The sequence below is a fragment of the Nocardia sp. CC213A genome (genome assembly GCF_030766805.1).
Lineage (GTDB): Bacteria > Actinomycetota > Actinomycetes > Mycobacteriales > Mycobacteriaceae > Nocardia > Nocardia otitidiscaviarum.
Map to the genome: position 1 here is coordinate 1 of NZ_JASFXA010000015.1, position 200,953 is coordinate 200,953.

At 68.2% G+C, this 200,953-nt stretch carries 214 protein-coding genes, 2 tRNA genes and 2 pseudogenes; 119 read left to right on the forward strand and 99 right to left on the reverse strand.

All coding sequences use genetic code 11. From position 1 onward, the window contains the following. Both QJS31_RS24820 and QJS31_RS24825 read right to left on the reverse strand, forming a co-directional pair. Nucleotides 1–326, reverse strand: a 326-nt coding sequence (locus tag QJS31_RS24820) for a hypothetical protein (RefSeq protein ID WP_306357832.1), incomplete at its 3' end; no start/stop codon positions are given. Nucleotides 327–700: 374 nt separating this feature from the next. Next, nucleotides 701–1,510 carry an MBL fold metallo-hydrolase gene (locus QJS31_RS24825; RefSeq protein WP_282777543.1) on the reverse strand — a complete coding sequence of 270 codons (810 nt, stop codon included), beginning with the start codon at nt 1,508–1,510 and terminating at the stop codon, nt 701–703. Nucleotides 1,511–1,556: 46 nt separating this feature from the next. On the opposite strand from QJS31_RS24825, the gene QJS31_RS24830 reads away from it, so the two are divergent. Continuing rightward, entirely contained in the window at nt 1,557–1,985 is a 429-nt protein-coding gene (locus tag QJS31_RS24830; RefSeq protein ID WP_282777545.1) for a MerR family transcriptional regulator, read from the forward strand. Here the strand turns inward: QJS31_RS24830 and QJS31_RS24835 are convergent. Both QJS31_RS24835 and QJS31_RS24840 read right to left on the reverse strand, forming a co-directional pair. Beyond that, nucleotides 1,982–2,491, reverse strand: coding sequence for a GNAT family N-acetyltransferase (locus QJS31_RS24835; protein WP_282777547.1), 510 nt, complete (start codon nt 2,489–2,491; stop codon nt 1,982–1,984). The genes QJS31_RS24830 and QJS31_RS24835 overlap by 4 nt on opposite strands. Before the next feature lie 59 nt (nt 2,492–2,550). Continuing rightward, nucleotides 2,551–2,877: a helix-turn-helix transcriptional regulator gene (locus QJS31_RS24840; RefSeq protein ID WP_282777549.1), complete on the reverse strand. Its 327-nt coding sequence runs from the start codon at nt 2,875–2,877 to the stop codon at nt 2,551–2,553. A gap of 92 nt (nt 2,878–2,969) precedes the next feature. Here QJS31_RS24840 and QJS31_RS24845 point away from each other — a divergent pair, with 92 nt between their 5' ends. Both QJS31_RS24845 and QJS31_RS24850 read left to right on the forward strand, forming a co-directional pair. After that, the gene (locus QJS31_RS24845; protein WP_282777551.1) at nt 2,970–4,166 is read left to right on the forward strand and encodes an MFS transporter; all 1,197 of its coding nucleotides are present in this window, start codon (nt 2,970–2,972) and stop codon (nt 4,164–4,166) included. 207 nt (nt 4,167–4,373) lie between these two features. Continuing rightward, nucleotides 4,374–5,816 (forward strand): pentapeptide repeat-containing protein, encoded by a 1,443-nt coding sequence (locus QJS31_RS24850; RefSeq protein WP_282777553.1) that lies wholly within the window; start codon nt 4,374–4,376, stop codon nt 5,814–5,816. On the opposite strand, the gene QJS31_RS24855 is transcribed toward QJS31_RS24850, so the two are convergent. Continuing rightward, nucleotides 5,813–6,895 (reverse strand): sorbosone dehydrogenase family protein, encoded by a 1,083-nt coding sequence (locus tag QJS31_RS24855; RefSeq protein ID WP_372341666.1) that lies wholly within the window; start codon nt 6,893–6,895, stop codon nt 5,813–5,815. The two genes, QJS31_RS24850 and QJS31_RS24855, sit on opposite strands and share 4 nt — an antisense overlap. A 669-nt stretch (nt 6,896–7,564) precedes the next feature. Here QJS31_RS24855 and QJS31_RS24860 point away from each other — a divergent pair. Next, nucleotides 7,565–9,556, forward strand: a complete 1,992-nt coding sequence (locus tag QJS31_RS24860) for a peptidoglycan DD-metalloendopeptidase family protein (protein ID WP_282777555.1) — start codon at nt 7,565–7,567, stop codon at nt 9,554–9,556. Nucleotides 9,557–9,560: 4 nt separating this feature from the next. Here QJS31_RS24860 and QJS31_RS24865 read toward each other — a convergent pair whose 3' ends face one another. Continuing rightward, nucleotides 9,561–10,214, reverse strand: coding sequence for a class I SAM-dependent methyltransferase (locus QJS31_RS24865; RefSeq protein WP_282777557.1), 654 nt, complete (start codon nt 10,212–10,214; stop codon nt 9,561–9,563). A gap of 80 nt (nt 10,215–10,294) precedes the next feature. Between QJS31_RS24865 and QJS31_RS24870 the strand changes: the two genes are divergently transcribed. The 5 genes from QJS31_RS24870 (at nt 10,295) to QJS31_RS24890 (ending at nt 13,934) form a co-directional block, all read left to right on the forward strand. Further along, nucleotides 10,295–11,410: an alcohol dehydrogenase catalytic domain-containing protein gene (locus QJS31_RS24870; RefSeq protein ID WP_306357833.1), complete on the forward strand. Its 1,116-nt coding sequence runs from the start codon at nt 10,295–10,297 to the stop codon at nt 11,408–11,410. Between the two features lie 85 nt (nt 11,411–11,495). Continuing rightward, nucleotides 11,496–11,780: a type II toxin-antitoxin system Phd/YefM family antitoxin gene (locus QJS31_RS24875; RefSeq protein ID WP_143981934.1), complete on the forward strand. Its 285-nt coding sequence runs from the start codon at nt 11,496–11,498 to the stop codon at nt 11,778–11,780. Beyond that, nucleotides 11,777–12,286 carry a type II toxin-antitoxin system VapC family toxin gene (locus QJS31_RS24880; RefSeq protein ID WP_282777563.1) on the forward strand — a complete coding sequence of 170 codons (510 nt, stop codon included), beginning with the start codon at nt 11,777–11,779 and terminating at the stop codon, nt 12,284–12,286. Before QJS31_RS24875 ends, QJS31_RS24880 begins: the two co-directional genes overlap by 4 nt. A 54-nt stretch (nt 12,287–12,340) precedes the next feature. Beyond that, nucleotides 12,341–13,081 (forward strand): 4-hydroxy-tetrahydrodipicolinate reductase, encoded by a 741-nt coding sequence (gene dapB, locus QJS31_RS24885; RefSeq protein ID WP_282777627.1) that lies wholly within the window; start codon nt 12,341–12,343, stop codon nt 13,079–13,081. A gap of 370 nt (nt 13,082–13,451) precedes the next feature. Continuing rightward, nucleotides 13,452–13,934 (forward strand): hypothetical protein, encoded by a 483-nt coding sequence (locus QJS31_RS24890; protein ID WP_282777566.1) that lies wholly within the window; start codon nt 13,452–13,454, stop codon nt 13,932–13,934. Nucleotides 13,935–14,215: 281 nt separating this feature from the next. Here QJS31_RS24890 and puuE read toward each other — a convergent pair whose 3' ends face one another. From puuE to QJS31_RS24925, 7 genes are all read right to left on the reverse strand, one after another. Further along, nucleotides 14,216–15,100, reverse strand: coding sequence for an allantoinase PuuE (gene puuE, locus QJS31_RS24895; protein WP_306357956.1), 885 nt, complete (start codon nt 15,098–15,100; stop codon nt 14,216–14,218). 26 nt (nt 15,101–15,126) lie between these two features. Continuing rightward, nucleotides 15,127–16,158 carry an allantoicase gene (alc, locus tag QJS31_RS24900; protein WP_306357834.1) on the reverse strand — a complete coding sequence of 344 codons (1,032 nt, stop codon included), beginning with the start codon at nt 16,156–16,158 and terminating at the stop codon, nt 15,127–15,129. Then, entirely contained in the window at nt 16,155–17,369 is a 1,215-nt protein-coding gene (locus tag QJS31_RS24905; RefSeq protein WP_306357835.1) for an aldolase/citrate lyase family protein, read from the reverse strand. The genes alc and QJS31_RS24905 overlap by 4 nt, the downstream gene beginning before the upstream one ends. After that, nucleotides 17,366–18,112 (reverse strand): aspartate/glutamate racemase family protein, encoded by a 747-nt coding sequence (locus tag QJS31_RS24910; protein ID WP_282777571.1) that lies wholly within the window; start codon nt 18,110–18,112, stop codon nt 17,366–17,368. The genes QJS31_RS24905 and QJS31_RS24910 overlap by 4 nt, the downstream gene beginning before the upstream one ends. A 5-nt stretch (nt 18,113–18,117) precedes the next feature. After that, complete coding sequence (locus QJS31_RS24915) at nt 18,118–19,617, reverse strand: NCS1 family nucleobase:cation symporter-1 (RefSeq protein WP_282777573.1); 1,500 nt, start codon at nt 19,615–19,617, stop codon at nt 18,118–18,120. A gap of 92 nt (nt 19,618–19,709) precedes the next feature. Further along, nucleotides 19,710–20,447, reverse strand: coding sequence for a GntR family transcriptional regulator (locus tag QJS31_RS24920; protein ID WP_372341665.1), 738 nt, complete (start codon nt 20,445–20,447; stop codon nt 19,710–19,712). 241 nt (nt 20,448–20,688) lie between these two features. Continuing rightward, nucleotides 20,689–21,207: a hypothetical protein gene (locus QJS31_RS24925; RefSeq protein ID WP_282777576.1), complete on the reverse strand. Its 519-nt coding sequence runs from the start codon at nt 21,205–21,207 to the stop codon at nt 20,689–20,691. Nucleotides 21,208–21,404: 197 nt separating this feature from the next. Here QJS31_RS24925 and QJS31_RS24930 point away from each other — a divergent pair, with 197 nt between their 5' ends. Beyond that, nucleotides 21,405–21,566, forward strand: coding sequence for a hypothetical protein (locus QJS31_RS24930; protein ID WP_306357836.1), 162 nt, complete (start codon nt 21,405–21,407; stop codon nt 21,564–21,566). Between the two features lie 90 nt (nt 21,567–21,656). Here QJS31_RS24930 and QJS31_RS24935 read toward each other — a convergent pair whose 3' ends face one another. Further along, nucleotides 21,657–22,001 carry a DoxX family protein gene (locus QJS31_RS24935; protein WP_306357837.1) on the reverse strand — a complete coding sequence of 115 codons (345 nt, stop codon included), beginning with the start codon at nt 21,999–22,001 and terminating at the stop codon, nt 21,657–21,659. A gap of 80 nt (nt 22,002–22,081) precedes the next feature. On the opposite strand from QJS31_RS24935, the gene QJS31_RS24940 reads away from it, so the two are divergent. The 6 genes from QJS31_RS24940 (at nt 22,082) to QJS31_RS24965 (ending at nt 24,836) form a co-directional block, all read left to right on the forward strand. Beyond that, complete coding sequence (locus tag QJS31_RS24940) at nt 22,082–22,954, forward strand: sigma-70 family RNA polymerase sigma factor (RefSeq protein WP_306357838.1); 873 nt, start codon at nt 22,082–22,084, stop codon at nt 22,952–22,954. Between the two features lie 53 nt (nt 22,955–23,007). Further along, entirely contained in the window at nt 23,008–23,325 is a 318-nt protein-coding gene (locus QJS31_RS24945) for a DUF222 domain-containing protein (protein ID WP_235204425.1), read from the forward strand. A gap of 73 nt (nt 23,326–23,398) precedes the next feature. Continuing rightward, nucleotides 23,399–23,674 carry a hypothetical protein gene (locus QJS31_RS24950; RefSeq protein WP_282777603.1) on the forward strand — a complete coding sequence of 92 codons (276 nt, stop codon included), beginning with the start codon at nt 23,399–23,401 and terminating at the stop codon, nt 23,672–23,674. Nucleotides 23,675–23,752: 78 nt separating this feature from the next. Continuing rightward, nucleotides 23,753–23,965 carry a hypothetical protein gene (locus QJS31_RS24955; RefSeq protein ID WP_306357839.1) on the forward strand — a complete coding sequence of 71 codons (213 nt, stop codon included), beginning with the start codon at nt 23,753–23,755 and terminating at the stop codon, nt 23,963–23,965. Nucleotides 23,966–24,066: 101 nt separating this feature from the next. Beyond that, complete coding sequence (locus QJS31_RS24960) at nt 24,067–24,318, forward strand: hypothetical protein (protein ID WP_306357840.1); 252 nt, start codon at nt 24,067–24,069, stop codon at nt 24,316–24,318. 137 nt (nt 24,319–24,455) lie between these two features. Beyond that, the gene (locus tag QJS31_RS24965) at nt 24,456–24,836 is read left to right on the forward strand and encodes a transcriptional regulator (RefSeq protein WP_306357841.1); all 381 of its coding nucleotides are present in this window, start codon (nt 24,456–24,458) and stop codon (nt 24,834–24,836) included. 9 nt (nt 24,837–24,845) lie between these two features. Here the strand turns inward: QJS31_RS24965 and QJS31_RS24970 are convergent, their stop codons facing one another. Beyond that, on the reverse strand, nt 24,846–25,304 hold the full coding sequence (locus tag QJS31_RS24970) for a DUF6194 family protein (RefSeq protein WP_306357842.1): 459 nt from the start codon (nt 25,302–25,304) through the stop codon (nt 24,846–24,848). Between the two features lie 43 nt (nt 25,305–25,347). Here QJS31_RS24970 and QJS31_RS24975 point away from each other — a divergent pair, with 43 nt between their 5' ends. Next, on the forward strand, nt 25,348–26,100 hold the full coding sequence (locus QJS31_RS24975) for a MerR family transcriptional regulator (RefSeq protein WP_306357843.1): 753 nt from the start codon (nt 25,348–25,350) through the stop codon (nt 26,098–26,100). A gap of 224 nt (nt 26,101–26,324) precedes the next feature. On the opposite strand, the gene QJS31_RS24980 is transcribed toward QJS31_RS24975, so the two are convergent. Then, a complete protein-coding gene (locus tag QJS31_RS24980; RefSeq protein WP_282777615.1) occupies nt 26,325–27,356 on the reverse strand; it encodes an AraC family transcriptional regulator in 1,032 nt (343 codons plus the stop codon). Nucleotides 27,357–27,465: 109 nt separating this feature from the next. On the opposite strand from QJS31_RS24980, the gene QJS31_RS24985 reads away from it, so the two are divergent. The 6 genes from QJS31_RS24985 (at nt 27,466) to QJS31_RS25010 (ending at nt 32,699) form a co-directional block, all read left to right on the forward strand. Next, nucleotides 27,466–28,017 carry a hypothetical protein gene (locus QJS31_RS24985; RefSeq protein ID WP_282777617.1) on the forward strand — a complete coding sequence of 184 codons (552 nt, stop codon included), beginning with the start codon at nt 27,466–27,468 and terminating at the stop codon, nt 28,015–28,017. 84 nt (nt 28,018–28,101) lie between these two features. After that, entirely contained in the window at nt 28,102–28,566 is a 465-nt protein-coding gene (locus tag QJS31_RS24990; RefSeq protein ID WP_306357844.1) for a DUF5946 family protein, read from the forward strand. A 439-nt stretch (nt 28,567–29,005) separates the two neighbouring features. Then, nucleotides 29,006–29,458 carry a flavodoxin family protein gene (locus QJS31_RS24995; RefSeq protein ID WP_282777621.1) on the forward strand — a complete coding sequence of 151 codons (453 nt, stop codon included), beginning with the start codon at nt 29,006–29,008 and terminating at the stop codon, nt 29,456–29,458. Nucleotides 29,459–29,729: 271 nt separating this feature from the next. After that, nucleotides 29,730–30,398 (forward strand): response regulator transcription factor, encoded by a 669-nt coding sequence (locus tag QJS31_RS25000; protein ID WP_282777623.1) that lies wholly within the window; start codon nt 29,730–29,732, stop codon nt 30,396–30,398. Next, nucleotides 30,395–31,684, forward strand: a complete 1,290-nt coding sequence (locus tag QJS31_RS25005) for a sensor histidine kinase (RefSeq protein WP_306357845.1) — start codon at nt 30,395–30,397, stop codon at nt 31,682–31,684. The genes QJS31_RS25000 and QJS31_RS25005 overlap by 4 nt, the downstream gene beginning before the upstream one ends. Continuing rightward, entirely contained in the window at nt 31,671–32,699 is a 1,029-nt protein-coding gene (locus tag QJS31_RS25010; protein ID WP_282785870.1) for a hypothetical protein, read from the forward strand. Before QJS31_RS25005 ends, QJS31_RS25010 begins: the two co-directional genes overlap by 14 nt. A gap of 62 nt (nt 32,700–32,761) precedes the next feature. Here QJS31_RS25010 and QJS31_RS25015 read toward each other — a convergent pair whose 3' ends face one another. Next, nucleotides 32,762–33,208 carry a hypothetical protein gene (locus tag QJS31_RS25015; RefSeq protein WP_195147613.1) on the reverse strand — a complete coding sequence of 149 codons (447 nt, stop codon included), beginning with the start codon at nt 33,206–33,208 and terminating at the stop codon, nt 32,762–32,764. A 147-nt stretch (nt 33,209–33,355) separates the two neighbouring features. Between QJS31_RS25015 and dapA the strand changes: the two genes are divergently transcribed. Then, entirely contained in the window at nt 33,356–34,264 is a 909-nt protein-coding gene (dapA, locus tag QJS31_RS25020; RefSeq protein WP_282785872.1) for a 4-hydroxy-tetrahydrodipicolinate synthase, read from the forward strand. Continuing rightward, nucleotides 34,261–36,270 (forward strand): ribonuclease J, encoded by a 2,010-nt coding sequence (locus QJS31_RS25025; protein ID WP_282785873.1) that lies wholly within the window; start codon nt 34,261–34,263, stop codon nt 36,268–36,270. Before dapA ends, QJS31_RS25025 begins: the two co-directional genes overlap by 4 nt. Nucleotides 36,271–36,455: 185 nt before the next feature. Here the strand turns inward: QJS31_RS25025 and QJS31_RS25030 are convergent, their stop codons facing one another. Both QJS31_RS25030 and QJS31_RS25035 read right to left on the reverse strand, forming a co-directional pair. Then, a complete protein-coding gene (locus tag QJS31_RS25030) occupies nt 36,456–37,013 on the reverse strand; it encodes a hypothetical protein (RefSeq protein ID WP_282785975.1) in 558 nt (185 codons plus the stop codon). Between the two features lie 29 nt (nt 37,014–37,042). Beyond that, nucleotides 37,043–37,426, reverse strand: a complete 384-nt coding sequence (locus QJS31_RS25035) for a DUF4189 domain-containing protein (protein WP_306357846.1) — start codon at nt 37,424–37,426, stop codon at nt 37,043–37,045. 239 nt (nt 37,427–37,665) lie between these two features. On the opposite strand from QJS31_RS25035, the gene QJS31_RS25040 reads away from it, so the two are divergent. From QJS31_RS25040 to QJS31_RS25050, 3 genes are all read left to right on the forward strand, one after another. After that, complete coding sequence (locus QJS31_RS25040) at nt 37,666–38,289, forward strand: TIGR03085 family metal-binding protein (RefSeq protein ID WP_306357847.1); 624 nt, start codon at nt 37,666–37,668, stop codon at nt 38,287–38,289. Between the two features lie 154 nt (nt 38,290–38,443). Continuing rightward, a complete protein-coding gene (locus tag QJS31_RS25045) occupies nt 38,444–41,323 on the forward strand; it encodes a BTAD domain-containing putative transcriptional regulator (protein ID WP_306357848.1) in 2,880 nt (959 codons plus the stop codon). 677 nt (nt 41,324–42,000) lie between these two features. Beyond that, entirely contained in the window at nt 42,001–44,595 is a 2,595-nt protein-coding gene (locus QJS31_RS25050) for a DNA translocase FtsK (RefSeq protein ID WP_306357849.1), read from the forward strand. Between the two features lie 3 nt (nt 44,596–44,598). On the opposite strand, the gene QJS31_RS25055 is transcribed toward QJS31_RS25050, so the two are convergent. From QJS31_RS25055 to QJS31_RS25070, 4 genes are read right to left on the reverse strand one after another with little or no spacing between them, the layout of a single operon-like run. Continuing rightward, the gene (locus tag QJS31_RS25055) at nt 44,599–44,970 is read right to left on the reverse strand and encodes a hypothetical protein (RefSeq protein ID WP_282785217.1); all 372 of its coding nucleotides are present in this window, start codon (nt 44,968–44,970) and stop codon (nt 44,599–44,601) included. Between the two features lie 3 nt (nt 44,971–44,973). Next, nucleotides 44,974–45,459, reverse strand: a complete 486-nt coding sequence (locus QJS31_RS25060) for a roadblock/LC7 domain-containing protein (protein ID WP_235204426.1) — start codon at nt 45,457–45,459, stop codon at nt 44,974–44,976. After that, nucleotides 45,456–46,262 (reverse strand): hypothetical protein, encoded by an 807-nt coding sequence (locus QJS31_RS25065; protein WP_306357850.1) that lies wholly within the window; start codon nt 46,260–46,262, stop codon nt 45,456–45,458. Before QJS31_RS25065 ends, QJS31_RS25060 begins: the two co-directional genes overlap by 4 nt. Beyond that, nucleotides 46,252–46,644: a hypothetical protein gene (locus tag QJS31_RS25070; RefSeq protein ID WP_282785219.1), complete on the reverse strand. Its 393-nt coding sequence runs from the start codon at nt 46,642–46,644 to the stop codon at nt 46,252–46,254. Before QJS31_RS25070 ends, QJS31_RS25065 begins: the two co-directional genes overlap by 11 nt. Nucleotides 46,645–46,989: 345 nt before the next feature. Between QJS31_RS25070 and QJS31_RS25075 the strand changes: the two genes are divergently transcribed. Further along, entirely contained in the window at nt 46,990–47,412 is a 423-nt protein-coding gene (locus QJS31_RS25075; protein WP_306357851.1) for a hypothetical protein, read from the forward strand. Between the two features lie 119 nt (nt 47,413–47,531). On the opposite strand, the gene QJS31_RS25080 is transcribed toward QJS31_RS25075, so the two are convergent. Beyond that, entirely contained in the window at nt 47,532–48,002 is a 471-nt protein-coding gene (locus tag QJS31_RS25080; protein WP_282785221.1) for a MarR family winged helix-turn-helix transcriptional regulator, read from the reverse strand. A gap of 110 nt (nt 48,003–48,112) precedes the next feature. On the opposite strand from QJS31_RS25080, the gene QJS31_RS25085 reads away from it, so the two are divergent. Continuing rightward, complete coding sequence (locus tag QJS31_RS25085) at nt 48,113–49,066, forward strand: MBL fold metallo-hydrolase (protein WP_306357852.1); 954 nt, start codon at nt 48,113–48,115, stop codon at nt 49,064–49,066. A gap of 4 nt (nt 49,067–49,070) precedes the next feature. Here QJS31_RS25085 and QJS31_RS25090 read toward each other — a convergent pair. Together QJS31_RS25090 and QJS31_RS25095 are read right to left on the reverse strand one after the other, a co-directional pair. Then, nucleotides 49,071–49,144: transfer RNA gene (locus QJS31_RS25090), tRNA-Arg, on the reverse strand. A gap of 68 nt (nt 49,145–49,212) precedes the next feature. Next, nucleotides 49,213–49,287, reverse strand: a tRNA-Leu gene (locus QJS31_RS25095). A 451-nt stretch (nt 49,288–49,738) separates the two neighbouring features. On the opposite strand from QJS31_RS25095, the gene QJS31_RS25100 reads away from it, so the two are divergent. Next, complete coding sequence (locus QJS31_RS25100) at nt 49,739–49,960, forward strand: DUF397 domain-containing protein (RefSeq protein WP_306357853.1); 222 nt, start codon at nt 49,739–49,741, stop codon at nt 49,958–49,960. Nucleotides 49,961–50,052: 92 nt separating this feature from the next. On the opposite strand, the gene QJS31_RS25105 is transcribed toward QJS31_RS25100, so the two are convergent. Then, entirely contained in the window at nt 50,053–50,973 is a 921-nt protein-coding gene (locus QJS31_RS25105; RefSeq protein WP_306357854.1) for a helix-turn-helix transcriptional regulator, read from the reverse strand. 374 nt (nt 50,974–51,347) lie between these two features. Here QJS31_RS25105 and QJS31_RS25110 point away from each other — a divergent pair, with 374 nt between their 5' ends. Beyond that, nucleotides 51,348–52,484 (forward strand): hypothetical protein, encoded by a 1,137-nt coding sequence (locus QJS31_RS25110; RefSeq protein WP_306357855.1) that lies wholly within the window; start codon nt 51,348–51,350, stop codon nt 52,482–52,484. A 141-nt stretch (nt 52,485–52,625) separates the two neighbouring features. Then, nucleotides 52,626–52,862: a lipopolysaccharide assembly LapA domain-containing protein gene (locus QJS31_RS25115; protein ID WP_306357856.1), complete on the forward strand. Its 237-nt coding sequence runs from the start codon at nt 52,626–52,628 to the stop codon at nt 52,860–52,862. A gap of 148 nt (nt 52,863–53,010) precedes the next feature. Here QJS31_RS25115 and QJS31_RS25120 read toward each other — a convergent pair whose 3' ends face one another. From QJS31_RS25120 to QJS31_RS25130, 3 genes are all read right to left on the reverse strand, one after another. After that, on the reverse strand, nt 53,011–54,753 hold the full coding sequence (locus tag QJS31_RS25120) for a GAF domain-containing sensor histidine kinase (RefSeq protein ID WP_306357857.1): 1,743 nt from the start codon (nt 54,751–54,753) through the stop codon (nt 53,011–53,013). A gap of 58 nt (nt 54,754–54,811) precedes the next feature. Next, entirely contained in the window at nt 54,812–56,056 is a 1,245-nt protein-coding gene (locus QJS31_RS25125; protein WP_282783594.1) for an acyl-CoA desaturase, read from the reverse strand. Nucleotides 56,057–56,136: 80 nt separating this feature from the next. Then, on the reverse strand, nt 56,137–56,307 hold the full coding sequence (locus QJS31_RS25130) for a hypothetical protein (RefSeq protein WP_282783592.1): 171 nt from the start codon (nt 56,305–56,307) through the stop codon (nt 56,137–56,139). A gap of 298 nt (nt 56,308–56,605) precedes the next feature. On the opposite strand from QJS31_RS25130, the gene QJS31_RS25135 reads away from it, so the two are divergent. Further along, nucleotides 56,606–57,142 (forward strand): DUF5994 family protein, encoded by a 537-nt coding sequence (locus QJS31_RS25135; protein ID WP_282783590.1) that lies wholly within the window; start codon nt 56,606–56,608, stop codon nt 57,140–57,142. Nucleotides 57,143–57,269: 127 nt separating this feature from the next. After that, nucleotides 57,270–58,007: a TetR/AcrR family transcriptional regulator C-terminal domain-containing protein gene (locus QJS31_RS25140; protein ID WP_282783588.1), complete on the forward strand. Its 738-nt coding sequence runs from the start codon at nt 57,270–57,272 to the stop codon at nt 58,005–58,007. On the opposite strand, the gene QJS31_RS25145 is transcribed toward QJS31_RS25140, so the two are convergent. The 3 genes from QJS31_RS25145 to QJS31_RS25155 form a co-directional block, all read right to left on the reverse strand. Next, nucleotides 57,967–58,446, reverse strand: a complete 480-nt coding sequence (locus QJS31_RS25145; RefSeq protein ID WP_282783587.1) for a DUF5994 family protein — start codon at nt 58,444–58,446, stop codon at nt 57,967–57,969. The genes QJS31_RS25140 and QJS31_RS25145 overlap by 41 nt on opposite strands. Nucleotides 58,447–58,515: 69 nt before the next feature. Then, nucleotides 58,516–59,223 carry a TetR/AcrR family transcriptional regulator C-terminal domain-containing protein gene (locus tag QJS31_RS25150; RefSeq protein WP_282783586.1) on the reverse strand — a complete coding sequence of 236 codons (708 nt, stop codon included), beginning with the start codon at nt 59,221–59,223 and terminating at the stop codon, nt 58,516–58,518. Nucleotides 59,224–59,326: 103 nt separating this feature from the next. Continuing rightward, nucleotides 59,327–59,482 carry a DUF6131 family protein gene (locus QJS31_RS25155; RefSeq protein ID WP_282783584.1) on the reverse strand — a complete coding sequence of 52 codons (156 nt, stop codon included), beginning with the start codon at nt 59,480–59,482 and terminating at the stop codon, nt 59,327–59,329. A gap of 521 nt (nt 59,483–60,003) precedes the next feature. Here QJS31_RS25155 and QJS31_RS25160 point away from each other — a divergent pair. Beyond that, entirely contained in the window at nt 60,004–60,339 is a 336-nt protein-coding gene (locus QJS31_RS25160) for a hypothetical protein (protein ID WP_306357858.1), read from the forward strand. A 28-nt stretch (nt 60,340–60,367) separates the two neighbouring features. Here the strand turns inward: QJS31_RS25160 and QJS31_RS25165 are convergent, their stop codons facing one another. After that, nucleotides 60,368–60,817, reverse strand: a complete 450-nt coding sequence (locus tag QJS31_RS25165; protein WP_306357859.1) for a DUF5994 family protein — start codon at nt 60,815–60,817, stop codon at nt 60,368–60,370. After that, nucleotides 60,814–61,224, reverse strand: coding sequence for a DUF5994 family protein (locus tag QJS31_RS25170; protein ID WP_282783578.1), 411 nt, complete (start codon nt 61,222–61,224; stop codon nt 60,814–60,816). The genes QJS31_RS25165 and QJS31_RS25170 overlap by 4 nt, the downstream gene beginning before the upstream one ends. Before the next feature lie 513 nt (nt 61,225–61,737). On the opposite strand from QJS31_RS25170, the gene QJS31_RS25175 reads away from it, so the two are divergent. The 3 genes from QJS31_RS25175 (at nt 61,738) to QJS31_RS25185 (ending at nt 63,723) form a co-directional block, all read left to right on the forward strand. Beyond that, complete coding sequence (locus QJS31_RS25175) at nt 61,738–61,965, forward strand: hypothetical protein (protein ID WP_282786005.1); 228 nt, start codon at nt 61,738–61,740, stop codon at nt 61,963–61,965. Nucleotides 61,966–62,155: 190 nt separating this feature from the next. After that, nucleotides 62,156–62,935: an ANTAR domain-containing protein gene (locus QJS31_RS25180; RefSeq protein WP_282786004.1), complete on the forward strand. Its 780-nt coding sequence runs from the start codon at nt 62,156–62,158 to the stop codon at nt 62,933–62,935. 50 nt (nt 62,936–62,985) lie between these two features. Continuing rightward, nucleotides 62,986–63,723, forward strand: coding sequence for a GAF and ANTAR domain-containing protein (locus QJS31_RS25185; RefSeq protein WP_282786003.1), 738 nt, complete (start codon nt 62,986–62,988; stop codon nt 63,721–63,723). 65 nt (nt 63,724–63,788) lie between these two features. On the opposite strand, the gene QJS31_RS25190 is transcribed toward QJS31_RS25185, so the two are convergent. The 5 genes from QJS31_RS25190 to QJS31_RS25210 form a co-directional block, all read right to left on the reverse strand. Beyond that, nucleotides 63,789–64,115 carry a hypothetical protein gene (locus tag QJS31_RS25190; RefSeq protein ID WP_282786002.1) on the reverse strand — a complete coding sequence of 109 codons (327 nt, stop codon included), beginning with the start codon at nt 64,113–64,115 and terminating at the stop codon, nt 63,789–63,791. A gap of 343 nt (nt 64,116–64,458) precedes the next feature. Beyond that, a complete protein-coding gene (locus QJS31_RS25195; protein ID WP_282786001.1) occupies nt 64,459–65,388 on the reverse strand; it encodes a phosphatidylinositol mannoside acyltransferase in 930 nt (309 codons plus the stop codon). A gap of 73 nt (nt 65,389–65,461) precedes the next feature. Further along, a complete protein-coding gene (locus tag QJS31_RS25200) occupies nt 65,462–65,683 on the reverse strand; it encodes a hypothetical protein (RefSeq protein ID WP_306357860.1) in 222 nt (73 codons plus the stop codon). A gap of 90 nt (nt 65,684–65,773) precedes the next feature. Continuing rightward, entirely contained in the window at nt 65,774–66,748 is a 975-nt protein-coding gene (locus tag QJS31_RS25205; RefSeq protein ID WP_282785883.1) for a terpene synthase family protein, read from the reverse strand. Between the two features lie 86 nt (nt 66,749–66,834). Beyond that, on the reverse strand, nt 66,835–68,568 hold the full coding sequence (locus QJS31_RS25210) for a cytochrome P450 (protein WP_306357861.1): 1,734 nt from the start codon (nt 68,566–68,568) through the stop codon (nt 66,835–66,837). Between QJS31_RS25210 and QJS31_RS25215 the strand changes: the two genes are divergently transcribed. After that, nucleotides 68,562–69,728: a DUF6236 family protein gene (locus QJS31_RS25215; RefSeq protein WP_306357862.1), complete on the forward strand. Its 1,167-nt coding sequence runs from the start codon at nt 68,562–68,564 to the stop codon at nt 69,726–69,728. The genes QJS31_RS25210 and QJS31_RS25215 overlap by 7 nt on opposite strands. A gap of 11 nt (nt 69,729–69,739) precedes the next feature. Here the strand turns inward: QJS31_RS25215 and QJS31_RS25220 are convergent, their stop codons facing one another. Together QJS31_RS25220 and QJS31_RS25225 are read right to left on the reverse strand one after the other, a co-directional pair. Continuing rightward, a complete protein-coding gene (locus QJS31_RS25220) occupies nt 69,740–70,024 on the reverse strand; it encodes a YciI family protein (protein WP_282785880.1) in 285 nt (94 codons plus the stop codon). Between the two features lie 47 nt (nt 70,025–70,071). Beyond that, on the reverse strand, nt 70,072–70,614 hold the full coding sequence (locus QJS31_RS25225; RefSeq protein WP_306357863.1) for an amino-acid N-acetyltransferase: 543 nt from the start codon (nt 70,612–70,614) through the stop codon (nt 70,072–70,074). Nucleotides 70,615–70,733: 119 nt separating this feature from the next. Between QJS31_RS25225 and pgsA the strand changes: the two genes are divergently transcribed. The 14 genes from pgsA to QJS31_RS25295 all read left to right on the forward strand — a co-directional run bounded on the left by pgsA (nt 70,734) and on the right by QJS31_RS25295 (nt 84,596). Then, on the forward strand, nt 70,734–71,399 hold the full coding sequence (gene pgsA / locus QJS31_RS25230; protein WP_282786582.1) for a CDP-diacylglycerol--glycerol-3-phosphate 3-phosphatidyltransferase: 666 nt from the start codon (nt 70,734–70,736) through the stop codon (nt 71,397–71,399). A gap of 11 nt (nt 71,400–71,410) precedes the next feature. Continuing rightward, nucleotides 71,411–71,923 carry a CinA family protein gene (locus tag QJS31_RS25235; protein ID WP_372341664.1) on the forward strand — a complete coding sequence of 171 codons (513 nt, stop codon included), beginning with the start codon at nt 71,411–71,413 and terminating at the stop codon, nt 71,921–71,923. Between the two features lie 93 nt (nt 71,924–72,016). After that, nucleotides 72,017–72,424, forward strand: a complete 408-nt coding sequence (locus QJS31_RS25240) for a helix-turn-helix domain-containing protein (protein ID WP_306357864.1) — start codon at nt 72,017–72,019, stop codon at nt 72,422–72,424. A gap of 204 nt (nt 72,425–72,628) precedes the next feature. Continuing rightward, nucleotides 72,629–73,459 (forward strand): phage shock protein PspA, encoded by an 831-nt coding sequence (gene pspA, locus QJS31_RS25245; RefSeq protein ID WP_039815749.1) that lies wholly within the window; start codon nt 72,629–72,631, stop codon nt 73,457–73,459. A gap of 684 nt (nt 73,460–74,143) precedes the next feature. Next, nucleotides 74,144–74,962, forward strand: coding sequence for a hypothetical protein (locus QJS31_RS25250; protein ID WP_051037516.1), 819 nt, complete (start codon nt 74,144–74,146; stop codon nt 74,960–74,962). A gap of 557 nt (nt 74,963–75,519) precedes the next feature. Further along, nucleotides 75,520–75,693, forward strand: a complete 174-nt coding sequence (locus QJS31_RS25255) for a hypothetical protein (RefSeq protein ID WP_029928261.1) — start codon at nt 75,520–75,522, stop codon at nt 75,691–75,693. A gap of 213 nt (nt 75,694–75,906) precedes the next feature. Further along, a complete protein-coding gene (locus tag QJS31_RS25260; RefSeq protein ID WP_306357865.1) occupies nt 75,907–76,851 on the forward strand; it encodes an NADP-dependent oxidoreductase in 945 nt (314 codons plus the stop codon). 108 nt (nt 76,852–76,959) lie between these two features. Further along, nucleotides 76,960–78,123: a sugar ABC transporter substrate-binding protein gene (locus tag QJS31_RS25265; protein ID WP_306357866.1), complete on the forward strand. Its 1,164-nt coding sequence runs from the start codon at nt 76,960–76,962 to the stop codon at nt 78,121–78,123. Nucleotides 78,124–78,129: 6 nt separating this feature from the next. Next, a complete protein-coding gene (locus QJS31_RS25270; protein ID WP_282779649.1) occupies nt 78,130–78,903 on the forward strand; it encodes an ATP-binding cassette domain-containing protein in 774 nt (257 codons plus the stop codon). Continuing rightward, on the forward strand, nt 78,900–80,327 hold the full coding sequence (locus QJS31_RS25275; protein ID WP_306357867.1) for a sugar ABC transporter permease: 1,428 nt from the start codon (nt 78,900–78,902) through the stop codon (nt 80,325–80,327). The genes QJS31_RS25270 and QJS31_RS25275 overlap by 4 nt, the downstream gene beginning before the upstream one ends. A gap of 25 nt (nt 80,328–80,352) precedes the next feature. Continuing rightward, complete coding sequence (locus tag QJS31_RS25280) at nt 80,353–81,525, forward strand: ROK family transcriptional regulator (protein ID WP_306357868.1); 1,173 nt, start codon at nt 80,353–80,355, stop codon at nt 81,523–81,525. A 322-nt stretch (nt 81,526–81,847) separates the two neighbouring features. Further along, nucleotides 81,848–82,558: a PIG-L deacetylase family protein gene (locus QJS31_RS25285; protein WP_282779655.1), complete on the forward strand. Its 711-nt coding sequence runs from the start codon at nt 81,848–81,850 to the stop codon at nt 82,556–82,558. Between the two features lie 266 nt (nt 82,559–82,824). Continuing rightward, complete coding sequence (locus QJS31_RS25290; protein WP_306357869.1) at nt 82,825–83,991, forward strand: glycosyltransferase; 1,167 nt, start codon at nt 82,825–82,827, stop codon at nt 83,989–83,991. Nucleotides 83,992–84,404: 413 nt separating this feature from the next. Continuing rightward, the gene (locus QJS31_RS25295) at nt 84,405–84,596 is read left to right on the forward strand and encodes a DUF3046 domain-containing protein (protein WP_029928276.1); all 192 of its coding nucleotides are present in this window, start codon (nt 84,405–84,407) and stop codon (nt 84,594–84,596) included. A 118-nt stretch (nt 84,597–84,714) separates the two neighbouring features. On the opposite strand, the gene QJS31_RS25300 is transcribed toward QJS31_RS25295, so the two are convergent. Then, the gene (locus tag QJS31_RS25300; protein WP_282779660.1) at nt 84,715–85,230 is read right to left on the reverse strand and encodes a CGNR zinc finger domain-containing protein; all 516 of its coding nucleotides are present in this window, start codon (nt 85,228–85,230) and stop codon (nt 84,715–84,717) included. Nucleotides 85,231–85,383: 153 nt separating this feature from the next. Here QJS31_RS25300 and QJS31_RS25305 point away from each other — a divergent pair, with 153 nt between their 5' ends. The 11 genes from QJS31_RS25305 (at nt 85,384) to QJS31_RS25350 (ending at nt 96,232) form a co-directional block, all read left to right on the forward strand. Then, nucleotides 85,384–85,845 (forward strand): VOC family protein, encoded by a 462-nt coding sequence (locus QJS31_RS25305; protein ID WP_029928282.1) that lies wholly within the window; start codon nt 85,384–85,386, stop codon nt 85,843–85,845. A gap of 68 nt (nt 85,846–85,913) precedes the next feature. Beyond that, the gene (locus tag QJS31_RS25310) at nt 85,914–86,801 is read left to right on the forward strand and encodes a pyridoxamine 5'-phosphate oxidase family protein (RefSeq protein WP_282779662.1); all 888 of its coding nucleotides are present in this window, start codon (nt 85,914–85,916) and stop codon (nt 86,799–86,801) included. Nucleotides 86,802–86,825: 24 nt separating this feature from the next. After that, nucleotides 86,826–87,278, forward strand: a complete 453-nt coding sequence (locus QJS31_RS25315) for a nuclear transport factor 2 family protein (RefSeq protein WP_039815732.1) — start codon at nt 86,826–86,828, stop codon at nt 87,276–87,278. A 173-nt stretch (nt 87,279–87,451) separates the two neighbouring features. After that, nucleotides 87,452–88,246 (forward strand): tryptophan 2,3-dioxygenase, encoded by a 795-nt coding sequence (locus QJS31_RS25320; protein ID WP_306357870.1) that lies wholly within the window; start codon nt 87,452–87,454, stop codon nt 88,244–88,246. Next, a complete protein-coding gene (locus tag QJS31_RS25325; protein WP_306357871.1) occupies nt 88,243–89,487 on the forward strand; it encodes a kynureninase in 1,245 nt (414 codons plus the stop codon). Before QJS31_RS25320 ends, QJS31_RS25325 begins: the two co-directional genes overlap by 4 nt. Then, complete coding sequence (locus tag QJS31_RS25330) at nt 89,480–90,406, forward strand: PaaX family transcriptional regulator C-terminal domain-containing protein (RefSeq protein ID WP_306357872.1); 927 nt, start codon at nt 89,480–89,482, stop codon at nt 90,404–90,406. The genes QJS31_RS25325 and QJS31_RS25330 overlap by 8 nt, the downstream gene beginning before the upstream one ends. A gap of 166 nt (nt 90,407–90,572) precedes the next feature. Then, the gene (gene recA / locus QJS31_RS25335; protein WP_282779671.1) at nt 90,573–91,610 is read left to right on the forward strand and encodes a recombinase RecA; all 1,038 of its coding nucleotides are present in this window, start codon (nt 90,573–90,575) and stop codon (nt 91,608–91,610) included. A 592-nt stretch (nt 91,611–92,202) separates the two neighbouring features. Further along, entirely contained in the window at nt 92,203–92,703 is a 501-nt protein-coding gene (gene recX / locus QJS31_RS25340) for a recombination regulator RecX (protein ID WP_282779680.1), read from the forward strand. Nucleotides 92,704–93,088: 385 nt separating this feature from the next. Beyond that, nucleotides 93,089–93,547 carry a Cys-every-fifth RiPP peptide CefA gene (locus tag QJS31_RS37435; RefSeq protein ID WP_372341663.1) on the forward strand — a complete coding sequence of 153 codons (459 nt, stop codon included), beginning with the start codon at nt 93,089–93,091 and terminating at the stop codon, nt 93,545–93,547. After that, nucleotides 93,544–94,872, forward strand: a complete 1,329-nt coding sequence (locus tag QJS31_RS25345; protein ID WP_372341812.1) for a PP2C family serine/threonine-protein phosphatase — start codon at nt 93,544–93,546, stop codon at nt 94,870–94,872. Before QJS31_RS37435 ends, QJS31_RS25345 begins: the two co-directional genes overlap by 4 nt. 130 nt (nt 94,873–95,002) lie before the next feature. Next, entirely contained in the window at nt 95,003–96,232 is a 1,230-nt protein-coding gene (locus tag QJS31_RS25350; RefSeq protein ID WP_306357874.1) for a cytochrome P450, read from the forward strand. Nucleotides 96,233–96,384: 152 nt separating this feature from the next. Here QJS31_RS25350 and QJS31_RS25355 read toward each other — a convergent pair whose 3' ends face one another. The 4 genes from QJS31_RS25355 to QJS31_RS25370 all read right to left on the reverse strand — a co-directional run bounded on the left by QJS31_RS25355 (nt 96,385) and on the right by QJS31_RS25370 (nt 99,632). Continuing rightward, entirely contained in the window at nt 96,385–97,284 is a 900-nt protein-coding gene (locus QJS31_RS25355) for an amino acid ABC transporter permease (RefSeq protein ID WP_306357875.1), read from the reverse strand. Next, nucleotides 97,281–97,961 carry an amino acid ABC transporter permease gene (locus QJS31_RS25360; protein WP_306357876.1) on the reverse strand — a complete coding sequence of 227 codons (681 nt, stop codon included), beginning with the start codon at nt 97,959–97,961 and terminating at the stop codon, nt 97,281–97,283. The genes QJS31_RS25355 and QJS31_RS25360 overlap by 4 nt, the downstream gene beginning before the upstream one ends. 74 nt (nt 97,962–98,035) lie before the next feature. Next, complete coding sequence (locus tag QJS31_RS25365) at nt 98,036–98,869, reverse strand: glutamate ABC transporter substrate-binding protein (RefSeq protein ID WP_306357877.1); 834 nt, start codon at nt 98,867–98,869, stop codon at nt 98,036–98,038. A gap of 34 nt (nt 98,870–98,903) precedes the next feature. Beyond that, entirely contained in the window at nt 98,904–99,632 is a 729-nt protein-coding gene (locus tag QJS31_RS25370; protein WP_282786560.1) for an amino acid ABC transporter ATP-binding protein, read from the reverse strand. A gap of 257 nt (nt 99,633–99,889) precedes the next feature. Here QJS31_RS25370 and miaB point away from each other — a divergent pair, with 257 nt between their 5' ends. Both miaB and QJS31_RS25380 read left to right on the forward strand, forming a co-directional pair. Then, complete coding sequence (gene miaB, locus QJS31_RS25375; RefSeq protein ID WP_306357958.1) at nt 99,890–101,422, forward strand: tRNA (N6-isopentenyl adenosine(37)-C2)-methylthiotransferase MiaB; 1,533 nt, start codon at nt 99,890–99,892, stop codon at nt 101,420–101,422. Nucleotides 101,423–101,483: 61 nt separating this feature from the next. Continuing rightward, the gene (locus QJS31_RS25380) at nt 101,484–102,071 is read left to right on the forward strand and encodes a hypothetical protein (RefSeq protein WP_306357959.1); all 588 of its coding nucleotides are present in this window, start codon (nt 101,484–101,486) and stop codon (nt 102,069–102,071) included. Between the two features lie 106 nt (nt 102,072–102,177). On the opposite strand, the gene QJS31_RS25385 is transcribed toward QJS31_RS25380, so the two are convergent. Continuing rightward, nucleotides 102,178–103,617, reverse strand: coding sequence for a DUF349 domain-containing protein (locus QJS31_RS25385; RefSeq protein ID WP_306357878.1), 1,440 nt, complete (start codon nt 103,615–103,617; stop codon nt 102,178–102,180). 176 nt (nt 103,618–103,793) lie between these two features. On the opposite strand from QJS31_RS25385, the gene QJS31_RS25390 reads away from it, so the two are divergent. From QJS31_RS25390 to QJS31_RS25420, 7 genes are all read left to right on the forward strand, one after another. Next, nucleotides 103,794–104,549: a hypothetical protein gene (locus QJS31_RS25390; protein WP_306357879.1), complete on the forward strand. Its 756-nt coding sequence runs from the start codon at nt 103,794–103,796 to the stop codon at nt 104,547–104,549. Then, the gene (miaA, locus tag QJS31_RS25395) at nt 104,546–105,463 is read left to right on the forward strand and encodes a tRNA (adenosine(37)-N6)-dimethylallyltransferase MiaA (RefSeq protein ID WP_306357880.1); all 918 of its coding nucleotides are present in this window, start codon (nt 104,546–104,548) and stop codon (nt 105,461–105,463) included. Before QJS31_RS25390 ends, miaA begins: the two co-directional genes overlap by 4 nt. Beyond that, nucleotides 105,463–106,284, forward strand: coding sequence for an RNA methyltransferase (locus QJS31_RS25400; protein WP_282780888.1), 822 nt, complete (start codon nt 105,463–105,465; stop codon nt 106,282–106,284). Before miaA ends, QJS31_RS25400 begins: the two co-directional genes overlap by 1 nt. Nucleotides 106,285–106,325: 41 nt before the next feature. Then, nucleotides 106,326–107,204 (forward strand): diaminopimelate epimerase, encoded by an 879-nt coding sequence (dapF, locus tag QJS31_RS25405; RefSeq protein WP_306357960.1) that lies wholly within the window; start codon nt 106,326–106,328, stop codon nt 107,202–107,204. A gap of 62 nt (nt 107,205–107,266) precedes the next feature. Beyond that, on the forward strand, nt 107,267–108,739 hold the full coding sequence (hflX, locus tag QJS31_RS25410; RefSeq protein ID WP_282780887.1) for a GTPase HflX: 1,473 nt from the start codon (nt 107,267–107,269) through the stop codon (nt 108,737–108,739). Between the two features lie 96 nt (nt 108,740–108,835). Next, on the forward strand, nt 108,836–109,717 hold the full coding sequence (locus tag QJS31_RS25415; protein ID WP_282780885.1) for a lysophospholipid acyltransferase family protein: 882 nt from the start codon (nt 108,836–108,838) through the stop codon (nt 109,715–109,717). A 167-nt stretch (nt 109,718–109,884) separates the two neighbouring features. Continuing rightward, entirely contained in the window at nt 109,885–111,030 is a 1,146-nt protein-coding gene (locus tag QJS31_RS25420; protein WP_282780883.1) for an acyl-CoA dehydrogenase family protein, read from the forward strand. A 19-nt stretch (nt 111,031–111,049) separates the two neighbouring features. Here the strand turns inward: QJS31_RS25420 and QJS31_RS25425 are convergent, their stop codons facing one another. The 16 genes from QJS31_RS25425 to QJS31_RS25500 all read right to left on the reverse strand — a co-directional run bounded on the left by QJS31_RS25425 (nt 111,050) and on the right by QJS31_RS25500 (nt 127,271). Continuing rightward, nucleotides 111,050–112,255, reverse strand: a complete 1,206-nt coding sequence (locus QJS31_RS25425) for a tyrosine-type recombinase/integrase (protein ID WP_306357881.1) — start codon at nt 112,253–112,255, stop codon at nt 111,050–111,052. Between the two features lie 115 nt (nt 112,256–112,370). Next, the gene (locus QJS31_RS25430) at nt 112,371–112,673 is read right to left on the reverse strand and encodes a helix-turn-helix domain-containing protein (protein ID WP_306357882.1); all 303 of its coding nucleotides are present in this window, start codon (nt 112,671–112,673) and stop codon (nt 112,371–112,373) included. Nucleotides 112,674–113,290: 617 nt separating this feature from the next. After that, nucleotides 113,291–115,282: an NACHT domain-containing protein gene (locus QJS31_RS25435; RefSeq protein ID WP_306357883.1), complete on the reverse strand. Its 1,992-nt coding sequence runs from the start codon at nt 115,280–115,282 to the stop codon at nt 113,291–113,293. A gap of 162 nt (nt 115,283–115,444) precedes the next feature. After that, nucleotides 115,445–115,690 (reverse strand): hypothetical protein, encoded by a 246-nt coding sequence (locus QJS31_RS25440; protein ID WP_306357884.1) that lies wholly within the window; start codon nt 115,688–115,690, stop codon nt 115,445–115,447. Between the two features lie 274 nt (nt 115,691–115,964). Next, the gene (locus QJS31_RS25445) at nt 115,965–116,867 is read right to left on the reverse strand and encodes an NAD(P)-dependent oxidoreductase (RefSeq protein WP_306357885.1); all 903 of its coding nucleotides are present in this window, start codon (nt 116,865–116,867) and stop codon (nt 115,965–115,967) included. Then, entirely contained in the window at nt 116,864–117,625 is a 762-nt protein-coding gene (locus tag QJS31_RS25450) for a hypothetical protein (RefSeq protein ID WP_306357886.1), read from the reverse strand. Before QJS31_RS25450 ends, QJS31_RS25445 begins: the two co-directional genes overlap by 4 nt. A 40-nt stretch (nt 117,626–117,665) precedes the next feature. Beyond that, on the reverse strand, nt 117,666–118,862 hold the full coding sequence (locus QJS31_RS25455) for a hypothetical protein (protein WP_306357887.1): 1,197 nt from the start codon (nt 118,860–118,862) through the stop codon (nt 117,666–117,668). A 252-nt stretch (nt 118,863–119,114) separates the two neighbouring features. Next, nucleotides 119,115–119,501, reverse strand: a complete 387-nt coding sequence (locus tag QJS31_RS25460; RefSeq protein WP_306357888.1) for a hypothetical protein — start codon at nt 119,499–119,501, stop codon at nt 119,115–119,117. After that, nucleotides 119,498–119,815, reverse strand: a complete 318-nt coding sequence (locus QJS31_RS25465) for a hypothetical protein (RefSeq protein ID WP_306357889.1) — start codon at nt 119,813–119,815, stop codon at nt 119,498–119,500. Before QJS31_RS25465 ends, QJS31_RS25460 begins: the two co-directional genes overlap by 4 nt. A gap of 30 nt (nt 119,816–119,845) precedes the next feature. After that, nucleotides 119,846–120,898, reverse strand: coding sequence for a methyltransferase (locus QJS31_RS25470; protein WP_306357890.1), 1,053 nt, complete (start codon nt 120,896–120,898; stop codon nt 119,846–119,848). A 195-nt stretch (nt 120,899–121,093) separates the two neighbouring features. Next, a complete protein-coding gene (locus tag QJS31_RS25475) occupies nt 121,094–122,566 on the reverse strand; it encodes an ATP-binding protein (RefSeq protein WP_306357891.1) in 1,473 nt (490 codons plus the stop codon). Continuing rightward, nucleotides 122,566–123,516 (reverse strand): DNA-processing protein DprA, encoded by a 951-nt coding sequence (gene dprA, locus QJS31_RS25480; protein ID WP_306357892.1) that lies wholly within the window; start codon nt 123,514–123,516, stop codon nt 122,566–122,568. The genes QJS31_RS25475 and dprA overlap by 1 nt, the downstream gene beginning before the upstream one ends. Continuing rightward, nucleotides 123,513–124,613 carry a DUF4192 domain-containing protein gene (locus tag QJS31_RS25485; RefSeq protein WP_306357893.1) on the reverse strand — a complete coding sequence of 367 codons (1,101 nt, stop codon included), beginning with the start codon at nt 124,611–124,613 and terminating at the stop codon, nt 123,513–123,515. The genes dprA and QJS31_RS25485 overlap by 4 nt, the downstream gene beginning before the upstream one ends. Before the next feature lie 620 nt (nt 124,614–125,233). Continuing rightward, a complete protein-coding gene (locus QJS31_RS25490; protein WP_306357894.1) occupies nt 125,234–125,371 on the reverse strand; it encodes a hypothetical protein in 138 nt (45 codons plus the stop codon). 530 nt (nt 125,372–125,901) lie between these two features. Next, on the reverse strand, nt 125,902–126,414 hold the full coding sequence (locus QJS31_RS25495; protein ID WP_306357895.1) for a L,D-transpeptidase: 513 nt from the start codon (nt 126,412–126,414) through the stop codon (nt 125,902–125,904). Between the two features lie 281 nt (nt 126,415–126,695). Then, a complete protein-coding gene (locus tag QJS31_RS25500; RefSeq protein WP_306357896.1) occupies nt 126,696–127,271 on the reverse strand; it encodes a hypothetical protein in 576 nt (191 codons plus the stop codon). A 206-nt stretch (nt 127,272–127,477) separates the two neighbouring features. Between QJS31_RS25500 and QJS31_RS25505 the strand changes: the two genes are divergently transcribed. From QJS31_RS25505 to QJS31_RS25520, 4 genes are all read left to right on the forward strand, one after another. Beyond that, nucleotides 127,478–128,212, forward strand: a complete 735-nt coding sequence (locus QJS31_RS25505) for a Crp/Fnr family transcriptional regulator (RefSeq protein ID WP_306357897.1) — start codon at nt 127,478–127,480, stop codon at nt 128,210–128,212. 172 nt (nt 128,213–128,384) lie between these two features. Beyond that, nucleotides 128,385–128,924: a redoxin family protein gene (locus QJS31_RS25510; protein ID WP_372341661.1), complete on the forward strand. Its 540-nt coding sequence runs from the start codon at nt 128,385–128,387 to the stop codon at nt 128,922–128,924. An 8-nt stretch (nt 128,925–128,932) separates the two neighbouring features. Then, nucleotides 128,933–129,808, forward strand: a complete 876-nt coding sequence (locus tag QJS31_RS25515) for a cytochrome c biogenesis CcdA family protein (RefSeq protein WP_306357898.1) — start codon at nt 128,933–128,935, stop codon at nt 129,806–129,808. A 121-nt stretch (nt 129,809–129,929) separates the two neighbouring features. Continuing rightward, nucleotides 129,930–130,226, forward strand: coding sequence for a glutaredoxin domain-containing protein (locus QJS31_RS25520; protein ID WP_306357899.1), 297 nt, complete (start codon nt 129,930–129,932; stop codon nt 130,224–130,226). Nucleotides 130,227–130,309: 83 nt separating this feature from the next. Here the strand turns inward: QJS31_RS25520 and QJS31_RS25525 are convergent, their stop codons facing one another. Further along, nucleotides 130,310–131,044, reverse strand: a complete 735-nt coding sequence (locus QJS31_RS25525; protein WP_306357900.1) for a hypothetical protein — start codon at nt 131,042–131,044, stop codon at nt 130,310–130,312. Between the two features lie 9 nt (nt 131,045–131,053). Next, nucleotides 131,054–132,025, reverse strand: a complete 972-nt coding sequence (locus QJS31_RS25530; RefSeq protein WP_306357901.1) for a DUF302 domain-containing protein — start codon at nt 132,023–132,025, stop codon at nt 131,054–131,056. A 341-nt stretch (nt 132,026–132,366) separates the two neighbouring features. Between QJS31_RS25530 and QJS31_RS25535 the strand changes: the two genes are divergently transcribed. Next, the gene (locus QJS31_RS25535; RefSeq protein WP_306357902.1) at nt 132,367–133,737 is read left to right on the forward strand and encodes an NAD(P)/FAD-dependent oxidoreductase; all 1,371 of its coding nucleotides are present in this window, start codon (nt 132,367–132,369) and stop codon (nt 133,735–133,737) included. Between the two features lie 12 nt (nt 133,738–133,749). Beyond that, on the forward strand, nt 133,750–134,514 hold the full coding sequence (locus QJS31_RS25540) for an NAD(P)H-hydrate epimerase (RefSeq protein WP_306357903.1): 765 nt from the start codon (nt 133,750–133,752) through the stop codon (nt 134,512–134,514). Between the two features lie 54 nt (nt 134,515–134,568). Here the strand turns inward: QJS31_RS25540 and QJS31_RS25545 are convergent, their stop codons facing one another. Together QJS31_RS25545 and QJS31_RS25550 are read right to left on the reverse strand one after the other, a co-directional pair. Beyond that, nucleotides 134,569–134,937 (reverse strand): DUF1622 domain-containing protein, encoded by a 369-nt coding sequence (locus QJS31_RS25545; RefSeq protein ID WP_306357904.1) that lies wholly within the window; start codon nt 134,935–134,937, stop codon nt 134,569–134,571. Nucleotides 134,938–134,977: 40 nt separating this feature from the next. Continuing rightward, complete coding sequence (locus QJS31_RS25550) at nt 134,978–135,868, reverse strand: patatin-like phospholipase family protein (RefSeq protein WP_306357905.1); 891 nt, start codon at nt 135,866–135,868, stop codon at nt 134,978–134,980. A 143-nt stretch (nt 135,869–136,011) separates the two neighbouring features. On the opposite strand from QJS31_RS25550, the gene QJS31_RS25555 reads away from it, so the two are divergent. Both QJS31_RS25555 and QJS31_RS25560 read left to right on the forward strand, forming a co-directional pair. Then, the gene (locus QJS31_RS25555) at nt 136,012–136,383 is read left to right on the forward strand and encodes a DUF427 domain-containing protein (protein ID WP_306357906.1); all 372 of its coding nucleotides are present in this window, start codon (nt 136,012–136,014) and stop codon (nt 136,381–136,383) included. Next, complete coding sequence (locus QJS31_RS25560; RefSeq protein WP_306357907.1) at nt 136,370–136,762, forward strand: hypothetical protein; 393 nt, start codon at nt 136,370–136,372, stop codon at nt 136,760–136,762. The genes QJS31_RS25555 and QJS31_RS25560 overlap by 14 nt, the downstream gene beginning before the upstream one ends. Nucleotides 136,763–136,769: 7 nt before the next feature. Here QJS31_RS25560 and QJS31_RS25565 read toward each other — a convergent pair whose 3' ends face one another. Together QJS31_RS25565 and QJS31_RS25570 are read right to left on the reverse strand one after the other, a co-directional pair. After that, nucleotides 136,770–137,369 (reverse strand): carboxymuconolactone decarboxylase family protein, encoded by a 600-nt coding sequence (locus QJS31_RS25565; protein ID WP_306357908.1) that lies wholly within the window; start codon nt 137,367–137,369, stop codon nt 136,770–136,772. A gap of 272 nt (nt 137,370–137,641) precedes the next feature. After that, nucleotides 137,642–138,031, reverse strand: coding sequence for a metalloregulator ArsR/SmtB family transcription factor (locus QJS31_RS25570; RefSeq protein WP_306357909.1), 390 nt, complete (start codon nt 138,029–138,031; stop codon nt 137,642–137,644). A 123-nt stretch (nt 138,032–138,154) separates the two neighbouring features. Here QJS31_RS25570 and merA point away from each other — a divergent pair, with 123 nt between their 5' ends. The 3 genes from merA to QJS31_RS25585 all read left to right on the forward strand — a co-directional run bounded on the left by merA (nt 138,155) and on the right by QJS31_RS25585 (nt 140,660). Continuing rightward, nucleotides 138,155–139,582, forward strand: coding sequence for a mercury(II) reductase (gene merA / locus QJS31_RS25575; protein ID WP_306357910.1), 1,428 nt, complete (start codon nt 138,155–138,157; stop codon nt 139,580–139,582). Between the two features lie 94 nt (nt 139,583–139,676). Continuing rightward, the gene (merB, locus tag QJS31_RS25580; RefSeq protein WP_306357911.1) at nt 139,677–140,072 is read left to right on the forward strand and encodes an organomercurial lyase; all 396 of its coding nucleotides are present in this window, start codon (nt 139,677–139,679) and stop codon (nt 140,070–140,072) included. A gap of 39 nt (nt 140,073–140,111) precedes the next feature. Then, complete coding sequence (locus QJS31_RS25585) at nt 140,112–140,660, forward strand: peroxiredoxin-like family protein (RefSeq protein ID WP_306357912.1); 549 nt, start codon at nt 140,112–140,114, stop codon at nt 140,658–140,660. 1 nt (nt 140,661) lies between these two features. Here QJS31_RS25585 and nrtS read toward each other — a convergent pair whose 3' ends face one another. The 3 genes from nrtS to QJS31_RS25600 are packed head-to-tail and all read right to left on the reverse strand — an operon-like array spanning nt 140,662 to nt 141,690. After that, nucleotides 140,662–140,937 (reverse strand): nitrate/nitrite transporter NrtS, encoded by a 276-nt coding sequence (gene nrtS / locus QJS31_RS25590; protein ID WP_306357913.1) that lies wholly within the window; start codon nt 140,935–140,937, stop codon nt 140,662–140,664. A 10-nt stretch (nt 140,938–140,947) separates the two neighbouring features. Continuing rightward, complete coding sequence (locus tag QJS31_RS25595; protein ID WP_306357914.1) at nt 140,948–141,343, reverse strand: hypothetical protein; 396 nt, start codon at nt 141,341–141,343, stop codon at nt 140,948–140,950. Beyond that, on the reverse strand, nt 141,340–141,690 hold the full coding sequence (locus QJS31_RS25600; protein ID WP_306357915.1) for a DUF427 domain-containing protein: 351 nt from the start codon (nt 141,688–141,690) through the stop codon (nt 141,340–141,342). Before QJS31_RS25600 ends, QJS31_RS25595 begins: the two co-directional genes overlap by 4 nt. A 254-nt stretch (nt 141,691–141,944) precedes the next feature. Between QJS31_RS25600 and QJS31_RS25605 the strand changes: the two genes are divergently transcribed. After that, nucleotides 141,945–143,558 carry a radical SAM protein gene (locus QJS31_RS25605; RefSeq protein WP_306357916.1) on the forward strand — a complete coding sequence of 538 codons (1,614 nt, stop codon included), beginning with the start codon at nt 141,945–141,947 and terminating at the stop codon, nt 143,556–143,558. After that, the gene (locus tag QJS31_RS25610; protein ID WP_306357917.1) at nt 143,555–144,397 is read left to right on the forward strand and encodes a class I SAM-dependent methyltransferase; all 843 of its coding nucleotides are present in this window, start codon (nt 143,555–143,557) and stop codon (nt 144,395–144,397) included. Before QJS31_RS25605 ends, QJS31_RS25610 begins: the two co-directional genes overlap by 4 nt. A gap of 86 nt (nt 144,398–144,483) precedes the next feature. Here the strand turns inward: QJS31_RS25610 and QJS31_RS25615 are convergent, their stop codons facing one another. Next, nucleotides 144,484–145,146, reverse strand: a complete 663-nt coding sequence (locus tag QJS31_RS25615) for a TetR/AcrR family transcriptional regulator C-terminal domain-containing protein (protein ID WP_306357918.1) — start codon at nt 145,144–145,146, stop codon at nt 144,484–144,486. A 93-nt stretch (nt 145,147–145,239) separates the two neighbouring features. Between QJS31_RS25615 and QJS31_RS25620 the strand changes: the two genes are divergently transcribed. Next, entirely contained in the window at nt 145,240–146,214 is a 975-nt protein-coding gene (locus tag QJS31_RS25620; protein WP_306357919.1) for an NAD(P)-dependent alcohol dehydrogenase, read from the forward strand. A gap of 71 nt (nt 146,215–146,285) precedes the next feature. Here the strand turns inward: QJS31_RS25620 and QJS31_RS25625 are convergent, their stop codons facing one another. The 5 genes from QJS31_RS25625 to QJS31_RS25645 form a co-directional block, all read right to left on the reverse strand. Beyond that, entirely contained in the window at nt 146,286–147,119 is an 834-nt protein-coding gene (locus tag QJS31_RS25625; RefSeq protein ID WP_306357920.1) for an ABC transporter permease, read from the reverse strand. Beyond that, entirely contained in the window at nt 147,116–148,087 is a 972-nt protein-coding gene (locus QJS31_RS25630) for an ATP-binding cassette domain-containing protein (RefSeq protein WP_306357921.1), read from the reverse strand. The genes QJS31_RS25625 and QJS31_RS25630 overlap by 4 nt, the downstream gene beginning before the upstream one ends. A 242-nt stretch (nt 148,088–148,329) precedes the next feature. Beyond that, entirely contained in the window at nt 148,330–148,854 is a 525-nt protein-coding gene (locus QJS31_RS25635) for a hypothetical protein (RefSeq protein WP_306357922.1), read from the reverse strand. Nucleotide 148,855: 1 nt separating this feature from the next. Then, on the reverse strand, nt 148,856–150,490 hold the full coding sequence (locus tag QJS31_RS25640) for a multicopper oxidase domain-containing protein (protein ID WP_306357923.1): 1,635 nt from the start codon (nt 150,488–150,490) through the stop codon (nt 148,856–148,858). A 150-nt stretch (nt 150,491–150,640) separates the two neighbouring features. Beyond that, complete coding sequence (locus QJS31_RS25645; protein WP_306357924.1) at nt 150,641–152,020, reverse strand: NAD(P)/FAD-dependent oxidoreductase; 1,380 nt, start codon at nt 152,018–152,020, stop codon at nt 150,641–150,643. 167 nt (nt 152,021–152,187) lie between these two features. Here QJS31_RS25645 and QJS31_RS25650 point away from each other — a divergent pair, with 167 nt between their 5' ends. From QJS31_RS25650 to QJS31_RS25685, 8 genes and pseudogenes are all read left to right on the forward strand, one after another. Further along, nucleotides 152,188–152,346: a hypothetical protein gene (locus QJS31_RS25650; RefSeq protein ID WP_306357925.1), complete on the forward strand. Its 159-nt coding sequence runs from the start codon at nt 152,188–152,190 to the stop codon at nt 152,344–152,346. A gap of 58 nt (nt 152,347–152,404) precedes the next feature. After that, complete coding sequence (locus tag QJS31_RS25655; RefSeq protein ID WP_306357926.1) at nt 152,405–153,211, forward strand: class I SAM-dependent methyltransferase; 807 nt, start codon at nt 152,405–152,407, stop codon at nt 153,209–153,211. A gap of 135 nt (nt 153,212–153,346) precedes the next feature. Next, nucleotides 153,347–153,548 (forward strand): annotated as a pseudogene (locus tag QJS31_RS25660) (IS3 family transposase); the annotation flags it as partial. Between the two features lie 109 nt (nt 153,549–153,657). Next, nucleotides 153,658–154,623 (forward strand): nucleotidyltransferase, encoded by a 966-nt coding sequence (locus tag QJS31_RS25665; protein WP_306357927.1) that lies wholly within the window; start codon nt 153,658–153,660, stop codon nt 154,621–154,623. Continuing rightward, entirely contained in the window at nt 154,620–155,174 is a 555-nt protein-coding gene (locus tag QJS31_RS25670; protein ID WP_306357928.1) for a hypothetical protein, read from the forward strand. The genes QJS31_RS25665 and QJS31_RS25670 overlap by 4 nt, the downstream gene beginning before the upstream one ends. Next, nucleotides 155,164–156,417, forward strand: coding sequence for a ThiF family adenylyltransferase (locus QJS31_RS25675; protein WP_306357929.1), 1,254 nt, complete (start codon nt 155,164–155,166; stop codon nt 156,415–156,417). Before QJS31_RS25670 ends, QJS31_RS25675 begins: the two co-directional genes overlap by 11 nt. Next, the gene (locus QJS31_RS25680) at nt 156,414–156,911 is read left to right on the forward strand and encodes a Mov34/MPN/PAD-1 family protein (RefSeq protein ID WP_306357930.1); all 498 of its coding nucleotides are present in this window, start codon (nt 156,414–156,416) and stop codon (nt 156,909–156,911) included. Before QJS31_RS25675 ends, QJS31_RS25680 begins: the two co-directional genes overlap by 4 nt. A gap of 125 nt (nt 156,912–157,036) precedes the next feature. After that, on the forward strand, nt 157,037–158,002 hold the full coding sequence (locus QJS31_RS25685; RefSeq protein WP_306357931.1) for an SAVED domain-containing protein: 966 nt from the start codon (nt 157,037–157,039) through the stop codon (nt 158,000–158,002). A 611-nt stretch (nt 158,003–158,613) separates the two neighbouring features. On the opposite strand, the gene QJS31_RS25690 is transcribed toward QJS31_RS25685, so the two are convergent. From QJS31_RS25690 to QJS31_RS25700, 3 genes are all read right to left on the reverse strand, one after another. After that, the gene (locus QJS31_RS25690; protein WP_306357932.1) at nt 158,614–158,811 is read right to left on the reverse strand and encodes a hypothetical protein; all 198 of its coding nucleotides are present in this window, start codon (nt 158,809–158,811) and stop codon (nt 158,614–158,616) included. Nucleotides 158,812–160,742: 1,931 nt separating this feature from the next. Beyond that, nucleotides 160,743–161,099 carry a hypothetical protein gene (locus tag QJS31_RS25695; protein WP_282780879.1) on the reverse strand — a complete coding sequence of 119 codons (357 nt, stop codon included), beginning with the start codon at nt 161,097–161,099 and terminating at the stop codon, nt 160,743–160,745. Between the two features lie 60 nt (nt 161,100–161,159). Beyond that, nucleotides 161,160–161,972 (reverse strand): GAF and ANTAR domain-containing protein, encoded by an 813-nt coding sequence (locus QJS31_RS25700; RefSeq protein ID WP_282780877.1) that lies wholly within the window; start codon nt 161,970–161,972, stop codon nt 161,160–161,162. Between the two features lie 398 nt (nt 161,973–162,370). Between QJS31_RS25700 and QJS31_RS25705 the strand changes: the two genes are divergently transcribed. The 4 genes and pseudogenes from QJS31_RS25705 to QJS31_RS25720 all read left to right on the forward strand — a co-directional run. Further along, a complete protein-coding gene (locus QJS31_RS25705; protein ID WP_372341814.1) occupies nt 162,371–162,766 on the forward strand; it encodes a pyridoxamine 5'-phosphate oxidase family protein in 396 nt (131 codons plus the stop codon). A 64-nt stretch (nt 162,767–162,830) separates the two neighbouring features. Continuing rightward, nucleotides 162,831–163,061 (forward strand): hypothetical protein, encoded by a 231-nt coding sequence (locus QJS31_RS25710; RefSeq protein WP_282780874.1) that lies wholly within the window; start codon nt 162,831–162,833, stop codon nt 163,059–163,061. Between the two features lie 242 nt (nt 163,062–163,303). Beyond that, nucleotides 163,304–164,746 carry a carotenoid oxygenase family protein gene (locus QJS31_RS25715; RefSeq protein ID WP_306357933.1) on the forward strand — a complete coding sequence of 481 codons (1,443 nt, stop codon included), beginning with the start codon at nt 163,304–163,306 and terminating at the stop codon, nt 164,744–164,746. A gap of 154 nt (nt 164,747–164,900) precedes the next feature. After that, nucleotides 164,901–165,233, forward strand: a pseudogene (locus QJS31_RS25720) (acyl-CoA dehydrogenase family protein); the annotation flags it as partial. 113 nt (nt 165,234–165,346) lie between these two features. Here QJS31_RS25720 and QJS31_RS25725 read toward each other — a convergent pair. The 6 genes from QJS31_RS25725 to QJS31_RS25750 form a co-directional block, all read right to left on the reverse strand. Next, entirely contained in the window at nt 165,347–166,942 is a 1,596-nt protein-coding gene (locus tag QJS31_RS25725; RefSeq protein ID WP_282780870.1) for a serine/threonine-protein kinase, read from the reverse strand. Beyond that, complete coding sequence (locus tag QJS31_RS25730) at nt 166,845–168,410, reverse strand: serine/threonine-protein kinase (protein WP_306357934.1); 1,566 nt, start codon at nt 168,408–168,410, stop codon at nt 166,845–166,847. Before QJS31_RS25730 ends, QJS31_RS25725 begins: the two co-directional genes overlap by 98 nt. Further along, a complete protein-coding gene (locus tag QJS31_RS25735) occupies nt 168,410–169,624 on the reverse strand; it encodes a hypothetical protein (RefSeq protein ID WP_306357935.1) in 1,215 nt (404 codons plus the stop codon). The genes QJS31_RS25730 and QJS31_RS25735 overlap by 1 nt, the downstream gene beginning before the upstream one ends. Before the next feature lie 68 nt (nt 169,625–169,692). After that, nucleotides 169,693–171,183 (reverse strand): serine/threonine-protein kinase, encoded by a 1,491-nt coding sequence (locus tag QJS31_RS25740; RefSeq protein ID WP_306357936.1) that lies wholly within the window; start codon nt 171,181–171,183, stop codon nt 169,693–169,695. 288 nt (nt 171,184–171,471) lie between these two features. Further along, entirely contained in the window at nt 171,472–172,146 is a 675-nt protein-coding gene (locus QJS31_RS25745) for a hypothetical protein (RefSeq protein WP_306357937.1), read from the reverse strand. Nucleotides 172,147–172,189: 43 nt separating this feature from the next. Beyond that, nucleotides 172,190–173,077 carry a hypothetical protein gene (locus QJS31_RS25750; RefSeq protein ID WP_306357938.1) on the reverse strand — a complete coding sequence of 296 codons (888 nt, stop codon included), beginning with the start codon at nt 173,075–173,077 and terminating at the stop codon, nt 172,190–172,192. Nucleotides 173,078–173,372: 295 nt separating this feature from the next. On the opposite strand from QJS31_RS25750, the gene QJS31_RS25755 reads away from it, so the two are divergent. After that, entirely contained in the window at nt 173,373–174,440 is a 1,068-nt protein-coding gene (locus QJS31_RS25755) for a diguanylate cyclase (protein ID WP_306357939.1), read from the forward strand. A 228-nt stretch (nt 174,441–174,668) separates the two neighbouring features. On the opposite strand, the gene QJS31_RS25760 is transcribed toward QJS31_RS25755, so the two are convergent. Further along, the gene (locus tag QJS31_RS25760) at nt 174,669–175,994 is read right to left on the reverse strand and encodes an FAD-dependent oxidoreductase (protein ID WP_306357940.1); all 1,326 of its coding nucleotides are present in this window, start codon (nt 175,992–175,994) and stop codon (nt 174,669–174,671) included. 99 nt (nt 175,995–176,093) lie between these two features. Between QJS31_RS25760 and QJS31_RS25765 the strand changes: the two genes are divergently transcribed. Further along, a complete protein-coding gene (locus QJS31_RS25765; protein ID WP_282781536.1) occupies nt 176,094–176,954 on the forward strand; it encodes a GNAT family N-acetyltransferase in 861 nt (286 codons plus the stop codon). A 37-nt stretch (nt 176,955–176,991) separates the two neighbouring features. Here the strand turns inward: QJS31_RS25765 and QJS31_RS25770 are convergent, their stop codons facing one another. After that, a complete protein-coding gene (locus QJS31_RS25770) occupies nt 176,992–177,702 on the reverse strand; it encodes a GNAT family N-acetyltransferase (RefSeq protein ID WP_282781534.1) in 711 nt (236 codons plus the stop codon). A 538-nt stretch (nt 177,703–178,240) separates the two neighbouring features. On the opposite strand from QJS31_RS25770, the gene QJS31_RS25775 reads away from it, so the two are divergent. From QJS31_RS25775 to QJS31_RS25800, 6 genes are all read left to right on the forward strand, one after another. Beyond that, nucleotides 178,241–178,678 carry a hypothetical protein gene (locus tag QJS31_RS25775; protein WP_306357941.1) on the forward strand — a complete coding sequence of 146 codons (438 nt, stop codon included), beginning with the start codon at nt 178,241–178,243 and terminating at the stop codon, nt 178,676–178,678. Nucleotides 178,679–178,787: 109 nt separating this feature from the next. Beyond that, nucleotides 178,788–179,570 carry a thioredoxin domain-containing protein gene (locus QJS31_RS25780; protein ID WP_282781529.1) on the forward strand — a complete coding sequence of 261 codons (783 nt, stop codon included), beginning with the start codon at nt 178,788–178,790 and terminating at the stop codon, nt 179,568–179,570. Then, complete coding sequence (locus QJS31_RS25785; protein WP_306357942.1) at nt 179,567–180,409, forward strand: cytochrome c biogenesis CcdA family protein; 843 nt, start codon at nt 179,567–179,569, stop codon at nt 180,407–180,409. The genes QJS31_RS25780 and QJS31_RS25785 overlap by 4 nt, the downstream gene beginning before the upstream one ends. Nucleotides 180,410–180,478: 69 nt before the next feature. After that, complete coding sequence (locus QJS31_RS25790) at nt 180,479–180,811, forward strand: helix-turn-helix transcriptional regulator (RefSeq protein ID WP_282781525.1); 333 nt, start codon at nt 180,479–180,481, stop codon at nt 180,809–180,811. A 1-nt stretch (nt 180,812) separates the two neighbouring features. Beyond that, nucleotides 180,813–181,766: an SRPBCC family protein gene (locus tag QJS31_RS25795; RefSeq protein WP_306357943.1), complete on the forward strand. Its 954-nt coding sequence runs from the start codon at nt 180,813–180,815 to the stop codon at nt 181,764–181,766. Nucleotides 181,767–182,109: 343 nt separating this feature from the next. Next, complete coding sequence (locus tag QJS31_RS25800) at nt 182,110–183,327, forward strand: CdaR family transcriptional regulator (RefSeq protein WP_282781522.1); 1,218 nt, start codon at nt 182,110–182,112, stop codon at nt 183,325–183,327. Here the strand turns inward: QJS31_RS25800 and QJS31_RS25805 are convergent. Next, nucleotides 183,317–184,333: a MaoC family dehydratase N-terminal domain-containing protein gene (locus tag QJS31_RS25805; protein WP_306357944.1), complete on the reverse strand. Its 1,017-nt coding sequence runs from the start codon at nt 184,331–184,333 to the stop codon at nt 183,317–183,319. The two genes, QJS31_RS25800 and QJS31_RS25805, sit on opposite strands and share 11 nt — an antisense overlap. A 338-nt stretch (nt 184,334–184,671) precedes the next feature. On the opposite strand from QJS31_RS25805, the gene QJS31_RS25810 reads away from it, so the two are divergent. Then, nucleotides 184,672–185,886, forward strand: a complete 1,215-nt coding sequence (locus QJS31_RS25810) for a triacylglycerol lipase (RefSeq protein WP_306357945.1) — start codon at nt 184,672–184,674, stop codon at nt 185,884–185,886. Between the two features lie 63 nt (nt 185,887–185,949). Here the strand turns inward: QJS31_RS25810 and QJS31_RS25815 are convergent, their stop codons facing one another. Further along, nucleotides 185,950–186,648 carry a TetR/AcrR family transcriptional regulator gene (locus QJS31_RS25815; RefSeq protein ID WP_282786010.1) on the reverse strand — a complete coding sequence of 233 codons (699 nt, stop codon included), beginning with the start codon at nt 186,646–186,648 and terminating at the stop codon, nt 185,950–185,952. 114 nt (nt 186,649–186,762) lie between these two features. On the opposite strand from QJS31_RS25815, the gene QJS31_RS25820 reads away from it, so the two are divergent. Further along, nucleotides 186,763–188,151, forward strand: coding sequence for an AarF/ABC1/UbiB kinase family protein (locus tag QJS31_RS25820; protein WP_306357946.1), 1,389 nt, complete (start codon nt 186,763–186,765; stop codon nt 188,149–188,151). Here QJS31_RS25820 and QJS31_RS25825 read toward each other — a convergent pair. Next, nucleotides 188,148–188,636 carry a response regulator transcription factor gene (locus QJS31_RS25825; protein ID WP_306357947.1) on the reverse strand — a complete coding sequence of 163 codons (489 nt, stop codon included), beginning with the start codon at nt 188,634–188,636 and terminating at the stop codon, nt 188,148–188,150. The genes QJS31_RS25820 and QJS31_RS25825 overlap by 4 nt on opposite strands. Nucleotides 188,637–188,888: 252 nt before the next feature. On the opposite strand from QJS31_RS25825, the gene QJS31_RS25830 reads away from it, so the two are divergent. Beyond that, on the forward strand, nt 188,889–189,389 hold the full coding sequence (locus tag QJS31_RS25830) for an acyl-CoA thioesterase (RefSeq protein ID WP_306357948.1): 501 nt from the start codon (nt 188,889–188,891) through the stop codon (nt 189,387–189,389). A gap of 160 nt (nt 189,390–189,549) precedes the next feature. Here the strand turns inward: QJS31_RS25830 and QJS31_RS25835 are convergent, their stop codons facing one another. Together QJS31_RS25835 and QJS31_RS25840 are read right to left on the reverse strand one after the other, a co-directional pair. After that, a complete protein-coding gene (locus QJS31_RS25835) occupies nt 189,550–191,037 on the reverse strand; it encodes a cell wall metabolism sensor histidine kinase WalK (RefSeq protein WP_306357949.1) in 1,488 nt (495 codons plus the stop codon). After that, nucleotides 191,034–191,747 carry a response regulator transcription factor gene (locus tag QJS31_RS25840; protein ID WP_306357950.1) on the reverse strand — a complete coding sequence of 238 codons (714 nt, stop codon included), beginning with the start codon at nt 191,745–191,747 and terminating at the stop codon, nt 191,034–191,036. Before QJS31_RS25840 ends, QJS31_RS25835 begins: the two co-directional genes overlap by 4 nt. Before the next feature lie 180 nt (nt 191,748–191,927). Here QJS31_RS25840 and QJS31_RS25845 point away from each other — a divergent pair, with 180 nt between their 5' ends. The 6 genes from QJS31_RS25845 (at nt 191,928) to QJS31_RS25870 (ending at nt 196,539) form a co-directional block, all read left to right on the forward strand. Continuing rightward, nucleotides 191,928–192,479 carry an MspA family porin gene (locus QJS31_RS25845; RefSeq protein ID WP_282782717.1) on the forward strand — a complete coding sequence of 184 codons (552 nt, stop codon included), beginning with the start codon at nt 191,928–191,930 and terminating at the stop codon, nt 192,477–192,479. A gap of 40 nt (nt 192,480–192,519) precedes the next feature. Then, nucleotides 192,520–193,173: an MspA family porin gene (locus QJS31_RS25850; RefSeq protein WP_282782716.1), complete on the forward strand. Its 654-nt coding sequence runs from the start codon at nt 192,520–192,522 to the stop codon at nt 193,171–193,173. A gap of 22 nt (nt 193,174–193,195) precedes the next feature. Next, complete coding sequence (locus tag QJS31_RS25855; protein WP_306357951.1) at nt 193,196–194,050, forward strand: polyphosphate polymerase domain-containing protein; 855 nt, start codon at nt 193,196–193,198, stop codon at nt 194,048–194,050. Continuing rightward, nucleotides 194,047–194,724 carry a DUF4956 domain-containing protein gene (locus QJS31_RS25860; protein WP_282782713.1) on the forward strand — a complete coding sequence of 226 codons (678 nt, stop codon included), beginning with the start codon at nt 194,047–194,049 and terminating at the stop codon, nt 194,722–194,724. Before QJS31_RS25855 ends, QJS31_RS25860 begins: the two co-directional genes overlap by 4 nt. Before the next feature lie 92 nt (nt 194,725–194,816). Then, a complete protein-coding gene (locus tag QJS31_RS25865) occupies nt 194,817–196,145 on the forward strand; it encodes a CotH kinase family protein (RefSeq protein ID WP_306357952.1) in 1,329 nt (442 codons plus the stop codon). Nucleotides 196,146–196,191: 46 nt separating this feature from the next. Beyond that, the gene (locus tag QJS31_RS25870) at nt 196,192–196,539 is read left to right on the forward strand and encodes a hypothetical protein (RefSeq protein WP_282782709.1); all 348 of its coding nucleotides are present in this window, start codon (nt 196,192–196,194) and stop codon (nt 196,537–196,539) included. 12 nt (nt 196,540–196,551) lie between these two features. Here the strand turns inward: QJS31_RS25870 and QJS31_RS25875 are convergent, their stop codons facing one another. The 4 genes from QJS31_RS25875 to QJS31_RS25890 form a co-directional block, all read right to left on the reverse strand. Then, nucleotides 196,552–196,998, reverse strand: a complete 447-nt coding sequence (locus QJS31_RS25875) for a hypothetical protein (protein ID WP_039815689.1) — start codon at nt 196,996–196,998, stop codon at nt 196,552–196,554. Nucleotides 196,999–197,174: 176 nt separating this feature from the next. Beyond that, nucleotides 197,175–198,182, reverse strand: a complete 1,008-nt coding sequence (locus QJS31_RS25880; RefSeq protein WP_282782706.1) for an NADP-dependent oxidoreductase — start codon at nt 198,180–198,182, stop codon at nt 197,175–197,177. Nucleotides 198,183–198,226: 44 nt separating this feature from the next. After that, nucleotides 198,227–198,775, reverse strand: a complete 549-nt coding sequence (locus QJS31_RS25885) for a TetR/AcrR family transcriptional regulator (RefSeq protein WP_306357953.1) — start codon at nt 198,773–198,775, stop codon at nt 198,227–198,229. Between the two features lie 3 nt (nt 198,776–198,778). Continuing rightward, complete coding sequence (locus tag QJS31_RS25890; protein WP_282782702.1) at nt 198,779–199,474, reverse strand: type 1 glutamine amidotransferase domain-containing protein; 696 nt, start codon at nt 199,472–199,474, stop codon at nt 198,779–198,781. A 213-nt stretch (nt 199,475–199,687) separates the two neighbouring features. On the opposite strand from QJS31_RS25890, the gene QJS31_RS25895 reads away from it, so the two are divergent. Both QJS31_RS25895 and QJS31_RS25900 read left to right on the forward strand, forming a co-directional pair. Then, entirely contained in the window at nt 199,688–200,188 is a 501-nt protein-coding gene (locus tag QJS31_RS25895; RefSeq protein WP_306357954.1) for a hypothetical protein, read from the forward strand. Between the two features lie 91 nt (nt 200,189–200,279). Then, the gene (locus QJS31_RS25900) at nt 200,280–200,879 is read left to right on the forward strand and encodes a bifunctional 2-polyprenyl-6-hydroxyphenol methylase/3-demethylubiquinol 3-O-methyltransferase UbiG (protein ID WP_306357955.1); all 600 of its coding nucleotides are present in this window, start codon (nt 200,280–200,282) and stop codon (nt 200,877–200,879) included. Nucleotides 200,880–200,953 lie beyond the last annotated feature (74 nt).

Sequence of the window (200,953 nt, forward strand, 5' to 3'; positions counted from 1 at the left end):
CGTCCCGCCACCCCCCGCGGAACCGGCACCCCCGGCCCCGGAGCCCGCCCCACCCGTGGACGTACCACCCCCACCCGCCCCGGTGGAAGGCGAGGCACCTCCACCGCCGCCCCCGGCGTAATCCACCCGCCCCCGGCGTAATCCACTCGCACCCGGCGTAATCCACTCGCACCCGCCCGTGCGCTCCGCTGTCGCGGCGTGCACGGGCGCACCGCGTAGGTGCCCGCGCCCGGTTCCACCGTCGCCTTCGAGCGAATGCCCTGCGCTGATGCGGCTTCGGTCGCGACCGCGGCCCGGATGGTTTCCTCGGTGTGTGCGGTGGCCACGGGTGTGACGGCAGCTGTCGACGGTCACGCCGTGGTACGGCTCGGCCACGGGCTACCGGCTATCTCCCCCCGATCCGTGCGAAATCCCCTGGACCCGGGTGGGCAGAGCCGTGCCGTTCGGCGATGCGGCCGTGTACCGCGCGCCCGGAGCCCGCTCTCCCGCGACGTCCTGGGATGAGCACGACCCGCTGCTGTCGCGGTCGGCGCTCGGCAACACGGCGGCGTGGTGCGCCCGCCCGCTCGTCGAACCGGCTGAATACCGAGCCGGGCTGTGTGTGGGGCCGGTAGCCGCCCGGCGTCGGTGCCCGGGGTGTCGGCCTGTCCCGGGCCGGACTCGCGGTGCCGAGTGTTGGCACCACGGGCTCGGCCCGCGTTCACGCGCTGTGGGCCGGGGCCTGCCGGGCCTGGAGCTGCCAGGGGTCGTGGGCGTTGAGGAGGGTGACCTCGTGCGGGTGGGTGCGGAGGAGTTCGCGGAGGCGGGCCTGGGTGCCCAGGCGGAGGTCGCGGTCGAATTCGGTGGACTGCTGGAGCAGGTCGAGCAGCGGGTGGGGCTGGGGTGGGAGGTCCAGTTCGCGGTGGTAGAAGAAGGCGTCGCCGCAGTGCAGGAGCCAGTGGTCGTCGTGGCGGACCGCGACGCCCGTATGGCCGGGGGTGTGGCCGCCGAGGGGGACCAGGCGGAAGTCGGGGCTCAGTCCCTGCACCGGGGTCGAGGTGAAGCCGAACCATTCGTCGCCGGGTTCGGGGGTGTAACTCACCCATGTCGGGCCGTGTGCCCAGTGCGCTGGGCGGTAGCGGCTCGCGGCGGATTCGGCCAGGGCCGTGGCCAATTCGGCGGCGTGGACATGCACTCGCGCGTGCGGGAAGTCCGGCAGGCCGCCGGAGTGGTCGACGTCGAGGTGGGTGAGGATGATGTGGCCGACATCGCCGGGGGAGTAGCCGAGCCGCTCGATCTGGCGGATGGCGGTTTCCTGCTCGTCGAGCGCCGGACGGGCGAAGTCGACCCAGTCCGGATCGAGGGTGCCCGCCGGATTCCGCACATTCTCCAGCCCGAGTCCGGTTTCGATGAGCACCAGATCGTCGGCGGTCTCCACCAGCAGGCAGTGGTTGACCGTGGGTGCGGGGGCCACGTCGTAGGTCGCTTCGATCTCGGCCATGGAGCCGCAGTTGAGGTGATGGATCTTCATGGGCGCTAGTCTGTGACTTGAAGCGCGCTTCAAGTCAAGGAGTGATATGTCCGAGGCCCTGTTGGATATCGCCGATGTCGCCGCTCGATCCGGGATGGCGGCCTCCGCCCTGCGCTACTACGAACAGCAGGGGCTCATCGTCTCGGCGGGCCGCAACGGCCTGCGCCGCACCTATGAACCGGAGGTGGTGCCCCGACTGGCGCTCATCGCCTGCGCCCGCCGTGCCGGCTTCACCATCGCCGAGATTCAGCACTTCCTGCGCGCCACCCCCGACGACACCGCCCTGCGTGCGCAATTGGCCCGGAAGGCACGGGAGGTCGACGAGGACATCGCCCGGCTCACCCGCATGCGCGACGGTCTGCGGCACGCGGCCGTCTGTACGCACTCCCGGCTCGTCGACTGCCCGGAATTCACGCGCACCTTCGCGCCGCCGGGCGCGAAATCACCCGGCGGCGACCACTGTTCGAACGATTAGGCCAGCTCGCGCCGCATGGCGATGCGGGGCCAGCGGTCCAGGCCGACCTCGGCCTCGTGGGCGCGAATCTCCCGCAGTTCCGGAGTGAGTTCCGCATCGGGTATCCGGCGGAAGCCGAGCCGCTCGTAATACGGTGCGTTCCAGGGCACTTCGAGAAATGTGGTGAGACTCAGCGCGGGCAGTCCTCGTGCCCGGGCGAAGTCGGCCAATTGTTCGATCATGGTGCGCCCGATGCCGTGGTGGGCGAAATCGGGGAGGACCGAGACCTGGCAGATGTGTTCGGTGTCGTCCACCTGCCTGCTGACGAGGTACGCGACGGGCATACCGTCGTCGTCCACGGTGACCCAGGCCCGGCCCGCGCGCAGGTGCGCGTCGAGGGTCTCGATGCTGGGCGGGTCGTCATCGGCGATCTCGAGCATGCCGAGGGTGCGGAAGGGCTCTCCGGCGGCGATCTCGATCTTCTGGAGTGTTGGCAGGTCCTCCGTCGTCGCGACGCGAATACGCATGAGACGACGGTAGCGCGGCCGGGGGTCCGATCGCTGCAGGGTTCATCGTCGGATCTGCACTATTTGTCGGTGGTGTCGCTCGACCTGTTGGCAGCCTCGAGCACCGCCTCGAGCAGGCCGGGCAGCGCCGCGCCGATCTCGACGGTGCGCAGGCGGACGAATGTCTGCCCATCCACGGATTCGCGATCGGTGAGCCCGGCCTCGCGCAGGATCTTGAAGTGGTGCGCGGCGGTCGACTTGCTGATCGAGTCGTAGAGCGCGCTGCAGCGCAGCGGTTCGCCCGCGGTGCCGAGCCGGCGCACCATCTCCAGACGAATCGGGTCCTGGAGCGCGCCGAGCACCGTGGACAGCGGCGCCACCGCGGGCTTCACATCGGTGTCGGACATGAGCTACCTCACTCGGAGACTGGTTTGACGATCATCGAACCAGGAGTATGGTCAGGTTCGATCACAATCAAACTTACCTGATGGAGAGTTCGATGTCAGCGGATGTTGCGGTTCGGGCCGAACCAGGCAGACAGACCTGGGCGTACGCGCTCGTACTCGCCGCCAGCGGCGTGGCACTGGGAGTGTCCGGGGTGCCGGCCCCGCTCTACGGCATCTACCAGCAGGAGTGGCATTTCACGCCGCTCACCACCACCTTCGTCTTCGCCGCCTACGCCGTGGCGGCCCTGGGCGCGGTGCTGGTATCGGGCCGGATCTCCGACGCCGTGGGCCGAAAGCCGGTGCTGCTGGGAGCCTTCGGCATCATGATCGCCGGACTGGTGGTGTTCCTGCTGGCCGACAATGTGGCCATGCTGCTGCTGGCGCGGGCGCTGCACGGCGCGGCGGTCGGCTCGACGGTGGTGGCGGGCGCGGCGGCGCTGCTGGACCTGCGGCCCGAACACGGTGCGCGCTCCGGGCAGCTGACCGGTGTGGCCTTCAACGTCGGCATGGCCGTCGCCATTCTGGGTTCGGCGCTGTTGGCGCAGTACGCGCCGTATCCGCTGCGCACGCCCTACGTGGTGATCACCGTGGTCTGCCTGCTGGTCGGCGTCGGCGTGCTGGCGCTGCGCGAACCGCACACGGCCCGGGTGGCCGGTCCCATTCGCATCGCCAAACCGGCGGTGCCGCAGGAGATTCGCGGCGACTTCTGGTTCTCGGCGCTGGGCGTGATGGCGGCCTGGTCGGTGCTGGGCGTGCTGCTGTCGCTGTATCCGTCGCTGGCGGCGGCCAAGACCGGGGTGCACAATCTCGTGTTCGGCGGCGCGGTGGTGGCGGCCACGGCCACCGCCGGTGCGCTGGCGCAGTTCTTCGCCACCGCCATTCCGGCCCGTCGCGCGGCCATCGCCGGGGATATCGGCATGGCGGCGGCGCTGCTGCTCACCCTGCCCGCGCTCGCCACCCACAACGGGGTGTGGGTGCTGGCCTCGGGGGTGCTGCTGGGTGCGACCTTCGGACTCGGCTTCGGCGGTTCGCTGCGTCACCTCTCCGATGTGGTGCCGCAGCACAAGCGCGGCGAGACCATGTCGGCCTACTACCTGCTGGCCTACTCGGCCATGGCGCTGCCGACGGTGCTGGCGGGCTGGGCGGCGACCACCTGGGGGCTGAATACGGTCTTCCCCTGGTTCGTCGGTGCGGTGGCGGTGGCGTGCCTGGTGGCGGCGGGCCTGGGCATGCGACGACGGACGGCTTGAGACGGCGATCGGGTTCCGCGCGGCAGGCGGTTCGAGGCGACCGGGCGGCGTGGAGAGCCCGCCCGGCGGTGGGAACCGTCGGGCGGACTTCGCTTTTCGGACATAGTGCCTGGTCGCGAACCATCCGGTCGGCTTCGAATCTCATGGAGCGGAACGGGAATCGGGGCTCCCTGTGCGCTCGCGCGCCGCGGTCGTTACCATCTCGCTATGCGGCGGCGTTGGGGGTGGTTCGGGTCCAAGACCGAGCGACGGACCCGAACGGCGCTCTCGCCGTCGGTGTTCCTGGCGGTCTCGAGCGGCGTGGCGGTGGCGGCTCTCACCTGGTGGGTGCTGTGGTTACTGTTCGGCGCGACCGATGCGCGCCCGGATCGGCTCGATCTCGCCGAGATCGCGCTCTGGGTGACCGCCGGGGTCGGCGTCGCGGTGGCGCTGGTGCTCGCCGCCAGACGGCAGCGCGATCACGACCGTGGCCGCTTCTCGGAGCTGTTCGGCGCGGCGGCCCTGCAACTGGGCGCCGCGGACGTCGCCGTGCGGCTCGCCGGCGTGTACGCCATGGCCGGGGTGGCCGACGAATTCCCCGAACGCCCCCGACGCCAGCAGTGCATCGACGTGCTGTGCGCCTACCTGCGGCTGCCGTACGCGGCCAAGGAGGGCGTCAACCACCTCGTCTCCCGCACCGAGCGGCTGGAGGAGGACGGCGCGGGGGTGGAGCGGGTCTACCACTACCGGCAGAACGACCGGCAGGTGCGCGACACCATCGTGCGCGTCATCGCCGAACACCTGCGCGACACCGCCGAGAGTTCGTGGTCGGCATGCGATTTCGACTTCACCGAGGCGGTACTGGAGAACGCCGACTTCCAGAACGCGGTCTTCGCGGGCGACAGCACCCGCTTCACCAACACCGATTTCGTCGCCTCCCGCGTCACCAGCTTCGAGGGCGCGCGCTTCATCGGACGGCGGGTCAGCTTCCAGGGCGCGGCCTTCCGCGGCCGCGGCGTGACCTTCCAGCACGCGCGATTCCACCCGCCGGAGGCGGATCGCGCCGATCCCGACAGCACGGCGGTGAGCTTCGCCGAGGCCAGCTTCTCCTGTCCGACCAGCTTCGAATCCGCCGAATTCTCCGGTGCGCGCACCACGTTCGACCGCGCCACCTTCGCCAACCAGCGCACCAGCTTCGGTGAGGTGAACTTCGGCTCCGCGCTCACCTCCTTCGGCCGCGTCGTCTTCGACGGTGACCGCATCTCCTTCGACAGCGCCGAATTCTCCGGGGCCAAGGTCGCGTTCACCGGTGCCCGCTTCTACGCCGAGGGCACCAGCTTCGACGGCACCCAGCTCGGCGCGCGGCAGCGCTGGCGCTCCGGCGGCACCCAGGAGATCGACTTCGCCGACGCCGAATACCACGGTGCGGTGTCCTTCGCCGACGCCGTCTTCGAGGCGCGCTCGGTGTCCTTCACCGGCGGCGACTTCTTCGGCGACATCTCCTTCCGCCGCGCCGCCCTGCACGCCCGCGAGGTGTCCTTCGAGCGGCCCAAGGCGTGGGTGGGGACGCAGTTCGACTGGGACGACGACCCCGGTGCGAAACCGGAGAACGTGAAGCCCGAGCACTGGCCGCCGCGCCCGGTGAGCTCGCAGCTGGAACCGCTGATCTAACGCGCGGGGAAGCGGACGATCCGATCGTCGCCGTCCCGCACGTCGCCGCGGCCGTCGGTATTCGACGTGGTCAGCCAGAGCGCACCGTCGGGTGCCACCGCCACCGTGCGCAGCCGCCCGAGCCGATCGGCCAGGCGCGCGGTCGGGGTGCCGAGCGCGCCGTCGCGCAGCGGCACCGTCCACAGCCGCTCGCCGCGCAGCGCGGCCACGTAGAGCGTGTCCCCGGCGATGGCGACACCCGAGGGCGACGCCTCCGAGGTGTCCCAGGTGACCAGCGGATCGACGAATCGGTCACCGCCGCCGACCCCCTCCACCTCCGGCCAGCCGTAATTGCGGCCCGGTTCGATCAGGTTGATCTCGTCGGCCCGGTTGCGGCCGAATTCGGCGGCGAACAGGCGGCCCGCGGAATCCCACGCCAGCCCCTGCACATTGCGGTGGCCCAGGCTGTAGACGGGGGAGCCCGGCGTGGGATTGCCGGGTGCGGGGTCGCCATCGGGTGTGAGGCGCAGGATCTTTCCGTTCGGACTGCTCGGATCCTGCGACAGCGCCGGGCGACTCGCGTCGCCGGTACCGACGTAGAGCATGCCGTCCGGACCGAAGGCGATCCGGCCACCGTCGTGGATGGACGCCGCCGCGATGCCGGAGAAGATCACTGTCGGTGGTTCGCCGAGCCGGAAGCGCACGATGCGGTTCTCGTCGGCGGCGGTGAAATAGGCGTACACGTAACGGTCTTCGGCATAGTTCGGGGAGACGGCGAGGCCGAGCAGCCCGCCCTCCCCGGCCGCCGCCACCTCCGGCACCGCGTACACCGGCTCCGCCGCCGTGCCCGGCACCACCCGCAGTATCCGACCGGTATCGCGTTCGGCGACCAGCGCGCTCCCGTCGGGGAGGAAGGCCAGCCCCCAGGGCGCGTCCAGCCCGTGCACCAGATCCTGTCCCGCGTCCAGATCCGGCACTCCCGAGGAACTGCTGGGCGCGAGCGACGTGGCGACGACCCGCGAATCACCGGAGCGGTCCGCACCGTCCCCGCAGGCCGTGACCGCGCCCAGCGCGAGGAGACCCGCCGCGATCACGCGCAGTGGCACCGAAGTCCCTGTCCGCCAACGTGACCGGCCGCAGCCCCAGCGCTGTTCGCCGTAGCTCCGCTGCTGTTCGTTGGAGTTGCGGTGTTGTTCGCTGGAGCTGTGGTGCTGTTCGTTGGAGTTGCGGTGTTGTTCGCTGGAGCTGTGGTGTTGCTTGCTGGAGTTGCGGTGTTGTTCGCTGGAGCTGTGGTGTTGTTCGCTGGAGCTGTGGTGTTGTTCGCTGGAGCTGTGGTGTTGTTCGCTGGAGCTGTGGTGCTGTCCGCTGGAGCTGTGGTGCTGTCCGCCGTAGCCCCGGCACCGGTCGCCGGAGCGGGGTGCCGCAGTCGCGGACACGGTGCCGAACGGGGGGATTCCGCGCATACCCTCCATCCTGCGCCGTCCAGTTCGTTTTGGGCGGAGATCGAGCTGTCGCCGCCCCGAGCCACCGGTCAGCATCGTGCGTCCGTGCACCGGACCGCGCGGTGAACACTCCCGGGAGATACCGCCGTCCTCGCTCCGGGCATGGCAGAATGACCTCGCGATCTGTGCCGATCACGCCCGACCCGTTCGCGCCGAAGGAGCATGACCGATGCCTCGCTCAGTGCAGTCCACCGCATCGGCGGTCGGCGCACCTGTTCCGGCGGTCGTGGTCGGTCCGCTCACCGCACCGGCCGGGAGCGCCCTCGCGTGACGGGCTCTCGCCTGGCGATGATCGCGGGCGGCACGGTGCTGGCACTGGTCACCCTGCTGCTGGTGATCGTCCTGCCCGCCAGCGACGACGCCTGCGCCCCCGGTATGCCCGCCATTGCCACCACGACACGCGCTGCGACGGAACCGAATTGCCCGGCCACCGGTGCACCGGCCGAGGTCGGCCTGCAGGAGGGGGCGCTGCGCGCGCTGCGCTGCGTGGTGGCCCGGTTCGGCATGATGGATATGCGCGGACGCGTGGACGACAGCGCCTATCCCGATCATGCGAGCGGACGCGCGGTGGAATTCATCGTGGGCTCCGATGGCATCGGTCAGGCCAAGGGGGACGCCATCGTCGCCTTCCTCCAGGAGAACGCCGCGAATTTCGGTGTGGAGTACGTGATCTGGAAACAGCGCAGCTGGACCCCCGACACGGCGGCGGGCGTGCGCTGGACGCCGCTCGCGGATCGCGGCAGCGACGAACTCAACCATATGGACCGGGTGCAGGTCACCGTGAAGGAACAGGCGACCACTCCGGCCCTCGGCGACCCGACCGTTTCGCTGGCGGCCATGCCCGGTCCGGTCAACGAGGCGGGCGGGCTGCGCCCCAATGGCTCTCGCAGCTTCCCGCTCGCGGCGAACTCCTACACCGTGTCCGATGTCTTCGGTTCGCGCGGCGGCGGCCACCACGGCGTCGACCTGGCCGCCCCCTCCGGCACTCCCATCTTCGCCGCGGCCGACGGCCGCGTGGTGGCCGCGGGACCGGCCTCCGGTTTCGGCGGCTGGGTGGTGATCGACCACCTCGACGCGAAGGGGAACCGCTACTCCACCGTCTACGGACATATGTACCTGCCGCAGATCTATGTGAAGGTGGGCGATGTCGTGCGCGCCGGACAGCACATCGCCGACGTCGGCAATGCCGGTGAATCCACCGGACCGCACCTGCATTTCGAACTCGTCCCCGGCGGCCGCATGACCGGTGGGCGGGCGGTGGACCCGATGCCGTGGCTGTCGGGCGGTGCCATGCCGTCGCTCGAGGATCTGGTCTCGGTGTTCTGCGACAACGGTTTCGGCAGCCCGGGCGGCAATCTCGCCAGCGGCAAGGTGCCGCCGGAGCTCGAGATCTGGTACCGGCGCGCCGGGTCGCTGTGCCCGCAGATCAGCGCCTCGCTGCTGGCCGCGCAGGGCCAGGCCGAATCCGGCTTCCGGCGCGGCGCCGTATCTCCGGCGGGCGCACAGGGTTTGGCGCAGTTCATGCCCGGCACCGCGGTCTCGGCCGCACCGGACGGCCAGCCCTACGTCATCGACGCCGACGGCAACGGCGTGGCCAGTGTGTGGGACGACGGCGACGCCATCATCGGTCAGGGCCGCTACATGTGCGCGCTCGCGGACAAGGTGCAGGGCTGGATCGACCAGGGCACGGTGGCCGGTGACGTCACGGCGCTGACGCTGGCCGCCTACAACGCCGGTGAGGGAGCCGTGCTGGCCTCGGGCGGCATGCCCAACCAGTACGCCGCGCACTACACCGAGACCCGCCCCTACGTGGCGCGAATCCTGGCCGCGGAGGCCGGATTCCGCAGTATGGGCAGTGCCGGACGCTTCGTCCCCGATCCGGACGCGGATCTGGGTCCGCAGATCGTGGAGGCCGCGCACGACTGGGTCGGCACCCCCTACGTCTTCGGCGGCGGTGGCCCGCAGGGGCCGTCCGCCGGTGGGTTCGACGAAGCGGGCTTCACCGCCGCGGCCGTTTCGGCGGCCAGCGGCGGCAGCATCACCCTGCCGACCACGGTGGAACAGCAGTGGGAGGTGGGCACGGAGGTGCCCGCGAGCAGGGTCGCACCCGGTGACCTGGTCTTCAGTGATTTCCGCGCCCGCGGACCGGTGCTGGTCGGCATCTACACCGGCGGCGGTTCCATGGTGTACGCGCAGCCCGACGGCACCGTGCGGGAAGCGCCGGTGCCCGGCGATATGCGGGCGCGCCGCATCGGATGACCGGTCAGCGGCGGCGAGCCACCGTGATCACATCGGGAATCAGGAAGTCCGGCAGCGGCGGCCGGTGCACCTTGCGCTGATCGGTCACCTCGAAACCGGCTCGCTCCAGCAGCTTTCGCGTCTCCTGCGGCGAGGGCGCGTGCGCCGGGAACTTCGGGCTGCGGGTGAGCCGCTGTAGGGGTCGGCTGGCCGGGGCGGACGGATGCACGGTGGCGATGGCCACCAGACCGCCGGGCGCGAGCACCCGGTGGAATTCGCGCAGCGCCGCCGGATGGTCGAAGAAATGGAAGGCACTGGTGGTGACCACCGCGTCGAGTTCGCCGTCGGCCAGCGGCAACCGCTCGGCCGGGCCGCGTACCCAGCGCACCGCGGTGGAACGCCGCCCGGCCCGGGCGAGCATGCCCGCCGAGGCGTCCACCCCGTACACCACCTCGGGGTGCAGTTCGCGCTCGATGCGATCGGTGAGAATGCCGGTGCCGCAGCCGATATCGGCGATCCGGCGGGAACCGGCGGCGCGCAGTTCGGCCACCACCTGATCCTGCGGCGGCCGGTACACGAGGCGTTGCAGCGTCGCACTGTCGTAGGCGCGGGCGACCTGCCCGAAGAAATCGGTCACCACATGGTTGAGCGCCCGGCTGGACGTCTGGACTCTGCTCATGGTCGCCTCCTGGTGTCTGGGACAATAGAAGCAGGCTTCGGGTCGTTCCGGAAGGGGGAAAATTGGGTACCGTCTGGCCCATGAGGATTCGTGGTGCAGTACTGGAGCGGATCGGCGCGGAGCCGCCCTACGAGCGGTCCCAGCCGATAACCGTGAGCGAACTCGACCTGGCCGAGCCCGGAGCGGGCGAATTGCTGGTCCGGATCGAGGCCGCCGGACTGTGCCATTCGGACCTGTCGGTGGTGGACGGCAACCGGGTGCGGCCGGTGCCCATGCTGCTCGGCCACGAGGCGGCCGGGCGGATCGAGGCGGTGGGGCCGGGGGAGAGCGCGCTGCGCGTCGGCCAGCGGGTGGTCATGACCTTCCTGCCGCGCTGCGGGGAGTGCGCCGGATGCGCCACCGAGGGGCGCACCCCGTGTCTGCCGGGCAGCCTCGCCAACAATGCGGGCGAACTGCTCGCGGGTGGGCGGCGACTGCTGCGCGACGGCGGCGAGGTGCACCACCATCTCGGAGTGTCCGGCTTCGCCACCCATGCCGTGGTCGACAGCCGTTCGGTGGTGCCGGTCGACGACGACGTGCCCGCCGACGTGGCGGCCGTGCTGGGCTGCGCCGTGCTGACCGGCGGTGGGGCGCTGCTGAATTCGGCCAAGCCGGGACCGGCCGACCGCATCATGGTGGTCGGGCTCGGCGGGGTCGGCATGGCGGCCGTACTGGTGGCCGCCGCGCTGCGGGAGGGCACCGGACGCGATGTGATCGCCGTCGACACCGTGCCCGAGAAGTTGAAGCTCGCCACGGAATTCGGCGCGACGGCCGCTTACACCCCGGCCGAGGTCGCCGCCGAGGGCATCCAGGCCGAGATCGTCATCGAAGCGGCGGGCAATGTCCGCGCCTTCGAAACCGCCGTCGCCGCAACGGCTCCCGGCGGCACCACGGTGACCGTCGGCCTGCCCGCCCCGGACGCGACCGCCACCATCTCCCCGCTCGGACTGGTCGCCCAGGGCCGCTCCATCGTCGGCAGCTACCTCGGCTCCGCCGTGCCGTCCCGAGACATCCCCGAGTACGTGCGCATGTGGCGAGAGGGCAGCCTCCCGGTGGAACGCCTCATCTCCGCCCGCATCCGCCTCGAGGACGTGAATCAGGGCATGGACGAACTGGCCTCCGGCCACGCCTTGCGCCAGATCATCGTCTTCGACTGACGTCTGGACGCCGAATGCTGATCATTCGGATCGGCTATGGACCGAAGTGACTAGTTTGACTAGCCTGGATGTGGGAGGTGGTCAGATGGTGGACGAGGCTCGACGAACCCGCATGGACGTCGCGTGGCCGCTGGCGGAGGCCAAAGCCAAGCTGTCCGAATTGATCGACAAGGTCGAACGGGAGGGACCGCAGGTGATCAGCAGGCGCGGACGTGAGGTGGCCGTCGTGGTGCCGGTGGACGAGTGGCGTCGGAAGAGTGCGCGCACCGGTAGCCTGGCTCAGTTCTTCGCCGAATCGCCGCTACGCGACTCCGGGGTGGTGATCGAGCGCGAGCGCAGTGATTCCCACCACCGGGACGTCCGGCTGTGAATTTTCTCCTCGACACCAACGCGGTATCGGAATGGGTGAAGCCCCAACCGAATCGAGGGCTGGCCGACTGGCTCGACTCGATCGACGAGGACCGCACATTCCTCAGCGTCGTGACGCTCGGTGAATTGCGTAGGGGCGTCGACAGACTGCCGGACGGCAGACGGCGGGAGCGGCTGTCCGCATGGTTGACGGAGGAGGTGCCGGATCGTTTCGCGGGTCGGCTGCTACCGATCGACGAGGTCGTCGCGCTGGCGTGGGGACGATTGCGGGCCCGGGTGGACGTGCTGGGCCGCTGCGTCGACCCGGTCGACGGACTCATCGCCGCGACCGCCGAATCTCACGGGCTCACGATTGTGACCCGCAATGTGCGGGACTTCGAAGTGACCGGCGTGCCGATCGTCGATCCGTGGACCCGATCGGCGCGCGGGCTGCACGGTGCCGTACTCGGTGACGTGGAGGGGGACGCATCCCACCGGGGGTCCGGCGGTGCTCGGTGGGCGCAGTAGGCTCACTGGCGACTGCCGAACGACGGGTGAGGAGAACAGGTGACCACGAACCGGATCCGGGTGGGTGTGCTCGGGGCGCAGGGCAAGGTCGGGCAGGCGATCTGCGCGGCGGTCGAGGCGGCCGATGATCTGGAACTGGTCGCGCGGGTGGACAAGGGGGACGCACTGGACGCGTTCGCCGAGTCCGGGACGCAGGTCGTGGTCGACTTCACCCACCCCGACGTGGTGATGCCGAATCTGCGGTGGCTGGTCGAGCACGGGATCCACGCCGTGGTCGGCACCACCGGCTTCGATGCCGCGCGGCTCGACGAGGTGCGCGGGTGGCTGGCGCAGAACCCGGAGGTGGGCGTGCTCATCGCGCCGAACTTCGCCATCGGCGCGGTGCTGTCCATGCGGTTCGCCGAGCAGGCGGCGCGGTTCTTCGACTCCGTCGAGGTCATCGAACTGCACCACCCCAACAAGGCCGACGCGCCGTCGGGCACCGCCTACCGCACGGCCGGGCTGATCGCCGCCGCACGCGAGAAGGCCGGGGTCGGACGCAGCCCCGACGCCACCACCACCGAACTCGAGGGCGCGCGCGGCGCGGATGTGGACGGGGTGCGGGTGCACTCGGTCCGCCTCGCCGGACTGGTCGCCCATCAGGAGGTACTGTTCGGCACCCAGGGCGAGACTCTCACCATCCGCCACGACTCCATCGACCGCACCTCCTTCGCACCGGGCGTACTGCTGGGCGTCCGCAAGACCCCACACCGCCCCGGCCTGACCGTGGGCATCGACCCGCTGCTGGACCTGTGAGCCGGCTCGCCATGACAGCGTGCCGCGCGTACGGCGGCGGCAAGCGGCGCGGTGTGGCCGTGCTGGAGTTTGTGAGTGGACCGGTGGCACAGCGCGCTTCCCGCATGGTGGGCGGTGGCAAGCGGCGCGGTGTGGCCGTGCGGGGATTTGTGAGTGGGCCGGTGGCACAGCGTGCCTCCCGCATGGTGGGCGGCGGCAAGCGGCGCGGTGTGGCCGTGCGGGGATTTGTGAGTGGGCCGGTGGCACAGCGTGCCTCCCGCATGGTGGGCGGCGGCAAGCGGCGCGGTGTGGCCGTGCTGGAGTTTGCGAGTGCGCCGATGACACGGCGTGCTTCGCGGATGGCGGTGCCGGCTGGCAGGGAGGCGCGGTCGTGAGCGATACCGGCGGCAACCGGTCGCTGCGGACCATCGCGCTGATCGTCTTCCTGGTGGTCGCGCTGGGGTTCTACTTCCTGCTGCTCGGGCGGATCGCGCTCAGCCTGCTCGGATCCGGCGACCTGGCGGCCATCGGCATCGGCGTCGGCGTGCTGATTCTGCCGATCGTCGGCGTCTGGATCGTCTACAGCTCGGTCCGGGCCGCCCTCGACCATCAGCGCCTGGCCCGCCGCATGGCCGAGGACGGCCGGGAACTGGACGTCTCCGACCTGCCGCGGCGACCCTCCGGCCGCATTCAGCGCGACGCCGCCGACCAGCTCTTCGCCCAGGTGAAAGCCGAATGGGAGGCTGACCCGGACAACTGGCGCACGTGCTACCGGGTGGCCCGCGCCTACGACTACGCGGGCGACCGCTCCCGCGCCCGCGAAATCATGCGCCGCGCAGTGGAGCTGGAGAAACTGGAGCGCCAGGGCGGCTGAGCACCCTGGGCGAATGCCCCGAGCGCTGTCGCCGGGCGGGCGCACTCCTGTCCGCACCGCTGCGCTTGGGCAGTCTGCGCCAGGGGCGCAGGGTGGGCAAGCGCAGCACCCTCCGCCCCAGCGCGACTCCCCGGTCCTGAACCCCCGATCCTTAGGGCCGCCGGTCTTCGACTCCCAGCGGCCCCGCGATCCCGGGGTTCCGGTCCTGCGGATCGAGCCCCTGGCCGCCGAGTCCGACTATCGAGCCACCACCGGTTCACGAGTACACCGGAGTTCCGCGCTCAGCGGGCCGGATGCACCGTGCGCCAGTGCTCGGCGATATCGATCCGCCGCGCCAACCACACCTTCTCGTGCGACTGCACGTAGTCCAAGAACCGCTCCAGCGCCGCCGCCCGCGCGGGCCGCCCCGCGAGTCGGCAGTGCAGTCCGACGGACAGCATCTTCGGTGCCCCCGCCATCCCCTCGGCGTACAGCACGTCGAACGCGTCCCGCAGATAGGCGTAGAACTCGTCCCCGTTGGCGAATCCGGCCGCCGACGAGAAGCGCATGTCATTGGCTTCCAGCGTGTACGGCAGCACCAGCTGATCGGTGTCGCCGACCCGCACCCAGTACGGCAGGTCGTCGGCGTAGGAGTCGGAGTCGTAGACGAATCCGCCGTGCTCGACGACCAGTTCCCGGGTGTGCGGCGAATCGCGTCCGGTGTACCAGCCGCGCGGCGGTTCACCGAACAGGCGGGTGATGATCTCCACCGCCTCCGCCATATGCTTGCGCTCGGTCTCGCGGTCGATCGTCTGGTAGGAGATCCAGCGCAGCCCGTGGCAGGCGATCTCGTACCCGTTGCGCTGGAACGCCGCCACTGCCTCGGGATTGCGTTCCAGCGCCCGGGCCACCCCGAAGATGGTGAGCGGGATATCGCGCCGTTCGAAGGCGCGCAGCACTCGCCACAGTCCGGCGCGGGAGCCGTACTCGTAGAGCGACTCCATGCTCAGGTGCCGGTCCGGGAACGACTGCGCCGGAACGATATCGGAGAGGAACGTCTCCGATCCCTCGTCGCCGTCCAGGACACAGTTCTCGCCGCCCTCCTCGTAGTTGAGCACGAACTGCACCGCGATATTCGCCTCGCCCGGCCATTGCGGATGCGGCGGGTTGGGGCCGTAGCCGACCATATCCCGCGGGTAGGTGTCGAATTCGGTCACGACAACTCCTCGTATTCGGCCCGCAGCCGTGCGCGGGCATCCTCGGTCAGGGTGCCCACCAGCCGCAGCCGGGCCAGGCCGCCGTCGGGGTAGGCATCCAGGCGCACCTCGGTCACCGCCGCCTCGGAGCCGATGGCGAAGCGGTGCCGGGTGTCGGGGCGCAGCACCGTGCGCGGCAGCAGCTCGACCTCGCCGCCGTCGGCGCGAATTCCGGTGAGGGAGGCCGCGCCCGGGCTGTTGAACAGGAAGTAGGAGGTGTCGATCTCGGCCATGGTGAGCACACCCTCCCCGGCCAGCCGTACTCGCACCCAGTCGTTGTCGCGGTTACGGCGGCGCGCGGTCTCCCAGCCGTCACCCATGACCCGCGCCCGGCCGGGCATCAGAATGTTCTGCGGATGTGAGTAGAAGCGGTTGGAGCAGTCGGCCACCAGCCCGCCGTTCTCCAGTGCCGCCAGGTCGAACTGTCCCGAATCCAGCAGCCGCAGATCGGGTTTCGCTTCACCGTGCACGCGCAACCGGGCCACGCCGCCGTCGGGGAACATGCGCAGCCGCACATGCGTCCAACGCTTGCGCGAATCGACGGAGAACGGGTTGCGGCTGTCGCCCTCGACCTTCGCCCGCCGCACCAGGGTGGTCCAGTCGTCCCTGGCGACCAGCTCGTCGGTGGACGGATACCCTTCCACCGCAATGGCCTCGACGGACACCTCGGGCGGGTAGTTGCCCTTGAACCAGGCGGTGTCGACCACCACTCCGTGGATCACGCCGGGCACGCCGAGGCGCACGATGGCGGTATCGCAGTCGTCGCCGTCCGGATGCGCGCCCAGGTCGCCGCGGCGCCGCCGGGTCTCCCAGCCGTCGTAGACCTGTCCCTTGTGGCCGAAGGTGGCGGGGGAGTAGGTGGACTCCTCCGGACGGATGAGATTCTCCTTCTCCGCGAAGGATTCGTCATTGGCCCACACCACGGCGCCGCCGAGGGTGCGCAGGGCCAGATCCGGGAGCAGCGTGAAATCGGGGGTCGTGCCGGTCATAGGGTCGGCATCTTCCTTTCTCGCAGTTGGTGCAGGACGTCGACGGTGGCGCGGGGGACCAGCGCGGTGACCTCGGCGGGGGTGAACGCGCCGCAGTCGAGTCCGCGCAGCACCACGGTGGCCAGCGCCTGTGCGGTGGCGGGCTCGTCCACCACGGCCCCGCCCTGGCGGTCCAGGTAGCGGCCGATGCGCGGTGCGGCGACGCCGAGCGCGGTGCGGTAGAACGCGAAGGTGGCCAGCCAGCGGGTGACCAGATGTCCGGCACCCATATCCCAGCCCTGGTAGTAGCCGCGCTCCAGCGAGCGCGTGACGAGCCGGTAGTGCCGCGAGAGCGCCTCGCGCACTTCGTCGTCGGTGCCCAGCGGCAGCACCTGGGTGGAGCCGTCGCACACCCACACCCCGGTCTGTGCGGCGGCGGCCTGCATGACGGCCTTGGCGTGATCGGCCACCGGATGTTCCAGCGACTGGAACTGCGGTGCGATACCGCAGGCGGCGCTGTAGTCGTAGGTGCCGTAATGCAATCCGGTGCAGCGTCCGGCGGCGCGGTGGATCGCCCGGGCCACCGTGGCGGTGCCGTCGGCGGCGATCACCGCCTGCGGGCTCTCGATCTGGAGCTCGAACTTCAGTGCACCCGAGGGCAGTCCGTGCGCGGATTCGATGGCATCGCAGAGCAGGACGGCGGTGTCCACCTGGTCGGCGTCGCGAATCTTGGGAATGGTGAACACGAAACCCGACGGCACCCCGCCCGCCCCGTCGAGCACCCGTTCCAGGGTGCGCACGGCCCGCGCCCACTCCAGGGTGGTCAGACCCTTGATCCGAATGCCGCGCGAGTACACCTGCGGGGGCAGCTCCCGCAGGATCTCGCCGGCGCGCGACGCGTCCCGATCCTCGATCTCGTCGCCGCGGGTGCCGTAGCCGTCCTCGAAATCCAGGCGCAGATCCTGAATCGGCCGCTCCCGCAGCCGGTCCAGCACCAGTTCCACCACGTCGTGCCCGGCCAGTCCGGTCAGCAGTTCGCGATGCTTCTCACCCAGTTCGATGGCCGCCGCGCCCCAGCGGCGCGGCAGGTCGACGGTGGCGTCGGCGGCACCGATGTAGGCGGTGTGGATCGGCTGCCCGGGGCGGTCCCCCGGGTAGTGCCGCGCCAACCGCGCATCGACCGCCTCGAGTCGGGATTCGATCCCAGCCAGCACATCCGGTGGCAGGGTCACAGGCGCTTGTCCTTTCCGTCGGTTCCGAATTCGGCGAGCAGGCCGATATAGCGTTTGGGCAGCGGGGCCGCGAACTCGCCGCGGCCGGATTTGCGCAACCCCATGGTGACCAGCGACTGCACGGTCAGTGTCGCCGCGCCGACCCCGTCCACCACCGGTACGCCCACTTCCTCGGTGAGGTACTCGCACAGATCCGCCATCCCGGCGCAGCCGAGCACGATGGCATCGGACCCGTCGGCGTGCACCGCCTCCCGGCAGGCGTCGGCGATCACGGTGCGCGCCTTGGGATCCTCGAGTTCCAGCACCGGGATCTCACAGGCGTGCACGCCGAGGCAGAACCGCGCCATCCCATAGCGTTCCGCCAGATCATGGGCCCGCCCCGCGGTGCGCGCCAGCGTGGTGACCACGCTGAACCCGCGCCCGAGATGGCTGGCCGCGTGCATGGCTGCCTCGGCGATGCCGATCACCGGTCCGCGCGCCAACTCCCGCGCCGCGTCCAGCCCCGGGTCGCCGAAGCAGGCCAGCACATACCCGTCCACGCCCAGCTGCTCCCCGCGCGCGATCTCGGCCAGCACGCCGGGTACGGCCAACGCCTCGTCGTAATGCGATTCGATGGAGGCTGGACCCATGCTCGGCGTGATCCCCTCCACCACGGTGCCGGGCGCGACCACCGCGCGGGCGGCCTGCTCGATCACCGCCGTCATGGCGGCCGTCGTATTGGGGTTGATCACACGAATACGCATATCCCTCACCGAGTTTCGGGCGCGGGTAGCTTCAGTGGCCCGCGCGTGGCCAGCAGGTGGTAGCAGACGAGCCCGAGTGCGCAGCCGATGAACCAGCTGTACTGGGCGGCGGTGTACATACCCGTGATATCACCGGAGGTGAGCACCGGGAATACGGCCACCGCCGCGCCGATCGCGGTGGCCAGCACGGCGGCCGGGTTGTATCCCTTGCGGTACCAGTAGGTTCCGGTCTTCGCCATGGTGAACAGGTCGTCGACGATCACCCGCTGCTTGCGCACCAGGTAGTAGTCGGCGATGAGCACGCCGAACAGCGGGCCGATGAACGCGCCCAGGGTCTCCAGCGTGTAGTGGATGACCTCCGGGTTGTTGTACAGGTTCCACGGCGTGATGAGCACCGAACCGACGGCCGCGATCATGCCGCCCGCCCGCCAGCTGATGCGCTGCGGATCGACGTTGGAGAAGTCGAAGGCGGGGGAGATGAAGTTGGCGACGATATTGATGCCGATGGTGGCGATGCTGAAGGTGAGCGCGCCCAGCACGATCGCGAAGGTGTTGTCGATGCGGGCCACGGTCGCGACCGGGTCGGTGATGAGTTCGCCGTACACCGGCAGCGTCAACCCGGCGGTGATCACCACGAGCAGCGAGAACACCAGGAAGTTCAGCGGCAGGCCCAGCAGGTTGCCGCGCTTGACGGCGGCGAAGCTGCGGCCGTAGCGCGAGAAGTCGCCGAAGTTGAGCATCGGTCCGGAGAAGTACGACACCACCAGCGCGATCGCGCCCAGCATGACCGGCACCGCCTCCCAGCCGGACAGCGTGACCGCGCCCAGGTTCAGGTCGATGGCGCTCCACCCGGCCTTCCAGATGAGGTAACCGCACAACACGAACATGACCACGTAGACGGCCGGGCCGCAGAAGTCGATGAACTTGCGAATGGACTCCATGCCGCGCCAGAACACCGCCGCCTGCAACACCCACAGCAGCAGGAAGCTGCCCCAGCCCAGGGCGGACAGGCCCGCGAAGCCGTAATCCCCGACCACCGCGTACGGGGCAAGTCCCGGGAACAGTTTGATCAGCACCACGTCCAGGGCCGCCGAGGCCAGGAAGGTCTGGATGCCGTACCAGGCAACCGCGATCAGGCCGCGGATGATGGCCGGGATATTCGCGCCGAGCACGCCGAAGGCGCTGCGACAGATCACCGGGTAGGGCACGCCGGTGATCTGGCTGGGCTTGGCGACCAGATTGCACAGCCCGTACACGATGGTGATGCCGACGACCAGCGCCACCAGCACCTGCCAGCTGTGCAGACCGAGGGCGAACAGGCTGCCCGCGGTGACGTATCCGCCGACGCTGTGCACGTCCGACATCCAGAACGCGAAGATGTTGTAGGTGCTCCAGGTCTGGTTTTTCAGCGGGGCGAGATCCTCGTTGGTGAGTCGGGGATCGTATGCCGGCGCGGTGGTCGCCGGGGCCGCCTCGGTCCTCGGCGACACAACAGTGTCGGTCATGGTCGCACATCCGATCGTGAAGTCCCGCTCACGGGCGGGAAAAGGCATTTGCGCGACGCTATCGAGTGGGTATTGCCCGGGTGTTGCGAAAACTATATATCTTTTACGGCGTCCGAATCGGCGGCCAGCAAGCCGCTGGTCGTCGGCAGCTGATCCAGCACCCCGGTCATGCGCGCATGGTGCTGCGCGGTTGCCGCCAGCAACGCCTCGGCATCGCGGGCCAGGAAGGCGTCCAGCTGCCGTCGGTGGTCGGCGTGCAGCACCACCCGATCGGCGGTGGTCACGTGCACCATGGGCTGCACCGGCTCGGTGATGTTCCAGGCGTACTCCAACATGTGTACCAGGCGCGGCATCCCCGACGGCCGCACCAGGGCGAGGTGGAATTCCCTGGTCTCGCGGTGGTAGGCGACCGCGTTCTCGGTGAGCACCGCCCGCTCCATGCGGTCGTGCGACTCCCGCGCCGCCCGGTGGTCCGCGGCGGTGGCGCGCGGAACCGCCGCCAGCAGCGCCGTGGACTCCAGGCGTTCGCGCACCAGGTACAGCTCCCGCAACTCCGCGGCGGTCAATTGCGTGACGCGGTATCCGAGGTTCGGCTTGTGCTCGATGAGCCCCTCACCGATCAGGGTTTGCAGTGATTCCCGCACCGGAATCGCGCTGGTTCCGAACTCCCGCGCCAGCTCTCCGAGCGGCATCCCGGTGCCGGGCGGCAGGTTTCCCTCCAGGATCAGCCTGCGCAACTCGTCGAGCACCTCGTGCTGCGCGTAGCCGCGCCGCGCGTCGTGCGGCGGGGTGAGCTGCGGCAATCGCGGGAGGCGGGGGCGAGGTGGCACCCCGCAACGGTAGCCGTCACCGTGCCCGCCGCTGTGGTCGGCCGCGTACTCGCACGGCGTAGTCGCGTGCGCCCCGTTCGCGCACCCGGCCGCCCGTTCCGGCGGACGCGGGCGTCGTCGCCGGGGCCAGTGGTCGGCCGTGCTCTCGGGTCGGTAGTGCTGTCGGAGGCCGACCCGGTCCATGGTGAGCGAGTTGGTCGACGGCGCGGCGCGCGTCTACGACCTGATCGTTCAGGGTTACTCAGCGGGTCGTGGTGGCGGTGAGGTCGTCGAGCAGGATCATGACCTCGCCCTGCTGCTTGACCACGTGCACGAGTCGCACCCGCAGGCCCGTCAGGCTGGCGTCCGTCATAGGCGGCACCTCGAGTTCCACATGCTGCCACTCGCCGCTCGCGGGCACATTGGTGAACTGCGCTCGCGCCGCGCCCTGCACGGATTCCAGCCGGGCGTCCACGCGGATGGCGGCGTGCGGGGAACGCACCCACAACCGAAGGGCGGTGAGCTCACCCGCGATGGTGAACGGCCGACCGGCCCTGGCGACCAGGTCCACCTCGAAGTCGTCGGCGGCCCGGCGGATCAACAGCACCAGCGCCCGGTAGTCGCGTCCGGCGGCGCCGTCGGCGAAGGATGCCAACTCCTTGTTGGGCGCTCCCTCCGCGAAGGTGGTCAGATGCGTCCGCTCCGCGCCCGCACCGCCGAGTTCCCAGTTGCCCTTGTCTTCGAAGTCGTCCAGGAGCACCTCGACCGATGCTTCCGACATCCCCGCCGTCCCTTCGTTATTCGTGCCCGGTGGACCGCTGCGGCCCGCCGAGAACCCTAGCGGTCCACGTCGGCGCCCGCGCACTGATCGCGTCCTCGACCACGGGCGGTCACCACCCGTTCACGTCCGGGTCCGATGAATATCGGTGACGCACGCCGTCACTACGGATAATCGTTCGTCCGAACCGGGAGTTACCTGTGAACACCGAACTGATCCGGCGCTGGGTGCGCGACGAGCGCCTGTCCCTGGCGGACTTCCTCGCCGGGCTCAGCGCCGACGACTGGGACCGCGCCTCACTCGGCGATCTCCTGCTCGCCGCCACCGGCCGCCTCGAACCGCGCACGCTGTCCCCGGCATAGCCAGCGGGAGCCTGAAAGTCTCGGCGTCCGAACCGAATTCTGGCGGTTCCGTGTTGATGTCGTGCGGGTCACTCGTCATGACGAGGACAGTCAGGTGAGTTGCAGTGCCAGCGCGGCCACCGCGAGCGCCAGATAGGGCAGCGGGTAGCCGACGTCCGACCACGCGCGGGCACGCACTACGGTCGCGAGTGCCAGTACGAAGTACACCGCCAAACCGGCGGCCGCCGCTAGTGCCAGAGGCTGCGCTGCCAAGCCGATCAGCAGCCCCACTCCGCCCACGGCCTTGGCGCCCGCCAACCCCGGCAGCCAGTTGCGCGGCACGCCGTAGCGGGCCATGTTGCCTGCTACCCAGTCGGTCCGGATTATGTCGACACCGGCCGCGACGAGTGCTGCCAGGGCCGCCAGTGCGGACACGATGATGGCTGCGGTAGACATGGGACATCTCCTCGGTTCGCTGCTCTCCCCGATGAAAGGGACTCGTGCAGTAGACGAACGGGCGTGAGGAAAGGTGACCGATGTCCGATCGAGGCGAGCTGGCGAGGCAGTTCGAAGCACAGCGCCCGCACCTGTGCGCCGTCGGCTATCGCATGCTCGGCTCATGGGCCGCGGCGGAGGACGCGGTCCAGGACACGTGGTTGCGCCTGCACCGCACCGACCCCGCCGAGGTGGCGAACCTACCCGCCTGGCTGACCACGGTGATCTCGCGAATCTGCCTGGACCACTTGCGTTCCCGCGCCGCCCATCCCGACCGCCCACTCGACGACGTTTCCTCCGACCTACGGGACACCACCCACGACCCGGAACAGGCGGCGGTGCGGGCGGACTCGGTCAGCCGTGCCCTGCTGGTGGTGCTGGATCGGCTGTCGCCCGCCGAACGGGTGGCTTTCGTGCTGCACGACGTCTTCGCGGTGCCGTTCGACCAGATCGCCGCGGTCGTCGACCGCACACCGGCGGCCGCCAAACAGCTCGCCAGCCGCGCCCGTCGACGCGTCCGGGGCAACCCCGCGGTTTCCAGCGTGGATCTCGCCCGGCACCGCCGCGTGGTCGAGGCGTTCCTGGACGCCGCCCACACCGGCGATGTCGAAGCGCTGCTCGAGATCCTGGCTCCCGACGTTGTCCGCCGCGCCGACGCCGCGGCCGTCCCCACCGGCACCCCGCTCACCGCGCACGGCATCACCCGCGTCACCGAGGATATCGCCCGATTCGGCCGTCGCGCCGCGTTCGCCGAACCCGCCCTCATCGACGGAACGGTCGGCGCCGTGGTCGCTCCGCGAGGTCGCCTCACCCTGGTCCTGCGCTTCCAGGTCGAAGGGACTCACATCACCGAATACGAAGTGATCGCCGACCCCGACCGGCTGCGCGGCTTGGACATCGCCGTACTCGCCTGAGCATCCGTCGCGTTTCTCGAACATATGTTCTATCATGCGGTAGGCTGCGTCAGGTGACCACACATTCGACCGCGCTGGCGCCGAATGCTCCAGCACCAGGATGGCCGGACCTGGCCGATGTCGACCTGCTGCGCACCCTCGTCGAAACCGAACGCCGCCGGAGGCGACTGGACGCCGCCATGCGCGCCGCCGTCGCCGAGGCCGAGCGCCGTGGGCTCGCCGCGGATACCGGCTATCGGGACACCGTGGAGTTGCTGACCGATCTGTTGCGCATCAGTGCGACCGAAGCGCGTCGGCGCATCGAGTACGCGGCTCCGCAGGTTCGTTCGCGTTCCAGAAAGGTGTGGCGGGTGTTGGCGACCGCAGGCTGAGGTGGCCGCCGGGTGCGCGGAATGCCACGGCGGATTTCCGCCGGTGCCGTGTGGTGCTAGGTTGGGCCTGGGGGTGCACGGTCATCGTGACCGGGCGCTCGGAGCAAGCGGCGGTAGCCGCGGCGCGGCGGCTCTGACCATCACCCTGTCGAAGGTCCTCGCGGACACCGGCATCACGGGCGTCTCCGTCGATCCGGGTTTCGTGCAGACCGACTTCTCACCCATCAACCGCGCCCAAGCGCCACTCACCGCCGCACAGGGCGCCGAACCGGTGGTGGCGGCCGCGATGCGGACAATCGACGCCGCCTCCGGCTCGTTCGTGAGCCGTGACGGAATGGTGCCGTGGTGACAATAGGCATCGACGAAACGATCGAGACCCCGCATTTGGGGGCAGCCGAATTCGACTGCCCCACCATACGATTCAGCCATGATCCGTCAAACCCGAACACTGCGCATAACTGTCGCCACCCTCGCTGTCGCCACCGGAATCGTCACCGCGGCCGGTTCCGCCACCGCGGAAACCACCGGCACCGGCAGCAGTTCCATCGGCACCGGTTCCGCCGACGTGATGCAGAACCTCCTCACCTCGCTCGCCTGTGCCGTGGGCGCCATGTCCTGTCCCATCGTCATACCGAATTGATCGTGGGCGCGATGGGTGAGAACGTCCAGTCGGTGTCGCCGAGCCGGACCCTATCCTGTAGACGCGCATTTGCGTGTCGGGTCCGGCAGGAAGGAGTCGATATGGCCGACCTGGATCGTGGGCAGCTCGTCGAACTCGTCGCGCGCATAGCGAGTGCCGAAGGTAGCGATGAACAGTTGGACGAATGGCTCACTCAGCTGACGAATACGCTGGCGGACCCACGTATTTCCGACTACATCTTCTGGGACTTCTCCGACCCTCCCCTGACCCCCGAGCAGATTGTGGATAGAGCGCTGGCGTACCGGCCGATCGAGCTGGGTGGCCCCGAGCAGCCTGAGAATCGACCGCGCTGACCTGGCCGCTGACCGAATGCGCCGAGGTGGCCGAGGGGAATGCCGGGCGCTGCAGTGCCGGGAGAGGGGTGCTCTGCTACCTCGTGTAGTAGGTCGCTAGCATCGTCGCTGTGCCGGACAAGAGACGACTGACGCTGGTGGGTGCCGTGCTGTCGGCGGCGGCCGCGATGTTGCTGCTGCTCGGTTGGTTGGCCTGGGGGCGCGGGTCCGGGTATGGGGTCGACGACAATCCGGGCTATGTCCTGTTGTTCCCGGTATTCGCGGGGTTCTTCCTGTGGGGGCTGGTCCGGTTCCGGGCGATGGAGCGGGATGCGGCGCTGGCCGAAGGAAATCCCTTGTCGGGCAAAGAGATTCGAGAAATTCCTGCCGGGCTGCTGCCCGCGCGCGATGCGGCCGCGAGCGATACCGATCGCGCGATGGACGCGTACAACCGGTATCTGGCCGAACTCAATGCGCGCGAGCTGCAACACCATTTGCGGGCAGCGGGTTTGGACGTCTTCGCGGGCGACCGGAAGTAGGGCGCAGCGCTAGCCGGCGCGCCGGTCGTAGCGGGTGCGCGCGCGGTCGTGGGCGGTGCGGAGCAGTTCGCGCACCGTGGCCTCGGTGCGCGGGCCCGGGTTCACTACCGCCAGCCATGCGGCGCTGGTGTACACGGGGTGGGGTAGGACCGTATCGGCGACGCTGGCGTCGACCTCGGGGGCTTCGCGTGGGGAATGGCCGGTCGATTGCATGAAGGCGTCCTTTCCGGCGCTGATGTTCACGCGGAAGGTGTCCGGCCGGTACAGCTGTGACGCGGTGTCGTCGGGATAGTCCTTGGTCACGATGGTGGCGAAGGGCTGGGTGGTGGTCGGCACCTGCCCGTCGGGGGCGTAGTAGAAGAACGCGTCGCCCCACGCGATCTCGGGCGTGCCGTCGCCGGGCTGCGGCTTCAGGGTCAGCACGCCGCCGAGGCTTTCGATGTAGGCGATGATCTCGTCGATGCTCATGGTTACAGCGTGGCATTGAAGCGCTTGTGTAGAGTTTTCGGTGATGAGTGCAGGTGAGTGCGGTGTAAGTCGCAACTCGGCGGGTCTGCGTACCGCTGCGGTGGCACGGTTGGCCGGGTACTCCGTGCAGCAGGTGCGCAACCTCGAACGCGACGGGGTGCTGCCGCCTGCGCGGCGCACGCCCACCGGGTACCGGGTCTACGACGACACGCATGTGCGTGCCGCCCGCTCCTATCGGGCGTTGGCGGCGGGTGTGGGTCCGGTCGAGGCCAAGGTCATCATGCGGGCGGTGTACGCGGTGACGCCGTCGGAGCCCCTCGCGCTGCTGGACGCCGCGCACGCGCACCTCGATCGGGAACGCCGCGATCTCGCGTTGGCGCAGGCGGCGGTTCGCGCCATCGCCGACGAGTCCATCGACGACGTGCGTGCCACCGACGCCATGAGCATCTCGGAGTTGGCCGAGGCGCTCGGCGTGCGACCGTCGACGCTGCGGCATTGGGAGGCAATGGGTTTGGTGACTCCGGGGCGCGGCTCGACCGGTGCGGCGCGCAGCTACCGGCCCGGCGATGTCCGGGACGCGCGCATCGTGCACCAGCTGCGGCTGGCGGGCTACCGCATCGCCCCGCTCCAGTCGCTCATGCCGCAACTGCGCGGGGCGCGCCGCTGGGCCGAGGTGCTGGCCGGGCTGTCCGCCCGGGACGCGGATATCACGGCGCGCTCCCGCGCCCTGCTCACGGCGGCCGCCGAACTCGACGCACTCCTGCCGCCGATCGGTACCGCACAGGACGTTCGGTAGATATGGCCGGGCCGTGCACGGCGTGCCGCTGCAAGGAGACTCGGCGTCGGCCATGAGTGCGCTGCATCGTCGGGCCCAGGCTGCCGCCGCCGGTACCGCGAAGATCAGTAGCTCGCAAGGCCACCGGCGGGATTGCGCCGGGCGACGTTGCGGCGCAGTAGCTTGTGGGTCGTCGAGCGCGTGATGCGATGGTTCCGGCCGGTTGTGAGCGGTGCACATCCGCGTCAGCCCCTGCTGGCCTCCTGCCGACTCTCGCGGGCGAAACGACCGGGGGCCAATCCTTTCCAGGTGCGGAAGGCGGTGGAGAAGGCAGACATGCTGGAGTACCCCAGCCGCTGCGCCACCGTGTCGACGGTGAACCCCTGGGCGAGCAGTTCCTCGGCGAGCATGCCGGTGGTCTCGTGGCTCAGGGCGCGAAAGCTGGTGCCCTCGTCGGCGAGTCGGCGGCGCAGGGTGCGGACGCTGATGTTCAGGTCGGCCGCCACCTCCGTCTGGCCCGCGAGTCCGCCCCGGTAGACGAGCAGTTCGCGCACCTGCCCGCTGAGGCCGGTGCGCGCGTGCCGCTTCTGGATGGTCTCGACACAGAGCCGCTCGTACTGCGCGCGCAGCAGCGGATGGGCCTGCGGCATGGGGTGGCGCAGGTCGGCGGCGTCGAGGACGAGCGCGGTGCGGTCGGCGTCGAACCGGATCTCGGGCACGTTCAGCAGCGTGCCGACCGCCTCGTAGACGGGGGAGTAGCCGAGGATGACATCCAGCCGCTGCACGGGCACATCCCAGCTCAACAGCTCCCGCTGCACCGTGCGGATCAGCGTGAGATCGCGTTCGATCGCGAACCGCCGCACCTGCTCGGGAACGTTCGAGGCGTCCATGCTCACCAGTACCTGCGCCCCGGACGTCTCCAGCGCGTACCGCACATACGCGAACGACAGATCCGCGAAGCGCGTCCACATCTCCACCATCTCCCGCACGGTCGCGCACGCGCTCAACGCCACCCCGAGATTCCCGATCACCGGCAGATGCACCGCCATTCCGGCGATCAGCCCCAGCCCCGGCTCGTCCCCGGTCACATCCAGAATGTTGCGGATGATCCGGAACTCCTGATCGAGGTCGATCTCCACCGTCGGATCGGTGAGCTCCGCCTCCTCGATCCCCGTCCCCGCCAACGCGACCGCTCCCGCGATCTCCCGCTCCACCGCGAAATCGACCAACAGCGCCGCGCTGACCGTCGAGCGCACATACCAAGGGTCCCTGGCCATACCGAGAATCATCGCAACCCGAACCCACCCGCATCCCCCGAATCGAAGACCACGACCTGGTTGCTTCGGTTACGCTGCGGTCGCGGCTCAGGATCGAAGGAGCGCCACCGTGCACATCGTCATCACCGCCCTCCCGGCCACCGCCGCTACTCCGCACATCGAGATCGCCGTCATCGCAGCCGCGTCGGTACCCGTTGTGGGAGCGATTCTTTCGGCCCCACCCCTGCGCGGCCGCCGTCCCGCCGGTATCGGACGAAGTCACCTGCTCGCCCAACTCTTCGCCGCCCTGGGCGCACTCACCTACATCGCAGCCGTCCTGCTCGGCGTCTTCACCGACGACGCGCAGACGGAGGTCATCTTCACCGCCCTGGTCGGCGCCACCTGCGGCGTGGTCGCCCTCCTGGTCGCCCGCCGCACCGGGGTCGACCACCGGTTCCTGCTCGACGCGGCCGCGACGGCCCCGCAATCCGACCTCCCGGCCCGCTACGCCCTCATCGACACCCTGATCGCCGGTATCGCCGACCGCGGCGTCCAGGACCGAGTACGCGCCGACGCCGCCCAACGCCTGGTGGGCTCCATCACCACCGACTCCGAACCACTGGACGCCGCAGCTGCCGTCCCGGTCAGCCCCGCGAAGCCCCTCCCGACATCCGATTCCTGATCGGTTCGCCCCGTCTGCCGCATCCAGACACGAGCGCATCCACATGCCTTCCGCCTGCGATCGCGGGCGGCCTAGCCTGGAGGTATGACCGGTAGGGGCGGGTGCGAGTGTGGTGCGGCGGCACCGTGTGTCGACACCTGGTATGAGGCGCTCGCGCAGGAGCACCAGGATCCCGAGATGGCGGCGTGGCATGCGCCGTTGGTCTGCACCTTCGTGTTGCAGCACCCGTCCCGGAACCGGGAGCGGTTCGCGGATGTCCAGTTCCGGCTGTTGCAGTTCTTCCTCGATCGAGGAGTGGTGGCGACGAACCGGCTGGCGCGGCATCAGGTGGCGCGCAACAAGAGTGGCGGGCCGGGATACGACAGGACGCCGCTGGAGCCGTATCACGCACTACCGCAAAGGGTTTCGCCACCAAGCTTCGCCCTCGGTGTCGCAGACCTCAGGGATGCCGACGGCGGGTTCGTCGGCGACGGTCACGTGGCCTACGGTGAGCGCATGCGGCAGGTCGCCGATGCGACCGTCGCGGGCTACCTCGCGTCGGACGGTTGAGTCGAGGGATGGCGACGTTCGACGCGCTGATGCATCACCTTCTTGCGGAGCTCTTGGTACAGCTCCAGGCCGAGAGCACGTCGGAGGCGTTCCATGCCAGATCGACGGTTTCGGCGACAGATTGCTCGGTGCCGGCCAGGGACACGACGACCAAACCCGTCCTACGCGGGTCGCGGAACTCCTGGACCAGCCGCGACTTTCCGACCTGCCGCCGCCCTCGGATAGCGACGGCAATCCCTCGGCGGGACTCCGCGATTCGTTGCAGGCGAGTACGCAGCAGCCCCAGCTCGACACTCCACCCAACGAAACCGGACACCGTTACGCCTCGCCTGGCCGTATCTATGTAGATGATATCTACGTAGATAGCATCTACGCACTTGGTGTGCGCGCTGGCATGGCTGCTGGCACTGCGAACCGACCGGACCCTAGGCTCGACACCATGCCGCGCTTGCTGATCATCCACCACACGCCGTCCCCGTTCATGCAGGCGATGTTCGAAGCGGTGGTCTCCGGTGCGACCGATCCCGACATCGCGGGGGTGGAGGTCGTGCGCCGGGCGGCGCTGGCCGTCTCACCGACGGATGTCCTGGAAGCCGATGGCTACCTCCTCGGCACCCCGGCAAACCTTGGCTACATGAGCGGCGCACTCAAGCACGCGTTCGACGTCGTCTACTACCCCTGCCTCGATTCGACCCGAGGCCGTCCCTTCGGGTGCTACCTGCACGGCAACGAGGGCACGGAGGGGGCGGAGAAGGGCGTCACCTCGATCACGACCGGACTCGGATGGACGAAAGCCGCTGAGTACGTGGTGGTATCGGGCAAGCCGTCCAAGGATGCGCTCGAAGCGTGCTGGGAACTCGGTGCGACCGTGGCGGCGCAGCTCATGGAGTGAGCGCGACCGGAGCCCACCCCGCCTGGCGGCGGTGCTCCAGTTCGGCGTGACCAGCTCGCGCGCCGCGTCGAAGGAGAGGATGATCGCCGAGTTCGTAGCCGTGCACGGCAAACGTCCGTTCGCCAACCGCACAGCCGTTCGCGGGGGCTCGCGCGTCGTCGGGTCGAGGTCCAGTTCGCCCCCCGATTTCTGGTGGCTGACATACCTGGCGGAAATACGGTCATACTGCTCACCGGGGTACATCGGGATTGGGAAGAGGTGAAGGGTCGCCGTGGAGGCGCAGGAGTCGAGGCCACGCCGGATCGGGTTGGTCGAGGATCACGAGTCGGTGGCGATCGGGTTGGCGGCCATGTTGGCGCCGGAGCCCGATCTGGAATTGGTGATCACGGCGGGTACGGTGCCGGAGTTGCTGGCGGCGGCGCCGGAGCTGGATCTGGTGGTGCTGGATCTGCGGCTGGCGGACGGGTCCTCACCCGAGGACAATGTGCTGGCGCTGCGGGAGAGCGGTGTCGAGGTGCTGGTGTTCACCGGTGCGGACAACGCGTTCCTGGTGCGGGCCGCCGCGCGCGCGGGAGTGCTCGGCGTGGTCCGCAAGTCCGAGGATGTGCCCACCGTGGTGGCGGCCGTGCGCCGTGCCGCGCACAAGGAGCTGGTGGTCACCACCGACTGGGCCGCCGCCATCGACGGCGACCCCAAGCTCCAGGACGTGGGCCTGAGCCCGCGGCAGCAGGAGGTGCTGCAGCTCTACGCCTCCGGTGAGAAGGCGTCGCGCGTGGCCCGGCTGACCGGGCTGTCCGAGCAGACCGTCAACGACTATCTGGGCCGTATCCGGCAGAAGTACGCCGATGCCGGACGTCCCGCGCACACCAAGACCGACCTGTACAAGCGGGCCGTCGAGGACGGCTGGCTGCCCATGCCGGAACGCGACACGAACGCATGACCGCGTCCAGCGCGCTGGACTCCCCGCCCGCCGAGGCCGCCGCCATGTCGTGGACCGCTGCGCTGCGGCGATTGCGGGGAGCGCTCGATACGGCCGACGGCAGGACGACGGCCGCCTCCGACCGGATCATGCGTCGCCTCGGCATCTCCCTCGGCATCGGCGGGGTCATCATCGGCCTGTTCGAGGTGCCGGAGATTGCCGACCACGGGCGGTTCGTCCCGTTCTGGTGGACAATTACCGCGGCCCTGCTGACCTTCGGATTCTTCCCGGTCCTGGCCCTGGTGGCGACGCTGACCGGGCAGCGGCCGATCAAAATCGTCTCCGCGTGCGCCGCACTGAGTTTCCTGGTGGTGGTCGCCAGCGTGCCCGCCGTCTTCGAGCCGGACACCGTGAACGCCTCCACCATCTGGCCGTTCCGGGTGCTCGTCATCGCGGTGACGGCGGCGGTGCTGGCGTTCCCCACCCGCTGGGCGATCGTCTACATGATCGTCGCGTCGGCGGTGGCCGCCACCGCCAATGTCTATACGCTGGCCGATTTCACGGCCGCGCTGTTCATCGAGAACTTCCTGCGCGCGGCCGGGCTCGCGGCGCTGTTCGTCTGGTGCGGCACCGCCGCGCGCGGCGCGGCCGAACGGGTCGACCGCGAATCGGCCATCGCCGCGCGCCGGGCCGCCGTGGCCGCCGCCGCGCAGGCCCGCGACCGGGAGCGCGCCCGCTTCGCCGCCCTCATCCACGACGCGGTGCTGTCCACCCTGCTGGAGGCCTCGCGCGCGGGCACCGAATCGGATGTGCTGCGCCGCCAGGCCGAACGCACCCTGGAACAGCTCGAAGAGGTACGCGGCGGGGAACGCGATCCGGACCTGCTGGACGCCCGCTCGGCGGTGCTGTTCCTGCGTTCGGCCGTGCAGGAGGTGAATCCGAGCATCCGATTCGCCACCCGCACCTGGCCCGGCTACGACGACCTGCGCATGCCGGTGCCGACCGCCAGCACCCTGGCAGCCGCCCTCACCGAGGCCGTACGCAACAGCCTGCGCCACGCCTCGGTTCCGGGGCGGGAGGTGCGGCGCACGGTCACCACCACCATCAGCGCGGGCAGTATTCGCATCGTATTCACCGATGACGGAGCGGGTTTCGACCTCGCCGCGGTCTCGGCCGACCGGCTCGGCATCTCCATGAGCATCCTGGGCCGCATGCGCCAGCTCGCGGGCGGCTCGGCCTTCGTGGAATCGCAGCCGGGGGAGGGGACCACGGTGACACTGGTCTGGGGTGGCGATGGCTCACTCTGACGTTTCCGACAGCCGCTTCGGCCTCGGCGATCTGCTGGGGCTGCGCGGCGGCGCGGGCTGGTTGTTCCTGGTCATCCTGGAAGCCACCATCGCGCTGTACATGTACAAGAACTTCCACGGGGTGCCGTTCTGGTCGGCGCTGGCGGGTATGGCGCTCATGCTCGCGGCGGGTGCGCTGGTGATGGTGGTGCCCGTCGACCCGCTGCCGGTTCCGGTGGCATTGTTCGCGGCCGCCGCCGGACCCGCCTCGGCGGGGCTGACGGTCATGAGCCTGTCCCCGGGCGGGCAGTCGCATTCGGTGTGGACCGCCTACGCGAGCTCGTACGTGCTGGCGGTGCTGGTGCTGCGGGGGCGGGTGCGCATCGCCTGGGTGGGTGTGGCCGCCATCGCGGCCGTGGTCGCGGTCGCCGGGATGGGTCCGCAGTTGGAGGCCAGCGCGGTGGTCGGCTCCATCGTGCCCATCGGCACGGTCGCGGCGATCACGGTGTTCGCGGCGATCATGCGACCCATGCAGCGGTCGCTGCGGCTGTTGCGCGAGGAGGCCATGCTGCGCGCGGCCGCCGAGGCCACCATGTCGGCCGCCGACAACGAGCGCACCCGCCAGCTCACCCGGCTGGATCGGGTGGCGGGGCCGATCCTGGAGCGCATCGCCGACGGCGTGGAACTCACGGCCACCGAACGGGAGGAATGCCGCCTGTTGGAGGCTGAGCTTCGCGACGGGCTGCGGGCGCCGCAACTGGTGACCGATGAGCTGAGCTGTGCGGCGCGGGGTGCGCGATCGCGCGGGGTCGAGGTGGTGCTGCTGGACGACGGCGGTTTCACCGGTGTGCCCGAGTGGGTGCGCAAGCGGGTGATCGATGCCGCCACAAGGGAATTGGACGCCGCCAATACGGGCACGGTGACGGTGCGGGTGCTGCCGCTGGGGCGGCGGCTGCTGGCCACGGTGCTGGCGACCGGTCCGGAGCGCGACCAGCGCACCGAGATCGACACCGACGGCAAGGTCACGGTGGGCTGATCCGATCGGCTCGTCGGTGTGTCGGCCGGACGTCGCGGGCGCGACGGCGGGCCGTCACCGCCTCACTCGTCGTAGCGTCCGGAGCCGCCCTTGCGCATCTGGTCCCGCAGCGCGCCCTGCACGGCGGTCGACAGCCACGAGTTCAGCGATTGCCCGCTCTGTGCTGCGGCCTCCTCGGCGCGCGATTTGATCTGCTCGACCAGTCGCAGGGTGACCCGGCTGATATCGCCGGTGACCTCCTCGAAGGAGGGCTGTTCGGCATCGGATGCGGTCTTGCGCACATCCACGTGGGCGTCGGTGCCGTCGACGGAGACGTGCACGGTCCGATCGCCCAGCGTGGCGCTGATCTCGGTGGCCAGATCCGAGAGCGCGGCCAGCAGGGTCAGCCGGGCGGAATTCTCCGTGGCTGCGGCCAGCGCGGCGGCCGTGGCCTGCGTTTTCTCATCGCCGAGCGCGGCCGCGGCAATGAGGTCCTCGCGCAGGCGAGCGGTGTATTTGTTCAGGTCCATGACACCAGTGTGACGTCACGGATGACGCCACACAAGGAGTGAAATGATGTCAGGTACAACCCCCATTACACGAATCCGCATCCGACTGGCGGCGCTTCGGCGACAAGGGTGCGAAACCCATTCCTGCCACCGGGTAGCCTTCTGGCTATGACGAACGGTAATTCGACGCGAACCGAGCTGCACGCGTCCGGCACTGTCGGTGTCGCGATGGTGACCCCCTTTACCGCCGAGGGCAAGCTCGACGTCGATACCGGTGTCGCCCTCGCGTCCGATCTGTGCGACCGAGGCGTCGACCTGCTCGCCATCTCCGGCACCACCGGCGAATCTCCGACCACCACCGAGTCCGAGAAGTTCGACCTGCTGCGTGCCGTCGTCGACGCGGTGGGCGACCGCGCCACCGTCATCGCGGGCGCGGGCACCTACGACACCGCGCACAGCATCGAGTTGGCGCGCAACGCCCAGCGCGCGGGTGCCCACGGTTTGCTGGTCGTCACGCCGTACTACTCGCGGCCCTCCCAGGACGGGTTGGTCGCCCACTTCACCGCCGTCGCCGATGCCACCGATCTGCCGGTGACGCTGTACGACATTCCGCCGCGCTCGATCATCCCCATCGGGCCGGACGCGCTGCGGCGGCTGGCCGAGCATCCGCGCATCGTCGCGGTCAAGGACGCCAAGGGCGACCTCAACGCGGGTGCGGAGATGATCGCCGAGACCGGACTGGACTTCTACTCCGGCGACGATGTGCTGAACCTGCCCTGGCTGTCCATCGGGGCCGTCGGATTCATCAGTGTCATCGGGCATCTGGTGCCCGATCGGCTGCGCGCCATGCATACCGCCTACCAGGCCGGTGACATCGTCAAGGCGCGCGAGATCAATGCCAGCATGATTCCGCTCTATCGGGCCATGGCCCGTTTCGGAGGTGTTGCCATGACCAAGGGTGCCCTGCGCCTGCTTGGCGTCGAGGTCGGCGAGCCGCGCCTGCCGCAACTCATCCCGAACGACAGACAACTCGACGACCTGGCCGCGGACCTGCGCGCCGCGGGGGTGCTCGCATGAGCAACCCCATCGGTCGTCGCCCACGCCGTACCGCGAGTCGCGCCGCGGGAGCACCGGAACCGGTGCGGGAGCGCGACACCCAGCCAACGACCGTACCGACCAAGGAGGCCGCCGCGCCAACCAAGGAAACCGCCGCACCGGCTTCGACGTCCACGGTGACGCCGGAACCCGCTGCCGCACAACAAGAATCGAACGATCGCAGCCGAAACGAGCAGGAGGGCGGCCGATCCGGCCGCGGGCGCTCGTCCGACCGCAACCGGCGGGGCGGCCGCGGCCGCCAGTCGGGGCGGTCCGATCGCGGTGAACAGTCCGCGCCCCCGGTGCGCGATCCGCACGCCTTCGGCACTCCACCCGCCGCCCCGCGCGGCGGCCTGCGGGTGTTCGCGCTCGGCGGCATCGGCGAGATCGGCCGGAACATGACCGTTTTCGAGCATGACGGCAAGTTGCTCATCATCGACTGCGGTGTGCTGTTCCCGGAGGATCAGCAGCCCGGCGTCGACCTGATCCTGCCGGACTTCGGCCCCATCGAGGACCGCATCGACGATGTCGCCGCGGTGGTCCTCACCCACGGGCACGAGGACCACATCGGCGCGGTGCCGTTCCTGCTGCGCCTGCGCCGCGACATCCCGGTGGTGGGCGCGAAGTTCACGCTCGCGCTGGTGGCGGCCAAATGCCGCGAACATCGGTTGCAGCCCAAGCTCATCGAGGTCAGCGAGGGCGAGCACACCCAGCACGGGCCGTTCGACTGCGAGTACTTCGCGGTCAACCACTCCATTCCCGACGCGCTCGCGGTGGCGGTGCGCACGCCCGCGGGTATCGTCCTGCACACCGGCGACATCAAGCTGGACCAGCTGCCGCTGGATGGTCGCCTGACCGACCTGGCGGGCTTCTCGCGGCTCGGTGACGAGGGCGTGGACCTGTTCCTGGTGGACTCCACCAATGCCGAGGTGCCCGGATTCGTCACCCCCGAACGCGAGATCGGGCCGGTGCTCGATTCGGTGATCGGCAAGGCGCGCGGCCGGGTCATCGTCGCCTCCTTCGCATCCCACGTGCACCGCATCCAGCAGGTGGTGGACGTGGCGCAGCGCTACGACCGCCGGGTGTGCTTCGTGGGCCGGTCCATGGTCCGCAATATGCAGATCGCCCAGGATCTCGGCTACCTGGATATCCCGGACGGCCTGGTGGTCGAGCTGGACCAGGCGGCGAATCTGCCGGTGCACAAGCTGGTGCTCATCTCCACCGGATCGCAGGGCGAGCCGCTGTCGGCGCTCTCGCGCATGGCGCGCGGCGATCACCGCCAGATCAATATCCGCGCCGACGACCTGGTGGTGCTGGCGTCCTCGCTCATTCCGGGCAACGAGAACGCCGTCTTCACCGTCGTGAACGGCCTGGCGCGGCTCGGGGCCACCGTGGTGACTCAGCAGAACGCGAAAGTCCATGTCTCCGGCCATGCTTCGGCCGGTGAGCTGCTGTACCTCTACAACGCGGTGCGGCCCACCAACGCCATGCCGGTGCACGGGGAATGGCGGCACCTGCGCGCCAACGCGGCACTGGCGGTCGCCACCGGCGTGCCCGAGGAGCGAGTGGTGCTGGCGGAGAACGGCGTCGTGGTGGACCTGGTGGACGGCATCGCGAGCATCACCGGCAAGCTGCGGGTCGGCCAGGTGTACGTGGACGGTCTGTCCGTCGGCGATGTGGGCGAATCCACGCTGTCGGACCGGCTGGTGCTGGGCGAGGGTGGCTTCATCTCCATCACCGTCGCCGTCGACGAGACCACCGGAAAGGCCGTCACCACACCGGAACTCAACGGCCGCGGTTTCTCCGACGACCCGGCCGCCCTGGCCGACGCCCAGGAACTGGTGGAGGCCGAACTGCGCCGCCTGGCGGGTGAGGGCGTCACCGAGACGCATCGCATCGCGCAGAGCGTGCGCCGCGTGGTGGGCCGCTGGGTGGCCGATACCTACCGCCGCCGCCCGATGATCGTGCCGACGGTCATCGGCGTGTAGTCACGGTCGACCGCCGCGCAGCGCCCCAGCGGAATCCGCTGGGGCGCTGCGCGTTCAGTACCGGGTGCTGACTGTTTCACCGCTGCGGCGCTGCGTACCCCGACGCTCGAGCGTCGGGGCCGCGGCGGGCCGGCGGTCCGCGCAAGATGCGCCCCGGGTGGTCACACCACCCGGGGCGTCGGGACTCAGTTGTCCTGGCAGGCGGCGGAATCCAGCTTGGCGGCCTTCACGATGCTGCACGCGAAGCCGTGGTCGACCTTCCATTCGGTGCCCTCGGCGACGAAGGCGACGGTGGCGTTCTCCACCGGGGAGCCGTCGATGGTCACGTTGGCGTCGGCCTTCAGCTTGCCGTCGACCGGATCCTGCACGTTGGTGATCTCGACGGTGACGTTGTTCTGCTTGGCGGCGTCGACCAGTTTGTCGACCAGCTGCGGGTCCACGGCCGCGTCCTCGATCCAGCTGATCTTGGTCTTGGCGTCGATGGACGGATCGAATGCCTTGTTGATCTTGTCGTTCAACTCCGCCACGGTCGGCTTCGGCAGATTCGGGACCTCCGTGGTGGACGGCGCGGCGCCGGTCACCTTGTCCTCGTCCTCGGTGGAGCCCTCGAACTCGCCCGCGGGCGCGGCGGAGGTGGTGGTCGCGTCGGAACCGGTGTCGTCACCGGAGCCGCAGGCCGCCAGACCGAAGGCCGAGGCGGCCACCGCCACCGCGGCGGCGGCACGGAAAATGGTGTGCTTCAACGAAATTCTCCCTGAATCGGAATGAAGGATCAGAGCCGGTAACCGCTGGTGCAGTTCCAGTGGATGATGGTCGCGTCGGAGAGGTTGCGGTCCAGCGCCTGATTGCGCGCAGCGCTCCGGGATTCCGCCGCCCCGAAGGTGTAGTAACCCTGGCGTGAGTAGGCGACCGCACCGCAGCCGTTGGCGAAGCGTGCGACGATCTTGCAATCCATCCCCCGGCATTCGCTCAGCGCGGCGTCCTGCGCCGCCGCCCGCGAGGCGTAATCATAGGAGTAGCCGATGCTGCCCGTGGAGCTGGACAGCGCGATGGCGCCGTAGTTGTACCCCGCCGCGTTCGCCGGTGCCGCAGTGACGGCCAGCAGGGAACCCGCCGCCGCGATCACAACGGCCGCGCCGCTGACAATCTTCTTCAAGGTGTTGCCCTTCTTTGCTTATGGGTCCACGACCCGATGGACCGAGGAGTCAAGCTACCGACCCGAATTGGCCGACGCCAACCCGGAAGCAGCGGAAACGAGCGGTTGCCGCACGATTCGCGTACCGGACTGCCGTGCCGGTGATGCGGTAATGATCATGTGGAGCGCTTATCGCCGACCGGGTGTTTCCCTTAAAGGCGACCCTTCTGCTGAGCGGTTTGTCCGGTTAGGGTGCGCGTATGAGCATGGCCCAACGCGAGCGGCAACATCTGGTGCAGACCATGGCGGCCGCCGGTCCGGACGCTCCCACCCTCTGTGGCGACTGGACGGTGCGAGATCTGGCCGCCCACTTGATCGTTCGGGAGCGCCGTCCGGACGCCGCGCCCGGAATCCTACTGAAACCGCTGGCCGGATATTTGGAACGCGTGCAATCCACAGTGGCGCGGCGGCCGTTCCCGCAACTGCTCGAACAGGTGCGCACCGGCCCGCCCGTCTGGTCGCCCCTGCGGCTGGTGGACTCGGTCGCCAATCTCACCGAGATGTTCGTCCATCACGAGGACGTCCGCCGCGCCGGCACCAGCTGGGAGGCGCGGGAGATGTCACCCGACGACGAGGACCGGCTGTGGAAGGCGCTGCGTCCCGTCGCCAAGATGGCGTATCGCAAGTCGCCGGTGACCGTGGTGCTCGCGACCTCGGACGGCCGCCGCCACACCGCGCACACCGCCGGTGGCCGCACAGTGGTGCTCACCGGACCGCCGTCGGAACTGCTGCTGCACGCCTTCGGGCGCGATGAGGTGCGGCTGAGCATGTCCGGCGACCCGGACGATGTGCGGGCGGTGCTGGCCACCGATCGCGGCGTCTGATCCGCCCGATTTCCGGGCACCCGCCGACCACATCCCGGTTCGGCTGGTAATAACCACCGTGGTCGTGCAACGATCACGACGAGCGGTGGCTCACCGTGACGAGCGCCACATCCGGCGATCGGCGCGGGAGCGTAGGTATGAGGTGGTAAGTGCGATGACATGGCGACTGTCGGTACTCGGACCGGTCGAGCTGAGTCACGAGGGCGTGCCAACGGCCGCCATGCCGCCCAAACAGCAGGCCGCCCTGCTCATCCTGGCCGGAGCACGCGGGCGCACCGTCTCGGTCGAGGAACTGGTGGACGGCATCTGGGGTGAGCGACGGCCGCCGTCCGCCTTGGGCGCGCTGCGCAACTACGCCTGGGCGCTGCGCAAGCGTTTCGCCGCCGGGACACACGCGGTGCGATTGACCTCCGGCACCGGCGGCTACCGACTCGACGGGGCCGTCGAACTCGACACCGACCTGGTCGACCGCTTCCGGGTCGAGGTCGAGCAACTGCGCATCGCCGGAGATCTGGACCGCGCCGAAGCCGTGCTGGAAGCCGCGCTCGGGCAGTGGCGCGGCGATCCGCTCACCGGGGTGCCCGGTCCGTGGGCCGAGGCCGAACGGGCCCGGCTGCGCCGCCTGCACCGGGTGCTGTGCGAGGACCGGGTCGAACTCGCCGTGGCCGCACAGGACTATCCGCGCGCCATCACCGATCTGGAAGGGCTGATCACCGCCGATCCGCTCAGTGAACGGCTGCGCGGACTCATGATGACCGCGCTCTACCGCGCGGGCCGCCGCACCGAGGCACTCGAGGAGTACCAGCGCATCCGGCGCCTGCTCGTCGCCGACCAGGGCATCGAACCGGGACCGGCGCTCATCGAGCTGCATCAGCGCATCCTCACCGACGAACTGCCCGCCGTGGCCGCCGGTGCGCCCGCACCGCTGCCCGCCCCCGCCCAATTGCCGCCCGACACCGCCGATTTCACGGGTCGGCACGAGGTTGTGGACCGGCTCTGCGATGAACTGCGCGACGATCTGAGCCTGCCCATCGCGGCCGTGTCCGGAATGGGCGGGGTCGGCAAGACCACCCTCGCGCTGCATGTGGCGCATCGGATGCGCGCCCGCTTCCCGGACGGGCAGCTGTATGTGGACCTGCACGGCGCGGCCGCGCGGCCCGCCGACCCGGGGCAGGTGCTGGGCGGATTCCTGCGCGCCCTGGGCGTGCCCGATTGGGAGATGCCGGCGGGAGTGGACGAGCGGGCGGCGCTGTTCCGGTCCACGGTGAGCGGTCGGCGGCTGCTGCTGGTGCTCGACGATGCCTTCGACGGAGCCCAGATCGCACCGCTGCTGCCCGGAACGCCCGGATCAGCGGTGCTGGTGACGGCGCGGCGGCCCCTGACCGCACTGCCCGGGGCACGGCCCACCGCGCTGGGCGTGCTCGCCCGCGACGAGGCCGAGGAGCTGTTCGCGCGGATCGTCGGCGTGGACCGGGCGGCGGCCGAACCCGAGGCGTCCCGGCGGGTGGTCGAGCTGTGCGGGCTGCTGCCCCTGGCGATCCGGATCGTGGCCGCGCGCGTGGCGGCCCGGCCCACCTGGACCATTGCCTCGGAGGCGCGGAGACTGACCGAGGAACGTGCCGGGCTGCGCTGTTTCCGCGCCGGGGAACTGGCCCTGGACGCGGTGTTCCAGGCCGGATACGACCAGCTCGAACCGGCGGCGGCGCGGGCCTTCCGATTGCTGGCCGGTACCGGCCTGCCGGAGCTGCCGCTGGCCGCCGCCGCGGTGGCGCTGGGATGCGCGGTGGACGAGGCCGAGGAGTTGTGCGAGGGACTGGTCGATCGCGGCATGCTCGAATCCATCGGGCGCGGGCGCTATCGCTACCACGAACTCATGCGGATGTTCGCACTCGGCCACGGCTCTCGGTCCGATGAGACCGATGTGCTGGCGCGGTTACTCGATCACTATCTGGCGACCATGAAAACCGTGCTGCGGGTACGGCATCCGGGACTGGTGCTGCCGTCGGCGGCGACCGTGGCGGCGGGGGAGCGGCTGCGCGACCTGGACGACACCCGGCGCTTCCTCGAACTGGAGCGGCGCAATATCGCCGCGCTGTACCGGCTGGCGGCCGCCGCGACCCCGCGACACCGGGTGGTGGCCGCGGATCTGGCGATCACGGTGGCGGTGACCCTGCTGGCCGGTGACGCCACCGTCGACCTGGAACAGGCCCTGGACGGTCTGATCGCGGCGACGGCCGCCGACGGGAATCCGACCGCATGCCGCCGGGCCCGACTGGCGCTGGCGTGCGCGCTGCTCGTCGAATTCGGTGAACCGGAACGGGCGGCGGTCGAACTGCGGCAGATCCTCGACGGCCACGACCCGAGTACGGAGATCTGGGTCGGCGGCGCGGCCCACCTGCTCACCGGCGCGCTGGCCCTGGGCGAGGGTGAGATCGACGCCGCGATCGACTCCTTCCGCATGGCGCTGCGGCTGCACCGGCTCGGCCACAGTCCGGAATGCGTGCGCGTCGCCTACGCCATGCTGGCCCGCGCCTACGCCGTGGCGGGCCGCGACCGCGACGCGCTGGCCGCCGCCGCCCGAGCCGTGGTCGGCGACCAGCGCCCCGGCACTCGGCACAACATCATGTGGGCCCTCACCGAGGCGGCCTGGGTCATCTGCCGCGACGACGACCCGGACCTGGGCCAACGCCTCTTCGACGCCGCCGTCACCGCCGCCCGCCGCGCGGGCAGCCCGCGCTTCGAATCCGCCGTCCACACCCGCGCCGCCCTCGCCAACCTGGCCGCGGGCCGTCTCCGCGAGGCCGTCGACGAAGCCGACCGCGCCGAAGCCACCCGCGGCGGCCCCACCCGCCCCACCCACCCGCACAACCAACTCATCCGCTACACCGCCCTGCGCCGCCTCGGCCGCACCCTCGACGCCGCCGAGTGCTACCGCACCGCCGCCAGCCAGATCCCCGACTTCGACTCCGCCCTGGCCCGCTGGACCGCCACCACCCCCGCCGCCACCGCCCACCCCCTCCCCAGCGCCAGCTGAACCACCCGCTGCCGAAGGCGGTCCGGCGCGTTCGATGCGGCCGGTATCCCCCGGGCCTCATCGGTGCGCTCAGGGCGACCGGTGTGCCCGCGCACCCACTGGCCGCTGCGCTTGTGCAGTCTGCGCCAGGGGCGCAGGGTGGGCAAGCGCAGCACGCTCCGACCACGAGCGTTCCCCCTGCCGCACGCCGCCGAACCCGCACCATCCGACCAGCGGATCTCCTGCGCACTCGAGGACGCCCGCACCTGCACCGCCCCGCGGACCATGCGCTCTGCCGTCTCCGGCGTCGCTCGCCCGTTCCCGGCGTCGCTCGCTCGTTGACGGCGTCGCTCGCCCCGTTGGCGGGGCTGCTCGCCCGCTGACGGGGCTGCTCGCCCGCTGACGGGGCCGCTCGGCCGCGCCCGCGCTGGACCGGGCACGGTGGTCGCCACCTCCATGTCGAATTCCCGCACCGTGCTCCCGGCGTGTCGCACGCGAGTGCCCGCATCGCGTCGGCACGGTGCGGTTCACTGGTACCCAGCCGAGCCGGCACGGCGTCATCGCAGCTCGCACGACCGGCTCCGCCCATGCGGCACCCTCCGGTCCGCCCGTCGCCCGCCTCGATCTCCGGGGTGTGATGTGCGTGGGGTGGGTGTTGCGGATGGTCCGGATGATGCGCCAGCGGCTAGCCTGAGTGCATGGCAGGTAAGTCCCGCACCACCGCAACGTCCCGTTCGCGGGCGGGATCGACGCGGGGGCAGGCTCCTGCACGGTCTCGGTCCAAGGCTCCACGTTCGGCCCCCGCCACCCAGCGCCGGTCGGCGTCGGCGGGCCGGGTGCGGCGTTCCCCGGCCCGCCGCCCGGCCCGCGCCCGCTCCAACACCGCCCCGCTGGCGGTGTTCACCCGCGGGGTGAGCGGCGGCTGGAACATGCTGGCGCGCGGCCTCGGCGCCACCACCCGGGCACTCGGCCGGGCCGGTGAGATCGAACACGGCCACCGCCGCGACGGCATCGCCCTGGCCCTGGTCGCCTTCGCGTTCGTCATCGCCGCCGCGGTCTGGCTGTCGGCGGGCGGGCCTGTCGGACGTGGGGTCGACACCGCCATCCGTTGGGTCGCCGGATCCGCCTCGGCCGCACTGCCTTTCGTGGCCTCGGTGATCGCGGTGATCCTGATGCGCACCGAACCGCATCCGGAGGCCCGCCCCCGCCTGGTGCTCGGCGGCCTGCTGGTCGGCCTCCCGGTGCTCGGCCTGTGGCATCTGGCCTCCGATTCCCCGTCCGATATCGACGGCCGTTCCCGCGGTGCGGGTTTCGTGGGCTATGTGGTCGGCGGTCCGCTCAGCGACGGGCTCAGCGCCTTCCTGGCCGTCCCGCTGCTCATGCTCGCCATCCTGTTCGGTGTGCTGCTGCTGACCGGCACCACGGTGCGCGAGATTCCCGAGCGGATGCGCGAACTGTTCGGCACCGGCAGCGGCGGTGACGAATACGACCGTGAGCCCGGCGAATTCGGTCTCTACGATCCGGCCGACTACGACGCCGACGGCTTCCCGATCCACCAGAAGGCCAAGCGCCGCCGCGGCAAGTCCCCGTCGGACAACTATCCGACCGACGAATTCGGTGGCTCCGACGCGGTCACCGAGGTCATCGGCGAACCCCCGTTGCAGGACGCCAAGGACATCGCCCCGCCCGAGCCGCCGAAACCCAAGGCGCGCAAGGCTCCCAAGGTGGTCGATCAGACCCCGCCGCCGCAGCGGGCCGAGCAGTTGGAGTTCGTCACCGACCGCGAGGTCGAGGGTGACTATCAGCTGCCGCCCATGACCCTGCTCACCGACGGTGATCCGCCCAAGAAGCGCAGTGCCGCCAACGAATCCATGATCGAGGCGATCACGGAGGTGTTGGTGCAGTTCAAGATCGACGCCGCAGTGACGGGTTTCGTGCGCGGCCCGACGGTCACCCGCTACGAGGTGGAGCTGGGTCCCGGCGTCAAGGTCGAGAAGATCACCGCGCTGGCCCGCAATATCGCCTACGCGGTCGCTACCGAGAACGTGCGCCTGCTCGCGCCCATCCCCGGCAAGTCGGCAGTGGGTATCGAGGTGCCCAACTCCGACCGTGAACTGGTCCGGCTCGCGGACGTGCTGAAGGCCCCCTCCACCCGCAACGACCATCATCCGCTGGTGATCGGCCTGGGCAAGAACATCGAGGGCGAGTTCGTCTCGGCGAATCTGGCCAAGATGCCGCATCTGCTGGTGGCCGGTTCCACCGGTTCCGGTAAGTCCAGCTTCGTCAACTCGATGCTGGTGTCGCTGTTGCAGCGTGCCACCCCCGATGAGGTGCGCATGATCCTCATCGACCCGAAGATGGTGGAACTCACGCCCTACGAGGGCATTCCGCATCTGATCACGCCCATCATCACCCAGCCCAAGAAGGCCGCGGCGGCGCTGGCCTGGCTGGTGGAGGAGATGGAGCAGCGCTATCAGGACATGCAGGCCAACAAGGTCCGCCATATCGACGACTTCAACCGCAAGGTCAAGTCGGGGCAGATCACCGCGCCGCTGGGCAGCGAGCGGGTGTACCGCCCGTACCCGTACATCCTCGCCATCGTCGACGAGCTCGCCGACCTGATGATGACCGCTCCCCGCGATGTCGAGGACGCCATCGTCCGCATCACCCAGAAGGCCCGTGCCGCCGGGATTCACCTGGTGTTGGCGACCCAGCGGCCGTCGGTGGACGTGGTCACGGGTCTGATCAAGACCAATGTCCCCTCCCGGCTCGCCTTCGCCACGTCGTCGTTGACGGATTCGCGCGTCATTCTCGATCAGCCGGGCGCGGAGAAGCTCATCGGCATGGGTGACGGCCTGTTCCTGCCCATGGGCGCGAACAAGCCCACCCGTCTGCAGGGTGCGTTCATCTCCGACGAGGAGATCCACGGCGTCGTCGAATTCACCAAGGAGCAGAAGGAACCCGAGTACCAGGAGGGTGTCACCGCCGGTAAATCGGGTGAGAAGAAGGACGTCGATCCGGATATCGGCGACGACCTCGACCTGTTGTTGCAGGCCATCGAACTGGTGGTCACCAGTCAGTTCGGCTCCACGTCGATGTTGCAGCGCAAACTCCGCGTCGGTTTCGCCAAGGCGGGTCGACTCATGGACCTCATGGAGACCCGCGGGGTGGTCGGCCCCAGCGAGGGCTCCAAGGCCCGCGACGTCCTGATCAAGCCCGATGAGCTGGACGGACTGCTCTACACCATTCGTGGTGGGGGAGAGGCGGATTCGGAGCCCTCCGGCGCGGAGTGAGGGTCACACCTCGAGGTCTTCCTCGATGCCCTTGAGGCGATGGCGGGCCATGGCCAGGTTGGCCCGGTTCTTGTCCAGCGCCAGATACAGGAACAGGCCCTTGGATTTTCGGCCGGTCATGGGCCGGATGATGTGGTACTGGCCGGAGAGGGTGATGAGGATGTCCTCGATGTCCTCATTGAGCCCCAGCTGTTCGATGGTGCGCATCTTGGCCCGCACCACCTCGGTATTGCCCGCGGCGGCGACCTGCAGGTCCAGTGCCTTCGAGCTGCCGAGCATGCCGAGGGCCATACCGCTGTTGTAGTCGACCACGGCCGCGCCGACCGCGCCGTCGATGACCATCATGTCCTTGAGCGCGATATCCAGATTGGACATAGTTCATTCCTTTCCCACTGTTTTCTTGCGCTGGTCTTTGCGGTGTTGGCCCGTGGTCGGCGACAGATGGTCGGAGATGGCACGGGCCACCGGGCGCGACTCCAGGTGGAGGCGGCCGATATTCACCTCGGGACCGGCCAGCACGGTCAACGAGGTCCAGCCCGCCGCGTAGATGACGACGGACCCGTCGGTGCCGTTGACCACCACCTCGTGGAAGCCGCCACCGTGCGCGGTGGTGGCGAGGCGGTGCGACAGCGACAGATGTGCGGCGGACATGGCCGCCATGCTCGCGGGTTCGATATGCGGCGGTAGATCGTGTGCGACCAGTAGCCCGTCCGCGGACGCCACCAACGTGCCGGTCAGCCGGGGCACGCGGGCGCGCAGCGCCTTCAACTCCTCCAGTACCGCCGGATCGGGTTCGGGTCCGGTCATCGCCACCTTGGTCAGCCTTCCCATGAGATCGCCGAGCAGTCTTTTCCGCGGGGTCACGCAAGCTCCTCCAACGCCGCCCGCAGCCGAATGAGCACATCGCGGTCGACCGGCTCCCAGCGATCGGGTACGGAGATCACGGGCGTCTGTCGGACCCGGCGGCGCAACGGTGGTGTGGGGCCGCCGATCGCGGGTTCGGCCACCATCGACTCGGCCATGACGAGTGGGGCTCGAACCGGGGCGGTGGGCGGTTCGATGAGGCCGACGGCGCTGAGATCGCGGACGGCCGCGAGGCATCCGTAGGTGGTGCGGCCGAGTTCGCGGGCGATGGCGGTGACAGTGCGGCGGGCGTCCGCGGCGGCGAGCACCTCGGCCGCGCCGCTGGTGAGCACCACCCGCCGCTGCCGGATGTGCCGGGCAGGCACCACGGGTACCCGATCCACCAGATCCGGTGTCCACGGACCGGATTCGCGGTTCGCGCGCCGGGCGCACTCGTTCACCAGGATGCGGGGCGCGATCCGGCATACCGGGGCCAGCCAGTGCGGCGGTGCGGGCCGGAAGTCCACGGTGCTGGCGGATTCCAGGAGGAAGTAGGCGGCGTCGAAGACCGACAGCAGTGCCAGCGCCTCCAGTCGCGGTCGTTCCAGGATCGGCCCCGGGTCGCCGATCTCGGCCCGTCGCCATTCGTCGGCACTGACCACCCCGGCCTCCACCACGAGCCGGTCCATGCCGGTGGTCCGGCGGCAGTCGGCGAAGGCGATCGCGCCGCCCACCAGATGGAATATGCCGTCGCCCGCTCGCAGTATGCCGGTATCCTTTTCCACTTCCAGCCGACGCAATTCCGCGGCGAGATCAACGCTCATGACCACCCTCGGCCAATTCCGCCAGAATTCCCCGTAGCTGGAAGCGCGCCATGGCGAGATTGCCGGTGGTTTCGTCGATGAGAACGTGTACGAACAGCCGGCCGTCGAAGTCGCCGTCCACCAAATTAAGCAGGTGGAATCCGTGCGTGCCGAATACGACGATCTCGCTGATGTCGTCGCCGTCGCGGCCGCTGGCCAGCGCCGGACAGGCGAGCACCGATCGCACCACATCCGTTGTGGCAGCAGCGTCCTCGTGCTGATCGACCAGTTCGTGCTGTCCCGCCGCCGCTATCGCCAGCCCGCTCGCCCCGTCCACGAGCGTGGCGCAGCGCGCACCGGGAATATCCATGATCGATTGCAGACAACCGTCGATTCCGAGCACCGTGCCACCGCATTTTTCCCGTGAGACATTCGAGCGCTGGCGACGTTACACACTGTTCGCCAGCAATGTGCCGGAACCGCACGAGGATTGCTGAGATCGACGATTGTTTGCTGGCTCGCGCAAATGGATACCCGAAGGTATTGAATACCTTTCGGTTGCCGATAATGCGTATGCTCGACATTGTCTAGAGTCTTTCCGCCCTGCCCTCATGACAATTCGTGCCTACCTGGCGATCCGCCGCGCGGCCGAGGGGTGGGCGGGCCGCCTTGCGGAGATCGTAAGCATATGCCTACTGTATGTCATCGCTTACCGAATCGGTGCGGCCGACGAGAACCCGAGGTGGTCATGAACGAGACATTGGCGGATGGCGGCGTGCTCATACCGTGGAAACCCGGCCCGCGCCACGATGTTCCGGGTGCGGTCTTCGTGGCCGTGACGGATTTCCTGGCCACGTCCGAGGAGGATGTCCGGCAGGTCTACGAGATCGGCGTGGAACTGGGACGCACCTGGCCGGTGATGCAGGGTGCGGTGGGGCTGTGGCTGTGGGGCAGGCCCGCCGAACTGCGCGGCGGATCCATCTCGGTGTGGGAGTCGCGGGCCGACATGCGCCGCTTCGTGCGCTGGCCGGTGCACACCGACATCATGCGCACCTGGCGGGGCCGCGTCGGCGTCGCCTCCGAATCCTGGATCGCCGACACCTTCGACCCCGCCGCGATTCTGGATCGCGCCCGCGCCGTGGTCGACGCACCCCATCGCGCCGCCGTGTGACCCAGTTCCGCGGCGCATCGTCCGGCCGTATGTCCGGGATGGTGATGCGGGCAAAACCGTCTCACTGAATCGCGGCTGTGTGCGTCGCTGTTTGCCGAAGGATAGCCGACGGTGTGGTGTCAGGCGGTGGCGCTGCGGGTTCGCACCGCGTTGTCGCGGATCTTGCGGAGTGCTGCCGCCAGCGCGTCGCGGTCCGCGTCGGGTAGCGGCCGCGTCAGGGTGCGCTCGAGGATGTCGAGGTGGCCAGGCAGGACCTCGGCGACCTTGGTCGTGCCCGCCTCGGTCAGTCTGGCCAGGACGACGCGCCGATCCGCGGGGTCGACGCCGCGTTCGACGAACTCGCGGGCGGCCAGGCGGTCGACCAGGCGTGTCATGCCACCCGAGGTCAAGCCCGTCTGGAGGCAGAGGTCGGAGATGCGCAACCGGCGACCGGGTGATCGGCTGAGCCGGAGCAGGACGTCGAACTCGGCGACCGCGAGCCCGTGGTCGCGTTCCTGAGCTGCGACCTCGCGCATGACCTCGCCGTATGCCTCGACGAACAGGCCCATGAGGGTGATTCGGGGGTCGTCCAGCAGGTCACTCGGGTCCATGGGTGTGAAGCATATCACTTGTTCGTATTAGTCAGAATATGTACAGTCACTCTCTGACTAGTCAGGTAACTATCTGTTTGCCACTCCTTCATGTTGAGAGGATGAGAGCGATGACCAGCTATACAGTCGACAGAAGTGTCCCGTGGCCGGTGCCGATCTGGGACGCGGATTCCGTGCGCCTGAGTGCCCAGGATCTGGGTGCGGGCGCCTACGCGGTCGTTTCGGACACAGCCGACGACGAGACCACGCGCGGAATCCCGCAGGCCACCTCCGGCGGATTCGTCGTCGGCACCGAAGCGGTTCTCGTGATCGAATCCATGATGACCCCCGGGCTCGCCCGGCAGGTGCTGGACCTGGTTTCCGCGTCCACGGAGCTGCCGATCCGCTACGTCGGTGTCACCTCCGATCACGGCGATCACTTCTTCGGCAACTATCTGATGCCCGAGCAGGCACGAATCATCCAGCACGAGAACGCTTTCCAAGCAATCGAACAGACCGGAATCGAACCGCGCAAACAAGCCCAGATCGGCTGGTTCGACCTGGGCAAGGGGATCGAGGATGTGCGGTACCGTCCCGCGGATCTGCTGATTCCGTCGGGTGGGAAGCTCTCGGTGCGGCTCGGCGGCGGAAAGTTCGTCGATGTGCTCGACCTGGGGCAGGGGCAGACCCCCGGCGACCTGTGGTATCACGACCCGCAGGCACGGGTCCTCTGGGCGGGTAATGCGTTCATCAGCGAAAAGCCCGCCATCCCATGGTTGCTGGACGGCGTTGCCAAGACCCCCGCGCAGGCGCTGCGCCGGATCCTCGACTGGATTCCGGAGGGAACGCGGATCGTGCCGGGGCATGGGCGAGTCACGGACAAGGAGGGCATGCGCTTCTTCGTCGAATACACCGAGGCGCTGGTGGACCGGGTCGGCAAGGCGGTAGCCGACGGACTGAGCCTCGAGGCCACTCGCGAGGCGGTGCCGATGCGCGAATTCGACGCTGGCTACCCACTGTTCGACTGGCTGCACTTCGACGTCAACATCCCCTGCGCGTACCACGAGGCGAAGCGGTCGGCCTGAGTCGTGTGCCCGGGAGGATTCGAACCTCCGGCCTCCTGCTTCGTAGGCAGGCGCTCTGTCCGGCTGAGCTACGGACACGTGGCCCCGCGCGGATGTCGCCGTTGACATCCACTCCGCGCTGAGCTGCGCGGGGCGAGAAGAATGGGTTCCCTCGGTGGGATTCGAACTCACACTGTCCGGATTCTGAATCCGGTGCCTCCTGCCAATTGGGCTACGAGGGAAGGGGATGCGAAAAAGGGCCGCTCCGGCGGCGTGCCCTGGAGCGACCCTCGCGGTGATCTCGGTGAGATCTAGGGAACGCTCCGGACGCCCACACGGAGGCTCGGGGGGAAGGTGAGGGCGCGCGCGATGCTACGCGGTGTCGGCTCCGTCACGGTGCCGCCTTTCCCTTGTCGTCGGAGGAACATGTCGAGAACCACGGTAGCAATGCGACTGCGCGGCGGTAAAACGATTTTCCGACCTGCCGATGCGCCGTGCCGCCGGGGTCCGTACGACCCCGTATCTTGTCGGTGGGTGGCCGTAAGCTTGCGTTCATGAGCGTTTCGGTGTATCAGCGCGCAGGTCCGGACGAAATCAGTTGCGCAGCTGGGGGTTCGGATATCAGTGTGGGTGTCGTCAGCGTTGCACGCGAGGGTCATGGGGAGTGACTCTCCGGGGGAAGGAATGAATGCCATGAACGGCAATATGATTCGCGGGGAGCGTCGCGGCCCGAAGTTCGCCAAGAGCAGCTTCAGTTACGGCGGCGGTGATTGTGTCGAGGTCGCGTACCACGACGGCCGGATCGCATTGCGTGATTCCAAGGACCGGTGCAGCCCGACATTGTGGTTCACGCGGTCCGAGTGGCGGGCGTTCACGTCGGGTGTGCGGGCCGGTGAATTCGATTTCGGCGACTGACGCCGGTCGGTGGTGCCGCAGCGAATTCGCTGCGGCACCACCACCCCCACCCCCAGATGCGGCCGACCCCTCGTGCGGCCGCTGGAAACAGGTCAATTCATTGCGATGCGGTGTATTTCGGCGCGGAGTTCGGCGAGAAACTCGCGGGCGTCGTTGTCGAATACCGCCATTCGGGTCAATGCCACCCAGTGGCGGCGGTGGGCGTCGACGAGTTCGGGTCCGCGAGTGACCAGGCTGCCCGCGATCGGCTCGGCGGAGGCGACGGCGTGGTCGGAGTTCTCGTAGATGACGAAACCGTGCGGGATCGTGGTGCTCGCCTCGATGTCCTGCGGAATCACCCCGATGGTGACGGTATCGAGGGTCTCGATGGAGATGATCCGGTCCAGCTGGGCGAGCAGCACGCGATGCGGGCCGGGCCGAAAGCGCAGGGCCGCTTCGGTGATCAGGAATTCGAAGCGCTTCGCGGGGTCGTAGAGCACCCGCTGGCGTTCCAGGCGCGCGGCGAGTGCGGCCGCCAGGGCGTCGGGCGCGTAGGGCGGATCGAAATTGGCGAACACCCGGCGGGCGTAGTCCGCGGTTTGCAGCAGACCCGGCACCAGCGAGGGCTGGAAGTTACGCACCACCTGCGCGTCCTCTTCGAATGCCCGGACGTCGTCCTGTAGATGCGTGCGGTCGGCGAGCGCGGCCGCCCAGTCGCGCACCTCGGGCGAGTGCGCCGCCTCGGTGAGGGTGCGTAGCGACTCCCGGCAATCCGGTTCCGCCCCGACCGCCTCGGCCCAGTCGAGTACCTGCGGTAGCGGGGGAACCACCTGCCCGCCCTCGATCCGCGACAGCGTCGACTGGCTGATCCCGACTCGCTTGGCCAGCTCCCGCCCGGAGATCCCGGCCAGGTCCCGCAACCGGCGTAGCTCCGCGCCCAGCTGCTGGCGCGGATGCGTTTGGCGCACAACGGCATTCGCGACAGCTGCTGCCGTCGCGGTCGCGTCCTCCGCCGGGTGATTCAGTGGAACCATGATGATTCGAATCGAATCATCTTGATTCAGCGGAGTCAAGCGCGCGCGGTCGGCGAGAGTTCGCCGCTCGCAGTCGATCCGGCGCTCGCGGCCATGGGTGGAGGTCTGATTTCGGCGGTAACGAGGTGGGGCGCCGCCGCTGGAGTGATGTGTGACACAGCTCGGACATCGGTGCTGTCGCAACGCGGTGTGCACGGCTGGATTCGACCTTTGCGCCCGGTGTCGTAGGCGGGCGGCACCGGGCGGTGGAGCTGACTCCGCATAGCCAGCAGTTCCGGCGGCCGTCGGCGATGCTCCGAGGGCGGGACCATCGACTCCACACGTGGTTGCGAACGGCCGTATCGGCATTGCGGTCGTGTGATCACGATAGACGCATGACCGCCGTCAACTCGGAGCGCGACGCCATCGTGACATGGCTGCTCGAATCCCCGGAGTGCTCGATTCGATGGCTTACACACACCCGGGTGCTCGGGACGGACCCGGCCTCGCCAGAGGTCCGAGCGGTCCGGGAGTCGATCGCGACGAGCCCGCGTGTGCGCCGTCTGCTGTCGGAGCGGCAGGGCGACGGGACTCTGCCTTTTCATCCCTATCACGCGACATGGTATGGGGCACATTGGGTTCTGGTCGCACTCGCGGAGCTCGGCTATCCCGGCGGCGACGAGTCACTGGTTCCGTTGCGAGAGCAGGCGCTGGGCTGGCTCTTGTCCGGTGAGTACGAGGAGCGCTACATGGGCCGCGTGCGGGGGCTGACCACCCTGCACGCGTCGATAGACGGGAATCTGCTCTGGGCGCTGCTGCGTCTGGGGCTCGCCGACGAGCGCATCGACCATCTTGTCGGCCGCCTGCTCGCCACCCAATGGCCCGACGGCGGCTGGAACTGTGACCGGCACGCCGGCGGTCGCGTCTCATCGTTTCACGAGAGCCTCGTTCCGCTGCGCGCACTGGCCCTGCACGCACAGCTCACCGGATACGAGGACAGCCGCGCCGCGGCGGTGCGAGCCGCCGAGTTGTTCACCAGCCGTCGCCTGTTCCGGCGTGCCAGCGATGGTTCCGTGATGGCGGAATCATTTCTGCGGCTGCACTATCCGTGTTACTACCACTACGACATCCTGTTCGCGCTCACCGTCCTCACCGAGGCCGGTCTGGCCGACGACCCGCGCTGCACGGAGGCTGTGCGGCTGCTCGAATCCAAACGGCTGCCCGACGGGGGCTTCCCCGCGGAGGCGCGCTTCTATCAGGTCCGGACCAAGGCTGTCGGTACGGGCCGATCGCTCGTCAGCTGGGGACCGACCAGCCGGAACCGATCCAATCCCTGGGTGACCTGCGCCGCGCTCTCGGTGCTGACGCCAGCCGGTCGTGAACACGCCCACGTCGTGGAGGCTACGAACGGTTTCGGGCAGGCGCCAGCGGGTAGCCGCAGGACACCGAACGGAGCCGCACTCAGCCCGCCGCGGGGCTCAGCGACACCACGCCAGGGCACCGCGCCACCCGAAGGAAGTGAACCGCTATGAGCACACCTGATCCGCGCGAGCGCGAGACACCCCCCGCGAACCGAACCCGATCTCGCCACCACTCCAGGCGCGCCGGCCGATATGCCGGATCGTCGCGCACCTGCGCGGCCATCCCCGCGCAGCGGTATCAAGCACACGCGGGTGGGCAGGATCTGGGTATCGATCGCGATCGGCGCGCTGCTGACGGTGCTCATGCTGATCTTCGTTCTCCAGAACACCGATGATGTGAACATCGCCTTTCTCGCCTGGAACTTCGACATTCCGCTGGGCGCGGCCTTGGTGCTCGCCATGATCACGGGGGTGCTGGCGATGGCGCTCGCCGGTGGGGCACGAATCTGGCAGTTGCGCCGGGTAGCGACCAAGAAGCCGGACTCCTGAACGCCCACACGGGCGCGTTACGACGGAAGCGGTCCTGCGCGGGTACGGGCGAGCCGCCCCACCTGTGGATGTGCGGGTGTCGGCCGGTGCACTCAGCCGGGCCAGGGCGTCAACCTCTGGTGGATGGCGGGTCGGAGAGGCACGATTCTCACGGGAGAGGCGCGGTCCAGCACAAGCGGGTTCCGGTGGGTTCGGCGGGGCCGGTGGTGAAGTGCCCACCGGCCTGCAGGGCGCGGTGGGCGAGGTTGCTCAACCCGCTGGGGGTGATGTTCTCGCCGATGCCGCGACCGTTGTCTTCCACGGTGATGATGAGGTCGTCGGCGACGGTGACCTCGACAATGAGGATGGTCGCGCCGGAGTGGCGCACAACATTGCTGACCGCCTCACGAACGACCGCTTCGGCGTGATCGGCGAGGGCGGGGTCGACTACCGACAGGGGTCCTGATACGCGTAGGCGCGGGGTGATGGCGGAATCCGCGGTCGGCTGGGCGAGGGCGTCGTCCAAGCGTTGCCGTAGCCGCGTGGAGGTGGTGTCGCCGCCGTGGAGATCGAAGATCGCGGTACGAATCTCGCCGATGACCTGCTGCAGGTCCTCGGCCATGTTCGTGACGCGCAGCCGGATGGCGGGGTCGCGCGCTCGCGCGGCGGTGCCCTGTGCGCCCAGACCGATGGCGAACAGACGTTGGATGACGTGATCGTGCAGGTCGCGGGCTATGCGGTCGCGGTCGGAGATTACGTCCAGCTCGCGTAGCCGCTGCTGGGTGTCGGCCATTCTCATGACCAGCGCCGCTTGGTCGGCGAAGGCGGTGGCCAGCTCGATGGTCTCGTCGGAGTAGGGACCCGGGTGAGGATCACGCACGACGATCAGCACACCGAGCACCGCCTCTGGGGTGTGCAGCGGCAGGATCAACGCCGGGCCGGTTCCGGGCAGCGCATCCCCGAGGAGGTGGGTGTGGCGGTCGTCGAGCTGAACCGAGCGATGCTGGGTGTAGGCGTCGCCGACCGCGGTCGCCGTCAGGCGCACTACCCGGTCGCGGCCTTCGGTGTCGGGTCCGGCCCAGTGCGTGACGGTGAGTTCGGTGACCTCTGGTGAAGGTACTTCTGTGTCGTCGGGAACCGCGAGCATGGCCTGGATCGAGCCGGTGAGGGCGCGGGCGTGTTCGACGACGTGGGCCAAGACCTGCCGCGAGTCGGTGCCGGCGAGGAACTCGGTGGCGATATCGCAGATCGCGGAGATCCACGACTGCCGGGCACGGGTGGAGTGATACAGCCGCGCGTTGTCGATCGCGACACCGGCGGCCGCCGCGAGTGCCTGCACGATCACCTCGTCGTCCTCGGTGAACGGCTGCCCGTCGGCCTTCTCGGTCAGATACAGATTGCCGTACACCTCGTCGCGGATACGGATCGGAACCCCCAGGAACGTGTGCATGGGCGGGTGCCCGGGTGGCAATCCGACAGCGGTCGGATGCTGGGCGAGATCATCGAGCCGGATCGGTTCGGGCTGGGCGAACAGTAGGCCCAGCACCCCGTGCCCGCGCGGCAGATCACCGATGCGAGCCCGCGCTACGTCATCGATGCCTTCGTAGACGAATCGTTCGAGCTGCGCGTCGTGCCCGCGGACCCCCAGCGCACCGTAGCCGGCACCGACCAGGAGGGTGGCCGCGTGCACGATCGTGCGCAAGGTCTCATCGAGGTCCAGCCCGGCTGTCACCGACAACATCGCATCCACCAGTCCGTCCAACCGGTCGCGGGTGTCGATCATCTGATAGATCCGGTCGCGGGTCTCGGCCGCAAGTTCCCGTAATCGCAACTGCGACAGTGTATCTCGCATCGTTTCGAAGTCGCCGGTCGGGTTGCCGACGGCGTCCGTGTGCACTTCGTTTGACGGCATGATCTGTCCTTCCGTCCCGGCCTGTCGGTCACAGCGAGGGGGCCGGTGAACCCGCCCGCTACGGCAGGCCTCCCGTGTCGAAGGCACGGACGCGCGCCCGTCGATGGTGTCTGTCCGCGGACTGTGCGGTCCGCAATCCGCGACGGCCGGCGGGCGCGGCGGCGCTCCGCACGGGCGGCACACCGAATTTGCGTTCCGACGCCGTTTCGGGTGCGTTGTCGGAGGTGGCGCTGAGCAGGCGGTCCGGGAATGCCAGTTTGTGGATGGTGCGCAGGGTCAGCAGATACTGTCGCACCAGCGGTCCGGTGGTGTAGGGCAGGTCGTACTTGTCGCACAGGGCGCGGACCCGCGCCGCGATCTCGGCGTAGCGGTTGCTGGGCAGGTCGGGGAACAGGTGGTGTTCGATCTGATGGGATAGATGCCCGCTCAGGAATGCCAGCACCGGACCGGCCTCGAAGTTCGCGGTGCCCAGCATCTGCCGCAGATACCATTCCGATGTGGTTTCGTGTTCGAGCACGGCGGGGGTGAACTTCTCCGCGCCGTCCGGGAAATGACCGCAGAAGATCACCAGGTAGGCCCACAGATTGCGGAGGGTGTTGGCGGCGGCGTTCGCTGCCAGGGTTCGCCGCCAGCGCCGACCGCTCAGCGCCGGGAAGAGTACGTAGTCCTTGCCGATCTGCCGCTCGACCTTGCGGATCAGGGCTCGTGTCTGAGTGTGCTTCTGCGATTCGGTCGCCGCGCGATCGTGGTCGGAATACAGGTCGTGCAGCGCGATTCCCCACTCGAAGGTGGCCGCCAGGAACAGGTTTTGCAGCGGTTGCAGCAGGAGTCGCACGCGCCACGGCTGGTCGCGGGTCACCCGCATCACGCCGAAGCCCAGGTCGTCGTCGGCGCCGAGCACATTGGTGAACACGTGGTGGCGGTAGTTGTGCGAGTATCGCCACTGGGAGGACACGCCCGCCATATCCCATTCCCAAGTGCTGGAATGGATTTCGGGATCGTTCATCCAATCCCACTGGCCGTGGCTCACATTGTGGCCGATCTCCATGTTCTCGATGCTCTTCGCCGTCGCCAGCGCCGTGGTTCCGAGCAGCCAGCCGAACTTTCCTCTGCCGCAGGCGATTATCAGCCGGGCCGCCACGTCGAGTACGCGCTGCGCCGCGATCGTCCGGCGGATGTACGCGGCGTCCCGCGTGCCGCGCCCGTCCTGGATGTCTGCGCGGATCGCGTCGAGTTCTCGCCCGAGCGCTTCGACGTCCTCGGGGCTCAGGTGTGCGTACGCGGCGACCTTCGTGATTGCCATTTGTCGTGTCCTCGAATCTCTTGACTCGCGCGGTGGGGCGGCGATCGATCCGGGCGACGGTGCCTGGCGTGCGACGCCGGTCAGCGCTGGAGCATCGCTCTGACCTTGTTCACGGTTCGTTGGACGGCGTGACCGGCGGGCCTGCCGCCGTGATCCGCGCGCCGGCGACCGGCGTCGTCGGTTCCGGCGAGCAGCTTGCGCAGCCGCGCTCGCGCCGCCTGTAGTCGGTACGCGGTCCTGTTGTCACTCATCGGGGTATCCCGTCTCCGGCCGATCAAATCGCGCCCGGGGCCGCCGTAGTGGTGGCCGATCAACCGATGCGAAGGCCGGTTCGAACTCCAGCGTAGGCGCGCGAACGGTGTATGTCTACAGCGTAGGCAGCCAATGTGGACAACAGGTGGACTCGCGGACGGGTCGTCGGCGTGCCACCGATGCCGCGGGGGTACTCTCGGGTTATCGGTGGCACATCGCATCCGGTCGACTCCAGACCGCTTCGTCACGCGATTCTCTAGCAGCCCGGCCGTTCCCGGTCGAGACAGGAGCGTCTCCATGACGCCGAAGCCGCCCCGTGCCGACCGACCGGTCCCGCCCGGCGACGACGTCCCGCACGGGCGCGGAGCGCCCACGCCGCGCGTGCTGCTGAAGCCCGCGGCACCGAGAACCGGTTATGTCGACGGAGTGTGGTGGCCCTATACCGACAAGCTCGCGGAGGAGTTGCCGGGCCTGCTCACCCGCCTGTCGACGCGCCTGCACCCCGTCCTCCGGGTGGGCTACCACCTCGTGGAGTGGGCGACCTCGCCGGGAGAACTGGTCGTATCCGGGCAGGCGGTCCGGCTCGACTGGCATCACGACATCGCCCATACCGTGATGGTGGCCGGGCCGGGAAATCGACGACTCGTCCTGTTGGTCGTACCACCCGACACCGACCCCGGCGACGCGTACACCGCCATGACGGCGGCGGCCGCCGCGAACAATGCCGCGCGGCCGGACGATCTGCTGCAGATCGGCATCCGGAAACGGCGAGAGCGCACACGACGGGCGGCCGCCGTGCGGCGGTGGGCCGCACGCACGACGTCGATCAACTGACCAGCGTTCCGACGGTCCGTCGCCCGGAGCGCGGCACCGCGCCGACGTAGGTCATCGCGGGAATGTCAACGCTGTATGTCTACGATTGCCCAATCGGAGATTCCGATGGGAACGGAGGACATCCCGGATGACCGAACGCCCTGCCGATCGGAAGAACTCCCGATCCGTGCGCCGGAGGTCCGGCGTCGCCGGTACCGCCGCTCGCCGCGACAGGCCGGTCACCCGCGCCGTGGTGCTGGACGCGGCGCTCGAACTCATCGACCGCGACGGCGTCGACGCGTTGTCCATGCGGCGCCTGGCGGAGGCGGTCGGACGGGACCCGATGGTGATCTATCGGCATGTGCCCAACAAGGCGGCCGTGCTCGACGGGGTCGCCGAGATCGTGTTCGCGCGGCTGACCGTCGACCCCGCCGACACCGACTGGGCCGGTCAGCTGCGGGGGATCGCACGAGACTTCCGCGGCCTCGCGCTGGCCCATCCACGAGTGGTTCCGTTGTTGGTGACCCGGCCGCTGGCCACTCCGCTGGGAATGCGCCCGCCCGCGGTGGTCCGGCCGCTCGAGGACATCCTCGAATTGCTCACCCGCGCCGGGTTTTCCGGTGCGGACGCGTTGCATGTCTACCGAGCGTTGTTCGGGTTCCTCTACGGGCATGTGCTCAACGAGTTGCAGGAGGTCGTGGAACGACCCGAGGAGACCGACGAGGTGCTGCGTCTGGGGCTGTACCGGCTGCCGATCGAGGAGTTTCCCCGGGTGCGGGGGCTCGCGTCGGCACTCGCCGCCTACGACGGCGGCGCGGAACTGGAACGCGGCCTCGACATCCTGCTCACCGGTCTCGCCGCGACCCTGCCGGGTCTCGGGCGCTGACCGCCGCCTCCCGGTCCGCGCCCGCGCCGCCTTCGGAGTCCCAGCGCTGCTGCGCGGCCGCCATATCGGTCGAGTCCACCGGGGAGATGACCCGAAGGACGAGCTTAGCGTCGATGGCCACCCCGAGAATCTCGACGGTGTGCGCGGGCGCATGCCGGTAGCCGTCGAGTCGGACCAGTCGTTGGCCGAAGCCCAGTTTTCTGGGGGCGGATTCCCACTCGTCGAGGTGATAGACGACGCGGTGAATCGGCCCCAGCCGAGGCGTGAGTGCTGCGAGCAGGTCCGGAAGCTCGGCGGTGAGGTCGCTGCTGTAGGGCCGCCAATAGGCGGCTATGGTCCCGGCGCCGGGCGGGGCTGACTCGAGTCGCGGTGAGTGTCCGGCGGATGTCGGTCGACGTGCGGTGGTTTCGGTCGGTTGTGGCGTTGGTTGTGACGTCATGGTGAACACCCTTCTCTCGCGAGTTCGTCATCGGTGGAGCTCCTGGGGTTGCCTCCCGCCGGCGAGCGGTCATGGTTCGGCGCACGGAGGCGACAGGGTGGCGGTGAGGCCGGTGAGCAGGATGTCGAGGCCGTGCTCGAGCTCCGCCGCGCCGTCGTAGGTGGTCAAGTCGGTGGCGAGGCCGCGCAACAGTGGGAATTCGTCGATCGGCAGGCGGTGCAGGCCCAGGCGCAGCAGATCGGTCGACTCCTCCGGGAGTTCCACTATCTCCTGCAGCTCGGTGAGGACGTGGCCGTAGAGGAAGCCGAACAGGGCGCGGTAGATGCGCAGAGCGTCGGCGCCGGAGAACTCCGCGTCGATGAGCAAGCGCAGGATGCGCTCCACCGGTCGCAGGGTGCCGATGGGGCGCAGCCCCAGCGGGGTGGCCAAGGGGCGGGTCACCAGTAGCGGAACCGTCTTGGGATGGGTGAGGGCGGTATGGCGGAAATCCCGTGCGATCAGTCGCAACTGATGGCGCCAGTCCGGATCCGAGGCGTCGACGGTCAAGTGCTCGAGTACGACCTCGACGACGCCGTCGAGCACCGCGGCCTTGTTCGAGGTATGCCGGTAGATCGCCATCGGATCGCGGCCCAGCGCTTCGCCCAAGCGGCGCATGGACAGCTGATCGACGCCCCGGTCGTCGATGATCTCGAGCGCTGCCGCGAGGACGGCGGCGCGGGTGAGTGGGATGTCGTGGGTGCGCGGGCCGCTTCTCGGTCCGGTGCGTTTACGGTTCATCAGTCACCTCGCGACCCGAATTCTGGGCATCAGTAGTCTGTTTCGCGGCCCGTACGGACCTCTGAAGCGAACGCGGGGTGAACGCGATGGCCCGAGCGGCCGGTCAGTAGTAGTGGCGTCGGCCGCCGACGGTGTGCCCACGGCGACCCGCGAGCAGGAGTCCGGCGCCGAGGGCGAGGATCAGCACTCCGGCGATATCGAAGACGATGTTGTCGACGATGAATCCGACCCCGAGCAGAAGTGCGCCGAGAATGATCATGAGCGGATACCTGATTTCGGGCAGGTGACGCCGGACTCGGCCGGCACCCCTCCAGTAGACACCGCCTGGGCCCCTGATGTCAACAATGTAGGTCTACGTACTAGAGCTCCATTGGTCGTCCAGAACGTAGCTCTACATCGTTGACTATTCGGTCGGCGCGGCGTTCACTGAAGTGGCAACGCCGAGATCGCCGGTGCTCACGGTGTATTCGCACCGGATGACCGCGCGGAAGTCGCGCCAAGTCTGCTGACCGGTTTCTCCGTGACGGGAACATCCGTCCCGTCGCCTTCGGCTGAATTCGAGGCAAACCGATGAACGACCAGTCGGCCCCAAACCGCACGGCATCGCGTCCACTCGGTGGGAGCGACGATGTCGATCCACCGTTCGTCCGACCCGCTGAATGGACTCCCCGCCACGAGGACCGACGAGCCGTTCGTGATGAGCTGATCGAGCGATATCAGCCGCTGGCCGAACATATCGCCGGCAGGTTCGCCGTCGGCGGCACGAACACGGACAGCCTGTTGCCTCACGCCCGGGCGGGGGTGGCGCTGGCTGTCGATCGATTCGATCCCGGCGGCGGAACATCGTTCCTGTCCGTCGCGGTGCCCACGATCATCGGCGAGGTCCGCCGGAATTCCCGGGACTATCAGGGGGCCGAGTGGATACCGCGGTGGCTCGCGCGGATCCGCCCGCCGATCGGCCCCGCCATCGATGCGCTGTGCCGTCGGCTGGGGCGGATGCCCACCGCCGGCGAGATCGCTGCCGAAGTCGGTGGAGACCGGGTCGAGGTGACCCGGGCTCTGGTCGTTCACAACGCCCGCCGCAGATGCTCCGGTTACGACTCCCGCTTCGAATGATGTCGAGCTTCAACGGAACCGCACGGTGCTATCCCAGGACTTGTCGCATCCGCTCGCCGGCGCGGTCCGGATCGGTATCGGAGGGGATGATCAACAGGGTCATCTGGGTGCCGTCGGTTGCGACAGCCTCCATGATGTCGGGCGGCTGATCGGGTTCGGGGCCGTGGGTGTGCACGTCATCGTCGCGATCGATGTCTCGTTGGGCGAGGCTGATCGTGTTCCAGGCGAAGCCGATCCGGGCGAGGGGGCCCAGTCGCGGAGTGAGGGCGCTGATGAGGTCGTGTAGTTCGGTGGTGAGGTTCGGTGTCCACGGCCACCAGGCCCCGTCGATCGGTGCCGGGTCGGCGTCGCGCTCGCGCAGGAGCAGCCGGGGGGTTCGGGTCGGGGCGGGGAAGGGCTGTCGTTCGCGCGAGGACGTAGTCGTATCGGTCATCTCGGCGTGGTTGGTAATGGGTCTTTCCCGGGGGGTGTGGTTCATGGCAAGAACTCCGAATCCAGGTCCGATCCGATCGCGCGGCCGGCCGTCGCCAGCATGGCTCGCGCGAAGGGACCGTCGGCATCAGCGGGAACGGTCTGGACAACGATCACGGTGCCGTCGACTCCGCACAGGTAGATCGTGCCGAACAGCTCGAAGGGGTAGGGGTCCAGCCGCATGGTGCGGTTGTCCAGCAGGAGCTTCCGTCCGGCTGGGGCCCAGGGACGCGGGTCGAAGACGGTGCGCCACACCGGTCCGGTCCGTGACCGGAGTGCGGTGATCAGGTGCGGGAGTTCGGTGGCGATATCACTCGACCGCGGCCACCAGACCGCGTCGATGTATCCGCTCGATGCGGATTCGGGGCGTAGACTCAACCGTTCCGGATAGGTAATGCTCGATCGTGGCGTCATCAGACGCTCCTGTCGTGGCCGGTGAACGGCCAGATTGTCGAATTCGGGGACGGCCAACCGCTGTCGGCCGACGCGCGTTGTGTCCCCGGATACTGTCGAGCCTACGCGCATTGTGGCCGCATGCCCGGCTTCCCGGAGGGGTGACAGGGCTCGTGTGGTTGCCCACGAATTGTCCGCCCACTGGCCGCCGCGACCGGTCGGATTGAAACTGGTTGCGGTTCAGTGTTTTTCCCACGGTATTCGCAAGCGGGACTAAACTGAGGCCATCCACGAACCGTTGGTCCCTTCGCCCGGTGCGCGATGGTGACCGATCCGGTGTGGTCCGCTCCAGACCCCGGCGGCTTCCAGTTTCGTCACTCGTGCGTAAGGGGTCACCCAATGGACTACGTCGGCAGGTCGGATCCCGACAGCTCGGCGATACCTGGCCGCGATTTCGGACCCGCGCCCGGTTGGGCGGTCCATGCGGTGCCGGTGAACGGCGGGTGCCGCGGTCGGGAGCCGGCGGGAGTAGTGGTGGCCGCTGATCTGGAGCTGGCCGCCACGGGTCTGTGCGACCGGCTCGCGGCACCCGAACATACCGCTGAGGGCTGGTATCTGGTCGCGGACTATCTGGCGGGCGCCGAGTTCGGGAACAACCGTGCGCAGGGTACTCGGCTGCGCTGGGCCAACCGGCTGCGCTGGGATGGGCACGATTGGACGATGGGCGAATGGGTCCCCGCCAACGGTCACTCATCATGGTGACCCGCCGCGCGGCCTCCTCGCTTGCGAACCGCCTCGGGGTCTGCCCTCGGGAACGGTGCTTCTGGCACTAGGCTGGGCCGTGAGGCAACCCGCCTGGCACCCACGACGGCCGGGTCGTCGTGAGGCGATCGCCGGTAAGACGGGAGCACAGTATGGAACGGGTACCGGAGCACGGTGTCGGTGAGTTCGCGTGAGACCCGCGGATTCGGTTGCCGCACGGTTTCTGGCCGAGTTGCGAGGTAGCGCCGACGACGGGCTCGTCGCGCGACCGTCGGGTGATCGGCTGTGCCTGGCGTGTACCCGAATCCTGCCGATTTCCGGTGCCGCGGTCACCGCGGTCACCGATTCCGGCCGGGGAGAGATCCTCGGTACCGCCGGTACCGATGCGGCCTGGCTGGCCGATGCGCAGGCGGCCACGGGGGAGGGGCCCGGCCAGGACGCCCATCGCAACGGCGCGCCGGTGCGGGTGCCTGACATGTCGGCCATACTGGGCACCGGACGCTGGCCGCTGTTGGCCCAGTGGGACGGTACCCCCACCATCGCGGCGGTGTGTTCGATTCCCTTGCGGCTGGGTGCGATTCGCCTCGGCTACCTGGATCTGCTCGGTGCCGCGACGGTTGTCGCCGAGCCCGCGGCGTATCGTGACGCGCTGAGCGTGGCCGGCATCGTCACCGCCGTGTTGCTCGCCGCGTTGACCCCACCCCAGGACGGTGTCGCAGTGGATGCCCGGTGGGAGCTGTCGACCGCCGCACGTGAGATCCACCAGGCCACCGGGATGGTCGCGGTGCAGTTGGACGCCCCGGCCGCGGTCGCCTACGCCCGTCTGGTCGGCCATGCCTTCGCCGTAGGCCGTCGCGTGGACGAGGTCGCCGCCGATGTCGTGGCACGAAACCTCCGGTTCTTCCCGGACGCCGGACCGGATTCCGACAGCGGCACCCCCGAGGGCCCGATCCCGGCGCCCGAGCATTGAGATACGGCCATGAGTTCCATAGGATTTCTCAGAGAAGAGGTGAGCCGAGGATGGCGCAGAGGGACCGAGCGCTCACAACGGTGCTCGTGCGGCTGGTCGATACCTTGGTCGCCGACTACGACCCGTTGGAGCTGACGCAACAGCTGGTCGAAACCAGCGTCGAACTCTTGGCCGCCGACGCGGCGGGCGTCATGCTCGCCGATGCCGACGGGCACCTGCAAGTATTCGCCTCCACCTCCGAGGAATTGCGACTGCTCGAACTGCTGCAGATCCAGTCCGCGGCGGGGCCTTGCCTGCAAGCGTTCCATACCGGCACACCGGTCCACGTCGGCGACATCACCGAAACCACCGGGTGGCCGGTCTTCGGACAGCGCATGCTCGCGGAAGGATTCCGGGGGGTCTGCGCATTGCCGTTGCGCTTGCGTGAGGATCGTATCGGCGCGTTGAACCTGTTCACCGCCGAACCGGGCGTCCTGGCGGAGGAAGACCTGCGGATCGGACAGGCCCTGGCCGACTTCGCCACGATCGGCATCGTGCATGCTCGTGTCCTGGCCGACTCCCTGACGGTCAACGACCAGCTCGCGCAGGCGCTCAACAGCCGCGTCATCATCGAACAGGCCAAGGGCATGCTCGCCGAGCGAGCAGGTCTCGATATGGACACCGCGTTCCACGCCCTGCGCCGTTACGCCCGCGACACGAACCGCCGCCTCGCCGACCTCGCCCACGCCGTTGTCGACCGCGGCGTCGAGTTGGATGCTGTTCTCAGCGGTCACATACCCCCGCCCTGACCGTACGCGGCTCGCAGACTGACCGGCTGCTGCCGCTCGGGCAGTCGGGAACGAACGGCCCCGGGTCAGACTCGAGGTTCGGTAATCGGCCAGGTGCTGGTGATATCGAGCATCGCCGAATTGCTGACGCGGATATGGTTCTCCAGCTCCGCGACCAAGGCGCTGAGGTCAGTGCGAGCGGCGGTCACCTGCGCGTTGGTCGAATCCGATGCCTCTAAAACGCCGCGAATCGTATCGAGGCGCAGCAGCACATCCAGCAGTCGGCGCACGACTCCGTCGCCGAGGGTGAGGAAGCGATCCGACTCGTGGAATCGGTGGGCATCCGCGAATCCGGGGGCCGGTGTGGGGCGCAGGGCCGAGGCAGGGCGTTCCGGGCCAGGCGGGGGTGTCATCGCGTGCGCATTCGATTGTCCCGGTTCGAGGCGGTCGCCGTGGGACCAGTGGGTGCGGCCCCGCTTGTGAACACCGCGGCACCGCGCATGGGTATCGGTGGCGGAACGTCTGTGTCGCAATGGTGCTCGCCTGCGCGACCGGACCGGGCGCGCCGCGCGTGCATGGGGTGAGGCAGCGTCATGGTGACGCTCCTGTCTGACCGAAAATCGGCCGCCTGCGGTGATGATGCCACCTCTATCGGAAGCATGCTGATGGTCACCGCAACCACATAGCCTACACGGACCCGCCGCCTCGGTCATCGATCGATTCGGCGGGACGGGCCGGCGGGCATCGCACCGGCCACTACTGGAACCCGATATCCGATCGATCGTGACGGTCCTGTTCCCGGGTCGGCCGGGCGGCGGCGAAATCGGCGGTCCACACCGGTTGCAGCATGTGCCAGTCGGCCGGATGCGCGGCGATGCCGGCGGCGAAGCGGTCGGCCAACGCCTGGGTGGTGTGCCGTACGCCGTGCGCGGTGTCGATCGGCGCGTCCACGTGGAAACCCCAGCCGTCCGGAGTGAACCAGCATCGCACCGGCAGCAGTGGCGCGCCGGTGTCGATCGCCAGCCGCGCGGGACCGGCGGGCATGCGCGCCGGTTCGCCGAAGAAGTCGACCGGTATGCCCGAGCCGGTCAGATCACGCTCACCGAGCAGACCGACTATTCGCCCCTGCCGCAGGCGCGCGGCGAGCTGCGCGAACGGCGGTGTCGCGCCGCCGGTGAGCGGGACGATCTCGAATCCGAGCCCCTCCCGGAACCGCACGAAGCGCTGGTACAGCGCTTCGGGACGCAGCCGCTCGGCGACGACGGTCGGCGATCCCACCCGTTGCACCAGCCAGACTCCCGCCAGATCCCAATTGCCGCTGTGCGGCAGCGCCAACACCGCGCCGCGACCGCCCGCGACGGCAGCGTGGATGTGTTCGAGCCCGGTGGCCACCGATTCGATGCGGTCGGCCAGACGCACCGGGTCCATCGACGGCAGCCGGAACGACTCGCACCAGTACCGGGCGTAGGAGCGCAGGCTCGCACGCACGAGTTCGTCGGGCACCCGCTCCGGCGTCGTGGACAACACCCGGGCCAGATTGCGCCGCAACTGCATCGGCCCGCCATCGCGGGCCGCGCGATCGGCCGCGAGTTCGAACAGGCCGAGCGCCCACCGCTGCGGCAGGGCGCGTACCAGCCGCCAGCCGGCCGCGTAGCCCAGATCCGCGGCGCGCGCTCTCGGGTTCATTCCTGAAGTCTCCCCCCACGACGCCGCCACGCACCGGAATCGAGCAAGATCCGTCCCGTGCGCGCCGACCGCATCACGGCCGCAGCGGTACCGAGGGGCGCGCTCGATCACAGCCCGAGGGGTGGTCCACGGTCAAGGTGCGCAGCCGGACGTCGATGCGCTCGGCGAACAGCACCGCTCCCCGGTCGGCGGTCCCGGGCGGCGCGCGGCGGGGTGGCGGCGGCCGGGTCGCGCTCGGCGGTCTCGCCGCCCGCGCCTCGATGCTGAGCCGCCCCGCCGAAATCGCCGGACTCATCGAGAAGGCCGCCCCGCCAGGGGTGATGTCGGGTCGCCCGCCGGAACGCGCACGAGCGCTCCGGCACGGCGTCGGGTGCCTCGGCCGGAGTCAATCGCCGAACAGCCGCTGTGCGGTCCAGTCGGGTGCTTCGTCTCGGCTGTTGCGCGCGGCGGCCAGATAGTCGGACGCGTTCCGGTATCGCCGGGTGCGCCCCTCGATGTCGAAACAGGCTCGACAGACTTGCCGGTAGGAAACAAAGCACCGCGCGGCGTCCGCACGAGCCCGAGCCGACGGTGCTGTGGCGTCGAAGGCCGCCAGGCAGTCGCGCTCGCATTCGAGGTATCGCGTCATACAGTCATTCGCCATGTCGGATACGGCGACGAGCGATTGTTCGAGCGACCGACGCTCTGTTCGATGGATGATGCACACGGCATTGTGCGCCGGGTCGATCTCGAGGTCCTTGCGTGCCATGTAGATGTCGTTGTGCACTCCGATCCACTCCGCGAGCCACAGCCGAGCCCGTGAATACTCCGGTAGCGCGCGCAGCAGTGGATCGGCGTCCACTCCGAGCGCGAGTTCCGCGAGGTCGAAGAACATCGGCATGCCGGATCCATAGCGTCGCCGCTGTCGATACTCCGCGATCGTGGGGCGGTGATCGTGCCGCCGGTCCTCGGCATCGCGGCGCAGTGACTCCAGCCATTCGTCGATGCTGTTTCGGAACTGCTCGATCCAACCCTGTGACCGCCGCGGAACGGCCCGCGTCCAGATATCGCGCAAAGCCCGCGCAGGGCGGCTGCCCGCCGGTGCCGTGGTCGTTGCCAGCTGCGCCCGCAGCTCGGCCACGGCGGACGTCGCCTGTGCGACATCACGTCCCACCGGACCGTCGTCGAATTGGTCGTCGACGATGAAGGCCCAGGCCAGATGCTGCATCAGCAGCGGCAGGACGTGGGGTCTCGCCTGCGGGTAGAACAGGCTTGCGATCCACGGGGTTTCGGTGCGCTCCAGGTGCTTGCGGCTGCTGTCGGTGGGAGTCAGATCGTACGAGTCGACCCACGCCCACACGCTGGCCGCGGTGGCGCTCATCGCGGGATTCTCGGTGCATGCGTCGAATGGCATGAACAGGCGCGGTATGGGCAAGCCGTCATTGATCGTCTCTCCGCCGTCCGCGGTCATCGCTCGGCCTTCTCGACCGGGTGGATCGGGGTCGTCTGTCGTGGACTGGGCGTCATCAGCAGATTTCGGGGTCGTAGCAGCAGGCCCGTCGCCGGTGTGACCTCGCGGTCGGTCGACAGCCGCAAGCGCCATCGACTCGCGATCGTCGCCAGCGTGAGGGTCGCTTCGGCCATGCCGAATCGGTCGCCGATGCATTTTCGAGCGCCCCCGCCGAACGGAAGGAAGTTCTCGAGCGGAGGATGCGCGACGTCTGGGTCCCATCGACCCGGATCGAAGATCTCCGGCTGCGGGAAGACATCCGCCCGGTGATGGATCAGGTAGGGGCTGTAGGCCACGGTCGTACCGACGGGAAGCGTGTACCCGCCCAGCGTGGTAGCGTCGGTGACCACTCGCATGGACAGCCAGGCCGGTGAGTAGACGCGCAGCGCCTCGGTGATCACCCGTTCGGTCAGCGGCAACCGATGTAGATCGGTGTAGTGCGCGGTCCGCTCCGGCAGCACCGCGTCGACTTCGGCATGCAGCCGATGCTCGACCTCCGGATTCCGGGCCAGCAGGTACAGCGCCCATGCCAGCGTCGTCGCGGTGGTCTCGGTGCCGGCGAGGAAGAACGCGATGATGGTGTCGGTGATCTCCTCATCGCTCATCCCGCCGCCATCGTGCTCGTCATCCCGGGCAGTCATCAGGGCGGACAGCAGGTCGCCGTGATCGTCGGGCGTGCGACGTCGCTGCGCGATGATGTCGTCTACGGTTCGGCGCAGGCGCGCGTGCGCGCGACGGTACGACAGGTTCCCCGCTGTCGGAAGGCGGTCCAGTGGCGGCGGCAGGAATGTGCGCAGGTAGAAGCCGTCGAAAAGGGTTGTGACATCGGCCAGTAGCCTGTCGAGCAGTCCGGTGGGGAGCGTGTTCGACAGCAGCGTGGCCGCCGTGACGCGCGAGGTGATCGTCATCATCTCGGTCAGCAGGTTCAGCGGCTCGTCGTCCGGCCAGGAGTCGATGACGTCGACAATGCATTCCGTCATCGTCTCCGCGTACCGCGGGAGGCGGTCGGAGCGGAACGCGGGCTGCGCCAAGCGGCGTTGCCGGCGATGTGCGTCATAGGGGCAGGAAGCCAGACTGTCTCGTAGCACTTCGCGGATCCGGTCATAGATGGGCCCGCCCTTGTCGAATGTCCGATCGTCTCGCAGCAGTTGGCGAACCGTCGCGGGATCGCATGCCAGCACGATCCGAGCGGGTCCGATGCGAATCCGGATCAGGCTTTCCGTGGTGGGAAGCGAGGTGAGGAAGCGGGTCGGATCTCGGAGCAGGGGAACCGCGTGGCCGAGCAGCGGCGCCGCTTTCGGTGCACTGGGAATGGAATTCACGGAACGCATGCGGTACCTCTCGCTCGGTTCGTCGGATCGCCCGGTGCTGCAGGACTTCTCGCCGAAACGAACGGAGGTGCGGATAGCAGACGAACGGAAAGCTGCCGAATGCGTGCTGTATGCGGTGAATAAGCTTGGACATTCGGCATAGGCGCGATACGTCCGGTAATCGAGCCCATGGGTTTGCGATGGTCGAGTCCGGATGGTTCGGATAACGGAAATCCCACTGACGCTTGTGATTTTAGTCTCAGCGACCTCTCGTCGCAAGATGCCGACGAACAGATCGGCTGTTGCCGAATGGAATTCGGACGCAGCGGCGCTAACTCGAGACAGCGTTCCGGCATTGCTGGCATGCTGGGGCCGTGTCACAGATCGCCCTGTATTACCCGTGGACGCGTTTCCGGAACGAGAACTGGCTGAAGCTGGCACTGCTGACGTGGGACCATATCGCGCGGATTCGCCCGCGATCGGCCACGGACACCGATTCGGACCCGGTGGCGAGGGTGCGCGCGGAGACCGATTTCCTGCACGACGTGGAGCCGGTTCGGGAGGATCTGCGGCGGCTCACCAATATCTTCGGCGACATCATCACCTCGGGGGAGCCGCGGGTGTGGCAGCGGTACGCGTGGCGGGCGGTGGTGGACTCGGCCGGATCGGCGGCAACGCCGCGCAAGTCGGGTGGGCCGCGCCGCGCCTACCCGGGCCTGGCGTGGGTCCATGTCGGGACCGACGGGCCGAAGGCGCATCTCGCCCTGTCCCGGCTGTTGGAGGAGGAGGGCCTGGCGGTGACGGTCGAGGAGTCGACCGGTCCGTACCTCGGGATGCATCCTCGACTCGCCGACCTCTACCTGACCGCCCTCGCCGATGTGGTGGCGGCGCGGCAGCGGGTCTCACCCGTGACCGACGATCCCCGCGCGCACGCCGCCGTCGGCACCATCGATCGGCTCTACGACCTGCTGGTCGACGACGCGGCCGAGCCGGTGCGCGAGAAAGGGATGAGCGAGGAAGCGCAGCACGCGTACATCCACTTCGCCGCGCACGCCGCCCCGCGACCCGAGCGATTGCGCGAGGTGCCGCTGCCGACGCTGCTGTCGTTTCGCGAGCGGCACGCGGGTGATCTGCGGGCGTTCCGGGACCATATCGGGTCGCTGTCGAAGGAATTGGAGAGCGTCGCGCTGGCCGAGGGGCCGGATGCGGCACAACGTCGACTCCGAGGCGTCTACCGATCGACGACGAAACCTCAGCTCGAGGACCTGTGCCGAGCGCTGAACGACTTCGGAATCGATGCCGTTCCCGGCCTGCTCGGCATCAAGGTCGACCTGCCCGCCGCCGCGATCACCGGCACGGCGCTCCCCGAAGTCACCGACTTCGCCGGTGCCGGAACGGGTTTCGCCTTCTCGGTCGTCCCGTACGTCGCGGACCGGATGCGCGCACGCCGCACCACCATCCAGGACACGCCGGTCTCCTACCTGCTGACGGCAGACCGCAAGCTGACCGGTAGATCGCTGCTCGCCGCGATGCGGCGCTGACCGGCGTTCGGTTACTCCGCGAACGCGCCCATCACCGGCAGCCATTCCACATACCGCACCTCTTCGATCAGTCCCAGCTGCGCGAACGGATCCTGTGCCAGCAGTTTCGGCATCTCCTCGGCGTCGGAGACGCGGAAGAGCAGCAGCGCGCCGGAACCGTCCGGGTACGGGCCGCTGGTCAGCACGATGCCCTGGTCGACCAGTCCGTTGAGGAAGGCGCGGTGCGCGGGGCGGTGCTCGGCGCGGGATGCGGCGGTGGCGTCGGTGTAGGTGTAGTGGACGGCGAAGATCGGCACGGGTGGAGCTTCCTGATCGGAGGGACGGTTGAGGTTTGTCGAAAGGTTCAGAGGTTCAACAGCATTCGGGTATTCCCGAGGGTGTTGGGTTTGACGTAGCTGAGGTCGAGGAACTCGGCGACGCCGGTGTCGTAGGAGCGGCACATCTCGGCGTACACCTCGGCGGTGACCGGGGTGCCGTCGATCTCGGCGAAACCGTGGCGGCCGAAGAAGTCCACCTCGAAGGTGAGCACGAACAGGCGTTTCAGTTCCAGTTCGCGCGCCACGGTGATGAGCTGGGAGACGAGCATGTGCCCGACTCCCGAGCCCTTCACGTCCGGGTGCACGGCCACGGTGCGCACCTCGCCGAGGTCCGCCCACAGCACGTGCAGGGCCCCGCAGCCGACGAGGCGGCCGTCGAGTTCGGCCACCCAGAACTCCTGCAGCGCCTCGTACAGGTTCACGAGGTTCTTCTCCAGCAGGATCCGGCCCGCGTAGATGTCGACCAGGCCCTTGATCTCGGGCACATCCGAGGCGCGGGCGCGGCGCACGACGGGGGTGCCCGCCGCCGCGCCGCCTACCGAACCGCTGTGAGGTGCCCGTGTTGTCATGGGGTGCACAGTAGTCGGCCCCCGTACCGATAGTCTGAAGGTGTGTCGCACATCCAGTCCCCCCGCTGCCCGGTCGTCGCCGGGTCCCTTGGCCGAGTCGCCGGCCGGTGGGGGCGCTGGTGACCGTGCAACGTGAGGAGGGCCGCTGGGCCGGGGCGGGTTCCCCGCATTCCGGGTTCGCGCCCGCGCCGCGACCGGAGGTCGGGGCGGTCGAACCGGCCGCCGTGCCGCTCATGAACGTGGCCAATGTGCTGACGGTGCTGCGCATCGCCATCGTGCCGCTGTTCCTGGCGGCCCTGTTCGCGGGCGGCGGCCACGACACCGGCTGGCGGTGGGCCGCGGCGGCGCTGTTCGGCATCGCCGCCATCACCGACCGCATCGATGGGCAGCTGGCCCGGAAATACGGGCTGATCACCGATTTCGGCAAGCTCGCCGATCCCATCGCGGACAAGGCGCTGATCGGCGCGGCACTGGTGGGGCTGTCCATGCTGGGCGATCTGCCGTGGTGGATCACCATCGTGATCGGCGCCCGCGAGGTCGGGATCACGCTGCTGCGCCTGGCGGTGGTCCGGCGCGGGGTGATTCCGGCCGGTCGCGGCGGCAAACTCAAGACGCTGGTGCAGTCGGTGGCCATCGCCGTGCTGCTGCTGCCGCTCTCGGACGGCTGGTTCACCGCGGGCATGCTGCTGATGTACGCGGCGGTGGCGCTGACCGTCGCCACCGGCCTCGACTATGTGGTGCAGGCCGCCCGGCTCTGGTTCGGCGCGCCGCGCCGCACGGCCTGACGGGTCCGGCCGTGACCGCCGTCCGGACGCCCTCGACCGATCCCCTGACCGCCGAGGCCCCGGCCGCCGACCTGGTGCGCGCCCTGCGCGCGGCGGGGCAGACGGTGGCGACCGCGGAATCGCTCACCGCCGGACTGCTCGCGGCGACCATCGCCGGAGTTCCGGGTGCGAGCGCCGTGCTGCGCGGGGGACTCGTCGTCTACGCCACCGACCTCAAGGCGACCCTCGCCGGTGTGAGCGCCGACACCCTCGACACCGACGGACCGGTGGCCGCCAGCACCGCCGAACAGCTGGCCGTGGGCGCGCGCATCCGGTGCGGAGCCGACTGGGGGATCGGTTTGACGGGGGTCGCCGGACCCGAACCGCAGGACGGCCACCCGGTCGGCACGGTATTCCTCGGATTGGCGGGTCCGGAGGGCACCGAGGTGATTCGGTTGAAACTGTCCGGGGACCGGTGGACGATCAGGGTGACCGCGGTTCGCGCCGCGATCACCGAACTGCTCCGCGGTGTGCGGGGTGGTTGAGGCGTTCGGGAACGCGAGGGCGCCGCTGGGCGTTGTCCAGGCAGGCTCCGGGATTCGATCCACCCGCCCGGCGACGAGTGTGAGGAGAACGAGATGACGCTGCTGCGAGAAGCCATCGGGGAAAGTCTGCGGCGCGCTCGGGTCGCCCAGAGCCGGACGTTGCGTGAGGTCTCCACCTCCGCGCGGGTCAGCCTGGGGTACCTGTCGGAGGTCGAGCGCGGCCGCAAGGAAGCGTCCAGTGAGCTGCTGGCGGCTATCTGCCAGGCGCTGGACGTGCCGCTGTCGCAGGTGCTTTTCGATGTGAGCGCGGCCATGGCCGACGCCGACCGCGAGACCGAGCGCACCGCCGCCGCACCCGCCGGGGCCGCGCCGGCGAGCGCCGCCGCGTCCGGTACGGGCGGTTCCGGTGTCACGCCGCGCGGCGGGGATGGTGCGTTCGGCCCCCGGTTCGTCATTCCGGCGCCCACATCGGACCGCCTGGTGCTGGTCGCGGCCGACTGAACACTGTGCGATGGAGCCGAAAGGGATAAATTCTCGGTAGGCTTCGTGCCGGGAGTGTTGTGCGGGGACGGTCCCCTAGGGGGCCGTCCCGGATTTCAACGGCTACCGCGCAGTGGAGGATAGGGACACAACGGGGTGCGTGACGGTCGCGCACTATGTCGCGTGGGCTCGCGCGGCACGTCAGTATGGAGGCGGGATCAATCGATGGCTAATCCGTTCGTCAAGGCCTGGAAGTACCTGATGGCCCTCTTCGACTCGAAGATCGAGGAGCACGCGGATCCGAAGGTTCAGATCCAGCAGGCTATCGAGGAAGCCCAGCGCCAGCATCAGGCCCTGTCGCAGCAGGCCGCGTCGGTCATCGGCAACCAGCGTCAGCTGGAGATGAAGCTCAACCGCCAACTCGACGAGGTGGAGAAGCTCAACGCCAATGCCCGCCAGGCGGTCATGCTCGCCGACCAGGCCACCAATGCCGGGGACACCGAGAAGGCGATCCAGTACACCAATGCCGCCGAGGCTTTCGCGGCGCAGCTGGTGACCGCCGAGCAGTCCGTCGAGGATCTGAAGGTGCTGCACGACCAGTCGCTGCAGGCCGCCGCCCAGGCCAAGAAGGCCGTGGAGCAGAACGCCATGCTGCTGCAGCAGAAGGTGGCCGAGCGCACCAAGCTGCTGTCCCAGCTGGAGCAGGCCAAGATGCAGGAGCAGGTGTCGGCGTCCCTGCAGCGGATGGACTCCACCCTGTCCGCCCCCGGCACCACCCCGAGCCTGGACGCGGTGCGCGAGAAGATCGAACGCCGCTACGCCAACGCGCTCGGCGCCGCCGAACTGGCCCAGAACTCGGTGCAGGGCCGCATGATGGAAGTGCAGCAGGCCAGCATCCAGATGGCGGGCCACAACCGCCTCGAGCAGATCCGCGCCTCCATGCGCGGCGACGCCCTGCCTTCCAGCGGTGCGTCCCCGCAGCTCAACCAGGGCCAGGCCGCCGCAAACCCGGCCCAGCCGCAGCTGGACAAGGACCGCAGCGCACAGCAGCAGTAGTAACCGAGCGCTCCGGCGGGCCCTCGCCGGGAGCGCTGCGCAGTAATCAGGCGAAAGGTTCGACCGATGGGGAGATCGCGGGCAGCGGGTGAGCCCGCGACCCCCCGCGCCCGCTTCCGCCGCAAACCGGTAGCGGAGCGCTCGACCGGATTCCGATTTCCGATCCCGGGTCTGGGGACCGCAGCCGAACGGGACGTGACGCCCCCCGTCGTCCCGCCGCCCGTCGCGAGAAGCTCTTCGCCCTCCTCATCGCGGGCTGAAGGGGGTCCCGCCGGTTCTCACGCCGCCGGGCAGACGACACCCGGGTACCCTCCCTCGGCCGCGCACCCGGCCCCACCGGAACCGCCGGATCATCGCGGCCATGCGGCTTCGCAGCCCGGAACGACCCCTGAATCCAGCAGTGCCACAACCTCTTTCGGCGCGGCTGGATACCGGGCGGACTTCGGAGTCGGGGACCGCTCCGATCCGAGTGCGACAGATGCGTCCACAGGCTCACCCGTGCGGGCGTGGAACCCCTTGCCCGGCTTCGATATCGGCGTCGTGCGCGACCAGCGGGAGGCCTCGGGTCGAGCGGGTGGCGTGTTCGGTCGGGGAGCCGATGCTCGTGGGGCGACCGGTGGCCGCGAATCGTCGGTGTTCGGGGTGCGGGGGGCTCGGGAACGGGCCGGTGAGACCGTTCGGGAAATGTTGGCTCCGGCCGGTGTGGAGCCGGAGGAGTTGGCGCAGCGGCTGCCCGAGGCGCTGCGCGGGATGGGGGAGCAGGCGTTCGCCACGGTGCGGCGCTGGGCCGATCCGCGGGAGCGGGAGTTGCGCAAGCGGCGGCGGGTGCGGCGGCGCAGCCTGCGGTTGGGCACCGCCTCCGGGGTGACGACCATCGGCACCATCGGTCTGGTGCTGATCTCCGCGCCCGCCTGGGCCGTGGTGGTGGTCGGCGGCGGTGCCGTGGCCTTGGTGACCGGGGCGGCCGTGACCACCAAGCGGTACTTGCAGATTCGCAATGACCCCCTGCCACCGGCCGCGTTCCAGCCCAGGCGGCTGCCACCGGCGCGGTCGGCCGCGCGGGCGGCGATCGCGCGACTGGTGCGGGCCGAGCGCGCCATGCACGGCCTCGGCAATCAGATCGCCCGCTCGGGGCGGCTGCCCGCCGACGACCTCACCGACACGCTGGAGACCGCCGGTTCCGGAGCGGCCGCCCTGCATGCCCTGGCCGCTGACATGGTCGCCATGGAACGTGCCGCGAGCGCCCTGTCCCCAACGAATTCTCCTGTGGCCGAGCATATTCGGATCGCCGCCGGACGCCTCGACGCCGGTGTCGCCGAATACGAGCGAATCGTGGCCGCCACCGCCCAGGTGCTCGCCGTCCCCGAGAGCGCCGCGCTCGCCGACGACCTCGGCTGGGCCATGGTGGACCTGCGCGACGCCGCCGACCGCCTGGACGGCTGGGCGCAGGCCCTCACCGACCTCGCCGACGGCCGCTACCGCGCCACACCGCCCACGGCCTGACCCACAAATCGTCGCAACTACACCCGCGCTGTTGGACCGCCGTGCGCGATCGGCTGGAGCCGCTGCTGTGAGCGTGACTGCTTCGCGCCGTTCGATCACCCGTGGCGCGATCGGCTGGAACTGCCGCCGTGAGCGTGACTGCTTCGCGCCGTTCGATCACCCGTGGTGCGGCCGGCTGGAACTGCTGCCGTGAGCGTCGCCCTGCCTATTCCCCCGCGCCGTTCGACCGGCTGTGCTGACCGGTGCTCGCGGACCGGCTGTGTCGCTCGGCGCGTTCGCGTGCCTGAGCTCGGTCCGGCCGTTGCGGCACCTCGTGCTGCCTGCTCGGCCGGGGTATCGGATGGTCGGCCGCGAGCGGTGTCTGCTGTCGATCGGGTGTGTCCGTGCGGGCGCTGCCGGGCGGGTGCACGTCCGGTCGGCCGTGGCGTGGGCTCAGGGGGAACCCTGAACTTTCCCGGATATTGGCGCTGACCTGGTGTTTTTCTCTTGTGGCCCTGCGAGTATGGAGGGTGTCGGATCGCGCGAACGCCGGTTCGGGAAGACTTCGGGAGGTACCAATGCTGTGGAAGATCATCGGCGTCGTCGCGGTGGTGTGGATCGCGCTGGCCATTATCGGCGCGCTGATCAAGGGCCTGTTTCCGATCCTCATGATCAGTCTCGTGGTGTTCGGGCTGTACCTGCTGTACAAGGCGGTGTCCGGCTCGGACAAGTCGACGATCAGCAAGATGTAGACGCACCGGCACAGCCGATCGGGCCGCCCGCGACCATTCGCGCGGGCGGCCCGATGCCGTGTCGGCGGGCCGTCGGGCGCGGCCCCGGGCCACGCACCTCCAGTCGTCGTGCGTCCGGCCCGCCATGCCCGCGCGTCCCGCCGCAATCCCGCGTGCTCGCAGGCGTGGTGCAGGTGAGGGAACAGCCCGCGCGACCGAACCGTTGACCGCGCTATGGCTATCGCGATCATCGCCACCGCCTACGGTGGCCCGGAAGTCCTGACTCCCATCGAGATCGACGTACCCGCGCCCGGACCGGGTGAGGTGACCGTCGAGGTGCGGGCGGCCGGAGTGAACCCCTTCGACTACAAGCGTTACTCCGGAGCGTTCGGCACCGACCCCGATGCCCTGCCGATGCGGCTGGGTGGCGAGGTGTCCGGTGTGGTGACCGCGGTGGGACCCGACGCCATCGGCCCGGCCGGTCCGATCCACCCCGGTGATGAGGTGCTGGCCCGGGTGGACGGCGGCTACGCCACCGCCGTCACCGCGCGGGCCGACCGCGTGGTCCCCAAACCGAAGGCGGTGAGCTGGGAGGTCGCGGCCGGAATCCAAGCCGTCGGCGGAACCGCCGTCCACACGCTGGCGGCCACCGCCGTGCGCGCGGGCGACACGGTGCTCGTGCACGGTGCCGCGGGCAGTGTCGGCGCGACCGCCGCACAGTTGGCCGTCGCGCGCGGCGCGCGGGTGATCGGCACCGCGGCCCCCTCCCGCCACGAACGCCTGCGCGGCTACGGCGTCGAACCGGTCGCGTACGGGCCGGGGCTCGCCGATCGCGTGCGGGCGCTCGCTCCCGGTGGCGTGGACGCCGCCATCGACACCGTCGGCACCGACGAGGCCGTCGACGTTTCCCTGGCGTTGGTCGCCGACCGTGCGCGCATCGCCACCATCGTGGCCTTCGCCCGGGTGGCCGAGACCGGCATCAAGGCTCTGGGTGGCGGTCCGGGCGCGGATCCGGGCACCGAGATCCGGGCCGGGGCCTGGCGGGAACTGCTCGAGCTGCTCGGTGCGGACACACTGGAACTCGTCGTCGCCGCGACCTATCCGCTCACCGAGGTCGCCGCCGCGCACGAGTTCGTCATCGCGGGCCATGCGGGCGGAAAGGTCGTGCTGCTGCCCTGATTCGGGCAATTCGCCATCGGAGGCGACCGCCGTCGCATATGTTGTTGCCCACAACATTTAGTCGGTGCGCGGTCGCCTACCCGTGACCGCCGCTCGAAAGGTCACCCGATGAGGACGAAAACCCCGCTCCCGCCCCGAAACTCCCGGCGCACCCGCCGCCGCCCGGGGTACGCGCTGTGCGCCCTGGCCGTATCCGGGCTCATGGCCCTCACCGCCTGCGGCTCCAACACCACCCGCGACGACGGCCCCACCACCGCGGCGGGCGGCGGTGGCGGCAGCGGCACCGTCGGCGTGATCCTGCCGGAGACCGCCACCTCCGCCCGCTGGGAGTCCTTCGACAAGCCCATGCTCGAACAGGCCCTGCGCGCCGAGGGTTTCGACGCCGACGTGCAGAACGCCCAGGGCGACGTGCAGAAATTCAGCGCGCTGGCCGACGGCATGATCGCCCAGGGTGTGAAGGTGCTCATCATCGCCGCCATCAACAGCGAGGTGGGCAGCACCGTCGCAGCCAAGGCGCAGCGCGCGGGCATCCCCACCATCGACTACGACCGGCTCAGCCTCGGCGGATCCTCCGACTACTACGTGTCCTTCGACAATGTGCGCGTCGGCGAACTCCAGGGCCAGGCCATGGCCGACGCCCTGCGGGACAAGCCGGGCGCGGAGGTCATCGAGATCGAGGGGGCTCCCACCGACAACAACGCGACCCTCTTCCATCAGGGACAAACGAATATCCTGAAGCCGCTCTACGAGTCGGGCGCGCTGAAGCTGGTGCACAGCCAGCCCATCGACGGCTGGGACAACCAGAAGGGCGGCACCGTCTTCGAACAGCTGCTCACCGGTAATGGTGGCACGGTCGACGGCGTGGTCGCCGCCAACGACGGACTGGCGGGCGCGGTGATCACCGTGCTCAAGAAGAACGGCCTCAACGGGCGGGTGCCGGTCACCGGCCAGGACGCCACCGTGGAGGGCCTCAAGGCCGTGCTGCGCGGCGACCAGTACATGACGGTGTTCAAGCCGATCCAGGCCGAGGCCGAGGCCGCCGCCGCACTGGCCGCCGCCCTGGCCAAGGGCGACAAGGCCGCCGCGGACGCGTTGGCCCAGGACGTGAGTCAGGATCCGAAGGGCGATCGCGACGTGAAATCGGTGCTGTTGGAACCGCAGACGATCCTGAAGGATCAGGTGAAGACAGTCATCGACACCGGCTATGTGCAGGCCGCCGATGTCTGCTCCGGTGACCTGAGCGCCACCTGCGCCGAACTCGGCATCGGCTGATCCGCCATGACCGAGCCATTGCTCGACATCACCGGGCTGAACAAGAGTTTCGGCCCGGTGCGGGTATTGCACGAGGTGGACTTCACCGTACCGGCCGGATCGGTCACCGCCCTGGTGGGCGACAATGGCGCGGGCAAGTCCACGCTGGTGAAATGTATCGCCGGTATCCACGCCGCCGACTCCGGCACGGTGCGCTTCCGCGGCGAGGAAGTCCGCATCCACGGGCCCAAAGACGCTGCCGCCCTGGGCATCGAGGTCGTCTACCAGGATCTGGCGCTGGCCGACAATCTCGATATCGTCGCGAATATGTTCCTCGGCCGCGAGCGCGGCCGACCCTGGTTCCTCGACGAGGCGAATATGGAGGAGGCGGCGCGGCGCACCCTCGCCTCCCTGGGTGTGCGCACCGTGAAATCGGTCCGCACCCCGGTCTCGGCGCTCTCCGGCGGGCAGCGGCAGACGGTGGCCATCGCCAAAGCCGTACTGTGGAACAGCAATCTGGTGCTGCTGGACGAACCCACCGCCGCGCTCGGCGTGGCCCAGACCCGCCAGGTGCTCGACCTGGTGCGCAGACTCGCCGAACAGGGGCTCGGGGTGGTGCTGATCAGTCACAATCTCGCCGACGTGTTCGAGGTGGCCGATCGCATCGCCGTGCTGTACCTGGGCCGGATGGCGGCGCAGGTGCGGGCGGCCGACGTCACCCATGCCCAGGTGGTGGAGCTGATCACCGCGGGCCGGTCCGGTGAACTCGGGCTGGCGCGACCGGAGGCGGTGGCGCTGTGAAGGTTTCCGAATCCGCCGGCTCGACGGCCGCCGACACCGCGGTCTCCGATTTCGGGATCGACACCACCGCCATGTCCACCCGGGATGCGCTGCGCGACTACCTTATTCGCGTGCGGTCCGGCGATATCGGTTCGCTGCCGGCCATCCTGGGCCTCATCGCGCTGGTGGTGCTGTTCTCGACGCTGTCGGACGTCTTCCTCTCGCTCAACAACATCGCCAATCTGCTGGCGCAGGGCGCGGGGCAGACCATCATCGCCATCGGCATCGTCTACGTGCTGCTGATCGGTGAGATCGACCTGTCCGCGGGCACCGCCTCCGGCGTGGCGGGCGCGGTCCTGGCCATGCACTACGTGGAGAACGGGAATCTGCTCGCGGGCATGGGATCGACGGTCTTCATCGTCTTCGTGGCCATGCTGGTGCTGGCCGCCGCCCTGGCGGCGTTCCTACGCATCTGGCCGGGTGTGTTCATGTCGCTGCTCGGCGTCGCCATCACCGTCATCGGCTTCGAGGCGAACCCGTGGGTGGAGATGCTGCTCGCGGTGTGCGTGGGCACCGCCATCGGCTGTATCACCGGCTTCCTCATCGCCAAGATCGGGATGCCCTCCTTCGTGGTGACGCTCGCGCTGTTCCTCGCCTGGCAGGGCGTGATCCTGCAACTCATCGGTGAGGGCGGGGTGCTGGGCATCAGCTCCTCGCACGTGCTGAACCAGGTCGCCAACGGCAATCTGTCCACGATCGGCAGCTGGGCGCTGTTCGTCGTCGCGGCCGGCGGCTACGCGGCGGTCACGCTGGGCGGACATCTGCGGCGGCGCAAGCGCGGCCTGGTGACCCAGCCGACCCCGCTGGTGGTCACGAAGGTGGTGGCGCTCACCGGATTCGCGGCCGTGGTGACCGCGCTGCTCACCGTGAACCGGTCGCCGAGCGATCTCATCGAGATCTCGGGTGTGCCGTACGTGGTGCCGATCGTGCTGGCGCTGCTGGTGGTCGGCACCTATGTGCTCAATCGCACCACCTACGGTCGCCACATCTACGCGGTGGGCGGCAACCGGGAGGCGGCGCGGCGCGCCGGTATCGACGTGACCCGGCTGCGGGCCAGTGTTTTCGTGATCAGCTCGGCGTGCGCGGCGGTCGGGGCCATCGTCTACTCGTCCAAGGTCGGCTCGGTCGACCCGCAGGCCGGCGGGCTCAATACGCTGCTGTTCGCGGTGGGCGCGGCCGTGATCGGCGGCACCTCGCTGTTCGGCGGCAAGGGCCGGGTGGCCGACGCCGTGATCGGCGGCGCGGTGCTCGCGGTGGTCGCGAACGGTCTGGGGCTGCTGCGCCAGCCCGCCGCGGTGGTCTCCATCGTGACCGGACTGGTGCTGCTGCTGGCCGCCACCGTCGACGCTCTGTCCCGCCGTCGCAGCGCCGCGTCGGGACGGTGAGCGCCGCAATGGTATTCCTGATGCCATGACCGTCGCCCGCCCGGACGAGGTGCGTCGCTTCAACCGGTCCAGTCTGCTGCGACTGCTGCACATCGGCGGACCGGCGACCCGGGCGGCCCTGGCCACCGACCTAGGACTCAACCGGTCCACCATCAAGATGCTGGTGGACGGGTTGGCCGAGGCCGGGATCGTGGAGGAGCGGGTGCCGCGCCAGACGCCCGCGGGTGCCGGGCGCGGGGCCGGGCGGCCGTCGCTGCTGGTGCTGCCGCAACCCCAGGCGGCGGTGGTGCTGGCGGTGGACGTGCAGGTCGAACGCACCGCCATCGCGCTGGTGGGGTTCGGCGGGCACATCCTCGGGCGCAACAGCTGGAATCTGCACGGGCGGCAACGCGATCCGATCGAAGTGGTCACCCATGTCGCCGAATCCGCCGCCCTGCTGGCCGGTGATCTCGGCGTGCACCCGGTGGCGGTCGGCATCTCGGTGCCCGGGGTGGTGCGCCGCACCGACGGATACGTCCATACGGCGGCCAACCTGCGGTGGTCGGAAGTGGCGCTGGGGGAGCGCATGTCGGCGGTGCTGGGGCTGCCCGTGGCGGTCGGCAACGACGCCGAATTCGGTGCTCTCGCCGAACATGTGCGCGGCGCGGGCCGGGGCACAGCCGACGCCGTGTTCGTCTCCGCCGATGTGGGCGTGGGCGGCGGTCTGATCGCACAGGGCGGCATTCTGCGCGGCGCGGCCGGATACCTCGGCGAGATCGGCCATATGACCGTGCGCCCCGATGGGCGGGCCTGCCACTGCGGCAATGTGGGCTGCTGGGAGGGCGAGGTCGGTCAGGCCGCGCTGTGCCGGGCGCTCGGCCTGCCCGAACATGGTCCGCGCGGTGGAATCGTCGCCGAATTGCGCGCCCTGGAACGGGATTCGGACCCGCTGGCGCGGCTGGGGGAGTACCCGGACTGGCTGGTGCTCGGCCTGGTGAACGTGGTGAACGTCCTCGGCCCCGAACTGGTGGTGCTCGGCGACCTGTTCACCGCCCTGCCCGATGTGGTCGTCGCGCGCGTCCGGGACCGGGTGCGTGAGCGCAGCATCGTGAGCCGGGCACTGGGCGGGGTGCGGATCGAGAAGTCCACGCTGGGAGCGGATTTGAAGCTGCTGGGGGCCGCCGAGGCGGCGTTCGAGGGGGTGTTGGGTGCGCTGTGAGACGAGATCCGGGCAGGTCGCGTCCAGCTGGGCGTGGTGCCCGAGCGTTCGGGCGCGCGGAGCCTGACCCGCGGTCGGGGCACGTGTTCCGGGTGATGGCGTGCGCGCGGGGTGGTGGGTCGTATCCGGCGTCGGTATCGGACGGACGGCCGGGTGGCGCGGGCGGGTTGTTCGGAGCGGTCGTCGCCCGGAACGCGCGAGCCCCATGCGCATGATGGGCCGCGTTGTGGTGGCTGTCGACGCCAGCACGCTGTCCGCGGTGTGAAGGTGTGGGTGCGGCCGGTGGGCCATGTCGAATGCTCGCGGATGTTTGAATACCGCCATGGAGCAGTTACCCGAGGACTGGCAGCGCGGCATCGTCATTGTCGCGCACCCCGATGACATCGAGTACGGCGCGGCAGCCGCCGTGGCGCGCTGGACACGGCAGGGCAAGGACATTCGCTATGTGCTCGTGACCAGCGGTGAGGCCGGTATCGCGGGGTTGCCGCCCGCGGAATCCGGGCCGCTGCGCGAGGCGGAGGAGATCGCCGCCGCCAAGGCCGTGGGGGTCGCGGAGGTGGAGTTTCTCGGGTATCCGGACGGGCGGGTCGAGGAGTCTCTCGCGCTGCGCCGGGACCTGGCCGCCGCTATCCGCCGCCACCGGCCGGAGATGGTGATCCTGTTCAACTTCGGTGATACCTGGGCACCCGGATACGTCAACAGCGCCGACCATCGGGCGGTGGGCCGAGCCGGTCTGGACGCCGTCTCCGACGCGGGCAACGAGTGGATCTTCCCCGAACTGGCGGAACTGCCCGTCTGGTCGCCGCGTTGGGCGGCGGTCACGGGGCCGAAAGTCACGCACGCCGTGGACGTCACCGATACCATCGGACCCGCGGTGGAATCCCTTGTCGCCCATGGCCGCTACCTCGCCGCCTTGAGTTCGGACCCGGTGCTGGAGCAGGCGCGCGCCATCGTCGACATGTCGACGGGGCCCATCGAGGGCTTCCCGGCCGCTCGCGCGACGGGGTTCGAGCTGTACTACTTCGGCGGCTGAGTCCACGGGTTCGGCCGCCGGGCTTTGCGCGTTCGGCGGTCGGGGTCACGGGTTCGGCCGCTGAGCCGAGTGCAGTCGTACCCGCGAGGGGAAGGCGGCGGGCGCGATATCGACACTGAAATATGCGTATCTGGGCATATACGCTCGCATGTCATGCGCCGAACGCCCCGCCGCAGTAGTGCGTAATGCCCCGGCACAGTGGTGCGAAGCGCCCCCGCACAATCGTGTGTGCTGAGTTCCACCCGCGGATATGGCACGCTGGGCGCGTGCGAGTAGCGGTGGTGGCCGGGCCGGATCCGGGGCATGCGTTCCCCGCGATCGCCCTGTGTCTGCGATTTCTCGAGGCGGGCGATGAGCCCGTGCTGTTCACTGGGCCGCGGTGGTTCGACGCCGCGAAACAGGTCGGTATCGGGGTACGGCGGCTCAAAGGGCTCGCGCCCCGCGCCGAGGACGACGATGCCGACGCCGGGCAGCGGATCCACGAACGCGCGGCCTTCATCTCGACCGAGATCCTGCCCGATATGAGTGCCATGCTGCCCGATCTGGTGGTCTCGGACGTGCTCACCGCGGGCGGCGGGATGGCGGCCGAGCGGATGAAGGTGCCGTGGGTGGAGCTCTCCCCGCATCCGCTCTACCTGCCATCGAAAGGGCTGCCGCCCATCGGAAGTGGGCTCGCGCCGGGGGAGGGGCTGAGCGGCCGGGCCCGCGACGCGGTGCTGCGCGGAATGACTGCGCGCGCCATCCGACAGGGCGAGGAGCAGCGCGAGCGAGCCCGGGCGGGCATCGGCCTGCCCCCCGAGGATCCCGGTCCCGCGGCGCGGCTGGTCGCGACCCTGCCCGCGTTGGAGGTGCCCCGCCCGGATTGGCCGGACAATGCGCACCTGGTCGGCCCGCTGCTGTGGGAGCCGACGGCGAATGTTCTCGACCTGCCGCCGGGTGACGACCCGCTGGTCATGGTCGCGCCGTCCACCGCGCACACGGGTGTCAGCGGCATGGTGGACACCGTGCTCGAGGCGCTCGACGGCGCCGGGGTGCGGGTGGCGATCTCCATGCTGGACACCCCGCCCGCCGAACTGCCGCCGTGGGCCACAGCGGGTTTGGGTCGACAGGACGAGTTGTTGCGGCACGCCGCGGTCGTGATCGGCGGTGGCGGCCACGGGCTGCTGGCGAAATCGCTGCTGGCCGGAGTGCCGGTGGTGACCGTCCCGGGTGGCGGCGATCAATGGGAACTGGCCAATCGTGCGGCCCGCCACGGCAGTTCGCTCCTGGTCCGCCCGCTCACCGCCGAGGCCGTCCGCACCGCGGTGCGCCGGATACTCGACGAGCCGACCTTCGCCGAGCGCGCCCGCAAGGCGTCCGCCGGCGCGAGTGTGGTCTCGGACCCCGTGCCGCTGTGCCACGAGGTGGCCGCCGCGGCGCGCACACACCGCTAGCCGAGGTGGCTCGCGGCGAGTACACCGCTAGCCGAGGTGGCTCGTGGCGAGCACACGCTGGTAGCTGAGGGACCCGCGGCGCGCACACCGGTAGCTGAGGTGGCCCGCGGCGCACGCCGGTAGCTGAGGTGGCTCGTGGCGCGCACGCCGGTAGCTGAGGTGGCTCGTGGCGCGCACGCCGGTAGCTGAGGTGGCTCGTGGCGCGCACGCCGGTAGCTGAGGTGGCTCGCGGCGCGAACACGCTCTCGGCCGGGGTGGCTTCGGTGCTTGGCGGACGCGCGCCCGGCCAGTCGCGGCGTTGTGACGAGCGGTGGCCTTCGATGGTCGTGTGCGTGATGTCGCCCGGCGCGCGGCCGAGTGGGCGCGGACCCGGGCTCGTACCGGCGTTCACGCCCTCGCGTAGGCTCGCGGCCGTGCGGTTGACGGAGTTCCAGGAGCTGTTGTACACCGAGTTCGGCACGGCGCGCGGGGATGCGCTGCTGAGCGACCACGTGCTGCCGTCCATGGGGAAGACCGGGGCGCAAGCCATCGAGGCGGGGGTCGATCCCCGCGATGTGTGGCGCGCCCTGTGCGCCGAATTCGATGTGCCCAAGGCGCGGTGGTGAACTCGGCGCGGTGGTGAACTCGGTGCGTCGGCGGCCTCGGCGCCTGTGACTGCAGCGCCTTGATCAATTCAGCGCGTCGGCCGACAAACGTGCCCGGTGATCCGAGCCGGTCGGCGAGTCAGGCGTTGCGCGCGTAGTGCCGGGCCGCCTTGGCGCGGTTGCCGCAGGTCGCCATGGAGTGCCACCGCCGGGCGCCGTTCTTCGAGGTGTCGTAGAACCAGAGCACGCAGTGCGGGTGTGCGCACTGCTTGATGCGGTCGGGCGCCGCCATCAGGGTCAGCAGGTCGTCGGCGGCCAGCCAGCCCGGTAGCCATTCGGGGTCGCGGACCTCCACCTCGTCCCGGGGGCCGTGCGCGGTGAGGGTGCGGCGGATCCGCCCGTGGTCGAGGACGCCGTTGAGCTCCTCGATATCGTCGCCGCGCGCCGCGTGCAGGATGGCCTCGCGTGCCCGCACGAGGGCGTGCAGGGTCGCGGCGTCGGCCGGGCAGCGTTCGGCGAGATCGTTGTCGGCCAGCCATTGCCGCAATCCCGCCACGTCGGAGAGCAGATCCTGCAGTCCTTCCCCGCTCATCCAGCGGGTGTTGAGCAGGTCCAGTGCGAGCGGCTCTCCGAGGTGGGGGCGTGGAACGGGCATGCCTGAGGGTAACCAGCTTCCGGTCCGGTTCGGTTGCGGCAGTGCCATTCTAACCACTCAAATCAGTTAGGGGGTTGACAGCGGTTCCCCGCTGCTTCTAGATTCTAACCATCAAAACAATACAAACTAGTTAGAGCTTCCCTGGAGGAAATCATGACCACGGTCGCCGCACCCCAGCTCGCCACCGGCCACATCGGCTTGAACGTCACCGACCTCACCCGCTCGGTGGACTTCTACCGCCGCGCCTTCGGCTTCGAGCAGCTCGGCGCGAGCACCGAGGGCGAGCAGCGCTTCGCCTTCCTCGGCGCCGACGGCAAGCTGGTGCTGACCCTGTGGCAGCAGAGCGATGGCGAGTTCTCGGCGAAGACGCCCGGCCTGCACCATCTGTCGTTCCAGGTCGACAGCCTGGAGCAGGTGCGGTCGGTGGAGTCGGTGCTCAAGGATCTGAACGTGAGCTTCGCCCACGACGGCGTCGTCGCCCATGGTGAGGGCGCCTCCTCCGGCGGCATCTTCTTCAGCGACCCCGACGGCATCCGGCTCGAGGTGTACGCGCCGAGTGGTGCCGAGGCCGCCCCCGCGCCCAGCGGCTCCGCCCCCACTTGCGGATTCTTCTGATCGACATCGCGATTCACCCGGTGCGGGCACCGAGCCCGCACCGGGGCGGACGCAAACCGGAGAACGAGATGACCACCAGCTACCACCCGGGCGAGGTGGCCGTGCAGCAGCGCATGGGCCAGTCCGATATCGCCCAGCATGTCGGACGCATGATCCGCGCCGAGATACCGCACACCGCGGCGGCCTTTCTCGCCGAACAGCCGCTGGTCGTGATCGCCGCCGCCGATGACGCGGGCCGACTGTGGGCGAGCCAGCTGATCGGCCCGGCCGGATTCGCCCGCGCCACCGACGAGCGCACCATCGTGGTGGACGCGCTGCCCACCGCCGCCGATCCGCTCGCCGAACCCCTGCGTTCCACCCGGCACATCGGCATGATCGCCCTGCAACCGCAGCGCCGCCGCCGGATGCGCGTCAACGGCGTGACCGAGCCGACCGAGCGCGGGCTGCGGATCACCACCGACCAGGTGTACTCCAACTGCCCGAAGTACATCACCCGCCGCACCATCGACGACTGGAGCGGCGCGTCCGCGGTGACCGTGCACCGATCGTCCGAGCTGACCGCCGCGCAGCAGCGGGCGATCACGGCCGCCGACACCTTCTTCATCGCCTCCGCCGATCCGGACGGCAATGCCGACGCTTCCCACCGCGGCGGCAATCCCGGCTTCCTCCAGGTGCTCTCGCCCACGCGCCTGCGGTGGCCGGACTACCGCGGCAACTCCATGTTCATGACGCTGGGCAATATCGCCGCCGACCCCCGCTGCGGACTGCTGATCCCGGACTGGCGCACCGGCTCGACACTGCAGCTGACCGGAACAGCGGAAATAATCTGGGACGACACGACATTCGCCCCCGGCTCACAGGCCACAGTGGACTTCACCGTCACCGAGGCCGTCGAGATCGCCGGTGCCAGCCCGCTGCGCTGGGGTGCGTCCGAACTGTCTCCCGTGAACCCCTGAAGCCACTCTCCGAAAGGATTCGCCATGCGACCCCCACTGCCCCCGTTCGATCTGGAATCGGCCCAGACCAAGGTCCGCGCCGCCGAGAACGCCTGGAACACCCGCGATCCGGAGACCGTCGCGCAGGCGTACACGGAGGATTCCGTGTGGCGCAATCGCGATGAGTTCATGACCGGCCGCGCCGAGATCGTCGACTTCCTGAAGCGCAAGTGGGCCAAGGAGAACGGCTACGCCCTGCGCAAGGAACTCTGGGGATTCCGGGAGAACCGCATCGCCGTCCGCTTCCAGTACGAATGGCACGACGAGGACGGCCAGTGGTACCGCAGCTACGGCAACGAGCTGTGGGAGTTCTCCCCCGAGGGGCTGATGTCGCGGCGCGAGGCCAGCATCAACGACACCCCCATCGCCGAAGCCGACCGCCGCATCTTCGGCCCCCGCGGTCCGGAGGAGGAGAACGCGCTGCTGCCGATCCGGTGACAGTCGTGAAGCCCCCGTCCGGCCTCGGACGGGGGCTGGGTCGCGCTCCGCGGCGTCTAGGGTCGGACCGAGATGGTCACGCTCGGACAGCCTGCCCGTATTGCATATTCGTGGCGGACGTCACAGTTATGTATTAACCTGAGGTGGTCGGCACCGTCTGAGTGGGGACCGCCATGACCTACAGCACCTATCTGGACCTGGAGACGCTGCTCGGTGCGCAGCATCCGGTCAGCAGGCCGCCGCAGCACGATGAAATGCTGTTCATCATTCAGCACCAGACCACGGAACTGTGGCTGAAATTGGTGCTGCACGAGATACGCGCGGCGCGTGCGGCTTTCGACGATGATGCGCCCGATATCGCGCTCAAGGGCATCGCGCGCGTGAAACACATCCAGCAGACGCTGACCGAGCAGTGGTCGGTGCTGGCGACGCTGACTCCCACCGAGTACGCGCGGTTTCGGGGAGCTCTCGGGAACTCCTCAGGGTTCCAGTCGTATCAGTACCGAGCCGTGGAATTCATTCTCGGCAACAAGAATCCCGCGATTCTGGCCGTTTTCGCCGACGAACCGCAGGCCGCCGCGGAGTTGACGGCACTGGTCTCCGAACCCACGCTCTACGACGCCTTCTGGCGGCACCTGGCGCGCACCGGACTGGAGGTGCCGCGGTCGACGCTGGAGCGGGATGTCACCGGACGCTACGAACTCGATCCCGCGCTGCTCCCCTTGGTGACATCGGTGTATCGAGCCCCGCGGCAGTATTGGTCGGTCTACGAGACCTTCGAGGAACTGGTCGACCTGGAGGAGAACTTCCAGCTGTGGCGGTTCCGGCATCTGCGGACGGTGCTGCGGACCATCGGGTCCGCGCGGGGGACCGGGGGAACCAGTGGCGCGGGTTTCCTGCGCCGCGCTCTCGAGGTCAGCTTCTTTCCGGAACTCTTCGCCGTCCGCACCGAAACGGGAGCCTCATGACCCGCAGCGACACCGATTTCACCGCTCGGGCAACGGCTCTCGACGCCGCCGATCCGCTGGCGGCGTATCCGGGCGAGTTCGTCGGCCACGACGATCCGGAGATCGTCGCCTATCTCGACGGCAACTCCCTCGGCCGCCCCACCCGCCGCACCGCCGAACGCCTGTCCGCGTTCGTGACCGAGGCGTGGGGCCGCAGACTCATTCGAGGCTGGGACGAGGAGTGGTTCGAGCTGCCGCTGACCCTCGGCGACCGGATCGGCGGCACCCTGCTGGGCACCGCGCCCGGACAGACCACCGTGGGCGACTCCACCAGCGTGCTCCTCTACAAGCTCGCGCGCGGCGCGCTGGCCATGCGGCCCGGACGCACCGAGATCGTGCTCGACCGCGACAACTTCCCCACCGACCGCTATCTGATGGAATCCATTGCCGCCGAGAGCGATATGACGCTGCGCTGGATCGACGCCGACGTCGACGGCGGTGTCACCGCCGCGGACCTGGCCGCGGTGGTCTCCGAACGCACCGCGCTGGTGGTGCTCAGCCATGTCGCCTACCGCTCCGGCTATCTGCTCGACGCGCCCGCTCTCACCGCCGTCACGCACGCCGCCGGGGCCATGCTGCTGCTCGACCTGTGTCATTCCGCCGGCGCGGTGGAGATCGAACTCGACACCTGGGGAGTCGATTTCGCGGCCGGATGCACCTACAAGTACCTCAACGGCGGGCCCGGATCTCCGGCCTTCGCCTATGTGCGCGCCGACCATCTGGCCGATTTCCGGCAGCCGATCTGGGGCTGGATGGGCCGGGAGAATCCCTTCGACATGGCACAGGGTTACGTGCCCGCGCCCGGCATCCGGCGGGTGATCAGCGCCAGTCCCGGCATCGTGGGGATGCTCCCGATCCAGGACATGCTCGACCTCATCGAGGCGGCCGGGATGCCGCGGGTGCGCGCGAAGTCGGTGGCGCTCACCGAGTTCGCGCTCGAACTCGTGCGGGAATGGCTGCTGCCCCGAGGCGTGACGGTGTCCTCGCCCATCGATCCGGCCCGGCGCGGCGGGCACGTCACCATCGACCACCCTCGGTTCCGGGAGATCACCGCGCGGCTGTGGCAGCGTGGCGTCATGCCCGATTTCCGTCGGCCGCACGGTATCCGCCTGGGCCTGAGCCCGCTGAGCACCACGTTCGGTGAGGTGCTCGCCGGAGTGACCGCCATCCGCGACGAGCTCGACGCCGATCCCGATGTCTGAACTCCACGCCGTCGGCGCCATCCTCGACGACATCGATTCCCGGCCCGGCAGTGTCACCTCGCTGGCGCGGACCGTGCTGGGCGCGTACGTGCGCGAACTCGGTGGCTGGATCGCCATCGCCGATTTCGGCGAGCTGCTCGCCGCACTCGGGGTGCCCGAGCAGAGCGCGCGCACGGCGGTCACCCGGTTGAAGGGTAAGGGCGTGCTCGATGCCGAAATACGCGGCGGCCGCAGCGGATACCGTCTCACCCCGGCCGCCGAGGCCATGTACGCCCGGGGAGACGCCCGCATCTTCGGCTTCCGGCGGATGGGCGAGGACGATCCCTGGCAGCTGATCTGTTTCGGCATTCCGGAATCGGCGCGCGCGGCGCGACATCAGCTGCGCCGCAGGCTGTCCGCCATCGGCTGCGGGACGGTCGCGCCCGGGCTGTGGATCTGCCCGCACTATCTCGCCGACGAGGCCGCGGCCATCGTCACCGCACTCGGACTCGACGAGTACGTGACCACCTTCCGCGCCACCGACATGGCCGTGCCGACGACGCCGCGTACCGCCGCGGCGCAGTGGTGGGATCTGGACGGCCTCGCCGGGCGGTACCGGACCTTCCTCGCGCACCACGGCAGGGGCTTCGCCGACGACACGGCCGGTGACGCGGTCGAGAAGCGTGCCGCCGACGGGGCGGCGGGTGATCGGGGTGCGGCGGCGCTGCGGTGGGGCGGTGACGACGAGCGGGCGTTCCGGATCTTCGTCCCGCTGCTGGACGAATGGCGGACCATTCCCTACCTCGATCCCGGACTGCCCGAGCGCATGCTGCCCCCGGACTGGCCGGGACCGGCCGGCGTGCGGCTGTTCGCCACCGCTCGGGACCACTGTCTGGGGCCGAGTCTGCGCTGGGTACGGTCGGTCGTCGACCCCCGGTAGCCGATCGTGCGCGGCGGGTCGCCCGACCGATCCGCGTGTCGAGGGGCGCGTCGCTTGCATCGAACACCTGTTCGTCTAAGCTCGGCGGCGGAACTTGTCGGTGCCGCCCTCTACCGTGGGCGCCAACCACAGATTGAGACTCACCCGTCGAGAAGGGGACCAGACGATGGCACCACAGGCTTTTGACCGCGACAAGGCGCTCGAACTGGCGTTGGCGCAGGTCGAGAAGAGCTTCGGCAAGGGCGCGGTCATGCGCCTGGGCGAGGAGGCCCGCCAGCCCATTGCGGTGATTCCGACGGGGTCCATCGCCCTCGACGTCGCCCTCGGTCTCGGCGGTCTGCCGCGCGGCCGCATCGTCGAGGTCTACGGTCCGGAATCCTCCGGTAAGACCACCGTCGCCCTGCACGCGGTAGCCAACGCGCAGGCCCAGGGTGGCGTGGCGGCCTTCATCGACGCCGAGCACGCGCTCGATCCGGACTACGCCCGCAAGCTGGGCGTCGACACCGACGCGCTGCTGGTCTCCCAGCCCGACACCGGTGAGCAGGCCCTGGAGATCGCCGACATGCTGGTGCGCTCCGGCGCCATCGACATCATCGTCATCGACTCGGTGGCCGCCCTGGTGCCGCGCGCCGAGATCGAGGGCGAGATGGGTGACAGCCACGTCGGTCTGCAGGCCCGCCTGATGAGCCAGGCGTTGCGCAAGATGACCTCCGCGCTCAACAACTCCGGCACCACCGCTATTTTCATCAACCAGTTGCGCGAGAAGATCGGCGTCATGTTCGGCTCACCCGAAACGACCACCGGCGGTAAGGCACTGAAGTTCTACGCCTCGGTGCGCCTGGACGTGCGCCGTATCGAGACCCTCAAGGACGGCTCCGACGCGGTCGGCAACCGCACCCGCGTGAAGGTCGTCAAGAACAAGGTCAGCCCGCCGTTCAAGCAGGCCGAGTTCGACATCCTCTACGGTGTGGGCATCTCCAAGGAGGGCTCCATCATCGATATGGGTGTCGAGCAGGGCTTCATCCGCAAGTCCGGCTCCTGGTACACCTACGAGGGCGATCAGCTCGGGCAGGGCAAGGAGAACGCCCGCAAGTTCCTGCTGGAGAACACCGACGTGCGCGACGAGATCGAGAAGAAGATCAAGGAGAAGCTCGGCATCGGCGCGGATGTGACCGTGGGCGACGAGGCCCCGGCCGACTTCTGATCCCTCGATGACCGATCGGGACACCCCCGAGCCCCGGCCCGCCTCGCCGGGGCTCGGCAACACCCGTCTGGAAGCGGTGGAACGCCTCCGCCGCCAACTCGACGCCATCGAAGCCCGCACCCGTAAGGCGGACAAGCCATCGCACCTCGCGCGCTACGGCAGCGGCGTCTACAGCGCCGAAACCTACGGCCGCCACCCGGATGAGGACGAGGCCGAGGACGGGTATCCGGAGGAATCCACCCCGCACCGCACCCCGGCGCGGCGGCAATCGGCCGCGCCCGATGCGGGGCACGATGCCGAACCCGCTGCGGAGCAGCCGTATTCGGCGACAGCGCGGCGGCGTCGCGCTCCCTCCGGCACCTTCGAGACCCCCGAGGGCTCGCATCGGCGCGGCAAGCGATATCGGCGCGCGGATATCGGTGCGGAGCCCGATTCCGCTGCCTTGGAGGAGGAGCGCGGCGGTGTCGAGGGGGAACGGGGCGGTTCGGATTTCGCTGGACCGGGCAGTGAGCCCGAGGAGTCCGAAAGGGGGCGCGGTCGGGGCCGTGGGGCGCGGCGGCGATCGGACGGTGGGGGTGAGCCGGGGGAGGGGCTGCCCGGGGGTGGGACCGAGGCACAGGCCAAGGAGGTGTGCCTGCGGCTGTTGACCGATCGGGCCCGGAGCCGGGCGGAGTTGGCGGATCGGCTGGCGGCGAAGGGTTTCTCCGCCGAGGTGGCGGGACGGGCGCTGGATCGTTTGGCCGAGGTGGGGCTGATCGACGACGCGGCGTTCGCCGAGCAGTGGGTGCACTCGCGGCATACCTTCTCCGGAAAAGGGAAGAAGGCGCTCGCGCAGGAATTGCGGCGCAAGGGGGTCGCGCCGGAGGACGCGGAATCGGCACTGGCCGGGATCAGCGCCGAGGACGAGCACGAGCGCGCCACCGAGCTGGTGCGGCGCAAATTGCGCACTGTGCCGCGAGATCTGGATCGGGAGAAGACCATTCGCCGGTTGGTCGGGATGCTGGCGCGGCGCGGATACAACCAGTCCACCGCCTTCACGGTGGTGAAAGCGGAACTGGCCGACCGGGATCTCGCCGAAACCGACTCGCACTGACGATCGCCACTGGATTCACCCCATGGGTGGCGAATTAATCGAGCGCGCGGTCGGAATGTCTCGTCTACTATCGCGGAAGACGGCTGCGGCCGGACGATAGCGGGGGTGGGAGAATGGGACCTCGTCTACCGGTAGCGAGACGCGAACCGGGATGCCGGGTGGGGGCGATGGATGGTCATCATGCCGATGACCGTCGGTATGGTTGCCAGGAAATCGACTGTGCTGTACGCGATCGAGGAGATCTGGTGCGCATATCGGCTGAGCGACGCGACCGGCCGACGGCACCGAGCGCTGCCGCGAACCGGCGGACCGGCTTGCGCCTCCCGACGATTCACCCATGCGGCACGGCCGCCACCACCACGGATACGAGGCCCTCCGGTGACCGGTGAGTCGGCCGCCGAGCCGAACCCGCCCACTCCCGATCCGGAGCCGCCCGGTCCGGCTGTGTCCGGTCCGGCTGTGTCCGGTCCGGCTGTGTCCGGTCCGGCTGTGTCCGGTCCGGCTGTGTCCGGTCCGGCTGTGTCCGGTCCGGCTGTGTCCGGTCCGGCTGTGTCCGGTCCGGAAGTGCCCGATCCGGAAGTGCCCGATCCGGAAGTGCCCGGTCCGGAAGTGTCCGGTCCGGAAGTGCCCGGCGCGGCAATGCCCGGTCCGGCAGCGCCCGGCGCGGCGGTGTCCGGTCCCGCCATGTCCGATCCGGCCGCCCAATCCACTCCGGCCCCGGGTTCTGCCGGGGCCGCACCCGATACGGCTCGGCCCGGTCACGAGGCCGCCGAGCGGGTCTCCGAGTCAACTCAGCCCGATCGCGCCGTGGTCGGGCCTGTCCCCGAGGAAACCGCGCCTGTGACCGATGCATCCGTACCCGCTGCCGAAGCACCCGTCGTTCGCGAGGCGGCGGCCGCGCCGCCGAGCGACAACGCCGCGGCAGTGGTGCCCACCGACGCCGAGCCCGACACCGCGACGGTGATCCCGAATCCCGGACACGGCGCGTCACCCGCGACGGACCGCTCCGGCGTATCGGCCGGGCCGCCGACGCGTATTCGGCGGGTGGCTTTGCCGGACCGGGACCGGCCCGCCGGACCGTGCACCGGCTGCCGCGCGGAGCACTACGACCACACCGGATCCTGCGTGGGCTGCGGAATGCCGAGCCCGCGGCAGGATCGGTTCGAGGCGGACCTCGGGACGGTATGTGTCGTCACCGACCGCGGACTGGTGCACGAGCACAACGAGGACTCGGTCGCGGTGGCCGTGCTCGACTCGACGGTGCCCGGGGAGCCCGGCGTGACCGTGATCGTGGTGTGCGACGGCGTATCCACCTCCGAAGACCCGCAGGCCGCCTCGGGCGCGGCGGCACGCGCCGGTGTCGCGGCCAACCTGGCGGCGCTCGGCGCGGGCGCGACGCTCGAGGAGGCGACCTTGGCCGGACTGTCGGCGGCCGCCAAAGCGGTGCGCGCGGTCGGAACCCCCGAGGGCCGCGCCCCGTCGTGCACCTACCTCTCGGCCGTGCTGGTCCCGGACCCGAACGGCACCCGCATCACGGTCGCCAGCGTCGGCGACAGCCGAGCCTACTGGCTCACCCCCACCGCCCCCACCGTGCCCAGCGCCCCCACCGTGCGTGCCGCTGCCGCAACACCCGCGGTGCCCACTGCTGACACTGCTCACGCCGATGATTCTGCGCCCGGCGTCCCCGCTCCGCCCGGCGTCCCCGCTGCGTCCGGTGCGGCGGGGACGCCTGGGGCGGCCGCGCTCGCCGGTTCACGTCGCCTCACCGATGACGACTCCCTCGCCCAGGACTTCATCAAGATCAGTGGTGTGGACGAGCGCACCGCCATGAGTATGCGTGGGGCGCACACTCTCACCCGCTGGCTCGGTGCCGATATCGGCACCACCCCGTGGGCGGACGACTGTGTGCGCTCCCTGTACGCCACCGGCCCGGGCGCGCTGCTGCTGTGCAGCGACGGCCTGTGGAACTACCTGCCCGAGGCCGAGGCGCTGGGGGACTGCACCTTCGGTCCGGCGGGCGCGACCGGCCCGGTCGGGCTGTCGGAGGCCCGCGCCCTGGTCGATTTCGCCATCCGCCAAGGCGGCAGCGACAACATCACCGTCGCCCTCGCCCCCGTCCCGGGCCGTGCGCAGCCGTCCCCGATGATGTGTGCGTACCCGTCCCGATGATGCGGGCGTACCCCTCCCCAACAGCGAAAACGGCGTCCCACCAAGCGTTTCGGTAGCGTGGTCGCCGCCGGATCTCTTCGTGGTGGACAGGTGGGGCGCGGCCGTGGGTCGCGGTGGTCAGGAGGATGACATGGTCGACAGCGGTACCACCGAATCGATCGAGGTAGTGGGCGAGGACTTCCACGCCGATCCGCACCGGTACTACGACCGCTGGCGTGCCCACGGTCCGGTGCACCGGGTGCGCTTTCCGGGCGGCGCCCCCTGCTGGGTGATCATCGGCCACGCCGAGGGCCGCGCGGCCCTGGCCGACCCCCGGTTGCGCAAGAACGCCGACGACCTCTACGCCCTGTTCCGCGCCAAGAATGTGCGGACCCTGTCGGATTCGAACGCCCAGGCGCTGGCCGCGCACATGCTCAACAGCGATCCGCCCGAGCACACCCGGCTGCGGAAACTGGTGAACAAGGCGTTCCTGCCGCGCCGCGTCGCCACCCTGCGCCCCCGCATCGAGGCGATCACCGCAGGTCTGCTCGACGAGATGTCCGCACACGACGAGGTCGATCTCATGCGGGTCTTCGCGAACCCGCTGCCGGTCACGGTGATCTGCGAACTGCTGGGCATACCGTTGGACGCCCGCGCCGACTTCCAGGCGTGGACCCGGGTGCTGGTCTCCTCCGGGAATCGGGTGGAGGAGCGGGAGGCCGCCACGCTGGGCATGTCGGAGTACCTGAACCAGCTCATGGCCGACAAGCGCGCCGATCCGGGTGACGACCTGTTCTCCGATCTGGTGCACGCCGCCGAGGACGGCGACCGGCTCGACGAGCGGGAACTGGTGGCCATGGCGTTCCTGCTGCTGGTCGCCGGGCACGAGACGACGGTCAACCTGATCGGCAACGGCACCTACGCCCTGCTGCGGAACCGATCCCAGTGGGAGACGCTGCGCGAACATCCGGACCGGGTGCCCGCCGCCGTGGAGGAGTTCCTGCGCTACGACGGCCCGGTCGGCTGGTCCACCATCCGCTACACCGCCGAACCCGTCCGCATTGCCGGAATCGATATTCCCGCAGGGGAATTCGTCTACATCGCCCTGGCCGCCGCCAATCGCGACCCGTCCCGTTACGACTCCGGACCGGACCTCGATATCGACGGAAACACATCCGGGCACCTGGCCTTCGGCCACGGCATCCACTTCTGCGTCGGCGCCCCGCTGGCCCGACTGGAGGCCGATATCGCCTTCCGGGCCTTGCTGCGCCGCTTCCCGCACCTGGAATTGGCCGATGCGGCATTCACGCCCGCATGGCAGACCAGCGTGCTGATGCGCGGCATGAACGAGCTTCCCGTGCGGCCCAAGGGGAGCGGGTGACGCCGCGCGATCGAGCCGTGCTCCGCAGCCGTTGACCCCCGCTGCAGCGGTGAACCCCGGCTGCAGCGGTGAACCCCGCTCCGCGGCTGCGAAGCGGGGTCCATTCGAGGTGCGGGAACGCGGTCGCCGAACCGAATTCAGTCCTTCTTGATTCAGTCCTTCTTGGTGAGGGTGATATCCATTCCGGGCGGCGCGGCGGCGGTGGCGTTGTCCGCGCCGATCGCGGGCCGCCCGCCGCGCTTGCGGGTGCGCAACCACCGCTCGACCCGGGTCGCCACCACGGTCAGAGTGTAGTTGAGGGCGATCATGATGGCCGCGATGACCAGCAGCGCCTGGAAGGTATTGCCCTGCGCCGACCCGAGCTGCTGTCCGGAGCGCACGACCTCGACGTAGCCGATGAGGTAGCCCAGCGCCGAATCCTTCAGCGCCACCACCATCTGTGATATCAGCGCGGGCAGCATGGCGGTGATCGCCTGCGGCAGCAGGATGGCGGTCATCACCTGGGACTTGCGCATGCCGAGCGCCACGGCAGCCTCGGTCTGCCCCTTGGGCAGCGATTTGATGCCGGAGCGCACGATCTCGGCGATGACGGAGCCGTTGTAGATGGTCAACGCAGTCACCACGGCGGCGAGCGCGAGCCGGTCGTTGGGGAAGACGTTGTACTCGGCGTAGACCGCGAACAGGAAGATCATCAGGATCAGCACCGGGATGGCGCGGGCGATCTCCACCACGGTGCCCGCCACGATGCGCACGCTGCGGTGATCCGACAGCCGCAGAATGCCGAACAGCATGCCGAGCACGAGTGCGAAGGCGATCGACAGTGCCGCCGCCACCAGGGTGCCCCGAATACCCGGAAGCAGGTAGGTCTCCCAGATCTGCGCGTCCAGGAAGGGCTCCCACTTGTCGGCGGCCCACTGGCCCTGAGCGTCCAGGCCGCTGTAGACCACCCAGGCCAGCGCCGCCACCGCCGCCACGACCACGGCCGTGTACAGCCAGTAGCGCATGCGCGCCTTGGGACCGGGTGCGTCGTAGAGAACGGATACGGCGCTCATCGGGCCACCTCGTATCGCTTGGCCAGCCAGCCGAACAGCAGACCGGTGGGCAGGGTCAGGACGACGAAGCCGAAGGCGAAGATGGCGCCGACGGCCAGCGGCGCGGCCTCCACCTCGATCATCTCCGACATGAGCAGGGCGGCCTCACCGACACCGATGGCGGCCGCGACCGTGGAGTTCTTGGTCAGTGCGATGAGCACGCTGCCCAGGGGTGCGATCACCGAGCGAAAAGCCTGCGGCAGCACGATGAGTCGCAGATTCTGCGAGAACGTGAAGCCGAGCGAGCGGCCCGCCTCCGACTGCCCCAGGTGCACCGTGTTGATGCCCGAGCGCAGCGACTCGCACACGAAAGCCGCCGTGTAGACCCCCAATCCGACGACCGCCCAGCGGAAGTTGTTCTCCGCGAGGTCGTTCGGCCCCTCACCGGCGAGTTTGATACCGAGCTGGAAGTAGAGGCCGAGCGAGCAGATGACGATGATCAACGTCAGCGGGGTGTTGCGGAAAATCGTCACGTACGCCGTGCCGACCCAGCGTGCCACGGGTACCGGCGCGACCCGCATGGCGGCGATGATCGTGCCGAGGACCAGCGCGAGCACCCCGGAGAAGACCGTCAGCTTGATGGTCACCCAGAACGCGTCGAGCAGCTGGTCGGAATACTCAGAGATCAAATCGAACACGGCGTGCGCATCCCTCCGATCGAAATACGTCGCGTGCCGGGCGGGTACGTCCCCGCCCGGCACGCACGGTCAACTCAGTACCGGTCCAGCTGCGGCGGCTCGGGGATCTGGATTCCGGTGGAACCGAAATTCTTCTCCAGCGCGGCCTGCCAGGCGCCGCTGGTGATCATGTCCTCGATCGCGTCGTTGATCCTCTGGCGGGATTCGGTGTCGCCCTTCTTCACACCGATGCCGTACTTCTCGACGGTGAAGGTGTCACCGACGACCTTCAGCGCGCCCGGGTTCTGCGCCGCGTACCCGCGCAGGATGATGTCGTCGGTGGTGACGGCGTCGACGGCACCGGCCTTCAGCGCCTCCACGCACAGTGAGTAGGTGTCGTACTCCTGAAGCTGAACGTCCTTGGCGTACTTGTCCTTCACGTTCTGCGCCGGGGTGGAGCCCTTGACCGAGCACAGCTTCTTGTTGCCGCTCAGCGACTCCGCGCCGGTGATGTCGGTGTTGTCCGAGCGCACCAGCAACGACTGGCCGGTAATGAAGTACGGCCCGGCGAAGTCGACCTTCTCCTTGCGCTTGTCGGTGATGGAGTAGGTGGCGGCGATGAAGTCCACCTGCCCGTTCTGGATCAGCGTCTCGCGCTGGGCCGACGGCGCTTCCTTGAAGGTGATGTTCTCCGGGGACACGCCCAACTTCTCGGCCACATAGGTGGCGACGTCGACATCGAAACCGCTGAAGGAGCCGTCTTTCTCCCGCAGTCCCAGACCCGGCTGGTCGTACTTGATGCCGATGGTGAGGTTGCCGTCGGCGGCGTTCTCCGTGGCGGTCTTGTCGCTGCCGCCGCCGCAGCCGCTGGCGACCACGGTCAGGGCGACGGCCCCGACGGCTAGCCGCAGCGCTTGGGTGATCCTCATCTGAATCCTTCTCTCTCGTGAAGTGGCGGAGTGGTTAGTGGCTGAGAATCTTGCCGAGGAAATCTTTCGCGCGTTCTGATTTGGGCGCGGTGAAGAACGTGTCCGGATCGGTGTCCTCGACGATCTGACCGTCCGCCATGAACAGCACCCGGTTGCCCGCGCGCCGCGCGAAACCCATCTCGTGGGTGACCACCACCATGGTCATGCCGTCCTTGGCCAGCTGCACCATGACCTCGAGAACCTCGGACACCATTTCGGGGTCGAGCGCGGAGGTGGGCTCGTCGAACAGCATCACCTTGGGGTCCATGGCCAGCGCGCGAGCGATGGCGACGCGCTGCTGCTGACCGCCCGACAGCTGGGCGGGATACTTGTCGGCCTGATTGGCGATGCCGACCCGTTCGAGCAGTTCCATGGCGCGGGCGCGCGCCTTCGTCCTGTCCATCCGGCGCACCTTCACCGGCGCGAGCATGACGTTCTCGAGAATGGTCTTGTGCGCGAACAGATTGAAGCTCTGGAACACCATGCCCACATCGGCGCGCAGCCGCGCCAGGGCCTTGCCCTCGTCGGGCAACCGCACCCCGTCGATGGCGATGGTGCCGGAGTCGATGGTCTCGAGCCGGTTGATGGTGCGGCACAGCGTGGACTTACCGGAGCCGGACGGACCCACCACGATGACGACCTGGCCCCTGGGCACTTCGAGGTTGATGTCCTGCAGGACGTGCAGAGCCCCGAAATGCTTGTCCACGGTCTGCATCGAGATCATCGGCGCGTCGGCGGTGACGGGTGTGGCGGCGTCGGTCATGACCAGTGACCTTAGAGGGCCGTTGCCCGAAATGCTCGCCTTTGGCCCCCGTGACGCCACAACCGCCCGGACTCGACACCCCGCCGTAACCGAGGATTGACGCCGCGGTGACGGGAGAGAGACGGGTCACGCTGATCCCATGGGGTGGAACGGCCGCGAATCGGAGCCCGTACCCTGGACGGGTGAATTCGTTGGGGCTGGTTTCCGCACGTGACTCGGTGGACGTCGATGTCGTGCGCACCTACGAGGTGCGCACCTACGGCTGCCAGATGAACGTGCACGACTCCGAGCGGCTGTCCGGTCTGCTCGAGGATGCCGGGTACGCCAAGGCCGCACCCGGTGACACCGCCGATCTCGTCGTGTTCAACACCTGCGCGGTGCGCGAGAACGCCGACAACAAGCTGTACGGCACCCTCGGCCACCTCGCGCCCATCAAGGCCGAACGTCCGGGCATGCAGATCGCCGTCGGTGGCTGCCTGGCCCAGAAGGACCGCGACACCGTCGTGCGGAAGGCCCCCTGGGTGGACGTGGTGTTCGGCACCCACAACATCGGTTCGCTGCCGGTGCTGCTGGAACGCGCCCGCCACAACAGCGAGGCGCAGGTGGAGATCATGGAGGCGCTCGAGGCGTTCCCGTCCTCGCTGCCCGCCAAGCGCGAATCCGCGTACGCGGGCTGGGTGTCGATCTCGGTGGGCTGCAACAACACCTGCACCTTCTGCATCGTGCCGTCGCTGCGCGGCAAGGAGGTGGACCGCCGTCCCGGCGACGTGCTGGCCGAGGTGCAGGCGCTGGTCGACCAGGGCGTCATGGAGGTGACGCTGCTCGGGCAGAACGTCAACTCCTACGGCGTCTCCTTCGCCGATCCGAACGAACCGCGCGATCGCGGCGCCTTCGCCAAACTGCTGCGCGCCTGCGGATCCATCGAGGGCCTGGAGCGGGTGCGCTTCACCTCCCCACATCCGGCCGAGTTCACCGACGACGTGATCGAGGCCATGGCCGAGACGCCGAACGTGTGCCCGCAGCTGCACATGCCGTTGCAGTCCGGTTCCGATCGCGTGCTCAAGGCCATGCGGCGCTCCTACCGCAAGTCCAAGTACCTGGGCATCATCGAGAAGGTGCGGGCGGCCATGCCGCACGCCGCCATCACCACCGACATCATCGTCGGCTTCCCGGGCGAGACCGAGGAGGATTTCCAGGAGACCCTGGATGTGGTGCGGCAGGCGCGGTTCACCAGCGCCTACACCTTCCAGTACTCCATCCGCCCCGGCACCCCGGCCGCCGAGATGCCCGATCAGCTGCCCAAGGACGTGGTGCAGGAACGCTATATGCGGCTCATCGAGTTGCAGGAGCGGATCTGCATGGAGGCCAATCAGGCACTGGTCGGCACCGAGGTGGAACTGCTGGTGGCCGAGAGCAGCGCGGGCAAGAAGAACGCCGCCACCGCGCGCATGAGCGGCCGCGCCCGCGACGGCCGCCTGGTGCACTTCCGGCCGCCCGCCGATCCCGCGCCCGGCACCGAGATCCGTCCCGGCGATCTGGTCACCGTCGACATCACCGGTGCGGCCCCGCACCATCTCATCGCCGACAGCGTGGTGCGCGACCATCGCCGCACCCGCGCGGGCGACGCCCACGAGCGTGGCGTCACCCCGAAGACCGCACCCATCGGCGTCGGCCTGGGACTGCCGCGCATCGGCGCACCCGGACCGCTGCCCGCCGTGTCGTCGGGCTGCGACAGCGGCTGCGGGCTGTGAGCGCGCGATGAGCGATCGGCACGGCGACGAGCCCACGACCCCCGACCCGAACGAGGAGACGATGAAGTCAGCCGAGCAGGGCAGCCAGGAGTTCGAGCAGTTCCGCGGCGATCTGGAGGCGGTGGAACGCAAGATCGCCGGTGAGATCGATCCGGGCGTGCGCGCCCTGGTGGTCGCCGGCGCGGTGTTCGTGCTGTTGCTCTCGCTGGTGCTGCCGCACGCCGGGGCCGCCCGCGGCTTCGACGTGCTGCTCTACGATGCGGTCGCCCAGGACGAGCACATCGGCCTGCCCTCCCGGATCTTCGTGTGGTTCGTGGTGGTGTTCGGCATCGGCTTCTCCCTGGCCGCCCTGACCACCCGCCGCTGGGTGCTGGCCTGGATCGCCACCGCGGGCACCGCCATCGCCAGCGTGTTCGGCGTCTTCTCCATCTGGCACCGCCAGACCCCCGGCCTGGGCAACTACGAGGGCTCGGGTCCCGGCATCGGCCTGATCCTGGCGGCCATCGCCGCGATCGTGCTCACCTTCCACTGGATTCGCGTCGTGTGGAGCCGCACCGTCGTGCATCTGGAGGCCGAGGAGCGCCGTCGTCAGGCCGCGGCCGACGCCGAACAGCAGGGCCGCCGCTGGCTCACCGGCGACGAGGGCTGAGTTCGGCCGCCTCTCCGACGACACGATCGCTGTGTTCGATCAACGGCTCAAAGCCGCTCAGGGCCTCGAGTAGCCGGCGGCGCGGTCCGCTCCGCCCGACCCCTCGTCAGCGCTGGCTGACCGCGCCCTCGGCGGCTTCCGCCCATTCCCGCCACTGCTTGGCCTGTTCCAGGGCCTTCTCCGCGTCCCGGGTCTTGCCCGCGGCCTGCGCCTTGGCGGCCTGCTCCTCGAATTGGGCGACGCGTTCGCGGAATTGGGCGGCGCGCGCCATGGCCTCCGGGTCGGTGCGCCGCCACTGGGCGTCCACCGCTTCGCGCACCTTCTTCTCGATGGCGCGCAGGCGGCCCTCGAGTTCGTGGATGCGCTCGCGCGGCACCTTGCCGATGGCGTCCCACTTCTCCTGCAGGTCGCGCAGGGCGGCGCGGGCGGCGTCGAGTCCGGACTCCGGATCGATGTGCTCGTACTGCTTCAGCAGTTCCTCCTTGGCGGCGGCGTTCTGCTCGAATTCCGCGTCGCGTTCGGAGGCGGCCGCGTTGCGGGCGGCGAAGAAGACGTCCTGGGCGGCCTTGAACCGCCGCCACAGCTGCTCGTCGGCCTCGCGCGGGGCGCGGCCCGCGGCCTTCCATTCGGTGAGCAGGTCACGGAACACCGAGGCGGTGCCCACCCAGTCGGTCGAGGAGGACAGCTCCTCGGCGCGCACGCACAGCTCTTCCTTGCGGGTCTTGGCGGCGGCCCGCTCCCGGTCCAGTTCGGCGAAGTGCGCGCCGCGGCGGCGGTTGAACGCCTCGCGCGCCTTGGAGAAGCGTCGCCACAGTGCGTCGTCGACCTTGCGGTCCACGCCGCGAATGGTCTTCCACTCCTCCAGGATCTCGCGCAGCCGGTCGCCCGCGGCCTTCCACTGGGTGGATTCGGCGGCGATCTGCTCGGCCTCGGCGGCGAGCGCCTCCTTGCGTTCGGTGTGCTCGTGCCGGGTGCGCTCCTTCTCCTCCTTGGCGTGCGCGGCCGCCTCGTCGGAGTGTTCGATAATGACCTGCAACCGTCGGGCCAGACCGTCGATATCGCCGATCACGGCGGCGGTCGGCAACGATTCGGCAAGCGCGGCGGCATCGGCTTTGATCTTGCGGGCGTCGGCTCCGGCGGCGAGCCGTTCCTCGAGCAGCACCACGTCGGTGGCGAGGTTGTCGAAGCGGCGGCCGAAGTGGGCCAGACCCTCGGCGGCGTCACCGGCCTGCCAGGAGCCCACCACCCGCTCGCCGTCGGCGGTCTTCACCCAGGCGGTGCCGTCCTCGTCCACGCGGCCCCACTGGCTGGGATCGCTGACGGTCGGCACCACCACCGCATGCGGGTGGGGGGTGTGCGCCGGGCCGGGCGCGGGTTTGACCGCATGGGGTTTGGGGGTATCAGAGCTGCGGGCACCGGGTTTGCGGGGCCGATTGCCGGCGGCCTCGGCCGCTGGTGACGGTCGTTCGGCGGCGGCCGCGCCAGGCTGGGGCGTCGTGGTCGACTCCGGGTGGGTAGCTTTGTCGTTTCCGTTGTTGTCGGTCATTGCTCCTCGTCCCTGCCGCGCGTCACGGCTGCCTGGTTACGCCCTGGTCATCCCATCTAGCTTGACCCCATTCAACCAGGCTGGGTGGCGAAATGCTGCGTTTGCGGGCCGCGTCACCGCGCGGCGGCGCGGACGGGGTGGGGCTGGTGTGGCGGGTTGGCGCTACGGTTGACGGCGTGTTCAGTGTTGCGGCCCTGGTCCCTTCGCCGCCCGTGCTCGTACCCGAATTGGGCGGTGCCGCGGGTGTGGCGGACGGTGGCGAGGTGACGGCGCTGCGGGAGGCCACGCTGGATGCGGTGCGGGAGCTGGCCCGGTCGGCGGTGCGGTGGATCGTCATCGGGGTTTCGGAAACCGACCGACAAGTAGCCTCGACGGCGGTGGGCACGTTCCGCGGATTCGGCGTCGATGTCCGGGCGGGCCTCTCGGCCGCCGCGCTGACCGCCGATACGGCCGCCGATCCGGGTTTGCCGCTGCCGGTGCTGATCGGTGGCTGGCTGCGCGCCCGGACCGCCCCGGACACCAGCGCCGAAGCCCGGCTGCTGGCCGCCGACACTCCCGGCGCGCGGGCCCTGAACGTCGGCCGCGAGCTGCGCGCCGAACTCGACGCCGACCCCGGACCCGTCGGCGTGCTGGTGGTCGGCGACGGTGCGGCAACCCTGACCACCGCCGCGCCCCGCTACCTCGATCCGCGCGCCGAAGCGTTCCAGGCCGATCTCGACCGCGCGCTCACGGCGGGGGACCGGGACGGCCTGGCCGCCCTGGACGCGTCGCTGTGCGCCGACCTGTCGGTGGCGGGCAGACCGGTGTTCCAGGCGCTCGCGGGGCTGTTCGTGGACGACGCGAGCCGCCCGCGGGTCGAGACCCGCTACCGCGCGGCGCCGTTCGGCGTCGGCTATCACGTCAGCGTCTGGCGGCCCGGGGGCGAGCGGTGATCCGCCCCGTCGCCGTCGTCGGCCCGACCGCCACCGGAAAGTCGGATCTGGCCCTGGAGCTGGCGCAGCGCCTCGGCGGCGAGATCGTGAACATCGACGCCATGCAGCTGTACCGCGGTATGGATATCGGCACCGCCAAACTGCCCGTCGCGCAGCGGCGCGGCATTCCGCACCATCAGCTCGATGTGCTCGACGTGACCGAGTACGCCACCGTCGCCGCCTACCAGACCGCCGCCCGGGCCGATGTGGAGGCGATCATGGCGCGCGGGCACGTTCCGGTGATCGTGGGCGGCTCCATGATGTACGTGCAGGCGCTACTGGACGATTGGGACTTCCCGGCGACCGATCCGGAGGTTCGCGCCAGGTGGGAGCGGGTTCTCGAGGAGGAGGGCCTCGGCGCGGTGCACGAGGCGCTGCGGGCTACCGATCCGGTGGCGGCGGCCACCATCCTGCCCACCGACGGTCGCCGCATGGTGCGCGCGCTCGAGGTGGTGGAGCTGACCGGGCAGCCGTTCGCGGCCTCCCAGCCGAAGATCGGCGAACCCCGCTGGGGCACAACCGTCATCGGTGTCGACCGGGAGACCGCCGAACTCGACGCCCGCATCGAGCTGCGCACCGCCCGCATGTTCGAGCAGGGTCTCGTCGAGGAGGTGATCGGGCTGCTCGATCGCGGTCTGCGCGAAGGGGTTACGGCGCGGCGCGCGATCGGATACGCACAAGTCCTCGCGTACCTCGACAACGAATACGACCTGAAACACGCACAGGAGCGCACCTTCATCGGTACCCGGCGCTACGTTCGACGGCAGCGCTCGTGGTTCCGGCGGGACCCCCGGGTGCGCTGGGTCGACGGCGCGGATCCGGATCTGGTCGCCACGACGTTGGCCCTCCTCGAGGAACAGGAACGAGTTCGGTAGTGACGCAGCGCGGCAGCACCCGTAACGCCTCGGTTCAGGTGTGGCAGGCATATCTGAACAATCGGACCAAACGGGCGCGCGATGGACGCTTTCTCGTACTCGGGCAGCGGGCCATCGCGCGCGCTCTCGAAACCGATTGGCCGCTCGAAACGCTGGTGTACCGGCTCGGTACGCCCGAGCCGTCGGTGTGGGCGCGGCAGGTCATCGACAGCAGCGGGGTACCGAGCGTCGGCCTGGTGCCCGAACTCATGGCCGAACTCGCCGAACCCGCGGAGTCGGTACCCGAACTGGTCGCGGTCGCGGTGTCGCGGCACACCGAACTCGAGGACTTCGCACCCGGATCGGTCGCGGACCCGCCCGTGGTGGTGGTCATCGACCGGCCGTCCTCGGCGCTGCGCCTGGGGGCGCTGCTGCGGTCCGCCGCCGCCTACGGGGCCGCCGGGGTGATCGTGACCGGTTCCGGCGCGGACCATTTCGATCCGCAGGCGGTGCGCGCCTCCGACGGGGCGCTGTTCGCGGTGCCGGTCTTCCGGGTGCCCGGCCCCGAACGGGTGCTCGCCTTCCGGGACGCCCTGGAGGCGCGCGGACTCGACCCCCGTATCGTCGGCAGCGACGATCGCGGCGGGATGGCGCTCGACGAACTCGACTTCGGCGGAGCGACCATCCTGGTGCTCGGCGACGAGCGGGACACCCTCGGCTCGGCCTGGGCGCCGGTGTGCGACGAGCTGGTGAGCATCCCGACCCACGGGACGCTCGGCGCGCCGTCCGCCGCGGCGGTGGCCCTGTACGAAATTTCCCGGCAGCGCCGGGCGTTGCGGTGAGGACTATGAGCGAGAGCGCTGGGATGATCGAGAACGCCGGGATCGAATTCAGCAAGGGACACGGCACCCAGAACGATTTCGTCGTGCTGCCCGATCCGGACGCGTGGCTGGAGCTGACCGAATCCCGCGTCGCGGCGCTGTGCGACCGGCAGCGCGGACTCGGCGCGGACGGGGTGCTGCGGGTGGCGCGTGCGGGCGCGCTCGTCGACACCGGCGTGCTGGCCGCGCTCCCCGAGGGGGTGGCCGCCGCCGACTGGTTCATGGACTACCGCAATGCCGACGGCTCCATCGCCGAGATGTGCGGCAACGGGGTCCGCGTCTTCGCCCACTACCTCGCCGCCACCGGCATGGAGAGCCGCGACGAGTTCGTGGTCGGCAGCCGCGCCGGAGCCCGGCCCGTCGTGGTCCACCACGCCGACGCCGTGCATGGCGAGGTCACTGTCGCCATGGGCCACGTGCGCCAACTCGGCACCTCCACCGCCACGCTGTCCGGCCGCAGCTTCACCGGCCTCGGCATCGACGTGGGCAACCCCCACCTGGCCTGCGTCGACCCGACGCTCACCGCCGCCGACCTGGCCGCCCTCGATCTCACCGCCGCCCCCACCTTCGACCGCACCGTCTTCCCGAACGGCGTCAACGTCGAAATCCTCACCCCGCTGCACGACGGCGCGGTGGACATGCGCGTCTACGAACGCGGCGTCGGCGAAACCCGTTCCTGCGGCACCGGAACCGTCGCCACCGCGGCCGCCGCCCTGGTCCGCGCGGGCGTCGACATCGACACCGCATCCGGCGAGGTGCGCGTCCGCGTCCCGGGCGGCGAGGTCACCGTCACCATCGACCACGGCACCGCCACCCTGCGCGGCCCCTCGGTCCTCGTGGCGACCGGTCGCCTGTCGGCCAAGTGGTGGCAGGAACTCTGAGCGCGACGCGCGTGAAATAACCGAATGCGCCTTCTTGTTCCTTCGTGGGACCATGGAGGTGTATGAGCAAACAAGAAACGTACGAGTTCACTCCCGCCGAGGAGATCGCCGACGAGATCGCCGAGACCACCGGTAACGGCTGGTCCACCGATCCCACCGTCGGTGAGCTGCAGCTCGAGGATCGCAGCGCGTTGCGCCGCGTGGCCGGGCTGTCCACCGAACTCACCGATATCACCGAGGTCGAGTACCGCCAGCTGCGCCTGGAGCGCGTGGTGCTGGTCGGCGTCTGGACCGAGGGTACGGCGACGCAGGCCGAGGCCAGCATGGCCGAGTTGGCCGCGCTCGCCGAAACAGCCGGTTCCGAGGTGCTCGACGCGCTGATCCAGCGCCGCGACAAGCCGGATCCGGCCACCTACATCGGCTCCGGCAAGGCCGAGGAACTGCGCGCCGTCGTGCTCGACACCGGCGCGGACACCGTGATCTGCGACGGTGAACTGACCCCCGCCCAGCTGACCGCGCTGGAGAAGGTCGTCAAGGTCAAGGTGATCGACCGGACCGCCCTGATCCTGGACATCTTCGCCCAGCACGCCACCTCGCGGGAGGGTAAGGCGCAGGTCTCGCTGGCCCAGATGGAATACATGCTGCCGCGGCTGCGCGGCTGGGGTGAGTCCATGTCCCGGCAGGCCGGTGGTCGCGCGGGCAGCAATGGCGGCGTGGGTCTGCGCGGTCCCGGTGAGACGAAGATCGAGACCGACCGCCGCCGGATTCGCGAACGCATGGCCAAGCTGCGCCGTGAGATCCGCGAGATGAAGACCGCCCGTGACACCAAGCGTTCCAAGCGCACGTCGAGCGGTATTCCGCAGGTCGCCATTGTCGGCTACACCAATGCCGGTAAGTCGAGCCTGATGAACGCGCTCACCGGCGCCGGAATCCTGGTGCAGGACGCGCTGTTCGCCACCCTGGACCCCACCACCCGCCGTGCCGCCCTGGAGGACGGTCGCGAGGTGGTGTTCACCGATACCGTCGGTTTCGTCCGGCATCTGCCGACCCAGCTGGTCGAGGCGTTCCGCTCCACCCTGGAGGAGGTGACCGGCGCGGATCTGCTGCTGCACGTGGTGGACGGTTCCGATCCGCTGCCCGATCAGCAGATCAAGGCGGTGCGCGAGGTCGTCACCGAGGTGCTGCGCGAGTCGGATATCCCGGCCCCGCGGGAACTGCTGGTGGTCAACAAGATCGACGCACTGGATCCGATGCAGCTGACCCAGCTGCGGGCGGCCATGCCCGAGGCGGTGTTCGTCTCCGCGCGCACCGGTGCGGGCCTGACCGACCTGCGGGACCGGCTGGCCGAGATTCTCGGTGGCCTGGATGTGGAAGTCGGTGTGCTGCTGCCGTATTCGCGTGGCGATCTGCTGTCGCGGGTACACGCGGACGGCCGCATCCTCAGTGAGGAACACGAGGAATCCGGCACCCGGCTGCGGGCGCGGGTGCCGCGGGCGCTGGCCGCGGCGCTCACCGAATTCGCGCACGCCGGGTGAGCTGAGTCACGTTCGCGGTGTGACGTCCACAATCGGTGCCTTGCAGTGGTTTTCGTTACCATGACGTAATCGAATTTTCTGCAGGGAGGGAATTTCGTGTCCGACCGAGTCACGTATTTATCCGATAAGACCGATCGCCCGGCGCTCACCGACGGTGCGCCGCTGCATGTGGAGCTGTCCGACCTCGATCGCCGCCTGCTGGATGTGCTGGCGGTACCGGGTCGGGCCTGGTTCAGTCCGCGGTTCTACGGACTGGATCGGCTGCCGACCGACGGGCCGGTGCTGCTGGTCGGCAACCACACTCTCACCGGCGGCCTGGACGCGCCCATGCTGGCGCACGAGATCCTGCGCCGCACCGGACGGCTGGCGCGGGGGCTGGCCGAGAACGTGCTCATCGACGTGCCGGGGCTGCGCGATGTGCTGCACCACCTCGGGGTGGTGCGCGGCAACCGGCACAACTGCACCACGCTGCTGCGGCAGGGGGAGATCGTCGCGGTATTCCCGGGCGGGGGCCGGGAGGCCATGAGCGGCAAGCAGGAGAAGTACGTCCTGAACTGGACGGGCCGTACCGGGTTCGCGCGGATGGCCATCGAGGCGGGGGCGCCCATCGTGCCCATGGGCATGATCGGCGGTGACGACGTGTACGACGTGGTCTTCGACGGCGCGCATCCGGCCATGCGTCCGGTGCGTGGTCTGGTGGAAGCGCTTGGCCTGCGCGCCAGCCTCACCCCGCCGCTCATTCGCGGGCTCGGGCCGACCCTGCTGCCCAAGCCCGAGCGCTTCTACTTCTCCCTCGGCGATCCCATCGACACCAGTGCGTGGGCCGATGCCTCCGATCCGGTGGACGCGGCGCACGAATTGCAGGGTGTGGTGCGCAAGGCGCTCGAGGAGGAGATCCGCTTCCTGCTCGCCCAGCGTGACGCCGATCGCGGTCGCAGCCTGCTGGGCCGGGTGATGCAGGCGGTGGAGCGCCCCTGACCGAGTGGTCAGGTTTACGGTCGTTCGTCTGGTGCGATCTGCGGCTGTTCGCGATACAGCCGCAGTTCCGCCCACTTTTTCGAGGTCGGAAGTAAACGGTGATTCGACATCCGTGTACCGTATGTGACGTAGGCATCAGTGCCGCTGTGGTCACATAGGAGGTCGGCGTGGAGCGCACCCTTTTCGAACCCGAACACGAGCTGTTCCGGGAGTCCTTCCGCAAGTTTCTGGATCAGCACGTCGCCCCGAACCACGAGCGGTGGGAAGAGGCGGGCATCGTCGATCGCGCGGTGTGGCTGGAGGCGGGCAAGCAGGGCTTCCTCGGCATGGCGGTGCCGGAGGAGTTCGGCGGCGGCGGTGTGAAGGACTTCCGCTACAACGCCATCGTCACCGAGGAAACCACCAAGGGCATGTACTCGGGCCTGGGTTTCGGGCTGCACAACGACGTCATCGCGCCGTACCTGCTGGAGCTGGCCGATGATGAGCAGAAGGCGCGCTGGCTGCCCGGCTTCTGCACCGGCGAGATCATCACCGCCATCGCCATGACCGAGCCCGGCACCGGATCGGACCTGCAGGGCATCAAGACCCGCGCGGTCAAAGACGGTGACGACTGGATCCTCAACGGCTCCAAGACCTTCATCACCAACGGCATCAACTCCGACATCGTGATCGTGGTCGCCCAGACCGATCCCGAGAAGGGCGCGATGGGCTTCTCCCTGCTCGTGGTCGAGCGCGACATGCCCGGTTTCACCCGCGGCCGCAATCTTGACAAGATCGGCCTCAAGGCGCAGGACACCGCCGAACTCTCCTTCGACAATGTCCGCGTCCCCGGCAAGAACCTGCTCGGCACCGAGGGCATGGGCTTCATCCACCTGATGCAGAACCTCCCGCAGGAGCGCCTGTCCATCGCCGTCATGGCCGCCGCCGCCATGGAATCCTGCCTGGACCTGACCTGCCAGTACGTCCGCGACCGCAAGGCCTTCGGCAAACCCATCGGCGCACAGCAGAACACCCGCTTCGTCCTCGCCGAACTCGCCACCAAGACCACCGCCGTCCGCGTCTTCGTCGACCACTGCATCGCCCTGCTCAACCAGGAGAAGCTGTCCCCCGAGGACGCCGCCAAGGCCAAGTGGTGGAGCACCGAGGAACAGATCGACCTCATCACCAAGTGCCTGCAACTGCACGGTGGTTACGGCTATATGCGTGAGTATCCGATCGCCAAGGCGTACATGGACGCTCGCGTGCAGTCCATCTACGGCGGGACCACGGAGATCATGAAGGAGATCATCGGGCGGAGCTTGAAACTGGCCTGATCAGAGGCGGTTTTTCAACTCAGGAGGCGGCCGCTGTCCCGTCTGCGTCCCGTCTCAGCTTTGAAACTGCTTCGTTTCCAAGGGGGTACTCCTCGGGGGTATCCCCTTCGGGTCGGGCGAAGAGGGACTCGATCGCGGCCCGCGTGTGGGCATCCTGATCGGGCCACAGATGGGTGTAGACCTTCAATGTCGTTTCGGCATCGGCGTGACCCAATCGGACCTGGACGGTCTTAACCGAGGCGCCATTCTGGATGAGCGCCGACGCGTAGAAGTGGCGCAGATCGTGCCAGGTGAAGTGATCCGGCACCTTCGCTTGCTTGGCGACCGCGCGGAAGCGTTCCCCCATTCCATCCGCGCACCACGGATTTCCGGCCTTGGTTCTGAATACCAGGTCGTGGCGCTCTCGTTTCGCGGCGGCCAGGAAGGCGCTGAGCGCCTCGTGCGCGTCCGCGGGGAGTGGAACCGTCCGCTTGCTCGTTCGGGTCTTCAGCCGTGCAGTCGGAGGTCTCCCGCGAAAGTGGTTGGCTTGCTGCGCGACGTGGATCTCGCGGCGAAGGAAATCGACATCGCACACGCGCAATCCGGCGACTTCGCTGGGGCGTAAACCGGTTTGTGCAGAGATCAGCATCATGCATCCGGTCTGCTTGTTCGTCTTGCTGATGAGCGCCCACACTTGGTCGACGGTGAGCAACTGGGTCACGGATTTCGTTCCGTCGGGCCGGCTGCGCATTTTGACTTTCTTGCACGGGTTCACGGTCAGGATTCCGTCATCGATAGCGATATTGAGGACCGTGCGCAGAAACTGGAAATGCAGCCCTACCGAGTTCTCGCCCAACGGCTTGCCGTTCTTCCACGGGCGTCCGCGCTGAAGTTGGTCGAGCCAGTCCCGGATATCCGACGGCCGGATCGCGCCAATGGGCATGCCGCCCAGTCGTCCGAGATTCTTCGCGAAGTTCCGGCGTTGGTAGCGCGTCGTTTCGGTGTGGGCCCGCTCGACCCATTTGTCGACCTCGATGCGAAGGAGTGTCTTCGCCATATCGGGATTGACATAGGTGCCGTGACCGAGGTTCGTCTCCAGCTGATGCTTGTAGTGCTCGGCGGTGCCGGGGAAGTCGTAGCGTCCGAGCTTGGTGAACGACTCCGAGCGTTCGGTGCCGTCGGGTTCGGTCCAGCGGACGACGTAGCTCGTCGATTTTCCTCGCTTGCGCTTCTGGATGTGGGCCATGTTCCTCCTTCGATCTCGATGAGCTGAGACCCCCTCAGCCCAAAGGACTTGCGGCGACCACGGTGCCCTGCTGCTGCAGGGCAGCACAAGATGATCTGTGTTTGCCCAACATTCGCTACCGCCGGTTTCGGCGGGGTGATTGTGGGGCTGGATTTGAACCAGGCGCTCTCGTCCCGCCCCCGCATCGGACTTGCTGGTCTTCCCACTCGAGCAGGTCGGATAGGCGATAGCGCCGGAACCGGCCCATGCGGGCATATCGAGGTCCGCGTTGCGCCGCAGCCCATACGGCGAGCGTCTTCTTCGGAATCTTCAAGCGGATGGCGACTTCTTCGGTGCTCAACCACACCTGGTCGTTGTTCATATCAGGGCGTGGATGGTCTGCCGAAGGCGTAGTGTGGGTATGGGAGTAGTCAGGCATACATTCCTCCCGATTCCGGAACTTCCCGCGCGGCGACACGTGTTAGAAGGGGCCGATCGGGGCATTCCAGCGAAGAGTAAGAAGCTGGTGCGGTTGTTCGGTGCAGCTTCACAGCGCTCGTGGATCGGTGCTTTCACCACAATGCGCAACCAGCGAACGGGCTCCGGCCCTGCACGGCAGTTACCCGGTGACTTCGATAATAGGCTCTCGCCTGCCCCGTGGATCGCGATGGGGCTCAATAGATTTCAATAATCCGGATATCCCATTGCATCCCATATGGTATGTCGGCGGTCGTGTCCCTCTGTCATCGGCAGTGGTGAGGTGTGGCGGGAAGTGCTGCGGCAGCATCAGGGTGGGGGCTGTGCGGGATCGAGGGCAGGACCGTGGGCCTTCCGATGGCAAGACAACGCCGAATGAAGAGGGGCAGCGTGCCCGAGCAGGGACCTCAACACGAAAACCCGGGTCACGAGCCGGAGGCTCGTGTTCATGGCGCACTAGAATACGCGATGTGACGGTGGGCTGTGATGGTCCAGAAGGATCCGTTGTGAGCGGTTGCGGGAACGAAGCAAGAATCTTTTGGTGACCCCCTCGTTCGCTACTCCACCGTTTCCGCAAAATCAACGATCTTGTGAGCCCGACGGCGGATGCGACGTCGGGTCCAGAAGCCACTCCTGATAGGTCCGGTGGCGGATCTCGTAGGCGGTGCCATTGACGCGTAGCAGGCCGGCGTTGTTGGCCCAATCGAGAAATCGGGCTGGTCTAGCTGGAAATGTTCGATTGAGTCTGAACACCAAAGATGCAGCGAGGTGCCGGGTGGTGGTCAGACCCGCTACGAACCAGACCACGAAACCGATGAGCAATGCGCCCAGCATGCCGTCATTGATCGACGCGAAGATGCTGCTGTCGGGTCGCAGCGCTCGTACCCCGAGTCCGGCGCTGATGCCGAAAGCGAGTCCACATAGTAGGCCCGTCGCCACCGCGAACTCGATATCATCTCGAATGATTCGCCGCGCCGTTTGTCCGAGGGTGAGACGCTCGTCGACTGTCGTGCTGAGACCCACCACCAGTCCAGCTGCCAATCCGAGCGAGCCAACAGCGCTGAACACGAACAGCAACACCGGAATAAGGACGTGGAACGGCACAGGAGCCACCGCCCATGCAATGGCAACGGTAACGCTCATAATCAGCGACAGCGCCATGAACACCACCAACCCCGCCCGCACGCCGCGGCGCCATCTGGGGCACCCTGGAACCCGCCAGGCGAAGCGCTCCGACGTCCCCCGTAACCCAGGGACCTGGGGTCGTAGACCGGTAGCAGGCAGGTAGGAGCCAGCGAAATATGAACTAACGAGGGCGGCCAGAACAACGGGGATTAGCCCGAACTGACCCGCCGATTTGTTGTCGTCGGCAAGGATGATCAACCCACCGATGGCAACGGCAACCAGCGCTGCCGCGAAGACCGTATGCAGGGCAGCGCACTTCACGAGGCCGGCGAGCTTCCAGACCTGATCCAGCGTTATGCCGGATCCGCCGTGCCCGCTATTTTGCTGCTGCTGGAGATGGCGTGCGAGCGTGGTCAGCCAAGCCTGGACGCTGTCCTGCGTGTAGCCGCGTGCACGAGCAACGCTCGGCGTGGCTGATACGGCCGCCGGGATCAACGCGGCGAACAACGCACTGCGGATCGCGGCCGGTTGGTCAAGGGCCGCAAGGTCGGCAGGGTCGACGCGGCCGCCATGAGGGCTGAGTGCGGCAGCGGCCAGGGACAACGCCAACGGGTTGTCCAGCGCGGTCGCCAGGGGGCCGCCGGGATCGCGGGCGACTTGGGTGATCACAGGAGACCACTGGGACGGGTCGATGCACACGCGACCGCAGAATTGTTCGAGGTGGTCCTTGATATCGGCATCGGTGAGGGGTTGCACGCTGAAGGTGGTCGCGCTGTGTAACCCCACATGGCCTGACCGGCTTTGGATTTCGGCAATCGTATCCGCACTGCAGACGACCACGTTCGGTCGACGATCCCATGGCGGTGCGTTGAGTTGAGACAACACTGCTAGCGCCCGTTCCGGTGGTGCTCCAATGGAATCCATTTCGTCGATTCCGTCGAGAATCGGAAGGATGCGACCACTGTCGACCAGAGCGTGAGCCACCCGCGGGTGTAGGCGGTAACGGTCAGTCAGTTGACTGGCCAACCACTTCGTAAACTCTCTGTCTCGGTTCCCGTCCCATCCCGAGGCTTCGACACGAACTGGAACCGGCGATTTGAAACGCGGCCCGTCTGACTGCAGCGCGTTCCGATGCCGCAGCCACATCAGCAGCAGCCTGATCCCCACTACAGTCTTGCCCGCGCCAGGTTCGCCCACGACAACGATCCTGCGGGGAAGGGTGCCAGCGGTGATGTCCTCCTCGAGATCGGACAATGTTATGGATCCGGCGTTCGCTGCCTCACCGTGATACCCGACCTTGATTCGCAACTCCAGTGGATCACCCCGGCCGACAAGCATCTGATCCAACAGTAGCTGTTGATCGTGCTCTACGGTGTCCGCCAAATCCTCAAGCTCGTCCTGCAGTGCGGCTCTCGAGACGTCCGGCCACATGCGTTTCCGAATCACGTTGAAGATTGGCCTCGCTGCGACCACACCGGCTCTGGATACCGCTGCTTCCCCACCACCTACCATAATTACAAAGTCTGCCACCTCGCGGAGCACCAGGACGGCAAAGAGGCCGATCGGCTGGCGCGCGTCTCGGAACTGGCCCCCATCGATCGGTGCGAGCTACCCCACGACGACAGGATCTTGCCCGGACTGGGTACATACTGTGTCGAAGCTGGTCCCGAAGTAGTGGTGCTCATCGAAGACGACTCCGAAGATTTCGGTGCCGGAGATCATCGGCGTCCTGCTGAACATTCGGTGTCCGTAGTCGAGATCATAGGACTGAACGAGGATCGTCATCGTCGTGACGTCCAGCAGAGCCCGCGCAGCATCGACTTGGTCGCGATATGCGGTGATCGCGGGCATCATTCGATATCTTCCGCGGCCGCGTCGATATCCATGAAGACGTGACGGAGGCGGACGGTCGCCTGATGTGTGGACCACCCCAAGAGGTACAAGCGCCGTTCGGTCCCGTGCCCGCGGTTTCTGGTCGCGAGTTGCCGCGCTCATGCGGGGCAAGGATAGCGATGCGCTGGTGTTACCTCCGCCGAGGGGGATGTCCTGCGGGTATCGACGTACCGGCCGCGCATCCTGGCACTGGCCACTCGGCGGCTCCGGGCAGCAATCAAACAGGCTTGCGGCTCTACGCAGGGTTTGTTCGGTCCGGGCCAGTTCCGTATGCTTCCCCCATAGATTCTGGCGGGACCTCGACCCGCAGGCGTTGAATCACTTGCGCGGGAGATAAGCCCCAGTCGTCCTTGTCGGTGACGTATGCCGCGAACATTCTTGCTGTTGCGTCGGCGTAGTCGGTGGGTAATCCGGCTTCGGCGAGTGTATGCGCGAACTCGTGGGCTTCGGGGATCCACCGCCAGGCGCGTGCTGCGAGTCCGGGGAAGAACTCTCGATCTCCGAGCATCGGGTTGCCTGTTCGCTGTGCCTCCCGGGTGAGAGCGTCACCGACGCCGTAATGGTCGGCCATCCCGTTCGCGATGACTGCGAGCATCCTGGCCGGTCGGAGGAACGAGATCATCGCCATTTTGAGAGCGCTCGCCGACCAAGGGTTCTCGTTGAGTTCCTCGGTTTCCAGCTCTCCGGAGGCGAAGAGTCGGTTCACGGTCGAGCGTGCCGGGTCGGGGCCAGCTATGAAGATCTTCGCCTTCTTCGCGAAGAGGTCGTCCCGAGGTGGCGGTCCAGAGATTATTGCGTCGACGACTGCTGCACCGACTTGTGTGAGCGTGCCGGCAATGTGTTGCATTCGCTGTGGACTGACAGCGTTCGCATCGACGTAGATGCCGCGATAGCGATGTACGGCAACAGTTTCCGCTACCTCGATCGCTGCGGAGGACGGGCAGATCGAGATCACTGTCTCGGCACGCGCGAGAAGGTCCACGAGGTCGGGGGTGGGAGTTAGTCCGGCAGCAGCGGCCCGGTCGTGGGTTGCAGGGCTACGAGCGTCTGGGCACCACAGAACTTGGTGACCGGCGTCGACCAGGCGCGCACCGACCGCAGCGCCCATGTTGCCTGGGTGCAGTAGGCCGATGATCATGAGGTCGGTCCCGGACCGATGGCGCGCGGCGAGGTTGCCGCCGAGTCGATGATCAGATCGCTGAGACTGGTTGCGAGTGAGGCTGTTTGGAAGTAGGGGCGGGCGAGCTGATGGCGGAACTGCATGAGTCTCTTCCCGACGCTATCGGTGGGGCGTTGCTCGCTGACACGCAGTACTTCGTGGATCTGCTCTGCTGCCCCGTCGAGGTCCTGCTGGGCGAGGCGGGCGGTCGCGAGATCCAGTCGGGTCAGCGACATTTCACCCAGGCGTCGTTCCTCGACCGGTGCCTGTGCGTACAGCTGGAGTGCGGCTTCGGCGAGTTCCTCCGCCTGCTGGTAGCGGGTATCGCCGCCGAGCCACAGGTGGGCGCCCGCAGCGCAGTAGAGCTGCTTTGCCTGTGGGAACTCCATCATCCCGCCAGGATAGTCCCGCCCTGTCACCCGCTCGCGCGCCCATTCTGCTCGCGCCAGCGCGTCCTGTGTTCCGGCCGGGTCGTTGAGGCGGGCGCGGGCGCGGGCTTCCAGCGATGCCAGACGGACCTGAGCGGTTCCGCTCTCGGGGGTGAACTGCCATCCCTTCTCGGCCAGATCCCGCGCATCGGTGTATTTGCCGTCCCAGTACGCGATCAGCGATTGCATGCCGAGCACCCACGCTCGCAATCCATTGTGTTCAGCGAGGTTGCCGCACAGCAGCGCGGTGCGTGCTTGGGTTGCGGCGGCGTCGAGGTTGCCCAAATCGAAACAGGCGTTTGCCTGCACCGCGCACAGGGTGCCGGCGATCAGGTACAGCTCGCGTGTGCTACCGGGTGGTTGGCGTCCTTCGATGAGCCGGAACGCGCGGTTGGTGAGTGCGCGTAACTCGACGAACAGTGGGTAGATGGGTCGGTTCGGGTACTGCCGGACGATCCGCTCCAGGTCGGACTGGAATTGCTCGATGGTGTGCGGGCCGACGTTGCTTCGTCCTATCCGGTTGTGTGACCGGGGCACCGGCCGCCTGCTCCAACTCCTCGACCCGGGCGGCGAGGAACTCGGGGGACAACCATTCCGCGACGCGGTCACGGGTTTCGGCGGTGATGACCGCGAGCTTTTTGCGCAACGTGTCCTGCGACCAGGAGACCGTGCCGGTGTCGAGGCGTTCGCCGACGTGGCGGTGGGTGTGGGCGAACATAGGGATGGTCAGGCCATTGCCGCAGATCCGCACCACCAGTTCGGGTGTGAGGCGGACCGCGTGGTGGCCGGTTTCGTCGTTGCTGAACCGGAAGCCGGCGAACACCACCGGCTCGGTCCCGGGCGCGTATCCGTTGCCCTCACGGGCAGCGATCGGCCGCCAGCGGTCGAGGTCGCCTGCTACGCGGCGGCGTTCGGCCTCCAGGTCGGGGTTGGCGAACGCGCTGCGGTAGTTGGCCAGGAACCGCGGTGCCAGTGCCGACATCTGCGGGGAATACACCTTGGCATGCATGGTGGAGTCGGTCAGGTCACAGGCTCGGATCTCGGTGTCGGCGCCGGCGGCGTGGATGCCTTCGAGCACGGCGGTCAGAACGTCGAGGTTGTCGATGATCCCGTACCGGTCCGACACCAGAGCCCGCAGCACGCCGGGCTGCCCCGACTGGGGCGGGGTGAACAGGCGCAACAGAAACGACCGGTCATCGGGCTCGGGCAGTTCGGCGTCGACGGGGCCGTGCAGCCAGCCGTTGACGTTGCCGTCGTAGAGATCCAACCGGTCACGCTCACGCAAACGGCGCAGGTAACGCACCGGGATACCGAGCTTGTCCGCGATCTGCCCATCCGCCGCGCTGGTCGGGCGGTACAGGCCGTCGACGGCGGTGACGCCGCGCTCGTCGACCGCCGCGGCCACACCGAACAACTCGACCATGCCCTCGCGGGCGCGAATCGCCGACGCCGCCGCGACGACATCGACCTTGGCGGCCTGCTGCTCCTGGAGCAACGGCACCAGCTCCTGCAACGACAAATGACGGGCATAGCTGTTCACAGACATGGCAGCACTTCCTTACGTGATTGGGATTGAATGCGATGGGGTGATCAGGACTGCAAATCGAACTCGGGGCCGCGTTTACCAGCCCGCGTTTACGAGCCCGTGTGATGACGAACGGCCGCAAGTAGTGCATCGGCCGCGTCGGCGGCGGCCGGGCCAGGCGGTGGCGGTGCCGTGATCGGAGGAGTTCGCATAGGCGTCTTCCTCGATGGAAGCCAAGGACGTGGTGTACGGAATCCCTCTTGACAGAGATAGTTACGGCCGAACCGATGACTGATCCGCCGCTGTGAGCTCGGGTGTCCAGGAAACGAGGACGGTGCCCGAAGCGAGATCGGTGATCTCGATCGACTCGACCGATTCGCCCTGTTCGTGGTTGTGCGCCACGATCTGCTCCGGTGTCGGCGTGTGCTGCTCGCACGCGTGCGCGACGGTGAGGAACGGAGCCAAAGACCCACGTACGGCGATCCGGGTGACAGCGAGGATGCCCTTGCCGAAATGCTCGCCCAGCTCGCAGCACGGCGGCAGCGCCACAACAACTTTCGCGCCGACACTCAACCGGTGAACGAACTCGTGATCATGCGCGAGCCACCAGCTGCCCCGGTGGCGACGCACCGTATAGTCGAGCGGAAGCCGCGCAGTCAACGCACGGGCACCGTCTGCGGTGAGCGGACCGGAAACATTAATGCGTAGTTGACGGTGAACGCGGAATCGATCGTGTAGGCCGCGGTGCGGCGGTGGCGTCGCTGGCCGGTGGAGTCGTGGGTGAGGGCCGCGCCGGAGGAGACCCGGCGTGCCGGACCGCCGAGCTCACGGCGCGCCGCCGCGGCCAGCTGGGCCGACCAGCTGGCCTCGGATATCGGCGGGTCCTCGGTCGATCGCGAGAGCGTGACACGCAGCATCGAGCCTTCGCGGTGCACGACCACGGTGCTGCCCTGCCGGTTCTGGTATGCCGACATCGAGAGAACCTCCTTGAGGGAATGAATGGGCTAGCCGGTCTGCTGGCCGAAGATGTGCGGGTCGCGGGGCTGGCGCAGCACGGTCGGTGCGGTGAAATCGGTGAGGACGAGTTCGGTCCGAGGCGGCTGGTGGCGCCACTGGCGGGCATAATGCGCGCTATCGACACCGCAGGTCGGCTGCAACCTGATGCCGGTGGAGGCGGAGAAGCGGGTGTATTCGGCGTCGCCGGTCCCGAATCGCATGTGGGATCGACCGCTGTAGGTGAACGGCGCCGACTGCTGCGGGATCAGGAACACACCACGGTCGGCGACCTGAGCGGCCACCGCGATCGTGTGATACTCGAAACGAGGACCACGATATCCGGGCGCGTTCACCGACCGCGGCACCGGACCGTACGGTGGGTTGGCGATCGCGGTATCGAAGGCACGCAACCGCATACGCGGCACGCGCAGCAGGTCCTCGCAGATCCAGACCGCCTCGGGCAGCACCCTCAGACCGACACGCACGTACTCGGGATTTCGCTCCACGCACACGATGTCGGGCGGCGGGAGCCCCTCGAACCGGTGCGCGAACCACAGCGCGCGATGGCACGCGAATGCCAGCGCGCCGATACCCGCGCCCAAATCGATGACACGCGAACCGATCACGTACATCGTAAACGCCGACGCCAGTTCCGGCGGAGTGAAGAACGCCCTGTCCCGGCACTGACTGGTCCGCTGGGCGGATTCCTGCCAATGCGTGCGAACGAAGTCCTTTTCCTCCTCCGACAGCTCGCGGCGCAGGTCGACCAGACGGCATGCTTCCCGGTGGTCGGCCTCGGCCTGTTTGGTCAGCTTGGACATTCGATGCAAACTCCTTGAAAACGAAGGGAACTCAGAACTGGCCCCTTGTGCGAAGGTGGCCAGCGCCGTGAATGATGCGATGGGCAATGACGATCGGCTGGTGTGGGCCACGGCGACATGCCCACACCAGCCGACGACAACACGCCCGCGACCGGCCGCATCGGCAACGGGTGCCGCTGTCGCGCGGATGTGGTCGGTGGGCGCGAAACGCGGACACCGGCGGCGGGTCAGGACGGTCAAGCCGGTCCACCCGCGACTCGAGCCGGCGAGGTGACGGTTGCTGCCGCTGGTGTGCGGTCGGCCCGCGGCTTGACCGTTCGCGCCGCCGGTGTAGCGTGCGCTCGCCCCACCGACAACCCGCGCGACACGACACCGACACGCACGCAACCGATTACGCCACTCGGTGACACCGACGCGGTTGCCGCGTAGCGAGGACTACCGCGGTCGGCGCAAACGCAGTGCGCGCTCGAGATCCTCCATGGTGGGTTCGGCGCCGCCACGCAGATCACACAGCGTCCACGCCACTGCCAGCACCGCGCCGGCCTGTGCCGCGGTGAGGACACCGGTCGCCGTCAGCCGGTCCGTCTCTCGGACGGCCGCCGAGTTCACGCCGGCCGCGCCGCGCAGTGCGTCCACCGGCACCCGCGCATTGGCGTACACACCGAGCCGGGACCATCGGCGCTCGGCGGCCCGGCGTGCGCCGATCACCGCGTCCCGGCCGGGAAGCTGTGCACGCGAACCGGTTTCGGTCGCACCCGGTTGAACGCGAACCCGGACATCGACGCAGGCGTCGAGATCATCGCGGGGCCAACGGAAACACACGTGCCCTGCCGAAGCATCTGGGTGATCGTCGGCGCCCTCGCAGCGGCAGTCGTGTCCAACCAACGCCAGCTGAAACCGGGCCGGAAGGCGGGACTGCTGCCCGGCACCGCACCGAATCACGCCCTCCTGTGTCACCGTGGTCAGCGCGTGACGCAGCCGGGAATCCATGTGCGGAAACTCAACACAGGCCACAACCCCTTGATCGGCCAGCGCTGCCACGCCAGCGTGATCGGCTGTGCCGACGATCGTGCGCCACGACGCGGAATGGTGCAGTTCGAACAGGGGAGGTGTCAGCGGCAGCGGTGACACACACGCCAGCCCGGTGCGCAACCGCAGCCGCGCTAGGTCGAGCGCATGCCGACGCGACAGCAAGGGAAGTAACCCATGCAGGTAGTGCACCGGTACGAGCGTCGGCGCGCCCGGAGCGCCGGTGACCGCGAGGTGATGCCCACCGGCGGCACAGACGTGCACGGCGTCCCGGACCTCGGCGTCGGCTGGTATCGCGACCGGGCCACGTCGCCGTGGCACAGGGGTGCGCGTTGCTCCGGGCGGGCGGAAACCTCGAGAAGGATCGGCGGCCCACGAAAGTACCGCTGCTAACGTCGGCGCCGCGAACACCTCGATGCCCGGGGTGCGGGACAACCGGTCCGTGCTGTCGGTGGGGATGACGACCCGGCGCAGACCAGCCCGCTGTGCTGTCCGCACTGCCTCGGCTACATCGACGCCAGCGCTCAGCCGGCCATCGAGCCCGAGCTGCCCGAGGAAGGCGGTGTCGGCGAGAGTCAATCTTGCGATGACCCCGCAGACGGACATGATCGCCACGGCGACAGCGAGATCCGCGACACCGGCGCGGCAACGAGGCGGCAACGTCGCGGATACGATGACCCGACCGTCCGGGTACCGGTAGCCGGCATTGCCGATCGCCGCCCGTACGCGATCCATGGTTGCGGGCGTGATCCCGGTGGTGAGACCCTCCCGCTGTGCTGGTTCGAGCTGTGCAGTCACCGGCAGCATCGTCGGTGCATCTCCGCCCACCGCGATCGACCAGACCCATGCCGCTGCACCCCGCCGGTCCGACTGGGTCATCAGTCCACCACCCCGTATCCGGAGTCTCTATGTCGTGCTGCGGCGAGCGGCGACGGGCGCGGTTCGGTCAACGACCGCCGGATATCGTCGGCGCACGTCACGAGCTGGGCGTCACCGTCAGCGATGAACCGGTGACAGCCCCGAGAGGCGGCCGAGGTCACCGGTCCGGGCACCGCGAACGTCGCTCGACTCAACCGCGTCGCCCACCGCAGCGTGGACGCCGTCCCGGACCGGACTCCGGCCTCCACGGCTACTGTCGCTACCGACAAGGCTGCGATCAGCCGGTTCCGGTCGAGGAACGTGTGCCGACGCGCGGGGGAGCCCGGCGGGTACTCCGACACGACCAGCCCGGCCTGGGCGATCGCGGCCAGCAGCTGGTCGTGTGCGTACGGGTAGGGGCGGTCGAGCCCGCACGGCATCACCGCCACCGTGACCCCACCGGCGGCCAGAGCGGCTCGATGCGCGGCGGCGTCGATACCGAACGCGGCGCCCGCTATCACGGTCCAGCCCGAACCGGTGAGGTCACCGGCGATCTCGGTCGCGACGCGGTTGCCGTAGGCGGTACTGGCGCGGGCACCGATCACCGCGACCGCGCGAGCGGTGACCTCGCGCAGCGACCGATCCCCACGCACCCACAACGCCACCGGCGCGACGTCGCCGGCATTGTCCGAGCCCGACGGCAGACACGCCAGCCTCTCACGCGGCCATTCCTCATCCTCGGGCGTCACCAACCGGCCACCGAGACGTTCCACCAGCTCCAGATCCCGCGCCGCCGCATGGAAGCCGCCAACGGAGCGGTGGAGGACATCCCGATCCACCACCGGATCACCGGACTGCAATAGCATCGCCGTCCGACTGGGACCGAATTGATCGATCAGCAGGGCCAGTGGACCGCACGGACCCGACGCGGCACGCGACAACAACGCCCACGCCAGACGATCGACACTCATCGCGTGACCCCCAGCCCGGAATCGGGTACGGTGGCGCCGATGTCGACACGCAACTCGGCGGCAGCCTCGACACCGGTGTCGACGAGCCTGCGCAACCGCGCGGGCGGCAACGCCATCTGCAACGCGGTATCGAGCAACCCGGCCATCCGATGGTCGGGATCCGACGTCAGAGCCTGTTTCAGCGCGATCCCAGCCAGCGGGCCGTCGCCACGCAGAAACGCGCTGAACGCCAGCAGGGTCGCGGCCTGCGCCCGGTCGGGATCGGGCAGTGCGCGGGTGAGCACCTCCCACAGCTGCTCGGCGGCGTGCGCGTGCGCACCACCGGCAACGCCGAACATGATGTCGCGGACGGGCAGATCACGCAGCGCGACAGCGACATCGGCGATCACACTCGCTGAAACCTCCGAGCCGGGAGTCCGGGTGATGACCGACAGCACCTGGCACAACGCCATCCGGGTATAGGCGTCGGGATTGTCGATCTGGATCGCACGCGCCAGCCGTCGCTGCGCATCGGCGACCGCGGTCGGCAGATACGCCGAGACCTGTTCGCGCAGCGCCCCATCGACAGCGATCGCATCGACCAGCTCTCGTCGCGACGCCCGCAACACGCGACCATCGAGCACACTCTTCGCGGCCACCTGCGACGCTGCGGGATCCGGCACAAGACCATGGCGCTCCGGCGAATCGATATCCCACCATTCGGCACCCGCGGTGATTCGGGGCGTCGCCCACGCGCCAGCGAGAACAACATCCCCACCAGCCAGCGCACGCCGCAAACGATCGACCAGCCGCCGTTGCCCGAGAGCGGTGGCATCGCCACCTGCATCGGGTCGTGCGGCACGGTCATCGACGAGCACGGCCAGCACGAGATCAGCGTCCGAGTTCCGGCAGATACGTGGAAGGTGCTCCGGCAGTGGCGCGTACTGCTGAGCTGGGGGGATGTCGAGGCGGACAGCGACCTTGACCGCGTATCGCTGTCCCGCCTCGTGGTGCATTGCGACGACGACCAACGAGCGTTCCGGGACGAATCCCAGCATCGCGGGTACTGCGGCGATGAACTGGTCCGGATCCTTCAGTACAGCTTCGAACGACGACACGTGACGGCTCCTCACTGGAGGGACGAGCCCGATAAGCGCACTGAGACAACCAGATACGGGTGTCCGCGCCGCGCCTTCGGGGCGGTGGGCGCAACGCGTCGACACCGGCGGCGTCAGTGGGCGGTCAAGCCGAGAACCTTGCCCTCCGGCCCATCATCGAGCGGTTGGCACGCATCCTGGTCGGCACACGCGGCTTGACCGCCCACGCCGCCGGTGTAGCGTGCGCCCGCCCACCGCCCCGAAGGCCGCGCGCGACAATGCCGCTCCAACTCGGCCTGATAATGACAACAACCCACTGGCCGCTGACACCGATCTTCGCGCAGAATGGGTTGGGTCTGTCCGAGTTGCACACCGGATTTCTGCTCATCCCGGGCGGGCTGACGATGGGTTCGCTGGGACCCTTTGAATCACCCCGGTGAGTCCGGAGACTGGTCTCGCCTCGGCCCGGCAGGTCCGGGTGGTGACGTCGTCGGATGGCCGTGTGCGCCATCCAGCGATGGCTTGAATCTGCTTGGCTGTCAGCGACTTCCGTGCATCGATACCGAGTTAGACGGTTCGGACCAGCGCGGTCAACGTGTTGATCGTGCGGGTGCGTTCGGTGGTCATCTGTTCGCGGGCGATCACGAGTACGCGCATCGCGACCCGAGGCCCGTCCGCACGCGGTCGGCGGCCATCGCGAAGGGCTCCACCACCGTCATACCCGCTTCGAGCAGGCGTTCGGCCAGGCCGGCACCGTATGCGCCGATGCCTTCGACCACGACAAGAGTGGAGCGCTCACCGGCCCGACGCGTGATCCAGGTGGCGGCGCGATCCAGTCCGGTCGTGCTCGCTGGAAGCTTGCCTGGTCGACCATGGCGCCGGTCGCGGCGGTGACGCCGGCAATGCGTGATTGGCTGCGTGGGTATCCACGCCGATGACGAGCTCGTACTGCTCTGAGACGATTGGCATTGACGGTGGAAGTCCTTCCGATGGGCGACGTCGTTGGTCGGCGTCGGCCCGGAAGGAGAACTTCGAGGCAGGCCTGTAATGGGCCACGATCCTGCGGCATCGGGATCAGGCAGGCTTCTGATCAAGCCACCGAAGCAGACCGGGCTGGCGTCGCCGCCGCGACCAGCGGACAAATCCCGGGAAGTGCACTCGAAGAGGCAAAGCGATTCACGAGTCACACCGGTCGCCGCGACGACGCAGATCCTGTCAGCCAGCCCCGGGCCGGCCACCCCGAATACATACAGGCGGTTCACCGTGCCTGTCCACGACGCACCTGACATCACGCGAACAGCGGAACTCCCTATGGCACAACTTCGATGATGTCGCCCGGGTTGAGGTAGTCGAAGAAGGCGAGCGCGCCGTCGGGTGTCATGCGGATGCATCCGTGTGACTGCTCTTCGATCGGTCCGATATGGGTCGCGATATCCCCGTCGAAGAAGACCGCGTATTTCATCGGGACGTGGTGCAGGGTGCTCCAGTGGTCCTCGCGCTTGAAGTCGACGTCGAAGACGCCCACATTCGTGAGATAGCCCGGCCTGCCGTGGGAGATCGGGGTCGGGCCGTAGACAACGCGGCCGTTCTCCATGAGCCATGCCTCGTTCGTGGACAGGCGCATGCATCCGCGCGCCTGCGCCGCCGAGCACGGAGCCACTACGGGAGCAGGGGGAACGATGGCGGGCACGCCGGGAATATCCGGGCCGCCGGGCCAGAGCGGCTCGGCCTGCGCCGGTGCCGCGACCGTAAGCCCGGCCGTCGCCATGCCGGTCAGGATCGCGGCCCGGACTCCATGGCGCAGTCGATTCTCGCACCTCACGGGTTCAGCCTCCCTTTCCCTCGCCTGCGCGGGACGTGCCGACCACACAGGCGAGGGAACCGCGGAGGCGACACGAGTATCCGAACCGATCTGGGTGTTCGTGGCCATTGTCGCCCGTCGTCGAGCCGGATGCGGGAGTTCTGGCCCACGGCGGGCTGGTTTGTCAGGTGGATGACAGAACTTGTGAATCAGCTGGAGTGGAGACAAGTATCCGTGGCGGCCGCCGTAGCACGGGCCGCCGCCACGGTGTAGGGGATGAGACTCGGAGGACGGGACAGCAGCTACTTGCGGCTGGCTCGCCAGCCGAGCATCATGCCGAGCGCTCCGCCGAAGAGCAGATGCTCGACGAGGAAGGTCGGGTAGCCGACCATGCTCGCCATATCGCTGACCGGATCGCCGCCGCCGAACAGGGCGGCCGCGATGGGCAGGCCGATCCAGGCGCTGACCGCGAAGACGATCAGGCCCCAGACCATTCCGGCCACGGTCAGTACGGCCAGACTGTGCAGTTTGGCAACCCGGGCGATGACGCCGAAGAGCGCGCCGTACATGGCTCCGACCATCATGTGGATGACCGCGCCGAGGACGGCGGGGCCGAAGGAGAAGTAGAACAGTGAGCCCTCACCCGCGCGTTCCATGGAGGTCATCATGGTGTCGGGGGCGATAAAAGTGGTCGCGATGTGGTAGAGCGGGGTGAAGAAGCCGGTGCTCTGGTAGGTGGCGGCGGCGATCATGGCGTATGCCGCCATCACCATGGACGCGGCGACGCCCGCGAGCGCGCCCCAAACCGCGGCGGTGCCTACGGCCCGCCCGGTGACGGTGCTCGAGGAAAACGAGCTGCTGGAAGCCGAGGTGGCCATGACGGTAAGTCCTCTCGATGCGGTGTGTGCGGTGTCACTACCAGCCAAGTCGTCCGGCAGCGGTATCAGCGCATCGAGTGTCAGCGGCGTGACAATGTCCATGCCTGACTCGTGTCGCTCGTGCGACAGTCGCCGGAGTGCAGGTACGCATCCGGATGGATTGGTTTGTGGATATCGGGCACGACTACTCGAATCGAGAGGATCCGATGAATCGACTGGATCGGCCGTTCGCACAGCTGGTGCGGGCTGTCGGGGGCGAGGCGTTCTCCGACGACCAGTTGCGGCAGGCCGCGTGGATCGCGCGCTGTGTGGGCCGGGGCGAGGCGGCGCCCCTGGGGCCGGCGGACCTGGCCGCCCTTGCGGACCTGCTGGAGGTGCGAATATTGCCAGCCGGATCGGTGCTGTTCACGGGCGGTCGACCGGCGGATGGGGTGTGGGTGATTCGGCACGGGCAGGTCGAGTTGTCCGTGGGGTCGAGCAGGCGGCGCGCGGTCGTGGATGTGCTGCGGCCCGGTGACGTCGACGGCGATATCCCCTTGCTGTTGGATATGCCGTTGATGTACACAGCGCGTGCACTGACCGACGTGTCGTGCCTGTTCCTGTCTCAGGCCGCTTTCGAGAAGCTGCTCGCCACCCGCCCGGCCATTGCCCGTCGCTGGCTGTCGAGCATCGCTCAGCGTACCGCCGCCGCTCAGAATCGGTTGTTGAGCATTCTGGGGCGACCACTGCCCACGCAGGTCGCGCAGCTGCTGCTGGACGAGTCGGTCGATGGGAAGGTGCTGCTGGCCCAGCGCACCCTGGCGGCCATGATCGGTGTGCAGCGGCCGTCGCTCAACAAGGTTTTGAAGGACTTCGAGCGCGAGGGACTGATCGGGACCGGGTACGCGGCCATCCAGATCAAGAATCCGGATCGACTGCGTGAGCTCCAGCGACGGTCCTGATGCCGGGATCGAGATAGCTCGGACCGGAACAGAATTCGTCCTCGCCACCGCATCGAGTGGAATCGCGGCCGATGTGCGATTGTCGTATCGCTGACAATGGTGTTGATCTGGCGGTAGCGGTCGGGATGGGATCGACGGCCGGGTCCATTCCGCCTATCGGAGGTTGCTGATCGTGAAGACCGTTCGACTGCTGTTGCCGTTGTTCGCCGCCGTCCTGGTCTCGGCCGGGTGCACCGATTCGACGACGGAGGACACTGCTACTCCCGGCGTGACACGGACCGATACGACTACGACCGTCGCGGCGGGCGCCCCGGTTCCGAAGGAATTGCAGTTCACCGCGACAACGATTGACGGTGAGGAATTCTCCGGTGCGAGCCTGGCCGGGAAGAAGGCCGTGCTGTGGTTCTGGGCGCCGTGGTGCCCGACCTGCCAGCGGGAGGCACCCGGCGTCGCCGCGGCGGCCGCGGCGCATCCGGAGGTGCAATTCGTGGGCGTGGCCGCGCGCGACGAACTGCCCGCCATGCGGGACTTTGCCGAGCGGTACGACCTCGACTTCACCCAGATCGCCGATATCGACGGTTCGGTGTGGCAGCGCTTCGGCGTCACCGCGCAGCCGGCCTTCGCGTTCGTGAGCAGGTTCTCCGATATCGACATGGTTCCGGGCAGCTTGAGCGCGGACGAGCTGACCGTACAGATCAACGCGCTCGGCTGATATCGCGCATGGATACCGATGTGTTCGGATTTGCCTTGGCGGCCGGATTGGTCGCGGCGGTGAATCCGTGCGGATTCGCGCTGCTGCCAGGCTATCTCGCGCTGGTGGTGGCCGGTGAGAGCGTTGCCGAGCGCGGCCGTGTCGTCGCGCTCGTCCGGGCCTTGGTCGCGACCGCCGCCATGGCCACCGGGTTCGTGCTCGTATTCGGCGGGTTCGGGTTGGTGGTCGCCCCACTGGCGGTGTCGGTGCATCGGTATCTGCCCGTGGCGACGGTGGCGATAGGCGCGGTCCTCGTGGTCGTGGGCGTATGGCTGCTGTCCGGCCGCGAGATCACCGTGGCGCTGCCGAAGCCGAAGGGCGGTGCGCCGACCGCGCGGCTGGCCTCGATGACGGGCTACGGTATGGCGTACGCTTTGGCCTCGCTGTCGTGCACCATCGGACCGTTTCTGGCCGTCACCAGCAGTACCTTTCGTAGCGGGTCGATTCTCGGCGGGGTGGCCGCCTATCTTGCCTACGCCACCGGGATGGCGCTGTTGGTCGGCGTGCTGGCCGTCGTCGTCGCACTGGTGGGGTCGGCGGCGACGGTGTGGACCCGACGCTTGCTGCCCTACGTCGGCAAGATCAGCGGTGTGCTGCTCGTGGTGTCGGGTCTATACGTCACGTACTACGGAATCTATGAGTTGCGACTGTATTTCGGCGACGGTGACGCCGACGACCCGGTGATCGTCGCCGCGAGCCAACTCCAGCAGGAGCTCAGCCGTTGGGTCGGGGATCTCGGTTGGCGGCCGCTGCTCATCGCTCTCGCCGCACTGCTGGTAGTGGGTGGGTTCGGTCTGGGCATGCTCCGGGTTCGCCGCCGTCGCGCGGATTCCGATGTGTCGTGACATGTCCCGACGATTGCGTCAGCGTGTTGACACTTCGGGTGTGTGGGTGATCGCTACTCCGCTCTCATGGTGGAGAACATCATCCGCCATCGTGCGGATGCGCACGTGAGGAGCATTCCGCATGACCGAACTCGAGTCCACCGATCCTGTGGTCGAGGTGTACTGGCGTCCGGGTTGTCCGTACTGCCGCATGCTGCTGGGTCCACTGCGGCGCAGCGAGGTCCGGTTGCGGGAGATCAACATCTGGGAGGACGCCGAAGCCGCGGCTCGGGTGCGGTCGGTGGCGAATGGGAACGAGACCGTGCCAACGGTATTCATCGGCGATCGCGCCATGGTGAATCCGAGCGTACGGCAGGTGCTGGCCGCCGCGCGGGGTGAGGACGCACCGGTGCCGTGGCGGAATCGATGGACGTCGTAATCCCCGGAGTCGGAGTCGGACAGGTAGTGGCGCCCGGTGCCGGCGTCGTTGTTCCGCATGGTGATCATCGCCGTCGCACGGTGTCACCGACGTTCTGCCGGTGTTGGTCCCAGGAGTTCCCATACGAATGTCCACAGCGGCGGGAACTTCGCGGCGAAGCGGTGGACGAGTAGCCCGACCAGGAGTCCGAAGACCGCGTGGGCGAGGTAGACGGTGAATCGGAACTCACCGACGTCGACGGTGGAGAACACACCGCCGACGCCCAAGGACCGGGGCACCGGGCCGGTGAGGAAGCCGTAACCGGTCGCGAGACCGTACGCCATACCGAGCAGTGGCGCGATCCAGCCGCGCCGCACCGGGAAACCGCCCACAACGAGTGCGAAGACGATACCGAGGAGAGCGCCGTTCCAGTAGTGGTCGAGGTAGCCGATCATCCTCGAGGCGGTATCGGGGCCGACCATGATGCGGTCGGTGGCCTTGACGCCCATGAGGGTGGGCAGGTCGCCGGGCATGGTGTGGAAGACACGGAATCCGGTGATGCGCACGGCTTCCAGCCCCAGGGTCGCGGCGGCCCCGGCGGCCGCGCCGGCGACGATGCCGCGGGCCAGCCGCCGCCACCGCAGGACGGTGGCGGCGGCCAGCACGAGCAGCAGCACGATCGTGGCGGGAATCCCTATGTGCAGCAGCAGATCACGGAAGCTCCAGCGTTCGGTCGCCGACAATGCGAACAGGCCCGCACCGCCCACTCCGGCCGCCAGGATCGCGATACCGGTGGCGACCAGTTCACCGGCGAGGGACCACGATGTTCTGTGGTTCATGATGTTTCGTCACTTCACCGCGTTCGCGATCATGGCCGCGGCGTCGGACATCTTCTGTCCGCCCTCGGCCAAACCGGAGTCGACGGCCGTGAACATGGGTTCGGGGTCGAAGTAGCTCACGTGAGCCCCGCCGTCACTATCGGCCCAGACCAGGATGCGCAGCGGGATGACTGTGCCGATGGCGGGGGTCTGTTCGAAGAACATCTTGCCCGCGCTGGGATTGCCCACGAAGAAGGTGTGCGCGCCTTTCAGATTCAGGCCGGTGGTCTGCAGTGCCCCGGCCTGATCGAGGTCGCCGAGCACCATCATGCCGTTGTCGGATGCTGACCGCGCGAGGGCGTTGACGGCATCGTCGAAGCCGCCTTTGGCGTCAACGGTGACCAGTCGGGCAGTCTGCTGAGTCCCGTGGGCGGCCGCACTGCCTCCGGTCGCGGCGGAGACGATCATGGTGGCCGCGTCGGCCATCTTCGCTCCACCGTCGGCGAGCGTGGGATCGACCGCGGTGAACAAGGGCTTGGGATCGAAGTAGCTGACACTGGTCTTGCCGTCACCATCGGCCCAGACGAGGAATTGCAGTGGAATGACGGCGCCGATGGCGGGGGTCTGTTCGAAGAACATCTTGCCCGCGCTGGGATTGCCCACGAAGAAGGTGTGCGCGCCTTTCAGATTCAGGCCGGTGGTCTGCAGTGCCCCGGCCTGATCGAGATCGCCCAGAATCATCATCCCGTTGTCGGATACCGCCTTCTTCAGTGCCTCGACGGTGGCGTCGAAGTCCGAGCCCGCTGGCGAGGTGAGTAGCGTGACCGAGGCCGCGGCCGGTGTCTGCTGATCGGCCGATGCGGAGACCGTGGCGGTGGCCGCCGCGGTCGAGGTCGCATCGTCGGTGTCGTTGCCGCAGGCAGCGGCGGTGAGGGTCGCGGTGGCCGCCGCGGCGACCAAGGCCAGCGCACGGCGACGGTGTCCGAACAAACTGCGTGACAAGATCATCTGCCTTTCGTTCCATCAAGAAGTTGGCGTGTCGGTGACCCGACCCTGCTAGGTATGAATTCCGTGGTGGGAATGAATCGTCATCCGGGTGACAAAGGTTCGGTGAGTAGGTCTGCATTCCATATTCATCCCAACATTTTTCCGAACCCACCGGTGCTCGGCTTCGCCGCGACGGCGAAGCCGATTCTTACGCCGCGATCAAATGCGTCCTGCGGAGTTTGTCGCATCGCTGACAGTTCATCGACGGCCAGCGGCCTCTCGGCGGTTATTTCTGGTAGTTCGACACAAGACTCTTGTTCGGCACAAGGATTGATCCATAGAGACAGGGAGTGAACGTGACGATCCGAACAGTGGACGCGGTAGTGATCGGTATGGGCCCCGGCGGCGAGGATGTCGCCGCGCGGTTGGCCAAGGCTGGGTTGGCGGTGGTCGGTGTCGAAGGCCGATTGGTGGGCGGCGAATGTCCCTATTTTGCGTGTGTGCCGACCAAGATGATGATCCGGGCCGCCAACACGCTCGCGGAGGCCCGGCGGGTTGGGCAACTCGCGGGGTCGGCGACGGTGCGACCCGACTGGGGGCCGGTGGCCGCCCGCATTCGCGCCGAGGCGACCGACAACTGGGACGACACCGTCGCCGTCGAGCGATTCGAGAAGGCCGGTGGGATCTTCGTGCGGGGATGGGGGCGGATCAGCGCGCCCGGTGGGGTCACCGTCGATACCGCCGAGGGGCCATGTGTCTTCCGCGCCCGTACGGCGATCGTGCTCAATCCGGGCACTTCTCCGGCGGTTCCGCCCATTCCGGGCCTGGCCGACACTCCGTATTGGACAAATCGCGATGCTGTCGCGGTCACGGAGGTGCCCGAGTCATTGATCGTCCTCGGCGGTGGCCCGGTTGCCAGCGAGTTCTCCCAGGTCTTCGCGCGCTTCGGGGCACGAGTGAGCACACTCGTGCGCTCGCGATTGCTGCCGCGCGACGAGCCCGAGGCCGGCGAATTGCTCTCCGAAGTCTTTGCCGCGGAAGGAATCACGGTACGGGCCGGTGTGAACGTCACCGGGGTCGAGTACGACGGGCGGCGCTTCGCGGTGCACGCGGACGACGGTGAGGTCCACCATGCCCAGCGTCTACTGGTGGCGACCGGCCGACACACCGACCTGGCGGCGCTCGGCGTCGGGGTGGTCGGTGTGGCCGAGCACACGGGAACGCTTCCGGTGGACGAGCGCATGCGTGTCGCCGCCGGGGTGTGGGCGGTCGGTGATGCGACCGGACAGGGCGCGTTTACGCATATGTCCATGTACCAGGCGCGCATCGCCGCGAACGACATCCTCGGGGCGGCATCCGAAGTCGCGGACTATCGGGCCGTGCCTCGCGTGACTTTCACTGATCCGGAGGTGGGGGCCGTCGGACTGACCGCGGCACAGGCACGCGCGACCGGCGCATCGATCGCGGTGGGGTCCACGGCGATCCCGTCTTCGGCGCGCGGTTGGATTCACAAAGCGGGCAACGAGGGATTCATCAAACTGGTCGCCGACACCGAGACCAGCACGCTACTCGGCGCGACCTCGGTCGGGCCAGCCGGGGGAGAGGTATTGGGCGCGTTGGCCGTTGCCGTCCACTCGCGGGTGCCGCTCGCCGAGTTGCGCGAGATGATATTCGCCTACCCCACCTTCCATCGCGCCATCGAAGCGGCGCTGGACAATCTCGGATGACTTGCCGCCGTCATGAATACGAATGACGAACAGCCGCGGCGGTGTCCGGTGGTCACCGCCGCGCAAATGCGCCGGCTCGATCAGATGATGATCGACGAGATCGGTATCGACCTGGTGCGAATGATGGAGAACGCCGGTCGTGCGCTGGCGAAACTGGCCGTGCGCGTGTTCGATCCGGATCGGGTGGTGGTGCTGGCCGGGACCGGTGGCAATGGCGGCGGCGGTTTGGTGGCCGCCCGGCATCTAGCCAACCGCGGGCGCGAGGTGCGGGTCGTATTGTCGCGGCCCGCTACCGCGCTCACGCCGGTATCGCGGCGACAGCACGACATCGCCGCCCGGATGGGAATCCCGATCAGGGCGGTGCCCACGCCTCTGGACGCGGTCGAGCTGGTGCACTGGGCGGGCCATCCGGACTTGATCATCGACGCCCTGATCGGTTACAGGCTGCGCGGAGATCCGACGGGTTCGGCTGCGGCGCTGATCGATTGGGCCAATACGCAACCCGCTCGCACGCTGTCACTGGATATCCCGAGTGGACTCGACGCCACCAGCGGGCGTATCGGCATCCCCTGCGTGCGTGCCGCCGCCACTCTTGCCTTGGCACTGCCCAAACTCGGCATGCGCGGCGCGGAACCGGTCGGCGAGCTGTGGCTGGCCGACATCTCGGTGCCTCGAATCGTCTACCGCGGTATGGGTATCGAGGTTGGCGATCTGTTCCACCGGTCCGGCATCGTCTCCCTCGACCGTGACGGCTGCATCCGCCCGCTCTGGCGATGAGCGACCGCTCGGTCGAAGGAACGAGGTTGCCGCGCCGGGCACCGAATACGTGGCTCAGCCGGTCGTCTTCGCCCTGTTCGGCGTCCGGCTCTGCCATGGCCATCGGCCGTCGAGTTCCACTTCGAGGGAGAAACTGAGGAAGGTGCGCACCGCGACGATCATGGCCAGCACTCCGACACTGGTGTAGGTCGGTGAGATCGCGACGGTGCGGATTATGTCGGCGGCGACCAACAATTCCAGGCCGAGCAGAATCGCCCGGCCGAGTTCTTGCCGATAGCGGCGATAGACGGAGGTGAACTCGCGTTTCGCCGTGAGTGCCCCGGCGAATCGAGCGGTACCCGCCAGCGCGCCGCCCGCGATCACGATGACGCCCATGGCGTCCAGCACGGTGCTGGTGGTTTCGACGACCTCGGCGAACCGCACGGTGGAACCCCTTTCATGCCGTCACGCGACTGGTGGCACCTCAATGTTCGTGCACCGGGTGTCGCATGCTCGCAGGGACACGGCGGTGGTCGAGGTAAGGCAGGAAAGCCAGTGCGTCGGCGCGAGCGCGGTCGATGAGCTCGGCAGCGTGGCTGAAGTCGGTGGAAGGGATATCGAGTGGGCACGGCGGAGGCAGCACGATCAAGCGCACGTATTCCGGTACCCGGGCGATATCGGCGGCGACCTGGTGCTGGATGAGCATCGACAGCGCGTGAGTGGCGATGCCCAGCGGTCCGCGCGGTGGCCGGTGCAGGGCACAGGAATAGCCGGTGGCCAGCACGTAGATGGTGCGGGCGCCCCGGTCGATGGCATCGGCGATCGGGGTGTGAGCGGCGACGCCGCCATCGACCAGCAGCCGGTCACCCCAGCGCACCGGTGGGAAGACGCCGGGTATGGCGGCCGAGGCCAGCAGTGCGTCCACCGCCGGTCCGGTGTCGAGACGCTGTTCCGCCCCGGTCAGCAAGTCGGTCGCGACGACCGACAGCGGGATGGGCGCGTCCTCCAGACGCTGGAATTCGAGAGAGCGCGAGACAACTTCGCGAAGACCGTGCGGGGAGACGAACGAGTTGCGGCGGCCGGAGAATCCGAGGAATCCGGTGACCGGGTTCAGCGGAAAGACATCGGCGCGCCGCAGGGCCAGCCAGATCCGCGCTAGATCCGCCGCGGTCTCGGGCGTGGCCGGGCGGGAGGCGATAAAGGCCGCATTGAGCGCGCCGGCCGACGCGGCGGTGATGAGGTCGGGCGCGATGTCGTTCTCATAGAGTGCGGTCAGCATTCCGGCCTGGATCGCTCCGTGCGCGGCCCCGCCGGACAGGACGAAGGCCACCGTCCCCTGGCTTATGTTGTTCGTTTCCCGCCTGGTTGTCGTCATGGCTGCCCTTTCCTCGGTTACCGAGGACAACCGAAGATCGGCACGGGCGACTCCGGCTGTGTCAGCTCCCCGACAGTCCCAGCATCAGCGCTGAACCCGATGCGTTGTGCTGAGCACAGCACGACAAGAGAAGGGTGGCAACGATGAAGCAAGCCGTCTGGAACGGCACGGTGATCGCGGAGTCGGACCGCACCATCCGTGTGGAGGGCAACGACTACTTTCCGATGAAGGCGTTGCGCGGCGAATACTTCAGGGACAGCGCCATGACGACGCGGTGCCCGTGGAAGGGGACCGCGCATTACTACACCGTCGTGGTCGACGGTCGGGAGAATCCGGACGCGGCCTGGTACTACCCGCGACCAAGCGTCGCGGCCTCGAAGATCCGCGACCATGTGGCGTTCTGGCACGGCGTCGAGGTCCGCGACACCGACGCGACCAGCGGCGCGGTGACCGCCTCCGAGGGAAGCGGACAGCGTTCACCGGGATGGCGGCGGTGGTTCGGTGCACGCGGCTGAACAGACCGAGACCGCGCGCATCACTCCGGCCGACCGGCGGGCCGGGGCGATTGCCGCGCTGATCTCAGCGGTCGTGTGGATAACCGCCGCTTTATGGCACCCGACGACCACTTACCACTTGGCTCCCGCCCTCGTCGCGGCCGCGTGGCCGGTGACGTACCGGGTACGGTCGCGGGTTGCGACAACCATCGGCTCCGCGGTGACGGCGGCGGCCGGAGCGTCGGTGATCGCCGTCACCACGACCGTGCTGCTGGCTGCCCGGCACGCGTTGGACGGACCTACGGTCACCGGCTCCGACGCCGTCGTGGCGGAGACCATTCTCATGATCGGCATCGGCGCGGTGTCCGGGTTCGTCACGGCGGTGTGGCGGCGTCGGTGAATGTGGATTACGGTGTCGCCGAGGAAATTCCGGGCGCGGCGGGGATATCCAACTCGGTGTGTGCGTAGTGGTTGAAGTAGTTGGTGTACACATTGGCCATGACGTGCGCGAACAACTCGGCCAGTTCGGTGTCCGTCCACCCGGCCTCGCGTGCCGCACGCCATGTGGACTCGTCGACATCGCCGACCGCGAGGGCCGTCTCCCGCGCTACCGCCAGCAGGGCCTCGAGCTTGCGGTGGCCGTCCAGCGGCCCGCCCGCTCGGATGGCCACGGTCTCCGCTGCGGTCCATCCCGCGGCCTGGGCGGCCACGGTGTGGGCGGACTGGCAGTAGTCACAGTCGTCAGCGTTGGCTACGGCCAGTGCGATGGCCTCCCGGACGCGGGGATCGAAGCTGCCGTGGGCGGCGATGGCCTGCTGGATGCCGGTGTACGCGGACAGCACCACGGGGGCATGCGCCATCGCGCCGTGGATATTGAGGACCTTGCCGTAGCGGCGCTGCGCGGCCCGCAGCGGCCCGCGCGAGGACTCGGGTGCGTCGTCGATGGAGTGCACGGTGATACGAGGTGACATGTCGAGTGCTTTCAGTCGTTGGTGGCTATTGCCCATTTCGTTCTCCTCCAGAGGAGTCGACGTGACTTGCCATTGACTCAACCCGCACCGGGATCGAAGTCAGCGCGCGAATGTCATCGATAGGACATAGTCCGGTCCACGCCCGGTCAGCGATTTCACCCCTGTACTGAACACGATCTCGTCAGGGCTGGTACGAACACCGGATCCGTTCAGGCCATTCACCTTGGTTCGCTCGAATAGGGGAAGCTCTTCGGGCTGTCGTTCGCTTCGGGGACGGGGTCGGGCATGGGCGGTTGCGCTTCGGCCGGTCAGGGCGCGTTCGCCGGTTCCGGCTGGTCGGCTGGGATGCGGGGGCAGCACTCCAGGGCAGCCGCATTGTCGGCGGCCAGTGCGCGGGCGAGCACGATCAGGTCGGCCACTCGGGGATCGCCGACCGAATACACCAGTTTGCGACCGTCTCGGCGGGTGGTGACGTACCCGCAGTCGGTCAGACACGACAGGTGTACAGAGACGCGTGGCTGGGTGATCCCCGCATGCGCCACGCAGTCGGCGACCGTGCGCTCACCGGTGAGGATGAATTCGAGCAGCCGTAGCCGGGTGGGGTCGGACAGGGCGCGGAAGAACCGGGCCACGGTATGGGTGTGCGAACAGTCCGCCTCGTCGACCGCCGTGGTCGACTGACGGGGATCGGGGAGCATACAGCGACCTCCAGCCCTTGGAACTATCTGCTGAAGCGAATACTATTCCGGGCGTATCTATTCGGCAAGGCGAATAGATTAAGGGTTATCGTCGCGACCCGGAGCCCACAGGGAGACCAGACCATGACGCAACGCCCCGACTGCGACCTCGCGATCATCGGCTCTGGTGGTGCGGGATTCGCGGCCGCCATCGCTGCCCGCCGGACCGGCCACCGTGTGGTGATGATCGACCGCGCCACCATCGGCGGCACCTGCGTGAATATCGGCTGTATTCCGTCGAAGACGCTGTTGGCGGCAGCCGAGGCCCGCCATGTCGCGGCCACGCAGCCGTTTCCGGGCATCGGCTGCGACACCGGCCCGGTGGATATGGGCGCATTGATCGCGGGCAAGGACCGCCTCGTCGAAGAATTGCGTAACGACAAGTACATCGACCTCGCCGCCGAGTACGACTGGCTGATTCTCCGCGGTCATGCCGAATTCGTCGACGGCCCGGCGATACTCGTGACGCCGGACGAGGGTGGTGACCCGCAGCGGATCGAGGCCGCCCACTACCTCGTAGCGACCGGATCGATGCCGTGGGTCCCGCCGGTCGCCGGGCTCGCCGACGTCGGCTACCTGACCTCCACGACCGCGATGGAACTCCACCGGGTACCCGAGTCGCTACTCGTGCTCGGCGGTGGCTACGTCGCGCTCGAGCAGGCGCAGCTGTTCGCCCGCCTCGGCGCGAAGGTGACCGTCCTGGTTCGAGGCGACCGGCTCGCGCGGACCGAGGAACGGGAGATCAGCGAGGCTGTCGCGCGGGTGTTCGCCGATGAGGGTATCGCCGTGGTGACCGGCGCGCGGCTGCGAGCCACTCAGCGTGACGAGGCGGGCGCGATCACGGTGGTCGCGGAGGTCGCCGGTGTCGAACGCGCGTTCTCCGCCGAGCATCTGCTGGTCGGCACGGGACGCCGCCCGGTCACCGGCACCTTGAACCTGGGCGCGGTCGGAGTGGCGGTCGGTGACCGCGGTCAGGTCGTGGTCGATGAGTACCTGCGCAGCAGCAACCCGCGCATCTGGGCGGCCGGCGACGTGACCGGACACCCGCAATTCGTCTACGTTGCCGCCGCGCACGGCACGCTGGTGGCCGAGAACGCCCTCGACAACGCGGGCCGCACCCTCGACTACACGGCGCTGCCGCGCATCACCTTCACCACCCCGGCCGTCGCGTCGGTCGGGCTGACCGAGGCGACGGCCGAGCAGGCCGGGATCCCAACCGAGTGTCGCGTCCTGCCACTGGACTATGTTCCCCGTGCCCTGGTCAACCGCGACATCCGCGGCGTGGTCAAGATCGTCGCCGAATTGGGCACCGGCCGGATTCTCGGTGTGCACATGGTGGCCGACGGCGCCGGTGACGCGATCCAGGCCGCCGTCTACGCCGTGCGATCCGGCATGACCACCACGGAGATGGCGAATACCTGGACCCCGTATCTGACCATGGCCGAGGCCCTGAAACTCACCGCCCAGACCTTCACTCGCGATATCGCGACCCTGTCCTGCTGCGCGTCCTGAGGCGAGGAACCACCGTGAACGACCGAATCATGACCATCGGTGATCTGGCCCGCCGCACCGGCACACCCGTCGAAGCCCTGCGCCGCCACCCGATATGGGCCTGATCTACGGCCGCGGCCGCAGCACCGCCGGATACCGGCTCTTCGACGACGACGCCCTCCGGTGCGTCGAGGCTATCCATGCGCTGACCGTGCACCCCGACTCCGGAATCGCCGACCTCGAACCGCCCGATGTCGTTGTCTCCCTGCCCGGTCCCGATGAACTCGACCAGACTCGCGTCCGCGCCACCACCTGCCACCCCGGCCGCTACGTCGCCACCCTCGCGGCCGCCGCCGACTGGCGGGCCGAACACCCACCGGGCTCGTGCTCCCAGTCGCCGACGCTTACCGGCAACTCCGCCGCGTCGTGGATCACGTCCGCGCCGGCGGAGAAGCGCCACGGTGTTGCTGATCGGTCGCCGAACGCCGAGAGTGTCAGCGTGCAGACATGATCGGTACCCGGTGGTCGGCCGGTGTGGTTGGCTGCGCGTATGAGCGAGATCGAAGTCGGAAGTGTCATCACCCCGCGTGAGTTGGAAACCCTGGATACGGGGCGGATTTCGGTACCCGATGCCGATCGGCTGGTGCATCTGCAGTTCCGGAGGTATGCCGGGTGCCCGATCTGCCACCTGCATCTGCGTTCGATCGTGCGGCGGCACCAGGAGATCGAGGCCGCCGGGATACGGGAGGTCGTCGTCTTCCACTCCGATGCCGAGGCCCTGCGGCGCTACCAGAAGGACCTGCCGTTCGCGGTGATAGCCGATCCGGACCGGAAGCTGTACGTCGAGTTCGGGGTGGAGTCCGCGCCGTCGACCGTCGCGCATCCGAAGGCGTGGCTGGCGGCGGCCCGCGGTATGGTCGCGCAACGTTCGATCGGGGGGCCGCTCGGTCGTGGTGAGGATCATTTCGGTCGCCCGGCGGATTTCCTCATCACCCCGGACGGGCGAGTGCTGGCCCGTAGATACGGCACGCATGCCAACGATCAGTGGTCGGTGGACGAGATCCTCGGATTGGCAGCGGAATTCGGTACGACGGGCTGATTCATACCGCTGTCGGCGTGTCTTCGGCCCGGGTGCGTCGGGCCGACAGCCAGCCGATGCTGGCGACCAGGAACGGCACCAGGTAGTTGACGGCCACCCGGATCCAGGTGCCGGTGGTGGCGAGGCCGTCCGCGATGACGGAACCTTGGTTCACCAACGACAGCACTGTGCCGACGATTACGGCGGTCGGGAGTGCCGTGCGAACGGTGGCCCCGCGCAGGCACAGCGTGACGGCTTGGCGGGGGCTGTACCAGCAGAGCGATGGCTTGGGGTTCAAAGACGCGACCTCACACGAAGGTGCCCAGCCAGGTGGTGAGGGCGTAGAACGCGGCGTAGGTGCCGACGGCGATGGCGAACACGGCGAGAAGCCGCCACTTCAGTGTGCGGACGCCGTCGATGCTGCACTGGTCGCGACGGCGCAGCGACCACCAGACCAGCGCGATCAGCACTGCCGAACCGGCTAGCCGGAACCACCAGGCGTAGTTGTCATACAGATTGTTGGCCCAGGCGAGCGCGGTCGCGCCGCTGACGATGCCGAGTACCGCGAGCACGGTGGGGCCGACACAGCACAGGATGCCCACCAGTCCCGACGTGATGCCGATGCGCCACGCGGGCAGTCGATCGGCGGCCCGCCGCCGTACCTGGGCCGCGGGACGATCGATGGGTGCCGTCCGGTCCGTCATCGCCCGCCCATGCCCGTCAGTCGGGCGAGCAAGCCGCCTTGCTTTTTGACGGTCGGCTCGGGCGTGCCTTCAACCCGCACGCCGTTCCAGAAGGCGACGTGATTCTTGATCCTGCGGGCCAGTGGGCTCGGATGCGGGTAGTACCAGGCCGCACTCGGGTTGATCGAGTCGCCGACGGTGACGGTGTAGTAGGAGGCCAGCCCCTTCCATGGGCACAGGGTTTTGGTGGGGCTGTCGCTGAAGTGCTCCCGGCGCAGTGCTTCCGGCGGGAAGTAGTGGTTGCCCTCCACCCGCACGGTGGTGGGCGATTCGGCGATCACGGTGTCGTTCCATATCGCGCGCATCATCTGAATTCGCACCTCCTGCGATCGACTGTTCTTCCATCCAACCGTGTGCGGGCGGATCCCCGCGGGTGGTTTGTCAGGATGGTGACAGGGTTGACGCAGTGACGGGCGACGTGCGCGCCCGACAGTGCCGTGCGGTGGGGCAGTGCAACACTGTCATCAGGGGAACAGTCTCGGTGACGAGGACCCTGTCGCCGCCTTTCGATGGTCGTGACCGCTGGTGGCTGCGGAGAGCAGCAGAAACGACAGGAGTCTGCGTGGCTGTGGAGCGTACCGACCGGGACGAGGTGTTCGTGGAATACACCAAGAGCATCTGCCCGGTGTGCAAGGTGGTGGTCGACGCGCAGGTCAACATCCGTGACAACAAGGTGTTCCTGGGCAAACGCTGTCGTGAGCACGGCTGGTTCGAAGCGCTGGTCTACAGCGACGCGCGGCAGTACCTGGAACTGGCGCGGTTCAACAAGCCGGGCACGCTGCCGCTGGAGTTCCAGACCGAAATCCGTGACGGCTGCCCGTCGGACTGCGGCCTGTGCCCGGACCACAAACAACACGCCTGTCTCGGGTTGATCGAGGTGAACACCGGCTGCAACCTGGACTGCCCGATCTGCTTCGCCGACTCCGGCCACCAACCAGACGGCTACTCCATCACCAGCGAGCAATGCCAGCGCATGATCGACGCCTTCGTCGCCGCCGAGGGTGAGCCCGAGGTCGTCATGTTCTCCGGCGGCGAACCCACCATTCACAAGCGGCTGCTCGAATTCGTCGATATGGCACAGGCCAGCCCGATCCGCACCGTCACCATCAACACCAATGGCATCAGGCTCGCCTCCGACCGCGATTTCGTGGCCGCGCTCGCCGAACGCAACGGCCGCGGCGGCAAGGTCGTGAATATCTACCTCCAGTTCGACGGCTTCGACGAGCAGACGCACCGGCGCATCCGGGGCCGGGACCTGCGGGCGATCAAGCAACGCGCCCTGGACAATTGCGCCGCGGCCGGATTGACCGTCACCCTGGCCGCCGCCATCGAACGCGGGCTCAACGAGCACGAGATCGGCGCGATCGTGGAGTTCGGATTGGCGCATCCGGCGGTGCGCGCGGTCGCCTTCCAGCCGGTCACCCACGCCGGGCGGCATGTGGAATTCGATCCGCTGCAGCGGATGACGAACCCGGACGTGGTGAACGCGATCGCCGAGCAGTTGCCGCGGTGGTTCACTCCGGCCGATTTCTTCCCGGTGCCGTGCTGTTTTCCCACCTGTCGGTCGATCACCTACCTGATCACCGACGGCACGCCCGGCGAGTTCGACTACACCGTGGTCCCGATCCCGCGGTTGCTGGCGGTGGAGGACTACCTCGACTACGTGTCCAATCGTGTCGTGCCCGACTACGAGATCCGGGAAGCGCTCGAGAAGTTGTGGAGCGCTTCGGCTTTCATGGGCACCCCGACCACCGACGAGAAACTCGCCCGCGCCGCGGAGGAACTCGTCTGTGGCCCGGGCGGCTGCGGAGTAGACCTGCCGCAGGCCGCCCGGGAGCTGGCCGACCGGGCGTTCATGATCGTGGTGCAGGATTTCCTCGACCCCTACACGCTGAACGTGAAACAGTTGATGAAGTGCTGCGTGGAGGAGATCACCCCGGACGGCCGGCTGATTCCATTCTGCGCCTACAACAGTGTCGGTTACCGCGAGCAGGTCCGCGCCGCGATGACCGGTGTCGCGACACCGGATCTGGTGCCCAATGCCACCGAACTGCGGCCGCTGCTGACCCGCTCACCGCACGGGTCGATGATCGCCCGCGAACAGCGCACCCTGCCGCTGACACCGGACGGCACGAACGTCGGCACCCGCGCCGTGCCGCGTGACGAGCGGCCATGACCACCCCGCCGTATCCCTGGCTCGGACCGCTCTCGGACGCGGAGTTCAAAACCTGCTGTGTCGACGCCTATTCGCGCGATGCGGTGGCACTGCTGCTCGGCGACTCCTACCACCCAGGCGGCACGGCACTGACCCGAAAGCTCGCGGACCGGCTGGGCTTGCACTCGGCGGATAGGGTGTTGGATGTCGCCAGCGGGCCGGGCGCCACCGCCCGGCTGCTGGCCGCTACCTATGCGGTGACCGTCGATGGCATCGATCTCTCCGAAGCCGCCGTGGCCAGAGCCGAGACCGCCGCCGATGCCGCCGACCTCGGGGAACGGGTGCGTTTCCAGCGCGGGGACGCGGAAGCGATCCCCTTCCCGGCTGCGGCATTCGACGCTGTCGTGTGCGAATGCGCGTTGTGCCTGTTCCCTGACAAGGCTCGTGCCGCAACGGAATTCGCCCGAGTCCTGCGGCCCGGCGGCCGGGTGGGCGTCACCGATGTCACGGTGCGAGCACCCGGGCTGCCATCGGAGCTGACCGACCTCGTCTCCCATATCGCCTGTATCGCCGACGCCCGATCGGAAGCCGCCTACGCCGACCTGCTCACCCGAGCCGGACTGCGAATCACGGCGACCGAGAACCACGATCACGCGATCTCCACCATGCTCGACCACATCGAGGCGCGGCTGTCCCTGCTCCGCATCACCGCGCCCGCATCCCTCGCCGAACAGGGGATCAGCCGGTCCGCGATCAGTCGGTATCTGCGCGTCGCGCGCGACGCCGTCACCGACGGCCGCCTCGGCTACGCCCTGATCATCGCCGAGAAGCCGCACTGGTCGCGACAACGATCGTCGTGAACGCCAGCGGTGCGTGACCGCGTGGAGGCGGATTTCGCGATCACGCCGGTCGCCCGGTGGGCATCAGTGCGGGTTCGGGGACTCGGTCAGATCGCCGCGCGCATCCGTTCCAGTCCGTCGAGTATCAGGTCCAGCCCGAACTCGAAGTCGTCGCCGGTCGGATGGTCCAGATGATGGCGGATGTGCGCGGCGAGGTCCGGGTAGCGGTCGGTCGGGAAGGTGCGCAGGAATCCTTCGCCCATCGCCGTCATCTCGGCGGCCTCCAGCGGGAACCCCTGCGCCTGCAACGCATGTCCGACGATGTGGTTCTCGATGGCGTGGTAGGTGAGATCGAGCAGCCCGGCGGGGAATCCCGCCTCGCGCAGGCTGCGCAGCGCCCCGTCCATATAGCGCATGCGGGCCGGTCCCAAGCTGATCCGTGCGGTCCACATGGCCGCCGCCCAGCGGTGGCGCATCAACGCGGTGTGTGCGGAGACCGCTCGCGCTCGCGCGTAGTCCCGCCACGGGAGGCCGGCGTCGGGCAGCGTGATCTCCTCGGCGACCCTGTCGAGCATGCCGTCGAACAGGTCTTCCTTGTTGTCGACATGGTTGTACAGTGCCATGGCTTCCACGCCGAGCGTGCCGCCCAGGCGACGCATGGTCAGGGCATCGACGCCCTCGGTGTCGGCCAGGGCGATACCGGCGTCGAGTACGCGAGCACGGTTGAGCGGTGGGCGACGTTCGGTTCGCGCGTTGTGCGCCTTCGGCACCGGCGGGCACCTTCCCCTTGTTGACGGCTACTGGTCCACAGCGTAACTTACGGCGTACATATTTACTTTGTAAATACAGTGAGGCGGTGCGGTGTGCAGGCAATATTTCAGCGCGAATACGGCAGTCCGAGTGAGGTTCTGGAACTGCGCGAGATCGAACGGCCGACCCCGGGCGTCGGCGAGGTACTGGTGCGCGTGCGCGCTTCGTCGGTGAATCCGGCGGACTGGCTGACCCTGCGCGGCCGCCCGTACGTGGCCCGGCCCGGATTCGGCTTCGTGCGGCCGAAACATCGCGTCCCGGGCAAGGATGTCGCGGGAATCGTCGAGGCGGTAGGCCCGAATGTCACCTGCTTCCAGCGCGGTGACGCGGTGTACGGGGAACTGCCGGGCGGAGCCTACGGCGAGTTCGCGGTGGCCGCGGCGGATGCGGTGGCGATCAAACCGGCGAATCTCGATTTCGCGCCGGCGGCGGCCGTTCCGCTGGCGGGCATCACGGCGCTGCAGGGGATTCGCGATCGCGGTGCGGTGCGCGCCGGGCAGCGGGTGCTGGTCAACGGCGCGTCGGGTGGGGTCGGCACGTTCGCGATCCAGATCGCCAAATCCCTGGACGCGCATGTCACGGGCGTGTGCTCGGCACGCAATCTCGACCTGGTGCGGTCCATCGGGGCCGATGAGGTGATCGACTACACCCGCGTCGACTTCACCCGCGGTCCGCGGCGTTACCACCTCGTCTTCGATCTGATCGGCAATCACACCATGTCCGGGTACCGGCGGGTCCTGGAGCCCGACGGGGTGTACGTGTGCGCCACGGGGATGCCGGGTGGTCCGGTGTTCGGGCCGCTGCCCTACCTGCTGCGGGTCCTGCTCGCGTCCCTGCGCGTCGGTCCGGCGATGCGTGTGCTGGTGGCAAGGCCCACCGCCGCCGACCTCTCGACCCTGACCCGGCTCATCGAGGACGGCCGGGTCACACCCGTCGTAGACCGCTTTGTCCCGCTCGCGGAGGCTGCCGACGCGCTGGCCGCGCAGGGGGCCGGGCATGCGCGGGGCAAGACCGTCATCACCGTGTAGGCCGATACCCAGCGGGGGCCGGGAAGCTACCCGGCCCCCGCTCGGCGTTCACACGGCCGCGACCGGCGGTGTCACCTCTCCCGGCGGTAGAGCCGCATGGCGACGGGCGCGCATACCCCGACGAGCACGGCGCAGGTCAGCAGCACCCAACCCACCTCGGTTCCCACCGGGTCCCCGTGCATCAGACCACGCACCGCCGTCACCAGATGGGTGATCGGGTTGACGTTCACGAAGCCTTCCAGCCAACCGGGCAGGGTGGCGGGGTCGACGAAGACATTGCTGACGAAGGTCAGCGGGAACGTGACCATCATGCCGAGGAACATCATCGACTCGGGTGCGCTGATCACCAGGCCGATGCCGGTCCAGACCCACGACAGACTCCAGGCGAACAGCAGCACCAGGCCCACTCCGAGCGCCAAGCCCGGTAGGCCGGCGCCGGGCCGGAACCCCAGCAGCGTGCCGACACTCACGATGACGGTGGCGCTGATCGCGTAACGGCCGAGGTCGGCGAGCAGCGCTCCGGCCAGTGCGGCCGGCTGCCAGATCGGCAGCGACCGGAACCGGTCGAAGATCCCCTTGGTGATATCGGAATTGAGTGCCACCCCGGTCGACTGCGTCGTCATCACGATCGTCATCACGAGCAGGCCGGGCAGTACCGACTGCAGGTACACCCGGGTCGAGCCGGTGAGGGCTCCGCCGAACAGGTAGGTGAACATGACCAGCAGGATCAGCGGGAACATGGTGACATCGAATGCCTGGCTGGGAATGTGTTTGAGCCGCAGCAGCGCCCGCCAGCCGAACACCAGGACGGTGGGCAGCGCGCCCGGCGGGGTGGGACGATGCCGGCTGGACAACACCGGACGGGGCGCGTGGTCGATGCCGGTCGCGGTCGTGACGTCGGTCATGCGGGAACCTCCTCGGCAGTGGTGCCGGGGGCGGCACGGCGGCCGGTCAGGGCGAGGAAGACCTCATCGAGGCTGGGCTGGCCCACACCGAAGTTGCTGATCTCGATGTTGTTGCGCGCCAAGGCGTCCAGAGCTGCGCCGGCGCGGTCCGGTTCGGTCAATCGGGCCGACAGCATTGCCCGGTCCTCGTCGCGTTCGATGGGTGCGGTGAGTACCCCGCCGAGTACGCGCTCCGCATCGGTGCGCTTTGCCGGATCGCGCAGGCGCACCCGCAGAGCTCCGGCGCCGACCGATTCCTTGAGTTGCGCGGTCGTGCCTTCGGCGATGATCCGGCCATGGTCGATGACCGCGAGCCGGTCGGCCAATCGGTCGGCCTCCTCCAGATACTGGGTGGTCAGCAGTACCGTCGTGCCGCCATCGGTCAAGGCGCGCACCACATCCCACACATGCTCGCGGCTGCGGGGATCGAGTCCGGTGGTGGGCTCGTCGAGGACCAGCAGAGCCGGGGTCACCACAATGCTCGCGGCGATGTCCAATCGGCGGCGCATACCGCCCGAATAACTTCTGACCTGCCGATCCGCGGCGGACTCGAGGTCGAAGGCGGCGAACAGCTCTCGCGCGCGTTCCGCCGCGGGCCGGCGGCGGTAGCCGAGCAGCCGCCCGATCAGCACCAGATTCTCCATACCGGTGAGGTCGTCGTCGACCGACGCGTACTGGCCGGTGAGGCTGACCTGGGCGCGCACCCGGTCGGCCGCGGTGACGATGTCGTGGCCGAACACCCGGGCTCGCCCGGCCGTCGGACGAATCAAGGTCGCGAGCATCCGGATCGTCGTGGTCTTCCCGGCCCCGTTCGGGCCGAGGAAACCGTAGACACTGCCCGCCGGAACGGCCAGATCGACGGCGTCGACCGCGACGGTGTCACCGTAGGTCTTTCGTAGCCCCTCGGCGTGAATTGCATATGTGGACATGGGATTCCGTCCTCGAAGTGGTGCCTGGTGGAGTGAACGGCCGCGGCGAGGCCACGCTCACTCCCCGGTACTTACGTTGTAAATTTACAAAGTAAGTATCACCGCGCGGGGCCGCACCGGTCAAGCATCGGGATCCACACTTCCCGTGAGCCCCGTGGAACTGGCGGGGCTCGCCACCGACATCGTCGACGCCTGGGCGAAGTGTGCGGGGGAGTTGACAGCGGTGCCGCGTCAGGCTGCGGTCAAGGCAGGCCGGCTTGGGGAACGCCGACGACGAGGGTCAGCACATAGTCGCCCGCGGGCGCGCGGGGCCGGCCGGGATCGGGTTGGCGGTCGGGGCGCAGGCAGATGGCGGTGAGGCCGAATCCGTGGGCGCGGTAGTCGAAGACGGTGATCGCGGAACTGCCCTCCATGCGGGCCGTGTTCGGCAGTGTATGGCCGCCGAGCAGTTCCGATGTGGCGGGCGGGGCATCGGTCGTTATGGCCAGATCCTCACCGAGCGCGCTGGGTCGGCACTCGGGCCCGCTCACCGGTGTCCACCGCGTGGGGTCGCTGGGGAGTTGGATCTGGATGTGCGCGCCGGTGGGAATGGTTTGAGGCATCCAGGTGCCGTTCCACCAGTGCAGATTGTCTTGGTGTTGCTGGGTGAACAAGTAGGCATGGCCGCTGTCGAGCGGTTGGCCGGGCAGCGGTTCGTCGGCGCGGGCGATTCCGATCGTGGTCGCGGCGAGTAAGCCCGCGACCAGTACGGTCAGGGAGCGCGTCATGTCAGTTCCCCTGTCCCGGAGGGACGATGAGCACGTTGCCCATCATGCCGTTGTCCTCGTGCGGCAGGATGTGGCAGTGGTAGACGGTTTTGCCGGTGACGTCGGGCCGGAAGTAGGTGCGTAGGGTGAATTCGCCCTTGGGGGGCAGGGTGAACACGTCCCACCAGATGTAGGGGTCGGTGTCGAAGGTGGTGTCGCCCGGCGGGATTCCCCGAACGTCGATGACCTGGAACGGGTTGACGTGGATGTGGAACGGGTGGTGGAACACGTCGTCGTTGACGATCCGCCATTCCTCCACGGTCCCCGCTTCGACGACTTGGTCGATGCGGTCGTGGTCGTAGAGTTGGTCGTCGATGTAGAAGGCGACGCCCGCGCCGTCGTTGCCGCTGATGTCGCCGCGGAAGGTCAGGGTGCGGCGACGGGCCACCGGCAGGTCGGGCATGACCGGCGGGGAAACCAGCTCGGTGGGTATGCGCCCGTCGGCGGTCGGGCCGCCGACCACCAGCGTCGCGAGTTGCACGGTGGGCCGTGCGCCGCCGGGATGGCCTTGGTCGTAGGAGCGGTTGATGATGGGGTAGCGGCCGGGTTCGCCTGCCTTGACGATGAATTCGGAACGGTTGCCCGAGCTGAGGAATACCGCGGGCGCGCGCTTGGGCCGGGCGAAGGGGATGCCGTCCTGCCCGATCCGATGCATCTCGTGCTCGGCGATATGCAACCAGACGGCACGGTGCGGTGCGGCATTGAGCAGCCGCCAGCGTTGTGTCTCGCCGGGGCGCATATGGATCTCGGGCAGCAGTTGTCCGTTGAGGGTGAAGGTGGTGGTGGTCGGCACGGCCGGAATCGAACTGAACGGCACCTGCCCGCCGGTGGGTACCACGAGCGCGGTGGGGACCTCGCCGTTGTCGTCAAGCCACAGCTCGCTGACCACGATGCTGCGTTCGCGCATGGCGGCGATTTCGGGGACGGTGTCGATATCGCCCTCGACGATCAGTGGACCGGCCAGGCCCGCCCACGCCTGATGGGAGGTAGATCCGTGGAAATGTGGGTGGTACCAGTGCATTCCGGCGGGCTGGTCCGCCGGTATCCGGTAGATGTACTGGTGTTGGCCGAGCGGGTCGACACGGAGGAAGACGTCATCGGCTTGTCCGGTGGGCGGCACCTGAAGGCCGTGGGTGTGGATATTGGTGGCGATCATCATCTGCGGCAGCGTGTGCCCCTCGCCGACGCGTTCGGCCAGGTCCGGGCCGCAGACGAGGCGGTCGTGCGACCCGCCATGGCTGCCGTGCTCGGCGGCGCGGTGTGCGCACATCGGGGGCATGTTGTTGTAGGGCAGCCCCATCGGTCGCATGAGGTTGCGCAGCAGCAGCCGGACCTCGTCGCCAGGACGGAACCGCAGGATCGGACCTGGGAGTTGCCCGTTGTAGGTGTCGACGGTGATGACGCGGTCCCCGACGGGAACCCGCTGGGCGTACATGTCCAGTTGGTAGTCGAGAACACCGTCGCGGCTGCGGATCTCGGGCAGATCGCGCAGCGGTTGCCCGAACGACGATCCGGCGAGCACGCCGGTCGGGTAGGGCAGCGCCAGATGCGCTGCGGCCGCCAGCCCGGCGGATTTGAGCAATGTCCTGCGGTCCATCGGTCGGCATGTCCTTCACGGAGTCGAGCCTGCTGAGGAGTCGAACAGAGCCATTCATGCGTGCGCGAGCACGAGGCGCGCGACAGCGCCTGGATCATGTCACGTCAGGGGTCGAGCGCAGGGAACCCGAGCGGCGGACACGCTCGTCTGTCAGCGGGCTGACAAACTCCGATCTCGGCCGTCGCGGCGGGGTCGGCGCGGGGAGTCGCCGTAGCCGAAGAACTGGGCGGCGGCCTGTTGCACGGCCATGGACCACGTCGGATACGCGTGCACGGTCTGGGCGAGTCGGCCGGTGAACATGCCGGTGCGCATGGCCAGTGCCGGTTCGTGGATGAGTTCGCCCGCCCTGGCGGCGACGATGGTCGCGCCCAGAATCCGTCCACCGCCCACCATGCCGAGGATTCGTCGGGGTCCCGCGATGAGCTTGACGAATCCGATGGTCCGTTCGGCGGTGATGGCCCGGTCGAGCTCCGACATCGCCAGCACCGCCACCCGTGCGCGCTCGCCGACCTCGTGCTCGCCGAAGCCGACGGTGGCGACCTCCGGGTCGGTGAACACCACCCGGGGGATGCCGAGCGGATCGAAGACCGGACGCCGATGGCGGCGCAGCGCGGCTGCGACCGCTGTCCGCCCCATCGCCGCCGCGGCATGGGTGAACGGAGACAGGCCGGTGACGTCTCCGGCCGCGTACACAGTGGCGGTAGTGGTGGCCAGGTGTCGGTCGACGGCGACGAAACCCTGGTCGTCGGTGCGTACTCCGGCGTTGTCCAGATCGAGTCCGGCGGTCTGTGGGGTGCGGCCCGTCGCCATGAGAAGTCGCTCCACGGTGATCGACGTCCCGGTATCGGTGGACAGGATGATGCCGGTCCGGTCCTCGGTCACGGAGGTAACCTCGGTTGCGGTGTGGACGGAGACGCCGTCCTCCGTGAGGATCTTCGCGATCGACGCCGCGGCGTCCGAGTCCACGCCGGGCAGCAGCCGGGCAGCCGTCTCGATCAAATGAACGACCACGCCGAGTCGGGAAAGTGCTTGCGCCAGCTCGCATCCCACCGCTCCGCCCCCGATGATCGCCATCGATTCCGGCTGATCGGTGTGGTCGAATACCGTGTCGGTGGTCAGAAACGGCACGTCGGTGATTCCGGGGATCGACGGAACGGCCGGAACCGTACCGGTCGCGATCACGGTGCGCGCGGCGCGCAGTCGTCGACCGTCGACCTCGACGGTGTCGGCGGACCGGAACCGTGCCCGGCCGCGAATCACCTCGATCCCACGTTCCCGCAGCACCTCCGCGTTCTCGGTGGCGGCGATCCGTTCGATCGTCCGGTGCACCCGCTCCAGCGCCTGTGGGTACGACAATCCCTGGGCCGCCGACTCGATCAGCGTCTTCGACGGCACGCATCCGGTGAAGGTGCAGTCGCCGCCGAGTTCACCCTCTGACACCAGCACGACACGCACTCCAGCCCGCACCGCCGCCTCGGCGGCCGTCAGCCCGGCCGCACCACCGCCGAGCACCATCACGTCGTAGTCCATACCGCATGGCCTCCCATCGCTCTCCACATCCGAACACAGACGACAAGCGGCCCGATGGGTGAATGTCAGATATCCGACATTCCGTTCGTGATCCGATCGGCGTTGCGCGAGGATCATCGCTATCCCACCACGGAACGATGCTTACGAAATCGGAAGGATGGTCACCAGTGGAGGTTACCGTGGAGCGACTCGCGGACCTGCTGCGCGAGGCCGAAACCGAACACGGGAAATACGAGCGGATGCTGGGACACCGGGACGAAACCTGGGCGGACTGGTACGCCGAAAACCTTGTGCGGCGACTGCCCGTTCTCCGCCTCGTGACCTGATCCGACAGTCTTCTCGAGAGTGTGGAACGCGCCGATGGCGAACTCGAAGCGGTGAATTGTGGAGAACTCGGCACGACCCCGTCATACGGCACCGGGAAACGAATGGGAGCGATATCTCACCGGCTACCACAACGAGCGGCCGGGAATCACCGAACGGCTGCTCGGCGCGGCAGTCGATAAGCACGGCTTTCAACCGTACTCATGGCTTGCGGATCCGCTGCGCGACACAGCGGGACCCGTTCTGGATCTGGCCTGCGGATCGGCGCCAACGAGGACGCACCTGGCCGGCAAGCGCTGGCTGGGTGTGGACCTGTCGGCGCGGGAACTCGCCGTCGCGGCCGGTCTGGGACGCGGTCCGTTGCTCCAGGCGAGCGGTGACCGTCTGCCCATCCGCACCGAGTCCATCTCGGCGGTATGCGCTGCCATGTGCCTGCAGATGTTGACTCCGCTGGACGATGTGCTGGCCGAACTGCACAGGGTGTTGCGCCCGGGCGGACGACTCGCCGCACTCGTCCCGGCGGGTATGCGGCCGGGCCGCGCGGCGTTCCGCTGGTGGCGAATCATGCGAACACTCGGAATCCGATCCTTGCCATGGCCCAACCCGCAGGCGAATGACGGGCTCCCGGCCTTGCTGCAGGCCCACGGGTTCACCGTCGACAGCTCCGATCGACGGGACTTCCTGCGCGCGATCTCCTCCCCGGACGACGCCCAGCTGCTGATCGACGGATTGTATCTGCCCGATACCGCCCCCGATCGCATCAGCACCGCGAAGAACACCCTGGCGTCCTGGTCCGGCCCCGGCCTATCCATGGTCTTCCCCCTACACCGTGTCATTGCGCACCGGCCGGCCCGCGGCGGTCGATGACCACGGGCTCGAAGGGCTCCGAATCGGAAAGCCGGGCCACGAACGAGCTGCTCTACGGGCTTCGCTCCGGTCGATGGCAGCCCGCCGCCTTGGCTGTGTGGCGGCGCGACCATTACGGGCACCCCGATCGAGCCCGGTCTGATCCACCACTCGGATGCCGGGTCGCCAATACGCGTCGGTGAAGTTCACTGAATCCCTTGCCCTGCAGGGACTCTCGGCGTCGATTGGCTCGGTTGGTGATGCCTACGACAATGCCCTGGCGGAATCGATCATCGGCTTGTTCAAGACCGAGGTCATCAACCGGCACGGCCCGTTCAAGACACTCACCGAGGTCGACTTCGCGCGAGTCACGGGTACCAGCGTTGATCAAATCTGTCGGTGGGTGACCGTAGACTTCGGGGACGTTCCTTCCGTCACGGCGCGGGGGGAGAATTGGAGGTTGCTCAGTGAGTGTCTTCGCAGCGTTCGACGCCTACCAGGCGACGGTCGACGCCGATCCTGCGCAGGTTGCGCTGGCCCGCGAGCGCCGCGATGTTTTCGTCGGCGCGCTCGAAAACGCCAAGGGTGTAGTCGAAGTCGTTAAATCGGGCTCACTTCAGCGCAGTACACAGCTGCAGCCCATCCACGATGTTGACCTGATCGTCGTCTTCGACACCGAGGAACACTCAAGTTGGGGACAGTCGGGGGCCTCGTCGGCGCAAGCGCTCGAGCATGTTCATGATCTAGTTACCTCGTGTCTGGGAACGGGCTCGGGTTCGGTGGACCAACTGGTACGGCTTGCCCTGCACGCGAACCGTAACCGTGCGGTGAAGTGCTTTGTCGATCCACCCGAGCAGGAGAATGCTTTCACTGTCGACGTCATGCCGGTCCTGCGGCAGTCCGACGGCACGTTGTTGGTGCCGAGCACCACGGACGAACGGTGGTCGACCGCCGATCCGGAGTTCCTGATCGAGCAGGTCGCTACGCGGCAGCGTGAGTGGAGCTACTTCCGGCCGCTGGTGCGTGTGCTCAAGGACTGGCGTCTGGATGTTCGCGTCGAGGGGAAGATCAAGTCATTGGTTATGGAAGTTCTTGCGTTGGAGTGCCTTCCGCGGCAAGGGAATCGTCCCAATGCGCTGCGCTCGTTCTTCACCTCCGCTGCGGTTCGGGTGAACACTGGCGTGTCGGACCCAGCTGGCCACTGTGGGCTGATCCAGCCGGACTTGGACGTCGAGGGGCTTCGTTCGGCGCTCGAGGAGGCGGCCGACATGGCTGATCTAGCTTGCGATCTCAGTACCCGCAATGACACCGACAGCGCGCTTCGGGTGTGGCAGGAACTGTTCGGTTCCGACTTCCCTGCCCCACCGAAGAAGCCCAAGGGCGGTGTCGCTGCGGCACCGGCGCCTCTGATCAAGGACGCACCTCAGGGATGACTCCGGAGCAGCGTGCCGAGGAGTCGGCCGGGTACGACTGGTGGGTGCACGAGCCGCGCAGACTCGCAGCCGATCGCAACGAGATCCGCCGACGGTTCCCCGCCTTGGTCTGGACGTCCCGAGATTCGGGCGAGTGGGAGGGAGAACTTCCGCTCTGGCCATTCGATCGGTCGCGGCCGCCGGGGCTCGACAACTTGTTGCGGGGGCAGGGCCTTCGGGTGCTGGTGCAGTGTGGGCAGGCATATCCGGTGGTTGCGCCGAAGCTGTTTGCACTCGAGCCCGAACCCGCCCTCCATCAGCGGTTGCTGCATCGATGGCACGTCAACAGTGACGGGAGCTTGTGTCTGCTGGCCGACCCGACTCGATGGACCAACAGAATGTCTCTTGGCGATCTGCTGCAAAAGGCGGCCGGATGGCGTATCGAATATGAGTTGATGGTCGCGGGTGCTGTGGAGTCGATGACCGCCAACGGCATCGTCAGCGACGACGCGATCGATCACCTGATCTCGCAAGCGGCCACCGGATACCGGAACGACAACGATGACTGTTGACTTCCTTGTTCTGCTGTCCAGCGAAGCAGAAGCGGTTCTGACCGGCGGCGGGCAGTGGGGTCAACTGACCTGCCGTGTGTCCGATCCTGACGGTGTCGCGGCTGTGGTCGCGATTTCGAACGGCCAGGAGTCCCGGCGCCCCGTCAGTGCATGGGGTGGCACCCATTTCCTGTCAGTGGCAGACGCGCGCCCGAGCGGGTTCTGGTACCAGGTAGACCAGGAGTTGCACATCGCGTGGATCCACGCGGCGATGCGGGGAATCGGCATTCAGCTCAACGCATTTCGTGATCGGATACCGACACGTTTCCAGCATCCAGGTGAAGGTGCCTACCTCGCGATCACCTTTGCGCCGGATATCTCACCGGAACACGTAGGCGTGCCGTCGATCGTCGCCTGGCAGGTGCAGTCGGACATCGTGTTACCGGTGCGGGCCGAGATCGCCTCGGCGACTACCGGTATCGAGCTACTCCAGGGGCATTGGCCGGTGGAGGTGCTGCAACGCAAGCGAGTCGCTGTGGTGGGCGTCGGCAGCATCGGATCGGCTGCGGTTCACGCTCTGGTCCGCTGTGGTGTGGGCGTACTCGATCTCATCGATCCGGATCGGCTCCTGCCGCACAACCTGATTCGCCACACATCCTCGGCCAAGTACGTCGGGAAGCGCAAAGTCGACGCGTTGGCGCTCGAGCTGCGCGAGTCGAATCCGCACACTGCTGTGCGGCCTCTTCCCTTTGACGTGGTCGCCGAAGCTAACCGTGCCCGTCAGGTGTTGGAACGGGCGGACCTGGTTCTCTGTGCGACCGACGGAATCGAACCTCGCCGGGTCGTCAGTCACCTTGCCCGCCGCGCGCGTGTCGACGCGGTGCTTGCGTGCGTGCTCGAGGACGGCGCGTTCGGGGAGGTCATTCGCCTTCGTCCCTGGCCCACGCACGGATGCCTTACCTGCCGCCGCGAGGCTCTCCAGGAGCAGGGTGCGTTCGACCCGGAGCCGGGTCTCCACCGCCCCTATGGTGAAGCAACGACGCACCGCCCGATGACCGCCGTCGGCAGTGACCTGCAGCTTGTCGCGACGCTGCTCGAAGCCGAAGGGGAGTCCGACCAGCGTTTGCCGGGTGAAGAATTCGTTGTTGCCCTGCGTCCCTCGCCATCCTGGCCGGCACCCTACGATCTGCGGCGGTGTAGTGAAATCCGTTGGCTGTCGGCGTCGGCACCACGACCAGGCTGCCCGACGTGTGGGCACGGATGAGCGCTGACGAACGTGTCGCCACCGTGAGGCTGAGCTATGGTGCCGCGCGCACGATCAGCCGGGAGGCGCAGGCATCGATGTGGGATGGCAACGAAACCGGCGGGATCCTGCTCGGTGACTATGGCAACGATGGCAGCGTACGCATCCGGTTCGCGGGTACACCGGGCATCAACGCCGTCCGGCGGCAGGACTTCTTTCTGCGCGATCTAGAGCATACTCGCAGCTACGCTGAACACTGTTTTCACCGTTACGGTGTCGTATGGGTGGGCGAATGGCACACCCACCCCGGTCACGCTCCTGTTCCTAGCATTCGTGACCTGGCTACCTACGATGCGATGCTGACCGATCCCGATCTCAGATTCGGCGCCGAGTTCATCGCCATCATCAGCGCTCCTTCCCACCAGAATCCTGTCCGCTGGGACCTCGCGGCGTGGGCTTGCGTTGGCCTCACCTACCGTCCGCTCCCCATTGAGCGGCATGCCGCGACCGACTAGTAATCGCCGACACCGGGAGAACCATAGAAGTGACCCAACCGAATCCGCGCCAGCCACGAGTTGTCGTCGTCGGAACAGCGACACCCCAAACCAGCCGGGGCTGGCAGGCTGTTCGCGACGGGGCAGTGCTGCACACGATCGGGTTGCTGGTTGTCGGGGGATGGGGGCTGGAGGTCGCGAAGTCCTTCGCTACCAAGGAATCCGCAGGACGCGTTTGGCTGATTGCAGGTCTGGTCGCAGGGCTCGTACTGCTTGGCGTGGCGTGGTTTCTGCGGCGGCGAACCCGCCGCAACGCACGAGTCGCGATTGTGGTCACCGCACCTGATGCCCGTCGTGGTATGGCCCGTGCGTTACAACTGACGCAGCAGGCCGAGAACTTCGCGCAGGCAACGTGCAGCGTCACGCTGAAGGCTGAGGTACCAACTTCGGAGGGCGAGCGACCCACCAAGGCCGTGATCACTGAGCTCGCCGACGAGACCCTTACCGCCATGTCCCTGGCCGAAAGGCTCACCCCGGATGCCACGAGATTCAATCTGATTCCCACGATGCCGCTGCACGCTGCCTTCTGGTTCGGGATGCGCCTAGGCCACACACACGCACGCGACATCCGGGTGTACCAGGTGCACCAGGGAAACGGCGACCGAGTCTATTTCGAAGCTACCTCCCTGCGGGCTGTTCAACGCCGCCGCTCGCCGCTGACCGTTCATCCCGTCACCACCCTGCCCGAGGGGGATCCGGCAACTGCCGCCCTGGCGCTGGACCTGCAAGGACGGGGGGACGGATTTGTCGAAGCCGTCAAGGCCACGTGCCGAGACCGCGGCATCGGCACCCTGCTTGTGCTTCAGAGCTCCGGGCTGGTTCTCGACGAATCTCCCGGAAAGTTCGGCGATGTCGTGGCGCAGGTGGTCCAGGAGTGGCGTGCCGCTACCTTGCCCCCGTCGGCCAGGACCGGACGTCATACCGTATTCCTCAGCGGACCCGTCTCAATATCACTGGCGTTGGGCGCGCTGTTCGCCGCCGAAACGGGGCGTTGGCAGCCAATGACATTCGACCCTGAATCCGGTCGATATGAGGAACTCCCACAACAGTGACTGGGCAGGGTGCTTCCGAGTCTGGATCCGCAGGCAAGAACCGCGGCGGACGGAGACATGCCCAGCAATCGATGGAGGATTGCTGAATGATTGCTGAGGTGAAAACTTCGTCGGCGGTTCGTCAGTGCGACACGCCGGTGGACTCAGCGCGCGGCGGGTGCTGTCGGACAAGGTACCTCGACACCTCTACCGCCCCAGCGGTTGTTGTCGTCGCTGGTCCTATCTCCGCTCGAGGTTTGGCCGAGAAATCGGCGGCGGGTGCATTTAGCGGCATCGGTTCCTGGCTCGGAGTCTGCAACCATCCCCGCTGACCTTAGATTGATCGACTAACGCGGTGCCAGATTTCGCTCAATCTTGGCTGTGGGCCGTGATCGGACCAGGTCTCGGTGTAGCCGTCGGAGTGTTCCACCGAATCCGATTCCGCCACCGCAGCCGTATCTGCGCCTGCACGACTGATTCCGCGGATTGACAGTCAACGAGGCGTTCTTGTCGTTGGCAGAGTTGCTCGCACTCATCGATCGCGACGCTCCCGCTTTCCGATGCGAATGGTGGACCAACCCCCGCCACGCCTACGCACGCAGCTGGCTCAGCGCCGGATTCGAGGTCGCCTCTCAACTGCCGGAGAACGAACGTTGGCGCTTCGTCCGCCGAGTGGCAGGAGGGCGGGGTGGCAATGGCCTGAATTCGATCTCTGGCCAGACCCACTCCGGGGTGTCCGCCTTCGTGGCGTCGACGCGCGTCCACAGCTCGGCAAGCTCTTCCGGATCAGGGTCTCGCTCGTCCGGACGGGCGTCACTGTCGTCGGCCATGCTCTGAGTATGAGATCGCGCGTATCGCACATGGTCGTTCTGCGAAGTGCCATGGGTCGTTGAAGGTTTGCCACGGTTCGGTCAAGTTGAGAACGACCGCTTCGGTGGCTCCTGCGCAACATCGATGAGGTATGTACCGGTCTCAAGGCCGCGTTGTGACATACCCCGTATCGGTATAGGTCTCGTCCCGTCTTCATCCCGTCGCGTATGTGGAATTGTCGGGCATCAGCGGGAAGTGTTGGGACTTGTCGAGACGATATTCATGCAGGTAGAAGCCAAGAAACCGCCTCTGCTCAGGCGGCCCCGAACCCGCCCGAGATCATGAAGGAGATCATCGGGCGGAGCTTGAAGCTGGCCTGAGCGCGGGATGCGCGCTGCCGAAAGGGATTTCGCGCTGACTCAACAGTGGGTGGACGCTGCGGTGGCGCAATAGGGGGTACCGGAGTATCCGGTGCCCCATCCGATCGGTCGAGTTGCTGCGGTTCCTGCGGAGCCGGTTCGGCCCACGCGTCTCGATGCGGAAGCCGTTGGCACAGCGGGTTTCGGGTCATGTACCGATCGAGATGTTGTCGTCGCGTTCCCGACGGACGCGGTACGGACTCGCTTTGCGGGCGTCCCGGGCGGACGCCACCGGGGTTTTGATCGATCCCTCTGCCGAGCGCACCGCTCACCAGGGATCGGAGCATCCTGTGATCGAGAGTCATTGGGTACGGCTGCGTGCGATTTCGGTCGCCATCGACGAGTGGGAACCCCGCGCGGACTGGGGAGATCGCATCTGCGCGGCGCTGTGGCCTGCCTCGACGGAGTCGACGCCGTCTCGGTTCCGTTACGGCTGAATCGAGACAGCGTGGAGCTGTTCGGATCCAGTGATGCCTGGGCCGCCGAGTTGGAAGACATTCAGTTCGACGTGGGGGAGGGGCCAGGTCTGGACGCCTTTTTCCGCGGCGAACCGGTGTACTCGGATGCGGCTACGGGGTGAAGCGCTGGCCGTCGTTCGACCGCGACCGCGACCGGAATAGGTGCGGTGGCGGCGTTTCCACTGCATCTCGGCAGTGTCGGATTCGGGTCGGTGAACCGGGATCATCGCCGCCACCCGGCGGATAGACATGGCCGAGGCCATGGTCCGGCTGCGTCTACACGCTTCCGCTACCGGCCGGTCGGTGCGCACAGTGGCCGGCTGGGGTGGTGATCGGTCATTGCCTGCCTGAGTTGTGAGCCGCCGTCGAACCGACGCCCGGCCCGTGTTCGTTCGCTGGAGCCTCGTCGACCTCAGCCGCTAGGATCGTCGAAATGCGTTGGCTGCGGCGCTGATCCGCTGACGTGGGTGACGATCTCGGCGGCCAGTGCGGCTATCTTCGTATTACGGTGCTGAGAGACCGTGCGCAGGATCGTGAGCCGCAGACCGATTCGGTATCCGGCATCGACAGCCGTACCGAATCAGTGGTCGGGCAGTCCCCCGGCAGGATTGCGGCGGGTCCCGACGGTATGCGTGGCCCGTTGCCGATGCGGCTCGCGTGCTCCCCGGACCGGCCGCGGCGGTGATCCGGAGGTGGCGGTGATCCGGAGGTGGCGGCAACCGGAGTACCTGGTTGTCGTCCCACCACACGAGTCCGATCGCGGGTCGGTCAGGCAGCATTCGGGCGATGACCTCGACCACAGCGCTCAGCGACTCCTCGACATTTCCGGCCGACAAGACGAGCGTTGAGATCTCAGACAGCCCCGCTGCCAGTCCATAGTCGGGGAAATCGACTGTCCGGAATGAGCGCTTCCCTTCGAAAACGCTTGCCATTCTATCGAATTCAGGACACCGCCCCAGGGCATCGGTCCTGTGTGCCATCAGACGCTGCGCTCGAGGGCGAGGACTCGGAGGCGGGCGCGTGCGCAATCACCGCGGACCGGTACGGCGGTGGCCATGCGAGGTGCGGGGACCGTCAGCGGCGGCGTCGTCGAGCCGGCGTGGGGCCGCGCCCGTTACCCAGCCCGGTGGGATCGTGGTCGCCGATCACGGCGAGCATGGTCAACCCGGCGTCGCGGATGACCCGATCCAGATCGTCGAGGACCTCGTCTACGGCGCTACGACCGGCGAGGCTGTCGGTCGCGTCGTCACGCTCGAGCAGCGTCCGCAGTGTGTGCAGCCGCAATCCGGCGTCGAACAGGTGCCGCACCAGCCGGTCGCAGCACACCGTCACCCGCTCCTGCAAGACGGAATCGACGGGAAGCGTCGTGGCAAGGGGGACGACTGACTCGTTCGGGACGGCGGTATGCGCCGAGAAAGCAGCATCAACCATGACGGCTCCGGTCGTTGGCTGGGACCGCGAGCCGCTCTACGGGACTCGAGGAGTCATTGATTACTGTACGCCGTCCGTGCCCAGGTGACCGTCGCGATGACGAGGTTGGGCGTTGTCGCGGCGGCGCGGGGTCGACGGGTTGAAATGTAGTGGGGCGGGTTCGGTGCCGGTAACCGAGCGGATGATCTCACTCGCCAGCGCCGCGAGTTTGATATTGCGCTGCTGGGAGGCGCTGCGCAGGATCGCGAACGCGGCGGTGCGGTCGCAGCGCCGCTGCCCCATCACGATTCCCAACGCCTGGTCGATTATCGACCGCGATGCCAGCGCGGCTCGCAGTTGATCGGTCAATTCGACTTGACGCGCAGATTCCAGGGCCGTGGACAGCAGCACCCCCGTGTGCGCGCCGGTCAATGCGATCGCTCGCTGTGCCATGGCATCGAACCCGTTCGGCTTCGGCGAGTACAGGTTCAGGGCCCCGATCGCGCGCCCATCGGCGATGAGCGGTTCGGAGTGAATGGACCGCACCCCGTGCGCGAGCATCCGCGTCGCGTAGTCACCCCACCGGTTTTCGGAGACGGTATCGGGCACGGACACCGTGGCGGCGGTCTTGATGGCTTCCAGGCATGGACCCAGCCCGTTGCTGTATTGCACCTCGTCGAGTAATTCGGCGTGTGCGCCGGTGGAGGCGACGGTCATCGCCTGCCCGTCACGTTCGAGGGTGACACCGGCCAAAGGGTGACCCGGTAGCATACGCGAGGCGATATCGGCGATATCCCGCAGTGCGTCCTCGATATCGGAGGTCGACAGCAGTAGCGCGGTCAACTCCGACAATCCGACCGCCAATTCTTCGGCCGGAGACCGATCCTCGACCATCAGCGACCATTCCTCGCCGATACCGTGCGGCCTCGCGCACGCTCCACGGCCTCGCCGGGCCGATGGCCGCAGCTACCTGAAGATGGCCGGGTCGCCCCGGCATCGCAACCGATCCCCACGCTGGAACCGGTGGGAGAGCATCGAAACGCGGACGCCGTCAACCAACAGGTTTTGCCCACCTCGCACCGGGGCAGCATTACTATGAATACCACGCGCGGGTGTGGCTCGCCAGTGCTTCGTACCACCTCCTGAACCCCGGTCATGCAGGCGCACAACAGTTTCGCGATCACCACGCGCGATCACTACTGTCAACAGGTGGAGACCGAATGACCGGATCCGATATGCACACGTCGACCCCCCGCGATCCGACCCGACCGGTCCCGACGGCTGCCGTGCCGGTGCCCGTCCGGGAACTCTCGCCCGAACAGTCGCTGCGGTTGCTCGCCGACGCCGACTTCGGGCGGATCGTGTTCTCCCGCTATGCACTGCCCACGATCCGCCCGGTCAACCACGTCGTCGCCGACAATCGCATCATCATCCACGCCAACCCTGGAACCACACTTGTCGCGGATCGCCAGGTCGTCGCCTACGAGGCCGACATCATCGACTCCGTCACCCACCGCGGCTGGTGCGTCATCGTGACCGGCACCGCCGAGGAGCTCACCGACCCTGATCGGATCGCTCACTATCGTGGCCTGCTCCTCCCGTGGTTGCCCGGCTCCCACGATCGCTTGATCGCCATCGAACCCGAAATCGTCACCGGCATCCAACTCGTGCCCCCCGCCGACCGCTGACCCGGCAGCCGTCGAACTCCCGCGAGGCGGATCCGGCGACTCGGCTGCCGCAGGGTCTGCCCACATGGTGGTCAGACGCGCGACGGCAGCCCTGGCGGTCGCCGCGTTCGGTTCGCTGTTCCTCCAGATCGCGGTCGTCGCCGCAGCTCCATCCGCGGCGGTCGAGTACTCGCCGCCGGCTCTGTGGGCGGTGCCGACCGCGCCCGCGGACTCCGCGACGATCATCGGCGCGTTCAGTTTCGGCAACCGGATCCCGCGGGTGTGGATGCGACACGTGTGGTCGGCAAGCCGCTGAGCTTCCGCCGCCTGGTTCGAGCCGAGCCCTCAGCCGTGCGCAGCTGGGCGACGCCGACCTGGTGAATCAGCGATCGGTTCGAGGATCACCACGTCGTCACCCAGGTGCGGGCTCGCCCGGTCGCGAGCGGAGTTCTCTTGACCGCAGATCTGAGATGGTGAGAAACTTCTACTATAAACATCTCACAACCGGGTGTGAGCCCTCACGTCCGGCGGAGCCCGTTCTGGTGTGAAGGAGTGCTGATGTCTTCGGTCGCCGATGCCCGAAGTGCTGCGATGACCCGCGTGTGGGAACCCGCACACGAGGTGCCGCAGGAGGTCACGCTGCGAGTCAGCGGTGCGATTCCGGCGGAGTTGCGAGGCACGCTGTACCGCAACGGTCCGGCGCGGTGGGAGTCCGGCGGGTTCCGCGCCGGGCATCCCTTCGACGGCGACGGCCTGGTGTCGAAGTTCGTCATCGACGACGGTGCGGTGCGGTTCCGGTCCCGGTACGTGCGCACTCCGAAATACCTTGCCGAACAACGCGGCCGAGGTGCGCGCGTGCGCGGTCTCTACAACCAGTCATCGGGTGCGTTCGCCAATATCGGTCGCATGCCGGCCGACAGCGCCAATACCCATGCGGTGCCGCACGCGCAGCGGTTGCTTGCGCTCAGCGATGTGGGTCGGCCGTGGGAGTTGGACCTCGATGACCTCAGCACTGTCGGTCCATGTGATTTCGAGGGGAGGCTGCCGCGATTGACGCGGTTCTCCCCGCACCCCAAGATCGATCCGGTCACCGGTGAGCTGTTCAACTTCGGCTTGGATCTCGCACTGGGACACAAGGTTCCGGCCGGGTTGCGCTGCTACCGCGTCGATTCCACCGGGCGGCTGCACGATGCCGGACTGGTCGGCCTCGAGGACGTCGTCATCCAGCACGACTTCGCGATCACCGAACGCTATCTGGTGTTCGCGCTGGCCCCGATCACCGTCGACCCCGTACCGGCCGCGCTCGCCATGCTGGGCCGCGGGACCGTCGGCGACGCCGCGGACTATCGCCCCGAACGCGGGATGCGGATCGTGCTCGTGCCCCGAGACGGCGGCAAACAGCGTGTCATCGAATGCGATCCGTTCGTCTACATACATGTCGACAACGCCTACGACGACGGTGACGACGTCGTCCTCGACGTCGTGCGCTACGACTCCTTCGATTTCCTCACCACCGCGTTGAAGGACTTCCGCGATAGCCTGCCCGCCCTCGGGCGTCCGGCGCGGGTACGAATCACCAAGTCCGGCAGGGTGAATCGGGAGGACATCGGCGAGTTGGACGCACTGGAATTCCCGATGCACGACGAACGGCGCACCGGCCGCGCCCACCGCTACAGCTACTTCGCCGCCCACCACCCCGACCGCGACGGCGCGATCGTGAAATACGACCACCACACCGGCGCCGAGCGCCGCCATATCTTCACCGACGGAGAATTCGCGGGCGAGCCGGTGTTCGTGCCCCGCACGGCCAAGGCCGACGAGGACGAGGGATGGATCCTCACCGTCGCCTACAATTCCGGCGAGCACCGCAACTCCCTGATCATCCTCGACGCCACCGATATCGAAGCCCCGCCGGTGGCCGTCGCACAGCTGGACGGGCACTTCTTCCCCGGCTTCCACGGCAGCTTCACCACTCGGGTCTCCCCGGCGGCCACTGCGTGAGCGGCATCGCCCTCGGATCCGACGCCCCAATTTTCGACTGTGCGCGCCATGCGGCGGCACGAACCGGATCCCGGCCCCAGGACCTGCTCTCCAGCTGCTGGGTTCACCGATGTCGCCAATGGATCCCACCGCACTGAAGGCCGCGCACGACAGCGATCACAAGGCGTTCGGCAAACCGATCGGCGCACAGCAGAACACCCGCTTCGTCCTCGCCGAACTGGCCACCAAGACCACCGCCGTCCGTGTCTTCGTCGACCACTGCATCGCGCTGCTCAACCAGGAGAAGCTGTCCCCCGAGGACGCCGCCAAGGCCAAGTGGTGGAGCACCGAGGAACAGATCGACCTCATCACCAAGTGCCTGCAACTGCACGGTGGTTACGGCTACATGCGCGAATACCCGATCGCCAAGGCGTACATGGACGCTCGTGTGCAGTCCATCTACGGCGGGACCACGGAGATCATCGGGCGGAGCTTGAAGCTGGCCTGAGCGGAGGCGGTTTCCGACTCGAGCGGCGGCCGTGGTCGCGGCTGCGTCCACACTGCGACACTCGCTCGTTTCCATGGAGATGCCCCGGGCGGGCATCTCCATAGCGGCAGGGATCAGAGCGGGGCGGAGGACCACCAGCGGTCGTAGAGGTCTTGGCCGGTGGTGCCGCCGAAGACCATGAGCCAGCACGCTTTTCGGGCGTCATCGTCGAAGGTGGCGCTGAGGGTGCCGCTGGGCCCGCCGGGGCCATCGGCGAAATCGCCCCATACCACCTGGCCATCACCACTGGGTCGTTCCCAGGACTCTTCGCCGGTGACGACGGTGCCGACTTGTATGCGCCGCTCGGTCGTGGGGCTACGATCGGCGTTGCACTTCAGCAGTAGCCCGGCGACCGGATCTTTGTTTCCGTTGCAGGACAGCACGTGCAGACCGGTGACGGTGGCGTGCACATCGACCGGCCTGCGGTCGTCGTCGACTGCTGTACATCGGATCCCTTGATACCCGGCCGCGTCGGGGTCGGCGGGCAACAGGTCGGGGAAGGCCTGCACGAGGTACGCGAAATTCCCCCAGGTCTTGCCGGCGGGGGCCGGTGTGGGGGCTTGCGAGCTGGGAGCTGCCGCGCTCGGTGCGTCTCCCGAGCGTGCGATCCACGCGACCACTCCAGCCGTGACCAGAACAGCGACGATGATCAACAGCCCGGTCACGGCCGCGGTCCGTTTGCGCCATGGCCGTTCTCGCGCCGTCGTCACCGAATCGGGTGCCGTCGCCGCACCCCACGCGGCCTCGGCGGCCGCGGCGAGCGCACCGCATGAGGGATAGCGATGGCGGGGATCCTTGGCCATGGCGCGGGCCACCACATCGTCGATCGCGGGTGGCAGGTCGGGCGTCACCGCGCTGGGCCGCGGCGGCGGGTCGTAGAGGTGAGCTGCCAGCACCGCGCCCGTACTGGGCCGTGGAAACGGCTTCGATCCGGTCAGCAGTTCGTAGAGGGTGCAGCCGAGCGCGTACACGTCGGCGCGATGGTCGACGGTCGAGACCGTCAGCTGTTCGGGGGCCGCGTAGGCCAGGGTCGCCAGCACCGAGCCCGCCTCGGTCAGCTCGGTCGCCCCGCTCAGGGCCTTCGCGATTCCGAAGTCCGACAGCAGGACTCGATCCGGTCGACCGGGGCGCGAGTCGACGAGGATGTTCGCCGGTTTGACGTCGCGATGCAGCAGGCCGGCCCGATGAGCGGTGTCGAGACCGTTGGCGGCCTGACGGACGATGTGCAGGATCCGTTGCGGCGCGAGCCCGCCGGGCGTGCGCCGGATGAGGTCGGCCGCATCCGTACCGTCGACGAGCTGCATGGCGATCCACAGCCGGTCGTGTTCCACACCGCGATCGTGCACGGTGACGATATTCGGATGATCCAGCCGGGCGGTGAGTTCGGCCTCGCGATTGAACCGCGCGCGGAATTCGTCGCTCGCGCTGTACTCGGCGGACAGCACCTTCAGCGCGTCATGGCGTGGCAACCGGGGATGCCGCGCCACGTACACCGTTCCCATACCGCCACTGCCCAGTACCCGTTCGATCAGGTATCCGGCGAATATGGTTCCGGGTGTCGGCTCGCCCGAACTAGATCGGCGCATCTCGCCACCAATCCTGGTAGAGATCGGTGCCGGTGGTGCCCGCCGCGCCGAGAACCAACAGCTCGCAGAAGTTTCGCTCCGCATCGTCGAATTCGACCTGCAGGACGCCGTCGGCGATCGTGTCGAAATTGCCTATGCCGGTGCTCCAGACGACTCGTCCGGTTCCCGAGGAACGCTCCCAGCGTTCATCACCCAGAATGTGCACACCCTCCGCCCAGGACTGAATGTGCATAGGCGTCCGATTGCTGTTACACCGCAACGACAGGGTCCGAACGGGATTGTTGTTCCCCTGACAGTACATCTCCACGGTGCGGGTGAGCTGAGCGTTTACGTCGACCTCGTTGCGGTCGTCGTCGAAGGCGTGGCACAGCACGCCCTGATAGCCGCTCGTTATCGGCGTGGCGGGCACGAGGCCGGGGAAGGCGTTGGCGATGAAGCCGTAGTTCCCCCAGGTCGCGGGGTCTCCGGCTGCGGCGGGTGAGGACGGACCGGTGGCCGACACGGTCGACGACGTTCCAGGCGTGGACGATGGCTCCGACGAATTCTGCTTCCACACAACCACACCCGCGACCATGAGAGCCGCGACCGCGGTGAGTGCACCGACACCGGTGGCACGGGTGCGGCGGCGTCCGTGCGGCGAAGGCGTGCCCGTGGCGTGCCCGGTGCGGATATCGGGTCTCCGGCTGGTTCGGGCCGGATCGGGATCACCTGCCAGCCCGGCCGCCGCGGCCGCCGCGAAAGCGCTGCACGAGTCATAGCGGTCGCCGGGGTGTTTGGCCATCGCATGCGCTATCACGGTGTCGATTGCCTGCGGCAGTTCCGGATTCACCTCGCTCGGACGCGGCGGCGGATCCTGGATATGGGCCCGCATCACCGCGGCGGTATTGGCGCGCGGGAAGGGTTTGCGTCCGGTGAGCAACTCGAAGAAGGTGCAGCCGAGGGCGTACACATCGGCACGATGATCGACGAGACCGGCGGTGATCTGTTCGGGCGCGGCATAGGCGAGGGTCGCCAGTACCGCGCCGGTTTGCGTCAATGCCGTGGATTCGCCTGCGGCCTTGGCGATTCCGAAATCCGCCACCAGTACGCGGTCGGGTCCATCGGGTACCGGTTGCAGCAGAATATTGGCGGGCTTCACATCGCGGTGCAGCATTCCGATGCGATGCGCCTCGTCCAGCCCCTTCGCGACCTCGCCGAGGACGGTCAGCGCCGACTGCGGCGGCACACCGGTGGGATGGCGGCGAATGAGTTCGGCACCATCCAAGCCGGCGACGAATTGCATGGAGATCCAGAGACTTCCGCGCTCGACCCCGCGGTCGTGCACCGCGACGATATTCGCGTGATCGAGGCGAGCCGCCACATCGGCTTCCCGCAGGAACCGTGCCCGGAACTCCGGATCGGCTCCCAAGGCTGGTGGCAGCACCTTGAGCGCGTCCATGCGCGGCAACCGGGGATGCCGGGCCAGGTACACCGTTCCCATGCCGCCCGCGCCCAGTTGGCGCTCGATTCGGTAGCCCGCGAAAAGCGTTCCGGGAGTGAGGCTGTCGGACATCAGGGTCCACCATTGACGAGCAGGCCGTACTGCGCGGCCGCCTTCTGGCGCAGATTCGTCAGGTCACGGGTGAACACGGCGGCCACGTAGCGGCCGTACCGGACAACGCAGAGGTACCTGGTCAAAGCCAGATGGCCCGGTTGATTCTCTTCGGTGCAGTGCATGTCCTCCTCGCTGATGCCGGCGGGTCCGGCTATCGGTCGGAGATCATGCTCGGCGTCCTTGCCTCGCAACCGTTCGAAGGCCGCTCGTGCGCTCGCGGCGGTCGGATAACGGTACAGCGCACCGAGGTTGTTGACGGCGTGTGCTTCGGCCGGCACGCGGCCTTCCTGGGGGCGGCCGCTCCAGAGCTGCAGCGCTCGCGGGCCGAGGACGATACCGGTCGCGTACAGGGAGGAATCCCAGCCCGCGACCACTTGCCCGGCGAAGGTGATGACCTCCGGGTACGGCCATCGCCCCGGGGCGAGGGGCACCATGCGAGCCAGCATGCCGTCCCGATCCAGCGGCAGGGTGGTCAGCTGGTCGACCGGGGTCGGCGCGAAGTCGCGCAGCCGTTGGATCTGTGCGTCGAAGGCATTGCGCGCCAGCGTCGTGAGTGCGCCCAGATCGGTCTCGGTGTGGGCGGCCAGCACGCTGATCACGTACGCCTCGGCGGCGATCGTCGCCGCCAATGTCGGCACACCGGGTCGCCAATGAGCATGTGCCGCAGGGTGATCCGCGATCGAGACGGGCACGTTGTCGGTGCTCACCGCAGCGTCGACGGAATCGATCTGTTCTGCGGCAGCCTGCGCGGACGCGGTATCGGGAAAGCGGAAAACCATGACGGTCAGCCCTCGGAACGAGCCGGTCGTAGGGCGTTTCGGCACCGCGCGGTCGGCGCCGCCGACCGCGGCTCCGGTGATCATCCCGTGCCGTTCCAGTACCGCGCGGACCGGCTCCGCCAGCAGCGTCGCGGCGGTGGCCGGCGTGGGCATCAGGAACAGGCCGACCGGGCCCAGCAGTTCGGTCAATGCACCGTCGGCCTCGGTCGGACCGATCATCGTCTCGGCGAGGCGGACCGATTCGAGCACCCGGCCGTGGCGTTCGATGCCCGGCTGCGGCTGCTCGAGCGATTCGACGCTGTACGCGCCGGTATCGAGACTCGACGGGTCGGCATACTGCGCGACCGGTTCACCCGCGACCGTGCATGCGGTGGCGCATGTCAGTGTGGCCATCAGGATCGCTGGAGCCGTGCGTATTCGGCGGAATCGGGAGTTCATTCGCTGGTTCTTTCGGCCGGTGTTCACAGCGGCGCCTGCGGCCACCACCGGTCACGGATCGAGACGCCGTCCGATGCGCCCGTGACGGTGAGATAGCAGTGGTTCCGACTGGAATCCTCGAAGTAGACCTCGAGAATGCCCAAGTTCCGGTCCGAGAGGATCGCGGAATAGGGGTTCGCATGGTAGTAAGTCGTACCCCAGAACAGATGACCGGAGCCGGTCGAGCGGCTCCACGATTCGTCACCTTCCAGTTGATCGATGAGAGAGCGATTGGGCAGCACCGCCGATCTGTCGGCATTGCATGTCGCCTCGAGTATGTAGACCGGGTCCCGGTCGCCCTGGCACAGCAGGACTCCCACGCGCGGCTTCCGGTCCAGAGACACTATCGTGCCCACGTTTCGGAACTCGGCGGGAACGCAATTGGTCGTCTGCTGATAACCGACCGCGCCCGGTGCGGGCGGCAGGAGCGCGGGGAACGCCTGCGCGATGAAGGCGTACTCGCCCCAATTGGCGGGGTCGACGCTGGTGGTATTGGGGATGCGCGTCCCGGCGGTGGTGCTCGCGTCGTCGGAACCGAACACGGTGAATGAAACCGCCGCCACGGCGATGATCATCGCCGTGGCCGCGATCAGTGCGCGGCGGCGGATCGATCGGGCGGCCCCGCCGCCGGTCGCACCGTGCAACGCCTGCTGCGCCGCCGTCGCGAGCGCGCCGCTGGTCGCGAAGCGTTCGGCTGGATCCTTGGCCAGTGCGGTCGCGATCACCGCGTCGAGCGCGGCAGGGACCGAGGGGTTCGCGGCTGATGGCTTCGGCGGGGGATCGTTGAGGTGGGCGTACATGACCGCCGCCGGACTGTCTCGCGGGAAGGGCACGCTGCCGGTCAGCAACTGGTAGAGCGTGCACCCCAACGCGTACACATCGGTGCGGCGATCCACCGGTTCGCCATTGATCTGCTCCGGCGCCGCGTACGACACAGTCGCGGCGAATCCGCCCGAACTGTCGGGAGTGGCCGAATCATTGGCAGGCCGCGCGATTCCGAAGTCCGTGACCAGGACTCGCTCGGGCCCGTCGGTAGGCGCCGCGATCAGGATATTGGCCGGTTTCACGTCTCCATGCAGTAGTCCGGCGCGATGGACCTCATCGAGGCCGTGTGCTGCTTCGGTGAGTATCCACACCGCACGGCCGGGTTCCACGGGACCACGCCTGACGAGTTCCGCGGCGTCGATCCCGGCGACATACTGCATGGCGATCCATAGCCGCCCGTCCTGCTCACCGCGATCGCGAACCGCCACCAGATTCGGATGTTGCAGCCGGGCCGCTGTTTCGGCTTCGCGGAGGAACCGTGCCCGAAACCCCTCATCCTCGCGATACCGATCCAACAGCACCTTCAACGCGTCCTTGCGCGGCAAGCGTGGATGTTGCGCCAGGAAGACGGTCCCCATTCCGCCGCGACCCAGTGTGCGTTCGACGCGATATCCGCCATAGCTGTGCTCGTCGTCGGCGTCCAACCGCAACCCCCAGTCTCCCGAACCTCGGGGTCATAGCGTATGACGGAAACCAGGGCCTTTCGAGACGAATTCGAGGGGATTCGGTTCAGGTCGAAGTTGCCACAGTCACCCGATCGATCTACTCGATCCAACTCGGAGATCACTGATGCGCGACATTTTTCGACACCTGAGCGGACCGGCACGGCCGAACGGCCCGCTTGTGCCCCGCGACAGCTCTGATCGCAGTGGGCTACGTAATCGACTGTCGCGCCGTTGATTCCGGGATCGGCCGCGATATGGCGGCGGTGGCGCTGCTCACCGCGTCACGGCCTCGTGATCGGCTGGCTCGGCCGCCGGGTGGGTCGTCAGGCGCCAGCATGCGATCAGGAACGCGGCCTGGGCCGCGGTATTGCTGAGTTGCTCGATCCATTGCAGGGTCACCGTCTGGTCCGGGCGGGCGGCCAGGGGTCCCAGTATGAAGAATCCGAGTAGTTGGGTGCCGAAGAGGGCTGCGGCGGCGGTGTCGCCCCGCGCCCGTGCCCGGGTGATCAGATTTACGCCGACGATGGTGGCGAATACGGTGGTGCTCACCAGCATTGGCAGGGGGTCGCGCGCGAGCAGTGCGCCGATGCCGCAGCAGATTGTCAGACCCGGTACCAGCAGCATCAGCCAGCGTGGTGGCATCTCGCTGGACTCGCGTCCCAATTGTAGGCACAGCCAACCGAATCCGAGGGTGAGTAGGGGAAAGAGCAGGCTGCTCAGCCATGGCAGGTCCGGGCCATCAAGTGCGGCAACGAGTTTGGCGCTGGCCTTCGCGAATCCCGCCGTGCCGATCAGCGCCGCCGCCGCGATGACGTGGGCGCGGTGGGGGAGTGGCGGTGTGCCGGAATGCCGTCCGCGGTGGCCGAGCAGCAGTACGCCGGCGGTGGTGAGCAACACCGGTACGAAGTCCTCGACGGCCAATGACACCGGATAGTCGACCACGGTCATACTCTGTCCTTTCGGGCCGTTCTCATGCGCGGCGGGGCGGTGTTCACCGGGATGCGACCCGCACGGCGGTGTCGGTACGGGGTCCGATGTGGGTGACGTACGCGGCGGCCGCGGCGTTGCCGAGGTGTGCGTGGAACCACATGGCGGTCCACCGGGCGGCCGCCGCGATGGTGTCCGCACGGGGCGCGGACCCGCGCTGCGGGTCCGGTGCGGCTCCGGGGGGATTGTCCCGATCGGTCAGGCCGAAGTGATTCGCGCCGAGCAGTTCCACGAGTTGGGCTGCCGGAGCGCCGGTCAGGCTGGCGAAGCTGTCTCGGGCCTCGGCGAGTTCGCTGACACCGTCCTCGGTGCCGTTGATGTACAGCACCGGGATACCGTGCACGTCCACCGCGTCGACGGTCGATCCGATGGTGGTGTTGGTCCCGTGGCCCACAACGGCTTTCAGCTGTGCCGGACGCCGGTAGGACACTCCGAAGCAGAACGGTGGTTGGCAGCGGTCGGCCGCCGCGTACACGGCCGCGGCCCCACCGTAGGAGTGTCCGGCCAGCAGCAGCGTTTCGGGATCGACGACCGCGCCGACCGCCGAGGCCGGATCGGCGGCCCGCGCCCGCGCCACCACCTCGGTGACCGAATGTTCGCTCGGCAGACTGTATCCCGGTAGCGGATAGCGTTCCGGAATCACCACCACGAAGCCGTAACCGGCCAACGCCGTGGCGAATCGGGAGTAGTACTCGCCGCGCACATTGGCGCCGGGCAGCATCAGGGCGATCGGCAGCCGATGCTCGGTTCGGGACGGATACCACACGGTGGCGGTGTCGCCGCCGACTCGGGTCGGTTCCCGCGTGACGCCGTCCGCGGTCGGAGCATCGGCGCGCGCGGGCGCGGCGGTCAGCAGGAGCAGGGACAGGACGGCCGTCAGCCAGATGCGCATATCAGTCTGTTTCTTTCAGGGAAACGCTGTTTCATTTTTTGGGGAGCATACTCCGAAGCAACGCCCCACAGAAGGCGAGATCGGGGTCCGCGGGCCGCGAGCGATGGATGCGGGTGGTGCGCCGTGTGGACAGCTGTGCGTGCGCCGGGGGCTACGTATCGACCGGTGGATCGGTATCATCGGTTCCGGCAATTCCGAAGCAACTGTTCGAGCTCGCGATGACGTGAGGCGCTCGATGACCGCTAGCCGTTCCACTTTCCGGGCCTTCGGGCGAGACCGAGTCGACTATCGCGGCTTGGTCAGGGCGTTCGAATCCCATGCGGCTTTGCGGCGGTTCCAGATCCTGCTGGGTTCCGGTGGCATCGTGATGCTGGTGATCGCCCTGGCGGCAATGGTGGCGCAACACGAGCAGGCCGGGCGGGCCGGAATTCTCCAGGGCGTCCTGGAAGCGGTGGTGGCGGGGGTGTGGACCTGCCGGTGGTGGTTCCTGTCGTGGCCGCGTGAACTCGAGTCGCTGGCCTGGATCCTGTTCTTCGACGCCGACGCGATCGCCAACAGTGCGGTGGTGCACGATCCGGTGATCGGGGTGCTGGGGCTCGTGCTGCTGGTGGCGATGGGCGCGTATGTGACCGTGTTCCACAGTCCGCGGGTGCTGGCCGTGCACATCGGTTTGTCGCTGCTGGCCAGCGTCATCCTGGCGGTCCGGATGTTCGCCGCGGCGGTGGGGATCTCCCTGGTACTGGTCATGTTCGTGGTGATCGGCGTGATGTTGCCGTTCGTGCAGTTCAGCCATTGGCTGCTGCGGATGGACGCGCTCTCCGACCCGCTGACGCGGGTGTTGAATCGCCGTGGCCTGGATTGCTTTCTGCCCGCTTACCTCGATCGTGGTCACCAGCGCGACGTCTACGTCGCCACCATCGATCTGGATCGGTTCAAGGCGGTCAACGACGCCTTCGGACATCACGTCGGCGACGACGTGCTGGTGCGGACGGCCGAGTGTCTGTGCCGTGCGGCCGATCCGGAGGCCCTCATCGCCCGGACCGGGGGCGAGGAATTCGTGGTCGTCGGGTACCTGCGCGAATCCGCGATGGCCGTCGGCGAGCGGCTCCGCGCCGCCGTCGGAACAATTCCGTGTCCGCCGACCTCCATCACCGCCAGTGTCGGAGTGGCGGTCCTGGACCGTACGGACCCCGACACCCACGATGGCGCGGACGTGTACCGAAGTCTGCTGCGCCGCTCCGACTCCGCGATGTACCGCGCCAAACACATCGGCGGTAATTCCGTGGTGACCGCGGACGAACGGCGGCCGACCCGGCAGCAACCCGGCCCGGCGGCTCGCTGCCGTAAGGGTGTGCCCACCTGATGGTGAGACGCACCTTCGCCCCCCCGGGGGGGCGGTACCCGCGAATCGATACGGCGAGCACCGGGAACGCGTAGTACAGGACGCCCCAGCTGGTGATCTCGGTCAGGCACAGGACGGCCAGGACGCGGCGCAGCCCGGCGTGGGTGAGGTCGCCCGGGGCGCGGTGTCGGGTGTAGCCGTCGCCCGATCACCACGCCCCGGGGAGCCGTGCGATGTCGAGGTCATGGATCAGGACGTGGCGCTCGATCCCAGGGTGATCAACTGTGCGGCGGGGGACCCGCAGCAGCCGCCGGTCTCGGGTTCGTCGGCGACGCCCGCACCGCCGCAGACGCCCGTCTCGGGCAGGGTGAGCTCGACGCGGGCGGCCGACTCGTGGTCTCCGGCGAGTTCGGCGGCGATGCTGCGGACCTGCTCGTATCCGGTGAGGGCCAAGAAGGTCGGGGCGCGGCCGTAGCTCTTCATACCCGCCAGGTAGAACCCGGGCTCCGGGTGCGACAGTTCGGCCGCACCGTGCGGGTACACCGTGCCGCAGGAATGCACGTTCGGGTCGATGAGGGGTGCGAGTCGCACCGGAGCCTGGAGCACCGGGTCCAGTCCGAGGCGGATCTCCGACAGCCACGACAGTTCCGGTCGGAATCCTGTCAAGGTCACCACCCGGTCGACCGCGTCGATGCGGGTGCCGGACTCGGCCGTGAGTGCGATCTGCTCGCCGTCGGATTCCACTGCCGCCGTGCGGAATCCGGTGACGAGTCGGAGCAGTCCGGCGTCGACGGCGGCCTTGGCGCGCAGGCCGAGCGCCCCGCGGGCGGGCAGTTGATCGGCCGCGCCGCCGCCGAAGGTGTCCCCGACCTCGCCGCGGCGCAACACCCAGGTCAGGCGGGTGCCGGGGGCTTCCTTCGCGAGTTCCGACAGTGCCACGATCGCGGTGAGCGCCGAATGGCCGCTGCCCGCGATGACGGTGTGCGCACCGGCGTGGCGGGCGCGTTCACGGGGATCGTTCAGATCGGGCACGCGATAGGAGATCGCTTCGGCCGCAGCCGCTTCCCCGAGGGCGGGCATGCCGTCGCCGCCCAGCGGATTCGGTGCGGTCCAGGTGCCCGAGGCGTCGATGACCGCACGCGCGGTGACCCGCTCCTGCCCGCCGTCGGCGGTGCGGAGACGCACGACCAGCGGTTCGGTGTCGCGTCCCGCGTCCACCACCCGGTCGCGTCCGCGCCGCGTCACCCCGACCACCTCGACGCCGAGTCGAACCACCGTGTCGCCCAGGGCATCCACCAGCGGAACGAGGTAGTCGCGTGCCCAATCCTGTCCGGTCGGGTACGCATCCGGATCCGGCGCGGTCCAGTCGGTGGTTTCCAGCAGCCGCCGCGCCGCGGGGGCGATCAACTCGCCCCATCGGGAGAAGAGTCGCACATGATTCCACTCCGAGACCGCCGCGCCCGCGCTCCGGCCACGCTCGAACACCAGCGGGTGTAGTCCGCGTTCCCGCAGTTCGGCCGCCGCCGCCAGGCCGATCGGCCCCGCTCCCACCACGACCACTGGCAACTCGTTCATTGGGGTTCCTTTCATCGATGGCTATCGATTCAGCTCCTCGAACTCTATCGACCGCTGTCGATTAAGGCAACCATTGATGTGCATCGATATAGTGGAGGCATGACGTCGCTGGATATGCCGGTCGTGCGGACCGAATACCGCGTGGACACGCTGCCGGTCGCCGACGCGACCACCTACGCGAGCTGGTTCGCCTGCCTGGCCGATCCGACGCGGGTGCGTCTGCTGCATCACGTCGCCGGTCGACCGGCCGGGATCACGGTGGGGGAGATCGCCGAGGCCCTCGGCATCGGCCAGCCGACCGTCTCCCACCACGTCCGCAAACTCGCCGATGTGGGCTTCGTGCTGGTGCACAAGGAACGCACCAGCACCGTGGTCACCGTCAACCCCGCCTGCTGTACCGGTCTGCCGCACGCCGCCGACGCCGTCATGGGTGTGCTGCCGGCGCAACCGTGCTGCCCCCAGGACATCCCCGACGATGTCACCGTCCGCGCCATGACCGATGCCGACTGGGATGCCGTGCTCCGCATCTACGGTGAGGGGATCGCCACGCGCAACGCCACGTTCGACACCGAGGTGCCGGAGCGCGCGGACCTCGATGCCACCTGGCTGCCCGGGCATCGCTGGGTCGCCGAGATCGACGGCGCGGTCGTGGGCTGGGCGGCGCTGGCCCCCGTCTCCCGCCGTGACTGCTACCGAGGCGTCGCCGAGACCTCGGTCTACGTGGCCGCGGGCATGCGGGGTCGCGGTGTCGGCAAGGCGCTGCTGCGCACCCAGGTGTGCACCGCCGACGAGGCGGGCCTGTGGACGCTACAGAACTCGATCTTCCCCGAGAACCGCGCGAGTATCGCCCTGCATCACGCCGCGGGCTTCCGCACCATCGGCGTGCGCGAGCGCATCGCCCGCCTCGACGGCGAATGGCGCGACACCGTCCTGCTCGAACGCCGCGGTCCGGTCGCCTGATCATCGCCGCGCCGACCGGATCACCCGCGATATCGGCCTACGGTGCCCCGGTGCCGGTTCGCACGGCCCGGTCGAGCCGATCGGTCAGCCGGGTTCGGGTCGCGGGCCAGTCTTCGGCGATGATCGAGAACAGCACGCTGTCGCGAACGGTGCCGTCGGCGCGACGGAAGTTGCGGCGCAGCACCCCCTCGTAGCGAGCGCCGAGACGCGCGATGGCCTGTTGTGAACGATGGTTGCGCACATCGGTTTTCAGCTGCACCCGCCCCACGCGCAACCGGTAGAACGCGAATTCGAGGAGCAGCAGCTTGGTTTCGGGATTGACGCTCGTCGCCCATACCGCCGGGTCGTACAGCGTGAACCCGATCTCCAGCGCCGCATCACGCGCGGACACCGCGAGATACGCGGTGATCCCCACCACCGTGTCGGCGTCCACGTCGCCGATCCGCCGCCGAGTCCGCACGGTCCACAGCTGCCAATCCGGCTGCCGGCCGGTGACTTCCAAGTGCTCGCGAAATCGCAGCGGATCCGACGGCCGCCACGGCACGTGCGCCCACACCCGGTCGTGGTCGAGCGCCGCGAACAGCGCCGCCGCGTCCGCGGTCGGGTCGAGCGGTGTCAGCCGCACCGTCGCACCGACCAACTCCGTCGTCGCGGGCACCGGCCAGATCATCTCCGGCCACGGCTCGTCGGCCGGACGGGGATCCGGAACGGGTGTGAACCGGTGCGGTTCGTCGATGCTCTCGCTCACGGCAGCACACTAGTGGGGTCGTGCCGCCGCGAGGAATCGAATTCTCGTGGGGCGGACGGTTCAGTCGTGCTCGTGGGCGATCGGGCGGTCCGGGATCGACGGCATTCGACGATGTAGGCGCCTCCGGAGCGGCCGAGGTGAACGCCGACCGGTTCGAGTCGATCGGTCGGGTAGTACGAGTCCGCCCGGATCGCGGGTGCCTTCCGCTCCGCCAGCGGCAGCCAGGTGCGCCAGCTCTCGCCGTCGTATTCCGAACTCGGCACGGTGAGCAGATGCTCCATGCGCTGCCCGCAGGATGCGCAGTCGGGCCACACCGGATCGGTGGACCAGCCCGGATACCCGCGGAGCGTGATGCCCGGGGCGGTGGACAGGTGGTACTCACTCCCAGCCGGTGTCCGCTGTCGGGCCGGTCGAGCACCGCGTCCGGCACGCTGGCGCGGAAGGATTCCCACACACCCGAGCTGAAGCAGCGTCCGAAGGATTGCCCGTCGGCAGCTGTAATCCGGCCCGTCCGTGGCGGTGTCGTACACTCGGCGTCGTGAGTCTCCGATCCGGTTCGCGTCGACGGGTGGCATCGACGTGCCGTCCCGCGCTGGTCGGAGTCGTGGTGGCGGCTGTTCTCGGCCTGGTTGTCAGCCTGGTCGCGGCATGTGCGTCCGCTGATCGGTCGCCGACTGCCCAGCGGGTGCCGGAGGTGGCGGCGGTGTCCGCCGGAGCGGCGGCGGAGGCGACCGGAGTGGTGGCCGTCGCGGTGAACGCGGACAAGGCGCCGGGTTGCCGGAAGATGCCTGAACAGCCCCCGACGCCGGTGCGGGACGCCGCGTCGCATCGGGAGGACATCCGGATACCGCTCGCGATCCGGGACACGCCGGACCCTGCCGTGGCCGGACGCTCACCTTCGGTGCGGCCGGTGCCGATCGAGACGACGGGTCCGCCGATATCACCACTGGATCTGACTACCGTCCTGCGGATTTAGACGACCCCCGGACAGCACCGACTCGCCGTGGGCGGGTGGGCTGTATTCGGCATGTCCTCGAGTCGTAGGTCGCGCGTCCACGCCGGACGCGCGTAGTCAGGAGTCTCCTATGTCCAATCGTTCCCAGCGCCGTGCCCGGAACACCTCGGCCGCACGGCCATCCGCTCGACCGGCCATTGCCAAGATCGGGGCGGGTCTCGCGGTGTTCGCCGCGGTCGCCTTGCTCGTGATCGCGATCTCGCAGATCGCCCACAAGCGCACCGAGGAATCCGCCCGGGCGGATTCGGCGGCCACGTCCACGGCGGACGACGAGATCATTCGGCAGCTGGCCGCCCTGGCGCGCCGAGACGCCGCCGACCCCATGGCACGCGGTGCGGTGGACGCACCGGTGGTGATGATCGAGTACTCCGATTTCCAATGCCCGTACTGCCAACAGTTCGCCCAGCACACCGAACCGGAACTGGTGCGGCGGTATCTCGACAGCGGGCAGCTGCGCATCGAGTGGCGGAGTATGGCGTTCTTCGGGCCGGAATCCGAGGTGGCGGCTCGGGCCGCCTGGGCGGCGGGGCAGCAGGGCCGCTTCTGGGAGATGCACGATCTGCTGTTCGCCCATTCGCCGGAGAAGAAGAACACCGGTGCGTACACCGATGACACCGTGACCGAGTGGGCGCTGCGCGCCGGGGTCGCCGATATCGCCAAGTTCCGGGCGGACCTGAATTCCGATGCGGCGCGCGACGCCGTGAACGCCGATATGAGCGAGGCGATCGGGATCGGAGTCGGCTCCACGCCGGCCTTCCTGATCAATGGGCGGCCGATCCTGGGCGCGCGGCCGGTCGAGCAGATGATCGCGGTGATCGAAGCCGGGCTGCACGACCGCGAGGGCGTCCGGTGACCTCCGGCATCGGTTATGCCGCAGCGTTTCTGGGTGGAGTGCTGGCTTTGCTGAGCCCGTGCAGCGCACTGCTGCTGCCGAGCTTCTTCGCGTACTCCTTCGGTGCCACCGGGAAATTGATGTCCCGCACCGGCATCTTCTACCTCGGCCTGTGCACCACCCTGGTACCGCTCGGTGCGGCCGGATCACTGCTCGGGGGCGTGCTGACCCGGCATCGCGAACTCGTGATCGCCATCGGCGGCTGGACCATCATCGCGCTCGGGGTGGTGCAGATGCTCGGTCGTGGTTTCGCTTTCGGCTTCGCCCAACGCGGAATGGCCAAGCACGGCGGATCCGAGAAGTCCGGTGCGGTCTATCTGCTCGGCATGGTCTACGGACTGTCCGGATTCTGCGTCGGTCCGATTCTCGGCTCGATTCTCACGGTGGCGGCCCTGAGTTCCTCCCCGGTGCGCGGTGGCACTCTGCTCGCCGTCTACGCGCTGGGCATGGCCTTGCCGCTGTTCGTCCTGGCCCTGCTCTGGGATCGCTTCGACCTCGGTCGCCGCCGCTGGCTACGCGGCCGCCCGATCACGATCGGGCGTCTCCACCTGCACACCACATCGCTGCTCTCGGGCGTGTTCTTCATCGCCGTCGGCGCATTGTTCCTGCTCTCCGACGGCGGCTCGATCATTGCCGGAAACGCCGACGCCAGTGTCGATCTCGAAGACCGGGTGCTGCGTCTCACCGCCGCCCTGTCCGACACCACGGTGCTGCTTCTGCTCGGCGCGGTCGCGCTGCTGCTGGTGGCGTGGCGATTGCTCCGCTCCGGTCGACGCGAGGGGGACAGCGTCGAGGTGTGAGGGTCCCCGGTGCCGTATCGGATGGCCGCACCGCTTGCCTTTATATTCCATCGCGGCTATATTGCCAACATGGCATATGCGTTCGAGGTGGTGGCCGAGCCCCGGCGTCGGGAGATACTCGACCTGCTGCGGGATCGCGACCGGCTGGTGGGGGAGCTGGTGGCGGAGTTGCGGCTGGCGCAGCCGACGGTCTCCAAACATCTGAAGGTGCTGCATCGGGCGGGGCTGGTCGAGGTGCGGCGGGATGCGCAGCGTCGGTGGTATCGGCTGCGGCCGCAGCCGCTCGCCGAGATCGACCTGTGGCTGGCCCCGTACCGCTCGCTATGGGAGACCAGTCTGGACGCCCTGGAGCGCCATCTCGACACCATGCCTGACGACGTGCCCGATGACGAGGAGGAATGACATGGATGACCTGGCCGAGCTGAATATTGTTCGCGACGAACCGATCCTGCGGTTCGAGCGCCGTCTGACACATCCACCGGAGAAGGTGTGGACGGCGATCACCGATCCGAAGGAGCTGGCCGCCTGGTTCCCGGCGGCGGTGGACTACACCGAGTTGCGGCCCGGCGTACCGATGCGATTCACCTTCCCGGGCGAGGCCGTGGTGGACGGCACCTGGGCGGGTGAAGTCCTCGAGGTCGACCGGCCCAAGGTGTTCATGTTCCGTTGGGGCCACGACGTGCTGCGCTTCGAGTTGGTGCCCGACGGCGCCGGGTGTCGGCTGGTCTTCACCCAAACCATCGGGGGCGGCGGGATCGGTCGCCTGGGCGCGGCCCGCTCCGCGGTCGGCTGGGAAGATTGCCTGGCCGAACTCGTAGCCGCACTGGACGGCGTGGGTTCGAGTTCGAACGGTGAGTTCCTGCCCCGGGTCGAGCGGTACATCGCCGCATTCGGCTTGGACACCGGCATTCTCGCCGAAGCGGGCGATGACCACGACATCCGGTTCGTCCGCGATGTGGTCTGGAGGCCCGCCGACGAGGTGTGGTCGGTGCTCGTCGAGGACGCCGCCGCGGCCGTCGGCGGGCAGCCGCCGGTGCGTGCGTACAACGAGCACATCCCGATCGGAACCGTCACCGCCGTCGAGCCGCCGCGCGTACTCGAGTACGGCTGGCTCCAGGACGGCGTGCCGGTCGGCCGCGTTCGCTGGACCGTCGTCACCGACCCGGAGTTCGGCACCCGCGTCGAACTGAGTCATACCCTGCCGCGCCACCTGATCGCGCTGGCTCCCGAATTCCTCGCCGCCTGGCACGTCCACCTCGACCTGTTCTTCGCCGCGGTCCACGGCGAGGTGCGCTGCGGCTGGCCCGCCGATCGCGTCGCGGTCTTGACCGAGCGGTACGCGTCGGTGGTGCCGTGAAGGCGGACGGTTGTGGCGAAGTGTGGGAATTCGCCTCGGCGGCAGCATTATTCGGGCTGAGTAAGCACGTGGGCCGGAGTGTGCGCGTCGATCGGCGGCCGCTGCCCGGTCGTCGGTGGGGCTGAGCGGAGCTGCGCGACGAAAAGTGAGCGCCCGTCTACAGGTGGTGCCGTCTCGAACTGGTCGAAAGTCCGATTCTGTCGACAAGGTGGCTGGTCGTTCCCCGGGCGCGCCGGCACCGGGGCCGCGGCGCGAAAGGGGAGTAGAAGGTGAGCGCTTTTTCACTTTAGGCTTCGATCATCGGCCGAAAGGACCGCAGCACCTGGGCGGAAAGGAGTCGACGATGACATCCCACGAGGCACTCCGGGCGGGACTCACCCTCTCGGGCAAACCCATGTCCTCCCCACTGCAGGACGTGCGCGCCGTGTCCCGGCGGCTGGTCGGACACTTCGTCGACAACGTGATCCCCTGCGGCACCCTGCCCGGCGACATCATCGCCGGGGATGTCACCACGATCACCAGGTTCTGCCTACGGCTGTCGGTCAGCATGCTGGACGGGCAGGACATCCCGGCGAAGACCGACCGGCTGGCCGCCGCGGCGGCGGGCTGGGCGCGCGAAGGCGTGCCGATCGACACGATCCTGCACGCCATCCACGAGGGATTCAAGGTCGGAATGGATCTGGTGCTGTCGAATGCGACGGCCAACGACTACGACAATCTCGTGGGCGGTGCGAAATTGGTGGTGGAGATGCTGGACACCATGAACGCGACGGTCGCCCGTGCCTACGTGCGCGAACATCGGGCGGCCGTCAGCGAACATCACACCGCCGTGCACACCCTGACCTCGGCCCTGCTGGCGGGCTGCCCGACCTCGACCATGGCCCGGGAGTGCGGGATCGCCATCGCGGAAGCGTATTTCGTACTGGCGCTGGATATTCCGATGCATCCGGACGAACGGCACCCGATGCTCGACGGTAAGGTCGTCGCCCGGCGCAAACTCCGGCGGCTACAGACCGAACTCGGCGCCCGCTGCGGTGAGGACGCACTCGCGCTGCTCAGCGTGGACGGCGGCACGATCCTGCTGCCGACGGTGGGCCGCCGCGACGAGCATCTCGACGAACTGCTCGAGCACCTGTCGGCCGCCGCGCGGGTGCCGGTGACCGCGGCCGTGGTCACCGCCGCCGTCGACGATGTGCCTGGTGCGGCCGATCGCGCCCACGAGGTGCTCGACATGGTGCAGCGGCTCCATTGCGTTCCGGGCCTGTACCGATTCACCGATATGGCACTGGAATATCAGCTGACGCGGCCGGGGCCGGGCCGCGAGGCCCTCGGCTCACTGCTGGATCCACTCGATTCGCATCCCGAACTGCTCGACACCCTGCTGAGCCATATCGCCAACAACCTCAATCGCCAGCGCACCGCCCGCGAGTTGCATATCCACACCAATACGGTGGACTATCGACTGCGCCGCATCGGGCAGCTGACCGGATTGGATCCGACGGTGACTTCGGGTCTGTGGCAGTTACGTTCGGCGATCATCGCCCGCTCTTTCACGGAGTGAATTCGATAGTCGTGTGACGGGCCGCCGGGGGCGGAAAGCGCACCTCCGCACTCGCATAGCCGAAGAGCCTGCGGCCCTGCGATATCGCATTGAGCGAGACGGTGGCGGTGCGGCGGCTACGGTCGCAGGCGACGACCCGCCCGCTGAACTCGATATCGACCGCGTCGGCCCGCGGCACCGCCAGATAGTGGACCTGGTTGGCGAATTCGGCGCGGTAGGTGGTCACGGCGGCGGGGTCGCCGGTCCACGAGGTGAGGTACCCGGCGGTGAGCGCCAGCACGAGGATGCCGGGTGCGACGACCACCGGCTGCCCGGCGGAGGCGGCACACTCCGGCATATCGACATCCCCGACGGCGCGCGCGTAGGTGGCCAGATCGCGGCGGGTCAGCGTGGTGCCGGCGGTGGGGAGATCGGTGTCGACGGTCAACCGGTCCAGGTCGACGCGGGTCCGCGGTCGCCGGAGGCGTCGCACGGGGGCGAGGGAGGGTTCCCGGTCCGATCCGGCTCGCGTACGCACCGACGAACGCGGACCTTCGGGCGGTGCGGTGCGGGCGAGCAGGGCGGTCGATCCGGTCTGAACCGGCATTCCGTGCTGGTCGGTGAGCACCCCGTTGATGGTGATCACGTCGAAGTCGTGGAATTGCCGGAACGACTCGAAATAGATGTCGCAGGTGAGTACGTCACCCGCGAGCAGGGGACGGCCGATCTCCAGCGTTTGATCCACGTGCACGATCCGGTCGAGCCGATATCCGGTGATCAGCGTCCGCAGGATCTCACGTCGGGCCTGCTGCCAGATCAGCGCCGCGAAGGACGGCGGCGCCACCACGGCGTCGAAACCCAATCGCGCCGCCGCGGCCTCTCGCCAGTGCGCCGGGTGATACGCCTGAACGGCCCGGGCGAACTCCCGAATCCGAGTGCGCTCCACCCGGAACGGTTCCGCGCAGCGATAGTGATGCCCGACCAGCGCCCTGGCCTGCCCGGCCGCCCTGGCCACGGTGTTCGACATGTTGTCTCCCTTTCGAATCGGGCACGGCTACGGCAGCGGGCCGTAGTGCAGTAGAACGGGTAGGTCGCGCATGGTGACTCCAGAATCACGCGGTGGCCGTGTGGAACTACGGTCGGTCTGTCGATGATTCGGCCGGATGTCACGGCGATGGGTAATTCGACGCCATTCCTGGAGATCTCACCGAGAGACCGAAATCGGATTGGTGAGGTTTGTCAGAGTTCGTTCCGGTCGCGTCGAACGGAATCTTTTCCGGCCTAGCGTGAACGCGGTTTCGGCGCCCGGCATTTCGTCGCCGGTCGCGGAACCGGAATCACCAGCGGGCTACAGGAAGGCGCGAAATGAGACGAAGTACCCGCCGCAGGACGGTCATGGCGGCGGTCATGACCGGAGTCTCGATACTGGCCATCGGATTCGCCGGACCGACCGTGCACGCCGACCCGGAATCCGCCCCGACCGAACAGCAGTTGGCCGACATCATCGGTGCGGGGCTGAAAGATCCAGCCGCGCGGCCGATCGTCGACTCGGGCAGTGCGGGCTCCGGGTCGGCGTGCACCTCGGGCAGCGGCGCGGGGTCGGGCAACGGCTCCGGCGACTGCTACGGCGGTTCCGGATCGAGCTCCGGCTCGGCGGGCGGATACGCCTCCGATACCGTGGGTCACGGCCCGGCCATGACCTCCTGGGTCGCGGCCTTCGGCCACGGCCTGCTCAATCCGGATGTCGCGCCGCCGGGCGCGAACGACTGGAACTGCAAGCCCACCGCCGAGCATCCGCGGCCGGTGCTGCTGGTGCACGGCACCTGGATGAACGCCTACAACGGATTCGCGTACATGGGCCAGCCCATCAAGGACGCCGGATTCTGCACCTTCACCTTGAATTACGGGCGCTCGAATCTCATCGAGGGCGGCGGACTCGGATCGGTGCTGCCCGGCGTCATGGGCACCGGCTACATCCAGGACTCGGCAAAGCAGTTGGCGGCCTTCGTCGATCGGGTGCTGGCGGCCACCGGCGCCGAGCAGGTCGATATCGTGGCGCACTCCCAGGGCGGCTCGATGGCGAACTGGTACACCAAGTTCGAGGGCGGCGCGGCGAAGGTCCACGACCTGATCACCTACGGCGCGACGCATCACGGCACCTCGCTGGTCGGGATCGGCGCGCTCGGACGCGCCATCAACAATCTCGGGATCGATGTGCTCGGCCTCGTCGAGATATTCGTGGGGCACGCCGGAATCCAGCAGACCATCGGCTCGGACTTCGTGAATCGGCTGAACGCCGACGGCGATACCGTTCCCGGCATCGAGTACACCATCGTGGCCACCCGCTACGACGAGATCACCAATCCGTACGATCTGACCTTCCTGCGGCCGGGACCCGGTGCGCGGGTCGACAACATCCTGCTGCAGGACGGCTGCGAACAGGACCTGTCGGATCATCTCACCATGATGTACTCGCCGCGGTCGCTGTCCATCGCGCTGCGGGCGCTCGACCCGGTGCGGTTCCCGGAGCTGGTGTGCGACTTCAACCCCTGGCTGGTGGGCGGCGGCGGATCGCTCTGACGGCCGACTCGAACAGGCCCACCGGGAGCTGACCCCCGGTGGGCGCGTCCCGCGTCGGTGCCGTCAGTTGGCCGCACCGACGCCGTCGACCACGGGAGTCGTTGTGGCCGAGACGGTTCGAGCGGCGCGCTGCTCGGATTCCATCCACGCGCTGATCATGCGCGCGGTCGAGGCGATGGCCTCGCGGCGGGCCTCCCCGTCGACATCCAGCGCCGAGGCCCGCAGTACGCCCGCGAACCCGGTGTTGATCAGTACGAAGGTCATGACGTCGTACCGGTGATCGTCACCCGGGCCGAGCAGTTGGATCAGCAGCACCTTGACCAGCAGGCGCAGCCGCGGTTCGAATTCCGGGAGACCGCTGCTGTAGAACTGCACTCCGGCCACCAGGGCGCGCACCAGTTTCGCATTGGCCACCAGCTCCTCGGTGAACACCTCCAGCAGTTCGGTGATCAATTCCGGCAGCGCGTCGACGAATGTCGAGTTGATCCGTTCGCGCGATATCTCGGAAACCCACTGGGTGAAGCGACGTTCCGAGCTCTCCAGCAGCCGCCCCAGCAACTCGTCCACGATCACGGAGCGATCGGAGAAATACCGGTACAGGGTGCCGATGCTCACCCCGGCCTCGGCGGCGATCCGATTCGTGGAGGTATCGGCGATTCCGCGTTCACCGAACAGGCGTGCGGCGGTGTCGAGAATGTGTTCCCTGGTCGCCTTCGCACGCTCCTGGGTCGGACGACGGCGCTGTCTGACGGCTTTCGTCATCCTCGCGATCTCCTGTCGTGCGGTGAAAGTCGAGCTTTGCTCATCTTAGGGTGTTCCAGATCACTGCGGTGCGGTATGTTGATGCGCCACACGTGGCACAGGGAGGTGCGCGCAATGGCCGGTCGAGTGCCTTCGGGGCGGCTGGAGCGGGGAACTCGACTGGGTCGACTGGCCGCGGGGCAGGCGATGCGCGGCATCGGCACCAGGCTGTCCATGATCGGGCGTCCCGACGAGGCGCGACGAATCCTCGCGGAGCGCTCCACATTACAAGCCGCGCAGCAACTGGTCGCCGTGCTGGGCACCATGAAGGGCGCGGCCATGAAAGTGGGGCAGATGCTGTCGGTGCTCGATCTGGATCTCGTCCCGGAATCCCATCGGGAACTGTTCCGGCACAAACTCGCCGAACTTCAGGACCGGGCGCCGGTGGTCGGATTCGCGCAGATGCGCGCGGTCGTCGAGGACGGTCTCGGACCGCTGTCGCGGGTTTTCGCCGACTTCGACGAGGAGCCGATCGCCGCGGCCTCGATCGGCCAGGTGTATCGGGCGCGGCTGCGCGACGGCCGCACGGTCGCGGTGAAGGTGAAGTATCCCGATGTGGATCGGGCGGTGGCCGCCGATATGCGCAATCTCGGCATGATCAGCGGGCTGCTGCACGCCGTATTGCCCAGCGCGGGTGACGCTTCGGTACTGGACGAGATCAGCCGGAATATCGGCGGGGAACTCGACTACCTGCGGGAGGCGCGCAACCAGCATCGCGTCGCGTCGCGATATCGCGACCACCCGCTCATCACCGTTCCGGACAGCATCGCCGAATACTGCACCCACAACGTGCTCGTCACCGAATTCCTCGACGGAAAGTCCTTCGAGCACATTCGCTCCCTGCCCGCCCGCGACCGGGACCGTATCGGCGAGCTGATCTACCGCTTCTACATCACGTCGCTGTTCTCCGACTACGAGTTCTGCGGTGATCCGCATCCGGGCAATATCCTGCTGCATTCGGACGGTCGGCTCGGATTCGTCGACTTCGGTCTCTACCACCACATGAATCCGGTCGACGTGGAATTCGAGCGCACCGGAATGCGCGCCGCGGCCGAACAGCGCGCCGAGGATCTGTACCGGCACTGGGTCGACCGCGGCATCATCGCCCCGGATGCGGGAGTCAGTGCGCGGGAATGCCTCGACTACGTGTGGGCCGCCGCCGGATGGCATCTGCTCGACGAGGACATCACCATCACCCCGGAGTGCGCCACCGGTGCGGTGGTGTGCGCCATCGACCCCCGAATGTCCGAGTTCCGAGGCATGCGACAGCAATCGCTGCCGCGCGAACACGTGTTCTCCCGCCGCACGGATCTGTGGACCTGTGCCGTGCTCGGACGGCTGGAGGCGACCAGCAATTGGCATCGGCTCGCCCGCGAATGGCTCTACCACGAGCCGCCGCAGACCGAGGTCGGACGGACCATCGCGCGCTGGCACCGCGACCGGACGCGACGGGCCGCTCGTTAACGCTCGGCGAGCGCGCGGCGACGGAACTCCCGCATCAGCACCGGGGTCGCGTGGCCGTCCAGATAGGACTCGCCCGCGGCCACGGCCTTCACCGAGTCGGCGAGCGCCAGGCCGGTGAGATCCTTGACGATATAACCGGCCGCACCCGCACCGACGGCGTCGAGCATGGCGCCCGCGCTGACATCGGAGGTCAGGATGAGGAAGCGGGTGGCGGCATCGGCCGGGACACTGCGGCACAACTCCAGCCCGTCCCCGTCCGGCAGCTGCGGTTCGAGGATCACGACATCGGGTCGCAGCTCGGCGATGAGCAGCCGGCCCTTGGCCAGGGTGGCGGCCTCACCCGCCACCGATACCGCGGGGTCGAGGTCGAGCAGGTCGCGCACCGCACGTCGGACCGCACGCTCCTTGTCGACCAGGAGCACGCGGACCCGTCTCGCGGATGCGGGGCGGGGGCGGCCGGAGCCACAGCGCGACGTCGTGCTCATCCCTCGAGGATCCTCCGGCCGCCGGTGCGGCAACCGGTGAGAAAGCAACCTGCCGCGAGGACTTTCGGCACCGAAATGTCGGGCACGTGATGTCGGCGACCCCGGTTTGTCCCCGTGCCGACCACCGATAGCGGCGCGGCCCGGCGGAATCACAATTCAAGATCGAAATCCGGCGGAGTGGAGGCGGGCGGAGGTAGGCTCGCGATCGCGGTACCGATCGATTCCACCCCCGGATCACGAGGACGGTACGAGATGATCTTCCATACCCGTCGCTGGATCAAACCGCAGGACCTCAACCCCAACGGCTCGCTGTTCGGCGGCACCCTGCTGGCCTGGCTGGACGAGGAAGCGGCCATCTACGCCGCCGGTCAACTGGACAATTCCCGATTGGTGACCAAGTACATCTCCGAGATCGAGTTCATCAATCCGGTGCGGCTCGGCGACGTGATCGAACTCGGCGTGGTGGTGCGCGACTTCGGCCGCACCTCGATCACGCTGGGCTGCGAGGTCCGCAACAAGGTCACCGGACAGCCGGTGCTCACCATCGACAGGATCGTGTTCGTCAATCTCGACGCCGAGGGGCAACCCCTGCCGCACGGTCGGCAGGAGGTCACCGAGACCCGCATGGTGTACCGGCGGCCGCCCCCGGTCGAGGTCGACGCGGCCGCGGCACCCTCGCTCGAGCGGTCGCCGCTGGCGCGTCCGCCGGTCGCCCGCCCGCGCGAGGCGCCGGTGAGCGGCACCCCGCGCTGAGTCGCGGACGCAATCGGTCGGTGCGACGCCGGGGGCGCGTGCGTCCGTCGCCGTGAGCGGCGAATCGGACCACGGCCGCCGACACGGCGAAGGCGGTGCGCGCGGGATCCAGCACGGCACCGCAGTTCGAGGAGCAGCTCCCGACCGAGCGGACCTGTGGTCATCCGCGCCGCTGGGCGGCGGCCGTCGGGACGAGAACACGGAAGACGGTGCCCGCTCCCGGTGCGGTGTACAGCTGGACACCGGCGTCGTGCGCGGACAGGATGGCGGCCACGATCGCCAATCCCAGTCCCGTGCCACCGGTTCCGGACCGCGCGGGATCGGCGCGGTAGAAACGGTCGAAGACGTGGGCGGCCCGTCCGGCGGCGATTCCCGGGCCATCATCGCGGACCTCGACGATCAGCCGGGGGCGGGGTGGCGACGCGGCTCCGGCTTCGGCGACGAGTGGTGCGTCGGGGACGAGCGAGTCGGGCTCGTCGGCGATCACGACGGTCACCCGGGTGTCGGGCGGCGTGTGGGTGAGCGCGTTGCCGACGAGGTTGACCAGGACCCGACGCAGCCGGTGCGCGTCGCCGGTGACGTGCCGGTGGTCCGGCGGCGCGAGCAGCTCCAGGCGCCGTTCGGGGGCACGGGCCCGGGTCGTGCACACGACGTCGTGCGCCAGCGCGGTCAGGTCGACGTCGGTGAGGTCCAGCGGGCGCTCCTCGTCGAACTGCGCGAGCAGCAGCAGATCGTCGACCATCGCACTCATCCGGACGGCCTCGGCTTCGATGCGGCGCATCATGTCCGCGGTCTGCGCCACGTCGGGGGTGCCGTGGCGGTGCAGTTCGGCGAATCCGCGGATGGAGGTGAGCGGTGTGCGCAGTTCATGGGAGGCGTCGGCGACGAAGGCACGCATCCGCTGCTCGGATTCGGTGAGCCGACGCATGGTGGTGTCGAGCCGGGTGAGCATGGTGTTGAAGGTCGTGCCGAGGCGGCCCACCTCGGTGTGCGGGTCGGTGTCCGCGACCCGGCGATCCAGGTCGCCGTCGGCGATGGCCCGAGCGGTGCGTTCGATCCGGGTCAGCGGTCGCAGACCCACGCGCACCGAGACGGCCGCGATGCCCAGCAGCAGCACGAGCAGCGTCGTCCCGGTGACGAGTTCGATGGTGCGCAGCCGGGCCGTGGTGGATTCGGCGGTGCGCAGCGAGAGCGCGACGGCGAGTGTGCCGCCTTCGGTCCGTGCCGGGGTCGGGTCCTGTACGGCCGTCCGGACTCGCCAGCGGGTGTCGGTGCGCTGATCCGCGACGGTGAACGGCGCGTCTCCGCGTTCGCGGACCGAGCGGTCGTCCATGGCCGGCAGCGCCGGCATGGTGGCCGTCGCGTCGGGTGCACCGAGTCGCGCGACCTGGGTGCCGTCCGGCTCGAAGAACACGATCCGGAAGTCGGACGGCACCTGCACGCCGCTGCCCGTGTCGGGCGGCGGATTCGGCCGATCCGGCCCGGCCAGGTCGGCCACCACCAGGGCGAGCTGGGTGTCGATGCGGTCCCGCTGGGCTCGCTCCAGCAGGACGACGGCGATCACCCCGAAAGCCGCCACACCGGTGGCCGCGACCAGGACCACCGCCAGCAGCAGCCGGAAGCGCAGGGTCCAGCGGCGGCCGATCACGAATCGCGTCCGTCGGCACTCCGCAGCGTGTAGCCGACACCGCGCAGCGTGTGGATGAGCGGCGGACCGTGCGCATCGATCTTGCGCCGCAATTGGCTGATGAACGTCTCGACGACCCGGCCGTCCCGGTCGCCGCCACCCCATACCCGATTCAGGATCTGCTGTTTGCCGACCACTCTCCCGGCATTGCTCACCAGATAATGCAGCAGGCTGAATTCCGTTGCGGACAAGGTGATCTCGATGCCACCGCGATGTACCGAGTGGGCGGCCGCATCCACGGTCAGGTCGGCGTAGCGGAGCAGCCGATCCGGTTCGGCGGCAATGCGGGTCCGTCGCAGGACGGCGTGCACCCGCAGCAGCACCTCTTCCAGGCTGAACGGCTTGGTCACATAGTCGTCACCGCCGACGCTGAGCCCGGCGATGCGATCGGCGACCGCGTCGCGCGCGGTCAGGAACAGCACCGGCACCTCGTCGCCCCCCTCGCGCAGTCGCCGGGCGACGGCGTACCCGTCCAGGTCCGGGAGCATGACGTCGAGCACGACCAGATCCGGCCGTCGGGTGCGCGCCGCCGTCAGCGCCGAGTAGCCGTCGGCGGCGGCGTCCACCCGGAACCCGTGCATGCGCAAGGCAGCCGACAGCAGGTCCCGGATATTCGCTTCATCATCGACGACCAGGATCACTGCCCCGGCCGCCGCGCCATTGTCGCTCACTCGGCACAGGATAGGGCCTAGTCAGGACCTGTCCGGCCAGCCCTGGCAATGCTTCCGTACGGCTCACAGGCTTCTCCCAGCTGAACCATGCGTTCACCCGAGGTTCACCCGGTGTGATGACACATTGTGAGAACCTGCCCTGCTCGAAGAAGGACGCGACACACCCGATGCGTCCTCCGTGTGACCGTCACTGCCGCCGCCGTCACGGCCACGGCCTTCGTCGGTACGCCCGCGCATGCCGATACGGTGGTCCATCTTCCCGGAGGGGAGCGCACGGTCGGCGGCTTCCGCTTCGGCAACGCCGACGAGCGCGCCGTGATCTCGCCCGCTCTCAACGCGAACGGCACCGGCCGCACCGCATGGGTGTCGGGCGTGGCGACCGCGACCGCACCCGCGGACAGCGGAGCCGAACTCGAGGTCGGCTACATCGTCGGATGCCAGGTCGACATCACCGGGTTGCAGGGTGACCTCGGCGCGTCGATCGACCTGAGCTCCCCGACGGTGTCGGCGGGTCTGTCGATCCCGTTGCGCGCTGGGGAGGTTCGCTACCGGAAGATCACCGATATCGACCTGCTGGACGGCCGGGCCAGCATCCGCTACCGCGACCAGGGCATCGAGATCACCGAATGCGGCGGATACGCCCAAGCCCGCTCGGTGACCAGTGTGACCACCGCGGACGGCGCGCACCGTTTCTCCGGATTCCTGTACGGACAACCCTTCAGCATCGGTTGAGCGCATGCCGGCCGATTCCACCCTGTTGCGAGGACCTTCGATGACATCTCGACCCCGGCGGCGGGCATGCCGCCACGTCGCGCTCGCGGGCGTGGCCGGCACGATCGGGTGGCTGTCCGCCGCCCCGGCGCACGCCGACCAGTTCGTGGAGCTGCCTCCGGTATCGGTTTCCGAACCGCTGGCCGACGGCACCGTCGTCACCGTGACCGGCGACGACTCCGCCACCCTCTCCCCATCGTTGGGCGCGACGCCGCTGCACCGCAATGTGTGGGTGTCCGGACGAGTCGAGGTGAGCGCCGACGGCGCGATGGATCGCGGCCGCATCGAAGTCGGCTACATCATCGGTTGCCAGGTGGCCCTCGGCGCGGGGGCCGACGCCGATGCCGACGGGCGACTCTCCGATTCCGCCGCGGTCGCCGCGACCGCGGGGGCGGAGGTCACGCTGGGGCCCGGCGACGTGCGGCGTTACCCGATCCTGAGCATCACCCAGAAGAACGAGTACGGCGATACCGAGACCGTCGGCTACTACGCCTTCGACGGCTCCAGCGCCAGCCTCACCTATTCGGACAAGACGTTCGGCATCTCCGGCTGCGCCGGGTACGCCCAAGCCCGGCTCTACGCCAATGTCACCGCCTACCAGGCGGGTTCGAAGTCGAAGATCACCATCTACGGCCAGCCGTTCAGCATCGGCTGACGGCGTCGGAGGAGTACCGACCATGACCCTGTTCTCGCGCGCACCGGACCACCCGGCCGCCGCGGTGACCACGACCGCCAGCGCACTGCACGCCTTCAACCGCTACGAGATCAAATATCTGGCGAACGAACGCGACGTTCCCGCCCTACGGTCCGCCCTGCGCGCCCGCATGCGCACCGACGCCAACAGTCCGCACGGCGGCTACCCGGTGACCAGCCTCTACTACGACACCCGTGACCTGCGCTTCTACTGGGAGAAGATCGAAGGGCTGCGGTTCCGCCGCAAACTGCGCCTGCGCGTGTACGGCGCCCCGGACCGCATTGCCGACGACTCGCAGGCGTTCGTGGAGATCAAGCAGCGGGTCAATCGGGTGACACAGAAGCGGCGCATCCGGCTGTCCTACCGGCACGCACGCGAATTGTGTTCCGGCATGCTGGAAGTCCCGGTCAGCGAGCGCGAGCAGGCGTTCGTGGACGAGGTGACGGAATTGGTCGCGAAGCTGCGGCTGCGGCCCATCGTGACCACCGGCTACACCCGAGAGGCGTTCGTCGGCGCCGATGCCGACCTCGGCCTGCGGGCGACCATCGACCACCGAGTGCACGGCCGCGACCGCGATTTCGACCTCGGGCTGCGCGCGGAGAACCGATTCATCATCCCGCCGCACCTGTGCATCGTCGAGATCAAGGCCAATGAACGCATCCCGTACTGGATCTCGGATCTGACCGCACGGCTGAACATGTCGGTGGTCCGGATCAGCAAGTACTGCCAGAGCGTCGAGGCATACGGACTCGCGCCGCGCTCCCGCTTCCAATCCCTCGACGACATGGCCGAGTTCGCCGATCGTCGTCGCCCCGCAACCCGTGAGGAGATCCGGTGAATCTCGAAATCCAAGACCTCAGCGGCACATTCACGCTCTTCGACATCGTCGTGTCGCTGACGCTGTCGTTCGTACTGTCCGCGACCATCGGTTGGGTCTACAAACGCACCCACCGCAATATCTCCTACAGTCAGTCCTATGTGCAGACGCTGATCGTGGTCGGCATGGTCATCAGCCTGATCATGCTGGTGGTCGGCTCGAATATCGCCCGCGCCTTCGCGCTCGTCGGCGCGCTGTCGGTGATCCGTTTCCGCAACGCCATCAAGGAGACCCGCGATGTCGGGTTCATCTTCCTGGTGATGGCCATCGGCATGACCACCGGCACCCGCTTCTACCTGCTGGCCGTCGCCGCCACCGTCGCCATGAGCCTGGTGCTGCTGCTCATGCACCGGTTCGACTGGTTCCGACTCGACGTGCGACGCCAGGTTATCAAGGTGCAGGTGCCACCGGAACCGGAATACACCGCGGTGGTCGAGGACTATCTGATCAGCGTGTGCCAGGAGTTCGAACTCGTCAGCACCGAGTCGGTGCGCGCGGGGGCGCTCACCGAGCTGTACTACACCGCCCGGCTGAAGCCGAATATCGCACCGGCCCAAGTGATCGATCAGCTCGGCCGCATCAATGCCGGGCAGCGGGTAACCGTCCTCACCGGCTACGACCAGACCGATATCTGATGCCCGCTCATTCGCGTCCGACACACCGGCTGCGGCATCGTCTCCCCAGATCCCTTCGACAGCATTGGAAGATCGCCGCGACGCTGATCGGCGTGGGGCTGACGCTGGCCACGGTCTTCGGCGCCGTCACCATCCGGCCGTACGTGACCGGTGACTACGCGGTGACCAGCACACCGATCACCGATGACATCGACGGCACCGTCGACCTCTTCGACGCCGGGGTCGACCACCGCATCGACGTCGACATCGAGCCCGCCGAATATCAGGACATGATCGAGACTTTCGAGAAGGAGGGCGAAAAGGACTGGGCCACTGCGACGGTCACCATAGACGGTACCGTGATCGACGATGTGGCCGTGCGGCTCAAGGGCAATTCGACGCTCATATCGCTGCGCGGCGAGGTTCCGGACGCGGCGGCCGCCGACGAGGCCCGGGGCGGGGCGGCCGATATCGTGCCGAGCCTCAGCGCCGAGGACCCCACGGGTCTGCCGCTGCTGCTCAGTTTCGACGAGCACGCGTCCGGCCGCGCGTATCAGGGCATGACCGAGCTGTCCATCCGGCCGGGGTCACCCGGCCTCAACGAATCCGTCGCGCTCGAACTCACGGCGGAATCGGGCCAGCCCTCCCAGCGGTACACCTATGCCGTGTACTCGGTCAACGACGCCCCGACCCGGACCAGACTGGTGCTGGAGAACCCGGACGAGCACTACGCGGCGCGGCTGGGCTCCGGGCAAGGGGTGCTCTACAAGGTGCACTCCGGTGCCGAGTTCGCGTATCGCGGTGACGACCAGACGGCCTACGCCGAGGAGTTCACCCAGATCAACGCCGTCGGCACCGTCGATCTGCAACCGGTCATCAGGCTCCTGCACTGGCTCGACCGCGCCGACGACGCCACCTTCACGGCCGAGTTCGGGGATTGGGTGGATATCGAATCGCTGGCCCGCTACAGCGCCACCCAGAACCTGCTCGCCAATTTCGACAATCTCTCCGGACCGGGCACCAACGGCTACCTCTACTGGGACCTGGAGACCAGGAAGTTCTCCGTCATCTCCTGGGACCTCAATCTGGCCCTGATCAACGACTCCACGGCGGGCCCGCACGACACCATCGACCCACCCTTCGGACAGGACACCGCCGCGGCCGCCGACCGACCCGCGCCGCGTACCGGCAACCCCCTGCAGGATCGTTTTCTCGCCGCCGACGCGTTCACCGGCGTGTACGACAGCGCCTACCGTCAGCTCTACGACACGGTGTGGGGAAGTGGCCGCGCGGTCGCGGTCGCCGAGCAGGTGGGTGCGCGGGTTCCGGTTTCGGACCGGCTGTCCCGCAACGATATCGACGCCGCGGTGCGGGTGATCGCGGGTCGGCTCGACCATCGCACCGAATCGCTGCGCACGGCGGTCGCGGCGCTCGGTGAATGAGTGCCGCGGCCACTAGGCTGGCCGTGGATCTCGATCAGGAGGGCGTATGAATCCGAAAGCAGTCGCGCGACAGATGGTCGGCGGGGTCAACGGCGCGGTGGTCGCACTGCTGCGCATGCCGGTGATCGGGTCGGTCATGGCTCGGGGTTTCGCCGAGATCACCTATGTGGGCCGCCGCTCGGGCAAGACCTTCAGCACCCCGGTCAACTACTGGCGCTCGGGTGACGTCCTGAAGATCGGCGTGGCCATGCCGGACAAGAAATCCTGGTGGCGCAACTTCCAGGGCGAGGGCGGCCCCATCACCATGCGCCTGGCCGGGGAGGAACGCGGCGGGCACGCCATCGCGCGCCGCGACGAGCGCGGCCGGGTCACGGTCGAGGTCCGGCTCGACTAGCGTGCCCGTCGGTCACGCCCGCCGGCGTTCCCGGGGTGCGAGGGCCGCCAACAATGCGATGAGCAGGCCGCCGCCGAAGAGGTACAGACCCCAGGTGCCGGAGAGCAGGTCGCGGGCGCTGTCGCGCAGTTGATCGTCGAACCGCTCGTTCAACCGCCAGGTCAGTGTCGCGAGACCGGCCAACCCGGCGAGGATGCCGAGCCAGGCGAGTCCGCGCGACCCGGTCAGCGCGGCCACCAGCACCGCGGCGGCCGAACCGAGCAGCACGATGGCGAGTGAGGACCACAGCGTCGCGTTCTGCTCGGCGAGCTGGTCGAGCGTGACACCCGGCGCGAAGCCCTCGCGCAGATCCTCGAATCGCACGTCACGCGCCTGAACCGACCCGATGAGCGGCCCGACCGCCCCGACGCCCATCGCGATGGCGACCACGAACAACAGCAGATGGACCGAAGTGCGCATAACTCCACGGTATGCCCGAAAAGGTGTTTTCGGGAGCATTGCGGCGGCGGGCACGTCATCCCGTCGGCAGCGGCGCGGGACCCAGGACCTCACCGGCAGCGACGATCGGACCTGCCCGCCCCCGCACACCGCCGACACGTGTCGGGCCGTGTAGGGCGGGCAGCGCAACCGAAGGGTCAGGACAGGCGTACCAGCATCTTGCCCGTATTGGCGCCGCGCATCATGGCGAGGAAGGCGTCTACGGCGTTGTCGATGCCGTCGACCACGGTCTCCTCGGTGGCCAGGGTGCCCTCGGCGAGCCAGGTGGCGGCCTGGGGGATGAAGTCCGGGGCCAGGTGCAGGTGGTCGCTGACGTTCATGCCGCGCAGGGTGATGCGCTTGCCGATGGCGAGGGGGAGATGTTTGGGGCCGGGGCGCAGTTCGGTGTCGTTGTAGACCGAGATCGCGCCGCACAGGGCGATGCGGCCGTAGCGGTTCATGGTGACCAGGGCGGCGTCGAGATGATCGCCGCCGACATTGTCGAAGTAGACGTCGATGCCGTCGGGGGCGGCCTTGCGCAGTTGTTCGACGAGATCACCGGCGCGGTAGTCGATTCCGACGTCGTAGCCGAACTCGTCGGTGAGGCGGCGCACCTTCTCCGGCCCGCCCGCCGAGCCGATCACCTTGCTGGCACCCAGCTTTCGGGCCAGCTGACCGGCGACCGAGCCGACCGCGCCCGCCGCACCCGAGATGAAGACCACATCGCCCTCGCGCACCGGGGCGACCTCCTTCAAACCACCCCACGCGGTGAGCCCGGTGGTACCCAATACGCCCAGATACGCCTGTGCCGGAGCGAGATTCGGGTCGACAACCTGCGCCTGCGCGGCGTCGAGCAGTGCGTACTCTCGCCAGCCCTGGAAGTGCGACACGGTCGCGCCGACCGGGACGTCGTCCGACTCCGAGGCCACCACGGTGCCGACCGCCGAACCGGTCATCGCCTCACCCAGCTCGAACTGCGGGATGTAGGACTCGCCCTCGTTCATCCGGCCACGCATGTAGGGGTCCACGGAGACGAAGTCGTTGCGCACCACGATCTGGCCCGGACCCGGATCGGGCACGGTGGTGGTGACGAGGGAGAAGTCGGCGGGCACCGGCTCGCCGACGGGACGGGCGACGAGATGCCATTCACGGCTGGAAAAAGACATGACAAAGCTCCAAAAGTGTTGGGGGGTGAGAGTGTTCAGGGTGTTCAGGTGGCGAGCAGGCCGGCGAGCAGTGCGGTGACACCGGTATCGAACAGTCGCCGCGCCTGCTGCGGCATCTGCTCGAGTCCGACCACGAGTGCGATACTCAGATCAGCGGCCGCCTCGGGGGGCACCGAGGATGCGGTCCCCGCCTCGGCGAACAGACGCACCAGCAGGGCACGCAGTTCGGCGGTGTAGTCGACACAGATATCGCCGAACAGCCGCGCCTTCTCGTCGATCAGTTCGGTCGCGTGCGGAGAATCCTCGATCAACCGCAGCACCAGGTCGAGTTTGGCCGCGAGCACCCCGCGAATGCGTTGTGCGGCAGGCGCATCCGATTCCGCCGCGGCCTGTGCCCGCGTCAGGGCCCGCGCGTGCAGCCGCTGGGCGAGCTGGCGCACGGCATCGTCCTTGCCGCGCACGTACTGGTAGACCGCCGACCGTGAGACGCCCATGGTGCGGGCGATGTCATCGACGGTGGTGCGCTTGACGCCGTAGCGCCCCAGGCACTCGTAGGTCGCGTCGAGGACCTCGTCGAGGCGGTCGGTGGGCATGATTCAGGCCAACTTCCTCGATAGTTCCTCGGCGACACCGGCGGACGACGCCGGATTCTGTCCGGTGATCAGATTACGATCGACCACCACATGGGGTGCCCAGGGGTCGCCCGCCCGGTAGTCCGTACCGATCTCGATCAGCCGATCCTGTAGCAGCCAGCGCGCCTTGTCTGCGAACCCGGCCTGCGCCTCCTCGGCATTGGCGAATCCGGTCAACGCGTATCCGGCGAAAGCGTTGTCACCCGAGGTCGCGGTGGCGGCCAGCAGCGCGGCGGGCGCGTGACAGACCACGGCCAGCGGCATGCCGGATGTCAGGGCGGCGGTGAGCAGTCGGCCGGAATCGGCGTTCACCGCGAGGTCCTCCATGGGCCCGTGGCCGCCGGGATAGAACACCGCGTCGAACCCCGCCAACTCGACATCCTCGAGCCGGACGGGATTGTTCAACTCGGCGCTGTCCCGGATCACCCCGGCCCGATGATCGGCGACCTCCTGGCCACCATTGGCGTCCGGCGCGAGGCTGCCCCGATCGACCGGCGGCACCACGCCGCCGGGCGTGGCGACCACGATGTCGTGACCGGCGGACTTCAGCGCCTCGAAGGGCACCACGAACTCCTCGGCCCAGAACCCCGTCGGATGCTTGCTGCCATCCGCGAGAGTCCAGTGATCCGACCCGGTCATCACGAAGAGAATCTTGGACATGACGTCCTTTCCACAATCTGACATTCTTTGCAGATTTCGTCAGTAACGACAGGTACGACACTAGACCCGTGCCGAGTATTCCCGCATGGTGACGCTTGCCACGGGATTGCTGGCAAACGATTGGCGAACTAGCATGGCGGATGGGTCGGGGTTGATCCCCTGGAGGCTGTCATGCTCAGGTCTCTCGTTCTCGCAGGTGCAGCGGCCGCACTGATGCTTAGCCCCCTGGCCGTACCCGCCGCCCATGCCGACACCGACTACGGCGGCGGTTGCGTAGTGTTCGCGAACGACCGTGCGGCAACCGTGGATTCGCTACGGTTCCGCTGCAATCCGGAACAACAGGACGCCATCTTCCGCGACGCTCCCCGCGGTGCCGTACCCATGGGCGTCAAGAACGGCTGGGTGGTACGCCCGGTCGACATGCAGTGGTGGACCCCCGCCGTGTGGATCGGCAAGACCTTCTACACCGGCCCCGACGGCGGCTACCTCATGAACCGGATCACCGGCGCGGGCATCGAAGGCTGGCCCGCCAACGTCTACACCGCCCCGGCCATCACCGACGGCCAGCCGACCTGGGCCCTCGACTACGCCCCCTCGCCCACGCCTCAGGTCTACGACGAGATCCGCGAGATAACCCCCGGCGTATGGTTCGGCTACTCCTGGTGGCGCGAAGGCGCCCAGAACTCCCTCATGCTCACCTTCGCCCTGGCCTGAGACGCGAAACCCGACTTCTCCCGGCCGCATTGGGTAGTCGCCGGTGCGGTGTTAGGCTTGCCTAAGTCGTTAGGCGACGGTGGGGAAGCCGATGAAACTCAATGCCATTGAACGAGTTGCCATGAACAACCCGGCGCGAGCCGCGCATCAGCACCATCGGGAAGCCGCGTGGTTCCGGCGGCTGGCCGCTGGTGACCTCGCGGGTCGCAGCGTGCTGGAGGTCGGCTGTGGGCGCGGCGTCGGTGTCGAAGTGCTTCAGGATCGCCTCGGGGCCGAGCGGGTGACTGCCTTCGACTTCGACCCCGCGATGGTCGACCTGGCTCGGGATCGACTGTCCGGGCGGGACAACGTCATCGTCTCCGAGGGTGATGTCTGTGAAATCCGGGAGCCTGCGGCGAGTTTCGATATCGTTGCCGACTTCGGAATCATCCATCACGTGCCCGAATGGCAACTGGGTATCGCCGAGATGGCCCGGGTGCTGCGACCCGGCGGTACCGTTCTTTTCGAGGAGGTGCCGCGCCATATTCTCGATACCTGGGTAATGCGGACATTCACCGTACATCCGCGCGAAAACCGCTTCGAAGCAGAAGAATTCGCTGCCGAACTCGCGCGCAATGGTCTGCACGGCAGAGGTCGAATCGAGCAGCACTTCGGAGGAATGCTGTTTGTGGGCGCCGCGACGAAAATGTGATTTGCCATCTGAAGATTTCGATATCACATGGCTATTGCTGTTCTGCTGCAATGGATTTAGCGGTAGAATTGGTG

What these genes read in the sequence shown, in the direction of transcription:
- dprA (WP_306357892.1), bottom strand. Translation starts at nt 123,516, where the DNA reads ATGAGTGTCGATCGTCTGGCGTGGGCGTTGTTGTCGCGTGCCGCGTCG.
- QJS31_RS24960 (WP_306357840.1), top strand. Translation starts at nt 24,067, where the DNA reads ATGGCCGACCTGGATCGTGGGCAGCTCGTCGAACTCGTCGCGCGCATA.
- QJS31_RS24975 (WP_306357843.1), top strand. Translation starts at nt 25,348, where the DNA reads ATGAGTGCAGGTGAGTGCGGTGTAAGTCGCAACTCGGCGGGTCTGCGT.
- QJS31_RS25465 (WP_306357889.1), bottom strand. Translation starts at nt 119,815, where the DNA reads ATGTCGGCATACCAGAACCGGCAGGGCAGCACCGTGGTCGTGCACCGC.
- recA (WP_282779671.1), top strand. Translation starts at nt 90,573, where the DNA reads ATGGCACCACAGGCTTTTGACCGCGACAAGGCGCTCGAACTGGCGTTG.
- QJS31_RS25850 (WP_282782716.1), top strand. Translation starts at nt 192,520, where the DNA reads ATGACATCTCGACCCCGGCGGCGGGCATGCCGCCACGTCGCGCTCGCG.
- QJS31_RS25895 (WP_306357954.1), top strand. Translation starts at nt 199,688, where the DNA reads ATGCTTAGCCCCCTGGCCGTACCCGCCGCCCATGCCGACACCGACTAC.
- QJS31_RS25680 (WP_306357930.1), top strand. Translation starts at nt 156,414, where the DNA reads ATGAGCGCTGACGAACGTGTCGCCACCGTGAGGCTGAGCTATGGTGCC.
- QJS31_RS24995 (WP_282777621.1), top strand. Translation starts at nt 29,006, where the DNA reads ATGCCGCGCTTGCTGATCATCCACCACACGCCGTCCCCGTTCATGCAG.
- QJS31_RS25105 (WP_306357854.1), bottom strand. Translation starts at nt 50,973, where the DNA reads ATGGTTCCACTGAATCACCCGGCGGAGGACGCGACCGCGACGGCAGCA.
- QJS31_RS25880 (WP_282782706.1), bottom strand. Translation starts at nt 198,182, where the DNA reads ATGTCTTTTTCCAGCCGTGAATGGCATCTCGTCGCCCGTCCCGTCGGC.
- QJS31_RS25600 (WP_306357915.1), bottom strand. Translation starts at nt 141,690, where the DNA reads ATGATGCGCGCGATATGGAACGACACCGTGATCGCCGAATCGCCCACC.
- QJS31_RS24825 (WP_282777543.1), bottom strand. Translation starts at nt 1,510, where the DNA reads ATGAAGATCCATCACCTCAACTGCGGCTCCATGGCCGAGATCGAAGCG.
- QJS31_RS25900 (WP_306357955.1), top strand. Translation starts at nt 200,280, where the DNA reads ATGAAACTCAATGCCATTGAACGAGTTGCCATGAACAACCCGGCGCGA.
- QJS31_RS24875 (WP_143981934.1), top strand. Translation starts at nt 11,496, where the DNA reads ATGGTGGACGAGGCTCGACGAACCCGCATGGACGTCGCGTGGCCGCTG.
- QJS31_RS25055 (WP_282785217.1), bottom strand. Translation starts at nt 44,970, where the DNA reads ATGTCCAATCTGGATATCGCGCTCAAGGACATGATGGTCATCGACGGC.
- QJS31_RS25190 (WP_282786002.1), bottom strand. Translation starts at nt 64,115, where the DNA reads ATGACACCCCCGCCTGGCCCGGAACGCCCTGCCTCGGCCCTGCGCCCC.
- QJS31_RS25585 (WP_306357912.1), top strand. Translation starts at nt 140,112, where the DNA reads ATGAGCGAGATCGAAGTCGGAAGTGTCATCACCCCGCGTGAGTTGGAA.
- dapA (WP_282785872.1), top strand. Translation starts at nt 33,356, where the DNA reads ATGACGAACGGTAATTCGACGCGAACCGAGCTGCACGCGTCCGGCACT.
- QJS31_RS25320 (WP_306357870.1), top strand. Translation starts at nt 87,452, where the DNA reads ATGACCTACAGCACCTATCTGGACCTGGAGACGCTGCTCGGTGCGCAG.
- QJS31_RS25050 (WP_306357849.1), top strand. Translation starts at nt 42,001, where the DNA reads ATGGCAGGTAAGTCCCGCACCACCGCAACGTCCCGTTCGCGGGCGGGA.
- QJS31_RS25640 (WP_306357923.1), bottom strand. Translation starts at nt 150,490, where the DNA reads ATGGACCGCAGGACATTGCTCAAATCCGCCGGGCTGGCGGCCGCAGCG.
- hflX (WP_282780887.1), top strand. Translation starts at nt 107,267, where the DNA reads ATGAGCAAACAAGAAACGTACGAGTTCACTCCCGCCGAGGAGATCGCC.
- QJS31_RS25700 (WP_282780877.1), bottom strand. Translation starts at nt 161,972, where the DNA reads ATGGTCGAGGATCGGTCTCCGGCCGAAGAATTGGCGGTCGGATTGTCG.
- merB (WP_306357911.1), top strand. Translation starts at nt 139,677, where the DNA reads ATGGGCCTGATCTACGGCCGCGGCCGCAGCACCGCCGGATACCGGCTC.
- QJS31_RS25625 (WP_306357920.1), bottom strand. Translation starts at nt 147,119, where the DNA reads ATGACCGACGTCACGACCGCGACCGGCATCGACCACGCGCCCCGTCCG.
- QJS31_RS25445 (WP_306357885.1), bottom strand. Translation starts at nt 116,867, where the DNA reads ATGATCATCGGCCTACTGCACCCAGGCAACATGGGCGCTGCGGTCGGT.
- QJS31_RS25075 (WP_306357851.1), top strand. Translation starts at nt 46,990, where the DNA reads ATGAACGAGACATTGGCGGATGGCGGCGTGCTCATACCGTGGAAACCC.
- alc (WP_306357834.1), bottom strand. Translation starts at nt 16,158, where the DNA reads ATGACCGGCACGACCCCCGATTTCACGCTGCTCCCGGATCTGGCCCTG.
- QJS31_RS25735 (WP_306357935.1), bottom strand. Translation starts at nt 169,624, where the DNA reads ATGGCCACACTGACATGCGCCACCGCATGCACGGTCGCGGGTGAACCG.
- QJS31_RS25715 (WP_306357933.1), top strand. Translation starts at nt 163,304, where the DNA reads ATGTCTTCGGTCGCCGATGCCCGAAGTGCTGCGATGACCCGCGTGTGG.
- QJS31_RS25085 (WP_306357852.1), top strand. Translation starts at nt 48,113, where the DNA reads ATGACCAGCTATACAGTCGACAGAAGTGTCCCGTGGCCGGTGCCGATC.
- merA (WP_306357910.1), top strand. Translation starts at nt 138,155, where the DNA reads ATGACGCAACGCCCCGACTGCGACCTCGCGATCATCGGCTCTGGTGGT.
- QJS31_RS24840 (WP_282777549.1), bottom strand. Translation starts at nt 2,877, where the DNA reads ATGTCCGACACCGATGTGAAGCCCGCGGTGGCGCCGCTGTCCACGGTG.
- QJS31_RS25500 (WP_306357896.1), bottom strand. Translation starts at nt 127,271, where the DNA reads ATGGCCACCTCGGCTTCCAGCAGCTCGTTTTCCTCGAGCACCGTCACC.
- QJS31_RS25255 (WP_029928261.1), top strand. Translation starts at nt 75,520, where the DNA reads ATGCTGTGGAAGATCATCGGCGTCGTCGCGGTGGTGTGGATCGCGCTG.
- QJS31_RS25595 (WP_306357914.1), bottom strand. Translation starts at nt 141,343, where the DNA reads ATGACGGACCGGACGGCACCCATCGATCGTCCCGCGGCCCAGGTACGG.
- QJS31_RS25750 (WP_306357938.1), bottom strand. Translation starts at nt 173,077, where the DNA reads ATGCGCATCTGGCTGACGGCCGTCCTGTCCCTGCTCCTGCTGACCGCC.
- QJS31_RS25730 (WP_306357934.1), bottom strand. Translation starts at nt 168,410, where the DNA reads ATGTCCGACAGCCTCACTCCCGGAACGCTTTTCGCGGGCTACCGAATC.
- QJS31_RS25890 (WP_282782702.1), bottom strand. Translation starts at nt 199,474, where the DNA reads ATGTCCAAGATTCTCTTCGTGATGACCGGGTCGGATCACTGGACTCTC.
- QJS31_RS25310 (WP_282779662.1), top strand. Translation starts at nt 85,914, where the DNA reads ATGACCACCAGCTACCACCCGGGCGAGGTGGCCGTGCAGCAGCGCATG.
- QJS31_RS24845 (WP_282777551.1), top strand. Translation starts at nt 2,970, where the DNA reads ATGTCAGCGGATGTTGCGGTTCGGGCCGAACCAGGCAGACAGACCTGG.
- pspA (WP_039815749.1), top strand. Translation starts at nt 72,629, where the DNA reads ATGGCTAATCCGTTCGTCAAGGCCTGGAAGTACCTGATGGCCCTCTTC.
- QJS31_RS25025 (WP_282785873.1), top strand. Translation starts at nt 34,261, where the DNA reads ATGAGCAACCCCATCGGTCGTCGCCCACGCCGTACCGCGAGTCGCGCC.
- QJS31_RS25100 (WP_306357853.1), top strand. Translation starts at nt 49,739, where the DNA reads ATGAACGGCAATATGATTCGCGGGGAGCGTCGCGGCCCGAAGTTCGCC.
- QJS31_RS25380 (WP_306357959.1), top strand. Translation starts at nt 101,484, where the DNA reads ATGAAGTCAGCCGAGCAGGGCAGCCAGGAGTTCGAGCAGTTCCGCGGC.
- QJS31_RS25520 (WP_306357899.1), top strand. Translation starts at nt 129,930, where the DNA reads ATGACCGAACTCGAGTCCACCGATCCTGTGGTCGAGGTGTACTGGCGT.
- QJS31_RS24870 (WP_306357833.1), top strand. Translation starts at nt 10,295, where the DNA reads ATGAGGATTCGTGGTGCAGTACTGGAGCGGATCGGCGCGGAGCCGCCC.
- QJS31_RS25645 (WP_306357924.1), bottom strand. Translation starts at nt 152,020, where the DNA reads ATGGACTACGACGTGATGGTGCTCGGCGGTGGTGCGGCCGGGCTGACG.
- QJS31_RS25430 (WP_306357882.1), bottom strand. Translation starts at nt 112,673, where the DNA reads ATGCCTGACTACTCCCATACCCACACTACGCCTTCGGCAGACCATCCA.
- QJS31_RS25355 (WP_306357875.1), bottom strand. Translation starts at nt 97,284, where the DNA reads ATGAGCGCCGTATCCGTTCTCTACGACGCACCCGGTCCCAAGGCGCGC.
- QJS31_RS25790 (WP_282781525.1), top strand. Translation starts at nt 180,479, where the DNA reads ATGGCATATGCGTTCGAGGTGGTGGCCGAGCCCCGGCGTCGGGAGATA.
- QJS31_RS25505 (WP_306357897.1), top strand. Translation starts at nt 127,478, where the DNA reads ATGAATCGACTGGATCGGCCGTTCGCACAGCTGGTGCGGGCTGTCGGG.
- QJS31_RS25130 (WP_282783592.1), bottom strand. Translation starts at nt 56,307, where the DNA reads ATGAGTGACAACAGGACCGCGTACCGACTACAGGCGGCGCGAGCGCGG.
- QJS31_RS25825 (WP_306357947.1), bottom strand. Translation starts at nt 188,636, where the DNA reads ATGAGCACGACGTCGCGCTGTGGCTCCGGCCGCCCCCGCCCCGCATCC.
- QJS31_RS25515 (WP_306357898.1), top strand. Translation starts at nt 128,933, where the DNA reads ATGGATACCGATGTGTTCGGATTTGCCTTGGCGGCCGGATTGGTCGCG.
- QJS31_RS24835 (WP_282777547.1), bottom strand. Translation starts at nt 2,491, where the DNA reads ATGCGTATTCGCGTCGCGACGACGGAGGACCTGCCAACACTCCAGAAG.
- QJS31_RS25205 (WP_282785883.1), bottom strand. Translation starts at nt 66,748, where the DNA reads ATGAGCGCCACCGCGGCCAGCGTGTGGGCGTGGGTCGACTCGTACGAT.
- QJS31_RS25870 (WP_282782709.1), top strand. Translation starts at nt 196,192, where the DNA reads ATGAATCCGAAAGCAGTCGCGCGACAGATGGTCGGCGGGGTCAACGGC.
- QJS31_RS25670 (WP_306357928.1), top strand. Translation starts at nt 154,620, where the DNA reads ATGACTCCGGAGCAGCGTGCCGAGGAGTCGGCCGGGTACGACTGGTGG.
- QJS31_RS25250 (WP_051037516.1), top strand. Translation starts at nt 74,144, where the DNA reads ATGTTGGCTCCGGCCGGTGTGGAGCCGGAGGAGTTGGCGCAGCGGCTG.
- QJS31_RS25635 (WP_306357922.1), bottom strand. Translation starts at nt 148,854, where the DNA reads ATGACGCGCTCCCTGACCGTACTGGTCGCGGGCTTACTCGCCGCGACC.
- QJS31_RS25200 (WP_306357860.1), bottom strand. Translation starts at nt 65,683, where the DNA reads ATGAGTCCGGCGATTTCGGCGGGGCGGCTCAGCATCGAGGCGCGGGCG.
- QJS31_RS25810 (WP_306357945.1), top strand. Translation starts at nt 184,672, where the DNA reads ATGAGACGAAGTACCCGCCGCAGGACGGTCATGGCGGCGGTCATGACC.
- QJS31_RS25440 (WP_306357884.1), bottom strand. Translation starts at nt 115,690, where the DNA reads ATGATGCCCGCGATCACCGCATATCGCGACCAAGTCGATGCTGCGCGG.
- QJS31_RS25455 (WP_306357887.1), bottom strand. Translation starts at nt 118,862, where the DNA reads ATGTCTGTGAACAGCTATGCCCGTCATTTGTCGTTGCAGGAGCTGGTG.
- QJS31_RS25385 (WP_306357878.1), bottom strand. Translation starts at nt 103,617, where the DNA reads ATGACCGACAACAACGGAAACGACAAAGCTACCCACCCGGAGTCGACC.
- QJS31_RS24970 (WP_306357842.1), bottom strand. Translation starts at nt 25,304, where the DNA reads ATGAGCATCGACGAGATCATCGCCTACATCGAAAGCCTCGGCGGCGTG.
- QJS31_RS25475 (WP_306357891.1), bottom strand. Translation starts at nt 122,566, where the DNA reads ATGACCCAGTCGGACCGGCGGGGTGCAGCGGCATGGGTCTGGTCGATC.
- puuE (WP_306357956.1), bottom strand. Translation starts at nt 15,100, where the DNA reads ATGGTCGGCTACGGCCCCAACCCGCCGCATCCGCAATGGCCGGGCGAG.
- QJS31_RS25325 (WP_306357871.1), top strand. Translation starts at nt 88,243, where the DNA reads ATGACCCGCAGCGACACCGATTTCACCGCTCGGGCAACGGCTCTCGAC.
- QJS31_RS25630 (WP_306357921.1), bottom strand. Translation starts at nt 148,087, where the DNA reads ATGTCCACATATGCAATTCACGCCGAGGGGCTACGAAAGACCTACGGT.
- QJS31_RS25570 (WP_306357909.1), bottom strand. Translation starts at nt 138,031, where the DNA reads ATGCTCCCCGATCCCCGTCAGTCGACCACGGCGGTCGACGAGGCGGAC.
- QJS31_RS24830 (WP_282777545.1), top strand. Translation starts at nt 1,557, where the DNA reads ATGTCCGAGGCCCTGTTGGATATCGCCGATGTCGCCGCTCGATCCGGG.
- QJS31_RS25710 (WP_282780874.1), top strand. Translation starts at nt 162,831, where the DNA reads ATGGTGGTCAGACGCGCGACGGCAGCCCTGGCGGTCGCCGCGTTCGGT.
- QJS31_RS24865 (WP_282777557.1), bottom strand. Translation starts at nt 10,214, where the DNA reads ATGAGCAGAGTCCAGACGTCCAGCCGGGCGCTCAACCATGTGGTGACC.
- QJS31_RS25800 (WP_282781522.1), top strand. Translation starts at nt 182,110, where the DNA reads ATGACATCCCACGAGGCACTCCGGGCGGGACTCACCCTCTCGGGCAAA.
- QJS31_RS25695 (WP_282780879.1), bottom strand. Translation starts at nt 161,099, where the DNA reads ATGGTTGATGCTGCTTTCTCGGCGCATACCGCCGTCCCGAACGAGTCA.
- QJS31_RS25260 (WP_306357865.1), top strand. Translation starts at nt 75,907, where the DNA reads ATGGCTATCGCGATCATCGCCACCGCCTACGGTGGCCCGGAAGTCCTG.
- QJS31_RS25875 (WP_039815689.1), bottom strand. Translation starts at nt 196,998, where the DNA reads ATGCGCACTTCGGTCCATCTGCTGTTGTTCGTGGTCGCCATCGCGATG.
- QJS31_RS25525 (WP_306357900.1), bottom strand. Translation starts at nt 131,044, where the DNA reads ATGAACCACAGAACATCGTGGTCCCTCGCCGGTGAACTGGTCGCCACC.
- QJS31_RS25195 (WP_282786001.1), bottom strand. Translation starts at nt 65,388, where the DNA reads ATGAACCCGAGAGCGCGCGCCGCGGATCTGGGCTACGCGGCCGGCTGG.
- QJS31_RS25330 (WP_306357872.1), top strand. Translation starts at nt 89,480, where the DNA reads ATGTCTGAACTCCACGCCGTCGGCGCCATCCTCGACGACATCGATTCC.
- QJS31_RS25690 (WP_306357932.1), bottom strand. Translation starts at nt 158,811, where the DNA reads ATGGCCGACGACAGTGACGCCCGTCCGGACGAGCGAGACCCTGATCCG.
- QJS31_RS25305 (WP_029928282.1), top strand. Translation starts at nt 85,384, where the DNA reads ATGACCACGGTCGCCGCACCCCAGCTCGCCACCGGCCACATCGGCTTG.
- QJS31_RS25240 (WP_306357864.1), top strand. Translation starts at nt 72,017, where the DNA reads ATGACGCTGCTGCGAGAAGCCATCGGGGAAAGTCTGCGGCGCGCTCGG.
- QJS31_RS25015 (WP_195147613.1), bottom strand. Translation starts at nt 33,208, where the DNA reads ATGGACCTGAACAAATACACCGCTCGCCTGCGCGAGGACCTCATTGCC.
- QJS31_RS24940 (WP_306357838.1), top strand. Translation starts at nt 22,082, where the DNA reads ATGTCCGATCGAGGCGAGCTGGCGAGGCAGTTCGAAGCACAGCGCCCG.
- QJS31_RS25675 (WP_306357929.1), top strand. Translation starts at nt 155,164, where the DNA reads ATGACTGTTGACTTCCTTGTTCTGCTGTCCAGCGAAGCAGAAGCGGTT.
- QJS31_RS25150 (WP_282783586.1), bottom strand. Translation starts at nt 59,223, where the DNA reads ATGAACCGTAAACGCACCGGACCGAGAAGCGGCCCGCGCACCCACGAC.
- QJS31_RS24915 (WP_282777573.1), bottom strand. Translation starts at nt 19,617, where the DNA reads ATGACCGACACTGTTGTGTCGCCGAGGACCGAGGCGGCCCCGGCGACC.
- QJS31_RS25065 (WP_306357850.1), bottom strand. Translation starts at nt 46,262, where the DNA reads ATGAGCGTTGATCTCGCCGCGGAATTGCGTCGGCTGGAAGTGGAAAAG.
- QJS31_RS25365 (WP_306357877.1), bottom strand. Translation starts at nt 98,869, where the DNA reads ATGAGGATCACCCAAGCGCTGCGGCTAGCCGTCGGGGCCGTCGCCCTG.
- QJS31_RS25225 (WP_306357863.1), bottom strand. Translation starts at nt 70,614, where the DNA reads ATGACAACACGGGCACCTCACAGCGGTTCGGTAGGCGGCGCGGCGGCG.
- QJS31_RS25565 (WP_306357908.1), bottom strand. Translation starts at nt 137,369, where the DNA reads ATGGGCAATAGCCACCAACGACTGAAAGCACTCGACATGTCACCTCGT.
- QJS31_RS25795 (WP_306357943.1), top strand. Translation starts at nt 180,813, where the DNA reads ATGGATGACCTGGCCGAGCTGAATATTGTTCGCGACGAACCGATCCTG.
- QJS31_RS25125 (WP_282783594.1), bottom strand. Translation starts at nt 56,056, where the DNA reads ATGGCAATCACGAAGGTCGCCGCGTACGCACACCTGAGCCCCGAGGAC.
- QJS31_RS25120 (WP_306357857.1), bottom strand. Translation starts at nt 54,753, where the DNA reads ATGCCGTCAAACGAAGTGCACACGGACGCCGTCGGCAACCCGACCGGC.
- QJS31_RS25885 (WP_306357953.1), bottom strand. Translation starts at nt 198,775, where the DNA reads ATGCCCACCGACCGCCTCGACGAGGTCCTCGACGCGACCTACGAGTGC.
- QJS31_RS24925 (WP_282777576.1), bottom strand. Translation starts at nt 21,207, where the DNA reads ATGTCGGAAGCATCGGTCGAGGTGCTCCTGGACGACTTCGAAGACAAG.
- QJS31_RS25550 (WP_306357905.1), bottom strand. Translation starts at nt 135,868, where the DNA reads ATGACGACAACCAGGCGGGAAACGAACAACATAAGCCAGGGGACGGTG.
- QJS31_RS25780 (WP_282781529.1), top strand. Translation starts at nt 178,788, where the DNA reads ATGTCCAATCGTTCCCAGCGCCGTGCCCGGAACACCTCGGCCGCACGG.
- QJS31_RS25610 (WP_306357917.1), top strand. Translation starts at nt 143,555, where the DNA reads ATGACCACCCCGCCGTATCCCTGGCTCGGACCGCTCTCGGACGCGGAG.
- QJS31_RS25805 (WP_306357944.1), bottom strand. Translation starts at nt 184,333, where the DNA reads ATGTCGAACACCGTGGCCAGGGCGGCCGGGCAGGCCAGGGCGCTGGTC.
- QJS31_RS25170 (WP_282783578.1), bottom strand. Translation starts at nt 61,224, where the DNA reads ATGACGCCACGATCGAGCATTACCTATCCGGAACGGTTGAGTCTACGC.
- QJS31_RS25270 (WP_282779649.1), top strand. Translation starts at nt 78,130, where the DNA reads ATGACCGAGCCATTGCTCGACATCACCGGGCTGAACAAGAGTTTCGGC.
- QJS31_RS25820 (WP_306357946.1), top strand. Translation starts at nt 186,763, where the DNA reads ATGGCCGGTCGAGTGCCTTCGGGGCGGCTGGAGCGGGGAACTCGACTG.
- QJS31_RS25145 (WP_282783587.1), bottom strand. Translation starts at nt 58,446, where the DNA reads ATGACGTCACAACCAACGCCACAACCGACCGAAACCACCGCACGTCGA.
- QJS31_RS25280 (WP_306357868.1), top strand. Translation starts at nt 80,353, where the DNA reads ATGACCGTCGCCCGCCCGGACGAGGTGCGTCGCTTCAACCGGTCCAGT.
- QJS31_RS25300 (WP_282779660.1), bottom strand. Translation starts at nt 85,230, where the DNA reads ATGCCCGTTCCACGCCCCCACCTCGGAGAGCCGCTCGCACTGGACCTG.
- QJS31_RS25045 (WP_306357848.1), top strand. Translation starts at nt 38,444, where the DNA reads ATGACATGGCGACTGTCGGTACTCGGACCGGTCGAGCTGAGTCACGAG.
- QJS31_RS24935 (WP_306357837.1), bottom strand. Translation starts at nt 22,001, where the DNA reads ATGTCTACCGCAGCCATCATCGTGTCCGCACTGGCGGCCCTGGCAGCA.
- QJS31_RS24850 (WP_282777553.1), top strand. Translation starts at nt 4,374, where the DNA reads ATGCGGCGGCGTTGGGGGTGGTTCGGGTCCAAGACCGAGCGACGGACC.
- QJS31_RS25350 (WP_306357874.1), top strand. Translation starts at nt 95,003, where the DNA reads ATGGTCGACAGCGGTACCACCGAATCGATCGAGGTAGTGGGCGAGGAC.
- QJS31_RS25425 (WP_306357881.1), bottom strand. Translation starts at nt 112,255, where the DNA reads ATGGCCCACATCCAGAAGCGCAAGCGAGGAAAATCGACGAGCTACGTC.
- QJS31_RS25830 (WP_306357948.1), top strand. Translation starts at nt 188,889, where the DNA reads ATGATCTTCCATACCCGTCGCTGGATCAAACCGCAGGACCTCAACCCC.
- QJS31_RS25005 (WP_306357845.1), top strand. Translation starts at nt 30,395, where the DNA reads ATGACCGCGTCCAGCGCGCTGGACTCCCCGCCCGCCGAGGCCGCCGCC.
- QJS31_RS25265 (WP_306357866.1), top strand. Translation starts at nt 76,960, where the DNA reads ATGAGGACGAAAACCCCGCTCCCGCCCCGAAACTCCCGGCGCACCCGC.
- QJS31_RS25185 (WP_282786003.1), top strand. Translation starts at nt 62,986, where the DNA reads ATGGCGCAGAGGGACCGAGCGCTCACAACGGTGCTCGTGCGGCTGGTC.
- QJS31_RS25815 (WP_282786010.1), bottom strand. Translation starts at nt 186,648, where the DNA reads ATGACGAAAGCCGTCAGACAGCGCCGTCGTCCGACCCAGGAGCGTGCG.
- QJS31_RS25370 (WP_282786560.1), bottom strand. Translation starts at nt 99,632, where the DNA reads ATGATCTCGATGCAGACCGTGGACAAGCATTTCGGGGCTCTGCACGTC.
- QJS31_RS25010 (WP_282785870.1), top strand. Translation starts at nt 31,671, where the DNA reads ATGGCTCACTCTGACGTTTCCGACAGCCGCTTCGGCCTCGGCGATCTG.
- QJS31_RS25745 (WP_306357937.1), bottom strand. Translation starts at nt 172,146, where the DNA reads ATGACCGTGGTCGACTATCCGGTGTCATTGGCCGTCGAGGACTTCGTA.
- QJS31_RS25155 (WP_282783584.1), bottom strand. Translation starts at nt 59,482, where the DNA reads ATGATCATTCTCGGCGCACTTCTGCTCGGGGTCGGATTCATCGTCGAC.
- QJS31_RS25165 (WP_306357859.1), bottom strand. Translation starts at nt 60,817, where the DNA reads ATGAACCACACCCCCCGGGAAAGACCCATTACCAACCACGCCGAGATG.
- QJS31_RS24955 (WP_306357839.1), top strand. Translation starts at nt 23,753, where the DNA reads ATGATCCGTCAAACCCGAACACTGCGCATAACTGTCGCCACCCTCGCT.
- QJS31_RS25540 (WP_306357903.1), top strand. Translation starts at nt 133,750, where the DNA reads ATGAATACGAATGACGAACAGCCGCGGCGGTGTCCGGTGGTCACCGCC.
- QJS31_RS25555 (WP_306357906.1), top strand. Translation starts at nt 136,012, where the DNA reads ATGAAGCAAGCCGTCTGGAACGGCACGGTGATCGCGGAGTCGGACCGC.
- QJS31_RS25855 (WP_306357951.1), top strand. Translation starts at nt 193,196, where the DNA reads ATGACCCTGTTCTCGCGCGCACCGGACCACCCGGCCGCCGCGGTGACC.
- QJS31_RS25315 (WP_039815732.1), top strand. Translation starts at nt 86,826, where the DNA reads ATGCGACCCCCACTGCCCCCGTTCGATCTGGAATCGGCCCAGACCAAG.
- QJS31_RS25110 (WP_306357855.1), top strand. Translation starts at nt 51,348, where the DNA reads ATGACCGCCGTCAACTCGGAGCGCGACGCCATCGTGACATGGCTGCTC.
- QJS31_RS24980 (WP_282777615.1), bottom strand. Translation starts at nt 27,356, where the DNA reads ATGGCCAGGGACCCTTGGTATGTGCGCTCGACGGTCAGCGCGGCGCTG.
- QJS31_RS25140 (WP_282783588.1), top strand. Translation starts at nt 57,270, where the DNA reads ATGACCGAACGCCCTGCCGATCGGAAGAACTCCCGATCCGTGCGCCGG.
- QJS31_RS25760 (WP_306357940.1), bottom strand. Translation starts at nt 175,994, where the DNA reads ATGAACGAGTTGCCAGTGGTCGTGGTGGGAGCGGGGCCGATCGGCCTG.
- QJS31_RS25080 (WP_282785221.1), bottom strand. Translation starts at nt 48,002, where the DNA reads ATGGACCCGAGTGACCTGCTGGACGACCCCCGAATCACCCTCATGGGC.
- QJS31_RS25285 (WP_282779655.1), top strand. Translation starts at nt 81,848, where the DNA reads ATGGAGCAGTTACCCGAGGACTGGCAGCGCGGCATCGTCATTGTCGCG.
- QJS31_RS25765 (WP_282781536.1), top strand. Translation starts at nt 176,094, where the DNA reads ATGACGTCGCTGGATATGCCGGTCGTGCGGACCGAATACCGCGTGGAC.
- QJS31_RS25135 (WP_282783590.1), top strand. Translation starts at nt 56,606, where the DNA reads ATGACGCCGAAGCCGCCCCGTGCCGACCGACCGGTCCCGCCCGGCGAC.
- QJS31_RS24910 (WP_282777571.1), bottom strand. Translation starts at nt 18,112, where the DNA reads ATGCGTATTCGTGTGATCAACCCCAATACGACGGCCGCCATGACGGCG.
- QJS31_RS25725 (WP_282780870.1), bottom strand. Translation starts at nt 166,942, where the DNA reads ATGCGGAGCGAAACTTCTGCGAGCTGTTGGTTCTCGGCGCGGCGGGCA.
- QJS31_RS24990 (WP_306357844.1), top strand. Translation starts at nt 28,102, where the DNA reads ATGACCGGTAGGGGCGGGTGCGAGTGTGGTGCGGCGGCACCGTGTGTC.
- QJS31_RS25040 (WP_306357847.1), top strand. Translation starts at nt 37,666, where the DNA reads ATGAGCATGGCCCAACGCGAGCGGCAACATCTGGTGCAGACCATGGCG.